Genomic DNA, 224,500 nt, shown 5'->3' with positions numbered 1-224,500 from the left:
CTCTCAAGTCGCTTGAACAGATTGGTGCGGCAGAATCCCATAAGCCTCCGGCCACCGCGAGAAAGGTCATCGAGAATCCGTCGTTCGTCGGGGGAGGGGATCGTATGGGGCTTACGGTGCTCGTAGTTTCCGAGACCGTAGCGTGGCAGTTGAAGAGAATTGATGTCCGACACGACTGCGGCAGCGTATAGCTGGCCGTATTGATCGGCGGGGTCCCCGTCGTCGATTGCGAACGTCAACGTGCGCGGAACCCGTTGCGGGAAGTAGGAGCGAACCCCGCCGGAAAGGGTGAGAAACCGCCGTCCGTTTTCAGGATCTAGAGCAGCGTAATTCTCTTGGATAAAACTCCGTGTGCGCCGGACAAGATAGTAGCGCATGAGTTCACGCCAGTCGTCGGCATGCGAGCTCTTTTCGAACGCTGCGATGGAGTTCACCGGGCACTGGTGGGCAAGGAGAAAATTGGATTCGCCGATTTCGCGCAACAGGGCTTCAGGCCGGATGGCCAAGGGTTCATCGCTGTCGATGAAAAGCCGTAGCTGACTGGAGAGGTCCAGAAACGTCTTGTTGTAGGGCGTTGCGGACAGCAAGATCACCTTGCTGTCATTCTCCGAGATGTATTCCTGAATTGCGCGATAGCGGATGCCCTCGCGGTTGCGGAGGTTGTGACTCTCGTCGACGATGACCAGTCTATGACGGCGTAGTTCGGGGAGCCTGCTCTGGACTTGGGAGTGTGGCACGATGGTGGCGCGAAGGCCGTAGCGCTGCCTATAATCGTCCCACATCTTCACGAGGTTGACCGGGCACAGAATAAGCGTTTCGTAGCCGAAGTCGTCTTCGAAGACGCGCGCGAGTGCAGTCGCCATCAGTGTTTTGCCGAGGCCGACGACGTCGCCCAGCATCACCCCGCCGCGCTTGTTGAGATGGTGTGCAGCGATGCGCACCGCCGCTGCTTGGAAATCCAAAATCCGCTCGCGAAGGTCGGGCGGGATCTGGAAGCTGGCAAGCCCCGCGCGAGCTTCCTGCGAGAGGTGGTAGGCCATTTTTAGGTAGATTAGGTAGGGCGGCACGATCTCTGATCTCGCCCAGCTGGTCTCGATGATGGTAGCCAACTCGTCCGAGATGTCGATGCACCAGCGGTCGTTCCACCTATCGTCGAACCAGCCGGATAGCTTGGTGGTGGCATCGTGGTCGAGCACGTCGATGTTGAGCTCTCCCTGCGCGGCGAGACCCGACATAGTCAGGTTGCTGCTGCCCACGTAGCCGACGCGCGGAGTGATCTGGTCGGGCCGGTTCACAAGATAGAGCTTGGCGTGAAGCGTGTGTCGCAAGAACAGCTTCACTACCAGTTTTCGGTCGCGAATCTGACGTGCAAGCCTTTGAAGTGCCGCCTCGTCGGCCGACGTCGGCACGCCGATCGTAAGCTGAGCGCGGAAGTCCTCAGCGAGTTTCTTGCGTAGGCGCAGAGCAGCCTGATTGTCGAGCAGGCCGTCTTCGCCATGCAGGCTCAACAGGGCGCGTAGTTCATCTTGGGGCGCCTTCTGCATGCCGACCAACAGACGGCATTGGGCACCGTCGCCGCCATTCCATGGCTCAACGCGGGCATCAAGCCGCTGCCATCCTCGTAGGTTGAAATAGCCCACGCAGAAATCAGCGGAGGTGGCACCCTGCAATGTGAGGTCAAGAGCGTCGAGAAGTCGGTCGGAGATGTTATCGAAGACCCTAGGCATTTTACTGTTCCTGATTTCGCCTTGGGCGATCTGTCCCAATCTTTCGGAGCGTGGCGAACTTCAACCCTCTGCCAATAATCGCGAAAGCGCTACCACCCGATCCGGACGCGCCCGATAGATGATCAATCTCCCCTTACGTTCGTGCGTCACTACCCCGGCCCGAGCAAGAATACCCAGATGGTTGGACAGCGACGTGGGAGGGATCTTCAGTTTCGCGGCGATGTCGCCAGCGGACATACCGTCCGGACTCAACCCGGCAAGAAGCCGGTAGACGTTCAAACGGGTATCGTGAGCGAGTGCCGAGAGGGTCTGGATGGCGAGTGATTGTCGCATCATTCGACAATAGTCGTATGGTTGATAAATGCAAATGAAATTGGTGAAATCCTGTTCATCCTTTTCATCCTGCGACTATCGTTGAAATATCGTTGTAAATTTCTATATGTGTCTGGCTGATCAGGCGAAACCTCCGCGCCGGCGCGCCGGAGGGCAATGAGAAGGAGGCATCATGGCTTTAGTCGCGACCCTGTCCGAGCGTGTCTGCGCACCGGTCCCCGTCACCATCCCGACCCACTTCCGACCGTCCGCCGCGACACGCAGCTGCGATCCCCTTGATCCCGACGAGCCCGCCGACACTCCGGTGCTCACCACGGATCGCCGGCTGCGTCGCCTAGCGATGCTGGCGGCCGACACCGGCGCCCGTTTCGTGCGGGAGGGACTGCCTCACGATCCGGTGGCATGGCTGCTGGCGCCGCGCATGTTGTTCAGCGGTCGGTCGGCGATTGATGCCTGTCAGGACCGCGAGCCTTTCCTGCGAGCCACCCTCTTGCACGGCCTTTCGCTAGGCCTTGATGCCGATGCCGACGAGCTCGACGCGCTGCTCTCCGACGATCCGGACGACGGCCTCGGTGGCGATAATGACGACTATCCCGACGAAGCAGACGACGAGACATACGAGGGTGACGAGGCCTCGATGCGGTTCGACGCGCCCGAGATGCGCCTTTTCTCCTGCATTGTGGAAGGACCACTGGGCCCTGGCGATCGCTGCGTGCAGGCGTTTTGCGCGATGGTAGCACCCGACGAGACTTGGGCCCGCCGCCGCCTCACGACGCGATATGGCACAAGTCTGGCTGACGCGGCGACAGTGAGCGAGGGTTTCGATTGCGAGAGCACGCTTGCGGGTATGCTGCTCTCGGAACCGATGCGGCGTATGTTGGCGACCGTGGCCCGCAATCCGGCTTGCGAACTCGGCGCGGGGCTGGATGTGCAGGTCGAGCAGCGGTTTGCCGCATGAGGGCGGTGCCTAAGGCGGACATCGTAGGGGTGCCGGTTCCGGCCGGCACCCTTGCGCGCGCGCTCGACCGGCACGACGACTACCGGGTGCTCAGGCGCATTCAGCCGATGGATGTGAGGCAGCCGCGCTTCAAGCGGACGGACGAGCTCACCGTCTGCGTGCTGGACACCGAGACGACCGGCCTTGATCCCAGGAACGATCGCATCATCGAACTGGCGTTGCAGAACGTGCGCATCGATGAGCACGGTCGCATCGTGGACTCTGGCCTTTCGCGGAGCTGGCTGGAGGATCCCGGGGAACCTCTTTTGCCCGAGATCGTCAAAGTGACCGGACTGACCGACGCCCAGCTCGCCGGCAAGTCGATCCACGACGGCGAGGCTTATGGCGCGATCACGAGCGCCGATGTCGTAGTTTGCCACAACGCGGCGTTCGACCGCCCTTTCGTGGAGGAGCGGCTGGGCGTCAGGGGGCAGGCTTGGATCTGCAGCATGAATGACATGGACTGGCGCGAGCACGGCTTCGAGGGCCGTTCGCAGACCCAGCTGCTGCTCCAGTGTGGCTGGTTCTACGACGCTCATCGCGCGGCGTCCGACGTCAACGCGCTACTGCACCTCATCGACCATCGACTCGACACCGGTGGGACGGTGATGCGCGAGTTGCTCCGCACAGCCGCCAGGCCGACGTGGAGGATTGAGATGACGGAAGCGCCCTTCGCCGCGCGCGTCGCTCTTAAGGGGAGGGGCTATCGCTGGAACGCCGATCGCAAGGTCTGGTGGCGCGAAGTGAGCGAGGCAGGGATGGTTGATGAGACGGAGTTCGCCAGGGACTACGTCTATGGTGGTGCGGGTTCGCCCAAGGTCGAACCCGTCACTTGGCGCGAACGATACTCGCACCGTTGAAAGCTAATGCCTATCGACTGCGGGGGCTTCGTAGCGTCCGTCACAAGCGTCGGGTGCCTAGGGCCGACGCTGGCGGCGCTAACCCGCTTTCGGATTCGCCCGGACGCGCTTGGTAGGTGTCTTGGCTTCGATCGGGGTCGATGGGTGGGTGAAGCGCTCGGCGGCGATGCGTGCCTCCGCGAAGTGCTTCTCGCTGATGTGAGGAGCGATTCGTCTCAGGTATTCATCAGTCTGAAGCATCCCGGATCGGTCGCTGAGGGAAAGGCTCGGCAGGGGCGGGAAATCCCGTGCAACGAGCACGGCGTTCAAGTCGACGAGGTCCCGATCCAGGTCGGCGCTGAGGGCCCTCAGCCACTTGAAACGGATCGCCAGCCGGACTGCCCGGATCTCCCAGCGGATGTAGCGCATGCTGGGACCCCCGAGCCGGCCCCTCGTTGTCTCCTCGAGCCGACGTGTCCGGGAGTGCACGTAGGCGCCGACCGCGATGCCGACCCCGAGCCAAATGCACCAGGCGAAGTGGTCATCGAAGAGACGCTCAAGCATGATCGCCCCGAATTCCCTGATGGAGGCGCCATGCGCATCCACGAGCAGCTTTGCCAACGGTGCCAGCAGGGCGGCTAGAATGGCCTTTAGAGCAAGACCGCGTATCTTTCGGAGCATGGTCGACGAGTAACATGATTTCTTTTCCCATTGCTTAAGTCACAATCTCGATTGAAATCCGTGACCGCGCCGGGTGCGGATGACTTTGATATCCACAGCGCCGTAAGCGAGAGGGGTCGGCGACACGGGGCGCGCGTCAGAACGCCTGGGCGAGTTAGCTCTCGATGCCGCTGAGGATCATGTGGCCGTCGCCGATCGCCTTCATCTGTTCCGCGAGCCACCGGCACTGATCGAGCACGTAGCCCTCGTCGCGGTAGACTTGCTCCACGGTGCCCAGGAGCTGAGATGACGCACTGGAAGCCCGCTGTTTGGGAACGAGGTCGGTGGGCTGATTGCACTCGAAGCCGATCCACCACATGTCATCGCGCGCTTGCGCATGCACGGGTGTCTGCGAGGTGCGCATTCGCTCATCGAGCGAGATGTGGCATACCGACCTGTCCTCCGGCTCCGGCCCCAGGCAGGGCTCCGCGTAGTTGATCCCGCCGTGGACCCGCAGGCCGAGATCGCGCAGGGCCGACGCGCTGTAGCCGAACAGCGGGTGCCCGGGCTTGACCCCGACGTAGCCCTCCAGATGGCCGCCCCCCGCCGATCGGCGGATGATGCAACCGTATCCCGTAGCCGCGTCGATCCAGGCCACCTTTTCGGCCTCGATGTTCCAAGGACCCGGCGAATTCGGTGCCACGTCCTGCACGTGATAGACCGCATCGACGCGGACCAGTTCGTTGCCCATTTGGCGAATGGTGGTCGGAGGCGGGGCAGGGGCGATCGAAAGGGCTTTGGACGGTTTCTTCGCCATGTCAGATATTTCCATTAATCAAGGAGTTCGCGAACGACGCAGCGTGGCCGGCGGCATTTCGCGGGATGGGACCGAAGCCGGGCGGTTCGTCCCATTGCTTGGAGTCGAGAGGAGATTCCGAACAAATTCCAGCGAAGTTGAGCTCGGCGTAAAATACCCGCAGCGCCCGCACCGTGGGCGCTAGCTCGGCGGCAACGCGAACGCGGTCTGCAATGTCGCCAGCGGACCGCAGATGTATCGACATCTGCGCACGTTCCGACTGGCGGGTGTTGAGGAAATCCGCGACCTTCACGCGCCCATGGAACGCAGACTCCGTGAATATGTCGCTAGGGCCATCGCCGTGCAGATGCCGGAACGCCACATATGACAGGACGACCTCCCGCACCTGCTCGCGCCGAGCTTCGGGTTGCTTGTCGACGGCGCGGGTGACGACGTCGGTGATCGGACCGCCGTTTGGCTCTATGGTCGTGAGGATGGCCGGATTGGACGGTGGCGCTGCCTGCTTCGTCGACGCCGGAAACGGTGGCACCCACTCGGGCACGCGTTTGACCAAGGTCCAAAGGGGAAGCCTAGCCTCTTCGTCGGTATACGAATTGAACCCGAAATGCTCCAAGGCAAGCGCCGGAATAGGCGCCATCGTGCAGACAGGCATCGAGACCGTAGCTATGATGCCGGTTCCGTCTGAGCACGGCGACGCGCGCTTGACCTCGAGGCTTCCCAAATACTCGGCCAGAGGAACGCCGGTGAGGTCGACTACCTCACCCAACGTGGAGCCGGCAGCGGCTTCCACGGCTCCCAGGCATCGCTTCGCACCGACCATCAGGTAGGTCTCCCGATCCTGCCCGATCGTCAAGTCCGGGGCGAGCTCGCAGGAAGTCGTCAGTAGGACCGGTCCAACTCGGCTAAGGCGATGCTGCAGGACGCGCCGAGCATCTCCGGTAATTTCGATTTCGGTATCCCACGCAGCGTCCTGCCAGATCTGGTAGGAGCTGGTCTTGTTGAGCCGCAGCAGTTGTTCGGTGATCGGCGTCGTCAGCAAGGTCCACGCTGGCAGCTCACCTCCCTGGGGCTGACGGGCGGCAGACATCATTGTCTCGCGCGCAAGATTCGCGAGCGTCAGGTCGAGCGTCAGCCGGAGATCGCTGCGATTCGTTGGATCCGTGTCGGAGCGGAGAATGGTGGGGCCAGCGGTGGCCAGAGGAGCTGGGGGCGTGACAGCGATAATCTCGTCGCCGGCGAACAATCCGATGTCGGCTTCAGAGAGACCACGCGCGCTGAGCTCGTTGTAGACCGCACGGCCTGCTACCGTGTCTTCCCACCCGATATTGCGCCGACCGAAGTCGAGCTCGTTGTGGTGAGGTAAACACCAAGCCGTGGTGTAATGAAGGGGCGTGTCGAACGCCTCGGGCCGTATGGGCAATTCATCTCTCCAACTCGTTGATCGAGCTAGAGAATGAGGTCACCGGACGGCGTAATCCAACCATTTCGCGGGCAGCGACTTTGTCCCATCGGGCAAAGTCTATTGGGCAAGGGATAGAGGAAATGGATGCCCGACAAGGACTCGAACCTTGATTGACGGAGTCAGAGTCCGCTCTCTTACCATTAGAGGATCGGGCACCAAGAGCGGGCGCCTTTAGGTCGGTCGGGTGGGGGCTGTCAACCGCCCGCGGGCCGCGCCGCTTGTCGTTTCGTCGCTTAGCCGCTAGCTCTGGTCACAAGCACCGAGCGGTCGGTACGCGGCCGTGACGGACGAGAACATAAGTGTGAGTATGCGGCCGTGGGGGATCGACCCGCCCGAGCGCCGTTCGGCCCGCGTCGCGAGGCGCCCCGTCCGGCGAGACAGCCATCCGGACCGCCTGCGTCCGGAGCGTCGGCGACCGGCGCAGCTGCGCCCGCGCCCGTCGCGCGGGGCCGCTGGCCGCAGGCGCGGCATTATGCGGCGCTGGACCTTGGCACCAACAATTGCCGCCTGCTGATCGCGCGCCCGCAGGGGTCGGGATTTGCGGTCGTCGATGCGTTCAGCCGGATCGTGCGGCTGGGCGAGGGGCTGGCCGCGACCGGGCGCCTGTCGGACGAGGCGATCGAGCGGACCATCGCGGCGCTGCGCGTCTGCGCCGATAAGCTGAAGCGCCGCGACGTGGCGCTGGCGCGATCGGTCGCGACCGAAGCCTGTCGCCGCGCGAGCAACGGTCAGGCGTTCATCGAGCGCGCGTACCGCGAAACCGGCATCATGCTCGACATCATCTCGGCGGAGGAGGAAGCGCGGCTGGCCGTGCTCGGCTGCCACGCGCTGATCGAGCCGGGCGACGGCGCCGCGCTGGTCTTCGACATCGGCGGGGGATCGACCGAGCTGGTGCTGGTCGATACCCGCCCTGCGATCCCGACCATCCTCGACTGGCACAGCGCGCCGTGGGGGGTGGTGTCGCTGACCGAGCATGTCGGCGCGGGCGGGCCCGAAACGTATGATGCGATGCGCAACGTGGTGCGCGACAGCTTTGCCGGGTTCGCCGCGCGGCTGCCCGAGGTCGGGCATCGGCGACTGCTGGGCACGTCGGGGACGGTCACGACCTTGGCCAGCGTCCATCTGGGGCTGGCGAGCTATGACCGGTCGGCGATCGACGGATTGCTGATGCCGGCGGCGTCGATGCGCGCGGTCAGCCGGCGGATCGCGGCGCTGGACATGGCGGGACGATCGAAAGTGGCGTGCATCGGGCCGGAGCGCGCCGACCTGGTCGTGGCGGGCTGCGCGATCCTGGAGGAAATCCTGGACATCTGGCCCGCCGAACAGCTCGGCATCGCCGACCGCGGCATCCGCGAGGGCATCTTGCGGCGATTGATGGGAACACGGAAATGAGTAGGGGCGGCTCCGGGGGACGGACGCGAGTGAAGACTTCGCGCGGGCGGACGGCGCAATCCACGCGCTGGCTCGAACGGCAATTGAACGACCCCTATGTGAAGCGCGCCAAGGCCGAGGGCTATCGCAGCCGCGCGGCGTACAAGTTGATCGAGCTCGACGAACGCTTCGCGCTGCTGCGCGGGGCCAAGCGCGTCGTCGACCTGGGCATTGCGCCTGGCGGCTGGGCGCAGGTGGTGCGCAAGCAGCTGCCCAAGGCAGCCGTGGTCGGCATCGACCTGCTGCCGGTCGATCCGATCGAAGGTGTCATCATCTACCAGATGGACTTCATGGACGATGCCGCGCCCGGCCTGCTGGTCGAGGCACTGGGCGGGGCGCCCGACCTGGTCATTTCCGACATGGCGGCGAACACGGTCGGGCACCCGCAGACCGATGCGCTGCGAACGATGGCGCTGGTCGAGACCGGGCTCGCCTTCGCGATCGACGTGCTGGAGCAGGGCGGGACGTTCGTCGCCAAGGTGTTCGCCGGCGGCGCGGATTCGACGCTGGTGGCGGAGATGAAGCGCAATTTCACGTCCGTGAAGCACGCGAAACCGCCGGCGAGCCGGAAGGGCTCGAGCGAATGGTATGTGGTAGCGCAGGGGTTTAAGGGACGGTCAGCGGAATAGCCTAGCTATTCCGCGTCGCGGACCGCCCCCGGCCGGCGGGCGCAGCCCGTCCGACGACACGGGCTTTGCCCGTGGCGGGCCAGAGGCAGCCGCCGCGCCAGCCCCAGACCGCCCCACCCCCGACCGCTCCCTTCCAAGGAGGGGAGTATCCTACCGCCGCTGCGCGAACAGCCACGCCGGCAACGCGGGATCGCCGAACCCCGGATCCCAGGCATTGTGGTTCACGCCCTTAAGCTCCCTGTAGGTCACCCGCGCCCCCGCCGCGGTCAGCGCCGCCGCCATCGCGCGGGAATCGGCGACCGGCACGACGTCGTCGCGGTCGCCGTGAACGATCCACACCGGCAGCTTCGCGATGCGCCGGGCGACGGCGGCGTAGGGATCACCGGCGTTGGCGGGCACGATCGGCTGGTAATCACGGATCGCGATCGGCTGGACGAAACCGCAGATGACGACGAGCGCGGCGAAGCGGCCCGGATTCTCGTAAGCGATCTTCCAAGTGCCGTTGCCGCCCATCGACAGCCCGGCGAGGTAGGTGCGCGCGCGGTCGGTGCGGAACTCGCGCTCGGTGGCGTCGAGCGCGGCCAGCGCGATGGCGGTGCTGTTCTGCCACAGCCGGTCGGCGGGCGCCTGCGGAAACACGATGATCGCGCGCCAGCGTTCGGGATGCTGACGCACCGCGTGACCCAGACCTACGTCGGTCTGGAGCAGCCCGTCCGACCCGCGCTCGCCCGCTCCGTGGAGAGCCAGAATTACCGGGAGGCGCTCGCCGCGCTTCGCATCGCGGGGGACGTACACCTGGTAGCGGTGGGCGACGCCGGCGACGGTCAGCTGGCGGTCGAGGAAGCCGGTGTCGCGGGCGTGGGCGGCGGTGGCGGCGAGGCTCAGCAACAGGCCGGCGAGGAGGGTGAGGATGCGCATGCCGGCTTTGTGGGCGGGTTGGGCGCAAAAGACAAAGGCCGGTGGCGTTGCCGCCCCGGCCTTTTGTTCTCATCTCGGGGCCCGACGCGGGCAAAGCCCGCGTCGTCGGACGGGCTTTCAGCCCGCCGGCCGGAGTAAGGCTTTTCGCGGATTAGCTTTCGCTAATCCGCTACCTTACTCGTAATCTCCACCCACATTCGTATTCCGCGGCGGTGCAGCCGCAGTCAGGCGCAGGGCCTCGGCAGCGCCGGCCAGCGAGCCGATCTCGTCCGGGGCTTCCTCGTCGTCGATCTGGACCTTCTGCAGGCTGGAGACGACCGATTCGGACAGGTTCGCCGGGGTCACCGTCTGCTCGGCGATCTCGCGCAGCGCGACGACCGGGTTCTTGTCGCGGTCACGCTCCAGGGTCAGCTCGGCACCGCCCGAAATCTGGCGCGCACGCTGAGCGGCCAGCAGGACCAGGTCGAAGCGGTTCGGGATCTTGTCGACGCAATCTTCGACGGTAACGCGCGCCATGAGCGGTTTCCTCAGGATGGAATTCGGGTGTCGGGAAAGGGCAGGCGCTTAGGCGGGGCGTGTCCACGAGTCAAGGAAATCGGACTTGCGCGCGCCCCGCGGTGCAGGGCACACGCAAGCGCATGGACGAGCCGCCGCCGCAGCCCAGCTTCACCGTCGACGGCAATGTGCTCACCCTGCTCGACACCGGGCCGCGGCGGCTGGACGCGCTGGTCGCGCTGATCGACGGCGCGCAAAGTTCGCTGCGGATCCTGTTCTACATCTATGTCGCCGACCACGCCGGGCGGCGGGTGCGCGATGCGCTGGTCGCCGCCTGCGCGCGCGGCGTCGCCGTGTCGCTGACGATCGACGGCATGGGCAGCGAGCCCGCCGCGCGCGACGATTTCTTCGATCCCTTGAGCGCCGCGGGCGCCGACGTGTGCCAGTTCATTCCGCGCCTCGGTCGCCGCTATCTGCTGCGCAACCACCAGAAGCTGGCGATCGCCGATGAGCAGCGCGGGATCATTGGCGGATTCAACGTGCAGGACAGTTATTTCGGGACCGTCGCCGAACAGGCGTGGCGCGATCTGGGGCTGGTGATCGAGGGGCCGGCGGTCGCGCGGCTCGCCGGATATTACGACGCGCTGTCGCAGTGGATGCACACGCCCAAGGCCAAGCTGCGCGCGCTGCGCCGCCTGCTCAAGCACTGGAGCGAGCCGCACGGCGACGCCCGCTGGCTGTTCGGCGGACCGACCCGGCGGATGAGCCCCTGGGCCAAGGTGGTGCGCGACGACATGCGCCGCGCGCGCCAGACCGACATCATCGCCGGATATTTCGCCCCGAGCCCGGCGATGCTGCGTCGCCTCGACAAGGTGGGCCTGCGCGGGCGGGTGCGGATCGTGCTGCCGTCGAAGACCGATCACGGCGCGGCGCTGTGGGCGTCGCATTTCACCTATGCGGGGCTGTTGCGGAAGGGTGTCGAAATCTTCGAATATCGCCCGACCAAGCTGCATACGAAGCTCTACGTCATCGACGACACAGTCCATGTCGGATCGGCCAATTTCGACATGCGCAGCCTGTTCCTGAACCTGGAGCTGATGTTGCGCATCCATGACCCCGCGTTTGCCGCGCACGCCCGCGCCTATGTCGACGGGGAGATCGCGCAGTCCGAGGTCATCACCGCCGCGCTGGAGAAATCGCGGACCAACTGGTGGATGCGGATCAAGCAGTTCGGGGCGTATTTCGTGATGGCGATCCTCGACCCCAGCGTGTCGCGGCGGCTGAATTTCGGGGATGAGCGATGATCGCGGGACTGGAGTTGGGCGGCACCAAATGCGTCGCGGTGCTGGGCGATGCCGACGGCACGATCATCGAGCGGGTGAGCGTGCCGACCACCGACCCCGACACGACGCTGACCGCGCTGGAGGCGGTGCTCGATCGCTGGCGGTTCGAAGGCATCGGCATCGCCGCGTTCGGCCCGCTCGACCTCGATCGCGCGAGCCCGACCCACGGCGACCTGGCGGCGACGCCGAAGCCGGGGTGGACGGGCGCGCGCCTGCTCGGGCGGTTCCGCGATCGTTACGGCGTGCCCACCGCGATCCAGACCGATGTCGAGGGCGCTGCGCTGGCCGAGGGGCGCTGGGGCGCGGCCACTGGGCTCGCCGATCACGTCTATATCACCATCGGCACCGGCGTCGGCATCGGCGCGATCGTGCGCGGCCAGCCGGTCGGCGGCGTGATGCACGGCGAGGCCGGGCACATGCGCGTGGGGCGTGCGGGCGGCGATGGCTTCTCAGGCGTGTGCCCGTTTCACGGCGACTGCCTCGAGGGGCTGGTGTCCGGCCCGGCGATCGGCGCGCGGACAGGGCTGGCGGGGTCGGATGTGCCCGCCGACCATCCGGTGTGGGACGCGGTCGTCGCCGAACTGGCGGCGGCGCTCCACAATCTGGTGCTGACGCTGGCGCCGGCACGGATCGCAATCGGCGGCGGCGTGTTCGCCGGGCGTCCCGAGCTGTTCGCGCCGCTGCGCGCCGCTTTGGTCGAGAGCCTGGCCGGATACGGGCGCACGGCGATGTGGGCGGCGACGATCGACACGCGCGTCGGGCCGCCGGGGCTTGGCGACCTGGCCGGGCCGATGGGGGCGATTGCGGTCGGGCTGGGGGCTTTGGGGCGGTAGTCAGGAAGAAGGAATGGGTTCACGCGAAGGCGCGAAGGCGCGAAGAGGTTTCCTAACCGTCTCCGTCTCGCGCCAGCGAGACCTTTTATCGCCTCGGCTGCCGATCAAATTAAGGGTCGCTTGCGCGACGGAGGTATCCCCGATTGCAACCGCTTCGCGCCTTCGCGCCTTTGCGTGAACCGTTACTTCCTCAACCGCTCCGCATGCCATGCGACATGATCGGCCATGAACGTCGAGATGAAGTTGTAGCTGTGGTCGTAGCCCGGCTGCATCCTGAGCGTCAGAGGGATGCCCGCGCGGTCGCACGCGGCGCGCAGCAGGTCGGGCTTCAGCTGTGCGCTCAGGAAGTTGTCGGCGTCGCCCTGGTCGACCAATATCTCCGCCACCCGCGCGCCATCGTCGATCAGCGCGCACGCATCATAGGCCCGCCATTTCGCCCGATCGGGACCGAGGTAGCCGCCCAGCGCCTTTTCTCCCCACGGACACTCCAGCGGCGATGCGATCGGCGCGAAGGCTGAGACGCTGCGGAAGCGGTCGGGGTTGCGGAGCGCAATGGTCAGCGCGCCGTGGCCGCCCATCGAATGGCCGGTGACCGACTGGCGCGACAGGTCCGCGGCGGGAAATTCGGCGGCGACCAGCGCGGGCAGTTCGTCCTCGACATAGGATCGCATGCGGAAATTCGCCGACCACGGTGCCTCCTTCGCGTCGACGTAGAAGCCCGCCCCCTGCCCGAAATCCCAAGCATCGTCGTCGGGCACCCCTTCCCCGCGTGGGGACGTGTCGGGGGCGATGAAGACGACCCCGGCCTCGGCACAGGCGCGGCGGTACTCGCCCTTGTCGGTGACGTTGGCGTGGGTGCAGGTCAGGCCTGAAAGATACCACAGCACCGGCAGGCGCGTACCGCTTTCGTGCGCGGGCACGAAAACCGAGAAAGTCATGTCGGTACCGGTCGCCGACGACGCGTGGCGGTAGATGCCCTGGACCCCGCCAAACGCCTTGCTTTCGCTCAAGGTTTCGATTGCCACGCTGGACTCCTTCTGTGTCAGAACGTAAGTAGAACGCGATGGCTCAGCTCGATGTCCGCGAAAAGCTCGCGATCCTCGCGGATGCTGCGAAATATGATGCGTCGTGTTCGTCGTCGGGCACCTCTAAACGCACGTCGGTGGGTGGCAAGGGCATCGGTTCGACCGAGGGCTCGGGCATCTGTCACGCCTATGCGCCCGATGGCCGCTGCATCAGCCTGCTGAAAATCCTGCTGACCAACAGCTGCATCTTCGACTGCCATTATTGCATCAACCGCAAGAGCTCGAACGTTCGCCGCGCGCGCTTCACGGCGCGCGAGGTCGTCGATTTGACGCTCAGCTTCTACCGCCGCAATTATATCGAGGGGCTTTTCCTGTCGTCGGGGATCATCGGATCGTCGAACTACACGATGGAGCAGATCGTCGAGGTCGCACGCTCGCTGCGCGAGGATCATGACTTCCGCGGTTATATCCACCTGAAGACGATCCCCGACGCCGATCCCGAGCTGGTGCATCAGGCCGGGCTCTATGCCGACCGCGTGTCGATCAACGTCGAGCTGCCTACGACCGGCGGGCTGAAGCGGCTGGCACCAGAAAAGGATATCGGGCGGATCGAGGGCGCCATGGCCGATACGAAGACGGCGATCATCGACACCAGGGATGCGCGCAAGAAATATCGCTCCGCGCCCAAATTCGCGCCCGCCGGCCAATCGACCCAGATGATCGTCGGCGCCGATGCCGCGACCGACAGCGATATCGTCGGCAAGGCGGCGAGCCTGTACGGGCGTTTCGGCCTGCGCCGCGTCTATTATTCGGCGTTCAGCCCGATCCCCGAAGCGTCGAGCGTCCTGCCGCTGAAGCGTCCGCCGCTGATGCGCGAACATCGGTTGTATCAGTCCGACTGGCTGATGCGATTCTACGATTATTCACCGGCGGAAGTCGCATCGGCGGCGGATGCGGCGACGGGCATGTTGCCGCTCGACATCGATCCCAAGCTCGCCTGGGCGCTGAAGTTCCGCGATCGCTTTCCGGTCGATATCAACCGCGCGCCGCGCGAGATGCTGCTGCGTGTGCCGGGGCTGGGGACGAAGGCGGTGGGCGCGATCCTGTCGTCCAGGCGGTGGCGACGGCTGCGGCTGGACGACGTCGCGCGGCTGACGGTGTCGGTGACGAAGATCCGGCCGTTCATCGTCGCGGAGGACTGGCGCCCGGTCATGCTGTCCGACCGCGCCGACCTGCGCCCGCTGGTCGCGCCGAAGATCGAACAGATGGAATTGTTCGGATAATGTCGCATAAGATGCGGTAAATATTGGAGAGGCCGCCCGTGAAGCATCTGCTCGCCATTTTTGCCGTTATCGCCAGCCCCGCCGCCGCCCGCACCATCACCGTGACGCCCGGCGGCGACGCGCAGGAGAAATTGCAGGGCGCACTGATCGAGGCACAGCCGGGCGACGTCGTCGAGATCGCGGCGGGGCGCTATGCGCTGACCGACGGGCTGTCGTTGGACGTCAACCGGGTGACCGTCCGTGGGGCCGGACCGGGCAAGACCATCCTCGACTTCAAGGGGCAACTGGCGGCGGGCGAGGGATTGCTGGTGACGTCGGACGACGTCGTGCTGCGCGGCTTCGCGGTCGAGGATTCGAAGGGCGACGGCATCAAGTCGAAGGGCGCCGACCGCATCGTGTACAAGGATGTGCGCGTCGAATGGACCGGGGGGCCGAAGGAAACCAACGGCGCCTACGGCGTATATCCGGTCGAAAGCCGCGACGTGCTGATCGACGGGGCAGTGGTGAAGGGGGCGTCGGACGCCGGCATCTACGTCGGGCAGAGCGAGAACATCATCGTCCGCAATTCAGCTGTCAGCGGCAACGTCGCCGGGATCGAGATCGAGAACAGCCGTCACGCCGACGTGATCCACAACCTGGCCGAGCACAACACCGGCGGCATCCTGGTGTTCGACCTGCCCAACCTGCCGAAGATGGGCGGCGGCGACGTGCGGATCGTCCAGAACAAGGTGACGAACAACGACCAGCCGAACTTCGCGCCCAAGGGCAACATCGTCGCGAGCGTGCGGATGGGAACGGGCGTGCTGGTGATGGCGAACGACGGGGTCGAGGTGACCGAAAATCTGCTGGAGGGCAATGCGACGTCGAACGTGATGATCGTCGCGTACCGCAACGCCTTCAAGGACGCGAAGTACAACCCGCTGCCGCGACGGATCGCGGTGCACACCAACAAGCAGGGCCGCGCCGGGTTTGCGCCGCAACTGCCGGGTGCCGCGCAATTGCTGGCGGCGTTCGGCGACCAGCTGCCGCCGGTGCTGTGGGACGGGACGGGCGAAGGCATCGCAGTGGCCGACGGTGCGGTGTTGAACATGAACGTCGCGCTGGGCGCGGCGATGGAGACGGCGAAGCCGGCACCCGCCGACCTGTCGAAGGTCGCACGCGGGCCGTCGCGCGCGGCGGTGGTGCTGCCCACGGCGATGGAGGCGGCGGCGCGGTGATCGGGCCATCTTCCTTCGGTGTTCCCCCGAAGGCGGGAACCCAGAGTCAGGCAGTGCCAGCGCCCGTAACCCTGGGTTTCCGCCTGCGCGGGGGCACCGCTGCGTTCGTGGGGCCGTGCTTTGTTTGACCACAAATCCACCTCCCCGGCGAAGGCCGGGGCCCAGTCGGGAGACGTCGCAACTGGACCCCGGCTTTCGCCGGGGAAATGGCTAGCGGCGATCGTTTCGGGCGGTTGCCTGATCGTCGTCCTCGCCGCAGCGACCACCGACGCCCGCCGGGTCGACGACGCCGCGATCCTCGCCGACGGATACCCGCCCACCCTCTCGGCCTTCCGCTTCTTCACCGATATCAAGGCCCGCACGCCCGCGACCCACGTCACCGCTTACGCGCTCAACACCCCATTGTTCTCCGACTATGCCGAGAAGCAGCGCTACATGTACGTGCCCGCGGGCAAGACCGCGCGCTACGATGCGAGCGCCGTGCTCGACTTCCCCGTCGGCAGCGCGCTCATCAAGACGTTCGGCTATGGCGCTGGCGCCGCGTTTCGCCCGATCGAAACGCGGTTGCTGCTGCGCCGCGCAAGCGGCTGGGTGGCGATTCCCTATGTCTGGAACGCCGACCTGAGCGACGCGGTCCTGAAACGCTCCGGCACGCGCGTGCCGGTCAGTTTCACCGATCCGAGCGGGCAGGCGCGGACGATCAGCTATGCCGTGCCGAACCAGAACCAGTGCAAGGATTGCCACGCGCTGTCGGGGGCGATCACGCCGATCGGGCCGACCGCGCGTAACCTGAACGACGGCGCGCGGCTGCAGGCGCTGGTGGCGGCGAAGCTGCTCGACCGTGCGCCCGCCGGTGCGCCACGGCTGGCGCGATGGGACGACGCTGCCGCGCCGGTCGAGGCACGGGCGCGCGCGTACCTCGAGGTCAATTGTGCGCATTGTCACAACGCCCGCGGTGCTGCCTCGAATTCGGGGCTGTGGCTCGACTGGCAGCAGGCCGACGCCGTCGCGCGCGGCATCGGCAAGCGCCCGGTCGCGGCGGGGCGTGGCTCCGGCGGGCGCGATTTCGACATCGACCTCGGACACCCGGAGCGATCGATCCTGACCTACCGGATGGAAAGCACCGAACCCGGCGTCGCCATGCCCGAACTCGGTCGCGCGACCGTGCATGCCGAGGGGGTCGCGCTGCTCAATGGCTGGATTGCCGGCATGCAATCGACTCGCAAGTGAAACAAGTGTGCGGGTCGCCGGTTACGGCTGGCGAAGGAGACACCACTTGGCCGACGCCCGCATCTTTGCCGACCTGAAGGCGGACCACGACCGCCACCGCGCCCTGCTCGCGAAGCTGGCCGAGACCAGCGGCGCGAGCGACGAGCGCAAGGCGCTGTTCGACGAATTCCGCACCGAAGTCGGCGCGCACGCCGCTGCGGAAGAGGAATCGCTCTACGCGACCATGCTCGGCAAGCCCGATCTGCGCGAAGATGCGGTGCATTCGGTCAGCGAGCACAAGGAGATCAGCGACATGCTGGGCGAGCTCGCCGACATCGACATGTCGTCGAGTGCGTGGATGGCGAAGTTCAAGGAGCTGCGCCACGAGTACGAGCACCATATCGACGAGGAGGAGGAAGAGATGTTCCCCGCCGCGTCGGACGGCCTGAGCAACGCCGAGGAAGCGAAACTCGCCAAGATCTTCGAGGATCGCAAGCCCAAGGAACTGGAACGCGCCGAAGCCAATCCGCCGGGGAGCGACGAGCGCGAGTGAGGGTCGCCACGCTCGCTGCCGAGGATGATTTCGACGGATGGCGGGACGCCGCGCGCAATCTGGTGGCGGCGTCGGTACCGCCGTCGGACGTGGTGTGGCAGGTCGGCGAAACCCCAGCCGATCTGTTCGGGGACGAGGGCGTCGTCGAAAGCCATGCGCCGGCGTTCCGCGTGCCCCGCGCCTTCGTCGATCTGGCCCGGACGGTCGTACTCCACGCTGATCCGCAACGCTTCGCCCTGCTCTACACGCTGCTGACGCGGGTGCTGGCGCAGCCGAAGCTGGTCGACGACCGCGCCGATCCGCTGGTCCGCAAGCTGGACGAGATGGCAAAAGCGGTGCGGCGCGACATCCACAAGATGCGTGCGTTCGTGCGGTTTCGCGAGGTCGAGCAGGACGGGGAAACCCGCTTCGTCGCCTGGTTCGAGCCCGAGCATCATATCGTTCGCGAGAATGCGCGGTTCTTCGTCAACCGCTTCACGACGATGCGCTGGTCGATCCTGACGCCCGAAGTTTCGATCCACTGGGATGGCGAGGCGCTGGCGCAGGGGCCGGGCGCCGCGCGGACCGATGCTCCCGAGGGCGATCCAATCGAGGACGTGTGGAAAACCTATTACGCGTCGATCTTCAACCCTGCCCGGCTGAAGGTCGGCGCGATGTTGAAGGAGATGCCCAGGAAATACTGGAAGAACATGCCCGAAACCGCGCTCGTCCCGGCGCTGGTGGCGGGCGCGCAGGCGCGGGAGGTGGCGATGATCGACAAGGCTCGAACCGCCGTGGGCGGCAATATTGCGGCGGCCTGGGCGGCGCTGGCCGAGGAGGCCAAGGGCTGCACGCGCTGCGACCTGTATCGCCCCGCGACGCAGACGGTGTTCGGCGAAGGCCCGGTCGATGCGCGGATGATGTTCGTCGGCGAGCAGCCCGGCGACCAGGAGGATCTGGCGGGGCACCCCTTCGTCGGGCCGGCGGGGCAGGTGTTCGACCGGGCGATGGGCGAGGCCGGGATCGACCGTGCGGGCGTGTACGTCACCAACGCGGTCAAGCACTTCAAGTTCGAGCCGCGCGGCAAACGCCGCATCCATTCGAAGCCCGATGCGGGGGAGATCGAGGCGTGCCGCTGGTGGATCGATCAGGAGCGCGCGATCGTCCGACCCGAAATGACGGTGGCGCTGGGCGCGACTGCGGCGCGATCGCTGCTGGGGCGGGTCGTCACCATCGGGCGCGAGCGTGGGCGCGCCATCGCGCTGCCTGATGGCGGGGCTGCGTGGATTACGGTGCACCCCAGCTATTTGCTGCGCTTGCCCGACAAGGCGCAGGCCGAGGAGGAATATGCCCGCTTCGTCGATGACCTGAAGGCGGCGCACGCGCGACTGACCGAATAAGCGCGCAAAAATTCGCGGTGACCAGAATCTTCACCGCAACGATTCAGCTCTTGGCAAGCGGCGATTGAGACCCTGCCTCCGGGGAACGAACGGGGGTTCAACATGAAAAGGGTTCTTGGGTACGCCGCGGCTGCGGCCATGGGTCTGCTTGCGCACGGCGCGTCGGCGCAGGCGACCGGCGACTATTATCCGACCGAGGAAGGGCTGGAGGCGCCGCTGGTGGCGCCGACCCCGCCCGCCGGGGCCGCGGCGACGCTGCGCCTGCCCGAGCGCGATGCCACCGGGCACTGGGCGACGCCCAACCGCGACCTAACGCCGGCGGCAGCGGCTTGGCATCTGCGAGCGGCGCTGAACGTCGCAGCGCTCGGCTGCCGGGGCGCACAGGATGCACAGCGGATCGCGGCCTATAACGCGCTGCTGGCGGGCAAGCGCGAGTTGCTGACCACCGCCGAGGTTACGCTGCGCGCCGAATATCGCGCCCGCTACGCCGACGCATGGCAGCCGCAGCACGACGGTGCGATGACGCGGCTCTACAATTTCTTTGCGCAGCCGACGTCGCAGGCGGCATTCTGCGCCGAGGCGGACGTGGTGCTGGCCGAAGCGGTGGCGGCAACGCCCGAGGCGTATCAGGCGATGGCCGCGGCAGCGCTAGCGCGGCTCCAAGCGCCGTTTACCGCCTTCTACGACAGCTATGCCCGCTATCAGGTCGCGGCGGCGCAGTGGCGCACGCGCGGGCAGCCGCAGGTCGCGGTGGCGAGCGTGGTGCCGGTCGGCCCGGTGGCGACGGCGATGACGGTCGCGATGCAACGCTGAACCGCGTCGTCCGAACCGCTCGCAAGGCGGCGCGCGATCTGATAGCCCGGCATGCATGCCGCTGACCGCCGCCGCCTCCGCCCGCGAGATCCTCGTCCGCCTCCACGACGTGATGGCGTCGCGGACCAACGCGCAGGCGAAACTGAACGCGGTGACCGAGATCGTCGCCGACGGCCTGACGAGCGAAGTCGCGTCGATCTACCTGCTGCGCGAGGGCGTGCTGGAGCTCTACGCGACCCACGGCCTCGACCAGGCGGCGGTGCACGTCACCACGCTGGCGCTGGGCGAGGGGCTGGTCGGGACGATCGCGCAGAACGTCGAGACGCTGAACCTCGACGAAGCGGCGTCGCATCCCGACTTCGCGTACCGTCCGGAAACCGGCGAGGACCGGTTCCACAGCTTTGCAGGCGTGCCGATCATTCGCCGCGAACGCGCGGTCGGCGTGCTCGCCGTGCAGCATGTCGAGCCGCGCCGCTACGACGAAGTCGAGATCGAGGCGCTGCAGACGGTGGCGATGGTGCTCAGCGAGCTGATCGCCAACGCCGGCCTGATCGACAGTGCGGCAAGCGGCACGATCCGCGTCCAGTCGACCGCGACCGCGCGGATCCAGGGGTTCAAGCTGGTCGACGGCATGGGCGCGGGCGTCGCCGTGTATCACCAACCCCGCATCCACATCGAACACACCGTCGCCGAGGACACCGAGGCGGAGCGGCGGCGGGTGTACACCGCGTTCGACAAGATGCGGGACCAGATCGAGCGGATGCAGGCGCAGGCCGAGTTCGGTGGCGGCGGCGAGCACGAAGAGGTGCTCGCGATGTACAAGATGTTCGCCTACGACGAGGGCTGGTCGCGGCGCATCAATGAGGCGATCGACAGCGGCCTGACCGCTGAGGCCGCGATCGAGCGCGTGCAGCAGCGAACCCGCATGAGAATGCGCGAGATCGACGATCCCTTGCTGCGCGAACGCATGCACGACCTGGAGGATCTGTCGAACCGGCTGATCCGCACGGTTTCGGGGCGTCTGGGCACCGCGGCGCAGATGGGCCTGCGCGAGGATTCGATCCTGATCGCCAAGAACCTGGGGCCCGCCGAACTGCTGGAGTACGACCGCCGCCGGCTGAAGGGCGTCGTGCTGGAGGAAGGGTCGCTGACCGCGCACGTCATCATCGTCGCGCGGGCGATGGGCGTACCGGTGCTGGGCCGTGCCAAGGGCATCAAGCGCGAGGTGGCGGAAGGCGACATGCTGCTGCTCGACGTCACGTCGGAGCAGGTGTTCGTCCGCCCGACCCAGGCGATGGAGGAAGCGTTCGAGGCGAAGCTGGTGCTGAGCCAGAAGCGCCGCGCCGCCTTCGCCGCGATGAAGCCGCTGCCGCCGGTCACGAAGGACGATCACCGCGTGACCGTGATGGTCAACGCCGGGCTGCGCGACGACGTCGCCGCGCTGGAGCTGACCGGGGCCGACGGCATCGGCCTGTTCCGGACCGAATTCCAGTTCCTGGTGTCCGCCACCATGCCCGCGCGCGAGCGTCAGCAGCGATTGTACCGCGACGTGCTCGATTCGGCGGGCGACCGCCCGGTCGTGTTCCGCACGGTCGATATCGGCGGGGACAAGGCGCTCCCCTACCTCGACCATGACGAGGACGAGCAGGAGGAGAACCCGGCGATGGGCTGGCGCGCGCTGCGCCTGGCGCTCGACCGCGGCGGGTTGATGAAGGCTCAGGCGCGCGCGCTGATCGAGGCGGCGGCGGGGCGCACGCTGAACGTCATGTTCCCGATGGTGAGCGAGCCGTGGGAGTTCGACGAAGCGAAGGCGATCTTCGAGGCGCAGCGTGCCTGGCTGGCCGCGCGTGGCAAGAAGCTGCCGATCGACGTTCGCTACGGCGCTATGCTGGAGGTGCCGGCGCTGGCCGAGGTGCTCGACATCCTGCTGCCGAAGCTCGATTTCCTGTCGATCGGCACCAACGATCTGACCCAGTTCCTGTTCGCCGCCGACCGCGCGCACCCGAAGCTCGCGGTACGCTACGACTGGCTCAGCCCGGCGATCCTGCGCTTCGTCGCGCGGGTGGCGAAGGCGTGCAGCGCGGCGGGGGTGCCGGTCGCGGTGTGCGGTGAGATGGGCGGGCGGCCATTGGAAGCGATGGCGCTGATCGGCATCGGCATCGACCGCCTGTCGATCACCCCCGCCGCTGTCGGCCCGATCAAGGCGATGGTGCGCAGCCTCGACCGCGGGGCGATCACCGCGACGATGGCGGAATTGCTGGCCGCGCCGCCCGCCGACATGCGCGCGGCGCTGGGCGGCTGGGCGGGCGATCACGGGGTCGAACTGGACTGATCGCGCGATCGGATGATGCACGGGTCCGCGCAAGTCGTTGACAGTAGCGCGTCGAGGATGGAACACGAGCGAAACGGCGGCTTTTCCCGGTCGCCCTGGAGCTGGTGATGAGCGAGAGCGAGACGATCGACACCGCGAGCCGCGTGCCGATGCGCCCGGGCGAGCGCCTGCGCGACGCACGCTCTGCGCAGCGGCTGGAAATCTCCGATATCGCGCAGCGCACCCGCATCCCGCAGCGCCACCTGGAGGCGATCGAGGCGGGCAATTACGCCAGCCTGCCCTCGACCACCTATGCGGTCGGATTCGGCAAGGCCTATGCCCGCGCGGTCGGGCTGGACGAGGTCGCCATCGCCAACGAAATCCGCGGCGAGATCGCGAGCGACTGGGATCGCCCGGCGACGGCGGCGCCGGTGTACGAGGTCGAGGACAACAGCCGCGTGCCGTCGCGCGGCCTCGTCGTCGGCGGCATCGTCGTCGCGCTGCTGGTGCTGGCGGGCGTCTTCCTGTGGTACGGCACCAACCTGTTCCGCGGCGGCACCCCATCCGGCACGGCGTCCGCGCCGGTCGCCGAGGTCGCGATGCCGGTGCCGGCGCCCGGCACCACCTCACCCGCCGCGCCGCCGCAGGTGACGATCACCGCCAACGACGAGGTGTGGGTGCGCATCTACGACGCCGCCGACACCACGCTCTTGATGAAGACGATGGCGCCGGGCGAACGCTATGACGTGCCGTCCGATGCCAACCGGCCGATGATCAACGTCGGGCGCCCCGACAAGCTGTCGATCATGGTGAACGGCGCCGCGGTCGCGCCGCTGGGCGACGGCAAGCGTGCGATCAAGGACGTACCGGTCGATGCACAGGCGCTGCTGGCGCGCGGCGCGCCGGCTGGGGCGGGGACGACAGCGCCCGCGACGCCTGCGCCGGCGACGCCTGCGCCCGCCGCCGCGCCGACAGCCGCGCCGACGGTGGCATCGGCCCCGACTCCGGCTGCGACGCCGACGCCGCGCGCCAGCCCGACGGCGCGCGCCACGCCGCGCGCGCGCCCGACGCCGCGTCCCACCGCACGCGCGACCGAGGTCGCCGTGCCGCCGCCGGTAATTGGCAACGGCATCTACGAACCGTGACGGCTGGCGGAGCGGTCCTGAAACTGCGATATGGTAAACCGGTTAGACACCGGGGGGTGTGACATGCGTACGATGATGCTGGCGGCTCTGACTGCCCTGACGATGGTTTCGGCGGCGCCCGCGACGGCGCAGATCGCGGTCGAGGGCCGCGTCGACCGACTGGAGCGCGAGATGCGCGCGGTACAGCGCAAGGTGTTTCCCGGCGGCGCCGGTGGCATCGTCGAGCCCGAGATCACCGCCGCGCGCACCCCGATCGACTCGCCCGGCACGCCCGCGGGCAGCGCCGTCGCCGATCTGACCGCCCGCGTCAGCGCGCTGGAATCGAGTGTCCGCAGCGTGACCGGCGAAGTCGAACAGGCCAATTTCCGCGTCCGCCAGCTCGAGGAATCCTTCGCCGCCTACAAGCGCGCGACCGATGCCCGGTTCAAGGCGATCGAGGATGGCGCGGCGAGCGCGGCCACCGCGCCGGTGGCGGGCGCAGTATCGCCCGCGGCGGTCGCGGCCAGCGGCAACACCGCACCGGCACCCGCGCGCCAGACCCGGCCCGCGACCACGCCTGTCGCGACCCGCCCCGCGCCTGCGGCTGCCGCCGATCCCGAACGCGTCGATGCCGTCGCCGCGATCGAGAAGCCATCGACCAGCGACCCGGCAGAGGACGGCTATACCTATGGCTTCCGCCTGTGGAGCGCGAAGCTGTATCCGGAGGCCGAGGCCGCGCTGAAGACCGTCGCCGACAAATATCCGCGCCACCGCCGCGCCAGCTTCGCGCAGAACCTGCTGGGCCGCGCGTATCTGGACGAAGGCAAGCCGAGCCTCGCCAGCCTGGCCTTCTACGACAGCTACAAGAAATGGCCCGAGGGCGAGCGTGCGCCCGACAGCCTATTCTACCTCGCCCAGGCGCTGGTGAAGCTGAAGAAGCCGGCGACCGACGTCTGCAAGGTCTATTCCGAGCTGACCGAAGTCTATGGCGACAAGATCGGCGCGAGCATGAAGGCCGATGTCGAGAAGGGCCGCGCCGCGCAGAAGTGCAAGTGACGGCGCGTCCGGGTTAGGCATGGGGATCGATCCCGCCGCGACCGATCGCTTTCGCGAGGACGTGGCGTGGGTGGCCGGCGCGACGCCCGCCATCGACCGTCCGCTGGCGCTCGCGGTGTCGGGCGGACCCGACAGCATGGCGATGCTCGCGCTGGCGGTGGCCGCATTCCCCGGCTGCGTCGTCGCCGCGACGATCGACCACGGCCTGCGGGCAGGGTCGGCGGACGAGGCGGCGATGGTCGCAGGCTGGTGCGCGGGTGCCGACGTTCCCCACGCCGTCCTGCGTCCCGCCGCGGAATGGTCGCCGCGCACCGTGCAGGCCGACGCCCGGCACGTCCGATACGCCCTGCTGGCCGACTGGGCGCTTGCCGCCGGCGCGCTGGCGCTCGCGACGGCGCATCACGCCGACGATCAGGCCGAGACGTTCCTGATGCGCGCCGCGCGCGGATCGGGGGTCGCGGGTCTCGCCGGTATCCGTCCCCGCTGGTTGTGGGAACGGCACCGCTGGCATCGCGGCTATCCGGAGGGTGGCGTGGTCGCGGTGGCGGATGTGGACGCGCTGCCGGTCGTGCGCCCTCTGCTCGATTGGCGACGGGAGGAGCTGGCGGTGGTGTGTGCGGCGGCGGGCATGCCGAGCGTTCGGGATCCGAGCAACGCCGACGACCGGTTCGACCGCGTGCGCGCACGGCGCTGGCTGGCGACGCAGCCCGATCTCGACGCGCGCGCGCTCGCCCGCTCCGCCGCCGCCTGTGCCGAGGCGGACGCCGCGATCTCGGCAATGATGGACGTGCTGCGAGGCGAGCGGGCGCGCGACTCGGATGTGTACGAATGCACCTACGATATCGCCGGCCTGCCGCGCGAGCTGTGCCGGCGGCTGGCGCGCGACGCGATCGGCTACGTCCGCGATGTCCAGGGCATCACCGAGGGGCGCTGGTCCGACGCCAACAATGTCGAACCGCTGCTCGACGCGCTGGAGGCGGGCGGGCAGGCGACGCTGGCCGGGGTGCTGGCGTCGGCGAAGGGTGCGCTATGGCACTTCCGAAAGGCCCCGCCGCGCCGCGCGACCTGATCGTCGCCCGACGGTGCGCCCTTCCATTGTCATTAAGGTGCGCTTGCCTACATTGGGCGCACGCGAAAGGTGCCCGAATGAACGAGAACGACAAGCAACCCGACGGCTCCGGTGGCCCCGGCGGCAATCCGTGGATGAAAAGCCTGCTGGTGTGGGTCTGCATCCTGCTGGGACTGGCGCTGTTCGTGACCGTGCTCGGCGGGCCTTCGGCGACCGCTACCGGCAATACGGTTCCCTATTCGACCTTCCTCGACAAGGTGAACGAGGGCACCGTCAAGGACGTGACGATCAGCCGCGAGCAGATCGCCGGCACGCTTTCGTCGGGCGAGAAGTTCCGCACCGTGCCGATCGCCGACCCGACGCTGGTGCCGACGCTGCGTGAGAAGGGCGTGACCATCGCCGCGCAGCCGGCGGAGGGCGGGTCGATCTGGGTCGCGCTGCTGTACCAGTCGCTGCCGCTGTTGCTGTTCCTGGGCATCGCGTTCTTCGTGATCCGCCAGATGCAGAAGAATTCGGGCTCGGGCGCGATGGGCTTCGGCAAGAGCCGCGCGAAGATGCTGACGCAGAAGGAAGGTCGCGTGACCTTCGCCGACGTCGCCGGCATCGACGAGGCGCGCGAGGAGCTGGAGGAAATCGTCGACTTCCTGAAGGATCCGACGAAATTCGCGCGGCTGGGCGGCAAGATCCCTAAGGGCGCATTGCTGGTCGGGTCGCCCGGCACCGGCAAGACGCTGCTGGCGCGCGCGATTGCGGGTGAAGCGGGCGTGCCGTTCTTCACCATTTCGGGCTCGGACTTCGTCGAGATGTTCGTCGGCGTTGGTGCGTCACGTGTGCGCGACATGTTCGAACAGGCCAAGAAGTCGGCGCCGTGCATCGTCTTCATCGACGAGATCGACGCCGTCGGCCGTCATCGCGGCGCGGGCCTCGGCAACGGCAACGACGAGCGCGAGCAGACGCTGAACCAGCTGCTGGTCGAGATGGACGGCTTCGACGCGAACGAGGGCATCATCATCATCGCGGCGACCAACCGCCCCGACGTGCTCGACCCCGCGCTGCTGCGTCCGGGCCGGTTTGATCGCCGCGTGACGGTGCCGCTCCCTGATATCGAGGGGCGTTTGAAGATCCTCGAAGTCCATATGAAGAAGGTGCCGGTGGCGCCCGATGTCGATGCCCGCACGATTGCGCGCGGCACGCCGGGCATGGCGGGTGCGGACCTCGCCAATCTGGTCAACGAAGCCGCGCTGATGGCGGCGCGGCTGGGCAAGCGGCTGGTGTCGATGGCGCAGTTCGAACTCGCCAAGGACCGCGTCATCATGGGCACCGAGTGGAAATCGCTGGTGATGACCGACGACGAGAAGCGGATGACCGCCTATCACGAGGCCGGCCACGCCGTGGTGCGCGTCCACACGCCTGCGTCGGACCCGATCCACAAGGCGACGATCATCCCGCGTGGCGGCGCGCTCGGCATGGTCGTGTCGATGCCCGAGCGCGACAACTACTCGTACCACCGCGACAAGATGTTCGCCGATCTCGCGACCGTCATGGGCGGGCGTGTGGCGGAGGAGCTGATCTTCGGTCACGAGAAGGTGTCGAGCGGCGCCAGCGGCGACATCAAGCAGGCGACGAAGCTCGCCCGCGCGATGGTGACGCAGTGGGGCATGTCCGAGAAGCTCGGTATGCTGATGTACGAGGAGCAGCAGGGCGAGACGTTCCTGGGCTATTCGCAGACGCAGCGGCACAATATCTCGAACGAAACCGCGCTCGCGATCGACAGCGAGATTCGCGCGCTGGTCGATGGCGGGTACGACAAGGCCAAGCAGGTGCTGTCGGACAACATCGAGCACCTCCACCGCGTCGCCAAGGCGTTGCTGGAATTCGAAACGCTGACCGGCGACGAGATCAAGCGGCTGGTGGCGGGCGAGGATATCGACCGCGACGCGCCGGGCGCCGCGGCGACGACGGTGCCGGTCAGCGGCACGTCGATCCCGAAGACCCGGCGCCCCAAGGGACCGTTCGGATCGCCGGCACCGCAAGGCGCCTGATTCCGCGCCGTTGACGCTCGGCGCCGGTCAAATTAGCCCTCCGTGTGTCGAGAGATGCGCGGGGGGCTTTTTGATGGCGCGGTGGGCAGTTTTGGGCGCCGTGGCGCTGACGACGATCGCAACGCCGGCCGCGGCGCAGACGATGACCGTCCAGCAATTCCTCGACCGCGTTGCCGCAGTGAAGGCGCTGGGCCCGGCGGGGCTCTTGTCCGACGACATGACGGCGCTGAAGGCCGAAATGGCCGCCGTCACCCGCGCCTATGCCGCCGACAAGCAGGCATCGGCGCAGGCCGGCAAGCCCATATCCTGCGCGCCCGAGGGAGCGAAAATCCGGCAAGCCGAATTCATGGCCGCGTTCGAGGCGATCCCCGCAGCACAGCGTGGCATGAGCCTGAAGCAGGCGTTCTACGGAATCGTCGCGAAGCGGTTTCCGTGTCCGGTGGCGGGGGGCAGGCCGAAATCATAGGCGCGACCGAGGTCACGTCAGCCCCTGCCCGTTCGTTTCGAGCACAGTCGAGAAACGGCCACAGACTCGCCCGGCGCGGTTTCTCGATTGTGCTCGACACGAACGGGATAGGTTCATGGCCGCCACTACCGGGTGAGCACGGCCCGCCCCCTCAATCGCGATAGCTCGGGTCGATCCGGTCGAGCTTCCTGAGCAGCGCCGGCCATGCCAGCCGCTCGGCGAGCATGCCCATGCCGGCGGGGGCGGACTGGCCGGCGACTTTTTCGGGCGTGCCCTGCGGCGGAGTGTTGAGGTTCTCGCGGCCTGCCGACAGCATCTTCACCTGCGCCTCGCACGCGCGTTCCAGGAAATAGAGGCGCAGGAAACACGCCGCGACGCTGTTGCCGACGGCCAGCGTGCCGTGGTTGCGCAGGATCATCGCGTTCTTCGCGCCGATATCGGCGACGAGGCGTTCGCGCTCCTCAAGGTCGGTCGCGATGCCTTCATAGTCGTGATAGGCGACGTCGCCGCCGGCGATCATCGCCGTCTGGGTGTGGGGCAGCAGTCCGAATTCCATCGCCGACACCGCCTGGCCGTTCGGCGTGTGCAGGTGCATGACCGCGGCGGCATCCTCGCGCGCCATGTGGATCGCCGAATGGATGGTGAAGCCCGCCGGGTTGACGGGGTGGGTCGTCGGCCCGACCGGATTGCCGGCGACGTCGATCTTGACCAGGCTGGAGGCAGTGATCTCCTCGAACATCATGTCGTAGGGGTTGATGAGGAAATGATGCTCCGGCCCCGGCACCCGCGCGGACAAATGGGTGAAGATCAGGTCGTCCCAGCCATACAGCGCGACCAGGCGGTAGGCGGCGGCAAGATCGACCCGCGCCTCGCGTTCGCCGGGGGCCATCGTCTGCGGGCGGTCTTCGGCAAGCGTGGCCATCGGCTCTCTCTCCAGATCCTGTCTGGAGGAAGCATACCGCATTTTCTAGACTTCAGGAAAGTGGGGAGCTTCTGTTGCTCGGTGCTCCCCAAACCGCCGGAATCGCTTCTGTTGCCCGGTGCGCCCGACCGCGCTTTTGTACGAATAACGTCAGGCCGTTAGGCCGTCAGTTACGCGGCAATCGCGAGTGCTTCGTTATCGTTGGCACTTGTGTATGGGCCGTCACGGTGGTCCCATTCCGAGCAAAAGACTGCGTTGTTCAGCACACGTCGATCCTGGTTCGGCCCCGTCATCATCCGCCCTTGAGGGAGCAGGTGGTGGTGGAGCCGCCGGGTACTGCCCCCGGGTCCGCTGCGCCTATGATGCGCAATCCTTTATCGCCATAGCCAAGGGGCGAACCCCTCCGGCACAACCGATATAGGCGCTCGGGCGGCTCGTGAAAAGGGGCGCCGGACGACGGGGAACGCCTTCACACGGCCACAATATCGGCGCATGGGATAGCGTATCATGTTGACGCAGCGTTCCCGCTACGCGCTTCGCGCGATGCTGTACCTGGCCACGATGAAGGCCGGGGGCCCGCCGGTGCCGATGAACCGCATCGCCGCCGTCGCGAACGTGCCGCGCAAGTTCCTGGAGCTGATCCTGGCCGACCTGCGAGAGGCGGGCTTCCTGCATTCGCACCGCGGCAAGGCCGGCGGTTATTGCCTGTCGCGCCCCCCGCACATGATTTCGCTGGGCGAGATCATCCGCGTGATCGAGGGGCCGCTGGCGCTGGTCCCCTGCGTCAGCCGCACCGCCTACCGCCCCTGCGCCGACTGCGCCGACGAGGCGACGTGCGCAATCCGCCACGCGATGGCGCGGGTGCGCGATGAAACCGCGCGGATCCTCGACGGCACCAGCCTGGCGGATGCCACCGCCGAGGATCTGGCCGCGGCCTAGACGCGCCGCGTGCGCAGTTCGTCGCGGATCTCGCGCAGCAGCGCGATGTCCGCGGCTTCGGCGGCAGGCGCCTCGACCGGCTTCGGCATCAGGCGGTTTACGGCGCGCACCAGCAGGAAGATGATGAAGGCGACGATCACGAAATTGACCGCCTGCGTCACGAACTCGCCATAGCCGAGCAACGGCACGCCAGCCTTCTTCAACGCGGCATAGTCGGTCGATCCGGTAAGCTCGGGCGGGACGGCACCCAGTACCAGAAAGTAGCTCGAGAAATCGAGCCCGCCGAAGATCTTTCCGATCACCGGCATGAGGATGTCTTCGGTCAGCGACGTCACGATCTTGCCGAACGCAGCCCCGATGATGACCGCGATCGCGAGGTCGAGCACGTTGCCGCGCATGATGAACGTCTTGAATTCGTTGAACATTGCCTGCCCTCCACTTCGCCTGATCCGATTTCCCATTGTGCGGATCGTGGGCGCGCCTAAATGTTGCGCGTTCGCGCCTTGGAGGACAAGCCACATGAAGCTTCGTGCAACTTTCGTCGGTGTCGCCGCCCTGACCCTGTCGGCGTGTGGATTGAACAGTGTGCCGACGGCCGAGGAAAACGCCAAGGCGCGCTGGGCCGATGTGCAGAACCAGTATCAGCGCCGCGCCGACCTGATTCCCAACCTGGTCGCGACGGTGAAGGCCGCAGGCGCGCAGGAGAAGGCGATCCTGACCGAAGTGACCCAGGCGCGCGCATCGGCCAACCAGGTGCAGGTATCGGGCGACGACCTGACCGACCCCAACAAGATGGCGGCGTACCAGCGCGCGCAGGCCGGCGTCACGCTGTCGCTGCAGCGGTTGCAGGAGGCGTATCCCGAGCTGAAGAGCCAGGGCAATTATACCACCCTGATGAGCCAGCTCGAGGGGACCGAGAACCGCATCACCATTGCGCGGAACGACTACAACACCGCGGTGCAGGCGTATAACACGCGCATCCGCACCTTCCCCGACGCGGTGGGGGCGAAGATCTTCTACGGCGCGAAGCCGCTGACGCCGTTCCAGGCGACGACGCCCGGCGCAGAGACGGCGCCGTCGGTCGGCGCCGCGTTCGGCAACGCGAGCTGACCCGCCACTTTGGAGGCGGTCGCATGATCGTTCGCCACATCGCCCTGTCGCTCGCGATGCTGCTCTTTGGAACGGCAGTGCCGGCGGCGGCGCAGACGTTCCCGAAGCTGACCGGTTTCGTCGTCGATGATGCCAACGTCCTCCCGCCCGAGGTCGAGGCGTCGCTGACCGCGAAGCTCGATGCGTTGCAGAAGGATACCAAGCGCCAGCTGATCATCGCGACGATCGGCGACATGCAGGGCTATCCGCTCGACGAATACGGCTACAAGCTCGGGCGGGCGTGGGGTGTCGGGCTGAAGGATGCCAACAACGGCGCGATACTGTTCGTGGCGCCGAACAATCCCGCCGGGCAGCGGGGCCCGCGACTGGAAGTCGGCTATGGGCTGGAGCCGATCCTGACCGACGCCTTGTCGAGCGTCATCATCAACCAGCAGATGATGCCCCGCCTGCGCGCGGGCGAGGTGCCGCAGGGGATGGAGGCGGGTGCCGATGCCGTCATCGCCCAGCTGCGCGCCAGCCCCGAGGAGCAGCAGGCCAAGGTCGATGCCGCGGTTAAGCAGTTCGACCGGACGCACCGCACGTCGGCGCGACGTGGCGGCGGCGGCTTCCCGGTGTCGCTGGTCTTCTTCGGGATGATCCTGTTCTTTGTCCTGCTGTCGTTCGGGCGGCGCGGTCGGGGCCGCAAGTATCGCGGCGACGGCGATAGCGGCGTCCTGCCGGTGATCCTGTGGTCGATCGCCAACGAGATCGGGCGCGAGGCGAGCCGCGGCGGTGGCGGCGGCGGCTTCGGCGGCTGGTCCGGTGGCGGCGGCGGTGGTGGCGGCGGCGGCTGGGGCGGCGGCGGCTTTTCCGGCGGCGGCGGCGGATCGTTCGGGGGCGGTGGCGCCTCGGGGAGCTGGTAATGGCGCGGCTGAGCGAGGCGGATCACGCGACCGTCACCGCGGCGGTAACCGCGGCGGAGGCGCATACCGACGGTGAGATCGTGACGGTCGTGGCGGGATCGTCCGACCGGTACCACGACGTCGCGCTGCACTGGACGGTGCTGGCGATGCTCTTCGTGCTGGCTCTGCTGGCGGTGTTCCCCGGCGTGGCCGAGGATATCCACCTGGCGCTGGTCGATGGCTGGGCGGACCGGGTGCCGGGTAGCGCATACTACACGATCGCGCTGGTCTTGCTGGCGGTGACGTTCCTCGTCGCGCGGCTGTTGCTGGCGTGGCGACCGCTTCGCCTCGCACTGACGCCGGGCGCGACCAAGACGCGGCGGGTGCGGGCGAAGGCGCTGGAGCTGTTCCGCACCGGTGCCGAGAAACGCACGATCGCCGCGACGGGCGTTCTGCTGTACCTGAGCCTCGACGAACACCGTGCCGAGCTGATCGCCGACGCCGCGATCCACGATCGGGTAAGCGAGGACGTGTGGGGCCACGCCATGGCGGCGCTGATCGCGGCGGTGAAGGACGGGCGCCCCGGCGACGGCATGGCCGCGGCGGTCGCGGAGATCGGCGTGGTGCTGGCCGAGCATTTCCCGCGCAGTGAGGGCGACACCAACGAGCTGCCCGACCGGCTGATCGAATTGTGAGCGTGCCCGACGCCGATGCGGTCGAACGGATCGTGTGGGCCGGCAAATTCCTGACCGCGAAGACGCGCGGGCGGTGGGAATATGTGTCGCGGGTCGGCGGGGTGAAGGCGGCGGTGATCGTCGCGATCGACGACGGGCACATCGTGCTGGTCGACCAGTACCGCGTGCCGCTGGGTCGCCGCTGCCTGGAACTGCCCGCGGGGCTGGTCGGCGACGAGGACGCGGGCGAGGGCGTGGCAGTAGCGGCCGCGCGCGAGCTGGAGGAGGAAACCGGCTACCGCGCCGAGCGGATCGTCGATCTGGGCGATTTCTACTCCTCGCCCGGCATGGTCAGCGAATCGTTCAGCCTGGTCCGTGCCGAAGGGCTGACGCGCGTGTCGGACGGCGGCGGCGTCGATGGCGAGGGAATTACCGTCCACCGCGTGAAGCTGGACGCGGTCGCCGACTATGTCGCGGCGCGGCGGGCGGAGGGGTTCGGGATCGACGTCAAGCTGCTGATGCTGCTGGGCGGCGGGATGCTGGGCTGACGCCGAGCGTCAGAGTGCATTTTCCGTGGCACGTGCTTCGACTTCGCTCAGCACGAACGGATCTGAGGGCGTTGCCCCTTCGTCATGGCTTGGCGCTGTCAAAGAGCAGCGCCGATCAACCAGATCGCGACGATGTAGGACAGCGATTTCGCCCGCCAATCTACCGGAAATTGTCGGCGTAGGCCTGTAGCTTCAGCGTGCGCGCAGGCGCGGGGACGACGTGGTGAGGGATGCCTTCCTTCGCCGCATAGGCCTGCGCGGCCTCCAGCGTCGGGAAGCCGAGGCGCAGCTGGTTGCGGGTGTCGCCGGAGCCGGCCCAGCCGGTCAGCGGGTCGGGCTGCTGCGCTTCGGCGGGTTCGAATTCGAGCACCCAGCGGTCGGTGCGGGCGCGGCCCGACTGCATGGCGTTCTTGGGGCGCTGATAGATGCGGGCCTGGGACATGCGCGGTTCCTTATCGCGATCCGCGGGCGCGCGCATCAGCATTTTTGGTGCGCAGCGTCGCCGATGCGGCGGCGGGGTCGTCGGGCCAGGGATGGCGGGGGTAGCGACCGCGCATTTCCTTTGCCACTGCGTGCCAGCTGCCCGCCCAGAAGCCGGGCAGGTCGCGCGTCGTCTGGATCGGGCGACCGGCGGGCGAGGTGAGGCTGAGGACGAGCGGCGTGCGGTCTGCGCCGACGCACGGATGCTCGGCGAGGCCGAACAGCGCCTGCGGGCGCAACTCGACGGTCGGGCCGGCGTCGGCGGCATAATCGATCGCGTGGCTGGACCCGGCCGGCGATTCGAAGCGCGGGGGCGCGAGGCGGTTGATCGCTTGTAGCGCGTCCCAGCCGAGCAGCCCCTCCAGTGCCGCCGTCAGCCCCTCGATCGCGTCGAGCCGGCGCTTGCCCGCGAGCAGCGGGGGCAGCCAGTCGTCGAGCCGGGCGACGAGCGCCGCATCGCTCAGCGTGTCGATGCCGGCATAGGCGGCGCGGGTGCGCAGCGCGGTGGCGTTCGCCGACCACGGCAGCAGCGTGATGCCGTGGGTGCGGACGCCGTCGAGCAACGCGGCGGCGATTTCGTCCTTATCGGCGGCGGCGTCCGGGCCGGTCGCGAGGCGGATCGCGCCGAGCCGCGTTTCGCGCGTCGCGGATACGCCGCCGGTCGCGGGATCGAACGTGACGAAGCGCCGGGTGACGATGCGGTCGCCGAACAGTGCGTCGATGGTCGCGCGGTCGATCTCCACCGCCGACAGGATGCGCGCGCCCGACGCCATGCCTGCGGTTTCCGCGACCGCGAGCCACTCGGCGCGCGCGAGGCTGGAGGCCGGATCGAGCCGGAACCCGCGTCCGCCGACCGAGGCCCAGGTTTCGCCGGATGCGTCGCGGCGGCGGGCGATGCGATCGGGGAAGGCGAGGGCGATGGCGATAGCGTTGCCGTTCGTTTCGAGCGAAGTCGAGAAACCGGCGTTTGCGCGGGGGGCTTGTTTCTCGACTTCGCTCGAAACGAACGGTGATTTTTCCCGCACCAGCCGCGCCCACCGCTCGGCCAGTTTCCGCCCTCCCTCCGCCCGTTGGCCGCGCTCGGCTCGCCATCTCCGCAGGCGGAGCTCGAGATCGGTGTCGTTACCACCCAAACCCCGTTCGCCGAGCAGGACGGCGACCTGCGCGGCCTCGCGCGCGAATCCCATCTCCCCGGCACGCACCAGCATGTGCGCAAGCCTCGGGGGGAGCGGGAGGGTGGCGATGGCGCGGCCGTGGGGGGTGGGGCGGCCATCGGTGGTGATCGCCTCCAGTGTCTCGAGGCGTCGCCGTGCCTCCGCCACCGCGGCGTCGCTCGGTGGGTCGAGCCAGCGCAGGTCGCGTGGGTCGGCGACGCCCCAGATCGCGCAGGCGAGGAACAGCGCCGACAGGTCGGCCTCGAGGATTTCGGGTGGGTCGAAACGCGGCAGGCCGGCGGTCGCCGCTTCCTCCCACAAGCGGTAGGCGACGCCCGGACCCTGTCGCGCGGCGCGCCCGGCGCGCTGCACGACCGCGGCTTGGCTGGCGCGTTCGGTGACGAGGCGGGTCATCCCCGCGGCGCGATCGTAGCGCGGGCGGCGGGCGAGGCCGCTGTCGATGACGATGCGAATGCCGTCGAGGGTCAGCGACGTTTCGGCGATCGACGTGGCGAGCACGACCTTGCGCGTGTCGGCGGGCTGAATCGCGGCGCGTTGCACGGCGGGGTCCATCTGGCCGTGGAGGCGGTGGAGCGTTGCGCCGGGCGGATCGCCGAGCCGTTCGGCCACGCGCTCGATCTCTCGCACGCCGGGCAGGAAGGCGAGGATGCCCCCGGTTTCCTGCGCCAGCGCGGTGCGGACGGCGCTCGCCACCGCGTCCTCGATCCGCGCGTCGGCGGCGCGGCCGATGTGGCGCAGGGTCAGCGGATAGCTGCGGCCTTCGCTTTCGATGACGGGTGCATCCCCCATGAGGGTCGAGAAGCGCGCGCCGTCGAGCGTCGCCGACATCGCCACCAGCCGCAGGTCGGGGCGCAGCGCCGCCTGCGCGTCGAGCGCGAGAGCCAAGCCGAAATCGGAATCGAGGCTGCGTTCGTGAACCTCGTCGAACAGCACGGCGGACACGCCGGCGAGTTCGGGATCGGCCTGGATGCGGTTGACGAAGATACCCTCGGTCACGACCGTGACGCGCGTGGCCGTCGATCGCTTGCTGTCCATGCGGGTGGCGTAGCCGAACACTTGCCCGACGCTGTCGCCGGCGAGCGCCGCCATCCGTTCGGCAGCGGCGCGGGCGGCGAGGCGGCGAGGGGAGAGCAGCAGGATCTCGCCGGTGCACCACGGCTCGGCGAGCAAGGCGGGGGCGACCGCGGTGGTCTTGCCGGCGCCGGGTGGGGCGACGAGGACCGCGTTCGACCCTGCGCGCAAGGCGGCGAGGAGGTCGGGCAGGACGGCGTGGATGGGGAGATTCATGGCGTGGACGGCCCGTCGCCACCGCGCGAATGTTGACAAAGTTGACGCCCGATTGGGGGGGGGGGGCGCGAATGTTGATACGGTTCGGAACGGCCCGCACGGCTACCCGGACGGGACGCGATCAGGCGAGATGATGAGCGCGTCGGCACGGCCCTACCCAAGCACATTCTGCCCCCTGTAGGACAGCCTCACGCCTCCGCCGATGCCGTGCTCCACCCGAGGCGCGGGATAGTGATCGAGCGGCGGCCGGACAGGTCGATGCGGGTGACGATAATGTCGCGGGTTTCCATGTAGCCGATCATGCGGCGGGCGCGGCCGAGCGAGCTAGTGCCGTAGGTGCGGGCGATCGCCTCGTCGCTGGGGGCGGCCTCCCCCTCGCGCGCGGCGCGGGCGATCAGCAGGAAGGCGCCGATCATGTCGTCGGGCAGCCCCTGTGCGGCGGCCATCGCCTCGGCCCATTCGCCCTCGAGCTTGCCGAAGATGCCGGCGCGGGCGGCGGCGAGGCGGCGGGCGAAGGCGGTGGGATCGAGCGGCGCGCGGCGGATGCCGGCCATGCGGCAGCGGACGGCGAAATCTTGGTGGAGCACCGCCGCGGGGCGGGTCGCCGATTCGGGATCCTCGACGATGGCGCGCAAGGCGTCGGACACGACCACGTCCGGATCGGGTGCGTCGGGGGCGGGGAATTCGAATTCGGTGGGCGGCACCGGCGCCATTTCGCGCAGCACCGCATCGACCGGCAGCGGCGGGGGGGGCGGCGGCGGCGCAGGGGGCAGCGGCGCGATCAGGCCGTCGAGCAGCCATTGCTCGCCGTTCGCGACGGGCTGGGTCGGGAGCGGCACGAGCTTCGGGCTGGAGCTGCGTGCCGAGGTGTCGACCGCGCCGATCTTCACCGTGACCGGGCGCCGCGCGATGGCGGGGCCAAGGCCGAGGAAGGTGCCGCGCTGGAGGTCGCGGATGCTCTCGGCCTGGCGGCGCTCCATGCCGAGCAGGTCTGCGGCGCGGGCCATGTCGATGTCGAGGAAGGTGCGGCCCATCAGGAAATTGGACGCCTCCGCCGCGACGTTCTTGCTGAGCTTCGCCAGCCGCTGGGTGGCGATGATGCCGGCGAGACCCCGCTTGCGCCCGCGCGACATCAGGTTCGCCATCGCCGACAGGGTGGTGCGGCGCACTTCCTCGGCGACTTCGGCCCCGCCCGAGGGCGCGAAGATCTGCGCCTCGTCGACCACCACCAACGCGGGGAACCAGTGTTCGCGCGGCGCATCGAACAGCCCCATCAGGAACGCGGTGGCGCAGCGCATCTGGCCCTCCATCTCCAGCCCCTCGAGGCTGAGGACGATCGAGGTGCGGTGTTCACGCGCGCGGGCGGCGAATTTGGCGATCTCGGGCAGCGAATACTCGACCGCCTCGATCGCGACATGGCCGTAGGCGTCGGACAGGGTGACGAAATCGCCCTCCGGATCGACGATGATCTGCTGAACCTGCCCCGCCGAACGTTCGAGCAGGCGGCGCAGGAGGTGCGACTTGCCCGATCCCGAATTGCCCTGGACGAGCAGACGGGTGGCGAGCAGTTCCTCGAGATCGATCGCGATCGGGCGCCCGGCGGGGTCGAGCCCCATGTCGACGGCGAAGGTCATGGGGTCAGGAGGCCGTTACCAGCCCCCCGTTCGTTTCGAGCGCAGTCGAGAAACATAAGCGATCGCCCGGGGCATGTTTCTCGACTGCGCTCGAAACGAACGGATTGGGTTGGCACTGTCGGAGGGTCTTAGAACGCGCGGGCGACGGCGAATTCTACCGCTTCGATCATCGCGTCCTTCGCGGCGCCGCTTTCGAAGCGGCCGAGCGCGTCGATCGCGCGCTGACCGTAGTGGCGCGCACGCGCGAGCGTGTCGTCGACGGCGCGTGTCGCCTGGATGCGGCGGACGGCTTCGGCGAAATCCTCGTCCGAATTGCGCCGCCCGAGCACCGCGTCCTGCCAGAAATCGCGGCCCTCGGCATCGGCGCGGGCATAGGCGAGGATAATCGGCAGGGTCATCTTGCCCTCCCGGAAATCGTCGCCGGCGTCCTTGCCCATCGTGCCGGCGTCGGAGGTGTAGTCGAGCGCGTCGTCGACCAGCTGGAACGCGATGCCGAGGTTGCGACCGTAGGCGTCGAGCGCGGCCTCGTCGCCCTCCGACCGTTCGGCGACCACCGCGGCGATGCGGCAGGCGGCGGCGAACAGCGCCGCGGTCTTCGCGCCGATGATGTCGAGATAGCGTTCCTCGCCGAGATCGATGCGGCGCACTGCGGTCAGCTGATTGACCTCGCCCTCCGCGATGACGGCGGAGGCGTTGGAGAGGATTTTCAGCACCTTTAGCGAGCCGTCCTCGACCATCAGTTCGAAGCTGCGGCTGAACAGGAAGTCGCCGACGAGGACGCTCGCCGGATTGCCCCAGATGATGTTGGCGGTGCGGCGCCCGCGGCGCAGATCCGACGAATCGACGACGTCGTCGTGGAGCAGGGTCGCGGTGTGGATGAATTCGACCGCGGCGGCGAGGCGGTGGTGGCGGTTGCCGGGGTAGCCGAGCAGCTTCGCGCTTGCCAGCGTCAGCATCGGGCGCATGCGCTTGCCCCCGCCCGCGATCAGATGGCCGGCGAGTTCGGGAATCAGCGGGATGTCCGACTGCATCCGGTCGAGGATCTCGCGATTGACGAGGTTCATGTCGTGCGCGACCAGCGCCAGCATCGGATCGAGCGACGGCGGGCGGCGGTCGCCCAGGCGGTGGATCGAGGCGCTCATGCTGCGGGTGCAAATGGCGGCGCGGGGCGTGAAAGGCAAGCCTTTCGCACGGGTTCGCGGGCCTTGCGCGCGTGCCACCGGCGCTTCAGAAGAGGTGCATGACCGACCCGACGCTGGAGCGCTATCGCCAGAGCATCGACAATATCGATGCCGCCCTGGTCTTCATGCTGGCCGAGCGGTTCAAGGTGACGCAGGCGGTGGGGCGCTACAAGGCGAGCGCGAAGCTGCCGCCCGCCGATCCGGGGCGCGAGGATGCGCAGATCGCGCGATTGAGGGGGCTGGCGGCGGAAGCGAATCTGGACCCGGAGTTCTCGGAGAAATTTCTCCGCTTCATTATCGACGAAGTGATCCGGCACCACGAAAAGGCGCGGGGCGATGGCTGAGCCGCCTATTTCGCGGAACGCGTCGCCAGCCGTACGTGGCTAATTTCGATAACGGGCACTTCCCAAGGGTGGGCGGCCAGCAAGGCGTCGATCGCGTCCGAGAAAACGGATTCGGAGACGTCGCCGCGTACCCAAGTCGTCACCGCGATCGTGGGCGACCAGGCAATCGTCCCCGCCGCGCCCGCAACCGGCTGTGCCAATGCCGTGGGACGAAAGCTTTCCCAGACGGGTGATAGCTCGACGACGCCGGTGTAGATTTCAAAGTCACCGAGCGGACCGGCGCCGCGAATAAGGGCTAGGATCGCCGACAAAGCGCGATCGGCTTCCGCATCGTGGCAGCGACCCGAGAGCAAGGCGGCAAGCGCCTGGTCGGACACCGGGCAAAAGATGCGCACCATGCGCGCCGATCGAAAAGACATGTCTCTACTCCGCTGCCAGCAAACTCGCCGCGCCGCCGAGGTCGACCGACACTAGGCGACTGATGCCCTTTTCGATCATCGTCACGCCGAACAGGCGGTGCATACGACCCATGGTCGCGGCGTTGTGGGTGACGATCAGATAGCGGGTGTCCGTCTCGCGCGTCATCGCGTCGAGCAGGTCGCAGAAGCGCTCGATGTTGGCGTCGTCCAGCGGCGCGTCGACTTCGTCCAGCACGCAGATCGGGGCCGGGTTGGTCAGGAACAGCGCGAAGATCAGCGCGACCGCGGTCAGCGCCTGTTCGCCGCCCGACAAGAGCGTCAGCGACTGGAGGCGCTTGCCGGGCGGCTGGGCCATGATCTCGAGCCCCGCTTCGAGTGGGTCGTCCGAATCGATCAGCGCCAGATGCGCCTGGCCGCCGCTGAACAGCGTGGTGAACAGGCGGCGGAAATGGCCGTCGACCGACTCGAACGCGGTGCGCAGGCGTTCGCGCCCCTCACGATTGAGGGTGCCGATCGAGCCGCGCAGGCGGTTGATCGCCTGGGCGAGCTCGTCGCGTTCGCGCGCGGAGTCGCTCGCTGAGGTTTCGAGTTCGGCGAGTTCGGTTTCGGCGACGAGGTTGACCGGGCCGATGCGCTCGCGCTCGGCGCTCAGGCGTTCGTGGGCGGCGGATTCGTCCTGGGGGGAGCGGACGTCATCGGCCACGAAGCCCGCACGCTCGGGGAGGAGAGGGGGCGGGCATTCGAAGCGTTCGCCCGAGAGGCGCCCCATCTCCACCCGGCGCAGTTCCTGGTTCTCGGCGCGGGCGGTGGCGCCGGCGCGGGCCTCACGGGCTTCGGCGAGCGCCTCGGCCGCGCGGGCGGCGGTGGCTTCGGTGTCGCGCAGCGTCGTCTCGGCAGCGCGCTCCGCGGTGGCGGCGGTGTCGGCATCGGCGCGTGCGGTGAGCGCAGAGGCTTCGGCGGCGGCGATCGCGGTGGCGAGGGCGTCGGGGCGGGCGGCGAGGGATTGGGCTTCGGCAGCAAGATCGGCTTCGCGGCGGGCCATGTCGGCGATGCGGCGCGCGGCTTCGCCGGCGCGGGCCTTCCAGCCCTTCGCCTCGGCGCTTGCGGCGGCGGCGCGTTCGCGGGCGGCGGCACGCTCGCGGTCGAGTCCCGAGCGATCGGCGCGGGCGGTGGCGACGGTGGCGCGGGCGGCGTCGGCGGCGGCGGAGAGGGTCGCGACGCGGGCGCGGGTGGCGGCGCCGTCGGGGAGTGCGGCGAGCGCGGCTTCGGCGCGGGTCAGGTCGGCGCTCGCTTCGTCGGCGTCGGCGGCAAGGCGGGCGCGGCGGGCGTCGAGATCGCCGCGCTGGCTGGCGAGGCGTTCGAGCTGGGCGGTGGCGCGATCCTCGGCGCGGGCGGCGTCGCGCTCGGCCTGGTCGGCGGCGGACAGCGCGGTGCGGGCGGCGATGGCCTGTATGCGGGCGTCGGCGGCGGCGGTGTCGATCGCGGCCAGCGCGGCATCGGCGTCGGCGACCGCGTCGGCGGCGGGGGCGCGTGCCGCCTCCAGCGCGGCGATGCGGTTGACGCGTTCGAGCCGCGCGGCGGCGGCGGCCCCGCTCCCGACCGCGACATAGCCGTCCCAGCGGCGCAGGCGCCCGTCGCGGCTGACGAGGCGCTGGCCGACCGCGAGCGGCTGGCCGGTGTCGGCGTCGGCGACGAAGACTTGCGAAAGGCGGCGGGCGAGCTGGTCGGGCGCAGCGACATGCGCGGCGAGCGGGGCCGTGCCGGCGGGGGCGGGCGGGTCGCCGGGCAGTGGTGCGGCGCCCGCCCAATGGCGATCGGCGGCGGCGTCGAGCCCGGCGTCGAGATCGTCGCCAAGCGCAGCGGCCAGCGCGCGCTCGTAGCCGGCGGCGGGGCGGACGCGGTCGAGCAGCCGGTCCTTGCCCGATGGCGCTGTCGCCTTCGCCAGCGCGCGCGCCTCGCTGTCGATCGCGGCGAGATCGGCGTGGGCGGCGGCGCGGACGGACTGGGCGGCATCGCGGCGGTCGCGCGCCGCGGCTTCGGCGGCGGTCGCGGTGTCGAGCGCGCGGCGGGCGGCGGCGGCGTCGGTGGCGGCCCGGGTCTGGGCGGTGGCGGCGGCGTCGCGCTCGGCGGCGATCGGGGCGGGGTCGGCGACCTGCGCCGCCTCGCGGTCGAGCGCGGCGCTATCGCGGGCGGCGCGGTCGACGCGGGCGCGGGCGGTGTCGCGCGCGGCGGCGGCGACGCGGGCGTCGGCGGCTTCGCTGGCTTGCGCGCCAAGTGCCTGCGCCAGCGCGACTTCGGCATCGCGGGCGGTGCGCTCGGCATCGGCGAGCAGCGCGTCGAGGCTCGGCAGGCGCTGGGCGGCGTCGGCGATGCGGGTGTCGAGCGCCGTGCCCTCTGCCGCCAACCGGTCGAGCGCCTCCGCGGCGTCATGCGCGAGCGCGCCTTCGCGGGCGCGGTCGTCGGTCAGGCGGCGGGTCTGGTCGGCGACTTCGGCCAGGCGGCGGACCGCGGCGGCGTGATCGGCGCGCAAGGCGGCGAGTGCGTGGCCGGCCTCGCTCGCGCGGTCGCGGGCGGCGAGCGCGGCGGCGCGGGCGTCGCCGAGACGCTCGGTCGCTTGCGTCTGGTGGGCGGCGGCGGCGCGCTGGGCCTCGGCAAGGGTGGCGACAAGGGCGTCGGCAGCGGTCGCCTCAGCCTTGGCGGCGTCGGCGGCGGTGGCGGCGTCGCGCCAGCGGGCAAAGATCATCCGCCCCTCGGCGACGCGAATCTGGGCAGACACCAGCCGGTAGCGTTCGGCCTGGCGGGCCTGGCGCTTCAGCTGGGCGGCGCGGGCCTCCTGATCGGTGATGACCTCGTCGAGGCGAGTGAGGTTGGCCTCGGTCGCGCGCAGTTTCTGCTCGGCGTCCTTGCGGCGGACGTGGAGGCCAGCGATGCCGGCGGCTTCCTCCAGCATCGCGCGGCGCTCGGCGGGGCGGGCGGCGATGATCGCGCCGATGCGGCCCTGGCTGACGAGCGCGGGGGAGTGCGCGCCGGTCGCGGCGTCGGCGAAGGCGAGGGCGACGTCCTTCGCGCGCACGTCGCGCCCGTTGATGCGATAGGCGGAACCGGCGCCGCGTTCGATGCGGCGGACGACCTCCAGCTCCCCGCCCTCGCCGGTGCCGACATCGGTGACGTCGTCGGCGAGGATCGACACCTCGGCGAAATCACGCGCGGGGCGCGTCGCGGTGCCGGCGAAGATGACGTCGTCCATGCCGGCGCCGCGCATCGACCGCGCGCTGGTTTCGCCCATCACCCAGCGCAGCGCCTCGAGCAGGTTCGACTTGCCGCAGCCGTTGGGGCCGACGACGCCGGTGAGCCCCGCCTCGATGCGGAGGTCGGCGGGGTCGACGAAGCTCTTGAAGCCGGTGAGGCGGAGGCGCTTTATGCGCATCTCAGCGCCTGGAGAACATCCGTTCGCCCTGAGCGAAGTCGAAAGGCCGGCTCGACCCAGGTGCTTCGACTTCGCTCAGCACGAACGGTTTGGTTGATGTCGCCCCCCGGCCCATCGATCGGGTTTACGCCCCCGCGGATTTCAGCGCGGTTTCGACCTGCGGCCAGCTGACGGTGTTCTCCAGCATCTTGCCGTTCAGCAGGAACGTCGGCGTGCCGGGGATCGGATAGTCGGCGTTCGCCTTCTCGTTCATCTTGATGAGCTGCTCGGCGGCCTTGGCATCGGCGAGGCAGGTGCGTGCCTGCGCCTCGGGAATGCCGCGCTGCTTGGCGAAGTCGATGTAGCCGGCCCCTTCCGCGAACTTCGTCGCCTGCTGGCCCTGGTTGAGCTTGCCGAGCTCGTCGTAATAGCTCTGCGGCAGCTTCTGCAACACATCGAGCACGCGCGGCTGGTCGGCGTACATCTGGTTGAGGATCGGGAAGAACGGACCCGTCCCGCCGCAGCCGCCGACCAGCGCCGCCGCCACATCGGCGCCGTTGCGCAGGAAGTCGCGGAATTCGTAAGAGACCTTGCCGGTCGCGACATATTTGGTCGTCAGCGGGGTGTAGCCGACCTCGTCGAACTCGCGGCACACGTGGCAGGTGCGGCTGCCGAATTCGACCAGCTTGATCGGGGCATCGGGGTTGCCCATCAGCCAGCCGCCCTCGGGCGTGCGCGTGACCGTCTCGACCCAGTTGGTGCCCGCGGGCGCGGCCTTGGCGGCGACCGGCGCGGCGGCAGTGACGTTGTCGACGGTCGTCGTGTTGCTGCCGTTGCCGCCGCATGCGGTGAGGGCGGTCGCGGCGGCAAGGGCGGTCAGGATACGCATGTAGGGATGCTCCGTTGGGTTAGCGGGCGCCGGCGGCGCGGAGTTGCGGTTCAAGCGTCGCCCAGTCGAAACCCTCGACCAGCGCGCCGTTGATTTCGAAGCCGGGGGTGCCCGGAATCTTCGCGAAGGCAGCGTCGGTCATCGCCATCAGCTGCTTCCGCTGGACGTCGGTGGCGAGGCAGGCGGTGAGTGCCGCGGGGGTCAGCCCGGTGCGCGCGGCGATCGCGGAGAGCCCCGAATTGTCGGCGATGGCGCGGACCTGCGCGCGCTCGGGCATGGCTTTCAGCTTCGCGAGATTGGCCTGCGCCCAGGTGCTGCCGCGCGTCGTCCACACGTCCTGCTGCGCGAAGATCGCGCGCGACAGGCGGTCGAAGCGCGCCGGGCCGGCACAGCGTGCCACCGTCCATGCGGCGACGTCATAGGCGTCGCGCATCGCCGCGCGCGTCTCTACCCGCACCGAACCATTGCGAACCCAGCCGTCGTGGAGGGCGGTCTTCGATTCGGCGACGAAATGGCCGCAGTGCGGGCAGGTGAAGCTGAGATATTCGACGAGCTTCACCGGCGCCGCCGGGTTGCCGATCGCGAACGACCCCGACGGCGTGGTGACGGCGGTGGTGCGCCAGTCCCTGGCCGGCGGCGCGGCGGCGAGCGTGAACAGGGCGGCGAGCACGAACAGGATACGCAAATCAGGAAACCTTGCCGATGACTGGAATGTCGCGAACCGCCTCTACCCCCGCGGCGAGCGAGGCGAGCACCGCCTTCAGTTCGGGGTCGGCGATGGTGCGGAGCGATTCGCCGAGTTCGTGGCTGACCGGGCGGACCGCGGGCGGGGCGACGCGGGCCGGCGCGCGCTGCACGTCGCCCTGCCGGATGACGAGTTTCGCGACTGCGCCATAGCCGAAGAAGCGGTTGACCCGGTCGACGATCTCGGGCGCGATGTGCTGCATCATCGTGGCGTGGGCGCCGGCGACGGTCAGCGTCAGCGTGCCCTGCGACCGCTCGCCCATCGGGAAGCGGATCGATTCGGGGGCGGAGACGCGGGCGTATTTCGGGCCGACGATGTCCGCCCAGCGGCTGACGACCGAGGACTGGACGAAGCCGAACTTGCGAAACGCTGCGCGGCCCACGTCGGGCAGCAGCTCGGCGACCGGGCGCGGGCGATTCGACCGCACCGGCTCGGCCTTGGCGCCTGCGGCGCTGCGTGGCGATTTCGGGGCGGAGGGCTTCGGCATCGGCGCCCCTCATGCCATAGCGCGGGCGTGTCCGCCAAGCGTCCCGACGATATCGCGCCCAAGTTGCTCGCCTGGTACGATGCCAACGCCCGCGTGCTGCCGTGGCGGGCGCCGCCGGGGGCGAACGCGACCGACCCGTACCGGGTGTGGCTGTCGGAGGTGATGCTCCAGCAGACGACGGTCGCGGCGGTGCGCCCGCGGTTCGAGGCGTGGGTGGCGCGCTGGCCCGATTTCGCTGCGCTTGCGGCGGCGGACGAGGCCGATGTGATGTCGGCGTGGGCGGGGCTGGGATACTATGCCCGCGCCCGCAACCTGGTGGCGTGCGCGCGCGTCGTCGCCTCCGAGCATGGCGGGCGCTTCCCGGAGGACGAGGCGGCTTTGCGGCGGATGCCGGGGCTCGGCGATTACACCGCCGCGGCGATCAGCGCGATCGCGTTCGGCAGGCGGGCGGTGGTGGTCGATGCGAACGTGAAGCGGGTCGTCGCGCGGCTGTTCGCCGACGACGGGGGACAGGCGCGGGCGCTGGCCGACGCGATCACGCCCGACGCGCGGGCGGGCGATTTCGCGCAGGCGATGATGGATCTGGGCTCGGGCATCTGCACATCGCGCGCGCCCAAATGTCTTCTGTGCCCGCTCCGCGACCACTGCGCGGGATATGCGAGCGGCGATCCCGAGGCCTATCCGCCGCGCAAGGCCAAGGCCGCGAAGCCGGTGCGTCACGGCACGATCTTCTGGCTGGAGGCGGGGCCCTGCGTGCTGCTGGTGCGGCGTCCGGCGAAGGGGTTGCTGGGCGGCATGCGCGCGCTGCCGACCGGGCCGTGGGTCGCGGAGCCACCGGGCCTTGCGGAAGCACCGGCGGACGCGGCGTGGGGCTGGCACCCGGAGACGATCACCCATGTCTTCACCCACTTCCGCCTCGAACTTCGCCTTGCGAGCGCCACGGCGGCGGCGCAGGAAGCGGGCGGCGAATGGTGGCCGGTCGACGCGCTCGATTCGGCGGGACTGCCGACGGTCTTCGCCAAGGCGGCGGATGCGATGAGGAGAGTGCGATGCGGTTGAAACTGGTGAGCGCGGTGATCCTGATGAGCGGCAGCGCGTTTGCCGCCCACGCGTGGCAGGTGCAGCCCGCGCCGCGCATGACCGCACCGATCGCGGTGCGCGAGACGCCGGCCTATCCCGCCGTCCAGGCGCTGTTCGACGGCTATGTCCGCGACGGCAAGATGCCCGGCATCGTCGCCGCGATCGGCCAGGGCGACGCTCCCCCGGCATTTCCGCAAGCCGGCGCGATCTCGACCGATCCGGGCGCGGCGAAGGCCGGGCCGGACACGCTGTGGCGGGTCTATTCGATGACCAAGCCGATCACGGCGATGGCCGCGATGATCCTGATCGAGGAGGGCAAGCTGCGCCTCGACCAGTCGGTCAGCGATTTCTATCCGGGCTTCAAGGCGATGAAGGTGCTGTCCAGCCCCGACACCTCGCTCGACAGCGTGCCCGCGAAGACGCCGATCACGGTCAGGATGCTGCTGACCCACACCGCCGGCCTGAGCTACAGCATCTCCGCCAAGGGGCCGTTGCTGAAGGAAAGCGAGCGGCTGGGGATCCTGCCGGCGGCGGTCAATGCCGCGGTCGAGGCGCAGGCCCGCGCCGCGCGCCCGAAGTCCTTGCAGGAATTCGCCGGCCGCGTCGCGACGCTGCCGCTGATCGCCGAGCCGGGGACCAAGTGGAGCTATTCGATCGGCCTCGACGTGATGGCCGCGGTGGTCGAGAAGGCGTCGGGCGTGCCGTTCGAACGCTTCGTGCAGACGCGGCTGTTCGATCCGCTCAAGATGCGCTCGAGCTACTGGACGGTGCCGGCGAGCGAGGTCGGGCGGCTGGCCGATAATTATGCCTTCGCGGGCGCCAACATGTTCCCGTTCGATCCGGCGAAGACGTCGGTCTATCTGCAACCGCCGAGCTTCCCCTATGGTGGCGCAGGTCTGGTCATGTCGGCGCGCGATTACGACCGGTTCCTGCACATGCTGGCGAACGAGGGGACGCTGGACGGCGTGCGCGTGATGAAGCCGGCGACGGTCAGGCTCGCCATGTCGAACCTGCTGCCGACAGGCGTCGTGTTCGGCGGGGTCGACGGCAACACCGGCGGGCAGAGCGCGGGCGCGATGGGCTATGGCGCGGGCGGATCGGTGTATCTGCGCGACGTGCCCGGCGGCGCGAGCAAGGGCACCTATGGCTGGGGCGGCGCCGCGGGCACGATCGCGTGGGTCGATCCGGTGCGGAAGATTCGCGGGACGGTGATGGTCAACTACTTCCCCGCCGACAAATGGCCGCTGCGCGCGGATGTGGTGAAGGCGCTGTATGCCGATGGGCGGCGGTAGGATTGTTGGTAACGCCCGATATTCTTCCGTTCGCCTCGAGTAATCGTCGAGCCTGTCGAGACGATGTATCGAGAGGTGGGTGCCACAAGAGGGTATCTCTCGATACGCGCTCTCGACAAGCTCGATCGCTACTCGAGACGAGCGGTGTTGGGGTGAGCCTTGGGTTTGAGGTGAGCGTCGGGTTTGGGGTGAGTATCGGGTTTGGTGGCTAGCATGACCGACATCGGCTTCACCGGCAGCTGGCTCGACCGGGCCGATCATATCCGCGGCGATGCGGAGGCGCTGGCGGCGGCGGCGGGGGACTGGCGGGCGCGGTTGCTGCGGCTGGATCGCGGCGATCCGGCTATCGGTGAGGACGGGCGGATCGCGTGGACGACGCTGGCCGATGCCGCGGAGGACGGCGCGCTGCTGTTCCTGGGGCTGGATGACGGTGGACGCCCGCATTTCGCCGAGAGCCGCCCCGGCGACGCGAGCGGACCGGCGCGGTCGCCGGCGCTGTACCGCATGCTCGAGACGATGCCGGCGGACGAGGCGGCGATCTTCGGCACGGTGCGCAGCCTGACCGGGTGGCACGCGCGGCACCGGTTCTGCGCGAATTGCGGCACGGCGACCGAGGTGATCCGCGGCGGCTGGGCGCGCAAATGCCCGGCGTGCGCCGCCGAGCATTTCCCGCGCACCGACCCCGTCGTCATCATGCTCGCCGAGTTCGAGGGGCGGGCGCTGCTCGGGCGCGGGCATCCGTGGCCGCCGCGGCGCTATTCGGCGCTGGCCGGCTTCGTCGAGCCGGGCGAGTCGATGGAAGAGGCCGTCGCGCGCGAAGTGTATGAGGAAGCCGGGGTGCGGGTGCGCGACGTGCGCTATGTCGCGAGCCAGCCGTGGCCGTTTCCGGGGCAGTTGATGATCGGTGCCTTCGCGACCGCGGACAGCGATGTGCTGGCAATCGATACCGCGGAGATCGAGGATGCGATGTGGGTGACGCGGGACGAGGTCCGCGCGGCGCTTGCCGGGGAGGAGGCGCCGTTCCTGCCGCCGCCGCGCTATGCGATCGCGCGGACGTTGCTGGAAGTTTGGGTGGCGGGTTAGGGGCGCGTGCGGGCTTGGCGGTACGTTCCCAGCAGCCTCACCCATTTCGAATGATAGCCCAGTTCGTCGAGTGCGCGATCGACCGCGGGGTCGCCGGGCTGGCCGACGATGTCGGCGTAGAATTCGGTCGCGGCGAAGCTCGCCCCGCGCTGATAGCTTTCGAGCTTCGTCATGTTGACGCCGTTGGTCGCGAAGCCGCCCATTGCCTTGTAGAGCGCGGCGGGCACGTTCTTTACCTCGAAGATCAGCGTGGTCATGAACGGGCCGGCGCCGGTGAGCGGGGGCGCTTGGCGGGCGAGCGTCACGAAGCGGGTGACGTTGTGCGCGGCGTCCGACACGTCCTCTGCCAGCACCTGCAACCCGTAGAGCGCGGCGGCGGCGGGGGGCGCGAGTGCGGCGATGGCGGGGTCGGCGCGTTCCGCCACCACCGCGGCGGCGCCGGCGGTGTCGGGATAGGCGATCGCGGCGATGCCGTTCTTGCGCAACCAGTGGCGGCACTGGCCGAGCGCCTGCGGATGGCTCATCGCCTCACGCACCGCATCCTGCGGCCCGACCGAGAGCAGCGCGTGGCGGATCGACAGGAAATGCTCGCCGGTGATGACCAGCCCCGATTCGGGCAGCAGGAAATGGATGTCGGCGACGCGGCCGTGGAGCGAATTCTCGATCGGGATGATCGCGCAGTCGGCGGCGCCGGTCTGCACCGCCTCGATCGCATCGGCGAAGTCGAAGCAGGGCAGCGGCAGGCCGGTCGGGAACGCCTCCATCGCAGCGACATGGCTGTTGGCGCCGGGCGCGCCCTGGAACGCGACCGCGCGGTTGGGCTCGGCGGCGGCGGCATCGGTCATGCGCGCGACGATCGGGCGGGCGGGGGCGGCGAAGTTTTCCATGTGCGGCGGCGGGTAAGCGCCCGCTTGCGATGGCGCAAGCCGCACCCTAAAGGGGGCCGACTTTCCACTTTTTCATAAAAACGGCGGGCAATGGACAATCGAGGCAACACGATCGCGGGCTGGGTGCTCGCTGGCTGCGTCGCGGCACTGGGTCTCTCGATCGCCAGCGGCATGGCGTTCCACGGCGGGCGCCCGGAGAAGATGGGCTATCCGATCGAGGGCGTCGAGGAATCCGGCGCCGGCGGCGGCGCTGCCGAAGCCCCGATTGCGACCCGCCTCGCCACCGCCGACGCCGCCAAGGGCCAGGCGAGCTTCGCCAAGTGCGCGGCGTGCCACACCATCACGCAGGGCGGCGCGAACGGCGTCGGCCCGAACCTGTACGCGACGCTCGGCGAAGCGATCGCGCAGGGCAAGGCCGGCTTCGCCTTTTCCGAGGCGCTGAAGGCCAAGGGCGGCAAGTGGGACTTCGACACGATGGACGCGTGGCTGAAGAGCCCGCGCAAGTTCGCCGACGGCACCAAGATGACCTTCGCTGGCCTGGGTAATGCCGAGGAACGCGCGAACGTGATCGCGTATCTGAACGCGCAAGGCTCCAACCTGCCGCTCCCCGCCGCTCCGGCAGCGGGCGCGCCCGACGCAGCGGCTGCTGCCGGCGAAGGCTCGAACGCCGCCGCCGCGGTCGAGGGCAATGCTACGACTGGCGCGACCGCGAATGTCGTCGAAAGCGCGACTCCGGCAGCCGGCGCCCCGTCGGTCGATCCGGCGGCGAAGGAACGTGCACCGAAGTAAGGTGTGGGCGGCCAGCGGATTGCGCAAGCAATCCGCGGAATCGCCACGTCGTGGCTGATCAAGAGCTAGGCCCGACCCGCAGGCGCTCCGTCACGGAACGTCTGCGCGCCACCCCGCCGACACCCCTCAAACGGTGCCGGCGCCCTCATAATACTTGCGGACGATGTCCCAGCCTTCCTGCGCGGTTTCGCAGAAGGTGAAGAGCGACAGGTCGCGCTCCGAGATCACGCCTTCCTCGACCAGCGCGGGGAAATCGACGACGCGCTCCCAGAAGGCGCGGCCGTAGAGCAGGATCGGGATCGGCTTGATCTTGCCGGTCTGGATCAGCGTCAGCAGCTCGAACAGTTCGTCGAATGTGCCGAACCCGCCCGGGAAGGCGGCGAGCGCGCGCGCGTGGAGCAGGAAGTGCATCTTCCTGAGCGCGAAATAGTGGAACTGCATGCTCAGCGCCGGCGTCACATATGGGTTCGGCGCCTGTTCGTGCGGCAGGACGATGTTGAGCGCGATCGATTCGGCACCGACGTCCAGTGCGCCGCGGTTCGCCGCCTCCATGATCGAGGGGCCACCGCCCGAGGTGACGACGAAGTGGCGCATCCCGGCTTCATCGAGGGGGAAATTGCTGACCATCTGCGCCAACTCGCGCGCGACGTCGTAATAGCGCGACTTTTCGACCAGCCGTTCGGCGATCTTGCGCTGCGGGCCGTCGGCGGGGGCGGCGTCGAGCATCGCCTGCGCCTTCACCGGCTCGGGGATGCGCGCCGATCCGTAGAAAACGAAGGTCGACGCGATCTTCGCTTCCTCGAGGATCAGCTCGGGCTTCAGCAGTTCGAGCTGGAAGCGCACGGGCCGCAGATCCTCCCGCAGCAGGAAGTCCATGTCCTGGAAGGCGAGGCGGTAGGCCGGATGCGCGGTCTGGGGAGTGGTGACGCCGTGGGCTGCGGTTTCGGCGTCCTGCTTGGCCCGCGGAAAGACGCGGTCCGGTACTTTGGTGTCTGTCATTGGCGGGAGGACTAACCGCGAATCGCTACCGACACAATCCACCGCGCCCGAGATCGAGGTGGAGGTGGTTGTAGTGGGCCGCGTTGTAATCGGGTGACAGCACGGTGCCGAACCGCTTGCAGGCCGAGCGGCGGACGGTCTGGAGGAAATCCTGCACCGCCGGGTCGGGGTTGCGCCAGTCGCGCTCGATGGTGATGCGTCGCCCGTCCTCCAGCACGAACGCCGACACGTCGACGGCGTTGCCGACCGCATGTTCGCTCAGGCGGTTGATGGTGCGCGTCCCCACGGTGTTGCGGCAGGCATAGGTACCCATGCTTTCGACCCGCACGACCGGGCTGCCCAGGATCTCGCGGCCTGATGGCACCACGCCGTAGCGGACCCAGGCGACGAACGTGCGCGCGAGCGGGCAGGCCATCGCGCGCAGGTTGGTGGTCGGGACGCCGTAGTCGATCAGCTGGAGCGTGCCGGTCAGCAGGCACCCGCCGCCATAGTCGCGGTCGGGCAGGGCGGAATAGCGGACACTCTGTTGAAGCAGGTCGGCGTAGCACGCCTGCGTCGCGCGGCTGGGGGGCTGGGTCAGCACGATGGGGGGAGAGTTGCGCGGGCGCGTCGGAAGATCGGTGCGGGTCGGCCCACTACCGCAGGCGGCGAGCGACAGCGCGATGCCGATTGCGGCCCCGGTCCGCGCCCATGTTCCCCACCGCATCGCCGCGTGGTGCGGCAGGGTGGTGCCCGCGACAAGACACTGTGCGATGAGCTGCGCCGATCGGTAATAAAACTGCGTCGATCCGAGGACTTGCGACCGAAAACGTCGAAAGCGACATGCGCCGGGCTTGACGCGCTGCACAATGGCTGTAGGGCCGCCGACGGGCCACGCGGTCCCAACGCCGCGCGTGCTCTCTGCAAGGAGAGACTGACATGACCGAGTTACCCGCGCCCCCGGCGCAGACGCCTGCACGCCCGTATTTTTCGTCGGGCCCGTGCGCCAAGCCGCCCGGATGGGCTCCCGAAAAGCTCGCCACCGAATCGCTGGGCCGATCGCACCGGTCGAAAATCGGCAAGGCGCGGCTGCAGCTTTGCATCGACCTGATGCGCGAACTGCTCCGCCTGCCCGATACGCACCGCATCGGCATCGTGCCCGGCAGCGACACCGGCGCGTTCGAAATGGCGATGTGGACGATGCTGGGAGCGCGCCCCGTCACCACGCTGGCGTGGGAAAGCTTCGGCGAGGGCTGGGTGACCGATGCGGTCAAGCAGCTGAAGATCGACCCCGTCGTGCTGCGCGCCGATTACGGGCAGCTGCCCGATCTGGCCGCGGTGGACTGGAGCCATGACGTGCTGTTCACCTGGAACGGCACGACGAGCGGCGTGCGCGTTCCCGATGCCGACTGGATCCCGGCGGACCGCGAAGGGCTGTCGTTCGCCGACGCGACGAGCGCAGTCTTCGCCTATCCGATCGACTGGGCGAAGGTCGATGTCGCGACGTTCAGCTGGCAGAAGGTGCTGGGCGGCGAGGGCGGGCACGGCGTGCTGATCCTGGGGCCGCGCGCGGTCGAGCGGCTGGAGAGCTACACCCCGGCGTGGCCGTTGCCCAAAATATTCCGCCTCGTGTCCAAGGGCAAGCTGACCGAGGGCATCTTCAAGGGCGAGACGATCAATACGCCGTCGATGCTGGCGGTCGAGGACTGCATCGCTGCACTCGAATGGGCGAAGACGGTGGGCGGCGCCGATGGCCTGATCGCACGGTCGAACGCCAATGCCGCCGCGCTCGACAAGATCGTCGCCGAGCGCGACTGGCTGGGGCATCTGGCCGAGGACGAGGACACGCGGTCGCGGACCAGCGTGTGCCTGACGGTCGCAGGCGCGGACGAGGCGTTCATCAAGGCGATGGCCGGGGCACTGGAGAAAGCCGGCGCGGCGTACGACGTCGCCGGCTACCGCGACGCGCCGCCGGGCCTGCGCATCTGGTGCGGCGCGACCGTCGATGTCGCCGATATCGAGGCGCTCGGGCCCTGGCTCGATTGGGCCTACGCGACGACGAAGGCTTCCAACTAATTACCGTCATCCCAGCGAAAGCTGGGATCTCAAGCCGCGTGTACGCCGCCTGAGATCCTGACTTTCGTCAGGATGACGTTTGCAAGAAAGACAAACGTCATGCCCAAAGTCCTGATTTCCGACAAAATGGACCCCAAAGCCGCCGAGATCTTCCGCCAGCGCGGGGTCGAGGTGGACGAGATTACGGGGAAGACCCCGGACGAACTCGCCGCGATGATCGGCGACTATGACGGCCTTGCCATCCGCAGCTCGACCAAGGTGACGAAGGCGATTCTCGACGCGGCGACCAACCTGAAGGTCGTCGGGCGCGCCGGCATCGGCGTCGACAATGTCGATATCCCCGCCGCCTCGGCCAAGGGGGTGGTGGTGATGAACACCCCGTTCGGCAACTCGATCACCACCGCCGAACACGCCATCGCGCTGATGTTCGCGCTCGCCCGGCAATTGCCGGAGGCGGATGCGAGCACGCAGGCCGGCAAGTGGGAGAAGAACCGCTTCATGGGCGTCGAGCTGACGTCCAAGACGCTGGGGCTGATCGGCGCGGGCAACATCGGTTCGATCGTCGCCGATCGCGCGCAGGGGCTGAAGATGAAGGTCGTCGCGTTCGACCCGTTCCTCACGCCGGAGCGCGCGGTCGAGATGGGCGTCGAGAAGGTGACGCTCGACGAGCTGCTGGCGCGCGCCGACTTCATCACGCTGCACACGCCGCTGACCGACCAGACCCGCAACATCCTGTCGGCGGATAATCTCGCCAAGACCAAGGCCGGCGTGCGCATCATCAACTGCGCGCGCGGCGGACTGATCGACGAGGCGGCGTTGAAGGCGGGGCTCGATTCGGGCCACATCGGCGGCGCCGCGCTCGACGTGTTTGTCGAGGAGCCGGCCAAGGCGTCGCCATTGTTCGGCACGCCCAATTTCGTCTCGACCCCGCATCTGGGCGCATCGACCAGCGAGGCGCAGGTCAATGTCGCCATCCAGGTCGCCGAGCAGATGGCCGATTTCCTTGTCTCGGGCGGTGTCACCAACGCGCTGAACATGCCGAGCCTGAGCGCCGAGGAAGCGCCGAAGCTGAAGCCGTATATGGCGCTGGCCGAAAAGCTCGGCTCGCTGGTCGGCCAGCTGTCGCACGGTGCGCTGAGCGGCATTTCGGTCGAGGTCGAGGGCGCAGCGGCGGCGCTGAATCAGAAGCCGATCACCGGCGCGGTGCTCGCGGGGCTGATGCGGGTGCATTCCGACACCGTGAACATGGTCAACGCGCCGTTCCTGGCGAAGGAGCGCGGGCTGGACGTGCGCGAAGTGCGCCACGACCGCGAGGGCGATTACCATACGCTGCTGCGCGTGACGGTGCGCACGCAGGCCGGCGACCGATCGGTCGCGGGCACGCTGTTCGGCAACCAGGCGCCGCGGCTGGTCGAGCTGTTCGGGATCAAGGTCGAGGCCGATCTGGCCGGACACATGCTGTATGTGGTGAACGAGGACGCGCCGGGCTTCATCGGGCGGCTGGGCTCGCTGCTGGGGGAGAGCGGGGTCAACATCGGCACGTTCCACCTTGGGCGGCGTGATGCCGGCGGCGAGGCGGTGCTGCTGCTGAGCGTCGACGACGCGGTGACGTCGGACCTGCTGACGAAGGTGAAGGCGCTGCCGGGGGTGAAGACCGCGATGGCGCTGGCGTTCTGATGGTCTGGGCGAAAGTGGTACTTTCGCCCACTGACCGTGCCACCGTTCGGGCTGAGCTTGTCGAAGCCCTGCCCTTCTTCTAGCCGATGGATGAAAGGAAGGGCAGGGCTTCGACAGGCTCAGCCCGAACGGGTAGATTCGATATGACCGGGCTGCTTCCCGAGGGGTTTCACGATCGCCTGCCGCCGTTTGCCGATGCCGCGGCGCGGTTGGAGCGGGGGGTGCTCGATGCGGCGCGGTCCTATGGCTATGAGCAGGTCGACCCGCCGCTCGCCGAGTTCGAGGATGGGCTGGCGCGGCGGTTGAAGGCGGGGGGTGCGCGCGATGCGGTGCGGTTTACCGATCCGGTGTCGCAGAAGACGCTGGCGATCCGGCCCGACATCACCGCGCAGGTCGGGCGGATCGCGGCGACGCGGATGGGCCATCATCCGCGCCCCTTGCGCCTCTCCTACGCCGGGCCGGTGCTGAAGCTGCGCGCGTCGGAGCTGCGCCCGGCGCGGGCGATGCGGCAGATCGGGATCGAGCTGATCGGGCTCGACAGCGTCGCCGCCGCGCGCGAGGTGGTGAGCGTCGCGGTCGAGGCGCTGACGGCGGCGGGACTGACCGGCTTGTCGATCGACTTCACCCTGCCCGATCTGGTCGCGACGCTGGGCGGCGACGCGGCGCTGGCGGCGGCGCTGGACGCCAAGGACGCGGGTGCGGTCGCGGCGATCGATGCGAGCTATCTGCCGCTGATCGAGGCGGCGGGGCCGTTTGCCGCGGCGATCGCGCGGCTGCGGGGGCACGCGGCGCTCGGCAGTCGGCTCGACGCGCTGGAATCGATCGTGGCGTCGCTGCCGGCGGGCGTGGGGCTGACGCTCGACCCGACCGAGCGGCACGGGTTCGAATATCAGAGCTGGCTCGGCTTCTCGATCTTCGCCGCCGGCACGCTCGGCGAAATCGGGCGCGGGGGCACGTACAAGGTGCTGCACGATCCGATCGCGGAAGACGGCGGCAAGGAGGAACCCGCGGTCGGCGTGTCGCTGTACGTCGATCCGATCCTCGACGCCGCGGGTCGCGCGGTCGAGCGGCGGCGGCTGTTCCTGCCGTTCGGCACGTCGGCGGACGACGGCGCGCGGATGCGCGGCGAGGGCTGGGTGACGGTGGCCGCGCTGGAGGCGCAGGACACGCCCGCGGCGCAGCTGTGCACCCACGTCCTGCTGAAGGGCGAGGTGCACGAGGCGTAACCATCGGTTGCGCCGCGGCGGCAACTGTGGTCGAGACGGAGGCGCTGGCGATTGGGGCGGACGTGGCGAGCATAGCGCAACCGACAGGGCTGTTCGACGCGGCGACCATCGCCGAGCGGTGGCTGTCCGACTATTGCGGCACGCGCGCGCATGCCGACGTGCTGTGTACGGCGCGCGGGGTCGACCGCGATGCGTGGCGGATCGTGCTGGAGGAGCTGGCCGCGGTCGGCGGCGAGGCGCTGGACGACACCCGCGAACGGGCGCAACGCCATGCCGGCGACATCGGCACCGGTTTCCGCGTGGCGGGCGAACATGCCGAGCGCCCGTGGCCGCTGTCCCCGGTGCCGCTGCTGATCGGCGCCGACGAATGGCGGCATATCGAGACGGGCGTGGCGCAGCGTGCCGAGCTGCTGGAGACGATCGTCGCCGACGTCTATGGCCCCGGACGGCTGGTCGCGAACGGGTATCTGCCCGCGACGCTCGTCACCGGCAGCGCGCAGTTCCTGCGGCCGATGGTCGGGCTGGCGCCGCCGGGTGGCTATCACCTGCATTTCTATTCGGTCGATTTGTGCCGCGGGCCGGCGGGGGACTGGCGCGTGCTGGGCGACGGCGTGCGCGCGCCGGTCGGGGCGGGCTATGCGCTGGAGAACCGGCTCTCGGTGGCACGGACCTTGGGCGGCTTGCAATCGCGGCTGAATATCGAGCGGCACGCGCCGTTCTTCGCGGCGTTCCGCGAGGGGCTGGCCGCAGTGTGCCGCCGCGCCGAGCCGCGCATCGGCCTGCTTACGCCGGGCAAGTGGAACGCGAGCTATGCCGAGCAGGCGCATCTGGCGCGCTACCTGGGCTTCCTGCTGGTCGAGGGCGCCGACCTGACCGTGCTCGAGGATCGGCTGTACGTGCGGACGATCGCCGGCCTGAAGCGGATCGACGCGCTGTGGCGGCGGGTCGACCCCCGCTACCTCGACCCGCTGGCGTTCGATTCGACCTCGCAGATCGGGGTCGCGGGCCTCGTCGATGCGATGGCGGCGGGCAATGTCGTGCTGTCGTCGTCGCCGGGGGCGGGCGTGGTCGAGAATGCCGCGATCAACGCGTTCCTGCCGGGGCTCGCCACGCGGCTGACCGGCGAGACGCTGCGCCTGCCCAACGTCGCGACATGGTGGTGCGGGGGTGAGACGCAGTGCGATTACGTGCGCGAGAACCTCGACCGCATGGTGATCGCGCCGGCGTTCGACGACGCGCCGCTGGGGCTGCCGGGGGGCAAGCCGGTGCTGGGCAGCGACCTGACGCCCGAGGAGCGCGGCATCCTGCTCGCCGATATCGAGCGGCGTCCGCAGGATTATGTCGGGCAGGAAGTGGTGCGCCTGTCGACGATGCCGGTGATCGCCGAGGACCGACTGACGCCGCGCCCCTTTACCGTGCGGGTGTTCGCGGCGCGCGATGCGGAGGGCAAGTGGACCGTGCTGCCGGGCGGCTTCGCGCGGATCGGCGAACATGCCGACGTGCGTGCCGCGGTGATGGGTACGGGCATGTGGTCCGCCGACGTGTGCATCCACGGGGCCGAGGCGGTGGCGCCGGTGTCGCTGCTGCCGCCGACCGACAGCGTCCACCTGCGCCGCAATCCGGGGACGTTGCCGAGCCGGGTGGCCGACAATCTGTTCTGGCTGGGCCGCTATCTGGAGCGCGGCGAAGCGTTGTTGAGCGCGGTGCGTGTGCTGCTGGGCCATTCGATCGGCGCGGACACGGGCGCGGCGCTGTCGCCCGAGACATTGTGGCGGCTGATCGGGCTGATCGTGGCGGCAGGCGCGGCGCCGGCGCCGCAGTCGACGAGGCGCGCCGAACTGACCGCGTTCGCGCGCACCGCGCTCGAGGCCGAGAGCGGGCAGAGCGTGCGGATGCTCAATCGCCGCGCGCGGGAGATCGGCGGCGTATCGCGCGACCGGCTGGCCGCCGATATGATAAAATTGCTCGACGCGCCGTTCCCGACGCGGGGGCACATGCTGGAACGCGCAGGCTCGCTCCAGCGGCGGTACGCGGCGCTCGCCGGGCTGTCGGCGGAGCATATGGGCCGCACCGACGGCTGGCGGTTCCACGACATGGGGCGGCGGGTCGAGCGGGCGACGACGCTGGCCGCGGCGATCCGGGCGCTGGGTGGCGAGAGTGCGAGCGCGGACGACCTGTCGACGTTGCTCGACCTCGCCAACAGCCAGATCAGCTATCGTCAGCGCTATCTGACCGGGATCGCGCGGGTGCCGGTGATCGACCTGGTGGCGCTCGATCCGGGCAACCCGCGCGGCCTCGCCTTCCAGGTCGCGGCGATCGGCGAGCATCTGGCAGCACTTCCGGTGCTGGGCGACGACGGCATCGCCGAGGCGCAGCAGGCGCAGGCGACCGCACTTGCCGCCGTCATCGCCACCACCCGCGCGGTCGAGATCGACGACACCGTGCTGCGCGACGTCGAGGCGCGGCTGGCGCTGGTGTCGAATGCCGTGTCGCGCCGCTACTTCCTGCAAGGGGCCGAGCCTTTACGCGCCGCCGGGCTGACACTGGCGTGAGCGCGATGCACTATGCCATCCGGCACATCACGCGGTTCGACTATGCCAAGCAGGTGTCGTTCGCGCGGTGCAATCTGCGGCTGAAACCTATTCTGTGGTCGGGGCAGACGCTGGAAAGCTACGACCTGACCATCACGCCGGCGGGTGCGACGTGGCCGGCGCGGGCGCAGGCTGGGCTGGCCAACGTCACGCGGCTGGTGATCGACAGCCCTGCCAAAAGCCTGGTCATCACCAGCACCGCGCGCATGACCGTCGACCGCCCGATCCCGGTGCCGTCGCCCGGCGACCCGACGCTGGCCGAGATCGCGCGTCTCGCTCGCGCGAGCCGCGACATGGGGCCGGCGAGCCCGGCGGCATATCTGTTCCCCAGCCCGCGCATCGCACTCGATCCCGTTATCGCCGCGTGGTGCGCGCAGGAACTCGATCCGGCGCGCGGGTGCCTGGAGGCGGCGTTCGCGCTCGCCCGGCGGATCCAGACCGAATTCGACTTCGACTCCGCCGCGACCCTGGTCGACACCCCGCCGCGCGAGGCGTTCGATGCGAAGCGCGGCGTGTGTCAGGATTTCGCGCAGATCATGATCTCCGGCCTGCGCGCCGCCGGGCTGCCCGCGGCCTATGCCTCGGGTTACCTGCGCACGTTGCCGCCGCCGGGCCAGTCGCGGCTGGTGGGGGCGGATGCGACGCATGCGTGGGTGCTGCTGTGGTGTGGCGAGACGCTGGGCTGGGTCGGGGTCGATCCGACCAACGGCATCTGGATGGCGCGCGACCATATCATCATGGCGATCGGGCGCGATTATGCCGACATCGCGCCGATCGACGGCGTGGTGCTGGGATCTGGGGCGCAGAAATTGAGCGTGTCGGTGGACGTCGAGCCGCTGGGCGAGTGATTGCCAAGCGCGGTCGCGCGCGGTAACCGGTGTCAAACCCATCGGAGAGGTCGATTGCGCCCGCTGATCCTGCACCCCGACCGCCTGTTCCCCGCCGACCCGCGCACCCGCGACATCGCCCGCGCGCTCTATGCTGAGGTCGCGCTCCTGCCGATCGTCAGCCCGCACGGCCACACCGACCCGGCGTGGTTCGCGACCGACGCCAATTGGTCGAATGCGAGCGAGCTGCTGCTGGCGCCGGACCATTACCTCTACCGGATGCTCTATTCGCATGGGGTGCCGCTGGAGGCGCTGGGCGTGCCGGCGCAGGGAGTGGCCCCGGCGACCGATCCGCGGGAGAGCTGGCGGCTGTTCGCCGAACACTATCACCTGTTCCGCGGGACGCCATCGCGGCTGTGGCTCGACCATGTTTTTGCCGAGGTGTTCGGGTTCGAAATCGCGCTGGAGCCGGCCACCGCCGACCGGTATTTCGACACGATCGGAGAGAAGCTGGCGAGCGACGCGTTTCGCCCGCGCGCGCTGTTCGACCGGTTCGGGATCGAGTTCCTGGCAACGACCGAGGGTGCGCACGACAGCCTGGACCACCACGCCGCGATCCGCGCATCGGGCTGGGGTGGCCGGGTAGTCACGACCTATCGCCCCGATGGCGTGATCGATGTCGAGCACGAGGTGTTTCCCCGTGCGATGGCGCGCTTTGCCGAGTTGACCAGCGAGGATGTGTGGAGCTGGCCCGGCTACCTTGCCGCGCACCGCAAGCGCCGCGCCGATTTCCGCGCGGCGGGCGCCACCGCTACCGACCACGGCCACCCGACCGCTGCGACCGCGAACCTGTCGCCCGCCGAAGCCGAGGCGCTGTTCCGCAAGATTACCGGGGGCGACTGGACCCCCGCCGACGCCGAACTGTTCCGCGCGCAGATGCTGACCGAAATGGCGGCGATGAGCGTCGAGGACGGGATGGTCATGCAGATCCATCCCGGCAGTTTCCGCAACCACAATGGCGGGCTGTTCGCGAGCCACGGGCGCGACAAGGGCGCCGACATCCCGACCCGCACCGATTACGTCACCGCGCTGAAGCCGTTGCTCGACCGGTTCGGGACGTCGACCGAACTGTCGATCATCCTCTTCACGCTGGATGAATCGACCTATGCGCGCGAGCTGGCGCCGCTTGCCGGGCATTATCCGTGCCTGAAGCTAGGGCCGGCGTGGTGGTTCCATGACTCACCCGAGGGCATGCGCCGCTTCCGCGAGATGACGACGGAGACGGCAGGCTTCTACAACACGGTCGGTTTCAACGACGACACCCGCGCGTTCCTGTCGATCCCGGCGCGGCATGATGTGGCGCGGCGGGTGGACTGCGGGTTCCTCGCGCGGCTGGTGGCGGAGCACCGGCTGGAGGATTGGGAAGCCGCCGAGCTGGCGCACGAGCTGACCAGCGGACTGGTGCGGAGGGCGTACCGGATTTGATCTAGCGCGAAATCGCCTTTGCCAGCCACCGCGCGGCCTCGTCGGGCGTGCGTTTGTCGGTGTCGCGATCGACCAGATAATTGGCCTTGCGCATCACGCCGACCGGAATCGCATTCAGCAGCGGGCGCAACGCTGCGGCGAACCGCGCGTCGCCGGCTCGCCGCGGCGCGACCAGCAGGATCGCGTCGTAGCGGGGGATCGCGCCCTTCGGATCGGTGAGCGTGACGAGGCCGTCGGCGGCGATGCGGCCATCGGAGGAGAAGGCGGAGATGACGTCCGACGTCCCGCTGCCGAGCGAGGCGTACATGAAGCTGGGGCTGTATGCGCGCGCGGTGGCGAAGCGCATCGGATAGGCGCGCTGGACCGCGGCCCATTCGGGGCGGTCGAGAAATTCGAGGTCGGCGCCGAGCCGCAACTGTCCCGATTGCGCGGCGAGATCGGCGAGCGTGGCGATGCCGCGGCGCTTCGCATCCGCACCCTTCATCGCAAAGGCATAGGCGTTCTCGAACCCGAGCGGGCCGACCAGCCGCACGCCACTGGTCGCGCGTGCCCAGGCGTCGATCGCGGGCAGCATCCGCGCCGCGGGGGGCGTGTCGCTGCGCTTCATTTCGCCGGTCCAGATCGTGCCGGCATAGTCGACGTACACGTCGATCGCGCCGGTCTTCAGCGCGCCATAGGCCACCGCCGAGCCGAGCCCCTCGCGGTAGGTGACGGCATAGCCCGCCGCCTCCAGCCGCTGGCCGATCAGGCGGGCAAGGATGAACTGTTCGGCGAAATTCTTGGCGCCGACGACGACGCTGTCGGGCTTTGCGGCGAAGCGCGGGGCGATGGCGATGCCCGCGGCGATCGCCAGCACCGCGAGGCTGGCGCCCCACAGCCAGCGCCGCCCGGTGGCGATACCTCGCTCCGCCAGCCCAAGCAGTGCATCGACCGCGATGGCAAGCCCGGCAGACGCGATGCAGCCCGCCAGTACCAGCGGCCAAGCCTGCGTCTGGAGCCCAGCGAAGATCAGGTCGCCCAGACTCGGCTGCCCCACCGTCGTCGCCAGCGTCGCCGCGCCGATCGTCCACACCGCGGCGGTGCGGATGCCGGCCATCAGCACGGGCAGCACCAGCGGCGCCTCGACCAGACGCAGCTTTTGCGCCGGCGTCATGCCGATGCCATCCGCCGCCTCGATCACCGCGGGATCGAGCCCGGCGAGGCCGGTGACCCCGTTCCGGAGGATCGGCAGCAGCGCATAGAGCGACAACGCAAGGAGCGCAGGCAGGAAGCCGAGCGGCGGCAGGCCGAGCCAGAACAGGATCGGGAAGAACAGCGCGAGCAGCGCGAGGGCCGGGATCGTCTGGACGAGGCTGGCGAACCCCAGTGCGATGCGCGCGACCGCGGCGTTGCGGCTGGCCAGCACGATCAGCGGCAGTGCGACCGCGAGGCCGAGCGCGAGCGCGGCGAACGACAGCAGGAGGTGCGCGGCGAGCAGGTCGGGCACGCGGCCCCAGGCCGCGGTCATGCGGTGAGCTCCGCCAGCGCCTGCATCTGCGCCTTCGGCACCGCGACCAGCCCCTGCGCGACCGCGCCGCCGGCGCCGCCGAGCAGCGCCGCGGGCGTCTCGTCGGCGACGAAACGTCCCTCCGCCATCACCAGCACGCGGTCTGCGAGCAGCAGCGCCTCGGCCATGTCGTGCGTCACCATGATCGTGGTCAGGCCGAGCCGGTCGTGCAGCTCGCGCACGCGCCGTCCGAGCGTGTCGCGGGTGACCGGATCGAGCGCGCCGAACGGTTCGTCCATCAGCAGCAGCCGCGCCCCGTTCGCCAGCGCGCGGGCGACGCCGACGCGCTGGCGCTGACCGCCCGACAGGGCGGCGGGGCGGCGGGTGCCGAGGTCGCGGGGCAGGTCGACGAGGTCGAGGAGTTCGGCCACCCGCGCGTCGTCGCGCCGCCCCTCCAGCCGCAGCGGCACCGCAATGTTCTCGGCGACCGTCATGTGCGGGAACAGGCCGACGCCCTGGAAGACATAGCCGATGCGGCGGCGCAAGGCGTGGGGCGCCTCCGCGGTCACGTCCTGCCCGTCGATCGTCACGCGGCCGGTGGTGGCGGCGACGAGGCGGTTGGCGGTCTTCAGCAGCGTCGACTTGCCCGAGCCCGATTGCCCGACCAGGGCGACGAAGCTGCCGGGCGCGACGCGCACCGATACGCCCGCTACCGCCACCGCGCCGCCCGGATAGGTGACGCCGACCTGGTCGAATGCGAGCGCGGGGCTTTCCATCGCCGCGACTGTGGGCGAGGGTGGCGGCGGGGTCAAAGGGAGAGGTACGTGCAGGCGATCTTCATCACGGGCGGGGCGTCGGGCATCGGACGCGCGATCGCCGAGCGGTTTGCGCGCGAGGGCTGGCGCGTCGGGATCGCCGACGTGAATGCGACCGGGCTCGCCGAAACCGCCGCGTTGCTTCCGAGCGGGGCCGACACCTACCGGATGGACGTGCGCGAGCCCGACGCGTGGACCGCTGCGCTCGACGATTTCACCGCCAAGGCGGGGCGGCTCGACGTGCTCGCCAACAATGCCGGGGTGCCGATGGGCGGGCCGATCGCCGAGGCGCCGTTCGACGAGATCGAGCGGACCGTCGCGATCAACCTGACGGCTGCGATCTACGGCGCGCGGATCGGCCATGCCTATCTGAAGCGGACGCAGGGGTCGTGCCTGCTCAACACCGCGTCGGCCTCGGCGATCTACGGCTCGTCGGGCCTGGCGACCTATTCGGCGACGAAGTTCGGGGTGCGCGCGCTGACCGAGGCGCTGGACGGCGAATGGTATGGCGACGGGATCAAGGTCCGCGGGCTGATCCCCGCGTTCATCGACACGCCGCTGTTGCAACACCCCAGCCACGGGTCGAACCAATCGATCCGCGAGACGGTGACCGCCGCGGGGCTGGAGTTGTCGCGTGCCGAGGACGTGGCCGATGCAGCGTGGCGTGCGGTCCACGGCGATGCGCTGTTCACCTATGTCGGCAAGACCGCCGATCGCATGCGCTTCGCCGCGCGCTGGATGCCCGGGCGGATGCGCAAGATGATGCGGCGGGGGGTGGCGAGCGAAAAATGAGCGCGTAAATTACCACCGTTCGTGCTGAGCTTGTCGGAGCACATGCCCCGGAACACGTCCTTCGACAAGCTCAGGACGAACGGTGAGGGGTCGAGTTCAGTCCACCAGCGTGTCGATCTGCCCCGCCATCTCGACGTCGCGCGCCGACAGGCCGCCGGCGTCGTGGGTGGTCAGCAGCACGTCGACGCGGTTGTACACGTTCGACCATTCGGGGTGGTGATCGGCCTTTTCCGCCATCAGCGCGACCTGAGTCATGAACGCGAAGGCTTCGGAAAAATTCTCGAAGGTGAAGCTGCGCGTGATCGCGTCGCGGGCGTCGTCGTAATCCCAGTCGGGCAGGCCATCGAGCGCGTCGGCGCGTTCCTGTTCGTTCAGAGCCTCGATCATTACCGTCCCGTCCTTGCCGCGCGTGTCGGTGCATGCCTATGTCGGCGGCGATGACCGGGCAAGACCGCACCGCGCCGACCGCGGCCGCAATCGAGGAATTGGCACGTGCCGCCTTGGCGCGCATTCCGGCGCCGTTTGCAGATCATTTGGGCGACGTCGTGCTGATCGTCGAGGAATGGGCCGACGACGAGACTCTCGACGCGCTGGAGATCGAGGATCCGTACGACCTGACCGGCATCTATGCCGGGCGCCCGATCGGCGAGAAATCGTCGATGGAGAGCGGCGCGCTGCCCGATCGCATCCACCTCTATCGCCGCGCGATCCTCGATGAATGGGTGGCGAACGGCGAGGATTTGGTCACGCTGGTCCACCACATCGTCATCCACGAGGTCGGGCATCATTTCGGGCTGAGCGACGAAGCCATGCACGCGCTGGAGGATTTTGCGGGGTGACGGCGCTGCGGCTGGAGGGGGTGGCATGCGTGCGCGGCGGGCGCGACCTGTTCGCGGGCGTCGATGTGGCGCTGTCGGCTGGGGAAGCCGCGGTCGTCACCGGTCCCAATGGCGTCGGCAAGTCGAGTCTGATCCGCATCGCCGCCGGGCTGCTTGCGCCGAGTGAGGGGCGGGTGGCGCGGGAGGGTCGCATCGCATTGATGACCGAACATGCCGCGCTGGACGGGGAGCGTCCGCTGGCGGCGGCGATCGGCTGGTGGGCGGGATTGGACGGGCGTGGCGATGCGGTCGCGGGCGCGCTCGACGCGGTCGGGCTGGGCAGCGCCGGCGACGTGCCGGTGCGGTGGCTGTCGACCGGACAGCGAAAGCGTGCCGCGCTCGCCCGCGTCATCGCCAGCTGTGCCGACATCTGGCTGCTCGATGAGCCCGCCAACGGCCTCGACACGGCATCGGTCGCGGTGCTGGAGGGGATCGTCGCGCGCCACCGCACCGGCGGCGGCGTCGCGCTGGTGGCGACGCACCTGCCGATCGACCTGCCCGGCGCGGTCGAGGTGGCGCTGTGATCGTGTGGGCGATCGCCTGGCGCGAGGTGCGGCGCGGTTGGACCAGCGGCGGCATGCTGCTGCCGATCGCGTTCTTCCTGCTCGTCAGCATCCTGTTCCCGTTTGCGATCGGTCCCGATGCGCGCCTGCTCGCGCGGGTCGGCGGGGGGGTGGTGTGGGCGGCGGCATTGCTCGCCGCGCTGCTGCCGGTCGAGCGACTGGTCGCGCCCGATGTGGAGAGCGGCGTGCTCGACCAGCTGGCGGTGCGCGAGGTGCCGATGGCGCTGGTCGCGGCGGGCAAGATGATCGGCCACTGGGTGGGCTTCGCGCCGCCGCTGATGCTGGCGAGCGTGCTGGTGGCGGGGCTGCTGGGGCTGTCGGGGGAGGTGCTGGCGCGGGTCGAGCTGGGGTTGCTCATCGGCACGCCGGGACTGGCGGCGCTGGGTGTGGCGACGGCGGCGCTGGTCGGCGGTTTGCGCGGGGCAGGGGCGCTTGCGGGCCTCGTCATGCTGCCGGTGGCGGTGCCGCTGCTGATCTTCGGCGCGGGCTCGCTGGAGGGCGGGGTCGGCGCGCTGAAACTGCTGGGGGCGGTAAGTTTGCTGCTGGTCGCCGGCGGGCCGTTCGTGGCCGGCGCGGCGATCCGGATGGGGCGGGATTAGCGCCCTACCGGCTCCACCGCGCGAAGATCGCGGTCGGCAGGGTAAGGCCGCGGGCTTCCTCGCGCACGCCCAGCTCGCCGCATTCGACGGTACCGGGCAGGTCGGCGAACTGCTGGCGGACGAGCTCACCGATCGCGAGTGCCGACAGGCGCACCGCGTACACCGTCAGGAACAGGAACCGCGATTCGGCGTCGAGCAGCTTGCGGCAATCGGCGATCATGCGCGGCAGGCTTTCCTCCAGCTTCCACACCTCGCCGTTCGGGCCGCGGCCCCATTTCGGCGGATCGAGGATGATGCCGTCGTAGCGGCGTTCGCGCCGGACCTCGCGCGCGACAAACTTTCCCGCATCCTCGACCAGCCAGCGCACCGGCCTGTCGTTCATGCCCGACAGCTGCGCGTTGACGCGGGCGGCATCGACCGACTTCTTCGATGCGTCGACATGCACCATCCGCGCCCCCGCCGCCGACAGCGCCAGCGTGCCGACGCCGGTGTAGCCGAACAGGTTGAGGCACTCGGGGCTCTCCGCGGCGTTGCCAGTATCGGCCAGCGTGCCGCGCATCCAGTCCCACACCGGCGCCATGTCGGGAAAGAAGCCGAGGTGGCGGAAAGGGGTGTTCTGGGCCGTAAAGCGGACCTCGCGCCACGCCAACGGCCAGCCGTCGGCGGGCACAGGGCGGTCGAAATGCCAGCGTCCACCCCCATCCTCGTCCGCGCCGGGGATGAACTCGGCGTCGGCATCCCAATCGTCGTGCGCGGGTGCCCACATCGCCTGCGGTTCGGGGCGGATGAAGCGGAAACGGCCGTAGCGCTCGAGCTTGCGGCCATAACCCGAGTCGAGCAGGCCATAGTCGGCCCAGGGTTCGCCGATGAGGGTAATCGGGGTCATAAAACCGTTTCTCGACTTCGCTCGAAACGAACGGTGGGTGGGAAACGCCTCTCTGCCCGTTCGCTTCGAGCGAAGTCGAGAAGCATTTTCGTGCGATCAGCCCCGCGGCATCGCGCGTTCGGCGATGAAGCCGCTCACCGCGGCGAAGCTGCCGTCGAGCGTGGTGTAGCGTTCCTCGCGGTCGAAGAGGTCGCCGACCCGGCCCGGCAGCGCGGGGCGGACGCCCGTCGCACGCTCGACCGCGTCGCCGAACTTCGCGGCGTGTGCGGTCGCCAGCGTCACGACGGGTACGTCCGCGGGCAGGTCGGCGCGGCGCGCGGCGGCGAGGCCGATGGCGGTGTGCGGGTCGATGACCTGGCCGGCCTCCGCGCACGCCCAGCGCATCGCTTCGGCCATGTCGCCGGGCTCGACGCGGTCGCTGGCGAACAGCGCGGCGGCGCCCTCGGACTGGGCGTTGGTCAGGCGCATCGCTTTCGTCGTCTCGAACCCGCGCATCTGTTCGGCGATCGCCCCACCGTCGCGCCAGCCGAGGTCGAACAGCAGCCGTTCGAAGTTCGAGCTGACCTGGATATCCATGCTCGGCGCCGCGGTGGGGGTCACGGTGCCGGCGGAATAATCGCCCGCCGACAGCGCGCGGTGGAGGATGTCGTTGACGTTGGTGGCGACGATCAGCTTGGCGACCGGCAGGCCCATCTGCGCGGCGACATAGCCCGCGAACACGTCGCCGAAATTTCCGGTCGGGACCGAAAATGCTACCGCCCGCTCTGGTGCGCCGAGGCGCACGGCCGCGTAGAAATAATAGACCACCTGCGCCATCAGCCGCGCCCAGTTGATCGAATTGACCGCGCTCAGTGTGAAGCGTCCGGCAAAGGCGGCGTCGTTGAACATCGCCTTCACCAGCGCCTGCGCCTGATCGAAATCGCCGTGGATCGCGATGTTGTGGATATTGGGGGCGAGCACCGTCGTCATCTGGCGGCGCTGGACGTCGCTGACCCGGCCGACCGGATGCAACATGAACACATCGACATGCTCGCGCCCCGCCAGCGCATCGATCGCCGCCGATCCGGTATCGCCGCTGGTTGCGCCGACGATGGTCAGATGCTGGTCGGTTCCGGCCAGAAATTTTTCGAACAGCAATCCCAGGAACTGGAGCGCGACGTCCTTGAACGCGAGGGTAGGGCCGTGGAACAGCTCGAGCAGGAAGTGGCGCTGGTCGAGCTGGACGAGCGGGGTGACCGCGGCGTGGCTGAAGCGGCCATAGGCGGCCTCGCACATGGCGCGCAGTTCGGCCTCGGTCAGCGTGTCGCCGACGAACGGCAGCATGATCCGGACTGCGGTTTCGGCGTAGGACAGGCCGCGCAGGCCTGAGATTTCTTCCTGCGTCAGCGTCGGCCAGTATTCGGGCAGGTACAGCCCGCCGTCGCTCGCAAGGCCCGCCAGCGTCGCCGCGCGGAAATCGAGGGGCTCGGCCGCCCCGCGGGTGCTGATGTAGCGCATCGCCCGCGCCTAGCGAGGCGGGGGGCGGCTCGCAAGAAAGCTTGGCTTGGGAGCACAGCGTCTTCGGCGCGCATTGTCGAGGCTAGCGCGCAAACCAAACCGTTCGCCTCGAGTAGGGATCGAGGTTGTCGAGAGCCAGTATCGAGAGATGCTCTCCTGAGGCACGGACCTCTCGATACGCCGTCTCGACAGGCTCGACGGCTACTCGAGGCGAACGGGATTTGGGAGGGGCGGCTCGAATTTCAGTGCGTCCCGCCCCGCTCCCTCTAGCCCCGTCTGCGCCTGCGCATCGCCAGCGCGTAGATCACCAGCGCTATAGTCGCGAACACGAACCACTGCACGGCGTAGGCGAGGTGGTTGTTCGGGACCGACGAGATGTCGGGCACCGCGTTGGGGGCGAGGCCGGGGGCCGGTGTGTCGGCGACCAGCAGCAGCGGCTTGGGGCTATGGTCGAACAGCGTGGCGATCAGCGGGCGGGCGTCGGGGGCGTGGCTGATGCGCCCGGTCACGCTGCCGCCGGGCCAGCCGGTCGTCCCGGTCGGGCTGCGGATCGTACCGAGCTGGACGAACTGCCCGCCGGCGCAGGTGGCGATCAGGCGGTAGCCAGCGCTGCCGGCACCGGCGCGGGCGATGGTGACGGGGGCTGCACAGTCGAGGGTCGCGCGGCGAAAGAGCAGACGATCGTCGGCGCGCGTCGGGAAGGCGATGACGGGCCGTGCGGGATTGCTCGCCAGCAGCGCGAGTTCAGCCTCCTTTTCGGGCAGGCGGATCAGCAGCTGCCATAAACCGAGCGCGATCATCGTCGCGACGGCGAGTGCGACGGTGATAGTTGCGACGACGGGAACGCGCCTCATGGCTCGGGGTCCGCGATCCGCCCCTCACGCGCGGCGTTGCGATATTCGGCCGCCATCAGCGCGCCCTTCGCTACCCGCAGGCCGCCGACGACAGCGGCGAGGGTCAGCACCGGCCACACAATCAGGTGCAGCCAGATCGGCGGGTGAAACAGCATGTCGCTGGCGATCGCGAGCACGGTGATGAGCGTGCCGATGCCGAGTGTCAGGAACGCCGCGGGTCCGTCGCCGACGTTGAAGCTCGCGAAATCGAGGCCGCAGGCGGTGCATTTGGGCGCAAAGCGGATCGTGCTCGCAAAAAGGGTCTGTGCCCCGCAGCGCGGACACAGACCCTTCAAGCCAGCTTCGGTGATGGTAGGCGGGGTTGCCGCCGCGCCGTCCCGGCTGTCGGTCACCCGCCGTGGACGGGCGCGCCCCAGCCGCCCCAGACGTAGATGGTGACGAACAGGAACAGCCACACCACGTCGACGAAATGCCAGTACCAGGCCGCGGCTTCGAAGCCGAAGTGCTGGCGCGGCGTGAAGTCGCCGCGGTAGGCGCGGACCAGGCAGACCGCGAGGAAGATGGTGCCGATCAGCACGTGCACGCCGTGGAATCCGGTCGCCATGAAGAACGACGCGCCGTAGTTCAGCCCCTTGAAGGGGAAGGGAGCGTGCATGTACTCGTAGGCCTGGATGCTGCTGAACAGCACGCCGAGCAGGATCGTGCACCACAGGCCCTTCTTCAGGCCGTCACGGTCGCCGTGGATCAGCGCATGGTGCGCCCAGGTGACGGTGGTGCCCGAAAGCAGCAGGATGAAGGTGTTGAGCAGCGGCAGTTCGAAGGCGTTCAGCACTTCGAGGCCCTTGGGCGGCCACTGGGCGACGCCCTCGGTCAGCAGCTCGACGCTACCCGCCTCGCCGTGGGCGCCCGGCGTATAGCCGACCATGGCCGGGAACAGCGAGAAGTCGAAGAACGCCCAGAACCAGCCGACGAAAAACATCACTTCGGAGGCGATGAACAGGATCATGCCGTAGCGCAGGTGGAGCGCGACGACCGGCGTGTGATCGCCGGCATGCGCTTCCTTGATGACGTCGGCCCACCAGAAATAGAAGGTCGCGAGCACGCCGGCGAAGCCGAACGCGAACACCCACGGCCCGAATTCCGCGCCCTTCATCCACATGATGCCGCCGACCGCCAGGAAGAAGGCGGTGAAGGCGCCCATCAGCGGCCAGGGGCTGGGGGGAAGGATATGATAGTCGTGGTTCTTGGCACCGGCCATGATGGCGTCCCCGTTAGGCGTGTTTGCGGGCAGGCTCTAAGCGGTGGCGGAGGCGAGGGCAAGCCGCTGTGCGCGCCCGTTCTTTACGAGGCTGGCGGCGGCGTCCGGCTCGCGACCTTCGCCGGATCGACCGGGTAGAAGGTATAGCTGAGCGTGATGGTGTCGATGCCGCGCGCATCGGGATCGTCGACGATATTGGGATCGACGAAGAATATCACCGGCATCCGCACCGTTTCCCCTGGCTTCAGCGTCTGTTCGGTGAAGCAGAAACATTCGATCTTCGTGAAATACTTGCCCGCCTGCGCCGGGGTCACGTTGAAGGTCGCGGTGCCGGTGACGGGCTTGGCCGAGCGGTTGGTGGCGGTGAAGAACGCCATGTCGCGCGCGCCGATGTCGATGGTTTCCTGCTCGCGCTCGGGCACGAACTTCCAGTCGAGGCCCTTGCCGACGTTGGTGTCGAACGCGACGGTCACCTTGCTGCCGACGCCGCCCGGGGCGGCGACGCCCCGGTTGGTGGTGCCGTCGAGCCCGGTCGCCTCGCAGAACATGCGGTAGAGCGGGGCGCTGGCGAAGCCGAGCCCGGTCATGCCGCAGACGCCGATCGCTGCGAGGAGGGCGGTTCGGTGGATGCGCTTCATCACCAGATCCTCAATGCCCCATGCCCGCGCGGATTTTCGAGATCGTGATGAAGAACATCAGCAGGCAGAACGCGCCGAGCAGCAGCGCCATGACGCGGGCGCGCGATTTCTGGCGGGCGCGGAGTTCGTTTTCTTCGTGCGGGGTCATTGGGTCCACCTGTCCGCCACGACCGCGGCGAAAATAAGGGCGAGATAGAGGAGCGAGAATTTGAACAGCCGTTTCTCGGGCCGCATCGCGTCGCTCTCAGCGGTGTTGCGGAACGTCACCTGCGCGGCGAGGGCGGCAAAGATCGAGGTCAGCACGATCGCGCTGATGCCGTACATCGCGCCGGTCAGCCCCAGCGGCCACGGCGCGACCGCGGCGATGCCCATCGGGATGGTGTAGAGCCCGATCTGGGTCCGCGTCATCCGCTCGCCCGCGACGACGGGCAGCATCGGCACGCCGGCGTTGGCGTAGTCGGTCTTCACGAACAGCGCGAGCGCCCAGAAGTGCGGCGGCGTCCACAGGAACACGACCAGGAACAGCAGGAACGGCAGCAGCGCGATCTGCCCCGTCGCCGCCGCCCAGCCGATCAGCGGCGGGAACGCGCCGGCGGCGCCGCCGATGACGATGTTCTGCGGCGTCCGGCGCTTCAGCCAGACGGTATAGATGAGGACGTAGAACAGGATCGAGACGAGCAGAATCGCCGCCGCGGCATAGTTGACCGCCAGCCCCATCAGGATGACCGAGAACGCCGACAGGCCGATCCCGAAATGCAGCGCGGCCTGCCGATCCATCCGGCCCGCGGGCAGGGGACGCTTGGCGGTGCGCTTCATCACCGCGTCGATGTCCGATTCGTACCATTGATTGAGCGCACCCGCCGCGCCCGCGCCGAGCGCGATGCAGAGGATGGCGGTGAAGCCGATCACCGGATCGACCGATCCCGGCGCCGCCAGCATGCCGCAGAGCCCGGTGAAGACGACGAGCGTCATCACCCGCGGCTTCGTCAGCGCCAGGAAATCGCGCCATTCGGCGGGCAGGGTGATCGGGGTGTCGGCGGTCTGCATGGGAATGGCGGCGCTATAGGCGCTGGCGGACGATTGCGAAAGGGCATGCGCCGGGCGTGCGTCCCCAAACGAAAAACGCCCCGGCATCGCTGCCGGGGCGTCTTCAGGTTCTTGCCCCCGATGGGGCGGCCCGCCCGGTGCGTGCACCCGGCGGGCCGGGCACATGCGCCGGGCTCAATCCACTTGCGGGAGCGTCTCGAACTGGTGGTACGGCGGCGGCGAGCTGAGCGTCCACTCGAGCGTCGTGGCGCCTTCGCCCCACGGATTGTCGCCCGCCTTCTTGCCCGCCATCAGCGACCAGATGACGTTCACGAAGAACACCAGCATGCCGAGCGCCATCAGGCTGTAGCCCCAGGCGCTGGCGATGTGGTTCCAGTGGGCGAGGCCGTCGGTATAGTCGGGCATGCGGCGCGGCATCCCCTGCAGGCCCAGGAAGTGCATCGGGAAGAACAGCAGGTTCACGCCGACGAAGAACACCCAGAAGTGCAGCTGGCCGAGGAACTCGTTGAGCATCTTCCCCGACATCTTCGGGAACCAGTAGGTGAAGCCCGCGAACAGCGAGAACACCGCACCCAGCGACAGCACATAGTGGAAGTGGGCGACGACGTAATAGGTGTCCTGCATGTAGTCGTCGACGCCGCCATTGGCGAGGACGACGCCGGTGACGCCACCGACCGTGAACATGAAGATGAAGCCGATCGCCCAGACCATCGGGGTCGGGAAACGGAGCGAACCGCCCCACATCGTCGCGATCCACGAGAAGATCTTGATGCCGGTCGGCACCGCGATGACCATGGTCGCGGCTGTGAAGTACATCTTGGTGTTCACGCTCAGGCCGGTGGTGAACATGTGGTGCGCCCACACGACGAACCCGACCACGCCGATCGCGACCATCGCGTACGCCATGCCGAGATAGCCGAAGACCGGCTTCTTCGAGAAGGTCGCGATGATCTGGCTGACGATGCCGAAGCCCGGCAGGATCATGATGTACACTTCGGGGTGGCCGAAGAACCAGAACAGATGCTGGTACAGGATCGGATTACCGCCGCCGGCTGGATCGAAGAAGGTGGTGCCGAAATTGCGGTCGGTCAGCAGCATGGTGATGGCAGCGGCCAGCACCGGCAGTGCGAGCAGCAGCAGGAAGGCGGTGACCAGCACCGACCACACGAACAGCGGCATCTTGTGCAGGGTCATCCCCGGCGCGCGCATGTTGAAGATGGTGGTGATGAAGTTGATCGCGCCCAGGATCGAGCTGGCGCCGGCGAGATGGAGCGACAGGATCGCCATGTCGGTCGACGGCCCGGGCTCACCATAGGTGGAGAGCGGCGCGTAGAGCGTCCAGCCGTTGCCGGCGCCACCGAAGAACGGCGAGGCGAGCAGCAGCGTGAAGCTCGGCACCAGCAGCCAGAACGACACGTTGTTCATGCGCGGGAACGCCATGTCCGGCGCACCGATCATGATCGGCACGAACCAGTTGCCGAAGCCGCCGATCATCGCCGGCATCACCATGAAGAACACCATGATGAGGCCGTGCGCGGTGACGAGCACGTTCCAGAAGTGGAGCGATTCGTCGAACGACTGTTCGCCGCCGTGGATGAACTGCGCCCAGCCCTGAAGATACTGGATGCCGGGTTCGGCCAGCTCCATGCGCATCAGGCCGGAAATGCCGCCGCCGATGATCCCCGCGCAGATCGCGAAGATCAGGTACAGCGTGCCGATGTCCTTGTGGTTGGTGGACATGAACCAGCGGGCGAAGAACCCCGGCTTGTGATCGGCATCGTGGTGATGCGCGTCATGGCCGTGCGCGTCGAACGCGTGCGTTGAGATGGCGGTATCGGTCATGGCTTAACGTCCGGGGTTGCCGCCGGCGCCGTTATTGGCGGTGGCGGCCTGATTGGTGGTTTCGGCGGTCACGGTCGCATTCTCGACCGCGGCGTTGCCGGGAACGGCGGCGGTGGCCGGCGTCGCGGTATCGTCGGTGGCATCGGCGCCCGAGGCGGCGGGTGCAGCGGCACCCGGCATCGTGCCGCCCTTTGCCGCGACCCAGGCCGCGAACTGCTGCGGGCTGACCGCCTCGACCGTGATCGGCATGTAGCCGTGGCGCGCGCCGCACAACTCCGAGCACTGACCGAAGTACACGCCGGGCTTGTCGATGGTGAAGCTGGTCTCGTTGATGCGGCCGGGCACGGCGTCGAGCTTGATCCAGAAGGCGGGGACCGCCCAGCTGTGGATCACGTCGGCGGCAGTGGTCAGCAGGCGGATCGGCACGCCGACCGGCAGGACGATGCGGTTGTCGGCGGCAAGCAGGCGCGGGCCGTCGGCGTCGGTGCGATAGCGCGTGCCGGCGGGCACTTCCGACTGTTCCTTCAGCATGTTCGCGGTGATCGCGATGCCGCCGTGGTCGGGATATTCATACGACCAGTACCACTGGTTGCCGATCGCCTTCAGCGTCACCGCGCCCTTGGGCGGCGGCGCGTACTGCGCGGCGAGCAGCCGGATTGACGGCACTGCGATCGCGACCAAGATCAGCACCGGGACGAGCGTCCAGACGATCTCGATGAAGGTGTTGTGCGACGTCTTCGACGGCACCGGGTTCGCCTTCTCGCGGAAGCGGAAGACGACGTAGATCAGCAGGCCCAGCACGAAGATCGAGATGATCGTGATGAGCGGGAACAGGATCGAATCGTGGAACCAGTGCGCAGTCTCGCCATTCTTGGTGACCTGCGTCTGGATGCCGTAATAGCCGTCGGTCGGCTGGCCGACGTGGGCGACCGGCTTCACCAGCTGGCTGCCGTCGGCGGCCAGCGTCGGGTCGGCCGGTTTGGCGACCGCAGCAGTGGGCGCAGCGGCGGGCGCTGCGGTGGCGGGGGCGGCAGCCTCCGGCGCGGTGGTGGTGGTCGCGGCCCCGGGGGCGGCGGTCGGCGCGGCGGCGACGCCGGCGCTGCTGGCCAGCGCCAGCCCGGCGGCGGCGATGATCGTCTTGAATCCCGTCATGCGCATCGTGTCGAGCAAAGTCCCTGTTCGAAAGCGGCTGGTAGAACGCCACGCGCCGCGCGGGCAGAACAGCCCATTGGTGCCGGCCTATACGCGGGGGATGCCCGCGCCTCAAGGCTCGTGGTGGCGGCTTTTTTGCGCCCGTGTTGAAAGGGCCGCGGGGCGACCCTATTGCGGGGGCATGACCGACGACGAGATCCTCGCCGAGTTCCGTGCTGCCGACGCGCTGCTGGAGGGGCATTTCGTGCTGTCTTCGGGCCTGCACTCGCCGCGCTATCTACAATGCGCGCGCGTTCTGATGGACCCGGCGCGGGGCGCCCGGCTGGCGGAGGCGCTGGCCGCGCTACTGCCCGCAGAGCTCGGCATCCAGGCGGTGGTGTCGCCGGCGATGGGCGGGGTGATCGCCGGGCACGAGATGGCGCGGGCGCTCAGCGTACCGGCGATGTTCCTTGAACGCCCGACCGGGACGTTCGAGCTGCGCCGCGGCTTCCGCCTCGATCCCGGCACCCGCGTGCTGATGATGGAGGACGTGGTGACGACCGGCCTGTCGAGCCGCGAGGCGATCCGCGCGATCGAGGCGGCGGGCGGCGTGGTGGTCGCGGCGGCGGCGCTGGTCGACCGATCGGGCGGCGCGGCGACGTTCGACGTGCCGTTCCACCCGCTCGTGCGGCTCGACGTGCCGAGCTATTCCGCCGACGCGCTGCCGGCAGACCTCGCCGCGATCCCTGCGACGAAGCCGGGCAGCCGCGCGGCGTGACCCACCTGCGCCTCGGCCTCAACATCGATCATGTCGCGACCGTGCGGAATGCGCGGGGCAGCGGCTATCCCGATCCGGTGCGCGCGGCGTTTCTGGCGGCGGAGGCCGGGGCGGACGGGATCACGGCACACCTGCGCGAGGATCGGCGGCATATCACCGACGACGACATCGCCCGGCTGTCCGAAGGATTGCCGATCCCGCTCAACCTGGAGATGGCGTCGACCGACGAGATGCTCGCCATCGCGCTCAGGCACCGCCCGCATGCCGCGTGCATCGTGCCGGAAAAGCGCGAGGAGCGGACGACCGAGGGGGGGCTGGATGCCGCCGGCGGGCACAATCACCTGGCGCCGATGGTGCGCGAACTCCGCGCCGCCAACATCCGCGTGTCGCTGTTCATCGAGCCCGACGCGGCGCAGATCGAGGCCGCGATTCGACTGGGCGCGCCGGTCGTCGAGCTGCACACCGGGCGCTATGCCGAGCTGTCGGGCGAGGCGCAGGTAGTGGAACTGCGCCGGCTGGCCGACGCTGCCGCGCTCGCTGCCAAGAACGGGATCGAGGTCCATGCCGGGCACGGCCTGACCTTCGACAATGTCCAGCCGGTGGCGGCGATCCCGCAGCTGGCGGAGCTGAACATCGGGCATTTCCTGATCGGGGAGGCGATCTTCGAGGGGCTGGGGCCGGTGGTGCGGCGGATGCGCGACCTGATGGACGCGGTGCGGTGAGTTTTCTTGGTTCTCCTCCCCGGCACGGGGAGGTGGCTGGCGCAGCCAGACGGAGGGGGCGGGCCGCAGGCGTTGCGCTCGGGCGAGCCCCCCTCCACCGCTTCGCGGTCCCCCTCCCCGTGCCGGGGAGGATTTTGACGTGATCCTCGGGCTCGGCTCCGACCTCTGCAATATCGAGCGTATCCAGGCGTCGCTCGACCGCTTCGGCGCGCGGTTCGAGGCGCGGGTCTTCACCGATATCGAGCGTGCGAAGGCGGACCGGCGCCCCTTCACCAGGGCGGGCACGCTCGCCAAACGCTTTGCCGCCAAGGAAGCATTTTCGAAAGCGGTCGGCACCGGTTTTCGCGCCGGCGTTTTCATGCGCGACATCGGCGTGGTCAATGCCGCGTCGGGTGCGCCGACGCTCGCACTGACCGGCGGTGCCAAGGCGCGGCTTGACGCCATGATCCCGGCGGGCCACGTCGCGAGAATACATCTGACGCTGACCGACGACCATCCCTGGGCGCAAGCCTTCGTGGTCATCGAAGCGGTCAAGGACACCTGAATGGCCGACGATCTGGCGCTCGATCCCTCCGACACTCCCCCCAGCAGCGATACGCCGCCTGCCCGCCGCACCAACTGGTGGGCCGAGGTGAAGGGGATCGTGTGGCTGGTGCTGGCGGTGCTCGGCTTCCACAGCTTCGTCGCCAAGCCTTTCTATATCCCGAGCGAATCGATGATGCCGGGGCTGCTGGTCGGCGACCGGCTGGTGGTGACGAAGTTCCCCTACGGCTATTCGTTCGTCACCCCGACGTTCCACCTGCTGCCGTTCCTGAACGGGCGGCTGTTCGGATCGCTCCCCGCGCGCGGCGACGTCGTGATCGTCACCCCGCCGGGTACCACCACCGACTATATCAAGCGCGTCATCGGCCTGCCGGGCGACCGCATCCAAGTGCAGGGCGGCATCGTGTATCTGAACGGGCGCGCGGTGCCGCGCCGCGCGATGGGCGACCGGCTGATCGCGATCGACCCGAATAACCGCTGCGCCGGCGACAACGACGTGCAGGTGCCGGGGAACGACGGGCGCGATTACTGCCGCTATCCGATCTTCCGCGAGACGCTGCCCGGCGGGCGCTCCTACGACACGATCGACCAGGGCTATTCGTTCGGCGACAATTTCGGGCCGTACACGGTGCCCGCAAACCACGTCTTCCTGATGGGCGACAACCGCGACAATTCCGCCGACAGCCGCTTCCCCTTGAGCGAGTTGGGCCTGGGCGGCGCGGTGCCGTGGGAGAATATCGGCGGTCGGGCCGAATTCATCACCTTCTCGCTCGACGGATCGGCGACGCTCAATCCACTGACCTGGCCGCAATCCTTCCGTTCGGGCCGCGCCGGCGTCTCGCTCCATCCGCAGAAAGCCGCCGAGTGACCGACGCGACCGCGAACGATCCGACGATCGGCGACGGCAAGCGCCGCGTGCCGGTGATCGAGGACGCCAGCCCCAACGAGATCCGCGATCCGCAGGTGCGCGAGGAGATCAAGCGCGCCGCGGTGTGGCTGGGCATGGCGTCGGCGATCGCGCTGGTCGTGCTGCTGATCCAGCCGTTGCTCATCATCCTGGCGGGGCTCGTCTTCGCCTCGATGCTCGACGGGGGCGTGCGGCTGCTCGGGCGGGTGCTGCCGATCGGGCGCGGGTGGCGGCTGCTGATCGTGTGTATCCTGACGGTCGTGTTCCTGGTCGGCACCTTCTACCTGACCGGGGTGCAGGTGACGCAGCAGGTGACCGAGCTGCGATCGACGCTGGAGGCGCAGGCGGTCAAGCTGACGACGTTCCTGACGCAGCAGGGGCTGATGCCCGGCGCGTCGGACATCAGCGGTATCGCACGCCAGGCGATGAGCTCGGTCGGGCGGCTGACGTCGTGGGTCGGCACCGCGATCGGCGCGCTGGCGACGATGTTCATGATCATGGTGATCGGCCTGTTCGTGGCGATGGAGCCGCGGGTGTACGAGCGCGGGCTGCAATGGATGATCCCGGTCGCCCACCGCGACGAATTCGCGGTGACCGTCCGGCGGATGGGCTTCACGCTGCGCCGGCTGCTCGCCGGGCGCCTGCTCGGCATGGTCGCGGAAGGCGTGCTGACGTGGATCGCGCTGATGATCGGCGGGGTGCCGATGGCGATGATCCTCGGCATCCTGACCGGGCTGCTCGCCTTCATTCCGAACATCGGCGCCTTCATCTCGGGCGCGCTGATGGTCGCGGTCGGCTATTCGGCGGGGGCGGAGACCGGGCTGTGGGCGATCGGCACCTATGTCGTCGTGCAGACGTTCGATGGCTATGTCCTGCTTCCGCTGGTGGCGAAGAAGACGGTCGACATGCCGCCGGCGCTGACGCTCGGCACGCAGATTCTGGCGAGCGCGCTGCTCGGCATCATCGGGCTGGCGCTCGCCGATCCGATTACCGCGATGGTCAAGGCGGCGCTTGAGCGCCGGTCGGAGCGGACGGCTCAAGACGCCGGCGACGACACCAGCGAATCGAACAGCCTGAGGTAATCCGCCGCCGGGTCGCCGCTGTCGACTAGCGGCTGCGGGCGGGCGCGCCCGGAGAGCCACGCATCGATTTCCGCGACCAGCGCGGAGGCGTCGCCCACCGCCACCACGCTGCCGCGCGCCGGATCGGCGACGATCTCGCGCACCGCGACGCTCGAATCGGTGGTGACGACTGGCGTGCCGAGCGACAGCGCCTCACGCAGCACGCCGGGCACGCCCTCGAAATCGGAGGTCAGCACCAGCAGCTCGGCCCCGGCGATCGCGGGCAGCGGATCGGCGGCGTGGCCGGGCAGCAGCACGCGGTCGGCGAGGCCGAGCGCCGCCGCGTGCGCCATGATCTCCGCGCGGAGCGATCCCTCGCCCAGGATCACCAGCGGAACCGTGCGGTCGGCGATTCCCGCCAGCGCCGTTAGCGCCCGGTCCCAGCGTTTTTGGGGGGCGAGCCGCCCGACCCCGATCAGATAGCGCGGCGGCAGCGCGAGCGGCGGCGCGGCGGGGTCGCTGCGAGCCGGCGGATTGGGGATGACGTGGACGCGGTCGCGCGCGATCCGCATTTCCTCGACCGCCTCCGCCGCCATGTTCGGCGACATTGCCACTACCGCGTCGAGGAAGCGGGGATGCCGGTGCAGCCACACGCGGTACGGCAGCGCCTGCCAGCGATGATCGCGGCGGACGAGCGCGTTCGACACCTTGCCGACGATCGGGGGGCAGGCGCGCCCCAACCGCAACCGCGTCCACGCCGCCACGCCGGTATAGTGGTTGCCGGGGCAGAAGATCGCGTCGGGCCGCCGCTCGCGCACCAATCGCGGCACCGCGCGGGCGAGTGCGGCATAGCGCGCCGTGCCGAGTTCGATCACCTCGGCGCCCGCCGGCATCTCCCCCGCCAGCGCCCCGCCGCCCTGCCCGACGACAATCGTTACCCGCCGTCCGCGCGCGATCCACAGGCCCGCCAGGCGCAGCATCGCCCGCTCCACGCCTCCGCCGTCCAGCGTCTGCGCGAAGGTCAGGATGTGGCGGGCGGGCGGTGGCTGGTCGGTCATGGGCTTGCGATTCGCCATGCTACAGCCCAAATCGCGCGCCGATTAAACCGCATTCGATTGCGATGGCGGTGATGCCGGTGCGAATCGTCGGTTCCGTGCGTTGTCGCGGGAGCCGCGCGATCCTATTGTCCCGGCGGCGTTTGACGGAAGCGGTCCACTTGAAACCACCCGAAGTTGCAGCGGCGACCGTCCACGGCATCGATCCGGGGCCGACGCTCGTCCCGAGCGTGCTGCCCGATGGCGAGATCGACGCGCTGGAGCCGGTCGAGCGGATCAAGCGCCGCTGGCCGCAGGTGCTGGCTGGCGGCCTGACGCTGCTGATGGTCGCGTTCCTGGCGCGCGAGCTGTTCGGCGAGGGACTGGAAGCGCTGTCGCGGACGGTGCCCGAAAGCCCGGCCTTCTACGTGGCCTTCGCACTCCTCTACATGTCGCCGCCGACGTTCGACTGGATCATCTTCCGCCGCTTGTGGCGCATCCCCGGCGAAGGGTTGATCGCGCTGATGAAGAAGCGCGTCGCGAACGAAGTCGTGTTCGGCTATTCGGGCGAGGCCTATTTCTACGCCTGGGCGCGCGCGCGGATGAAGATGGTGACCGCGCCGTTCGGGGCGGTGAAGGACAATTCGATCCTGTCGGCGATCGCCGGAAACGCGATCACGCTCATCATGCTGCTGGTCGCGTTTCCCTTCGCGAAGGATCTGCTGACCGACGGCCAGTTCAAGATGGTGGCGGGGTCGGCGGCGGTGACGATCGCGACGTCGGTGCCGTTCCTGATCTTTTCGCGCCGCGTGTTCTCTTTGCCCAAGCCGACCTTGTGGTGGGTGTTCTGGGTGCACTGCGCGCGCCTGATCTTCGGATCCACGATGATCGCGCTCGCGTGGCATTTCGCGATGCCCGACGTCTCGATCGGCATGTGGCTGTTCCTGTCGGCGGGGCGGCTGCTGGTGTCGCGCCTGCCGCTGGTGCCGAACAAAGACCTTCTTTTCGCCAATTTCGCGATCCTGTTGATCGGGCAGGGAGATGCGCTGTCCGATCTGGTCGCGTTCACCGCGGCGCTGACGCTCCTGGCACATGTCGTGTTCATCGCCGGTGTGGGACTGTATGAACTGGTAAAGAGGAAGACGGCATGATCCGCGATACCGCGACCCTGATGGCGACGATGCTGGCGTTGGCGACCGCCACGGCGCCGGTCGCTGCCCAAGGCGCGCCAATCGGGGACGACGCCGCCGCCTGCACCTCGGGCACCGGCTCCGCGATCCGCGTGAACGTCACCGGGCTGAAGGATCGCACCGGGCGGCTGAAACTGGAGCTCTATCCCGCGAACGAGGAAGATTTCCTGAAGGACGACCGCGACCTGGTGAAGGAGGGCAAGTTCTTTCGCCGGATCTGGGCGCAGACCCCCGCATCGGGCGACGTCGCGTTGTGCATCAAGGCGCCGGCGCCGGGGCGCTACGCGCTGCTGTTCACCCACGACCGCGACGGCAAGAACAAGTTCAATTTCTGGCGCGACGGCGCGGGCTTCGTCTCGACCGCGAAGCTTGGGCGCAGCCGCCCGAAGCTGGAGCAGGCCGAGCTGACCGTCGGGCGCGGGGTGACGAGCGTCACCATCCGCACGCAGTATCTGCGCGGCCTGTCGGGCTTCGCGCCCTATACCGGCTGAGGCGGGCAAGACGCCCCCATGCGCATCGTCGACGTCAACGAATATTACTCGCCGACCGGCGGGGGCGTGCGCACCTATCTCGACCGCAAGATGGGCATCCTCGCCGACCTCGGCCACGAATTGATTGTGATCGCGCCGGGGTTCGAAGATGCAGTCGAGGACCGCCCCGGCGGCGGGCGTATCTATTGGGTGAAGGCGCCGCGGCTGCCGTTCGACCGCAGCTACGGACTCTATTGGGACGGCGCGCCGATCACGCGGCTGCTCGACACGATCGATCCCGACGTGGTCGAGGTGTCGTCGCCGTGGCGCCCGGCATGGATCGTCGGCGACTGGCAGGGGCGGGCGCTGAAGATCTTCTTCGCGCACAACGACAATGTCAGCGCATACGCCGGTCGCTGGCTGGAGGATGTCGCCGACACCGCCACGGTCGAGCGGTGGTGCGGCTGGTACACGCGCTACATGGGGCGCTTCCTGGCGAAGTTCGACGCGTTCGTGACCAACGGCGCCGACCTCGCCCGGCGGCACGCGCGGCGCGGGCTGACCGTCGATGCAGCGATGCCGCTGGGGATCGACCGCGGCGATTTCTCCCCCGATCTGCGTGACGAGGCGTTGCGCACCGCGCTGCTGGCGCAATGCGACCTGCCGCCCGAGGGCAAGTTGCTGCTCGGCGTCGGGCGGCACCACCCCGAGAAACGCTGGCCCACGATCATCGACGCGGTCGAGCGCGCGGGCGAGCGCATGCCGGTCGGCCTGATGCTGCTCGGCTACGGCGTCGACCACCAGAAGCTCGCGAAGCGCGTTGCCGACAGTCCCCACATCCGCCTGTTTCGCCCGGTGTACGACCGCGCGCGCTTCGCCCGCATCATGGCGAGCGCCGACGCGCTGATCCACGGGTCCGACGCCGAGCCGTTCGGGCTGGTCGCGCTGGAGGCGGTGGCGTCGGGCCTGCCGTTGATCGTGCCCGACCAGGGCGGCGCGTTCGAGATCGCCGAGCCGCAGTTCGCCGAAACCTATGCCGCGCGCGATGCCGCGTCGGCGGCGGCGGCGATCCAGCGGATGTTCGCGCGCGAGCCCGCGATCCTGCGCGCCGGCGTGCTGACCGCCGCCGGCAAGGTGCTGAGCGACCGCGACCATGCGATCGCGCTGGTCGACTATTACCGCGGGCTGATCGACGGCAAGGCGGGCGTGGCAGCGGTCGCCTGAGGCGGGGCGTAAAGGCGAAAACGGCCATCGCCGATGCGCCGCCAGCCGCGCGACACGGCCCACTCCTCCAGTGCTGCGTCGAGGGCGCCGTCGCCGCTGGTCCAGCGCCCTTCACCCCCGACCAGGATAGCCGCTGGCGGTTGCGCGGCGAAGGCTTCGGCAAGGCGCGGGCGCGAGACGAGGTGCAGGGGTGCCTCATCGGTGACGAGGCCGGTGCTGCGGAAATAGAAAGGGCCGGTCGCGAAGCGCGCATCGGGCGTCATCGCCGCTGGCAGGAATTGCGGCGATAACGTCGCGACCACGCCGCTCCGACCGCTCCCCGCCAGCCGCGCGGTTTCCTCATGCGCGCGCGCCATGCCGCTCCCGCTCGCCGCCGCGACGATCGAGGGGATCAGCCCGATCGCGGCGAAACCGGCCAGCGCCGCCTGCCACGCCCGGCCCGGCGCCAGCGCCTGCCAGCGCAGCGCCAGCAGCACGAACAGCGGCGGCAGCGCGGGGAGCAGATACTGCCGCCACGTCGGTGCGGGCAGCAGCGCGGAAATCAGCCCCGCCATCGCCAGCCACCCGAGCAGCGTCGGGCGCCGCTGTCGGCGCAGCGCGACCATCGCCAGCGCGAGCAGTGCGGGCCCGAGCGCCAGGAATTTCGCGACGTCGACCGCCTTCGCCGCCAGCGACAGCTTCCACGCGCGCCCGGTCGCGGCGTAGAATTCGGCGGGCGCCTGCGCGGGGAAGGCCAGCGTGCCGAAAACGAACCCCGCGGGCGACAGTGCCGCCAGCCATGCCACCAAAGCGATCGGCGGCAATGCGCCGACCAGCACCCAAGCCGGGCGATGGCGCGGCGCGGTGAGCGCGTAGATGCCGTAGGCCGCGGCGGGCAGCGCGTAGGAAATCTTCGCCGCCGCCGCCGCCGCCAGCAGCAGCCCGGCGAGCATCGCCTGGCCCCGCGACCCCGCGCCACGATCGGCCCGCAGCATCGGCACCATCGCGCAGGCGAGCAGCGCGGCGGGCAGCGCGTCGTTGCGCGCGGTGCCGCCGGAAAACAGCAGGATGTCGCACGTCGCGAACAGCGCCGCGCAGAGCGTCGCGGTGCGCGCTTCTACTCCGGCGACCCGGATCGCCCGCCACGTCGCCGCGACCGCCAGTGCCGCCAGCAGCGCGTTGGCGACCCGTAGCGCCGGCCATGCCCAGTCGCCGGACACCCACGCCAGCGGCGCGAATGCTAAGGGCTGGAGCGGGGTCTGGAGATAGGCATAGTCGCGGTAGGGCAGCAGCCCGCCCGCGGTCAGCCGCGCGGCGGCGACATACTGACTTTCGTCGTGATCGAGCCCGCGCAGCCACGCGAGCGCGACCAGTATGACGATCAGCAGCGCGAGCGCGACGGGGGGGCGGGGCAGGCGCATCGCGACCCTCGCTATCGCAGGGCTTGCCCGCTGTCACGAAGCCGCCATGCTGCGGGGGCAAGGAGCTGCCCCATGACCCTGACCCTCGACCGCCGCCAGTTGATCGTCACCGGCACGCTGGGCCTCGCCGCGCTCTCCTTCCCCGGCATCGCGCTGGCGCAGGGGCTGACGCGCACCGGCTTCACCCACAATGTCGCGAGCGGCGAGCCGGGGGCGACCTCGATGTTGCTCTGGACGCGCTATGTACCGGTGAGCGGCGACGTCGCGACCATCCGGGTCGAGCTGTCCGAAGCCCCCGATTTCGCGCGGATCGCGGGCGGGGCGGAGATGACGACGGGGCCGTGGCGCGACCACACGATCAAGCTGACCGTCACCGGCCTGAAACCGGGCACGCGCTATCACTATCGCTTCATCGCGCCTGACGGCACGCTGTCGCCGGTCGGGCGGACGAAGACGCTGCCGACGACCGCGCGCCGGCTGAAGATCGCGGTGTTCAGTTGCTCGAACATCGGATTCGGCTGGTTCGGCGCTTACGGCCATGCCGCGGCGGGCGACTGCGACCTCGCCTATCATCTCGGCGACTATTTCTACGAATATGGGCCGGGCACCTACCCGGTGAAGGCAGAGATGGTCGACGGGCGCGACATGGCGCCCGATCACGAGGCGCTGAGCCTTGCCGACTATCGCCTGCGCTACGCCAGCTACCGCGCCGACCCCGATCTGCAGGCGCTGCACGCGGCGATGCCGATGCTGGTCGCGATGGACGATCACGAATCGGCCAATAATTCGTGGGAGGGCGGCGCGCAGAACCACCAGAGCGCGACCGAGGGCGCATGGTCGCTGCGCAAGGCGGCGGCGATCCAAGCGTGGCGCGAATGGATGCCGGTCAGCGACCTTCCCTACGCGTCCTATGACGTCGGCGGGCTCGCGACGATCTACCGCACCGATACGCGGCTCGCCGCGCGGTCGGCGGAGCTGGTGGTGACCGCCGCGATGCGCAGCGATCCCGCCGCACTCCGCCGGTTCCGCGAGGGCGCCTGGCGCGATCCCGCGCGCACGATGATGGGCTCGACGCAGGAGGCATGGCTGGCCGCGGCGATGGCAGCATCGGCGCGGGCCGGGCGGGGGTGGCAGATCGTCGGCTTCGGCACCAACATGGGCTATCTCCAGACACCGGAGGATGCGCTGAACTGGCTGCCGCCGACCGCGCCGGAGTGGGCGCGCACCGGCATATCCGACCGGGTGACGCTGGGCCGCGCGAACCTGCCGCAGGACATGGACAGCTGGGGCGGCTTTCCCGCCGCACGCGCGCGCTTCCTCGCGGCGGCGCAGGGGTTGGCGGCGGACACGATCGTGCTGTCGGGCGACAGCCACAATGCGTGGAGCTTCCAGCTGGCGACGGGCGGGCGCGCCGCCGCGGTCGAATTCGGGGTGCAATCGGTGACGTCGGGCGGGATCGAAGGGGCGACGCGCGGCGTCGATCCGGCGCGGATCGCGCGCAGCCTGGTCGCCGGCAACCGTGAGCTGGCGTGGTGCGATACCTCGCGCCGCGGCTATATGGTGACGACGCTGACGCCCGAGCGCGCGACCAATGAATGGCTGTTCTGGGATTCGGTCGCGACGCGGTCGCTCACGCCGACGGGGGCGAAGATCGCTACCGTGGCGCGCGGCACGCGGCGGATCGCGGTGTGATCCACCTCCGTTCGTTTCGAGCGTAGTCGAGAAACGGCTACCGCGCGCCCTGCGGCGGTTTCTCGACTTCGCTCGAAACGAACGGCGGGGTGGGGATTTAGTCCAGGCTTTTTGACGCCTGCTCGAACATATCCTTCGACAGCCCCGGCGTCGCGAGGATGCGGTGGAGTTCGGCCTTCATCAGCGCGGCGCGGGCGACGTCGAAGCGTTTCCAGCGGCCGAGCGGGGGCAGCAGCTTCGCCGCGGTCTGCGGGTTGAGCTTGTCGAGCGCGATCAACTGGTCGGCGAGGAAGCGGTAGCCGCGCCCCGACAGATCGTGGAACGCTCGCTGGTTGACCCCGAACGCGCCAACGAGTGCGCGGGCGCGGTTGGGGTTGGCGAGCGTGAAGTCCTTGTGCCGGGCCAATTCCTCGACCGCCGCCAGCGCGTCGTCGCGTGACGACAGCGCCTGCACCTGGAACCATTTGTCCAGCACCAGCGGATTGTCGGCATAGCGATTGTAGAAGATGTCGAGTGCCGCGACCCGCTCGTCCGACGTGCCACTGGTCAGCGTGACCAGCGCGCCCTGCCGGTCGGTCATGTTGTCGGCGGCCTCGAACTGGCGGAAGGCGAGATGCGCGGCGTCGCTCGCCCCGCCGGCGGCGATATAGCCGAGCGCGACGGTCTTCAGCCGGCGGTCGCCCTTCGCCGCGGGGGTATAGGCGAAGGCGCCTGCGCGGGTGGCGTCGTAGGCGGCGCGCCATTCGCTCTCCAGCCGCTGACCGAGATCGCGGCGCAGCGCCTCACGCGCGCGGAAGATCGCGTCGGGATCGACCACGCCCATCTGGTCGCCGACGAAGCTTTCCGACGGCAACAGCACCGCCTCGGCGATGAAGGCATGGTCGAGCTTCGCATCGGTCAGCGTGTTCTTCACCGCGGCGATGACCGCAGCGTGATCGCCGCGCCCGGTCGCGACTGCGGCGACCAGCGTGTCGAGCATCAGCTGCTGCATCGCCTCATACCGCGCGAACGGATCGTCGTCGTGCGCCGACAGGAAGGCGAGGTCGGCGGCCGAGCGATCGGTCTCGACGATGACGGGTGCGGAAAAGCCGCGGTTGATCGACAGCAGCGGGCGTTCGCTTACCCCCTCGAACACGACTTCGGCGCGGGCGTCCGATAGCACGACCAGCCGCTCGGGGCCGAGCGGCGCGCCGGTCTCGCTGCCGAACAGCCGCAGTTTCAGCGGCAGCACCATCGGCGCCTTGTCGGGCTGGCCCGGCGTCGGCGGCACCGCCTGCGCCAGCGTCAGCAGCGCGCGGCCCGATCCCTGTTCGTGGCTGATCGACGCCGTGACGCGCGGAGTGCCGGCCTGCGAATACCAGCGACGGAACTGGGATAGGTCGGTGTCGCCCGCCTCCTCCATCGACGCGACGAAATCCTCGCACGTCGCCGCAGTGCCGTCGAACCGGTCGAAATACAGGTCGGTGCCGGCGCGGAACTTCTGCGCGCCCAGCAGCGTCGCCATCATGCGGATGACTTCGGCCCCCTTGTTGTAGATGGTTGCGGTGTAGAAGTTGCTGATTTCCATGTAGCTGTCGGGGCGGATCGGGTGCGCCAGCGGGCCGGCATCCTCCGGGAACTGTGCGGCGCGCAGCCCCCGCACATCCTCGATCCGCTTGACCGCGGGGCTGCCCTGGTCGGCGGAGAAGCTCTGGTCGCGATAGACCGTGAAGCCTTCCTTGAGCGAAAGCTGGAACCAGTCGCGGCAGGTGACGCGGTTGCCCGACCAGTTGTGGAAATATTCGTGCGCGACCACGGCCGCGATGCCGTCGTAATCATAATCGGTGGCGGTATCGGGATCGGCCAGGATGTAGCGGCTGTTGAAGATGTTCAGCCCCTTGTTCTCCATCGCGCCGAAGTTGAAATCGTCGACCGCCACGATGTTGAACACGTCGAGGTCGTATTCGCGGCCATAGACCTGCTCGTCCCAGCGCATCGACGTTTCCAGCGCCTGCAGCGCATGGTCGGTCTTGGGCAGGTCGGCGGCGCGGACCCATATGCCGAGCTGTACCTCGCGGCCCGACCGGGTGACGAAGGTCGAACGGTTCGCGACGAGATCGCCCGCGACCAGCGCGAACAAATAGCTGGGCTTGGGGAAGGGATCGTTCCACTCCGCCCAGTGACGCCCGTCGTCCAGATTCCCGCTGCCGACCGGATCGCCGTTTGCCAGCAGGATCGGGAAGCGTGCCTTGTCGGCGGTCATCCGCACCGAATAGCGCGCGAGCACGTCGGGGCGATCGGGGAAGAAGGTGATGCGGCGGAACCCTTCGGCCTCGCACTGGGTGCAGAGCAGCCCGCCCGAGGCATAGAGGCCCATCAGCTGGGTGTTGGTCTCGGGCGACAGCTCGACCTCGGTGGTGATGCTGTGGGCATCGCCGCCCAGTGCGAGCACCAGGTCGCCGCCGTCCATTTCCCAGGACACGGGTGCGCCATCGACCGTGACCGACAGCGGCGTCAGCGCGTCGCCGTCGAGGCGCAGCGGGCGATCGTGCGCGCCGTTCCGCGTGACGCTCAGGGTCGCGCGGACGCGGGTCGCGGCGGGGGCGAGGTCGAACTCCAGCGCGATTTCCGGCACCAGCCAGTCGGGCGGGCGATAATCGGCGCGGTGGATGGTAGTGGGCGCGGGCGAAGCGGTGGCGATGACGTCCATGCCGCTCGTATATCCTGCGATGCGGTTCGCCAGCTAGTGAATTGCGTGGCCGACGATCGCGCTGCTAGGCATCACCATCCCCGCAATCCGTGCAGAAAGTCCCCAAGTTGAACCAGCTACGCCTCGCCGCGGTTTCCGCGATCGCGCTTTTCGCTACGACCGCCGCTGCACAGGATGCGCCCAAGCCCGTCGCGCCCGCGCCCAAGCCGACCGCCGCCGAACTGGCGCAGCGCAATGCGGTGACCAATGCCGCGCTGACCCCCGCCGAAGCGGCGATGAAGGCGCACGTCATGTTCCTGGCGTCGGATGCGATGCGCGGGCGTGAGGCGGGCAGCCGCGAGTACGACATTGCCGCGCAGTATGTCGCGGCGCAATTCTACGCCGCCGGGCTGCGCCCCGCGGGCGACGACGGCAGTTTCCTGCAACAGGTGCCGCTGATCGAGGTGAAGGCCGCGGACAAGGGCAGCTTCGTGGTGACGCCGAAGGGCGGGAAGCCGGTGCCGCTCACCTTCGGGCAGGATTATCTGCCGAGCGTCAATCCGGCACAGGCGACGACGACGGTCGACGCGGGCCTGGCCTTCGTCGGCTACGGCATCGTCGCGCCGACCGCGGGCCGCGACGATTATGCGGGCGTCGACGTGCGCGGCAAGATCGTGCTGATGTTCGGCGGCGCGCCCGAAAGCCTGAACACCGAGGAGCGCGCGCATTTCGGCGGCGGCCCGACCAAGGCGGCGATCGCGCAGGCGAAGGGCGCGGCGGGCGTCATCATGATCGAGAATCCGAAGTTTGCGAAGACGCGGCCCTTGTCGGCGGGCGCCGCCAACTATGATCGCCCGCGCGTGACCTGGGCGCGCAAGGACGGCACCGGCTATTCCATTTCCCCCAAGGCGCCGACGCTCGGCACGATCAGCGTCGCGGCGGCGGAGCGGCTGTTCGGTGCCGGCTGGGCCGAGGTTGCGCGAGGAGCGGAGTCGAGCGAGACGAAGTTCAAGGCGATGCTGCTGCCGGCATCGATGAAGGCGACGATCGCCACCGCGACCTCGCCATTGCCGAGCTCCAACGTCGTCGGCCTGCTGCCCGGCAGCGACCCGAAGCTCAAGGGCGAGTACGTCGTCCTCTCCGCGCACCTCGATCACGTCGGCGTAGGGCGCCCGGACGCGCGCGGCGACACGATTTACAACGGCGCCGAGGACAATGCCGTCGGCATCGCTTCGCTGATCGAGGAAGCCAAGAAGTTCAAGGCGAGCGGCACCCCGCCGAAACGCTCGATCCTGTTCGTCGCGGTGACCGCGGAGGAAAAGGGCCTCGTCGGCGCCGAATATTTCGCCAACAACCCGACCGTGCCGGCGAAGGCGATGGTGGCGAACGTCAACCTCGACATGCCGATCATCACCTACACGTTCGAGGACGTGATCGCCTTCGGTGCCGAGCGTTCGACGCTGGGGCCGATCGTGAAGAAGGCCGCGGCCTCGATCGGCGTCGGCTTCTCGCCCGATCCGATGCCCGAGCAGGGGCTGTTCGTCCGCTCCGACCATTATCGCTTCGTCCAGCAGGGCGTGCCGAGCGTGTTCCTGTGGCCGGGCCAGAAGGGGCCGGGCAAGGCCGCGGTCGAGGATTTCTTCAAGAACCACTATCACCAGCCCTCCGACGAGGTGTGGCAGGGCCCGGCGCTCGACTGGAGCCAGGGCGTGCGTTTCATCGACGTGAACTATGCGATCGCCCGCGAGATCGCCGACGGCGCGGAACGCCCCCGCTGGAACAAGGGCGATTTCTTCGGGACGCTGTACGGGGGTTATGGCGCGAAGTGAGGGTGGGGTGAGCGTAAGCCCACAGCCGTTCGACTCGAGTAGGGATCGAGCTTGTCGAGAGCCCGTATCGAGAGTGTTATCTTGGGGCAGAGACCTCTCGATACGCCGTCTCGACAAGCTCGACGACTACTCGAGGCGAACGGATTTTCCGGGTTAGGTTAGCCGCATGCGCTTGCTGATCTTCGGCCTCGGCTACACCGCGACCCGTATAGCCGCGCAGGTGCGCGCGGGCGGCGGTGCGGTGATGGCGACGGGGGGCACGGGCGATCTGGCGTTCGATGACGACGCCGGGGTGCGGGCGGCGATCGCTGCGGCCACGCATGTGTTGTCGTCGGTTCCGCCGGACGACGCCGGCGACCCGGTCCTCGCGCGCTACGGCGATGCGCTGAACGGTCGCTGGCTTGGCTACCTCTCCTCGACCGGCGTGTATGGCGACGCCCGCGGCGCCTGGGTGGACGAATCCGCGCCGATCGCGGGGCGCCGCGCCAATCGTAACGCCGCCGACACCGCGTGGCTGGCGCGAGGTGCGCGGGTGTTTCGCCTGCCGGGCATCTACGGCCCCGGCCGCTCGCCGATCGATCGGGTACGAGAGGGCAAGGCACATCGCACCGGACTGCCCGATCAGGTGTTCAGCCGGGTCCATGTCGACGACATCGCGCGCGGCGTGGTCGCGGCGTTCGATGCGCCGGCGGGGGCGTACAACCTCGCCGACGACCTGCCCGCCAACCAGGATGATGTCGCGACCTACGCCGCCGCGCTGCTCGGGCTGCCGGCGCCGCCACTCGTCGCGCTCGCCGATCTCAGCCCGATGGCGCGCGCCTTTTATGCCGAGAACCGGCGGGTATCGAACCTGAAGGCGAAGCGCGTGCTCGGCTGGCGACCGCGTTATCCCGATTACCGGTTGGGCCTGCGTGCGGTCAGCGCGATCACCAGCCCGAACATCGCCAGCCCCGCCCCCGCCGCCGCGAGCAGCGACCAGCGATAGCCCTCGAACACCGTGGACAACAGCATGGCGATGACCGGCACGAGTACCCCCGAATAGGCCGCCTTTGCCGGGCCGATCACGCGCAGCACCCCGAAATACAATGGGAAGGCGATCGCCGAGGCGAAGATACCGAGGTATGCGACCCCCAGCCAGTAGCTCGGGCGCGGGTCGAACACCGGCGGGCCGACCGTGGCCCACGCATAGGCGGCATCGACGCCCGCGCCGATCAGCATGGCGATGCCCAGCATCCCCGCCATCGGATAGCGTTTCGCGGCCTGCGTCCCCTGCATGATGTTCGCGCTCGACGCCGAGATGACGCCCGCCAGCGTGAAGCCGATGCCGGCGAGCAGCGCGGTCGATCCATTGGGGTCGCTGCGCAGCTCATGCAGGAAGAGTAGCGCGACGCCGCCGATCGCGACCAGCGACCCGGCGATCAGCTGCCACCCCATGCGCTGCCCGAGGAAGATGCGCGCGAGCGTGGCGTTCGGCACCAGCATCAGCGCGAAGACAACCGCGACCAGCCCGGAGGTGATGAAGTGCTCGGCCCGATAGACGAAGTTGAAGTTGAGCACGAATTGCAGGACGCCGAGCGCACCTGCGAACAGCCACCCGCGCGCGTCGAGCCGGGCGAGTTCGCCGCGATACGCAGCCCAGGCCAGCATCGCGATGCCGGCGACGACGAAGCGATAGCTGACCGACCAGCTCGGCGGCACCACGCCCAATTGCCCGGTGATGACGATCCAGGTCGACCCCCAGATCAGCGTGACGATCCCGAACGGGATCAGCACCGCAAGGCGCGTCGATTGCGGGGCGGGGGCGTCGGACATGCGGCGGGCTTTAGCGGGGCTGCCGGCCTGCGCTAACCTGAAAATTGCGCTGCAAACACAAGCTGCGCTTGTCGAGACGGCTCACAGCGCGGCGATGGCCGTGGCGAGCGGGGCGATGTCGGCCTCGGCCTGGTCCCACGACACCACCAGCCGCGCCTCGCCGACGCCCCAGTCGTAGAAGTCGAAGCCGAGCCCGCGAAGGCGCGCAGCCTCGTCGGCGGTGACTTTCAGGAACACTTCGTTCGCCTCGACCGGATGGACGAGCCGCGCGCATGCCGCATTCGCCAGCAACCGCGCGCCGGCATTGGCGGCGCGGGCGTTCTTCAGCCACAGATCGTCCTCCAGCATCGCGAGCAATTGCGCGGCCAGATACCGCCCCTTCGAATGGAGCAGCCCGGCGCGCTTGCGCCGGCGCAGCGCCATGTCGGCGAGTTCGGTTTTGAAGAACACCAGCGCCTCGGCGTTCATGCCCCCGTTCTTGACGCAGCCGAACGACAGCGCATCGACCCCGGCGCGCCACGTCACGTCGGCGGGCGCGCAGCCGAGATGCGCGACGGCGTTCGCAAACCGCGCGCCGTCCATGTGGAGGCCAAGCCCGCGGGCGCGGGCGACGTCGCCGATCGCTGTGACCTCCGCGGGCGTATAGACCAGGCCGTATTCGGTGGCGTTGGTGATCGAGATCGCGCGCGGCTGCACCTGGTGGACGTCGTTCCGGATAGCGCCCGCCAGCGTCTCGATCGCGTGCGGGGTCAGCTTCGCGCCCGGTCCGTCGGCCAGCATCAGCTTGGCGCCATGGGTATAGAATTCGGGCGCGCCGGCCTCGTCCACGTTGATGTGCGCATGTGCGTGGCAGATCACGCCGCCGTCGGGCGGGCAGAGTGCGGCAAGCGCCAGGCAATTGGCCGCGGTCCCGGTCGGCACCCACAGCACGCGGACGTTGGTCTCGAACACCTCCGAAAAGCGCGCATCGAGCGACTGACTCCAGCGGTCGCCGTCATAGGCGGTGTCGAGCGTGTTGGCCGCGATCATCGCGTCGAGGACGGGCTGGGCGACCGGGGCGGCGTTATCGGAGAAGAAGCGCATGGGGGGCGGCGTAGGGGCGGGAGCGCGACGGGGTCAACCGGGATTGGACATTTGGGGCATGTCCTTCGACTGGGCTCAGGACGAACGGAAAACTATCGGTCCCCCCGCTCGTGCTGAGCGAAGTCGAAGCACATGCCCCGAACGCCTACCCTCACTGCTCGTCCGGCGGCCTCTCATATTCATCGGGCGGCGGGCGGCGGTCCTCGCGAGCGGAGGGCGGCGGGCCGTCGCGACGATTGCGGGGGCCGATGTCGAAGCTGCCGTCGCGGCCCAAGCGGACGTTGACGCCCAGTCCCTCGATCTCACCTTCGAACGCATTGTCGATCGCTGCCTGACCATCTTCGCCCAGATCGTCGATCAGGTTGGCGACGGGATCGTCCTCGACCACCGGAGCGGCGGGCGGGGCGACGCCCAGCGCCTCGATCATGAAGTCGCGCCAGATGCGCGCCGGGATGCCGCCGCCCGACAGGCCGGGGTTGGGGCTGTTGTCGTCGTTGCCGACCCACACCCCCGCGACCAGGCCCTGCGCGTACCCGACGAACAGCGCGTCGCGGTTGTCCTGCGTCGTGCCGGTCTTGCCGTAGGCGGGCACAGACAGTGCCGCCTGCCGCCCGGTGCCGCTTTCGATCGAACGCGCCAGCAATGCGCGCATCCCATCGCGCTCGTCGGCACCCATCACCGTCTGGCGTCCGCGGAGCCGCTCGTACCAGCTCGCCTCGTCCTCCTCCGACAGGCCGCGCGGGCGCACCGGATAGCTGCCGTTCGCGACCGCCGCATAGGCCGAGGTCAGCTCGAGCAGCGACATCGAGGACGTGCCGAGCGCGATCGATGCCTCGTCGGCGATCGGGCTGGTGACGCCGAGATCACGCGCGGCGCGGATGACGTTGGCGACCCCGACCTGCTTGGTCAGGCGGGCGGCGGCGACGTTCGACGATTTGGCGAAGGCGCGCGCCAGGCTGATCTCGCCGGCATAGCGCCCGTCCGAATTCTTGGGCGCCCATTCGCCGATCGTCACCGGCTCGTCGAGCACGGTCGAATCGGGGGTCATGCCGGAGCGCAGCGCGGCCAGATAGACGAACAGCTTGAACGTCGAACCCGGCTGGCGCCGCGCCTGTACCGCGCGGTTGAACGGCGAGCTCTTGTAATCCTTGCCGCCGACCATCCCCACGACGGTGCCGTCGGGACGCATCGCCACCAGCGCGACCTGCGCCTGACGCAGCCCCGCACGCCGCACGGCGCGTTCGGCGGCGCGCTGGATGCGGCTGTCGAGCGTCGTGGTGACGGTGACTTCGCTCGCGATCTCTCCCGACCGATCGCGCGCGGCGGGCAGCACCCAGTCGGCGAAATAGGTGCCGTTGGGCAGCGTTTTGATCCGCTCGACCTTCAGCCGGGCCGGGCCGACGACGTCGGCCTCGCCCTTCGTCAGGAACCCGGTTTCGACCATCGCGCCGACCACCAGCTTCTGCCGCGCCCGCGCGCCCGACAGGTTGAGCGTGGGGGCGAGCCGCGACGGCGCCTTGACGAGGCCAGCGAGCATCGCCGCCTGCGCGACGCTCAGTTCGTCGGGCGTCCGGCTGAAATAATGCTTCGCCGCCGCCGACAGGCCGTACACATTGTCGCCGAAATAGACGTTGGAGAGGTAGCGGCTGAGGATCTCGTCCTTCGACAGCCACGCCTCCAGCCAGAAAGCGATCATCAGCTCGCGCGCCTTGCGCCCGAAGGTGCGGTCGGACGAGAGGAAGGCGTTCTTCGCGAGCTGTTGCGTGATCGTCGATCCGCCCTCGCGCATGCCGCCGGCGCGCAGGTTGTTCCACATTGCGCGGGTCACACCGCGCGGGGACACGCCCCAGTGCGAGTAGAAGCGGCGGTCCTCGATCGCCATGAAGGCTTCGGGCACGTGCTTTGGCAGCGTCGTCACGTCGACCGGCGCGCCGATGATCGCTCCGCGGCGCGCGATCGGCGTCACGCCGTCGGCGGCGAGCAGCGTGATGCTGGGCGGCGTCGGCGGTTTCAGCGATCTCGACAGCGGCGCGGTGACCGCGAGCCACGCGATCGCGATAACCAGCAGGATGATGAACGCACCCAGGCCACGCAGGAACCAGCGGCCCCAGGCGATGCGGCGGCGCGGCGGCGGCGGATCGAAATGCAGCGGCGGTTCGGACGGCGGGCGCCCCCCGTCGCCGGCGGGCGGCTTCCCGAAATCGGCGAAGGGATCGTCGGATGTGTCCGCTACGCGACGATCGGACAGGCTGAACAGCGACCCGAGACTCATGGCGTCGTGTATTATCGGTGTAATACGGCGCTGGCAAGCGCGCTCACGCCTCCAGCTCGACGTCCCAGTAGAGCCAGTCCCGCCACGTGGCGTGGAGGTAGTTGGGCGGGAAGCGCCGTCCGTGTTCCTGCAACTGCCAGTTGGTCGGGCGGATCGGCTGGACGTGCAGCGGCATCTTCGCCTCCGCGGGCGTCCGCCCTCCCTTGCGCAGATTGCACGGTGCGCAGGCGGTGGCGACATTCTCCCACGTCGTGCGTCCGCCATAGGCACGCGGGACGACGTGATCGAACGTCAGGTCGCGGTGGGTGCCGCAATATTGGCAGGCGAAGCGGTCGCGCAGGAACAGGTTGAACCGCGTGAAGGCCGGGAATTGCGACGGCCGCACATATTGCTTCAGCGCGATGACCGAGGGCAGCTTCAGCGACGCGGTCGGGCTGCGCACCTCGCGTTCGTAGTGGGAAACGATGTCGACGCGGTCGAGGAACACCGCCTTCACCGCAGTCTGCCATGGCCAGATCGACAGCGGATAATAGGACAGCGGCGTGTAATCGGCGTTCAGCACCAGCGCCGGGCAGGCGTCCGGATGTCGCATCAGATCGGGATGGAACATTCTTGCCCCTTCGTCGTCGCGCGTGCCCTTCTTGCCGGGAAGGATGACGCTGGCATGACAGCATAGCCCCGGACTCGCGGTCAAGATGGTCGTTAACCTTTTGCGAGCCGCGGACGCGCGCTAGAGGGGGCGGGTGAGCAGCGATCCCCCCGTCGTCACCCGGTTCGCGCCGAGCCCGACCGGGCGGCTGCACCTCGGCCACGCCTTTTCGGCGATCCAGGCGCATGATTTCGCGCGGGACCGCGGCGGGCGCTTCCTGCTGCGGATCGAGGATATCGACGGCACCCGCAGCCGCGAAGAGCATGTCGCGGGGATCGCGGAGGATCTGGCGTGGCTGGGGCTCGCGTGGGACGGGCCGGTCGTGCGCCAGTCGCAGCGGCTGGCGCTGTACGATGCCGCGCTCGACCGGTTGCGGGACATGGGGCTGCTCTATCGTTGCGCCTGCACCCGCGCCGATATCGCCGCGAGCCTGTCGGCGCCGCACGGGGCGGGCGGCGCGCTGTATCCGGGGACGTGCCGGGGGCGCGACGTCGATCCGGCGCTGCCGCACTGCTGGCGGCTGGATGTGGAGCGGGCGCTCAATATGCTCCCCGGCGCGGAGAGGGGGACCAGCGACGCTGGTGGAGGGGGCGGGCCGCAATCGCCGCGCTCGCGGCCCGCCCCCTCCGTCCGGCTGCGCCGGCCACGTCCCCGTGCCGGGGAGGATTTGGGGTGGCACGACGCCTTTGCCGGTCCCCAGCTCGCCGACCCGCTGTCCCACGGCGACGTCGTCCTTGCGCGGAAGGATGCGCCAGCCAGCTATCACCTCGCGGTCACAGTCGACGACGCGGCGCAGGGCGTCACCCATGTCGTGCGCGGCGTCGACCTGTTCGAAAGCACCCACGTCCACCGTCTGCTCCAGACGCTGCTCGGCTTGCCGACGCCCGAATATCGCCACCACCCGCTGCTGACCGACCCCGACGGCAAGCGCCTCGCCAAGCGCGACGGCGCGCCGAGCCTCGCCGACCTGCGTGCGCAGGGGATGGACGGCGCAGACCTCGCGGCGATGCTGCGGGACGGACGGCTGCCCCCCTCGGATGGCTGGCAGAGCCAGCCGCTCGGGACAGGCATTGGCTTTGGAGCCGCGAAGGCTTAAATAGCGGCCATGCAGATTTTCCTCGCCATCCTGCTGCTCGCAGCGATGATCGCCACGGTGGTCGCGCTGGTGCGCGGCATCGTCGTCTTCCTCAAGACCACCGAGGAGGAGCTGAAGAACGGCACCGGCCCGACCCAGTCGGCGCTGAAATCGAACAAGATGATGCAGTTCCGCATCTTCTTCCAGGCGCTGGCGGTGCTGATCGTGGTCATCATCCTGTTCGCGGCGGGACGGACGTAACCGCCTTCCACGGACGAGGGCCGGGATGGTCAAGCTCAACAAGATCTACACCCGCACCGGTGACGCCGGCACGACCGGGCTGGTCGACGGCAGTCGCGTGTCGAAGGCGGATGCGCGGATGGCCGCGATCGGCGACGTGGACGAGGCGAATTCGGCGATCGGTGTCGCGCTGTCTTCGCTGGGCGAAGGGCCGATCCGCGACGCGCTGAACCGTATTCAGAACGACCTGTTCGACCTTGGTGCCGATCTCGCCACCCCCGGCGATATCGATTGGGCGCTCCGCGTGACGGCGCGCCAGTCGGCGTGGCTGGAGCAGACGATCGATACGCTCAACGCCGACATGCCGCCGCTCGCCAGCTTCATCCTGCCGGCGGGCGATCCTGGCGCGGCGGCACTGCATCTGGCGCGCGCGATCACGCGGCGGGCCGAGCGATCGGCGGTCGCTTGTGCCGCCGACACCGCGATTTCGCCCGAAATCCTGATCTACCTCAATCGATTGTCGGATTATCTGTTCGTCGCGGCCCGCCATGTGAACCAAAGCGCGGGCGCTGACGTTCTGTGGATTCCGGGGGCGTCGCGGTAGCGTTTCGCCGTCCTCTTGACGCGGTGCATCCGCGCGCGGAGAAGAACGAAATGCGAACACGTCCCGCCGAATCGCCGGTCGCCCTGCCGCTCGTGGAGCGTTTTGCCGCGGTGCGCGCGCTGACCGAGGCACTGGTCGCGTCGCTGTCGGACGCCGACGCCACCGTCCAGTCGATGCCCGACGCGTCGCCCGCCAAATGGCACCTCGCGCACACGACATGGTTTTTCGAGACGTTCGTGCTGCGCGATCACGTCGCCGGCTACACCCTGCACGACGCGCGGTTCCCGTTCCTGTTCAACAGCTATTACGAGGCGGAAGGGGCGCGCCACGCCCGCGACCGCCGTGGCATGATGACGCGGCCGACGCTGGACGAGGTGCTCGGCTACCGCGCCGCCGTAACCGCCGCGGTAGTCGACGCGCTGCCGACCTTGCCCGAGGCGGCAATCGAGTTGGTGGCGCTCGGCTGCCATCACGAGGAGCAGCATCAGGAGTTGCTCGTCACCGACATGCTCCACCTGTTCGCGCAGAACCCGTGCGAGCCGGCGATCTGGCCGGCGCCGCCCAAGGTGCCGGTGCCGATGCCCGGCCCGATCAGCTGGATCGACCGCGCTGAGGCGATCGTCGAGATAGGTCACGACGGGGCCGATTTCGCTTTTGATTGCGAGGGGCCGCGCCACCGCGCGCTGGCGCCGGCCCACGCGATTGCCGACCGCACCGTGACCAACGGCGAATGGGCGGCGTTCATCGCCGACGGCGGCTATCGCGACGCGCGCTGGTGGTTGTCGGACGGCTGGGCGTGGGTGAAGGCGGAAGCGATTGCCGCGCCACTGTACTGGGAGCAGCGCGACGGCGCCTGGACGCGCTTCGGTCTCGACGGGCGGCGCGCGATCGATCCTGCCGCGCCGGTAACGCATGTCAGCTTCTACGAGGCGGACGCCTATGCCGCCTGGGCCGGCGCACGCCTGCCGACCGAATTCGAATGGGAGGCTGCGGCATCCGCGCACGACGCGCGCTCAGGCAACCTCCTCGACGCCGCCGGCCCGGTCGAACCGCGCCCGTCGGCGGGCGGCCCCGCCTTCTTCGGCGACGTGTGGGAATGGACCGGCAGCGCCTACCGCCCCTATCCGGGCTTCACCGCCGCGGAAGGGGCGGTCGGCGAATACAACGGCAAGTTCATGAGCGGGCAGTGCGTCCTGCGCGGCGGGTCATGCGCCACCCCGCGCGGCCATGTCCGGGCGAGCTACCGCAATTTCTTCTACCCCCACCAACGCTGGCAATTCACCGGCGTGCGGTTGGCCAAGGACATCTGACATGCTGAAGCAGGAAATCGAGGACGGCCAGGCTTCGCTTGCCGACCCACAGTTCCGCGCCGACGTGCTGACCGGGCTGGTGCTCGCCCCGCGCGCTATTCCGGCGCGGTGGTTCTACGACCGGCGCGGGTCGGAGCTGTTCGAGGCGATCACCGACCTTCCCGAATATTATCCGACCCGAACCGAGATCGACATTCTCGCGGCATGCAGCGATGCGCTGGCCGCGCGGGTACCGGCGGGGGCAGCGGTGGTGGAGTTTGGGTCGGGGTCGTCGACCAAGACGCCTGCCCTGCTCCGCGCGGCGAAGCCCGCCGCCTATGTTCCGATCGACATTTCGGGCGATTTCCTGCGCGAAAGCGCCGCGACGGTGGCGCGGGCCTTCCCCGACATCGCTGTCGCCCCGCTGGAGGGCGACTTCATGCGCCCGCTGAAGCTGCCCGCCGCCGTGGCAGACATGCCGAAGCTCGGCTTTTTTCCCGGATCGACCATCGGCAACATGGGCGCCGCCGGCGCGGTCGACCTGCTGCGGTCGATGCGCGCGTCGCTGGGGGAGGGGGCGCTGCTGCTGATCGGCATCGACCGGATCAAGTCCCCCGATGTGCTGGTCCCGGCCTATGACGACGCCGCCGGGGTGACCGCGGCATTCAACCTCAACCTGCTCGAGCGCATCAACCGCGAATTGGGCGGGACGATACCCGTCGATGCCTTCCGCCACCGCGCGCTGTGGAACGACGATCGCGCCCGCATCGAAATGCATCTGGAGGCGACGCGCGACGTCGCATTCGCCGTGGACGGGCGCCCGTTCGCGATGGCGGCGGGGGAAACCATTCATACCGAAAACAGCCATAAATACGGCCCCCGCGACGCGCGCCTGCTGTTGCGCGCCGGAGGCTGGACCCCGGTCGAGGAATGGACCGACACGGGCGACAATTTCGCGCTGATCCTGGCCGAGGCGCAGGCGGAGCGGCGCGCGCCGTAGCGCGATCCGCCAAAGCCGCTATGACCGCGCGCAAAGGAGACGGCGTGTGAAGACGATTGGCGTGATCGGGGCGGGACAGATGGGCGCAGGCATCGCGCAGGTATCTGCGGCGGTAGGCCACCGGGTGCTGCTGTCCGACGTCGATCTGGCGCGGGCCGAGGGCGGCAAGGCGGGCATCGCCAAGGCGCTCGCCCGGCTGGTCGAGAAGGAAAAGATCGCCGCTGCCGAGCGCGACGCGACGCTCGGCCAGATCGAGGCCGTCGGCGACGTCGCGGCGATGGCCGACTGCGACCTGGTGATCGAGGCCGCGACCGAGCGCGAGGAAATCAAGCGCCGCATCTTCGAGCACGTCGGCAAGGCGATGCGCGGCGACGCGATCCTCGCCAGCAACACATCCTCGATCCCGATCACGCGTCTGGCCCAGGCGTCGCCCGATCCGGCGCGGTTCATGGGCGTGCATTTCTTCAACCCGGTGCCGGTGATGGGCCTGATCGAGCTGATCCGCGGCCTCGCAACCAGCGACGCGACGGTCGCCTCGGTCGAGGCGTACGGTCGCACGCTCGGCAAGGAGATCGTCCACGCCAGCGACGCGCCCGGCTTCATCGTCAACCGCATCTTGATGCCGATGCTGAACGAGGCGTGCTTCGCGCTGGGCGAAGGCGTGGCGACGATCCGCGACATCGACACCGCGATGAAGCTGGGGCTCAACCACCCGATGGGGCCGCTGACGCTCGCCGACTTCATCGGGCTGGACACTTGCCTGGAGATCACGCGGGTGTTGTTCGAAGGGACCGGCGATCCCAAATTCCGCCCTGCGCCGCTGCTGGTCAAATATGTCGAGGCCGGGTGGTATGGCCGCAAGGCCGGGCGCGGATTCTACGACTATTCGGGCGCCGAACCGGTGCCGACGCGGTAAGGAGGGGTGCGATGAGCCTGGACGACACCATCGTCGAGACGCCCGACGGGCCGATGACCTATGCCGAGTGGAAGAAGAAGAATCCGGTGCAGCTGCCCTCGCGGCGCACCAAGGGCAAGAAATTGCCCAACAAGGTCAAGCTCATCACCGGCGAGTAAACGCCCGCGCCACCTGTCCCGCGGCGGTACGGGGGCGAAATCGGGGGTTCAAATCTTCACACTTGCACGCGACTTGGGGGACCATCGATCGGTTCATCAAGGAGCGGGGCGGTGTCGCCTGTCACGAAACTCTGGCTCGCTCGCGCAGGACTCGCGCTGGGATGCGTCGCGGCGTTCCTCGGCGCAGCGCAAGTCGCCGAGCGGGTGCGCGCGCAGCCCGAAGCGGCAGCGGCGCCCAAGCCGGCCAGCCTCGCCGCACCTGCGGCAAAGCCCGCGCCCGCATCGAAGCCCGTCGCCGCCCCGCTTCCGGCGGACGCCTACACCGTCAGGAGCATCCTTCCGATCAAGGCACCCTTCGTCCACGGCGACTGGTATTGGGATGAGAGCGCGGCCCCGGCCTCGGCGGGCGGGCGGATCGTCGTCACCGTCGACCTGAAGGCGCAGGTGCTGTCGGTATTCCGCGACGGGCACGAGATCGGCACCGCGGTGATGATCTACGGCGCCGATGTGAAGCCGACGCCGCTCGGCGTGTTCAACGTCAGCTTCCGCAAGGCGCAGCATGTGTCGAGCATCTACAACGCGCCGATGCCGTACACATTGCGCCTGACCAACGACGGCGTGTCGATCCACGGCAGCGCGGTGATGCGCCCCGACGCCGCCACCCACGGCTGCGTCGGCGTGCCGATCCCGTTCGCGAAGAAGCTGTTCGACGTGGTGAAGCTGGGCGACGTGGTGATCGTGTCGAACGGCGAGACGCTGAAGCAGGGTCAGGCGATCAAGGCGGCGTGATGTTGCCGTGCTCCCGCCTGCGCGGGAGCACCGAAGCGTTCACGCGTCGCTGTCGAACTCCAGCTCCAGCGTGCCGCCGGCCGGAACGGCGTCCCAGCGCGCCGTCAGCTCGGCGATCCGCGTGCGCACAGCATCGATCGTCGCCGCGTCCACCGCCAGCATCGGACACCCCCGCGCATCGCAGGTGACGCGGTAGAGGTCGATCATCGCCGCCGCATCGCTCGTTCCGCCCGACCAGCCGTCGCCCTGGAACACTTCGACCAGCCGCTCGACGCCGTCGCTTTCCGCCTCCGCGACCATGCGAAAGTCGGCGTCCTCGCCGCCTGCGATCCGCCCCAGAAAGCCGCGCGCGTGAAGCACGCTCTCGACCGCGTAATGCACCATGTCGTGCGGAATGATCCGCTGTTTCGGACAGTCGATCACCGTGTCGGCGCGGCCGTCGCGCACCACGGTCATCGTGTCGGACTTGCCCGCGCCTTTGGTGAAGACGAGGCGCACCGGCCTAGCTGATGAGCAGCCCGGCGAGCGCCGCCGACATCAGGTTCGAGAGGCTCCCGGCGACCAGCGCCTTGATCCCCAGCTTCGCGATGATCGGGCGCTGGTTGGGCGCCAGATTGCCCGTCACCGCCATCTGGATCGCGATCGAGCTGAAATTGGCGAAGCCGCACAGCGAGAAGGTGACGATGGCGACGGTTGCCGGCGACAGCGTGCCCTGGATCTTGCTGAGTTCTATGAACGACACGAATTCGTTCAGTACGATCTTCGTCCCGAACAGACCGCCGGCGGTGCCCGCCTCGTTCCACGGCACGCCCAGCATGAACATCACCGGCTGGAAGATGTAGCCGAGCAGCATCTGGAAGCTGAGCTCGGGATAGCCGAACCACGCGCCGATCCCGGCGAGCAGCCCGTTGGCGAGCGCGACCAGCGCGACGAACGCCAGCACCATCGCCCCGACCGCGACCGCCAGCTTCACGCCGGTCTGCGCGCCCTGTGCGGCGGCCATGATGATGTTGGCGGGCTTCTCCTCGTCGTGGCTCGCCTCGGCGATCGGCTCGCTGCCCTCGATCTCGGGGGCGCTGGCGCGGGTATGCGGCTCGGTCAGCGCGACGCTGTCGTCGGCGACCGCGCCCAGCGGCAGTTCGCCCTGCACCGGCTCGGCCACGTCGGGCATGATGATCTTCGACATCAGGATGCCGCCCGGCGCCGACATGAAGCTGGCGGCGAGCAGGTACGGCAGCAATTGCGCACCGATCATGCTGGCGTAGGCACCCAGGATCGTGCCGGCGACGCCCGCCATGCCGACCGTCATCACCGTGAACAGCTGCGGCGGGGTGAGGCTGGCGAGATAGGGGCGGATGACCAGCGGGCTTTCGGACTGGCCGACGAAGATGTTCGCCGCAGAGCCCAGCGATTCGACCTTCGTGATGCCGGTGACCATCTGGATCGCGCCGCCGACCCATTTGATGATCTGCTGCATCACGCCGAGATAATAGAGGATCGAGATCAGCGAGGCGAAGAAGATGATGACCGGCAGCGCCGCGATCGCGAAGCTGTTGGCGCCCATCGTCGGGCCGGCAAGCGGGCCGAAGATGAAGTCGGTGCCGGCCTTCGCATAGCCCAGCAGGTTCGACACGCCGTGGCTCATTGCGCCGATCGCGCTGCGTCCCCAGTCGGTCGCGAGCACCAGCACCGCGAACCCGGCCTGCAATGCGAAGGCGGGGCCGACGACACGCAGGCGGATCGCGCGGCGGTTGTTCGACAGCGCGACGGCGATGGCCAGGATGATGACGATTCCGGCCAGGCCGATCCAGTTATGCATTCAGAACTCTCCCGCCCCGAACGCCCCCCGGCGCCGGCTCTACGCGAAGCGAGCGACCATACACACGCGGTGGCCCGCGGCTAGTGCCGATGCGCGGGGATTCCGCGAAGGCGCTTTCCGCGTCCCGAGCGAAGGGGCTTTCCGCGTCCTGCGCGAAGGGGCTTTCGCGGGCGAAAAAAACGGCTAGCGTCCGGCACGATGGAAACCACACCTCGCGCGATCCCGCTTTCGCTCTTCGTCTTCTCCCTGATCTACGGCGGCATGGTCTGCGTGGCGGGCGTGCTCGGCAACAAGCAGGTGGCCTTGGGGCCGCTGGCGGTGGAAGCGGGCATCTTCGCGTTCCTGCTGCTGGTCGTCACGTCGAGTGCGGTGGCCGAGCTGCACGGGCCGGTGTGGGCCAACCGGCTGGTGCGGATCGGCTTCGTGCCGCTGCTGATGTCGATGGCGCTGTCGTGGGTGGTGTGGATGCTGCCCGCCTCGCCCGAGATGCAGCCTGCGAACCGCGACGCGATCCAGCTGATCCTGGGGTCGAACCTGCGCATCTGGCTGGCGGGCCTCATCGCCTACGGCATTTCGCAGACGCTGAACGTCACGATCTTTTCCGCGCTGAAGGGGCGGGAGGGCAGCCGCCTTCTGTGGTTGCGCTCGGCGATTGCGGGGGTGCTCAGCCAGGTGGTCGACACATTGCTGTTCATCAGCATCGCCTTCTACGGCGTCTTCCCGATCGCCGAGCTGCTGGTCGGTCAGATGATCGCCAAGGTCGTGCTGTCGGCGGTGCTGGTCCCGCCACTGATCTACCTGGTGGTGGCGCTGGGGCGGAAGCTGGATGGGGTGCCTTCGCAGGCCTGATATTTGAACCGTTCGTTTCGAGTAGGCGTCGAGCTTGTCGAGACGCCGTATCGAGAAATCTTGGCGGCCGATCTCTCGATACGCCTTCTCGACAAGCTCGAAGGCTACTCGAGACGAACGGGTGGGGTTCGGACGGATGGGGTCCGGGAGGATCGGGTTTGGGTTCGGATTTGGGTTTTCGGACGGTGATGGCTAGAGCCCCCGCATGACCGACACCCCCGCCAACCACGCCCCCGATCCCGCGATGCTCGCCAAGGCGGAGACGCTGACCGAGGCGCTGCCGTATCTGCAGCGGTACGCCGGCAAGACCTTCGTCGTGAAATACGGCGGCCATGCGATGGGCGATCCCGAACTCGCGCGCGATTTCGCCGAGGACGTGGTGCTGCTGAAGATGGTCGGCATCAACGTCGTCGTCGTCCACGGCGGGGGGCCGCAGATCGGGGCCATGCTGAAGCGGCTGGGGGTCGAATCGCGCTTCCACGACGGCCTGCGCATCACCGACAAGGAAACCGCGCAGATCGCCGAAATGGTGCTGGCGGGATCGATCAACAAGGAAATCGTTGCCTGGATCGCCGCCGCGGGCGGCAAGGCGGTCGGCATATCGGGCAAGGACGCGGGGCTGGTCCGAGCCGAGAAGGTGACCGGGCGCGATCCCGACAAGTTGCAGGGGATCGAGCGCCACGTCGACCTGGGCTTCGTCGGCGAGCCTGCGGCGGTGCGCCCGACCATTCTCGACACGCTGTCGCGCGAGGGGTTCATCCCCGTCGTCGCGCCGATCGCGCTCGGCGGTGACGGAGAGACCTACAACGTCAACGCCGACACGATGGCCGGCGCGATCGCCGCGGCGACGGGCGCGTCGCGCTTCTTCCTGCTGACCGACGTGCCCGGTGTGCTCGACAAGGGCGGCAATCTGCTGACCGACTTGAAGCCGTCGGACGTCGATGCGCTGCGGCTGGACGGCACGATCACCGGCGGGATGATCCCGAAGCTGGAGACGTGCGTGTCGGCGGTGCAGCGCGGGGTCGATGCCGCGGTCATCCTCGACGGGCGCATCCCGCACGGCATGCTGTTGGAGATCTTCACCGAAAGCGGCATCGGCACACTGGTACGGCGCTGAGCCCGCGCTATATCTGCCTAACACACCATCAGAACGGACGACGACGTGAACGCCATCCTGCAAATCCTCCAGATCCTGCTGACCGTCGTGTGGTGGATCATCGTCGTCCAGGCGGTGCTGTCGTGGCTGATCGCGTTCAATGTCGTGAACACGCAGAACGACTTCGTCCGCAACGTCTGGAACGCGCTCGGCACGATGACCGAGCCGATGTACCGCCCGATCCGCCGTATCCTGCCCGATTTCGGTGCGCTCGACCTGTCGCCGCTGGTCGTGCTGCTGATCCTGTACATCCTGATGAACGTCGTGATCCCGTCGCTGTATCAGCCGGTCTATCCGATGTGAAAGTGCGTGCCCGTGCTGGCGGAAACGTCCGCACGGGCTTATGGCGCGGCCCCATGAGCGCCGAAATCATCGACGGCAAAGCCGCTGCCGCCCGCCTGCGCGCCCGCGTGGGAGAAATCGCCGCGGCGTTCGAGGCAGTAGCGGGGCGCAAGGCGGGACTGGCGGTCGTGCTGGTCGGCGCCGACCCGGCGTCGAGCGTCTATGTGAAGTCCAAGGGCAAGGCGACCGTCGCAGCCAACATGGCGAGCTTCGAACACCGCCTGCCCGCCGACACGACCGAGGCCGACCTGCTCGCGCTGGTCGATGCGCTCAACGCCGACCCCGCGGTCGACGGCATCCTCGTCCAGCTGCCGCTGCCGAAGCACATTCGTGAAAGCGTGGTGCTGACCCGGATCGACCCCGACAAGGACGTCGACGGCTTCCACCCGGTCAATGCCGGGCGGCTGGCGACCGGCCTCAACGGCTTTGTGCCCTGCACGCCGCTCGGTTGCCTGATGCTGCTCGAGGAGCAATTGGGCGACCTGTCGGGCCTCGACGCGGTGGTGATCGGGCGGTCGAACATCGTCGGCAAGCCGATGGCGGCGCTGCTGACGAAGGCGTCGGCGACGGTCACGGTCGCACATTCGCGGACAAAGGATCTGTCGAGCCACGTCGCCCGCGCCGACATCGTCGTCGCCGCGGTCGGCATCCCGCATTTCGTGAAGGGCGAGTGGATCAAGCCCGGCGCGACCGTGATCGACGTCGGCATCAACCGCACCGAGGATGGCCTGACCGGCGACGTCGATTTCGATGGTGCGGCGAGCGTCGCGGGTGCGATCACTCCGGTGCCCGGCGGGGTCGGGCCGATGACCATCGCCTGCCTGCTGCGCAACACCATCGTCGCCGCGCACCGGAACGCCGGCGTGCAGCTTGGCAAGGACGCCATCTAAGGTGATCGAACTCTACATCTCCGCGCTCATCACCTTCTTCGTGGTGATCGATCCGCCCGGCTGCGCGCCGATCTATGCCGGGCTGACCGCGGGCGCGCCGCCGGCGCATGTCCGCGCGATGGCGGTGCGCGCGGTGGTGGTCGCGACGATCATCCTGCTGGTGTTCGCACTGTTCGGGGAGGGGCTGCTCCATGCGCTCGGCATCGGGCTCGACGCCTTCCGCATCGCCGGCGGCATCATGCTGTTCGTGATCGCGATGGACATGGTGTTCGAACGCCGCACGCAACGTCGGGAAGATCGTGCGCAGAAGATCATGGAAACGCCGGAAGTCGAGGACGTCTCGATCTTCCCGATGGCGATGCCGATGATCGCCGGGCCGGGATCGATCGCCAGCGTCATGCTGCTGATGTCGCGCACCAACGGCCTGTCCGCGTCGCTGGTGGTGCTGGCGGCGATGGGCACGATCCTGTTGCTGACGCTCGCCGCACTGCTGGCGGCGGGGCCGATCATGCGCATCCTGGGCGCGAAGATCGAGGCGGTCATCACCCGCCTGCTCGGCGTCCTGCTGGCCGCTCTCGCGGCGCAGTTCGTGATCGACGGGCTGAAGGCGAGCTTCGCGGCTTGACGGCGCTTCGCCGACCCAGCCACCCTCGCGCGTACACGTAAGAGCTCTCCAGTCAGGCACCCCATGCAACTCGTCATCGTCGAATCGCCCGCCAAGGCAAAAACCATCGAGAAATATCTGGGCTCGGACTATCACGTCCTCGCCTCCTACGGGCACGTCCGCGATTTGCCGGCGAAGGACGGGTCGGTGGACCCCGACGCCGAATTCGCGATGGAGTGGGAAACCTACGCCGACAAGTCGCGCCAGCTGAAGGCGATCACCGACGAGGCGAAGAAGGCCGATCGCCTGATTCTGGCGACCGATCCCGATCGCGAGGGCGAGGCGATTTCGTGGCACGTGCAGGAAGTGCTGCGTCTGCGCAAGGCGCTGCCGAAGGAGGTCGAGCGCGTCACCTTCAATGCGATCACCAAGCCGGCGATTTTGGCGGCGATGAAGGCCCCGCGCGAGCTCGATACCGACCTGATCGACGCCTACCGGGCGCGCCGCGCGCTCGACTATCTCGTCGGCTTCACCCTCTCGCCCGTGCTGTGGCGCAAGCTGCCCGGCGCGAAATCGGCGGGCCGCGTCCAGTCGGTGGCGCTGCGCATTATCGTCCAGCGCGAGCGCGAGATCGAGCTGTTCCGCCCCCAGGAATACTGGTCGGTCGAGGCGAGCTTCGAGCATGACGGCACCCCCTTCACCGCACGGCTGACCAACTGGGAGGGCAAGAAGCTCGACCGGCTGTCGATCGGTGCCGAGGGCGACGCGATGCGCGCCAAGGCCGATGTCGAGGCGGGGCGCTTCACCGTCGCCAGCGTCGAGACCAAGCCCGCGACCCGCAACCCGCCGCCGCCCTTCACCACCTCGACCCTCCAGCAGGAAGCGGCGCGCAAGCTCGGCTTCTCGGCCAGCCACACGATGCGGATCGCGCAGGGGCTCTATGAGGACGGCGCGATCACCTACATGCGGACCGACGGCGTCCAGATGGACGGATCGGCGATCGATGCGGCGCGGAAAGCGGTGATCGAGCGGTACGACGGCGGCTACGTCCCCGACAAACCGCGCCAGTACCAGACCAAGGCGAAGAACGCGCAGGAAGCGCACGAGGCGATCCGGCCGACCGATTTCTCGAAGGATCGTGCGGGCGGCGGCGACCACGCGCGGCTGTACGAGCTGATCTGGAAGCGTGCGCTCGCCAGCCAGATGTCGGCGGCGCGGATGGAGCGCACGACGATCGAACTGGAGGACGGTACCGGCAAGGCGGTGCTGCGCGCGACCGGCCAGGTGATGATCTTCCCCGGCTACCTCGCGCTGTACGAGGAAGGGCGCGACGACGATGGCGACGAGGACAGCCGTCGTCTGCCGCTGCTGAAATCGGGTGACGCGCCGGCCAAGCGCGGTGTCGCCGCTGAACAGCATTTCACCCAGCCGCCACCGCGCTATTCGGACGCGTCGCTTATCAAACGGCTGGAAGAACTCGGCATCGGGCGCCCGTCGACCTACGCGTCGATCATCGATGTGCTGAAGGACCGCGGCTACGTCCGGCTCGAAAAGAATCGCTTCTTCGCCGAGGAATCGGGACGGCTGCTGACCGCGTTCCTCGAACGCTTCTTCGAGAAATACGTCAGCTACGATTTCACCGCGGGGCTGGAGGAAGAGCTCGACGACGTGTCGGGCGGGCGGGCGCAGTGGCAGTCGGTGCTCGACGCGTTCTGGAGCGATTTCAAGCCGCGTACCGAGGAAGTGAAGGAGCGCCAGCCGAGCGAAGTCACCGCCGCGCTCGACGAATTCCTGTCGGACTATCTGTTCCCGCCGAAGGACGACGGCAGCGATCCGCGCTCGTGCCCGAACTGCGGTGACGGCCGGCTGGCGCTGCGTGGCGGGCGCTTCGGCGCGTTCGTTGCCTGCTCCAACTATCCGGAGTGCAAGTACACCCGCCGCTTCGCGCAGGGCGGTGGCGCCGCGGGCGAGGATAGCGGGCCGGAGACGCTCGGCACCGATCCCGCCACCGGGCTGCCGGTCGAACGCAAGTCGGGGCGGTTCGGCCCGTACATCCAGCTGGGCGACGGCAAGGACGCGAAACGCGCGTCGATCCCCAAGGACATCGGCGAGCTGGACCTGGAGTGGGCGCTGAAGCTGCTGAGCCTGCCGCGCGAGGTGGGGACGCACCCGGAAAGCGGCGCGCCGATCACGGCGTCGATCGGGCGCTATGGCCCGTATCTGGCGCATGACGGCAAATATGCGCGGCTGACCTCGACCGCCGAAGTGTTCGAAACCGGCATGAACGCCGCGGTCGTGAAGCTCGCTGAAGCGGCGGCGAATGGCGGGCGCCCGGCACGCGGTGCTGCGCGCGAGCCGCTGAAGATGCTTGGCAAGCATCCGCGGACCGAGCTTGAGATCAAGCTGATGGAGGGCCGCTACGGCGCCTACGTCACTGACGGCGAGACGAATGCGACCTTGCCCAAGTCGATTGAAAAAGACGCGCTGACGCTGGAGGAAGCCGCCCAGCTGATCGACGCACGCGCTGCTGCGGCGCCGGCGAAGAAGGGCAAGAAGAAAGCGGCGCCGAAGAAGAAGGCGCCGGCGAAAAAGGCTGCGCCGAAGAAAGCGGCAGCCAAAAAGACCGCCTGACTCCTCCTCGGAACGGGGAGGGGGACCAGCCACAGGCTGGTGGAGGGGGCGTGCCTCGGACGCTGCGGATGCGGAGAGCCCCCTCCGTCAGCGCAGACGCGCTGCCACCTCCCCGCGAACGGGGAGGATGGAAGCCGGGTCTGCGGCTCGTTCTGAGCCTGTCAAACGGGCTTGTAAGCTAAATCATCAGGGCGCCGCGGGCGAAGCCCGCGTCGTCGACCGGGCTCTGCCCGCCGGCCGCTTCAGTCCGTCCGCCGATGGCGGACCGTGTCGCACCTAGGTGCGCCCCTCGGAATTCAGGCCGCGGCGCGTGCCGTCACGTTCAGCCAGGCGCGGGCGGCCTTCTGCGCGGTGATGATGTCGCGCGCGGACATTTCGTCGGCGATGTCGGCGCGGCATTCCTGCGCGCGGGTGTTGCCGGCGATCGCCGCCAGGTTGAACCATTTGTGGGCTTCGATCAGGTCGATGTCGATGCCCTCGGCACCGCTCGAATAGACCATGCCGAGTTCGTAATAGGCGTTCGGATTGCCGCGGGCCGCATCGCGCAGCCGGCTTTCGATCAGGAACGTCGCACTCTTCAGACTGCTACCCATTATTCCCACCCCCATTTGTGGTGGGATCAGGTTTGGCGGCAAAGTGTGAGGGAATGGTTAACGCGGTTAACCCTGTTCGTTCACCGGCACATTGTCGATCAGGCGCGTGCCGCCGATCCGCGCCGCGGCGAGCAGGCGGCGGGCGCGGTCGGACGCGCTGACGCCAAGCGTTTCGGCATCGACCAGCTCGACGTAATCGACCGTGAAGCCGGCGGCGGTCAGCGTGTCTCGCGCCGTCGCCAATGCCTCGCCGGCATCGCCGCCCTTTTCGATCGTCGTCGCCGCAACGCCCAGCGCGCGCGGCAGTGCCACCGCCTTCGCGCGGTCCTCCGCCACCAGATACGCGTTGCGCGACGACAGCGCGAGGCCGTCGTCGTCGCGCTGGGTCGGCACGCCGCGGACGTCGATGCCAAAGTCGAGATCGGCGACCATGCGGCGCACGACCGCCAGCTGCTGGAAATCCTTTTCGCCGAACAGCGCGGTGTCGGGGCGGACCTGGTTGAACAATTTGGCGACGACGGTCGCGACGCCGTCGAAATGGCCGGGCCGCGCGGCACCGTCGAGGCCGTCGCTCACGCCGCTGACCGATATGTTGGTGGCAAACCCATCGGGGTACATCTCGTCTACGCCGGGCATCCACAAAACGTCGACGCCCGCCTCGGCCAGGATGCGCGAATCCGCCATCTCCTTGCGCGGATAGCGCGACAGATCCTCGTTCGCGCCGAACTGCTTCGGGTTCACGAAGATCGAGACGACCACGCGCTTCGCCGCCAGCTTCGCTTCCGCCACCAGGGCCATGTGCCCGGCGTGCAGCGCGCCCATCGTCGGCACCAGCGCGATGTCGTCGCCGTCTGCGCGGTAAGCGGCGATCGCGGTCCGGAGGTCGGCGACGCGACGGATGGTTTGCACGGTGGTAAGCCCTTCGATACAGCGGAGACGCGCGCTCTTACGGGCCGCTTCATCACCGATCAACACGAGGATTGTCGCCCCCTTGGCCGACGCACCCAGCAAGCCGCACGTCATCGTCTTCGCCAATGAAAAGGGCGGGACCGGCAAGTCGACCACTGCGGTCCACACCGCGATCGCGCTCGCCGTGCGCGGCGCGCGCGTCGCCGCGTTCGACCTCGATCACCGCCAGCGCACGATGGGCCGCTACCTCGACAACCGCGCCGCGACCGTGAAGCGTACCGGGCGCCAGCTGGTGACGCCGCTGCACGCGACGCACGACGGCGAAAGCGACGCGGTCTTCACCGACACGCTCGACCGGCTGAGCGAGGACGCCGATTTCCTGGTGATCGACACGCCGGGGCGCGACGACAAGTTCGCGCGGCTGGCGGCGACCAATGCCGACACGCTCGTCACGCCGATGAACGACAGCTTCGTCGATTTCGACCTGATCGGGCAGGTCGATCCCGACAATTTCAAGGTGACGCGCCCGAGCTTCTATTCGGAGCTGATCTGGGACGCGCGCAAGACCCGCGCCCGCGCCGACGGCGCGACGATCGACTGGGTCGTGCTGCGCAACCGCCTGCAGTATGTCGAGGCGAAGAACATGCGCCGCGTGTCGGAGGCGATCGACCAGCTGTCGAAGCGGGTCGGCTTCCGCGTCATTCCCGGCCTTTCGGAGCGCGTGATCTACCGCGAACTGTTCCCCTCCGGCCTCACGATGCTCGATTCCAAGGAATTCGGCGGCATGGGGCTGGGCCATGTCGCCGCGCGGCAGGAATTGCGCGAGATGATGTCGGGCCTCGCCCTGCCCGACACGAGCGCACCGCTGTTCGCGAGCAGCGCCGCGTGACGAAACTCCTCCTCGCGCTCGCCATCATGGCGGCGGTGTGGTGGGTGCTGAAACCCAAGCCGAAGGTTCTGCCCGACGAGGCGAAGGCGCGCGATATCCTCGGCGTGTCGGCGACCGCGAGCGCAGAGGAGGTTCGCGCCGCGCACCGCCGGTTGCTGGGCGGCGTTCACCCCGACCGCGGTGGTTCCGCCGAGCTGACCCGCCAGATCAACGCCGCCCGCGACGTGCTGTTGCGGCGGCTGGGCGCATAGCCGCGCAACCAACGCGCGGCTCGCGCTTTGGGCGACTGAGACATTTCCGGAGGCAAACTTGACGCATCGTTTCGACCCCACGTCCCTTCGCGAATATGACATCCGCGGCATCGTCGGAAAGACGCTCGGCCCCGACGACGCCCGTGCGATCGGACGCGGTTTCGCGACCCGCGTGCGCCATGCCGGCGGCACCCGCGTCGCGGTCGGGCGCGATGGGCGCGTGTCGTCCGAAATGCTGGAGGCGGCGCTGGTCGAGGGGCTGACGGCGAGCGGCGTCGATGTCGTCCGCATCGGCCTGGGGCCGACGCCGATGCTCTATTATGCGGAGGCGACGCTAGAAGTGGATGGCGGCATCCAGATAACCGGCAGCCACAATCCCGCCGATTACAACGGCTTCAAGATGGTGCTTCAGCATCGCCCATTTTTCGGCGACGACATTCAGGGGCTGGGCCGGATGGCTGCGGACGGCGACTGGGACAGCGTCGAGCCCGGCGACGAAGGCAGCGTCACCGACGCCGACATCGAGGACGATTATGTCGGTCGCCTGCTGGCGGGCTATGCCGGGGGCACGTTCCGCATCGGCTGGGACGCGGGCAACGGTGCCGCGGGCCGCGTGATCGAGAAGCTCGTCAAGCAGCTGCCGGGTGAGCACCACACGATCTTCACCGAGATAGACGGCAGCTTCCCCAATCATCATCCCGATCCCACCGAAGAGAAGAATCTGGCCGACCTGAAAAGGCTTGTCGCCGACAACAACCTCGATTTCGGACTGGCATTCGACGGCGACGGCGACCGCGTCGGCGCGATCGACGGCGAGGGCCGGGTGGTGTGGGGCGACCAGCTTCTGTCCATTCTGGCCGTGCCCGTGCTGCGCAAGGAGCCCGGCGCGACGATCATCGCCGACGTGAAGGCGTCGCAGATGCTCTACGACCGCATCGCCGAGCTCGGCGGCGAGCCTTTGATGTGGAAGACGGGCCACAGCCTCATCAAGACCAAGATGAAGGAAACGCACGCGCCGCTCGCCGGAGAGATGAGCGGTCACATCTTCTTCGCCCAGGACTATTACGGCTTCGACGACGCGCAATATGCCGCGGTCCAGCTCATCAATGCGGTGCACGTGACGGGCAAGTCGATGACCGAGCTGCGCGGGGCGATGCCGGCGTTCGTCAACACGCCCGAAATGCGCTTCCAGGTCGATGAATCGCGCAAATTCGCGGTGGTGGAGGAAGTGCTCGACCGGCTGGAGAAGGAAGGCGCCGACGTCAACCGAACCGACGGCGCTCGCGTGAACACGCCCGACGGCTGGTGGCTGCTGCGCGCGTCGAACACCCAGGACGTGCTGGTCGCGCGGGCCGAGGCGAAGGACCAGGCCGGGCTCGACCGGCTGATGGCCATGATCGACGCGCAGCTTGCGGCGAGCGGGCTGGAGCGGGGGCCGCAGGCGGGTCACTGAGTCTTAGAAGAAATCGTTCAGGGAAGGCGCGAAGGCGCGAAGATGTTGGGCTACAGGCCGGCGCGTAGCGCGCTTCATCTACGTACGAGTTGAAAGCCTGCGGCGCCGACGCCGCCAACATCTTCGCGCCTTCGCGCCTTCCCTGAACCCCTTTTTCTTTTGCTCGCAAAACGCGCCACGAGCGCCCATCTGAAGCCGATGCGCCCCACCCCCAGCATCGTCCGCGTCATCGACCTCGAAACCACCGGACAGGCCCCGCCCATGCACGCGGTCGTCGAGATCGGCTGGCAGGACGTCGCGCTCGGTTCGGACGGGCGGTGGGAGCTGCAGGGGGAGGGCGGCAGCATCCTCGTCAATCCGGGGCGCCCGATCCCCCCTGTGACGATGGCCGTGCATCACATCCGCGACGAGGATGTGGAGGGTGCGCGCTGGTGGCACGACGTCGCGCGCCCCGTGCTCGATCCGTGGCCGCGGCGCGTGGCGCTCGCTGCCCACCGCGCGAGTTTCGAGGAGCAGTTCTGCACGCCCGCGCTGACCCACGGCAACAGCTGGATCTGCACGTGGAAATGCGCGCTCAGGCTGTGGCCCGATTCGCCGGGCTTTTCGAACCAGATGCTTCGCTATTGGCGCAAACCCGCCGGCATGGACCATGAGCGCGGCTTGCCGGCGCACCGCGCGTTTCCCGATGCCTATGTCACCGCCTTCCACCTGCGCGACATGCTGAACGAGGCGAGCGTCGCGCAGCTGATCGAATGGTCGGCGGCGCCCGGTCTGTTGCCACGCGTCCGCTACGGTCCCGATCGCGGGCGCGAATGGCGCGAGATCGACAACGAGGTGCTCCACGGCTTCCTGTCCGACCGCGATCCCGATATCCGCTTCACCGCCGAGACCGAGCTCGCGCGGCGCCGCGGCGGCGGGGAGATCGGGCGGGCAAGCGCGCAGGAACTTCTGCTCTAGATCATTGCAAAGCCGGTCGTTTCGCCTAAGCGACGACACGATGCAGCGGGTGATCCAGAAAGTCGACGAGAACGATCGCCGGTTGCGCCGCCTGCTGCTGCTGGCGATGTCGCTGGGGTTCCTCGCGCTGATCGGGGCGGGCGTCGCCGCGTGGGACAGCGTCGCCACGACCGCGCGCTACAATACGCTGGTCGACCACAGCTATCAGGTCCGCGCAGGTATCTCGGAGTTCCAGATCGCGCTCGAAAAGTCGGAGACGGCGCGCCGCGGCTATCTGCTGGCGGGGCAGCCGATGTTCCTCGACACCTATCGCAGCAACGCCGCCGCCCTGACCCCGCAGCTGGATTCGCTGGTGCGCGAAACCGCCGACAATCCTGTGCAGACCGCGGCGCTGGCAAAGGTGCGGCGCTCGCTGGTGCGCGTCCAGGCGAGCCGCGACCGGTCGATGGACCTGGTCGCGCGCGGACGTATCGTCGAGGCGCTCTCGGCATTCGACCGGGACGGTTCGATCTACACGATGCGCGCGCTGCGCATGCGCCTGAGTGCGATCGACGCGCGCGAAGTGGATTTGCTGCGGTCGCGCGCCGCCGTCCAGAAGGCGAGTGCGAGCTCGTTCCTGGCGCTGCTCGGCGGAGCGGGGATTCTCGTCATCGTGGTCGCGGTGGTATCGCTGGTGACCGTGCTGCGCTTCACGCGCGATCTGGGCGAATCGTCGGCGAAGCTGGCGACGCTCAACGAATCGCTCGAGGATCAGGTGAGCGAGCGCACGACCGACTTGTCGCGCGCCAACGACGAAATCCAGCGGTTCGCCTATATCGTCAGCCACGACCTGCGCTCGCCGTTGGTGAACGTGATGGGCTTCACCGCCGAGCTTGAGACGGGGACGAAGGCGATCGCCGAGCTGGTCGACCGCGCCGAGGAAGTCGCGCCCGATATCGTCACCGACGAGGCGCGGTTCGCAGCGCGCGAGGATCTGCCCGAGGCGATCGGGTTCATCCGCACCTCGACCGAGAAGATGGACCGGCTCATCAATGCGATTCTGCGGCTGTCGCGCGAAGGGCGTCGCGTCATCACGCCGGAGCCGGTCGACATGGTCGCGGTGGTCGACAACATCCGCGACACGCTCCAGCACCGGCTCGACGAACTCGACGGCGCGGTGCTGGTGTCGGGGACGCTGCCCGGCATCACCAGCGACCGGCTGGCGATCGAGCAGGTGTTGGGCAACGTGATCGAGAATGCGGTGAAGTATCGCAATCCCGCCCGCCCGATCCGCGTGACGGTGACGGGCCATGTCGCGGGCGCCCGCGCGATCTTCGACATCGCCGACAACGGGCGCGGCATCGACCCGCGCGACCATGCCCGGGTGTTCGACCTGTTCCGCCGGTCGGGTACGCAGGACCAGCCGGGCGAGGGCATCGGGCTGGCGCATGTGCGTGCGTTGACGTACCGTCTGGGCGGGACGATCGACGTCGCCTCGACGCTGGGGGAGGGCGCCACCTTCCGCATCAACCTGCCGGTCAAATTCACGGAAACATCGGGACTTACGACATGAACGCGCATCAATCCGTCACCATCGTCATGATCGAGGACGATGAAGGCCATGCCCGCCTGATCGAAAAGAACATCCGCCGCGCCGGCATCATGAACGACATCAAGCATTTCCTGGATGGCGGCACCGCGCTCGATTATCTGTTCAACGACGCCGCCGGCCCGGCGCTGAACGGCCCGGCGCTGATCCTGCTCGACCTGAACCTTCCGGACATGAGCGGCACCGACATCCTGGCGAAGGTGAAGGCGGAAGGGTCGGCGGTGAAGCGCACGCCGGTGGTCGTCCTGACCACCACCGACGACAAGATCGAGATCCAGCGGTGCTACGATCTGGGCTGCAACGTCTATATCACGAAGCCGGTGAACTACGAGAATTTCGCCCAGGCGATCCGCCAGCTGGGGCTGTTCCTGTCGGTGATCCAGGTTCCGGACGCAGAGGCCTGATCCGCTTGCCGCACATCCTCTACATCGACGACGACGCGGGGCTGAGGCGCCTGGCCGAGCGCGCGCTGACCCGGCGCGGGCTGGAGGTGACGCTCGCCGCCGGCGGTGCGGAGGGGCTGGAGGCGGCGCGTGCGGCGAGTTTCGATCTGGTCGCGGTCGACCACTACATGCCCGGCATGGACGGGCTGGAGACGCTGAAGCAGCTGCGCACGCTGCCGACTCCGCCGCCGGTGATCTACGTGACCGGATCGGAGGAAGGCCGCATCGCCATCGCCGCGTTGAAGGAGGGGGCCGCCGACTATGTGGTGAAGTCGGTCGGCGACGATTTCTTCGACCTGCTTGCCGGATCGATCGAGAACACGCTGGAACGCGTCGCGCTGGCGCAGGCCAAGGACAAGGCCGAGGCCGATCTGCGCGCCAGCCATTTGCGGCTCGAGGCACTGCTGCGCGAGGTCAATCACCGCGTCGCCAATTCGCTCCAGCTCGTCTCCGCCTTCGTTCAGCTGCAATCGACTGCGATCGCGGACGAGACGGCGAAGTCGGCCTTGCTCGATACCCAGCACCGCATCACGGCGATCGGCCAGGTCCACCGCCGCCTCTATACCTCCGACGATGTCGAGGGGGTGGAGATGTCGGAATATCTGGGCGCGCTGGTCGACGAACTCGGCCAGACTTGGTCGATCGACCCCGATCGCCGCATCAGCGTCACCAGCGACGCGATCCGCTTGCCCACCGACCGTGCGGTGTCGGTCGGCGTGATCGTCAACGAACTGGTCAGCAACGCCTGCAAATACGCCTATGACGAGCTGTGCGGCGGCGAGATCCGCGTCGCGCTGACCCGCCGCGGCGACGACCGGTTCGAACTGGCGGTCGAGGACGACGGGTGCGGCATGGTCGCGGGCGCCAAGCCCAAGGGCACGGGGCTCGGCACCAAGGTCGTCCGCGCGATGGCGCAGAGCCTGCAGTCGAGCGTCACCTACGACAGCAGCCGCGGCGGCCTGCGCGCCTCGTTGGTCGCGGCACTGGCCTGAAGCCCCGCACGTGCGCGGGAGTACGGCGCGATAATCGTGCGCGCGGCGCCGAAATAACCCCGTTCGCACTGAGCTTGTCGAAGTGCGTGGTCCTGGCATGTGCTTCGACACGCTCAGCACGAGCGGTTGCGCCGGGGCGAACTTCGCTTGCCCGCCACAGCGACCCGGCTAAGCTGCCCCGCAAACACTGATCGGGGAGCATCATCATGGACCGTCGTCATTTTCTCGCTACCGGGACTGCTGCCGGGGCGGTCGCGCTGGTTCCTGGGGCGGCGCTGGCGGTGCAGACGGCGGCGGGCGGTGATGCCCGGCTGAACGCCGCGTTCGACACAGTGTTCAAGACCGCATTGTCCTATTCGCCCGAACTCGCGACGTCGCTCGGCTTCGACAAGGGGCCGGGGGCGGCGGCCAAGCACAAGCTGTCCGATCGCAGCTTGGCCTCGAAACAGGCGGGCCTCGCCCGTACCCGCGCCGGAATCGCGCTGATCGAAGGCGTGCCGACCGCCGGCCTGTCGAAAGCGGCGCTGCTGAACCGCGAAGTCGTGCTCTATTCGCTCCGGTCGCAGACCGTGGGGCAGGCGCAGTTCGGCGTCGATTCGCCGCAGCGTCCGTTCACGATCACCCAGAACGGCGGTTCCTATTTCTCGGTCCCCGATTTCCTGAATTCGGCTCACACGATCGTCACCGCCGACGATGCCGAGGCGTATCTGGACCGCACGACGGCGTTCGCGACCGCACTCGACCAGGATAGCGCGGTGCAGGCGGAGCAGGCGTCGCGCGGCTATCTGGCGCCCGATTTCTCGCTCGACCTCGCGCTCGGCCAGCTGGCGGCGCTGCGCAAGCCGGCGGCGGCGGACAATACGCTGACCCAGTCGATCGCGCGCCGCACGACGAAAATACCCGGCGACTGGGCCGCGCGCTGTGCGAAGATCGTCGAGGGGCATGTCTATCCCGCGCTCGACCGCCAGATCGCCTTGGTGCGGAAACTGCGCGCCAACGCGCGGCGCTCGGCGGGGCTGTGGGACGTGCCGAAGGGCGACGCGCTCTACGCCGCCGCGCTCGAGCAGGCGACGACCACCAAGTTCACGCCCGACGAGGTCCACAAGCTCGGGCTGCAACAGGTCGCAGAGATCAGCGCGCAGCTGGACGTGATCCTGAAGAGCCAGGGCATGACGAAGGGCACGGTCGGCGAGCGGCTGACCGCGCTCAACGCCTCCCCGGCGCAGCTCTATGCCGACACGCCGGCGGGCCGCGCCGAGCTGATCCGCGGGCTGAACGAAGGGAATGCCGCGATGCAGGCGAAGCTGGCGCGCGCGTTCAACGCGCCGCCCAACGCTCCGCTCAACATCCAGGCGGTGCCGGTCGAAATCCAGGACGGCGCCGCCAACGGCTATTACAACCGCGCCGCGCTCGATGGGTCGCGTCCGGCGATCTACTGGATCAACCTGAAATCGGTCGCCGACTGGCCGAAATATACGCTGCCGTCGCTGACCTACCATGAAGGGGTACCGGGCCATCACCTGCAGATCACGATCGCGCAGGGCTCGTCGCAGCCGCTGATCCGCAAGGTCGGGGGCTTCAGCGCCTATAGCGAGGGCTGGGCGCTCTATGCCGAGCAGGTCGCCGATGAACTCGGCGGCTATGCGACGCCGCTGGAGAAGGCGGGCTATCTGCAATCCTTCCTGTTCCGCGCCGCGCGCCTCGTCGTCGACACCGGCATCCACGCCAAAAGGTGGACCCGCGAGCAGGCGACCGATTACATGGTCGCGACCACCGGCTTTGCCCGGCCACGGTCGCAGCGCGAGATCGAACGCTACTGCACCCAGGCGGGGCAGGCGTGCAGCTACAAGGTCGGCCACATCGCGTGGCTGCGCGCGCGCGACAATGCGCGCAAGATCATGGGCGCCAAGTACGACGTGAAGGCCTTCCACGACGTCTTGCAGGAGGGCGCGGTGCCGCTCGTGATTTTGGAGCGGCTGGTCGAGGAGCGCGCGCGGGCGATGGTCTAGGCGCGCACCGGGAACCGGATGCGCATCGCGAATTCTTGGGCCATCACCTCGAGGAGCTTGTCTTGAAGCGTTTTCGCCTCCTTTCCGCCGCCGCCATTTGCTTCGCCGTCCCGGCAACCCTCCCCGCCCAGACGACGCGGTCGATCTCGGCCAGCGACCGCGCGCAGGGCAGCCAGGCCAACCCCGAGCTGGTCGCCCAGTTCGGCGGGCGCTACGACGGGTCGCAGGCGGCATTCGTCGAGCGGGTCGGCAAGCGCGTGTCGCTGCAATCCGGGCTGTCGAACGCCAGCGGCGACTTCACGGTGCAGCTGCTGAATTCGCCGGTCGAGAACGCCTTCGCGATCCCAGGCGGCTATGTGTACGTCACCCGCCAGCTGCTCGCGCTGATGAACAGCGAGGACGAGCTGGCGTTCGTGATGGGGCATGAGGTCGGCCACGTCGCCGCGCGCCATTCGGCGGGGCGGCAGCGGACATCGACGATCGGCGGGGTGCTGGCTGGGATCGTCGGCGCGGTCGCGGGCAATTCGAACTTCGGATCGCTGCTGGGTCGCGGTGCGCAGCAGGCGGCGGGGCTGTATGCGCTGAAATACGGACGCGATCAGGAATATCAGGCCGACACACTGGGCGTCCGCTATGTCGCTGGGGCCGGGTACAATCCCTATGGGGCGCCGCTGATCCTCAACCAGCTTGGTGCCGAGACGGCGCTGGAGGCTCGGGTAGCGGGGCGCGATGCCAGCGCGACGCCGACGTGGCTCAGCACGCATCCCTCCAGCGCCGACCGTGTGGCGCGGGCGCGCGCGCTGGCGCAACAGGCCGGGCGTGGCGGCCCCGCGACGGGGCAGGACGTCGCCTTCCTCCGCATGCTCGACGGAATGCGCTACGACGACGATCCGGCGCAGGGCGTGATCGACGGCCAGACCTTCCGCCACCCGCAGATGCGCATCCGCTTCACCGCGCCCGCCGGCTACACCATCGCCAATGCGAGCGATGCGGTGACGGTCGCGGGCCAGCGCGGGCAGGCGCAGCTGACGATGGGCAGCGGGGACCCCGCCGCCGCGCTCACCGCGCGGTTCCGCACGCTGGGCGGGCAGGTTTCGGCCGATCAGGTTCGCGACGTGACGATCAACGGCCGCCGTGCCGCTACCGCGACGATTACCGCCACCGCCAACAACAGCCGTGTCGACGCCACCGTCGTCGCCATCGCCTTTCCTACGGGCACCTATGTCTGGACGGTCGCGACCCCGGCGGGGAGCGGCGTCGGCGCGCTCGCGCCGGTGATCGACAGCTTCACGACGCTGAGCGCCAGCGAGGCGGCGGCGATCAAGGGCAGGCGCATCCGCATCGCGACCGTGCGCGCCGGTGACACCATCGACAGCCTGGCGCGGCAGATGGACTATCCGAACTTCCAGCGCGAACGCTTCCTGACGCTCAACGGCCTCGATGCGAACGCCGCGCTGCGCCCCGGCATGCTCGTGAAACTGGTGGTGACTGGATAGCGCCAGCGCTTGGCGCTACAGCGCGGGACATGCATCGTCCCGCGCTGTCCGTCGTCATCCCCTGCTATAACGAAGAAGGCTGCCTGGAGGCGCTGCACGAGCGTGTCTCCGCGGCGGCGCACGCCGCGGTCGGCGACGATCACGAGATCGTGCTGGTCAACGACGGCTCGCGCGACGGCAGCTGGAGCGTGATGCAGCAGCTGTCGGCAGCCGATCCGCGGCTGGTGGCGATCAACCTGTCGCGCAATCACGGCCACCAGCTGGCGCTGACTGCGGGACTCGACCTGTGCGCGGGCGAGCAGATTCTGATCATCGACGCCGATCTGCAGGATCCGCCCGAACTCTTGACCGACATGCGCGCCGCGATGCGGGAGCAGCAGGCCGATGTCGTCTATGCCGTGCGCCGCAAGCGCGAGGGCGAGACGGTGTTCAAGAAACTGACCGCCGCCGCCTTCTACCGCGTGCTCGACCGCGTCACCGACACCCCGATCCCGCTCGACACGGGCGATTTCCGCCTGATGACCAGGCGTGCGCTCGACGCCTTCCTCAGCCTGCCCGAACAAGCGCGCTTCATCCGCGGCATGGTCGCGTGGGTCGGCTTTCGCCAGGTACCTTTCGCCTATGACCGGCACGAGCGGCTGACCGGCGAGTCCAAATATCCGCTCGGCAAGATGGTGCGCTTCGCCCTCGATGCGGTCACCGGCTTCTCGACCGCTCCCTTGCGGTTCGCCAGCCACGTCGGCCTCGCGCTGACCGGGGCGACCGTGCTGCTGTTCCTCTACGTCATGGGCAGCTTCGTGCTCGGCCATACGGTGCAGGGCTGGACGTCGACGATGCTGGTCGTGCTGTTCCTCGGCAGCGTGCAGATGTTCGTGCTGGGGATGATCGGCGAGTATCTCGGGCGGCTGTACGTCGAATCGAAGCGCCGCCCACTCTATCTGGTCGCCGACGTCGCCGGGCCGGTGCAAGGCCGCGCGAGCCTGGGCTATCGCGCCGGCGAGGGGCCGCGCCCGGTGCGTCCGGAGCCTGCCGAGGGGCTTCTCGTCGCGCCGGCGGAAAGCGCGGACTGACGCGCTATTTGCGCGCCAGCGTCAGGATCGACAGGCCCGGCGTCATCGGCACGCGACCGACCAGATAGCGTTCCAGCCGGAAGATTTTTTCGAACAGCGTATTGAGCGGCTTGGGCGGGGGCGAATCGTCGCTGTCGTCCTTGCCGGTCAGCTTGCCCGCAAACCGCGCGGCGACGGCTGCGGGAAACAGCAGAGAATTGAACCAGGTCAGCCCGTTGTGGGTCAGCCCCGCGGCGCGGATCGCGGCGTCCAGGCTCGTCTTCGAATAGCGGCGCTTGTGGTGGTTGACGACGTCGTGCGCGCTCCACATCCATCCGTGCGCGGGCACCGCGATCAGGATGCAGCCGCCGGGCTTCAGCGCCTCGGCCATTGCGCGCAGCGCGGCGACGTCGTCGTCGATATGTTCGATCACGTCGAGCACCGCGACCATGTCGTACGCACCGCGGGCCACCCCGGCGAGCTCCGGCAGCGGCGCAGTACCGACCGGCTTGCCCAGCCGCTGGCTGGCGATGTCGCGCGCGGCGTCGTCGATCTCGATCGCGTCGACCTGACCAAAGGTGCCGAGCATCGGCAGATTGTGCCCGGTGCCGCACCCAATCTCCAGGATGCGCGCGTCGTCGGGCAGCTTGGCATAGCGCGCGACATAGTCGGCCAGGATGTCGCGGCGCGCGCGGTACCACCAATGGGTGGAGTCGTGTGCCGCCATGCGGTCGTAGACGATGCGATCCATGTCAGCCGAATACCCAAGTGCGGTTGAGCGCGAAAGTCGCGAGCGGGGTGACCGTCACCACCGGGATCAGCGCGACCCACGGCGCCGCGCCCATGATGTCGGTGACGATCCAGGTGAAGGCGGCGTTGAGCCCGAGACCGATGCCCTGCACCACGAGGAACTTCAGATGCTGGCGCCCGCTGTTGTCGCGCGTCCCGTGCCCCTTGAAGCTCCAGCCGCTGTGGAGGAAGAATCCGCACACCACCGCGACCGCAAAGGCGAACGGCACCGCCAGCACCGCGCGGTCGCCGGGGAACACCCAGTGCGTCAGCGGCAGATAGACCGCGGCGTAGATCAGCGTCGAGATGCCGCCAGCGATACCGAACCGCACCAGCTGGCCGATCATCGTGTTGCCGGTGAGGTGATGGTGGAGGGACTTCGAAACCAAGGTGCTGCCGTCCAGATCAGGGTCGAGCGGGGTTATCGCGGCCACGCCCTTTTCTTTTGCCGCCAGAACGCAGAAAGGCAGCCCTTCGACAGGCTCAGGGCGAACCGCGGGTGGGCAAAGCCCTAGCTTCCGCGGTTCGGTAGGGGAAGCGGATTTGATCGACGGACTGGCTTCCCGCCTTGAGGGCGAGGCGAACCGCCACTGGCTGCGCTGGACGCTGCTGGCGTGGGCGGTGGTCGCGGTCTTCTGGCTGACGACGCGGTGGGGCGCGGTGCACTGGTTGGGGCTGGGCGATACCGACGACAACATGCGCCTGATGCAGGTGCGCGGGCTGCTGGCGGGGCAGGGCTGGTACGACCTGACGCAGTACCGGATGAACCCGCCGCAGGGTTTCAACATCCACTGGAGCCGCATCGTCGACCTGCCGATCGCGGGGCTGATCCTGCTCTTCAAGCCGTTCGTCGGCACCGCCTGGGCCGAGCGGCTGGCCTGCGGCATAGCGCCGATTCTGCCGCTCGCCGTGACGATGGGCGGGTTCGCGTTCGTCGTGCGGCGGCTCGTCGCGCCGCTCGCCTACATCCTAACGCTCATCATCCTGCTCGGCGCGGGCGGGGCGATGCTGATGTTCATGCCGATGCGCATCGACCATCACGGCTGGCAGCTCGCGTGCCTCAGCCTGACGGTCGCGGGGCTTGCCGATGCGCGGCAGGTGCGCGGCGGGGTACTGGTCGGGCTGGCGACGGCGGTGTCGCTCAACATCGGGCTCGAGATGCTGCCCTACGGCGCGATGGCCGGCGCGATCATCACGCTGCGCTGGGTGCTCGACCGCGCGGAAGCCCGCCGCCTCACTGCCTATGCGCTGAGCCTCGGCGGGGCGAGCGCGGGCGGCTTCGCGATCTTCGCGTCGAACGCCAATCAGGCGATGCGCTGCGACGCGCTGACCCCGGTGTGGCTGACGGTGCTCGTGCTTGCCGGCGCCAAGCTGTTCGTGATGGCGCGGGTCAATCCGGCATCGCGGGGCGTGCGGCTGGGCATGGCGGTCGTGGCGGGCGCGATCATCGCGGTCGGCTTCGCCTGGCTGTTTCCGCAGTGCCTGGGCCGGCCGGAGGGTGTGTCGCCCGAATTGCAGCGCACATGGCTGAACAATGTGCGCGAGGCGAAACCGATCTATTCGCACCCCTTGCGCAACGCGCTGCCGATCGCGGCACTGCCGATCGCGGGGCTGATCGGCGCGATCATCGCGGCGTGGCGTGCGCGACGGGAGGCGATCTTCGCCGCCTGGTTGCCGGTCGCGCTGTTCACGGCGTTCGCGGTGCTGATGCTGCTGTGGCAGGTGCGCGCGGGGCCGGCGGCACAGCTGCTCGCGGTGCCCGGCGCGACCGCGCTCGCGTGGATCGTCGTCCCGTGGTGCCTCGGCCACCGCCTGATGCTGGTGCGCGTGCTGGGGTCGGTCGCGGCGTTCCTGGTGATCTCGGGCATGTTCGCAGGGCTGGTCCTGAAATGGCTGCCGATCGACCGCCCCGACAAGCGCGCGCAGATCGTCAACCGCGCCAATGGCCGCTGCCCGACGATTCCCGCGATGGCACCGCTCAATCGCCTGCGCCCGAGCGTCATCTTTACCCATGTCGACCTGGGGCCGCGGCTCATCACGCTGACGCATCATTATGCGGTCGCGGGGCCGTATCATCGCAACGGCGACGCGATCCTGGACGTGCACCACGCCTTCACCGGCAGCGCCGACCAGTTTCGTGACATCGCCCGGGCGCATGGCGCCCGGCTGCTGCTGATCTGCCCGAACATGGCCGAATCCACCGTCTATCGCGCGCGGTCGCCGAACGGCTTCTACGCGCAGCTGGCGAAGGGGAAGGTGCCGGCGTGGCTGGTGCGCGTGCCGCTGCCCAAGGGCTCGCCGCTCAGGCTGTGGCGGATCGATTACGCCGCGGCGGAGCGGAGCGCGAGGTAGGCACGGGCCCAGGCGACCGCGCCGAACAGCAGGATCGCGCTCACGCTGAGGTTGAGCCACAGCGAGAAGGCGAGCGCGCCCGCCGGTTCGGGCAGCAGGTCCGCGGCCAGCGAAATCCCGAGCGCGCCAATGATGGCAAGCGCGATGGCGAGCCCCACCAGCGCCAGCGTCGCCAGATGCGCACGCGCGAGCGCGACGCTGCGCCGGAGCGACGCCATCGCCGACAGGCGCTCTGCAGCGATGACAGGCAGGGTCAGGCTCCACAGCAGGAACGCGATGACGCCCGGCACCACGAACAGGATCAGCCCGATCAGCATTCCGATCCCCGACACGAACGACGCGGCGAATGCGGTCGGGAAGCGTCCCTCCGTCGCATTCGCGCGCGTGTAGCCCGGCGGGGCGGCACCGGCGTGGTCGAGCGTGCGGAAGGTGACGAGCAGCTGCACGTAGAGCGTGGCGAAACCCAGGATCATCGCGATTCCCGTCGCTTCGCGTTCGCCTAGCAGCATGTCGGCGGCCACCTGCGGCAGCGACAGCATCAGCACAGCGGCGGCGAAGAAGCGGGCGTCCGCGCGCACCGCTAGGGCCGCTTGCGCCAGCACCCCTCGGGCCGTCGCGACGCTATAGGACAAGCGCCACTCGCCCGCCGGCATGACGCTCCAGCCGCCCCGCCAGCTCAAGTTCGAGCAGCACTGTCTGCACCGCGGCTGGGGTGCAGCCCGCTTGGCGGAGGAGTTCGTCGATGCCGACCGGCACCGGCCCGAGCAGCGCGGTGATCCGCGCGCGCTCGCCGTCGCTGGCGTCGTCGGGGGGCGGGCCTTCGAACGTCGCGCCCGGGCTGCGCACCGCGCGCGCGTCGATCGGGCGGATCGCTTCGAGGATATCGGCGGCGCTTTGCACCAGCGTCGCGCCCTCGCGGATCAACAGGTTACACCCCTGCGCCCGCGGGTCGAGCGGGCTGCCGGGGACGGCCATGACCTCGCGCCCCGCTTCGGTCGCCAGCCGCGCGGTGATGAGCGAACCGGACTTGGGCGCTGCCTCCACGACCACGGTGCCAAGCGCGAGGCCGGCGATGATGCGGTTGCGGTACGGGAACTGGCGCGCGCGGGGCTCGCCGCCGGGCGGCTGCTCGGCGATCAGCAACCCTCGTTCGGCGACCTGCTCCTGCAACGCCGCGTTTTCGGGCGGGAAGGCGATGTCGATGCCGCTCGCGATCACGCCGATCGTGCCGGTCGACAGGCTGGCGACATGCGCCTGCGTGTCGATGCCGCGCGCGAGGCCGGAGACGATCGTCACCCCCGCATCCCCCAGATCGGCAGCAAGCCCGCGCGCGAAGCGGCAGGCGGCGGCGGATGCATTGCGCGCGCCGACGATCGCGACGACGGTGCGGTGCGCGAGCGCGTGGTCGCCGCGCACGGTCACGACCGGGGGCGCATTCTCCAGCTCGGCGAGCAGCGGCGGATAGTCGGCGTCGCCCAGGAACCAGTGTTCCGCGCCGGTGCGGGCGACCGCGGCGATCTCGGCCTCCACGCTGCGTTCGCTCGCGATTGCCGGCGCCTTTCCGCCGCCGCGGCTGGCCAGCATGGGGAGCGCCGCGATCGCTTCGCCCGCGCTGCCGAAGCGCGCGAGCAGCTGGCGGTAGGTGATCGGGCCGACGCCCTGCGTGCGGATCAGGCGGAGGCGGGCGATCCGCTCGGCATCAGCCATCCCTGGCGCCGACGCGCGGCTCGGTCCCCGACAGCAGCCGGTCGATGTTGCTGCGATGCTTCCAGATCACCAGCAGCGCGAGCGCGGTCAGCAGCATCACCGAATCGAATTGCCCGAGCGCCCCTGCCGACACCGGTGCGCTGAACGCCGCGACGATCCCGGCGAGCGAGGAGATGCGCGTGACCGCCAGCATCGCCAGCCACACCGCGGCATAGATCAACCCGCACGGCCAGTGCAGCGCGAGCACGATGCCCATCAGCGTCGCGACACCCTTGCCGCCCCGGAACTTCAGCCACACCGGATAGCAATGGCCGACGAAGGCGCCGGCGGCTGCCAGCGGCGCTTCGCCCGGCACCAGCCACGCGACCAGCACGACCGCCAGCCAGCCCTTCGCCGCATCGAGCAGCAGCGTCGCCGCCGCCAGCCCCTTGCGCCCGGTCCGCAGCACGTTGGTCGCGCCGATGTTGCCCGACCCGATCGTGCGCAGATCGCCGGCGCCCGCGATCCGAGTCAGGATCACCCCGAACGGGATCGATCCGAGCAGATAGCCGATCGCCAGCGCCGCAAGCGGTGCCATCCACAGGATTTCGGTTGAATGCCCCATCACGACGGCGGACGCTAAGCGTTCCCCGCGCGACACGCAACCGTATCGCCCGACGTCGGCAGATTAACTCTGCAATATCAATTTCGTTCGGTGAACATTTCGAACATCGACGAATTGGTGAATGTTTCGTATAATGCAAACCGGTCCGCATTATGCTTGACGGTCATCGTGTCGCTGATAACGGTGCGGGATCATAGTGGAGTCGCGTTAGATGAATGATGAAATCGGTGCTTCGAATACTGTCGAGTTGGCGACCGAGCTGACGATCGCTTGGCTGTCCAACCCGAACACGCGGGCGTCGGCGGAAGAAGTTCCGGCTTTTCTCAAGGTCATGCACGACGCGGTCGGCGCGCTGAGCGGCGCCGGCGAGGGCGACGCGTCGGGAGAGGCTGCCACCGGCCACACGCCCGCAGTATCGGTACGCAAGTCGCTGGCGTCGAAGGACCACATCATCTCGCTGATCGACGGCAAGCCGTACAAGACGCTGCGCCGCCACCTGTCGCGCCACGGCCTGTCGCCCGAGCAGTATCGCGAGCGTTTCGGCCTGAAATCGGACTATCCAATGGTCAGCGAAAGCTATTCGAACGCGCGCCGCGAAATGGCGAAGAAGATCGGCCTGGGTCGCAAGCCTGGCATGAAGCGCCCCGCCGGCGCCAAGAAGCCCGGTCGCAAGCCGACCGTCGCCGAATAAGCCGATACGCATGCGCGCGTCGGGTCGATCGCGACCCGGCGCCCGAATTGCGTCCGCTACAGGTCGAACCGCACGCCCTGCGCCAGCGGCAGGGTGCGCCCGTAGTTGATGGTGTTGGTCGCGCGCCGCATATAGGTCCGCCAGGCATCGGAGCCGCTTTCGCGCCCGCCGCCGGTTTCCTTCTCGCCCCCGAACGCGCCGCCGATCTCCGCGCCCGACGTGCCGATGTTGACGTTGGCGATGCCGCAGTCGGACCCGGTCGCCGCGACGAACGCCTCCGCCTCGCGCAGGTCGGTGGTGAAGATCGCCGACGACAACCCCTGCGGCACCGCGTTGTTGAGCGCGATCGCTTCGTCGAGGTCGGAGCAGCGTAGTACGTAGAGGATCGGCGCGAACGTCTCGGCCAGCACTGGCCCGGCATGTTCTGGCACCTCGACCAGCGCCGGGCGAACGTACACGCCGGAGCGCTCGACGCGCTCGCCGCCGGTGACGACCCCGCCGATCGCGCGCGCGGCGTCGAGTGCCGCCTGCATCGCGTCGAACGCCGCCTCGTCGATCAGCGGGCCGACGAGCACGCCGTCGTCGCGCGGGTCGCCGACCGTCACGCTGGCGTAGGCCGACTTCAGCCGCGGCACGAAGGCGTCGTACGCCGCATCATCGACGAACAGCCGGCGCAGCGTCGTGCAGCGCTGGCCCGCCGTGCCCATCGCCGCGAAAGCGACCCCGGTGAGCGCGAGGTCGAGGTCCGCGGACGGACGCACGATCGCCGCGTTATTGCCGCCGAGTTCGAGCAGCGCGCGACCGAACCGCGCCGCCACCCGTTGCCCCACCGCGCGCCCCATCGGCACCGATCCGGTGGCCGAAACGAGCGCGACGCGCGCATCCTCGACGATCGTCTCGCCCGCATCGCGCCCGCCGATCACCAGCCCCGACAGGCCGTTCGGGGCGTCGTCGCCGAACCGCCGCGCCGCTTCCAGGAACAGCGCCTGCACCGCCAGCGCGGTCAGCGGCGCCTTCTCCGACGGCTTCCACACCAGCGCATCGCCGCACACCAATGCCAGCGCGGCGTTCCACGCCCACACCGCGACCGGAAAGTTGAACGCGGTGACGATACCGACGACGCCCAGCGGATGCCACGTCTCCATCATGCGGTGGTCGGGCCGCTCGGTCGCGATGGTCAGGCCGTGGAGCTGGCGCGACAGCCCGACCGCGAAGTCGCAGATGTCGATCATCTCCTGGACTTCGCCCAGGCCTTCCGATGTCACCTTGCCGACTTCGATCGACACCAAAGTGCCGAGGGCATCCTTGTGCTCGCGCAACACCTCGCCCAGCCGGCGGACCAGTTCGCCGCGGCGCGGCGGCGGAACGCTGCGCCAGCGCAGGAACGCGGCGTGCGCGTCGGCGATCACCGCGCCCGGATCGACGCAGTCGGCGACCTCGCCGATCACCGATCCGTCGATCGGCGAGGTCGCGGCGCGGTCGCCCGCGCCGAGCGTCACGCCCATCGTCGCCAGCAGCGTGGCGGTTTCGTCTGCGAGTGTCATTTCGTCACCAGATTGCGTTGATCGGCGCGCCCCATCGCCAGCAGGAACGGATCGTCCGCCTGCCGCGCTGCGAAGCCTGCCTTGTCCGTCATCCCCAGCCAGCCCATGCCGACCAGTATCTGCCCGATCGCGCCGCCCAGCTGGTCGCCCGGTCCGAGCAGGATGATCCGGTCGGGCGCGAATTCGCGCAGGGCTACACGGATCGCGAGCGCGAAGTCGTACGCCTCCAGGATCTGGTGCGCGAAGGTGTAGCGCCACAGCGCCTCCCGCCCGCTCGCCCAGCGCCGCCAGATGTGGCCGCGCCCGTCGATCATCGGCACGTCGGGATTGCCGAACCAGTCCGCGGGCAGCGTCGCGAGCGCGGCGGTGCTGCTGGCGTGCATCAGCGCGGTGTGGAACGGTCCGTTGCCGGCGAGCCTTACGGTATCGACCGGCGCTGCGCTGGCGAAGGCCTTCAGCGCGGCATCGTCGCCGGCCAGCACCAGCGTACCGCCGAGGTCGATCGAGACGGCGAGGCCGGTGTCCGCCGCCAGCCGCAAGAGCCGCGCGCGCAGCCCCGGCACGGCGCGCCACTCGCCGTCGAGGGTGGATGCGATCAGCTGCCCCCCAGCGCCGTGCCTGCCCGAATTGACGCCCATCGCATCGGCGATGCGGAAGCCGTCGAGGCGTTCGACCGCGCCGGCGGCGGCAAGCGCGGTGTACCAACCCATCGAATTGCCGGTGACCGCGACGACATCGAAGCGATCGCGGTCGATCGCCGCCATGTCCGCCATCGACGCGGCGTAGATGAGCGGCGCAGCGTTTTCGCCGGCCAGGTGGATTGAGGGACTGAACCGCTCGGCGGAATCGAGCGCGGTCAGCGTCGGCTTGCCAGCGGCGGTGCGGATCGCGTCATAAGCGGAGAGATCGGCGCGCGCGAGGCTGCCGAGTTCGGCCTTGCCGTAGCTCCCGCGACCGGGACAGACGACGAGTGCGGTCTGGCGGCTCATCTCCCTCTCCCCTTTGGGGAGAGGGCTAGTGGTTGCTCCACCAACGCTTTTGCCGCCGCCACGATCGTGTCGCGGCTCGGCAAGGTCAGCGTTGCGCCCTTACCCAGCGGGATGAAGCTGTCGTCGGCGGCGATGCGGGCGATGCGCTTGGCGGGCGTGCGTTCGGTGAAGAACGCCATCAGCGCCTCGCTCTGCGATCCGGTGATGCGGCATTCGTCGACGACCAGCACACGGTCGCTATCGCCAACCGCGGCGAGCAGCGCGTCTTCGGGCATCGGCGCCAGCCAGCGTAGGTCGATCACCCGCACCGCGACCCCCGCGTCTGCGAGGATCGGCAGCGCCTGCCGTGACAGATACGCGCCGTTTCCGTAGGTCACGATGGCGAGCGCCTGCCCGTCGCCATGCACGCCGACCTCGCCCAGCCGCACCGGCGTCGCGTCGGCGGGGGCGGCGTAGGTCGCGGTCATCAGCCCGTCGCCCTCGGCATGCAGGTCGCGGGTCATGTAGAGCGCGATCGGCTCGACGAACACGACGACGCGGCCCTCCTCATGCGCCAGCCGCACGCACTCACGCAGCATCGCCACCGCATCCGCCCCGTTCGACGGCACCGCCAGCACGACGCCCGGAATGTCGCGGAAGACGGCCAGCGAATTGTCGTTGTGGAAATGCCCGCCGAACCCCTTCTGATACGGCAGCCCGGCGATGCGGATCACCATCGGGTTGGTATATTGGCCGTTGGAGAAGAAGCTGAGCGTCGCCGCCTCGCCGCGAATCTGGTCCTCGGCATTGTGGACATAGGCGAGGAACTGGATCTCGGGGATCGGCAGCAGCCCGATCTGCGCGGCCCCGATCGCGAGGCCGAGGATCGACTGTTCGTCGAGCAGGGTGTTGACGACGCGCGCCGCGCCGAACCGCTCGTGCAGCCGCGCGGTAACGTTATAGACGCCGCCCTTTGGCCCCACATCCTCACCCGCGACGATGGCGTTGGGGTGCGCGAGCAGGATGTCCGCGAGCGCCCAGCTGAGCAGCCGCGCCATATGCTGCGGCTTGTCGATGGCGCCGGCGTCCTTGGCGAACAGCGCGGTGCGAGCTTCTGGCGAGGGGGCGTTGGCGGTCGGGCGATCGACGCGCGGCGGCACGATGCTCGCGATAACGTCGGCGCTGGTCGACAGCTTCGGGCGCAGGATCGCGACTTCGGCCGCACGTGCCAGCGTGACTTCCGCCGCGTCGTAGATCGCAAGCACGTCGTCGGCGGGCACGCCGTCGGCGATCAGCAGCGCGGCGGTGGTCAGCAGGGGATCGCGATCCTCCTCGGCCTCGATCTCGCGTTTCGGGCGATACACGCCCTGCACGTCGCTGCCGGCGTGGCCGTACAGACGGACGGTCGCCATGTGCAGGAACACCGGCTTGCGCGTTGCGCGGGCGAAATCGATCGCCTCGCGCGCGCCGCGGTAGGCGTCGACCACATCGCTGCCGTCGCAGGCGACATAGTGCAGCCCGGCGCGGTGGCGGAACTGCGCCTCGATCCAGCCATGCGGGGTCTTGGTCGAGATGCCGATGCCATTGTCCTCGCACACGAAGACGATCGGCACCGGCGATCCCTGATGCGCGGCCCAGCCGGCGGTGTTGAACGCGCCCTGCGCCGTCGAGTGGTTGGCGGATGCGTCGCCGAAACTGGCGATGATGACCGAATCGTGCGGGATGTCCGGCGTCACCCCAATCCGTCGGGCGATGCCGAGCGCAAAGGCCGCACCGACCGCCTTGGGCAGGTGCGAGGCGATGGTGCTGGTCTGCGGCGGGATGTTCAGCCGCTTCGAACCGATGACCTTGTGGCGCCCGCCGGCGATCGGGTCTTCGCTCGAGGCCGCGAAGCTCAGCAGCATGTCCCAGGTCGGGGTCTCGCCCTCGACCTGCTTCGACCGCTCGATCTGGAACGCCGCGGAGCGATAGTGGAGGAACGCCATGTCGGTGACGCGCGCGACGCGGGCGATGGCGGCGTTGCCCTCATGCCCCGAGCTGCCGATCGTATAGAAACCCTCGCCCCGCGCCTGCAACCGGCGTGACAGGCGATCGAGCTGGCGGCTGGCGACCTGGCTGTGGAACAGCTCGGCGAGGGCTTCGCGCGTCAGCCCGGCGCGGTCGCTGCCGACTGCGGGCAGGTCGCCCGAACGCACGCGCGCGACGAATTTCGCGTGGACGGCTTCGGCGGCGTCGATCACGCCGCTGCGGCGTCCGTCGCGCCCGCCATATGCATCACTACCGCCCATTCCTCAGGCGTGACCGCGCTGCACGACAGACGCGACTGTTTCAGCATCATCATCTCGGCGAGCTTCGGCTCGGCCTTGATGTCGGCCAGCGGTACCGGGCGGGGCAGGGGGGCGACGGGCTTCACCGCAACGCTCGCCCATTTGCCGTCGTCGCCGTCGGGCTGCCAGGCCCGCGTAATCTCCATCACGCCCACGCACGCGCGCTCGGTGTTCGAATGATAGAAGATCGCGCGGTCGCCCGGCACCATCGCCTTCAGGTGGATGCGCGCCGTCGCGTTGCGGACGCCGTTCCATTCGGTTTCGCCGTCGCGCACCAGATCGTCCCAGCTGTACGCATCCGGCTCCGACCGCAGCAACCAGTACGCCATTCGTCCGAACCCTCCTGAACACCCGCTAAATACGCCATTCGCGACCGGTTCAGCCGCCTAGCCGTATTCGATGCAACAAGCACGGTCGAATCGGCGTTTTACCACCACCTGTGACCTTGCGTGTATGAGGAGGTTGAACATGCGTACCATGATGAAGAAGGCGACGCTGGCCGTCGCATTGGGTGCATCGGCGCTGGTGGCATCGGCCCCGGCCGAGGCGCAGCGCTACAATCGCTGGGATCGTTACGACCGTTATGACCGCCACCGCGGCAACGACGGCGCGGCCATCGTCGCCGGGATCGCTGGGATCGCCATCGGTGCGGCGCTCACGTCGGGCGATCGCTACGACCGCCGCTACGACTATGACCGCCGCTATTACCAGCAGCGCGGCTATTATCCGAACGACGGCTATTATGCCCGCAACTACTACAACCAGTATGACGGCTGGAACCGCTGCACGGTGCGGCGCGTGTACGATCCGTACATCGGGCGCACGGTCCGCATCCGCTACTGCTGATGAACGAGCGGCGCGGGGAGCGATCCCCGCGCCGCTTTTCTTTTCGGGGCGTTTGGGGCAGAGGGCCGCGAATGAGCGATACTCCCCCCGACACGCTGTCGAACAATCCGCGCAGCCCGCATTTCAACGAAGACGCGCTGCGCCGCGGCATCGGCATCCGCTTCAAGGGTGCCGAGCGCAAGGACGTCGAGGAATATTCGGTCAGCGAAGGCTGGATCCGCGTCCAGCTCGCCAAGAAGGTCGATCGCTACGGCCAGCCTCTGACGATCAAGCTGACCGGCCCGGTCGAGGCCTGGTTCGAGAATCCGGCCGAGGATTCGGAAGAGGCCTGATCCTCAGCCGAAGACGCGGTCGAAGATCGCGTCCACGTGCTTGTAATGGTAGTCGAGGTCGAACCGGGCCTCGATTTCCTCCGGCGACAGTGCGGCGGTGACGTCGGTATCGGCCTTCAGCAGGTCGAGCAGCGACAGTTCGCCGTCGCTTTCCCACACCTTCATCGCGTTGCGCTGGACCAGCCGGTAGGCGTCCTCGCGGCTGACCCCGGCCTGCGTCAGCGCCAGCAACACGCGCTGCGAGTGGACGAGGCCGCCCATGCGGTCGAGATTCTTGTGCATCCGCGCCGGATACACGACCAGTTTCTCGATCACGCCCGTCAGCCTTGCCAGCGCGAAGTCGAGCGTGATCGTCGCGTCGGGGCCAATGTAGCGTTCGACCGACGAATGGCTGATGTCGCGCTCATGCCACAGCGCGACGTTCTCGAGCGCGGGCGTGACATAGCCGCGCACCATCCGGGCAAGGCCGGTCAGATTCTCGGTCAGCACCGGGTTGCGCTTGTGCGGCATCGCCGACGAACCCTTTTGCCCCGGCGCGAAATATTCCTCCGCCTCCAGCACTTCGGTTCGCTGCAGATGGCGGATTTCGGTCGCCAGACGCTCAATCGAGCCGGCGACGACGCCCAAAGTCGCAAAGAACATCGCGTGGCGATCGCGCGGGATCACCTGCGTCGACACCGGTTCGACCGCGAGCCCCAGTTTCTCCGCAACGTGCAGCTCGACCCGCGGGTCGATGTTGGCGAAGGTGCCGACCGCGCCCGAAATCGCGCACGTCGCGATTTCTGCGCGTGCCGCGACGACGCGCGCACGGCAGCGTTCGAACTCGGCATGCGCCTGCGCCAGCTTCAGCCCGAACGTCACCGGCTCGGCATGGATGCCGTGGCTCCGCCCGATCGTCGGCGTCAGCTTGTGTTCGAACGCGCGCGTGCGGATCGCCGCCAGCAGCGCGTCGAGATCCGCGATCAGCAGGTCGCTCGCCTGTGCCAACTGCACCGCCAGCGCCGTGTCGAGCACGTCGGACGACGTCATGCCCTGGTGCAGGAACCGCGCCCAATCCTCGCCCGAATGCGCCTTCACCTGCTCGCTGACCCACGTCAGGAACGCGATGACGTCGTGCCTGGTCACCGCCTCGATCGCATCGATCGCGGCGACGTCGATGGCGGGGGCGGTCGCCCACCACGCCCACAGCGCGTCGGCGGCGGCGCGGGGGACTACGCCCAGGTCGGCCAGCGCCTCGGTCGCATGCGCCTCGATCTCGAACCAGATGCGGAACCGCGCCTCGGGCGACCAGATCGCGGACATCTGCGGGCGCGAGTAGCGGGGGATCATGGGGCATCCTCTGGGCGGGAATCGACAAGGCGAGCGGTTAGCAGGGACGAGGCGACCCGGCAAAACCTAAAAAAATCGGAACAGTGACATAAATACATCGTTGTTGATGGGTGATCCACGCCAGTGGTTCGGTCGCACGCCCAAGTGCTGACCCACCCCCGAAACAGGAGAATGATGATGTTGAAGTCCCTTATGCTTGTCAGTGCCCTGGCGATTTCTGCCCCGGCGTTTGCGCAGGATGCGACGAATGCTTCGGAAACCGCGCAACCCGCGAAGGAAAATGCGAAGCAATCGTCCAAGAAGGGCAAGCGCACCCCGGCGCCGCTCGGCACCGCGACTCCGACCGTCGCAGCCGAAGATGCGCCGATCGCCGGTGCCCCGGTGACCGACACGACGCCCGCCCCGGCGGAGCAGGCGGCGGCGCCCGCGCCGGCGACCCAGCCCGCGACGGCACCTGCGGAAACCGCCGCTGCGGCCCCGACGCCGGCAGCGCCCGCGGCGACGTCCGAGCCTGCTGCCCCCGCCGCAGCGGTCACCGGTGCGAGCCAGATCGCGCAGGTCGTGAACACCGAGTTCCCGACCTATGACAAGAACGCCGATACCAACCTCGACCGCAACGAATTCGCGGCATGGATGGTGGCGCTGAAGACGGCGAGCGATCCCGCCACCAAGGCGAGCGATCCGGCGACCGTGAAATGGGTCGATGGCGCGTTCGCCTCTGCCGATGCCGACAAGTCGAAGGCGGTGTCGAAGGACGAGCTGACCAAATATCTGTCGCAGGGTGCGGGCTGACCTGCCGTGGCCCCTGGCCGACACCGAATGCGACCGTCGGATCCTTGCGGGTCCGGCGGTCGTGCCGTGTCAAATCGGCATGCGTAGGTTGGCGGCGGGGGGTGGCGGGATCGCGGCCTTGGCACGCGCGGCATCGACGTCGATCGGTTGCGCGAACCGCAGGCCCGCCTGCTCGCCGCTCACCCACACGACGCTTGCCCCCAGCGCCGCCACGGTGCCGACCGTCACCACGATCGTCTGCCCGCGCACGAAGCGTCCCGCCTGGTCGATGCACGCGCCGTGGCGCGACAGGTTGCGCACGCGGTGCATCGAAACCGAGCTGACCCCGAACCGCTCGACTTCCGCCGACAGCATCACGCTGACACGGGCTTCGCGATCGAGGGTGGCGGGTGCGGACATGCCGCGACCATAGGGGGCGAGGCTTAAGGATTTCTCTCGCCCGGCGTCGGCGGTGTCGAAGGCGTCGCGACGCGGCACCGCGAAGCAGGTCCGGCGACGAAAAAGGGGCCGGCATCGCTGCCAGCCCCCATGTCGCCGTTGCGCCGGTCGCGGGGTGTCGCGTCCGTTCTCCGGCGGCGAGCCACCGAACATGCCGGCAAGGGCGATGCTCCGTGACCCTTCGGTCGTCGGTGCCGGCCGTGCCGTCCGCATCCGTCGAAACGGGGCGTCGGGCAACCGCGCGGCACCGGCGGCCTGGCGAAGCGGCGGCGCGGGGCCGCACGTTCCGCTGGCGACCGACACTCCACCCACCGGTTCCGCTTTCCCGAGGGATGGCGAATAGCCCGGTGGTTCGGGTCGATCTGCGCCGCGACCGGGCGAACCCGTCCGCAGCGTTCGATCGCCGGCTCGCCCAAGCCGCCACCGCACGCGGTGACCGCTTCGTCGACCTCTCGGGCAGGGTGGAACGATATGCCGGCAAGCCGGCGCCCGTCCGTATCCGCCCTCGTGGCGGATCGCATCGGCTGCGGTGCGACCAGCGCTCCGCGACCTTTCGCGATCGTCCGTCGATCTCCGCACGCTCGAACCGTCGGTAACGGTCCGCCCGGCGATCGCTTCGTCCGGTATCCGGTGTCGTTCCATCCGGTGCCGCGAACGGCTCGAACGGATCGGCATCGGCGCCGAATTCACGATCGCTTTCCCCGGTGATGCGCGGTTTCCAAAAGGCACCAGCACGCCGGGTCTTGCGGTGCAAGCCCTTGATTCGGCTCCGGTTTTCCCCTTCGCCTCGTCTCCTGCCTGCCCCAGCATGCTGTCACGGCGGTGGAGTCGCGCCAAGCGGCAAAGGGGGATGTGCTGCCTGTGGATAACGTGGATATCGGGAACTCGCTGCGTCTGCGAACGGCGATGAACGCGACGTTGTTTCAGGTTCATGAAACTTCGATCAATATGGGTGCGTTACGATCCCAGCATTCAGGGAAAAGGAGCTGTACCCATGCGTAATCTGTTTCTGGCGGCTGGCGCCGCTGCACTGCTGGTTCCCGCCGCGCTGACCGTTCCGGTCGCTGCCGAGAACCAGTATTCGTCCGCCGACGCGCAGAGCCGCTATCGCTACCGGGAGTGGCGCGGTCGCGACGGTCGCTATTACTGCCGCAAGCCGAACGGCACCACCGGTCTGGTCGTCGGCGGCGTGGCCGGCGCGCTGGTCGGTCGCACGATCGACACCGGCGGTGACCGCACGGTCGGCACGCTGCTCGGTGCCGCAGCCGGCGCCGTTGCCGGTCGCGAGATCGAGCGCAGCGGCAAGCGCAAGAGCTGCCGCTGATGCGGGCGAGGCCGTCCTTCGCAGGACGGTCTTAACCTGAGGAGACGTAAGCACGCGGAGCCATGCTTCGCGTGCTTACTCTTGCCAGCCTGTTTCCAGACTCGACGCGCCCCGATTTCGGCGGCTTCGTCGCGCATCAGACGCTGGGCCTCGCCGCGCATCCCAAGGTGGAAGTCCGCGTCGTCGCGCCGATCGGCCTGCCGCCGTTCCCGCTCGATCGCCTGCCGCGCTACCGCGCGCTGTCGCGCGTGCCGCGATGCGAGACGTGGCGCGGCTTGGAGGTTCACCGCCCGCGCTTCGTGAACCTGCCCGGCACCGGCGGGCGCTTCCATGCCGCGATGCTCACCCGTGCGCTGCGGCCCGTGCTCGCGGCGATCCGGCGCGACTTCGCATTCGACGTGATCGATGCCGAATTCTTCTTCCCCGACGGTCCCGCCGCGGTGGCGCTGGGGCGGGCGTTCGGTGTGCCGGTGTCGATCAAGGCGCGGGGGTCGGACATCCATCATTGGGGCGTCGCGTCGCCCACCGCGCATCAGGTCGTCGCTGCGGGCCGGGCTGCGAACGGATGCCTGGCGGTATCTTCGGCGCTGCGCGACGACATGATCGCCCTCGGCATCGAGGCAGAGCGCATCCGCGTCCACCGCACCGGCATCGACGCCGATCGCTTCGCCCCGCGAGACCGCGATGCGGCGAAGGCGGCGCTGGGCGTCGCCGGGCCGCTGGTGGTGTCGGTCGGCAACCTGATCGATCGCAAGGGCCACGCCATCGTCATCGACGCGGTCGCGCGGCTACCCGGCGTGCAGCTGCTGATCGCCGGCGCCGGCCCGGCGCGCGCGGCATTGGAGGCGCAGGTCGCCGCGGCGGGGCTGGGGGAGCGGGTGCGCCTGCTCGGCGCAGTGCCGCACGACGACCTGCCCGCGATCTTCGCCGCCGCCGACGCGATGGCGCTGGCGTCCGAGTCGGAGGGGCTGGCGAACGTGTGGGTCGAGGCGCTGGCCAGCGGCACGCCGATCGTCATCACCGAAGCCGGGGGCGCCCGCGAAGTCGTCGATCGCCCCGCGGCCGGGCGGATCGTTGTGCGTACCCCCGAGGCCTTTGCGCAAGGGATTGCCGAGCTGCTGATGGACCCGCCGCCCCAGGCCGACGTGCGCGGCGCAGCGGCGAAATTCAGCTGGGCGACGAATACTGCGGAGCTGTACGCGCATCTGGGCGGACTGGTCGCCCGCCACCGCGCTCAGTCGAAGGGGTAAAGCGCCGCCACGATCTGTCGGCCCTCGCCGCGCAGCACACCCCACGCGCGCGCGGCGGCGCGACTGTCCATCACCTCGACGCCCATGCCCCGCGCCTCCAGCGCAGCCACGAACGCGCGCGGCGGATGCTGGAGCGTCGAACCTGTGCCGAGCAGCAGAAACTCGGGCGCGGGCGCCTGCGGCAGGATCGGCGCGACATCCGCGTCGGTCAGCGCGGCAAGCGCCGGCGGGCGCCAGCCGTCGGCTCGCTCGGGCGTCAGCAACAGCGCGCGATAGACATTGTCGTCGACGCGAAAGCCGCCGCCCGAAAAGCCGGAGATCACCGGCCCCGCGACGCTCCCCTCGCGCTCCAGCCGCATCAGGGCTGGCCGGCGCTCACGCGCTCGGCCCGCGGGTTGCCGCGCCCACGCCCCTTTCCGTCATCGTCGACCGGCGGCTGCGCGCGCAGGCCGAGCGTGATGAGCAGCGACGACGACACATAGATCGACGAATAGGTGCCGACGACGATGCCCAGGATCATCGCCGCGGTGAATCCGCGCAGCACGTGACCGCCCAGGAACAGCATCGCGAACAATGCCAGCAGGATCGTGACCGAGGTCATCACCGTGCGCGGCAGCGTCTCGTTCACCGACAGGTCGACCAGGTCGGACATGTTCATGTTGCGGTATTTGCGCATATTCTCGCGGATGCGGTCGTCGATCACGATCTTGTCGTTGATCGAATAGCCGATGATGGTCAGCACCGCCGCGACGATGTTGAGGTCGAAATCGAACTGGGTGAGCGCGAAGAAGCCGAGCGTCATCAGGAGATCGTGGAAGATCGCGACGAAGGTCGACACGCCGAACTGCCATTCGAAGCGGAAGATCGCGAACAGCGAAATGCCGATCATCGCCAGCACGACCGCGAGCACGCCGTTCTTGACGAGCTCGCCCGACACCTTGCCCGAGACGGTGGCGTAGCGCGAGAAGGTGGCGCCCGGGAATTGTGCGCTCAGCGCGGTTTCGACCTTGCGGACGACGGCGTTGGTCGCGCCCTCGTCGGCGCCCTCCTGCACAGGCAGGCGGATCGTCACCAGCTTCGGGTCGCCGAACTGCTGCAGCGTCGCATCGCCGACGCCCAGCCGGTCGACCGCGGCGCGGACGCGCTCCAGGTCGGGCGGGGTCTGGAACCGCTCCTCGATCATCAGGCCGCCGACGAAGTCGACGCCGAAATTGAGGCCCTTGGTCACGGTCAGGCCCACCGCGGCGAGCGACAGCAGCAGGGTCAGCCCGAACGCCCAGAAGCGCAGCCGCACGAAGCGGATGTTGGTGTTGTCGGGTACGATTTTCAGGAGGCGCATGGGTGTATCAGCCTCAGATATTGATGTCGGCGGGGCGATTCTTGCGAATCCACAGCGCCACCAGCATGCGGGTGAAGACGACGGCGGTGAACACCGAGGTGCAGATGCCGATCAGCAGCACGACCGCGAAGCCCTTCACCGGGCCGGAGCCGAGCAGCAGCATGATGACGCCCGAAATCGCGTGCGTCACATTCGCTTCGAAGATGGTGCGGCTGGCTTCCTTGTAGCCGAGCTCGACCGCCTGGACGACGTTGCGTCCGCGGCGGCGTTCCTCGCGGATACGCTCGTTGATAAGCACGTTCGCGTCGACCGCGGTGCCGATCGTCAGCACGAAGCCGGCGATGCCCGGCAGCGTCAGCGTCGCACCAATCAGCGCCATCATCGCCAGGATGACGGCGACGTTGATGACGACCGCCAGGTTCGCATAGACGCCGAACCGGCCATAGGTGACCAGCATGAACGCGACCACCGCGGCGACTGCGACCGCGCTGGCGATGATGCCGGCGCGGATCGAATCGGCGCCCAGATCGGGGCCGACGGTCGATTCGTCGACCACCTTCAGCGCGACCGGCAGCTTGCCCGAGCGCAGCGCGATGCCGAGCTCGTTGGCCGACTGGACCGTGAAGCTGCCCTCGATATAGCCCGACCCGCCGAGGATCGGGGTGTTGATGCGCGGTGCCGAGATCACCGTGTTGTCGACGATGATCGCGAACCGCTTGCCGGTCTGTTCCTGCGTCACCCGCGCGAAGCGGCGGCCGCCGGGGCCGTCGAACGTGAAGTTGACGATCGGGCTGCCATTTTCGGGATGGAACGCCTGGCGCGCGTCGATAAGCTGCTCGCCCGACACGATGGTCGATCGCTGGACGGCGATGCGCCCGCCGGCGGCGCCGCCCTCGGCATAGGGCAGAACCTGCGTGCCTACGGGTGCGGGCTGGCCGGTCTGGACGGCGGCGGTCGCAGCCTCGTCGACCAGCTTGAATTCGAGCTTCGCGGTCTTGCCGAGCAAGTCCTTCAGCGCCTGCGGATTGTCGAGGCCGGGCACCTGGACGACGATGCGGTCCTTGCCCTGGCGGATGATCGTCGGTTCGCGGGTACCCAGTTCGTCGATGCGGCGGCGCACGACTTCGGTCGCGTCGCCCATCGCGGTATCGACCGCCTGTGCGAGACCCGCCTCGGTCGGCTTCATCACGAACTGGCTGGTGTTGATGACCGAGATGTCCCAGTCGCGCTGGCCGGTCAGGCCGGCACCGGTGGTCATCGGCAACAGGCGTTCGCGCGCGGCGTCGACCTGGGTCGCGTCGCGGACCATGAACGACAGCTGCCCGCCGCGCGTCGAGATGTCGCCGATCTCGATCCGGGGCGTGCCGCGGCGCATCTCGGTCGCGACCTGCTCGCGCATGCCGTCCAGCCGCGCAGCGGTGACGTCGTTGGTATCGGCCTCGAGCAGCAGATAGCTGCCGCCGGCGAGGTCGAGGCCCAGGTTGATCCGCGGGGCGGGAATCCATTTTGGCCACGTCGCGGTGGTCTTTTCGGGCACGAAGCTCGGGATGGCGAGCAGGATCGCGAGCCCGAGCGTCAGGCAGATGCTCCAGACCTTCCAGCGCGGAAAATCGAGCATCAGTCGTTCGCCGGCTTGGCGCCGAGCGGCGTAACCTCGGCCAGCGTCGCCTTGACCACCTTCACCTTCACGCCGGTCGCGATCTCGACCTCGACGAACGCGTCCTCGACCCGGGTCACCTTGCCGACCAGCCCGCCGGCGGTGACGACGCTGTCGCCCTTCTTCACCGCGGCGACCGACGCTTGCAGCATCTTCATGCGCTTCTGCTGCGGGCGGATCATCAGGAAGTAGAACACGACGAAGATCAGGACGAGCGGCGCGATCGAGACGATCGAGGCGAGGCCGCTGTCGGCGGCGGCGCCACCGGTGGCCTGGGCATGGGCGGATGGAATGAACATGGCTCTCGAACTGCTAGGGGATGCCGGGACGGCGCCGGCGACGCATGTGCGCGCCCCGCTAACAAAGACCGCGGTCACGCGCAACCGCGCGGGGGGGGGCGCGCATCGATGCGCCGCATCCGCCGCCCGACGCGAAGCGGGTTGCATCGCGGCCAAGCTCCGCCTAGATGCCGCGGCTTCGCAGGGGCCGCACGGCCCGGCGACGGTCGGGGCGTAGCGCAGCCTGGTAGCGCATCACACTGGGGGTGTGGGGGTCGCAGGTTCGAATCCTGTCGCCCCGACCAATTTCATGCCGCGATCGGCATCGCCGCGCGATTCGGTGGCGTGACGTCCCTCCGGCGCCCCCCTCGCAAATCAATTTCGTCTTTCCATTGGCGGCGCCTGTCGTATCTTCGGTCGCGTGGGGATGACGTCATGATCGAAAGCGGGAGCAATACGCCCGGGGTGTCAGCCGACACCTTCGGACTGCCGGACGGCACGGCGATCAGGTACGAGCGGCCGGCGCGGGCGCTGGCGCCCTATTTCACCAGCTATGTCGTGCTCGATTCCGATCCCGCGATGTGGGGCGGCAAGGGCGAATGGATGCTGCCGAGCTGGGCGCAGATCTGGATCGTGCTGACCGACGGGCCGATCACGGTCAGGATCGGCAACCGCACCTATGCCCCGCTGCCCCGCGCCAGCCTGTACGGGGTCACCAGCCGGGCGATGCCGGTCATCGCCAACGGCGGCGCGACCGTCGGCATCGACATCAGTCCGCTCGGCTGGGCGCGGCTGTTCCGGCAGCCGGCGGACCTGTTCGGCGACCGCGTCGTACCGCTGGAGACGATGCTGCCGCGGGCGTGGGTCGATACGCTGGTCGAGCGGCTGCGCGCGTCGAACCTGGGCAGCGACGTGCAGGGGATTCTCGACGAATTCCTGACCGGGATCCTGCCGCCCGAAAATCCCGACGAACCGATGGTCGCGCAGATCATGGCACTGCTGGCGGACCGGGAGATCGCCGACCCGGCGGCGATGGCGAAGCTGCTGGGTATCGACCAAGCGCGGCTGCGGCGGATGACGAAACGCTATTTCGGGTTCCCGCCAAAGGTGCTTAAGATGCGATCGCGCTTCCTGCAGGCATTCGTGCCGATGCTGCTGCGCGGGCGCGACAATGATTTCGGCGCGGTGCCGCCGCGCTATCACGACGTGTCGCATTTCATCCGCGACGGCCGACGCTACCTGACGATGACCCCGCGGCGATTCGCGATCATGGACACGCCGTATCTGGACGCCGCCCTGCGCGCGCGGGGTGCCGTGTTCGGGGCGAAGACCCCCACGCTCGAAGCGCCCGCCGCGCCGGCCGTGACGTCTGTGGCGGCGGGCTGACGCAATGGCGATGCCCAGCGGCGATATCGTCCCGGACGGCGTGGCGATGGACGAGGTGGCCGATCGCGTGCGCCTGCCGCTGACGTTCGATCCCGATCGCCTTTCTCGCGACCTGCAGGCGATCGGCAGCGACTGGATCGACCATCTCGTCACGCAGAATTACGAGGGGTCGTGGACGGTGCTGCCCTTGCGGCACACCGCGGGGGCCACGCATCCGGTGATGATGATCTACGCCGACCCCACCGCAACCGATTTCGTCGACAGTCCCTGGCTGCAGCGCGCGCCGTATCTGCAGGCGGTGCTCGCTGCCTTCCGCTGCCCGCTGGCGGCGGTGCGGCTGATGCGCCTGACGCCGGGATCGCGGATCAAGCCGCACCGCGACCACGATCTGGCCGTCGAATTCGGCGCGGCGCGCGTCCATGTCCCGATCACGACCAACCCCGGCGTCACCTTCAGTGTCAACGACGTGCCCGTGGCGATGCAGCCGGGGGAGGCGTGGTATCTTCGCCTGTCCGACCCGCACGCCGTTGCCAACGACGGTACCGCCGACCGCGTACACCTGGTCATCGACTGTATCGTCGACGACTGGTTCCGGGACCTGTTGCGCCCTGCCGACTAGCTGCTAGCGGGCGGCGGCCTTCGGCAGCAGCACTTCGGCGACGCGGCGGTGTCCGCCGGTGCGTTCGAGCTGGACGAAGACGTCGATCGTGCTGCGGACATAATGGGCGACATCCTCGCGCGTCAGGCGGGTACCGCGCTGGAGCACCAGCAACGCGATCTGTTCGACCGCGCTCTCGGCGCTGTCGGCGTGGACCGAGCTCATCGACCCCGGATGGCCGGTATTGATCGCGCGCAGGAAGGCATAAGCCTCCTCGCCACGCAGCTCGCCCAGGATGATGCGGTCGGGCCGCATGCGCAGCGCCGCGCCGAGCAGGTCGTCGGCGCTCACCCGCGCCTCCCCCAGGTCGCTGCGCGCGGCGAGCAGGCCGACGGCATTGGCATGGCGCAGCACCAGTTCGGGCGTGTCCTCGATCAGGATCAGCCGTTCCTCGGGCGCGATCTCACGCAGCAGGGCGTTGAGGAAGGTGGTCTTGCCGGTCGAGGTGCCGCCCGACACCAGGATGTTGCGCCGCCCGCGCACCGCCGCGCGCAAGACGCCCGCGAAGTCGCCTGAGGCGAGCATCCCCGCCATCGCTGCGTCGCGGTCCGGCGCCGATCCGCCGATCGCGCCCCGCGTGCCCGCGAACGCGCCGCCGGTCGCATAATCGTCGAGCGCGAGGTCGGCGGACACCTGCTTTCGGATCGCGATCGCCATGTCGCCGCGCGTCGCCGGGGGCGCGATCACCTGCACGCGCGCGCCGTCCGGCAGGGTCGCCGACAGCACGGGATGCTCGCGGCTGATGCCCTGGTGCGACAGCGCCGCGATCTGGCGCGCGAGCCGGGTAAGGGTCGCACCGTCGAGCGCGGGGACGTCGTGGCGCTCGGTGGCGCCGCCGATCGTCTCGATCCACACCTCGCCCGGGCGGTTGACGTAGATGTCGGTGACGTCGCCGCGGTCGAGGAACGGGGCAAGCGGCGCCAGATAGCTGCGCAGATATACGCCCGCCGCCGGCCCGGCGTCCTGCGCGGCGACGCTCACTCCGGGTTGCCCACGCCCGTGAAATCCAGGTCGCGCGCGACGAAGATGGCGATGCTGGTGCCGGGGCGCACGGTCAGCGTCGGCTGCGGCTGCTGGTTGGCGTTGCCGAGCAGCCCGCCGCCCTGCACCGATCCGGGCAGGCCCAGCACGACCGAACTGCCCGACGGTCGCGCCAGATTGACGCCGACATCGAGCGCCGACTGGAGGATGGCGGTGCCCAGCCGCTGGAGGAAATGGGTGTTGACCCGGCCCCGCACGCCGCCACGTCCGAGCGTGTCGGCAGCGGGCGAGGCGATGGCGATGGCGACGCCGTCGGGGCGGACCAGCCGCGTCCAGGTGATGATCGCCCGGTTCTGGCCCGGCGCGATATTGGCCGCATATTCGCCGACCAGCCGGCTGCCGCGTGGGATCAGCACGCGGGTACCGTCGAAGCCGCGGACGTCGCGCGACACGATCGCGCGCGAGAAGCCGGCGCGGTTCGAATCGAGCGCGGTTTCCAGCACCGCCGGGATCAGCGTGCCCTGCGGGACGGTGGTCGCCCGGTTGATTAGCCGGGTCGCGGTGGCGCGCGCGGTGGCGGCGGTCGCGCGCGTGCCGTCGGCGCCGGCCAGGAAACGCTGGGTGTCGGGGCCTCCAGCCGGACCGCCGGGGGCCGCATCGCCGCCTTGCGGGCCCGACTGGTCGATCACCAGCACGGGGTCGGCGGAACCGCGCGGGCGATCGATCTGCGCGGGCACCATCGGCGGGGGCGGCAGCTGGACCGGCGGCTGCATCGGCGGCTGCGGGTAGAAGATCTGCGGCTGCCGCGGCTGCTGCACCGATCGCGGCGGCGCGATCGGGGGTTGGGGCAGCACGAACGGGATCTTCGCGGGCGGCGCCGCGACGATCCGCGTTTCCACGGGTACCGGGGCAGGCGGCACATAGAGCGGCGGCGCGTCGCGCCCGGCACTCGCCATGCGATCGGCGGCGGTCGTGCGGACCGCCGGCGTTTCGGCCGCGCGACGGCGCGAATCGAGCAGGACGAACAACAGGATCGCGGCCACCGCGATGCCGATGGCAATGACCGCCATCGACGGCCCGCCTGGCGCCGTCGCGACGACCGGCCGGACGTCGTGCGCGTCGCTCGCGGGCAGGTCCAGCCGCGGATCGCCGGAGGAGGCAGGCGTCATCGCTGTCGTTTCCGCTTCGGGATGTAGCGTTCGGCGGAGGCGGTGCGCCGGTCCTGCCGGAACACATAGTTTCGCGCGATGCTGTCGACGACGATGCTGCCGTCGCGGACGTTGCCGGTGACCAGCGCCTCCTTGCCGTCCGCGCCGATCGCATAGATCGCCGGCAGGGCGGCGCTGGCCGGCCATTCGATCGTGGTCCGCACGCCGTCGTCGCTCATCGCCGCGGGGCGCAACAGCCGATCCCCGCCCAGCCTGTAGCGTCCGCCGGGCAGCGCGACCGGTGCGGGGCCGGTGGCGACGGTGGTGGCGCTGGCCGCGTCGGGAAAGACGAACCGGATCGAGAAGGCGAGAGCCTCAGTCGGGCCGTAAGCGGGGACGAGCTCGAAATTGTACATGCGCAGGTCGGTGACAACGACCATGTTGGTGGTGACGCCCGCGGTCACGGGCTTCACGAACAGATGGTCGCCGCGCTTGTTGGCGGTGACCGACCACGCGCCGCTGTCGCCGACCGCGACGCTTTCGATGCGTTCGTCGCCGCCGAGTGCGATGGTGACCTGATAGCCCGGCGCGGCCTGCACCTGGACGACCTGGTCGGCGCTGTACTCGATCTTCTGAACCCGCGGATCGCCGGGGCCGGGGACGGGGCGCACCTGCGCCGCGATCGGCATGGCGGCGAGCAGCAGCGCGAGGGCCGCGATCGCCTTCACCGGACGGTGCCCCCGGTCACGCGGACGGTGACGCCCGGGGTCGGCGTGGCGACGGGCGTCACGACCGCCTGCAACGGCGACGGTGCGGCGGCGGTCGTGGCGGCAGTGCCCTGCACCTCGGGCGGGGGCAGCGCCTCGGCATTGCGCTGGTACCGCGACACCTCGAACCCCAGCGGATTGACGAAGCGATCCTCCAGCTTCAGCGGCTCGCCCGAATAGCGATAGCGGATCACCGCGACGAAGGCGCGCAGCGGGCCCGCCTGCCCACCCGCATCGCGGCGCTGGGTGTCGAAACGGACGAGCGCCGCGTCGGGGCCGAGCGGCGACACGCTCTTGACCCGCGTCTCGACCACGCTGCTGCGCGGCAGGCTGGCGAGCGGACTGTCGGGGTTCGATGCCTGGACGCCCGCGATATAGCGCGCCCGCGCCGTGCCCTCGGACCATTGCACCACGCGCCGGTAATTGGACTGGAGCGCGGCGATGTCGAAGCTTTCGCGCGCGATGACGTATTGGACCAGGAACGACTGGGTCAGCGCGGTGTCGGGCGCGACCTTCGCCGGGTCGAGCGGGGCGAGCGCCTGGACGAAGCCGGTGTTGCGGTCGACCAGCAGCGTATAGGGCTCGACCGTCTTCAAGGGGGTCAGCGCGACGAGCGCCAGCGCCTCGGCCAAGGCGATGGCGCTGGCGACCCCCGCCACGATCCAGGCGATCCGGCGCGAGCGCGCGACCTCGGCGGCGACGTCCCGCCCCCAGCTGCCGGCTTCTGCATAATAGGCATCGAGCGCCTCGCGCGCCTTTGGTGTCATCGTCTGCTGTCCCGTCGCCCGGCGCTCGCCGATACGCGGTTGCGCGTCCGGCGGCCAAGGCCGTGTCCAAGGGGTGGGGCGGTCGCGCCCGGCGTGTCCCGGGCGAGTGCGGCGGCAGCGGGCAGGCGCGCCGGATCGGGCGCGTCGCTTGCCGCGGGGGCGCCGCCGCTGCTCCCGCGCGCGCCACGACCGGCGAGCGCGGCGGCGACGGCGGCCTCGCGGCGCTGGGTGGCGATGACGGCATCGGCGACCGCGGCGGCGCGGGGGCGATCGGCGGCGGGATCGGTCGCGGGCGCGGTTGCCGGGCGGCGTTCGGCAAGCTGGCGTTCGACATCGCCCGCCCAGCGCGCGGGCGCCTGGCTCCAGGCGTCGGGCAGGCGGAACCCGCCCGCCACGCGCGCCGCGGCGGCGAGCACGCCGAGGATGGTGACCGCGAAGACCAGCATCGCGGCGAGCAGCTCGACCGGCGCGCCGGAAATGCTTTCGTCGGCGACCCGCCGCGCGACGAGCCCCGCGAGCCACGGCTCGACCAGCGCGAGCTCGACGCCCAGCACCAGCGCGACGCCGAACGCACCGATCATGGCCGCCGACAGGCCGCGCAGCCAGCCGGCGAACCACCCGCGCGTGGCATCGAACAGCAGGAACGCGACGAAAACCGGCCCCAGCGCCAGCAGGATCGCCGCGACCAGACGCACGACGACGAGGCTGCCGACAGCCCCCAGCAGAAACACCGCGCGCGCCAGAGCCAGCGCGATCGGCTCGACGACGCCGACCGGCTGTTGCGCGCTTTCGACCACGGTTTCGTTGCGCCCGCCGATGTTGCGCACGCGCATGACCTGTTCGCCGCTGTCCTTCCTGCCGACGCCCAGATCGTTCAGCTGCGCCAGTCCCTGGTCGACCAGCCCGAGCCGCTCGGCCATGCCGCCGGTGGTGCCCGGCAGCCCCGCTGCGCCGCCCACACTCGCGACCAGCTCGGCGGGCGCGCCCAGCACCACGTCATAGGCCAGCGTGCGATACGTCGCCCAGCTGGTCGCGAGCGCCAGCACGATGCCGATCTTGGCGATCGCCACCACCCCGTCGCGCACGCCCGGCGTTTCGCCCAGCATCAGCCGGTATCCGAACAGCGCGACGAACAGCGTCAGCAGGCCGGTGACGACCAGCATCACGCTCGATCCCGGTGCCGCCAGCGCCTGATAGCCGAAGGCCGCGATCGCCCGCGCCTGGCAGTCGATGCCCGTCAGCGCCCCGCCGACGAACGCATCGCCATAGGCAAGGCCGGGGCACGGCGCGCTCATGCGACGTCCAGCAGGTGCGGGATCCAGTCGGCGGGATCGTCCCCGCGCTCGGCGCGAATCGCATCGAGCAGTCGTACCGTGCGCTCGCGTCCCGACAGGATCGTCAGCAGGTCGCGCTCGCCCGACAGGTTCAGCCGCGCGACGACGCTGTCGGCGCCGTGCTTGATGAGGAAGCAATGCGCGCTGTCGGGCAGGCTGCGGATCAGTTCGAATTCATGCGGGGTCAGCCCGAAGCCCTCGATATAATCGACCGCGCGCGCCTTCGGGTTCGCCATGAAGATCTGGGTCGCGGCCTGTTCGATGATGGCACTGGCGATCCGGCTTTCCAGCGCGTCCTGCGCGCTTTGCGTCGCGAAGCCGACGATGCCGTTCCGCTTGCGGATCGTCTTTTCCCAATCCTTGATGCGGCGCACGAACACGTCGTCGTCGAGCGCCTTCCACCCCTCGTCCACGACCACGATCGCCGCCGATCCGTCCAGCCGTTCCTCGACGCGGTGGAACAGGTACATCATCGCCGGGGTGCGCACCGCGGGATCGTCGAGAATCTGGGTCATGTCGAACCCGACCGACAGGCTGGTGAGGTCGGTCAGATCCTCGGGATTGTCGAACAGCCACGCCCGCTCGCCATCGCCCCACCACGGGCGCAGGCGTGCCCAGAGGTCGGCGCCGTGCGGCCGTGCGCCGCCGCGCAGCAGCTCGACCAGATGGCGCAGGCGGCGATGCGCGCGGGGCTGCGCGAAGTTCGCATCGACCGCATCCTTCAGCCGTCCGACCTCGTCGACGTCGGCGCCGCCGGCCAGTACCGCCAGCCAGTCGATCAGGAACTGGCGATGTTCGGGCGCGTCTTCGAGCTGGAGCGGGTTCAAGCCGGAGGCGGCGCCCGGACGCAGCACGTCGTAGCGCCCGCCGATCGCGCGGATGAACAGCTCCGCGCCGCGATCCTTGTCGAAGAACACGATCCGCGGACGGAATTTGCGCGCCTGCGCCAGCAGGAAGTTGAGGACGACGGTCTTGCCCGATCCCGATGGACCGATGACCGTGAAATTGCCGAGATCGCCGTGGTGGAAGTTGAAATAATAGGGCCCGGCAGCCGTCGTCTCGAGCAGCGTGACCGCCTCGCCCCAATGATTGCCATCGGCCTGGCCGACCGGGAAATTGTGGCTGCTCGCGAACCCCGCGAAATTGCCCGTCGAAATGAGGCCGCGGCGCGCGATGTAACGGAAGTTGCCGGGGAATTGCGCCCAGAACGCCGGTTCCAGCGCGATCTCCTCGCGCACCGCGATGATGCCCAGGTCGGACAGCGCGGCCTGCACCTCGGCCAGCCCCTCGTCGACGATCGCGGGGGAATCGCCGCGCACCGCGATCGTCATGTGATGCTCGCCGAAACCGGCGCGCCCGGCGGCGACCTCGTCCTTGGCGCTCGACAGTTCGGACCGGAGGCTGACCGCCTCGTCCTCGGCGGAACGCATCCGCCGCAGCGCCAGGTTCATCCGCGACAGCGCCGCCTGGCGCTCGACGAACGCGAACGACTGGGCGACGGTGACTTCGAAGGGCAGGCGCAGCAGCTCGTCGAGCATGCCGGGCGCGGTCTGGCCCGGATAGTCCTTGATCGACAGCATGCCGGTGAAGCTGCGCCCGCTGCCCGCCGCCGGCGCCAGCTCGATCGTATCCTGCCCGAAACTGACCCTCCGATAGGGCAGATAGGCGCCGATGTCCTGCAGCGGGAGCAGCACCGGGCGCAGTTCGCCATTGTACAGCGTCGAGAAGAATTCGAGCAGTTCGGACGCCGGACCCTGCGGCGTGTCGTAGATGCCGAGCAGGCGGGGCTTATAGGCGCCAAGCGCGGCCAGCAGCGCGTCGCGCGCCTCGTTCAGCTGGCGCAGGTCCTGCGCCTGCGCTGCGGCGGGCGACACCGACGACCGGCCGAGCGTATCTCGCAACCGGTCGAGCACGCCGATCCGCCCTTGGAGCGGGCGGCGCACGATCGTCACGAACAGGTCGTTGACGTACAGCTGCTTGGTCGCGAGCCGCGCCTGCCACGCGGCGTCGAGCCTGGCCGAGAAGTCGTCGGGGAAATCGGGCGACAGCGCGGCATCGATGCGACGGCGCACGACATGGTGATAGACCGCGAAGCGCGACGATCCGATCGCCTGCAACGTCGCATCGCGCAGGCGCTTGCGATAGTTCAGCTCGTCACTGTCGGCGGTTTCGAACAACAGGCCGCCCAGGTGGATGACCTGCATCAGCATGCCGTCACGGGTCGCGACGCTGTGGTCGTCGACGTGACGGGCGTAGGGCAGGTGGCGACCCGCCGGTGCCTCGCGCGCGATCACCACGGGATCGCTGCTCAGCGCCGGGCGCATCACGGACGGTAGGAGTTGCAGCGCCACAACCGGTGGTTGCGCACGCGCGGGCAACGGCTGACGCGGGTGATCCACAGGTCGAAGAAGCGCGGCTCGCCCAGGCACAGCAGAACGCCGACGCCGTGGATCACGAGCGCCGCGAGCAGCACCCAAAGGGAGCGGAAAATCAGGAACAGCTCGGTCGCGATCACGGCGTTGGCGACGAAATAGGTGTAGGTCACGCCCGCGAACATCTGCGGCCGGGTGAGCGCCACGAACACCGTGTCGCGGTCGAGCCCGTTCATCGCCGCTCAGCCCGCGCCGGCGGTCGACTGGATTCCCGCGACGATGCTGGCCGCGCCGAACAGGATAAAGCAGCCGAGGATCACGGTCGCGCCGTAGCGCCAGTTGATCCGCCCGGTGAGCATCAGCAACCCGACCGATGCGATCGCGATCACCGCGACGACAGTGGCGACCGTGCCGAGCAGCGTCCCCTGCAGCCAGCGTACCGCGCCGACGATCGGTCCCGATCCTTGCGGATCGGCCAGCTCCTGCGCGGCGGCAGCAGTAGTCCAGGCCGCCGCGATGACGGTGCCCAGAGCGGCGGTTGCACGGTTGAGGAGGCTGGTCGTCATGTATCGCCCATGTCGCTGTTACGCCGGGAAATTCCGTAGCCCGGCACTCGATCGTGCCGACATCATGCGCCGGTTCGCATGGCTTGCCAACCGGCGTCGTCGCGTTCTGTCCCGGCGTGGAACGCCGTCGCGTTCAGGCGGCGACGACCGCCACCCGGCCGCTGCCGCGGGCATGGCGCTTCAGACGCGGCAGGTCGCGCATCATCGCCGCGACCATCGCCGGCTGGCCGAGCAGGGCCGCACCCTTGTAGGTCGCGGCAAGGTTCGGCGCGATGGCTAGCCAGCCCTGTGCGGCATAGCTGCGCGCCGTCGCTTCCGCGGCGCCGGCGGGCGCCCCGCGCGTCGGCAGGACGACGACGACGTCCATCCCGGTCCGACCGCGCGGCGCCGCGAAGAAACCGTCGATGATGCGGTGGCTGTCGATGGCATATTTTCCGGTGAAGCCGCGTACGTTGCCGCCCGCGACCGCCGCTGCCGCGCCGCTCGCGACGCTGCCGGCGGCGATGCCGGCCACCGGTGCGACTGCACAGCGCCCGATGAAGCCGCGGCGGCTGACCGGTCCGACCAGCGTGTCGACCGCATCGATCGTTGCGTGTGCCATGTCCCCCATCGCCCCCACCTTGCCCGTTGTTGCATGCGCAGCGTAGCGTGCGCCGCGATCTTAGACAACAGGACGTTCAGCATGGTGCGTTACGGACCCCGCCGGCAACGGGCGGGGACACGATGATCGCTTTCGGCGGGGCGGGTGGCGACGATCCGGTGGCGCGCGTGCTGGACGCGGCTGCCGAAGTGCCGGCGTTGCAGGAGCGGCTGGGCGGCATCGCCTTCCCCGATGCATTTGCAGCCGAACTGCTGGCCGTCGCCTCGGAACTGGGGCTCGACCTGGACCCTGCGGCGCTCGCGCGGTCGGGCGCTTCGCGGGCGGTGACCTCCGACGAAGCGGTGCCCCCGCTCGGCTGGCTGCCCGCCAGGTCGGTGGCGACCGGCGGGGCGCCCGCCTTCGACTGGCTGTGGTTCGGATCGGCGCCGGTCAGCGACCCCTTCTATTTCGACGCGGTGAGGCGCCTCGGCTTTCGCCCGTTCGCGCGCGCGACGCGGGTGCGCACCAGCCTCGATACGCTTGTCCGGGGCGCCGCTGCGCACGCGTCGCTGGCGCCTGACGGACTGATCTTTCACCTGTCGCGCTGCGGGTCGACGCTGGCGGCGCAGATGCTGGCAGCGTCATCCGACCATATCGTGCTGTCCGAGCCCGAGCCGCTCGACGCGGTGGTGCGCTGGGCGGCAACGTCGGGCGCGCCGCTGCAGGACCAGGTTGCGGCCCTGCGCGCCATCGTCGCGACGCTCGGTCGCAATCGCAGCGGGACCGCACGCCGGTTCTTCCTGAAGCTGGATGCCTGGCACATCCTGTCGCTGCCGTTGTTCCGCGCCGCCTTTCCAAAGGTGCCGTGGATCTTCGTGTACCGCGAGCCCGAGGAAGTGATGGTGTCGCATGCGCGCGAGCCCGGCCTCCACGTCGTGCCCGGTATCCTGCCCCCGGCGGTGACCGGCATCGCCGGCGACGGTGCCCCGTCGCTGACCGACTATGCCGCGCAGGTGCTCGGTCGCATCATGGGCGCCGCCGTGGACGGGCTGTCGCTCGGCGGCGGCATGCTGGTCCATTACGGCGACATCGGCGCGGCGATGCTGGACGGCGTGCCGGAGCATTTCGGCTTTCGCCCCGATCCGGGCGAGCGCGCCGCGATGCGCGCCGCCGCAGGGCGCGATGCCAAGGATCCCGCACGATCCTTCACCGCCGACACAGCGCTGAAGCGTGCGGAAGTGACCGTGCAGATCGCCGCCGCGGTGGAAGCCCACGCCGCCGCGCCCTACGCCGAACTCGAACGGTTGCGCGCCGACACGTCGCAGGCGTGCGCAGTAAATCGGAAGTAATGATTGTTGACTCGCCTCAACGCGCTGATACGCTCGGACGGTAGATTTCCGCGCGAGCTGCATCGGCGGCAAGCTTTGCTGGATCGGGGGAAGAAAGATGTCTGAGCCGTATATTGGAATGATTGTCTATTTCGGTGGCACATTCAACATCCGCGGTTACCAGAAGTGCCAGGGCCAGTTGCTGTCCATCGCGCAGAATACCGCACTCTTTTCGATACTTGGTACAACCTATGGCGGTAACGGCCAGCAGACGTTCGGACTGCCCGATCTTCGCGGGCGGCTGGCCAAGGGGACGGGTACCGGACCGGGGCTTACCCCTGTTGTCGAAGGACAGATCTCGGGCGTCGAGACGACAGTGCTCAATTCGACCCAGCTGCCGGCGCACAATCACCCGGCGACCTTCACCAACGGCGCGTCGACGCTGACCGCCAACAATATCAAGGGGACGTCGAACGCGCCGATCGCAGGCTATCAGCTCGCGCGCGGCATCGATGGCGACAATGATCCCAACGCGCTGCCGTACATCTATGCGCCGGCAACGCCGTCGACCCCGGTCGCCCTCGGCGGGGTCAATGTCGCCGGGACGGTCACGGTCGGGGTGACCGGGAACAATGCCCCGGTGCCCTTGCTCAATCCCTATCTGGGGCTGACCGCGCTGATCGCGGTGGAGGGCATCTTCCCGTCGCGGAACTGATCCTGTTCGCGTCAACGATCATCGGGGGGCGACCGGCGCGCGGTCGTCCCCCGTTTCAGTTGAAGACGGCCTGGTAATAATGTCCTGTCGGCGCGTGCGGCATCCTGGTGGTCGCCTCGAGATAGATGGCCGCCGGGCCGAAACTGCCGCTGCGCAGCGTGTAGATGCCCGGGCTGAGCAACGCCGTTGCGTCGCTGTGGAAGATCAGCGTGAAGGGCGGCCGCGTGACGAGGCCGCGATCCTTCAGCGGATAGGCCTCGACCAAGGTCAGATCGATGTCCTTCGGCACGCAATGCGCGCGAAAGACCCGCTCGAGCAGCGGCGTGAATTCTTCGAGCACCATCGGGCGCGGCAGGATCTCGTCGGTAGCCATGCGCATGACACTAGCGCGCTCTCGATCACGATCAAGCGATGGCGCAATCCGGTGACAGGGGCGTGCAGGCCATGACGGTTCCCGCCGCCAACGCCGCCGCGATCACCGCCGTCGTCGCTGATAGCGCCCGCGCCGCCACTGATACGGCCGGCGGTCCCGCCGACGACCTGCGCGCCACCGAAGGCGTGGCCGATGCCGGAGAGCCCGGCGCTACGCCGGGCGTCGCGCAGCAGCTTTCGGGCGATCCTCGCCCCGTCACCGGTACCGCCGGCATACCGGCCTCGGGCTTTGCCGACACCGCCCCTTCCGCCAGCGGCGCTCGCATCGATGCCCTTGCGATGGGCGGTGCCGAGGCGCCTGCCGCCCGCGGTCCCGATCCCGTGGTCGATCCGGACGCCGCGTTCGACGTCGCGTTCAGGCGGCGGGCGCCGCGGCTCGATTGCCGCGCCGAAACCCCCGACGATCGCGCGTTCCTGATCGCCCAGTGGATCGCCTGCTCGCCGCTTGCCGACAGGCTGCCGGATGCGATACTGGTGCAGCAGGCCGAGTGGCAGCTCGACGCCCATGCGCATGCGCATCCCCGCGCGATGCGCCGCATCGCGACGCTCGACGATCGCCCGATCGGGCGGATCATGATCGATTGGGACGGACCGGAAAGCTACGGCGTCGATATGGCGGTGCTGCCGGAGTTTCGCGCGACCGGCGTCGGGCTGAACCTGCTGCGCGCGTGGCTGGCGGTGTGCGACCGGCGGGGCCAGGGAGCGTGGACCGAAGCGCTGGCCGACAATCCAGTCGGGCGGATCCATGCGCACTTGGGCTTCGTCGCCGACCCGCCGGATCGCTACGGGTCGCCGGTGATCGCGCTGCGCCGTCCCGTGCGGGCGACGTCAGCCGCCTGAAGCGGGATCGCTGCCGTCACGCCACGCGGCCAGGAATTCGGCGGCGACTGCGGTCGTCTGCGTTTCGTGGCTGTCGCGGGCAGCGTCGCCGGTGCCTGCCGCCAGATCCGCGAGCGCGGCATCCAGCCAGTCGAGGTCGATCCAGTCGTCGATACCCAGCCGTCGGAAATGCGCGATGCGTCCGCGCGCGGCTGGCGCGGCACGGCGCAACCGCAGCGCGTAGTCGGGCGAGATGGCCGGCCCCTTCGGACGCAGGCGGATGCTGTCGGGAAGCCGCCCGCGCATCAGGTGGCGCGCGGGCGCCCGGTCCATGCCCTCGCGCGCGATGAAGGATGCGGGGAAACTCGCGAACAGGCGCAGCAGTTCGACGTCGCGGAACGGCAGTTCCTGCCGCACGCCGCCGACCAGAGCCTCAGTACCGATCGCCGCGACCTTTTCGCGGCCGACGATCGCCGGCCAACGTCCATCGGGCTGCTCCTCCAATATGGCAGGGGCGGGGTGGGCCGCGGCGTCGGCAATGACGTCGGGCAAGGCATTACGCCGATGGGTCGCGAAGCGGACATGGAACAGCGGATCGACATCGGCGGACGCGCGCCCCGCGAGCAGGCTCCGCCCCAGCCGCCCGAGCGTCGCGCGGATCGAGCGCCGCCGCGGGTGCCACAGCTGCTCCATTGCAGAGACCGTGAATTCGCCGAATTGCCCCTCAAGGATCGTCGTCGCGCCCGCCGCGATCGCCTGTCCGGTCAGTGCCGAATCGAGATAATGGCGGATCGCCGTCAGCGGCCCGACCCCGTCCATGCGCATGTGGGGTAGCGGGCGAAACGGATTGTCGTCCGCGCCCGGAACGACCGGGATCAGCCGCACGCCGAGGTGATCGGTGACCATGCGCGCAAACGGCAGTTCGTCGACAAGGCCGCTGTGCGGTGGCGCCGCCGACGTCACGCAGACGAGGCGGGCGGGATCGCCCGCCGCCGCCGCGGCATATTGCGTGACGAGCGACGAATCGAGCCCGCCGCTGAGCATCGATGCGGTGATCCCCGGACCCATCCGGCGCTCGACCGCCGCGCCCAGCACGGCATCGACCGCGACCATCGCGTCCTCGAACGATCCGCGCCACAGGGGCAGCGGATCGCGTGCGGCGCTGCTGCGCACCGTCGTTCCCGATGCGTCGATGACCGCCGACCCGCCGGCGGGCAGCGCGCGCACCCTGGCCAGGATCGTCCGGTCGCCCCGGTGCCTGCGCACGGCGTAGCGCGCGTAAGTGAACATCATGCCCACCGGGTCGAGCGTGCGTCCGATCCAGTCGATCCGCGCGAGTGCGGCGATGTCAGGAGCAACCGCCACCCGCGGCCCGTCGACCGCGTAGAGCAGCATGTCGCGACGCCCGGCGGCGCACATCACGGTCACGCCGCGGCTCGCGTGCCAGTCGAACAGCGACCATTCGCCCGGCATGTCGCGCGGCGTATCCGCGCCGAAACGGTCGAGCGCGACCCGCGCCAGTCGGGCGAGCGGCATGTCGCGCGCGACGCCCAGGCGATCCGCCAGCGCGCAGGCGTCGTCGAGCCAGCCGACCAGGATGGTGCGCCGCTCGCCGTCATCCGCCGCGCTCACGGCGTCCGGCGTGGCGGGATCATGGCCACGCGCCGCGACCGGACCGCCGTCGCCGGTCAGCCCGATCGCGCGCGCGTCCTCCGGCGCGATCGGCGCGTCCGACAGGTCGACCAGCGCATAGATGCCGCTGCGCATCACGCCGCGCGCGTCCGGTGCTGTCGGTGGTTGACCACGCCGCCGCGGTCGGTCACCCCGCCGCGATGGCCGCGCCCAGCTTTCCCGAACGCCGTATCCGCGCCGCCATGTCGGCTCATGCCTATGCGACCGACACGGTACGGCTGGCCGATACCGACGTGCGCGGATTCGATTGTCTGGTCGCATCGCGCCAAGGCGTGTTCGCGGTCGCGCGTGACGAACGGGTGCGCCGTGTCGCGCACGGATTTTTCTTCGGCGTGCGGCGCCACCGCGACGCCATCTATCTGTTCGAAGCCTGCGACCGACCGAGCGAGCCCAGCAACCGCGGGCGCATCGTCCGGCTGACACTGGCCGACGGGCAGCTGGAATCGCCGGTCGTTCTGGTGAAGGGCCTCGACAATCAATGCCATCAGGTCGGCGTCGTCGACGACGCGCTGTGCGTGGTCGATACGCGCAACCAGTGCGTGCCGCGCTTTACGCTGGACGGCGCTCCGATCGACGTGCGCCACCCGATCGCGCCCGGAACCGCCGGTGTAGGCGACGCCTGCTACCGCCATATGAACGGCATCGCCGTGATCGACGGACAGGTCGCGGTGATGCTGCACAACGGCCTTACGGGTGCGAACCGGCGCAGCGAGCTGGTGCGGCTCGATCCGCAGTGGCGAGAGGTGGCGCGCGAAACGCTCGACGGTCACGGCTGCCATGATATCGTCGTCGATGCCGACGGCACCGTCTGGCATTGCGGATCGCTGGAGGGGACGCTCATCAATTCGACCGGGCTGAAGGTGAAGGTGTCGGACCGAATGACCCGTGGCCTGGCGATCGCGCCGGATGCGATCATCGTCGGCGCGTCGTCTTATGGCGACCGGTCGGTGCGCGACGAACTGGACGGCGAGGTCGTGTTCCTCGACCGGCGGCTGGGCGTCGAAGCCCGGGTGGTCGTGCCGGGCGCGCCGACCGACCTCATCCTGCTGTAGGATCGGCGCGCCGGCGCCGAATCGCAGGTGCCGCCCGACGCATGCGCCTGCGCACAAAAGTAGAGGCGACGGCCCGGTGGGGCCATCGCCACGACTATCGACACCAGTGTCCGCGCGAACGCCGTTCAGCGATCGCACGAAAAATCGCGTCTTACGAGCGGGTGCAGTCCGCGTACCGCGTGGCGCCGTCGCCGCCGCGAAGTGGCGATGCTTCGGTTTCGGCAACGTCGAGTACCTGGATGGTCGGTTCGACCCAAACGTTGCTCTTCGACGGCGAATTAGCCTGTTCGATCATGGTAAACCCCCTTATTAGACTTCTATGCGTGTCCTGAAATGAACGTATCCGACGCGCATCATCGTGACAAGTGCTAGCCAGATAGCTGTCGGATACTGATAGCCGCAAGCTGGACGATTCACTGATTCTTACAAAAACCAGCAACACTCATACACATGTCCGGAGGGGGTGCTTTCGGCTAAAGTCCTGATCCTGCCGAATTTTACTCGGAGCGACGCTCGCGAAAAGCGTCAGGACCGTCGCCCGCCGCCCATCCGCATCTTCTGGCTCTTGCCGTAGCGGGTCTTGCGGGTGCCGGGCTTGCCCTCGTTGCTGCGGCCCATGATCGGCGCGGCGCTGCGTTCGGGGGCGGGGAGGCCGAGTTCCTCCTGCTCCAGCCCGCGGATTTCGTCGCGCAGGCGCCCGGCCTCCTCGAACTCCAGGTTGGCGGCGGCGTCGCGCATCTTCTTTTCGAGCGATTCGATGTAGGCGCGCAGATTGTGGCCGACCATGTGCGGGCGATCCTCGTCGATCGCGACCGTCACCTGATCCTTGGACGCAACATGCGCGATGATGTCGCCGATGTCGCGCTTGATCGTGGTCGGGGTGATGCCGTGCTCGGCATTATAAGCCTGCTGCTTCTCGCGGCGGCGGTTGGTTTCGTTGAGCGCGCGCTCCATGCTGCCGGTCATGCGGTCGGCGTACAGGATCACCCGTCCCTCGACGTTGCGCGCCGCGCGCCCGATCGTCTGGATCAGCGAGGTTTCGGAGCGCAGGAACCCCTCCTTGTCGGCATCGAGGATCGCGACCAGCCCGCATTCGGGGATATCCAGCCCCTCGCGCAGCAGGTTGATGCCGATCAGCACGTCATAGACCCCGAGCCGCAAGTCGCGGATCAGCTCGATCCGCTCCAGCGTCTCGACGTCCGAATGCATGTAGCGGACCTTCAGCCCCGCCTCGTGCATATATTCGGTCAGGTCCTCCGCCATGCGCTTGGTGAGCGTGGTGACAAGCGTGCGATAGCCCATCTCGGTGGTCTTCTTGCACTCTTGGATCAGATCCTGGACCTGCTCCTCGACGGGTCTGATTTCGACCGGCGGGTCGATCAGGCCGGTCGGGCGGATGACCTGTTCGGCGAACACGCCGCCGGTCTGCTCCATTTCCCATTCGCCCGGCGTCGCCGAGACGTAGGTCGTCTGCGGGCGCATCGCCTCCCACTCGTTGAAGCGCAACGGCCGGTTGTCGATCGCGGAGGGCAGGCGGAAGCCGTATTCGGCCAGCGTCAGTTTCCGCCGGTGGTCGCCGCGCGACATGCCGTTGATCTGCCCGATCGTCTGGTGGCTCTCGTCGACGAACAGCAGCGCGTTCTCTGGCAGATATTCAAACAGCGTGGGGGGCGGCTCGCCCGGCATCCGCCCGGTCAGGAACCGGCTGTAATTCTCGATGCCTGCGCAACTTCCCGTAGCGGCGATCATCTCCAGGTCGAAATTGGTGCGCTGCTCCAGCCGCTGCGCCTCCAGCAATTTCCCCTCGGTCACCAGCTCCTGCAACCGGTCGGCCAGCTCGAACTTGATCGCCTCGCTCGCCTGCTTCAGCGTCGGGCCGGGCGTGACGTAGTGGCTGTTGGCATAGACGCGCACCGAATTCAGGCTCGCGACCTTCTGGCCGGTCAGCGGATCGAATTCGACGATCTCCTCGATGTCGTCGCCGAAGAACGAGATGCGCCACGCCGAATCCTCGTAATGCGACGGGAAAATCTCGAGGTTGTCGCCGCGCACGCGGAAATTGCCGCGCTGGAAGGCGGCATCGTTGCGCTTGTACTGGAGAGCGACGAGCTTGCGCACGATCTCGCGCTGGTCGACCACTTGGCCTTTCTTCAGGTCGAAGATCATCGCCGAATAGGTCTCGACCGAACCGATGCCGTACAGGCACGATACCGACGCGACGATGATGACGTCGTCGCGCTCCAGCAGCGACCGGGTGGCGGAATGGCGCATCCGGTCGATCGATTCGTTGGTCGAGCTTTCCTTCTCGATATAAGTGTCCGACCGCGGCACATAGGCTTCGGGCTGGTAATAGTCGTAGTAGCTGACGAAATATTCGACCGCGTTGTTCGGGAAGAACGACTTGAACTCACCGTACAGCTGCGCGGCGAGGATCTTGTTCGGCGCGAGGATCAGCGCCGGGCGCTGCAGCGCCTCAATGACCTTCGCCATCGTGAAGGTCTTGCCCGAGCCGGTGACGCCCAGCAGCACCTGGTCGCGCTCACCGGCGCGCGCCGCCTCGACCAGCTCCTTGATGGCCACCGGCTGGTCGCCCGAGGGTTCGTAGTCGCTGACGATCTCCAGCCGCCGCCCGCCTTCGGCCTTGGGCGGACGGGCGGGGCGGTGCGGGACGAACGACTGGCCGGTCTCCGGCTCGTCGAGGGTGGTGCGGATCTGGATAGCCATCGCCACGGAATATGGGCGAGGGGCCCGATATGTTCCACCCCGCCCGCGTTTTCCTAGCGCGAGGGGTCGATCAGATATTTCTCGCCGGTCGCCTTGCGGTTGTACGCGGCCAGCACGTCGGGGTTCAGTGCCTCGGCCAGGCCGATCGTGCGGGTGTAATTGCTCGCAAAGGTCGTCGTCAGCTCGTCGACCACGCGCCCGCGCATCCGCCCAACGACCTCGCGCCCGGCCTTGCCCATGAACGGGGTCAGCAGCCAGCCGCTGACCGCCCACGAAAAGCCGAAGTTGCGGTTCAGCACCGTCGGCCCGGTATCGAGCGCGCCGTAGATGTAGAGCTGCTTGAAGGTGGTCGAGCCGTAGCGGCTGTATTCGGCGGCGCTGCGGCTGGCGGCGGCCTCCATCGCGCCCAGGATCTGCCCGCCGAGCTTGCCCCCGCCGATCGCGTCGAACGCGATGGTCGCGACGGTCTCGGCGATCGCGTCGGTCAGCGCGTCGCGGAAATCGGGCGCGGTCGAATCGACGATGTGGGTGGCGCCGATCGCGCGCAGGATATCGGCCTGCTCCGCGCTGCGCACCACGTTCACCAGCGGCACGCCGTCGGCGATGCAGATGCGGTTGAGCATCTGGCCGAGGTTCGAGGCCGCCGCGGTGTGGACGATGGCGGTATGCCCCTCCATCCGCATCGTCTCGACAAAGCCCAGCGCGGTCAGCGGGTTGACGAACATCGACGCGCCGTCGGCGGCAGTCTGGCCGTCCTTCAGCGGCACGCAGTCCTTTGCCGGCAGCTTGCGGACTTGCGTGTACATCGCCCCGCCGAGCATGCCGACGGTCTTGCCGAGCAGGTCGGTAACGTTGGCGCCCGCCGCGATCACCTCGCCCGCGCCCTCGTTGCCGACCGGCAGCGACTGGTCGATCCGCGCCTTCAGCATTCCCATCCGCTCCGCCGGTACGTCCAGCGTCAGGGTCGGGCGATCCGCGGTGCCGCCCGCGACCATCGACGCGACGTCGGCGGGGCCGATCAGGAGCCCCAGGTCGGACGGGTTGATCGGCGCCGCCTGCACGCGAACGATCACCTCGTCGTCGCCCGGCGCCTCGAGCGTCACCGGCTCCAGCGAAAGCTCCAGCTTGCCCGCGCTCGTGACCTTAGAGCGCAGTTCGAGCCCGGTTACCGTGTCGGCCATAATCGCGTCTCCTTTTAAAACTGTTCGCCTGTACGCCTACGCGACACGCCCCCCGGCGGACAAGGGCAGGTGCGGGCCGCGACCAATCAACGCCCCCATGTCGCCAACTGCGCGCCGACGCGCTTGTAACGCCGCCGCGCCCGCCTCTACGATGCCGCCAGACACAAGGGGGACATCCATGACGCTTCGATCCGCGCGGTTTGCCGCGATGTTGCTGGCCGCGAGTGCGCTGGCCGCCTGTGCCGAGAAGACGCCGCCGAAGACCGCGTCGTCGGCGCCTGCCAAGCAGCCGGGCAAGACCTACGCGCGCGATCCGTTCCCCTCGACCTACCGTGCCTATCCGGGTGTGCCGACCCTGGTGCGCAATGTCACGATCTTCGACGGGGAGGGCGGGCGCATCGACGGCGGGTCGGCGCTGTTCGCGGATGGCAAGATCGTCGCGATCGGCCAGAGCGTCGACGCCCCCGCCGGCGCGACCGTGATCGACGGCGCGGGCAAGGTGCTCACCCCCGGCATCATCGATATCCACAGCCATCTGGGCGACTATCCCAGCCCCGGCGTCCAGGCCAATTCGGACGGGAACGAGGCGACCGGCCCGGTCACCGCCGATGTCTGGGCCGAACACAGCGTCTGGCCGCAGGATCCGGGCTTCAGCCGCGCGCTGGCCAATGGCGGGGTCACCACGCTCCAGATCCTGCCCGGCTCCGCCAACCTGTTCGGCGGGCGATCGGTCGTGCTCAAGAACGTCTATGCCCGCACCATGCAGGGGATGAAATTCCCTGGCGCGCCCTACGGCCTGAAGATGGCGTGCGGCGAGAATCCGAAGCGCGTCTATGGCGCAAAGGGCCGGCAGCCATCGACCCGGATGGGCAATATCGCGGTCGATCGCGCGACGTGGGCGCGCGCGCAGGAATACGACCGGCGCTGGACCAAATATGAGAAGGACGGCGGCGATCCGCCCGCGCGCGACATCGCGATGGATACGCTGCGCGGCGTGCTCGATGGCGAGATCCGCGTCCAGAACCACTGCTACCGCGCCGACGAAATGGCCATCGTTATGGATATGGCCAAGGAGTTTGGATACAAGGTCAGCGCCTTCCACCACGCGGTCGAGGCGTACAAGATCGGCGACCTGCTGAAGGCGAACGGCGTCTGCGCCGCCGTCTGGGCCGACTGGTACGGCTTCAAGATGGAAAGCTACGACGGCATCCACGAAAACCTCGCCCTGCTGGAAAAGGCGGGGGCGTGCGTGATGATCCATTCCGACGACGAGAACGGCATCCAGCGGCTGAACCAGGAAGTCGCCAAGGCTTTGTCCGCCGGTCGCCGCGCCGGCATCCAGGTGAGCGACGCCGCGGCCTGGCGCTGGCTGGCGATCAACCCGGCAAGGGCGCTCGGCATCGACGACCGCACCGGGTCGCTGAAACCCGGCAAGATGGCCGACGTCGTGCTGTGGAACGGCGATCCCTTCAGCGTCTATTCGCGACCCGAGAAAGTGTGGGTGGACGGCGCGATGCTTTATGACTCTAGCGACCCGCGCCGACGCCCGGTCAGCGATTTCGAACTTGGCCAGCCCGGCATGGGAGACGTGAAGTGAAGGCCCTGTTGCTCGCCGCCGCCGCGCTGATCGCCACGCCTGCTGCGGCGCAGACCATCGCCATCACCGGCGGCACCGTCGCGATCGGTGATGGCTCCGCCCCGATCGAAAACGGGACCGTGGTGCTGCGCGACGGGCGCATCGTCGCTGCCGGTGCGGGCGTTTCGGTCCCTGCCGGCGCGCAGGTCGTCGATGCGCGCGGCAAATGGGTCACTGCCGGGATGACCGCGGGGATCGGCAGCCTGGGGCTGGTCGACGCCGGCGGCGTGCAGGAAAGCAACGACAGCGGATCGCGCCAGTCGCCCTACAACGCCTCGATCGACGTCTCCGTCGCGATCAATCCGGACACGGTGATGATCGCCAACGAACGCGTCGGCGGCGTCACTCGCGCGATCGTCGCGCCCGATGCGGGCGGATCGATCTGGGCCGGGCAGGGCGCGGTCATCGACCTTGGTGCCGATCCGTCGCCGCTCACCAAGCCGCGCGTCTTTCAGTACGTCGAGCTGGGGGAGGGCGGCGCCCGCAACGCCGGGGGCAGCCGGCCCGCCGCCTATGCCGCGCTGCACGACGCGCTGGCGCAGGCCGCCGACTACGCCCGCGCGCCGGGCAGTTTCGACGGGCGCAGCAAGGATGCGATCCTGACCCGCGCCGATGCCGCCGCGCTGCTGAAAGTGCTCGACGGGTCGATGCCGTTGGTCGTCCATGTCGAACGCGCCAGCGACATCCGCCAGGTGCTGACGCTGCCGACCCGTTATCCGCGGATGAAGCTCATCATCACCGGCGCCGCGGAAGGGTGGATGGTCGCGCGCGAGATCGCCGCCGCGCGCGTGCCGGTGATGGCCAGCGCGCTCGCCGACCTGCCCGCCTCGTTCGAGAAGCTGGCCGCGACCGAATCGAACGTCGGCCGCATGATCCGTGCGGGCGTCACCGTCGGTATCCTCTACGACGGATCGGGCGGCGAGCATGTTCTGAAACAGTTCGCCGGCAACCTCGTCGCGATTCAGAAGGTACCGGGATCGATCGGCCTCAGCTGGGGCGAGGCGTTCGCCGCGATCACGTCGAAGCCCGCCGAAGTCGTCGGCATGGGCAGCGAGATCGGCTCGCTCCGCCCCGGTCGCCGCGCCGACGTGGTGGTGTGGGACGGCGACCCCCTGGAGCTCGCGTCTGCCCCGACCGCGGTGTGGATCGACGGCCAGCCCCAACCGATGGACTCGCGACAGCGGCAGCTCAGGAACCGCTATCTCAATGTGGTCGAGGGCGCGCTGCCGAAGGCGTATGATCGGTAGGCTCGGCTTTTGATTTCAGCCGTTCGCCTCGAGTAGGGATCGAGCTTGTCGAGAGCCCGTATCGAGAGGCTTTCTCCATGAGGCACCCACCTCTCGATACGTCGTCTCGACAAGCTCGATGACTACTCGAGGCGAACGGATTTAGGGAGGAGGCAAGCCTGAAAAGGGCGCCTCACCCCTCTGCCAGCACCTCCGCCCGCGTGCCGTAATAGCCCGCGACGCGGTCGGCGTAGGCCTGGTCGAACACGGGCGCGTTGTTCGACCAGCTGGGGCCGCCCTCCAGCAGGCGGCGGTCGACGGTGATGGTGTAGCTATCGTTGGCGATGTCGTAGCCGAGCAGCTCGAACGGCACCGCGTAGAAGCTCTTGCCGAGCCCCATGAAGCCGCCCAGGCTCAGCACTGCATGGGTGGTGCGGCCGGTGCCCTTGTGGACCATCAGCGCGTGGACGGTGCCGATCGAATCGCCGTCGCGGCTCTTCAGCTTCAGCGTGCCGGTGACATTGGCCTGGACGAGCAGCAGGCTCGCGGCCTCGGCGGGGGGCGTGGTCATGGCGGGTCTCTTCTTGTCCGTGGAAATCCCCCGCTGAACCGGCGGAGGGCGCGCGCGGTTCCCGTGCCATTCCCCGCGTACCCGCATCCGTTCGCCGTCGCCGCGGTTGAGCGGGGCGGGCGCATGGCCCATAGCGGGCGGATGCGCATCCGTATCCCCGCCACGCTTGCCGTCCTGACGCTCGTCGCCGCCTGTGCCGGCGCGCCCGAGCCGGCGCCGACCCCGGTCGCGCCGCCGCGTCCCCTGCCACGACCGGTCACGCCGCCGCCGCCCGCCGCTGCATCGAGCGACTGGCGCGACTGGCCGGTGACGCCCGGCACCTGGAGCTACCGCACAGACGGGCGCGGATCGGTGGCGATGTTCGGTGCGGTCGGGGTGGACGCGCGCTTCGTGGTGCGATGCGACCGGGGGTCGGGCGCGATCTACCTCTCGCGACCGGGCGAGGTGCGCACGATGACGGTGCGCACCAGCACGACCGCGCGCACGCTCGGCGCGCAGCCGACCGGCGGCACGCCAGCCTATAGCGCGACGACGCTGGGCGTGGCCGACCCGCTGCTCGACGCGATGGGGTTCAGCCGCGGGCGTTTCGTGGTGGAGGCCGCCCCGCTCGAGACGCTGGTGATTCCGGCGTGGGCGGAGGTGCTGCGCGTGGTCGAGGACTGCCGGGGCTGAGCCGCAGGCAAGGCGCATGATCCTGACGGGTTTTGCGCGCATTACAAGACTTGAAAGCGGCGCGCCCGCGATTCACATTGGTGGTGCGTCGGGTGACGGCGCACTCGTGTTCAACAAGCGAAAGGAGGTGATCCGATGTCTCATGGTTCAGCAATGGGGTCGGTTCAGTTCGTTCGGGAGACGCGCCGCTGATCTGTCACGCGCCGGTGGATCACCTCCATCGGCAGGGCGCGCGGGAGGAATCCTCCTCCAGTCAACGCCGCCAGTGACAGCGAAGCGGTCCGCATGGTCTCCCGGGCTGGAGCTCTCCGGCCGCTGACCATGTCGGAGGTCGCCGGGTCGCCACAGGGCGCCCGGCGGCCTCTTTCATTTTCGGGCAGGTGGCGCCGCGCCGCGCCTGCTCGGTCCCAGCCTACGCCCCCGCGACGGACACGACGTTCGTCGCGACGAACGGCCCCGCCGGCGCTTTGGTCCCGGCCCTACGCCCCCCGGTTGCACGCGCATTGCCGCGCCCGCCCGACCGCGCGATCCGCTCGGGTTCAACTGGCGAAAGGGCAAGGAATGACACGACATCTCGCGACGCTCGGGGCGGCGGGCCTGCTGGCGACGACGATGCTGGCCGCGCCGGCGCAGGCCAATGGCTGCAACGGTGTGGTCAACATCTTCGTGTGGGGCTGCGCGCCGTGGGACAACAACAACGGCGAAAAATTCCCGTATTTCCGCAAGAAGACGGTCAGCAAGTTCGCGCCAGCCGGATCGCGCATCATCACCGACAAGGGCGCGACGATGATCGACATCGCGGGCACCAAATATCCCCTTGCCGATGCGCGCGTGATCGCGCCGGGCGGTGCCAACGTCGTCGCATCGGGCGGCGCCAACGTCATCGCGCCGGGGGGCGCGAACATCCAGGTGATCGTCCAGAATTGATCGGCGGCGCGGGCGACCGGCACTTCCGGACGGGAGCGCGGTCGCCCGCCTGCGGGCGGGAGCGTGTGCGATGCTGCAAATGGGGCTGGTGCTGGTCGGGATGGGCGTGCTGGTCGCCGGGGTCTGGCGCTGGCTGGCGTGGCGCGGGCGGGCGCGCAGCTACGGCGCGTGGCCATCGGTCGACGCGGCGATCGTGGCGTCGTCGTTGCGCGCGCGCATGACGCTCGACGACGACAATCGCGAAGTCGAATATTGGGAGCCGCAGGTGCGCTATCGCTATGCCGTCGACGGCGCCGAGTTCGAGGGCCGCAGGGCGCGGTGGTTCGACGCGCCCTTCCAGGCCCGCGACGAGGCCGACCGCTGGCTCGACGCGCACGGCGCGGGCACGGCAGTGCGCGCCTATTACGATCCCGCGCGACCGGCGTCGTCGGCGCTGGAGCTCAATCCGCCGGTGTCGGCGCCGGGCACCGGGATGATCTGGATCGGCGGCGCGCTGATGATCGGCGCGCTGCTGGCGGCGGGTGGCGCATGAGGGCGGCGGGCGTGACCCTCGCCGCGCTCGCCGCGGCGTCCGCGTCCCTGCCCGCAGCGGCGCAGCAGCGATCCACCGAACCGGCCAGCCTGCCCGCGCTCGTCGCGATGCTGAGGACGGGCTGCGCGGACATGGTGACGGCGATGACCGAGCTTCAGGCGCGGCACCCCGATGCGACCGGGGCGGTGCCCGACTGCGGCGGTGCGGTGGCGGCGGCGGACGGCGGGCGCTTCCGCGCGATGGACGACGCCGCGTTGCTGGCGTCGATCGAGCGGATGTCGTCGGACATGGAGGCGCTGGTCGCGCGCGGGGAACAGTTGCGCGCTCAGGCGGCAGCGCCCGGGCGCCCGGCCGCGACGCCGGTCGCGGCACCGGCTGGGACACGCGTCGCGCCGCCGCCGGCGTCGGCACCGGGTTCGGGCACGATTCCGGCGGCTACGCTGACCTGTGCCTGGATGGAGCGCATCGGCGGCATCGTCGCGGGCCAGGACTTCCATGACGAGCTGCGGTTCTCGAACATGGGCACGCTGACGCTCGGCGCGAACGGCAGCTACCGCACCGCGCATGCCGCGGGCCGCTACGTGCGCGCGGGCGGCGACACCATCCGGCTGGTGTCCGGCCCGTTCTCCGGCGCGGTCGGCCACCTCCAGCGCGACCGTTCGGGCGAGCCCGCCGTCTATTTCGAGCGCGAGGAGAACCGCGACGCGCGTGGCGTGCATATCGTCGATCCCGGCCGCACCAGCTGCACCGTGCCGCGCCGCTGAGCTAGACCGCGGCCAGGAACGCGTCGATCGCGGCGAGCGCGGGATTGCGCACGGCATCGACCTCGCGCAGCAGTTCATGGCCAGCGCCGGCGGCGAAGCGGGTCATCTGCCCGTCCGGCAGATGACGGGCCACGCGCGCGCTTGCCCGGGAATCGGTCAGCCGGTCGCCGTCCGCCGCCAGTACCAGCACCGGCACCGCGATCCGCCGCAGCGCCGCGGTATCGCCGCGCAGCCGCCGGCTGGATGCGAACGCCTCCGCCAGCCAGCCCCAGCTCGGCGGCCCCAGGCGCAACCCGGGCATCCGCTCGTGCCACCAATGCTCGTCGAGCAGCCGGCCATAGTCGCCGGTCAGCATCGCATCCGAATCGACCTGCGTGCCGGTCGCGGGGCGGGGGCGCCAGGCGGGCCGCGCCGGGTCGCCGCGCCGCGCCCGCCAGTGCGCCAGCGCGCCGCTCAGCCGGTCGCCGAGCGGCGAGCGGATCCGGACCATCGGCGACAGCAGCACCGCGGCATCGGGCGCGATCGCCCGCTCGGCCAGCGCGCGCAGCACGACATGGCCGCCCATCGAATGGCCGATCGCGATGCGCGGGCCCGGCATCGCGGCCAGGCCCTGCCACAGCGCGGCCAGGTCGCCGACCAGATCGCCGAAGCTGTCGACATGGCCGACGCTCGCGCGCCCGGCGCTGCGGCCCGAACCGCCGTGGCCGCGCCAGTCGAACGCGACGACCGCCCAGCCGCGGCGGTGCCAATGATCGAACGTCTCCAGATATTTCTCGAAGATGTCGCCGCGCCCGCCCGCGAACAGGATCGTGCCGCCGTCGGCGGATTCGCCTGCGCGCGCCGGCCAGTCGAACCGCCGAATCCGCCACCCGTCCGGCGCGGTCCAGAACGACACCTGCGCGTCGTCCGGCAGGCGGCGGCGCAGCGGATGGGGCGGGCGAACGACGTCGTGCATCGCCCGCGGTTGAAGCGCAGGCCGCCGCCACTTTCAAGCCGGGGCGCCGATCGCCCGGGCGTCGCGCCTCAGGCGGGCGGGAACCGCTTCAGGCACGCGTTCGCGACCGCATCGCCGTTGCCGACGCTGGCGACGTGCGCGATCTCCGCCCGGCGCGCCGCCGACACCGCGGGCTCGTCCACCGTCATCGCCGCCATCACCTGGTCGACGCGCTTCTCGGCCAGCGCATAGCGATGCGCCAGGTTGCTGGCGTTCATGCCGACGCCGATGCCGCGGTCCTTCAGGCTGGCGAAGGTCGTTGTGCAGATGACCCCGGCGGTCAGCATGTCGGCGGGCAGCCCGACCGTCGCCGCGGTCGCCGCCTTGGCATCGTCGGCGCGGCAGCGTTCGGCGAAGAGGTGGCCGGTGCCGGCGTCGAGCACCGGGCGCACCGCCGCGGTCGCCGCCGTGCCCGCCTGGTCGAGCGCGCCGTTGCCCGCGATCTGCGCGGCCTTGTGGATGAAATAATACCCCTGCGGATCGTTGGCGACGGTCGCCCGCGGATCAAGCGCCATGCCGCGGGTGGCATCCAGCGCGGTCGCGGCGGCGCAGGTGATCGCCCGGCGATAGGGGTCGGCGGGCAGCGCGGGGAGCGGCTCCTCCTCGATATCATACGCCTTCAGGCAGGCGTTGAGCGTGGTCAGCCAGTGGCTCTGCACCGCATTCGCCGCGGTGTCGGCCCCGCCGATGGCGCCGGCCACGTCGGTCGCGGCTTGCGGGAACAGCGTCTCGAACCCGGTCGCGGCGTTCAGGCGGGTGACCTTCGCCAGCATCCGGTCCTTGGCCGCGGCGGTATCGAATTGCGCGCGCATGCCGATCGCGATGACGCCGGTCTGCGCGCACAGCAGCGCGCGGTCCTTCTCTGCGGTCGGCAACGGGCCGAAATCCCGCGTCTCGCACCCGCCGAGCGCCATTGCCGCGCTCGCTGCCATCGCCAGTGCCCCTGCCGTTCCGAACCGCCGCATCGCTTTGCCCCCCCAATTCCCCGCTGAAGCTCGCATGTGACGGCGCGCGCATGCCCGCGTCGCGCGGTGCGAGACGAACCGCGCGGATCGCGCATGCCAATCGGCGCGGCGCCGACCAATCCGCCGTGCGGCGCGACGAAACGGGGCTTGGCACGGGTGCGCGGCGCAGCGACAATGGCGATCGTCAGGGGCGGACAGGGAAACGGGGCGATGGAGGCGCTGCTGCGGCAGGTCCTGCGCGGGACGGCGGTGCGGTTGTGCGCCATCGTCTGGCTGTTCGGATATGTGCTGGTGGACATCACCGCCGCCGCGCAGGGGCGGTCGGCGCCGGGGCTGATGCTGCTCGCGAATCTGCCGCTGATGGCGCTCGGCATCGCCCAGTCGATCGCGCTCGGCCTGCTGCTCGACCGGCTGGAGGGCGTGCGTGCGCCGGTGCGCTGGGGCGCGGTCGCGCTCGCCGGCCTGATCGCGGCGATGGTGCAGACAGTGGCCGATCACCTCGTGCTCGCCGCGGTCGCGCTGACGGTGCTGCCCGACTGGCAGGGCTGGGCGCTCGGCATCGATGCCAGCCGCAAGTTCACGATCTTGGTGCTGTATCTGTGGACCTACTACCTCGCGCTCGCGCTCACCTGGGCGTCGCGCAGCGCCGATTCGGCGAAGATGAACGCGGCGCGGGCGGCGGCGTTCGCGGCGGCGGCGGCCCGGGCGGAGGCGGCGGCGCTCCGCCTCCAGCTCAATCCGCATTTCCTGTTCAACACGCTCAACGCCATCGCCAGCCTCGTGGTACGCGATCGCCAGGAGCAGGCGGAGGAGATGATCGGCCGGCTCGCCGATTTCCTGCGCGCGTCGCTGGTGTCCGATCCCGCCGGGCTGGTGCCGCTCGACCAGGAAGTCGCGACCGCGCGCGCGTATCTGACGATCGAGGAGGCGCGCTTCGGCACGCGGCTGCGCATCGACTGCGCGATCGATCCCGCGGCGGGGCAGGTCGACGTGCCCAATTTCATCCTCCAGCCGCTGGTCGAGAATGCGATCAAGCATGGCGCCGCGCCGGTGCGCGGGCCGGTCACCATCAGCATCGCCGCGCGCGTCGAGGACCGTGTCGCCGTGCTGAGCGTCGCCAACACCGCGTCGGCACGCCCGCCGCGCGGGGGCGGGCGCGCCGGCGTGGACGGCGAACGCAGCGGCATCGGCCTTGCCAACACCCGCTCGCGCCTGGCCATGCACTACGGCGCGTCGGCGTGGATGGAGTGCGGGCCGACCGCCGATGGCTACCGCGTCGAACTCGGCGTGCCGATCGACCCGCACCGGCTGGACGCCGCGGCATGAGGGTGCTGATCGCCGACGACGAACCGCTGGCGCGCGCGCTGCTGCGCGCGCTGCTGACGGAACTGCCCGGGGTCGCGCTGGTCGGCGAAGCGGGCGACGGCGACGAGGCAGTCGAGATGGCGCGCGCGCTCGCGCCCGACGTGCTGTTCCTCGACATCGACATGCCGCAGCGCAACGGCATCCACGCCGCGATCGAGCTGGCCGCGACCGGCATCGAGATCATCTTCGTGACAGCGCATGAGGAGCACGCGATCGACGCGTTCGAGATCGGCGCGCTGGACTACGTGCTGAAACCCGTTCGCCGCCCCCGCCTCGCCCGCACGGTCGAGCGCGCGCTGCTGCGCCATGCCGCGCGCCGGGCCGACGGCGACGCTCCGGCGCCCGCCCGCGACCAGGTGGCGGACGCGGCGATCTGGGTGTCGGTGCTGCGCGGCAACGTGCGGGTCGCGATTTGCGATATCGTGCGGGTGGAGGCGGCGCGCGACCATGTCTATCTCCACACCGCGCAGCGCGCTTATCTGCACCGCGTGACGATGGTGGAGCTGGAGCGGCTGCTGGAGGGATCGGGCATGATCCGCGTCCACCGCTCCGCCTTCCTGCGCCCCGACCGGGTCGCCGCCGTCCACCGCCGCGGCAAGGCGCTGACGCTCGAACTGGTCGACGGGACCAGCGTGCCGGTGGGGGCAAGCTACCGCGCGGCGACGCTCGCCGCGGTCGCGCTGCCGCCGCGCTAGGGCCGTCTGAGCGCCGCGAACGCCCGCCGCGCGCCCTCGACGATCATTGCGCTGCCGAGGCCGATCAGAGCCGCCGGCACCGTCATCACCACCGCAAAGATCGCGACCGTCGCCCAGGCCGCGCCGTCGCCCGGCCATGCCCCGGCCACGCTCGCACAGCAGCGGATCGACGCCACGATCGCGCTGCCGAACGCGACCGTCCCCTCGACCAGCACGAAGGCCGCGATCCCGGCGATCGTCGCGGCGCGGCTCATTGCGCGCGGCGGCGCGGTCACAGCCCGATGTCCTCGCGCGTGCGCGCCCGGCCCCCGTACCAGCGCCGATAGGTGCCGTCCGCCTGCCGGTAATAGCGGCGCCCGCCGACCCGCACCGGTTCCCCCATCGCCCGCACGCTGCGCCACGCCCCGATCGCCATGCAGACCAGCGTGAAGATCTTGAGCCACACCATCGCATCCCCCCGGTCGCCGTCCGACCCGTGCATCGCGCAGCCCGCCCCCGGGCGCGCGGCTGCCGCGACCAAATGGCCGACCGGCGCTACCAGCGCGCCGGCTCGCAACCATCCGGAGCGCGCGATTCGGCTTGCGTCCGCGGCAAACGACGGGTGGAGTGCGGCTGGGGGGCAGATGCTTTGCATGTGATCGAGGAATGGCCGGCGCCGGCGGACGGCCCGAACTATCGCCGTGCCGCGGAATTGATGGCGCATCCGCTCTTCGACGTCGCGGTCGATGCGGTCGTCGACGGGCTGGCCGACCTCTACGGCAGCGACCGGCGCCTGGTACGCAGCCTGTTCGAATTCGATCGCGCCGTCACCTTCATGATCGCGGTGTGCGTGGCGATGAACCACCGCGACGATCGGCCTGAGGGCTGGCTGAGCGTCCCGACGCTGGCGCAGGCAGCCGCGCTGATGGGGATCGGGCCGGTGCGACGCGTGCGGCGCATCGTCGAGGAGCTGCGCCGCGAGGGGATGATCGAGGCGCTGCCGATGCCGCACGACGCGCGCCGCCACTGGTTGCGGCCGACCGCGGCGATGCTCGCGATCGACCGCGAATGGATGGCGATGTACCAGCGCCCGCTCCTGCTGCTGTACCCGGACGAGCCGCGCTATCAGCTCGGCGCGGCGGGCGATCCCGACTATCATCGCCGTTTCCGGGTCATCGGGCTCGCCACCCTGCCGCTGGCGCACAAGGTCATGACGGCGAACCCGTCGGTCGACCGTTTCCTGCAACACACCAGCGGCGGGCGCATCCTCGCCATCCTGTTGCAGTCGGCACGCGACGGCGACGATGGCTGGACGCCGCCCGGCTTCTACACGGGCGCCGCGCAGCGTAGCGCGACGACCCGGGTGCACGTCCGCAGCGTCCTGCGCGCGGCGGCGGATGCGGGCCTGGTCGAGATCGTCGAGGGAAGCGACGGGCGAGTTCGCCCGACCGCGCGGCTGGTTGACGATTTCGCGCGCTGGGTCGCCGACTGCCTGTCGGCGACCGACCTGGTGTCGGTGTTGAGCGACGCCATCTAGGGTCCGGACTCGATCGCGATGATTGGCCTGATCGTGTCCGGACCTCAGCGCACGCGATCGCGCGTCCGGGAACGCCGCTATCGGCTTGATTGTACCAAAAAGTTTCGTTGAAAACCGGGGATAGCGCCTTAGGGTGCACGCTGCAATTTCAGGGCGAAGATCCGCGGCAGCCGGGGGGCGGTCCGATCGGCGCGGAAATGCGCGTGGCGGCATGTCGCCGTCATGATCGGCGCGGGCGCGGGGCAGCGCCGCCGCGTGGGGGACGAAGATGATCGCGACAGACGTGACGCCGACCGGCGCGTCGGACCCGACCGGCTATTCCGAAGCGGAAGCGCGCACCCGCCTGTCCGCCGGCATGCTGCCGATCCGCGAGTCCGGTCTCGTCGGCTTTACCGAGACGACGGCGCCGGCACTTCCCGCCGCAAGCCTGATGTTGACCGGTGCGCCGGCACCCCTCCGCTATGTCGAGGGCGACGCGCCGGCGCATCTGTTCGCGGGCATGACGCTGACCGCTCCGGGCAGCCTGAAGGATGTGCGGATCGAGGTGCGAGGGCCGCTCGACACGCGCGATGGGGCGACCTTCGTCCTGGCCAGTGGCGGTGCGGGCAACCCCGTTCGCGTCGACGCCGACAACAAGGTCTATTGGAACGACATCCTGGTCGGCCGGATGTTCAGCGGGGCGATGCAGTCGGGCTATACGCTGTCGATCCTGTTCACGGAGGACGTGACCGCCGCGCAGGCGACCGACGTGCTGCACCAAATCACGTTCGCAACGGGGGAGACGGCGTCCTTTTCCACCGAGGTGCAGTTGCTGGTGCATCCGCCGGCGGCCCCGGCGATCCAAAATCCTCTGGCGGGGATGGATTTCGGGTCCGACGCGTCGATCATCGTCTTCGACATCACCGGCGACGGGCGTCCCGACCTGCTCATCGGGTCGTCGACCGACCAGGGCCTGACGATCCTGCGCAACGAGGGTGGGGGCGTGTTCACCACCTTGCCGCGCGACACCGGGCCGCTGCGCGACGTGGTGTACGGCGGGTTCGGCCGGGCCGGGGGCGTGGCCGATCTCGACGGTGACGGTCGGCTCGACATCGCGCTGGTCAATTTCGCGGGCAGCTTCTCGCGCATCCTCAACACCGCCAACGGCTTCGCCTACGAAACGCTGGGGCCGACCGCGAACGTCCAGCCGTTCGACCATATCGCGGTCGCGCCGGGTCAGACGCCGACCTTCTTCGACATCGATGGCGACGGTACCGCGGACCTGATCCTGAGCAACGGTTCGGGTACCCTCGGCTTCTACCGCCTGATCGCCGGCCATTACGAGGCGGCGCCCGAACTCGCCGATCGGTTCACGTCGACGACCGGGGATGGGATCACCTTCTTCGACATCGATTTCGATGGCGATGACGACGCGATCGTGACCAGTGCATATGGGCTGCGCCTGTTCGTCAACGAAAGCGGCTTCTTCGGCGAAATGGGCAGCGGGCCCGACAATCCGCTGTACGGCTATTCGGTCCCGGTCGGCGGGCGGATCACCTTCTTCGACGTCACGGGCGACGGCGTCGCCGAGCTGCTGATCGCAAAGACGGACGGCACCATCGAGGCGCTATCGCTGAAGCTGCCGGTGATGGCGACGACCGAGCTGTCGGTCATCGGCGTCAACGATATCCCGACGATGCGTCTGGGCGGCGGCGCGCAGACCAATACCGCCATCGCCTATACCGAGGGAGCCGCCGCGAAACTGATCGCGCCGAATGCAACCTTCATCGACGACGACTGGGCGTATGGCGCCGGTGCGAAGACGCTGACGGTGCGCGTCGGCGGTAACGATGCCGCCGATCAGGTCGGCATCCAGACCGGCGGGCGGCTGTCGCTGCAGGGCGGCAGCATCCTGCTCGACGGTATCGTCATCGGCACGGTGGCCAGCGGACTCGGTTCGCCTGCCCTCACCATCGGCCTCACGGCGCAATCGACGGTCGCCGATGTCCGGGCGCTGTTGCAGGCGTTCACCTATCGCAATGCGTCCGACGTGCCGGTCACGGCGGCGCGCGATATCGCTTTCACGATCACCGACGCCGGCGGTGCGAGCTCGACCAGCCTGGCGGCGCTCAGCGTCACGTCGATCAACACGCCCCCGTCGCTGACCGGCCTTCCCAGCTATTTCCAGGTGGACGAACAGGCCGCTCCGGTCCTTCTGCTGGGCAGCGCGACGATCGTGGACCGGACGGATCGCTGGGACGGGGCGCAATTCTACGTCGACCGGTTGTCGGCGACCGACCGGGTCGCCGTCCGCCACCAGGGCGACGCCGCGGGACAGGTCGGCGTGAGCGGCTCAACGATCCGCTATGGCGGGGTGGAGGTCGCGAGCGTCTCGGGCGGCGCCGGCACGCGCGCGACGATCGTCTTCAACGCCGCCGCGTCGCAGGACGCGGTCCAGGCCGTGCTGAGCAACGTCACCTATGCCAATATCGACCCCGCGCCGGCGGGGAGCCACGATATCGTCGTCAACTTCGTCGATCACGACGGCGCCGACATCGGCGCCTCGTCGATCGAGGGCGTCAACGGTCGCGCGATCACCATCGCGATCGCCGCGACGATCGACCACGTACCCTTCATCGATGCCGACGGCACGACGCCCGGGCTGAACTACGAAACCACGTTCACCGACGGATCGGCGCCGATCCGGCTGTTCCGGTCGCCGGGCTTCGTCGACGTGGATGGCGGCACCAGAACTTTCACGAGCGTCACCATCGCGGTCGTCGGCAACGCGTGGGCGGGCGACTTTTTCGACATCGACCGCACGGCGCTCGGCGACATCACCGTGCCCCACGTCGTGTTCCTGCGCGGCGGCGTCAACATCGGCGAATTCAGCCACTCGAACAACGGGCTGACCCTCACGTTCAACGCCGCGGCGACCCAGGCGGACATGCTCCAGATCCTGCGCGCGGTCACGTTCGAGGTCGCATCCGGTTCGCCGCTGATCCTCGACCGCACCATCGCGGTCACCACGCGTCCGCCGACCGGCGTCGGCAGCACGTCCTATGTGACGGTGCACGTGGTCGACAGGCCGCCGGTCATGTCGCTGTACAATTTCGGCGCCGGATACACCGAAAACGTCCCCGTCTCGATCGCCGGCGGTGCCGAGCTGAACGACACGGCGCCGTTCACCATCACGTCGATGACGGTCACGATCTCCCGCAACGCCAGTGCCGAGGATCGGCTGATCGTGGCGGGCGGATACGCGACCGCGGACGGCCGCATCCTGTGGGGCGGGGTGCAGGTCGGGACGGTGACCGGTGGCGTCGGCACGACGCCGCTGGTGCTCACCTTCCAGAACGGCTTCAGCAGCGAATTCGCCGACGACATCCTGCGCGCGATCCAGTTCGACATCCTGTCGGAAAATCCGTCGACCGCGACGCGCGAGCTGACCGTGGCGGTCGGATATTACGGCCCGTTCCTCAACACCGGTGGCGGGCAGGCGATCGAAACGCTGACCGGCACCACGAGCCTCACCGTCACCGCGACCATCGATCGCCCCGCGGTGATCGACCTGAACGCGAGCGACGGCGCTGCGGAAACCGGCGCGACCAGCCGCTACATAGAACTGGCCGCCCCCACGCTGGTCGCGCCCAATCCGGTCGTCATCGACGATGACCTGCCGATCGTGACCGGCGTGTCGCTGACGATCGCCATCCGGTCGGGCGGGACCGCCGACGACCGGCTGAGCCTGGTCGCGAACGGGACCGGCGCGGGCCAGGTGTCGATCAGCGGCAATACGCTGTCCTACGGCGGCGTGGTCGTCGGCACCTTCACCGGGGGCGGCGTCGATCCGATCGCGATCACGTTCGTCGATGGGACGAGCAAGGCCGCGGTCGCCGCGATCATCGGGCGCGTCGGCTTTTCCAACGTGTCGCGCGATCCGGTCGGCGGCGACCGCATCATCGAGATCGCCGGCAATTTCTTGCAGGGCGAATCCAGTACCGCGACCGCGACGGTCACCGTCATCGACCTTGCCAACACGATCATCGTCGATCTGTTCGCGATCGAGGATGTGGCGGCGACGGGCATAGATACCGGCACCAGCGCGACCTATCGCCCGGGCAGCGGCGCGATGGCGATCGCGCCTGCGGCAGGCGTCACCGCGCCAGACATCGACGTGTCGCACGCCACCATCACGGTCGCCATCACCGGCAACGCCGCTGTCGGCGACCGGTTGTCGCTGGCCAGCGCCGGCAACGGCAACACGATGTTCTGGGTCGACGGATCGACCCTGATGTACGGCACCACCGTCTTCGGCACGATCACCGGCGGTACCGACGGCGTGGCGCTGACCATCACGACGGCCGGTCTCGCCGACCTGGCGCTGCTCGGCGCGCTCAACCGCAGCGTCAGCTTCTCGACGACGTCGGACAGCGTTGCGACCCGCACCATCACCTTCTCGACGTCGGCGCCCAATGCCCCGTCGCTGTCCGCCACCGCGTCGGTCGCGATCGCATCGACGCCCGCACCCGGCGTCGTGCTCGATCTCGAGCCGGCGGACGGCGCCGCCGTCACCTGGATCGGCCAGCAGCTGCCGCGGCCCCAGACCGGGCTGCTGGTGGCGGCGAACGCTGTCGTGGCGAACCCGACCGAGGCCGGCTGGCACAGCGTCACGCTGACCATCGCAGCCGACAATCCCAAGCCCGGCGACACGCTGTCGATCGACGGGTCGCGGGGTGCGGGGTATCTGACGAACGGCGTCGCCGGCGCGACCGCGACCAATGTAGTCGGCACGGGCACCGGCGGCGGCAACGGCACGCCGCTCGTCCTGATGCTGCATTCCAGCGACGGCGCGCCGCTGTCGATGGCGGGGATCACGGCGCTGCTCCAGGCGGTGCGCTTCTCTGGAAGCACCGGCGTTCCGGAGATCGGGACGCGCGCCTTCACCTACACGCTGACGACCGACACCGGCTCGACCAGCGCGCGCGCCTATGTCGATGTTGGCATGCCGCCCGTGCTCGACCTGCAGCCTTTCGATGCCGCCCCGCAGACCGGGGTGTCGCTGACCTATGTCGATCGCACCGCGCCCAAGGTCATCGCTCCGCTCGGCCTGATCGGCGATTTCGAAGGGGGTGCGCGCAGCAACCTGCTGACCGTCCAGGTCACGGGGAATGCCGATCCCAACGACCGGCTCGGCATCGTCGAGGGCGACGGCGGGCTCGGCATCATCGGCGTCAGCGGCACGTCGGTGCTGTACAATGGTGTGGCGTTCGCGACCTTCACCGGCGGCGCGAACGGGATGCCGCTCAGCTTCGACTTCGGGCCGGTCGGGGGCGAAAGCCGCGCGGTGAATGCGCTGCTGAAGGCGATTTCCTTCTCGAACCTGTCGAGCCACGCGGGGTTCGGCACGCGCACCGTCACTTTCACGACGGTGTTCGCCGAAAGCACCGGGCACCCGATGACCGCAGCGGCGACGATCACCATCGGGTTCAACCCCGATGCCCAGACGATCCTGGACCTGAATGCCGCGGACGGCCCCGGCACGCTCGGCTCCGCCTCGACCTATGTGGCGCTCGGCAGCCCGGTCGCGATCGCGCCGGCGGGTGCGATCACCGATGCCGACACGCCGGGTATCCGCACCACGAAGCTGACCGTCACGATCGGCGCGAACGCGACCGGCGACGATCGGCTGGTCGTGATGGCGATCGGCAGCGGCGCGACCGCGGTGACGATCGCGAACGGCACGGTCTCCTACGGCGGTACCGTCGTCGGCACCGTGTCCGGCGGTATCGGCGCGGCGCCGATGACGATCGCCTTCGCGGGCGGCGGCGCGAGCCTGGGCGTGGCGACCGCGATCCTGCACGCGATCGGCTTCACCAGCGCGTCGGACACGCCGGCCCTGCCGGTGCGGACGTTCACGGCGGTCGCCGGGTTCGAGAACGGCCAGTTCTCGGTCGCGACGGGCACGGTCGCGGTCGCCTATCTGCCGGTGGCGGTGGCCGATGCCGCGACGGTCGCGGCCGATACGACGGCGGCGCTCGCGGTCCTTGCCAACGATTACGATCGCGACGGGCCGGCGCCCGCCATCGCCACGGTCGACGGCATTGCCGTGGCGGTGGGCGGCACCGTGACGCTCGCGTCGGGCGCCCTAGTGGTGCGGCAGGCGGACGGAACGCTCCGCTACGATCCGAACGGCGCCTATGACGCGCTGATCTCCCCACAGATGGCGCTCGCGACCGGATCGACCGCGGCGACGCAGGCGACCGATACGTTCCGTTACGGCGTCGTCGGCGGCAACGAGACGACGGTGACCGTCACCGTCATCGGCGCCGACCTGCCGGTGGCGGTGGCCGATGCTGCGGTTGTCGCCGAGGATGCGACCGTCGTCGTCGCCGCGCTGGCCAATGATTTCGATTATGACGGCCCGGCCCCCGCAATCGCACGGATCGGCGGCTCTGCGGCGGTGGTGGGGCAGGCGGTGACGATCGCATCGGGCGCGACCGTCACGCTGCTGGCGGACGGGACGCTGCGCTACGACCCGAACGGGCGCTTCGACACGCTGATATCGGCAGCGACGAAGCTCGCGACGGGGACGACGCTGCCAGATCACGCGATCGACAGCTTTACATATACGCTGGCCGGCGGCGTGCAGGGGAGCGTCAGCGTCACCGTGCAGGGCGTGGATACGCCCGGCGGCGCCGTGGCCGCGCCCGACGGTGCGACGGTTGCCGAGAATGCGACCGTCGCCATCGACGTGCTCGCCAATGATTTCAGCGTCGGCGGTCCGGTGCCGGTGCTCGCGACGATCAACGGCGCCGCCGCGACGATCGGCCAGGCGATCGCGCTGGCATCGGGCGCGCGCGTGACGCTCGGCGCCGACGGACGCCTGCTCTACGATCCCAACGGCAAGTTCAACGCGCTGATCACGCCGGAAGCCAAGTCGGCGACCGGATCCGCGCAGCCGACCGAGGCGACCGACACGTTCAAATACACCGTTGCCGGCGGCTATGAGGCGATCGTCACCGTCCGCCTGTACGGCGTGGACGGACCCCAGGCGCCGGTCGGCGTCGCCGATACCGCGGCGGTCCTCGAGAATGCGACCGTCGTGATCGACGTGCTGGCCAACGATAGCGATTCCGATGGCCCCGCGCCGTCGATCGCCCGGGTGAACGGCGTCGCCGCAGTGGCGGGGCAGACGGTGACCATCGCGTCGGGCGCGCGCGTCACGCTGGGCGCCGACGGTCGCCTGACCTACGATCCGAACGGCCGCTTCGACTATTTGGTCGCGCCGCAGTTGAACCTGAACGGCACCGAACAGACCCAGGCGACCGATACCTTCCGCTACACGCTGGCCGGCGGGGTGGAGACGCTGGTCACCGTGACGGTGACCGGTGCCGGCGCACCGGTGCCGGCGGTCGCGGTGCCGGATTATGTCGCCGTGCAATACGGCCAGTCGATCATCATCCGCGTCCTTGACAATGATTATGATCTCGACGGGCCGGCGCCCACGCTGGTCGATGTCGACGGCTACGACTGGTGGACCGAGCCGGGCGCCAAGATCATCTTCCCGAGCGGCGCGGTGCTGGTGCCGCAGGCCGACGGATCGATCAAGTACGACCTGTCGATGGTCAATTATCCCGACGGCCCGCCGCCCAGCGACACCTTCCATTACTATCTGGCCGGCGGCGTGGTCGGGACCGTTTACGTCACCATCCTGGCGGCGGGCAGCTATGTCGCGGTGGAGGATATCGCGACCGTCGCGCGCGACGGGTCGGTGACCATCGACGTGCTGGCGAACGACCCGCTGATCGACGGTCGCCCGCCGACGATCGCCCAGTTGAACCGTACCTTCGTGGACGTCGGCGTGCCGATGACGCTGGCATCGGGGGCCCAGATCACGCTGACCGCGGACGGGCGCATCCGCTACGACACCCACGGCGCCTTTGCCGGCATCGTCGCGGCGACGACCGACGTGTTCCACTATACGCTGGCCGGCGGCTACGAAGCGAAGGTCACGCTGAACGTCCTGGCGACGAACATCGTCGTCGATCCGCTGCCGCCGGTCGCCATCGCCGATGTCGCCACCGTCGCGGTCAATGCCGCGGTCGCCATCGACGTCCTCGCCAACGACGCCAGTGTCGGCACCAGCCGCCCCATCAAGGTCGACGGCGTCAGCCTGACCACCGGCCAGACCGTCGTGCTGGCGTCGGGTGCCTGGGTCACGCTGCTGCCCGATGGCCGGTTGTCCTATGACCCGCACGGGTCGTTCCCGGGGCTGGTGTCGCCGGCGACGGGGCTGTTGACGGGCGCGGTGAACACGGTGGCGCCCGACAGCTTCCGCTACACGCTGACCGGCGGGACGGAGGCGGTCGTGTCGGTGACGATCACCGGCATCGACGGGCCCAATGATATCCTGCGCGGCAACGCGCTCGACAATGTGCTGACCGGCACGGCCGCGACCAACGTGTTCGACATCGGCCAGGGCGGGTCCGACACGGTGCGCAGCGGCGGCGGCAGCGACGTGATCTTCGTCGGCGCCGCGCTCGACACCGGCGACTGGATCGACGGCGGCAGCGGGACGGAGGATCAGCTCGGGCTGCGCGGCGCCTATCCGGACTATGTGTTCGGCGCGAACAACCTGATCGACATCGAGACGCTGGCGATCCTATCGGGTAGCGATACGCGGTTCGGCGGCCTCGCGAGCGACCGCTTCAGCTATCACCTGACCACGCTCGATTCGAACGTCGCGGCGGGCAACCAGCTCTCCGTGAACGCACGGACCCTGCTCGCCGGCGAGGACCTGACCTTCGACGGGTCGGCGGAGACCGACGGATCATTCCTGATCTATGGCGGCGCCGGTCGCAACGTCCTGATCGGCGGGCAGGGTAGCGACGGCTTCTACATGGGCGCCGTGCTCGACGCCCTCGACCGCATCGACGGCGGCGGCGGGGCGCTCGACCAGGTCGGGCTGCAAGGCGCCTACGCGACGCGCGTGACGTTCGCGCCCGACACCATCCGCAATATCGAGCTGCTGGCGTTCCTGCCCGGCAACGACACGCGCTTCAGCGCCGCGGGCACCGCGCCGTCCTATTTCGATTTCAAGACCGACGACGGCAACGTCGCTGCGGGCCGGCAACTGGTGGTGCAGGCGAACACCCTGCGCGCGGGCGAAACGCTGATCTTCGACGGGTCCGCCGAAACCGACGGCAGCTTCCTGTTCTACGCAGGCTTCGGCAGCGACATCCTGACCGGTGGGCAGGGCAGCGACGGCTTCTATTTCGGACAAAGCCGCTTCACTGCGACCGACCGTGTCGACGGGCAGGGCGGGGCGCTCGACCAGATCGGGCTGCAGGGCGATTATTCGGGTGCGAACGCCCTGACCTTTGGCGCGGACCAGATCCGCGGCATCGACATGATCGTGCTGCTGTCGGGCGCCGACACGCGGTTCGGGGGTGGCGGAATGCGCTTCGGCTATACGCTGACGATGGATGATGCCAACGCGGTCGGGGCGGCGCCGATGGTCGTCCAGGCGAACACGCTGCGCGCCGACGAGGTGCTGGTCCTCGATGCCTCGCGGGAAACTGCGACGCCCTACACGATCTACAGTGGGGCGGGCGCGGATACGATCACCGGCGGTGCCGGCGACGACACGATCTGGGGGCGGGGGGGCGGCGACATGCTGCGCGGCGGTGCCGGCAACGACATTTTCAGCTATTTCGCTACCACCGATTCGTTCGGCACCGGCGCCGACCGCGACGTGATCCTCGATTTCGCGCACGGCGACAGGATCGATGCATCGCGCATCGGCTTCACAACCTTCATCGGCAGCGGCACCTTCACCGGTGCTGGCCAGTTGCGCGCGGTAGGATCCGACAGCAGCTGGATCATCGAAGGCGACCTGAACGGCGACGGCGTGGCCGACTTCTCGATCGCGGTGACGACGACTGCCGGGTTCGCGTGGGGTGCGAACGACTTCGGCCTGGCGCCAACGCCCTGACGCGCAGGCGGGGAAGTAGGGAATGCGAACGACGCGGGGCCGGACGCCACGGTACCTCCAGGCGCGCCGCGCGAGCGCACGCGAACGCGCGTTCGCCCGGATGCTGCCGATTTCTATGCTGAAAAAATGGTGCCCCACAGGGGACAAAGCTGGGCACTCAGATCATTGGAGAATATCCATAAGGAGAGGCTGACCGCCAGCAAAACCGTCTAGCCGAAAACGGCTTTGGAGCTTTGGATTTGGCCTAGATATAGGCATTGAGGCCTAACCAGTCTGCCCTGATACGTCGGGCGCCGCTCTTGGGTCGGGATCCTGCGCCTTTCCGGTGGCGGGCGATGCTTTCTGGCTGGGCATCGCGGTCAGGTATTCGACGATCGCCGTAATGTCCTTATCGGCGACAGGCGCTTTATAGACCTCGCGCATCTTGGTTACGGTCGCCTTCCACTGGTCCGCCGACAGCGCCGGCTGGGTCAGCGCCATGCTGGCCGAATGACAGGACGTGCAGTTGGCGTTGATGACGTCGGCGTGCGGCCCGTCCGGATACATCGCGTCGTCGATCGGCATCTCGATGCTGCTGGACGCGAGCGTGAAGCCGCCGCCCGAGACACTCGACGGGGGCGGCGGCGGCGACGTCTCCGATATCGCGACGGGCTGCTTGCGGCTGTTCGGCGCGCCGATCGAAACCAGCGCCACGATGGTCAAGCCAATCGCGCCGACGGCCAGCAGGCCGGGAGATGGTGCCTTCATAGTAGCGTTCTCCTCAGGCCGCGGTGATGGTGGTGGTTTCGATGTTGCCGCGCATGAACCCGCCCGGGTTCCAGATCGGTTGCATCGGCTGGGCGACCCCATCGGTATTCCAGCAGCGCACCATGATCGGGTTGGTGCCGCGTCTTAGCGGAACGCGCCCATCCCAGCGGCGGAAACTGTATTTGCCCTCGTCCGACCCAAGCGTGGTTTTATACCAGGTGTGGCCGCCGTCAGACGACACGTCGACCTTGGCGACACCGCAGTCGCCGCCCATCGCGATGCCGCCAACCGGGATCGACGCTTCATACGCGATCGCTTGCCCATCGGGCAGGCTGGTCATCCAGCTGCGCGGGATCATGCGGTTGATGGGCACGGTCGGGAAGTTCTTGGCGCCGGGCGCGACATTCGCACCGGGCGTCGCGGGAATCTTGTAGGCCTTCGCCATCCAATATTCGTCATCGGGACCGGGCAGCACCTCGATCGAATTGAGCATCTTGACCCAGTAAGTCGAGTACCAACCCGGCACGATCAGCCGACAGGGAAAGCCGTTGAGGAGCGGCAGCTGCTCGCCGTTCATGCCGAACGCGATCATCACCTCGCCATCACGGGCATGATCGATGTCCAGCGCCTTCTCGAAGTCGGGCGCTCCGGCGACGACCGGCTGATCGAGCGCGCCGAACCGCACCTGCACTGCTCCCGCTTTCACTCCGGCGATGTCGAGCACGTCGCGCAGCCGCACGCCCAGCCACTTGGCATTGCCCATCGCGCCGTTGCCCCATTGCGCCCCGGCGACGCGCGGCTGGAACAGACCGCGGCTGTTGCCCGAACACTGGTTGACCGCCGCCAGCTCGACGCGCGGGAGCCGCAACAGCTGCGCCAGGCTGATCGACAGCGGCCGGTTGACATGGCCGAAGACGTTGAGGCGGAAGCTCTCGACGTCGATCGAGGTCGGAATGTCGGCCCAATGCCAGCGCACGAAGAACTGGTCGTTGGGCGTGAACACGGACTTGTCGAACACGTCCATCGGCGTCTCGAGCAATGGCGGATGGATGCGCTGGAGGATCATCTGCCCCTTGCCGGGAAAGGCGCTGGTCATCGGCCGTTCCGAATTGCCGCCGGGCAGCCGCAAATCGACGAGTTGCTGCGCCAGTGCGGGGACGGCGGCGAGACCTGCGGTGCCGAGCGCGGCACGGCCGAGAAAGCGGCGGCGGCTGGTATCGGCGGCCAGCCTGCTGTCGAGCGTGTCCATAATATCTCCCTTGAGCTTCAGGCTGGCGGATCGCGGGCGGTTCGCCAAGTGATCGGACACGGACGTCCAATCGGGATTGCGGATCAGTTCGGGGTGGCGATACATGGCGAGACGAAGAGATTGCCCCGCCACGCGCCGGCCAGCGTCTTGGCACCGACTAGCAGCCACATCGCGGCGAGCGCCACCGTCAGCACCGTGCCGACGACACCGAAGAAACCGAGATTCAGCGTTGCGCCCAGCCGGAAGGTAGCGACGGTGTAGACGCCGAGCGGGAAGGTATAGCCCCACCAGCCCAGGTTGAACGGCACGCCTGCGCGCCAGTAGCGAATGGTGATGAGCGTCGCGAGCGCGAGCCACCACAGACCGAAGCCCCACAGGCAAAGCCCGGCGATGACGCCGATCCCCTGCGCGACGGTGCCGACATCGGCGAGGCCATGCTGCGCCAGGATCGCGGGCGCATCCGCCCCGAGCACCAGCATACCCAGCGCGCCGGTTCCTATCGGCCCCAGCGCCAGCCAAGATGAAGCAGCCATGCTTTCATGCGGCAGCTTGTGCAGCGCCATGCGCAGGATCAAAATGGCGAGGATGCCGAAGGCGACCGGCACCGAATAGGCCCACAGCACATAGGATGTCGCGAGCGTCACCAACTGCGCGTGGGAATCGGCCAGATGCGGCGCGAGCAGCCCGCCGCTGGCGCCGGCGACCTCGGCAGCGACAACCGGCAGCAGCCACACCGCGGTCATGCCGTCGAGGCTGTGCTCGTGCCGGGTGAACATCAGGTACGGGATCAGCACACCGCAGGCGAGCGACATGGCGACGTCGATCCACCACAGGACATGTGCGACGCCGACGATGCCGTCCCCGAACCGCGCGATGCCGAAAGCAAGACAGCCGTTGATGATCGTCGCCAGCCCCATCGGGATCGTGCCGATGAACATCGACACGGTGTTGTGCCCGAAGATGCGCCGCGCCTCGTGTCCGAACATCACCCAGCGGGCGGTGTAGAGGCCGCCGAACAGCGCGAAGAGCGCGATGTTGAAGAACCACAAAGCCTCGCCGACCGGCTTAAGCGAGGGGCCGATGTCCGGCACCTGCGGCAGCGCGAGGGCCAGGATGCCCGTGCCCATCGTTGCGGCGAACCAGTTGGGCGTGAACTGGCGGATCATCTCGCGCGGGTGATCGAGCCGGCTGAGCGGCTTGAGACCGGTCAGGACGGACCGCGTATCGTTGCTCACTTCGCCTGCTCCTTGATGAGATCGGTCAGCGCGTCGGCAGCGCGCGTGCGATAGCGCTCTTTGTGGCGCAGCGCGTGAAAGGGCCGGTCGGGCAGCCCGAGCGGCAGCTCGACCAGATCGCCGGCCTTCAGCGCGCGGGCGACCACCAGCCGCGACAAAGCGGCGACCCCGGCACCCGCTTCGACCGCGGTGCGGACGGCTTCGTTCGACGGCAGAGTCATCGCGATGCTCATCTGGGCCGGATCGAAGCCGCGCGTCCGCAGCGTCTCCTCGAAGGTCGAGCGGGTGCCCGATCCCTGCTCGCGGACGATCCAGCGGGTCTCACGTAGCCAGTCCTCGTCGACCCTGTCTGTATCGCCTTTACCGACCAATACCATCGTGTCGCGGCCGACGACCCAGTGCGCCAGCGCCGGCTCGTCCACCATGCCCTCGACGAAGCCGAGTTCGGCCGCGCCGCTCAGAACCTGCGCGGCAGCGCCTTCGGTGTTGTCGATGGCCAGTTCGACCGCGATCTGCGGGTGGCGCTCGTGAAACGCGGCGAGTTTGGGCGGCAGCCAATAGCTGGCGATCGTCTGGCTGGCGACGAGCTTGAGCGTCCCGCGCTCCAGCCCGCCGTATTCGGCCAGCATCATCTCGGCGTGCGCGGCACGGCCCAGCACCGCGCGCGCCTCGTCGAGAAACGCGGCGCCCGCCTCGGTCAATTGGATGCCGCGCCCGACGCGGTGGAACAGCGGCACGCCGTGGCGCGCCTCCAGCGCGGCAATCGCACCTGATGCGGCCGACTGGGTGACGTTCAGCGCCTCAGCCGCCCGCGTCACATGCTCGCGCTCGGCCACGCCGACGAATATTCTTAATTGCTCCAGCGTCATATTCAATCTCCTGACGCCGGTGCTACGCTTGACCAACCAATCTATCCAACGGTTTGATTAGTTCATTCCAATCGCATTTGATGATTGATTGCGGATCGCGACAACCGCTTTGTCGAGCGTAGCCCGGTCGATCGCGCCCGGGATGACCAGTTTGCCGATGACGATCCCCGGCGTCCCCTGCAGGCCGTAGGAACGTGCCAGAGCGTCGGTCTCGCGCAAGGTCGCATCGATCGCATCTTCCCGCACGTCGAGATCGCGGTGTAGGCGGTCCATATCCACCCCGGCCCGCGCCGCCGCCCGCGCCAGGTCGTTTGCGTTCATCTCCTCCGGCGCAGCCATCAGCGCATCGTGAAATGCCGCGTGGCGGCCCTGCATCGCGCTGGCAATCGCCCAGCGCGCCGCCTGTTCGGATTGCGCACCCAGCACCGGCCAGTCGCGATAGACTATGCGGACATTCGGGTTGTCGCGGCGGAAGCCGTCGAGCACCGCATGGAACGCGCGGCAATGCCCGCATCGGTAATCCGAAAAGACGCTGACGACGGTCACGGCGTCACGTGGGCCGGCGACCGGCACGTTCGCGTCGTACGAAGATGTTGCGGACGAGACGACCGCTTCGCCGCAAGCCGTCGTGAGTATCATCGCGCAGGCGGCCAGGGCTTGGGTCAGTGTAGGCATGGAGGTCGGCATAGACGCCGATCACGACGCGCGTCCAAGCGGGATCGACGATCGTTCCGATCGGCTTGCGTCACGTGCGACGCCCGCCTATCTTCGCGATCAACGGGGATGGAGTTCCCCCGCATAACCGCCGTCGTGGCTAATGACTCCTGCTTTTGCGCTTCATTGGCGCGGGCAGGACGTGCGCCTTCCCCGCCAGATCAGGGAAGGACCGAACGATGCTCCGTTTGCCAATAGCGCCCGCGCCATGCTGACGCTCCTCTACGTCGCGTTGGGTGGCGCGATCGGCACCATCGCCCGCTATGCCCTGAACCTCGCCATCACAACGCGGACGGGTGAGCTGTTCCCGTGGGGAACGCTGACGATCAACGTCGTCGGCTCGTTCGCGATCGGCCTTTTCGCCGCCCTGACCGGGCCGGGTGGGCGCGTCGCGGCGTCGACCGACGCGCGGCTGTTCGTGCTGGTCGGGCTGTGCGGCGGCTTCACCACCTTCTCGTCCTTCAGCCTCCAGACCCTCGCCCTGTTCGAGGCGGGCGAGCCACTGCGCGCCAGCGCCAACGTCGTCGCGTCCGTCACCTTGTGCCTGCTCGCGGTCTGGCTGGGATCGATCGCGCCCAATCTGATGAGGAGTTGAGACGATGCCACACCGCCTGCTTGCCGTGCTGACCGATCCGGCCACGACCATCGCCTGCCTCGATGCCGCCGCGCTGGCTGCGCCGGCGCTGCCCGGTTGCGCGATCGAGGCGCTTCACGTCGATGTCGATCCCGACCGCATCGTCGCCGCACCGGAGGAGATCGACTTCCAGCGCCTGCGCGATGCGCGCGAAGGGACCGCGACCGAGCGCGCCGAAGCCGTCCGCGCGGCGGTGGAGCGCTGGCAGCGCGATCATCCGGAGACACCAGTCGGATGGCGTTGCGAGGTCGGGCAGCAGGAGGAAATGGTGTCCGCCCGCAGCAAGAGCGCCGACCTGATCGTCCTGGCACGTGGACATGACATGGACAGTGGCGACGCGCTGCATGCGGCGATCTTCGGCACCGATGTGCCGGCGTTGTTGATGCCGCCAGCCGTTGCCGCGTCCAGCCTGTCGCACATCGCGATTGCCTGGAGCGGCAGCGATGCGTCCGGTCGCGCGGTTGCCGGCGCTATGCCGTGGCTGGCTCGTGCAGTGCGGGTGACCGTGATTGCAATCGGCGAGGGCAGCGACGCCGCGCGCGACCTTGCCGGCGATCTTGGACTGGGCGGCATTCATGCCGAGATCCATGCGGTCCCGCGCGGCGATGGCGAACTGGGTGCGCGGATCGTCGGAGAGGCGCACGCGGTCGGGGCCGATGCGCTCGTCGCCGGCGCCTATCGCCACAACGCGATGGTCGAATGGCTGCTGGGCGGGACAACCCGCCACCTGCTCTCCGCCGCCGATCTCCCGCTATTTCTCGCGCATTGAGCCGAGCCGGGTTGCCGCGGCGGACAGCGCTTTCCGGATCGCGGCGGCGACCGCCGGGCTGGTGCAGACGTTGGCCGGGCTGGGATGCGGCATGGTCAGGATCGCGACATCCGGTCGCGTGGCGGCGATGATCGGCGCGGCTTCGCGTGCGACGCGCCCCGCCAGCACAATGGTCGTCAGGTGCGGCAGCAAAGCGAGCAGGCTTGGCAGCGTTCCCAGCCCTTCGCGGATTTCGCCGCGGCGGAGCGGACGGTTGCGTGCGCCGGGTGCATGGACGACCCACGGCACGCAGTTCCACAACAGCATATCGCGCCGTGCGATACCGGCTTCGTCAAGAAACCGGGCGAGGTTGCGCTGTGTCCCGCCAGGGTTGTCGCGCGACACGAACCGGATCGACGCTTCGCCTGGCCCCGGCGTCTCCAGCAGGATCAGAAGCCGCGCGTTGGTCCCGCCATCATGTGGGTCGACATGGGGCACCTGCCGTTCACAGGCGAGATTGCTCCGCCAGTTTTCCAGCGGCGCGACGTGGGGAAGCGTGAGCAATGCCCGCCGATCTTCGGCATCCGGAACCATCGATCTCCTTTCCGGATCGAAATCACAGGAACGATCGGTTGGACCGATCCAAGGCTGGACGCCATCTTTCCTCCACGACGCCGCGCACTTCCGCGCTCCGCCGCACATGGAGTTACGATGATGGCGATGCCCGCTTCCCAAGTCGAGCACGAGATGCCGATGGTCGACCTGACCCCGCGCCCGATGCTGACGCTGGTCCATGACGCCGGCGATTATGATGCGATCGAGCGCACCGCACCCGGCGTCGCCTCGCGCGGCATGCATCCCGGCGCGCTGCTCGGCCTGGTCGGCCTCTACGCGGCGATGCTCGCCAGCTTCTGGACCTTCTTCGCCCGCGATACCGAGGCCGCGCTCGTCATCACGATGGTGACCGTGCTGATGATCGTCTATTTCGGCCTGATCGTTGGTGGGATCCTGGTCGCGGATACACCTGTCCCCGGCGAACCGCAGCGTAGTTTCGCGGCATTCCTCGCCGGTCCGGTCGAGACGCTGAACGACGTGATCACCGGGCGACAGGCGATCGTCCAGATCCTGTTCCTGCCGGCCTGCATGGTTGTGCTGGCAACGATCATCGGTATCATCGCCCGCATATCGCAGATGGGATGAGAGATGAGGGTCCGACGCACGCTGACTGCCGCCGCCCTGCTGCTTGTTGCAACCGGGGCGGCGGCACAGACCGAGGATTTCGCCGCCGTCATGGCTCGGGCGATGGAGCGGATGCATCACGCGATGATGGTTCCCGTCAGCGGCGATCCCGATCGCGACTTTGCGGCCATGATGATCCCGCATCATCAAGGCGCGATCGAGATGGCGGAAGCCGAACTGCGCTTCGGTAAGGACGAACGCCTACGGCGTCTGGCGCAGGGCATCATTGTGGAACAGCGGCAGGAGATCGCCGTCATGCAGGCGATCCTCGCGGAAAAAGGGAAAGCAAAATGAAGCAGGTTCTCATCGCGGCGCTGCTTGCCAGCATCGCCGTCCCCGCTGCCGCGCAGCAGGTGCCGAACGCGCAGCCCGATATGCCGGTATCGTCGCGCGACCGCTTCTATACCTCGGACCAGTTCTCGAACACCGTGTCGGTGATCGACCCGTCGACCAACACGATTATCGGCGTCATCAAGCTCGGCGACCTGACACCCGCCAATCTCAGCCCGCTCTACAAGGGGCAGTTGCTGGTCCACGGCATGGGCTTCTCGCCAGACCGACGCACGTTGGCGGTCGTGTCGATCGGTTCCAACTCTGTGACCTTCATCGATACCGCGACCAACGCGGTGAAGCATACCGCGTATGTCGGGCGCAGCCCACACGAGGCATTTTTCCGCCCCGATGGCCGCGAAGTGTGGGTCAGCGTGCGCGGTGAGGATTACGTCCAGGTGCTCGATGGCCGCACCTACCAGCCGACCACGCGCATTGCCGTGCCCAACGGCCCCGGCATGACGATCTTCTCGCCCGATGGGAAATACGGCTACGTCTGCTCCAGCTTCTCGCCGGAGACCGTCGTGATCGACACCGCCTCCAAGAAGATCGTCGGCCGCGTGAAGCAGGAAAGCCCGTTCTGCCCCGACATCGCCGCGACGCCTGACGGGAAGCAGGTCTGGCTGACGCTGAAGGACGTCGGCAAGGTCATGGTGTTCGACGCGAAGCCGCCTTTCGGCGTGCTGAAGACGATCGACACCGGCGCGATCACCAACCACGTCAACATCGCCCGCACGCCGCGCGGCCAATTCGCCTATGTGACGGTCGGCACCGAGAATGTCGTGAAGGTGTTCCGCACCGATACTTTCGCGCAGGTGGCGAGCGTGCCCGTGGGCGCGCTGCCCCACGGCCTGTGGCCGTCAGGCGACGGCAGCCGCATGTACGTGGGGCTGGAGAACGCGGATGCCGTGGCGGCGATCGACACCGCCACCAACCGGGTCAGCGCCACCATCCCGATCGGCCAGGGGCCGCAGGGCGTCGCCTATGTGCCGGGCGCGGTGCCGTCGGGCGACGGCAGGGCCAATCTCGTCCCGCTCGACAAGGCTGGCGCGAAGGTCCAGCTGGCCCTGTCGGGAACAGGCACCAGCCAGGTCACGCTGTTCGATCAGGGACAGGTCCAGATCCTGCAGGCAGCTGTCGCCGGTCTGCCGCCGAAGATGCCGTTCACGCTCGCGCTTTCTGCCAATGCCGACGGGAAGGGCGCAGTCGAGCCGCTTGCCAAGTTCATGACCAATCCGGCCGGAGCGGCGATCGTCAATGCCGTCGGGCCGATCCGTCAGATCGTTGCCGATACGACACCGGGACAGCGGCGCTACCTCGTCATCCGGGCAGGCGAACCCGACGCCCGTGGGCCAGTCGTCCAGAAGCAGGTCGTCAAGGATTGATGGTCGCGGTCGAAGTCCGTCGGTGGCACATGACGAGGTCATCATTGCCTACTGCCACTGGCCGCCATTGGCGGATTGGCGATCCATCTCATTCGGAGCCGTCGTGAAGCTAGAGCAGTGGGCTGACGAGGCGCGCGAGGTTTTCGAATAGACGGATAGCTCTGGAACGGCGGTTCCATGCGTCCAGGGTAAGACGCTCGCTGCGATCGATATAGGCCTGCTGGATCGCGGCCAGTCTGGCAGCTGTGTCGGGATCGTGGAGGATGAGGCTGATTTCGGCGTTGAGCATGAACGAACGGACGTCGGCGTTGCTCGAACCGATCACGCCGATCGCGTCGTCGATCGAGACATTCTTGGCGTGGAGCAGACGGTCGCGATACCGGTGCAGCTGCACCCCGGCTTCCAGAAGTTCCTGATAATAGGACCGCTGCGCGAGGCTGACGAGCCGCTGGTCCACGACCTGCGACACGATGAGGTCGATGGTGACGCCACGCGCCGCTGCATTCTTGATGGCGGTCAGCAGCGCCTGGTCGGGGATCAGATAGGGCGAGACGATCACGACCCGCCGCGCTGCGTCATGCACCAGCTCGACCAGCAGCCGCTCGAACCCGGGCGCCCCGAAATCGGGGCCGCTGGGCATCGCCTGAAGGACGATGTTGCCCGCGCCAGCGGGGATGGCCACCGGCGCGATCGGCTGCTCGGTTTCCATATACCAGTCGCTGGCAAAGACCGCGTCTAGCGCGGCGACGACCGGCCCCGCGACCCGCGCAACCAGCTCGTCGTTGACGATGCCGGGCTTGAAATCGCGATCTACGATATTCTGCGATCCCACGAAGCCCAATCGCCCGTCGATCAGGCACAGCTTCCGGTGGTTCCGCAGATCGCTCCGTGTGCGGCGCAACCCTGCGAAGCGGACCGGCAGGGCCAGCCGCGCATCGACGCCTAGACGGGACAGCAGAGGCAGGCTTCGCCTGTTCCACGGTCGGGACCCGAGCGCGTCGATGAGCACCCGCACGTCGACACCCCGCGCTTTCGCCCTGCCGAGCGCCTGTGCGACCCTCGTGCCGGTGGCATCGTCGGCGAAGATGTAGGTCAGCAGATGAACGCGCGTTTCCGCGATGTCGATCGCGGCCACCATTGCGTCGATCGTGCCGTCATAATCGGTCAGCAGGCTGACGGTATTGTCATCGCACGCCGGGAAACCGCCCAGATGATGCGCGAGGCGCTGGATGTCGGTGCCTTGTCCACCGCTGTGCAGTATGGCCGCAGTCCGATGGCGTTCCGCGGCCGTCTGTTCGAACCGCTCGCGCCGCCATGCCGGGAAGCCCGCTCGCCCGATCATCCGGTACAGGATCAGCGCGGGCACCGGTAGAAACAGGACCAGCAACAGCCAGCTCCTCGCGGCCTCGGGCGGGCGTCGCAGGGGGATGACCACCACCATCACCAGGCGGATCACCCATTCGAGCAGGAGATAGGCCAGCGCCAGGTTCGAAGCGGACAGCATCCTCCCGTTATCTCATGGTGCTCGACCTCAGGATAGGACGATCAGGCGACCATGCGGCTTCGTCCGCCGATCATGCAGAGGGCTGGCAGCAGCAACAGGACCAGCGGCACGGCAGCGACCAGCCCGAAGATCACCGCCGTCGCCAGCGGCTGTTGCAGGCCCGCGCCGCGGCTGAGGCCGAGCGCGAGCGGACTGAGCGTCAGCACGGCGATGATCGCCGACATCAGGATCGGGCGCAGGCGCTTCTCGCCCGCCTCCAGCGCCGCCGCCACGTCGAACGGTCGGGTCGTGTCGATCTCTGCGAGGTAGAAGATGATGAGTTCGGTCACCATGCCGACGATCATGGTCAGGCCCATCAGCGCCGAAATGTCGAGTTCGATCCCGGTCAGCCACAGCCCGATCAGCACCGAGGCCGCCGACAGCACAACGGTAGCGAGCGCCGCCAGCGTCCACGCCATCCGCCCGAAAAGGATCGTCAGCAGCAATCCGGCCAGCAGCAGCGCCGCCGCGAAGACCATCGCAAGATCGGCGAAGCTCTGGCGCTGCTCGGCATAAAGGCCGCCGTAATCGACCCGCACCGATGCCGGCAGCGACAGACCAGCCACGCGGGCCTGCACGTCTCGCATCGCCGAGCCGAGGTCGCGCCCTTCCAGCCGCGCCGTCACCGCGATGAAGGGCGACAGGTCTTCGCGCGTCAACTGCTTCTGCCCGGCCGCGATCGTCACCCGCGCCACCTGCGAGAGCCGGACGAGATGACCGTCCGGCGCGGCCAGCGGCAGAGCCGCCAGCTGGGCCACGCGCGCGTCGAGCGTCGCTGGGCCGCGCACGCGCACGCCGACGAGCTGCGGGCCGATGCGGACGCTCGTTGGGAGCTGACCACCGATCCATCCCTGCACCTGGTCGGCGATCGCCTGCGGATCCAGCCCCTGCTGCCGGGCCGCTGGAGGGTCGACGGTGACGGCGATTCCGTCACCGGCGACGCGCAGGCCGTCGATCACCTCGACCACGCCCGGTATCGCGCCGAGCGTCTTCGCGACCTGTCCGGCGACGTGTTCCAGCTCGGCTGGATCGTCGCCGAACAGCTTGACCTCGATCGGTTGCGGCACGGCGGTCAGGTCGCCGATCAGATCCTCCATCAGCTGCGCGGTCTCGACCTGCACGCCGGGCACCCGCGCGGCGAGCCGCTGGCGCAGGTCGGTCATCACCGCTTCGATGCCGCGTCGCCGCCCGCCCTTCAGCCGGATGAAATAGTCGCCCTCGTCCACTTCGGAGATGCCGCCCCCGAGCTGCGCGCCCAGCCGGCGCGAATAGCTCGCCACTTCGGGCGTCGTCAGGATCTCGCGTTCGACCTGCTTGAGCAGCCCGTCGGTGTCGTCGATCGCGGCACCCGGCTGGACCTTGTAGTCGAGGATGAAGCCGCCCTCGTCCATCTTCGGCATGAAGCCCGACGGGACATGCGTCCAGGCGACATAGCCGGCGACCGCCAGCACGATGCCGACGATCGCCGCCGATAGCTCAGGACGCGACAGCATCGGCCGCGCCGCTCGGGTATAGCCCGACGCCAGCCGGTCCATCATCCGTCCGGCCCGGTCGGCCGCCTCGGCATCCGAAGGCCGCAGCCAGCGCGCCGCCGCTAGCGGAATGGCGATGCGCGTGCAGAGCAGCGACAGCGCGAGCGCGGCGACCATCGTCACGGCGAGCGACTTGAAGAAGCCGCCGGTCACCCCACTGACGAAAGCAAGCGGCAGGAACACGACGATGGTCGCCAGCGTGGAGCCGTAGAGCGGCCGCGCGACCTCGCCCGCCGCCGTCAGGACGCCCTCGGCACCGCGCGCCGCGCCCTCCTGCATCCGTCGCATGACATGCTCCAGCATCACGACGGCATCGTCGACCACCAGCCCGACGGCGGCGGCCATGCCGCCCAGCGTCATCATGTTAAAGCCGAGACCCGCGACCTTGAGGACCAGGCAGGTCGCTGCGAGCACGACGGGCAGCATCAGTCCGGTAATCAGCATCAGCCGCCCCGAACGCAGGAACAGGAACAGGACGAGGCCCGCGAGCAGCGCGCCGAGCAGGATCGCGTCGCGGACGGCATCCGCCGCGCCGGTGACGAGTTCGCTCTGGTCGTAGAACGGCGTTGCGACGACACTGGGCGGCAGGCCGGCGGCGCGCAACCGCGCGTCGACTGCCCTGACGATCGCCACCGTGTCGCCGTTCAGCGCCTGCCGGACGTTGACCAGCACCGCCGGGTGCCCACCCGCCGTGATACGGGTATAGTCGGGTTCCACCGAGGGCGAGATGGTGGCGATGTCGCCGAGCCTGACAACTCCGGCGCTGGTTGTGCTTCCCGCCTTGACCGGCACGTCGGCAAGCGCCTTCGCCCCGGTTACCCGCGCCTCGACGAGCACGAGATAGAGGCGGTGGCGATCCTCGATCCGGCCGGCACCCTGGACCACGTTGGCTTTCGCCAGCGCTGCCGAGACATCGGCGATCGACAGGCCCAGTGCCGACAGGCGCGCCGGATCGACCGCGACCGAGAATTCCGGCGCGGTGCCGCCGAGCAGGTCCACGCCCGCGACGCCCGCCACGGAGCTGAGCGCGGGACGAACCTTCAGCTCCGCGATCTGGCGCAACGCGCGTTGATCGAGAGTCGCGGAGGTCAGCGCGATGCCGAGGACCGGAAAGATGGTCGGATCCGAGCGTCGCACCGTGAAGCGCGTGGCGGGCGGCAGGTCGGGCAGGATCGTGGCCAGTGCGCCTTGGGTGGCGAGCGTCGCCGAGGCCATATCGTCGCCCCAGGCAAAAGAGAGCGCGACTTCCGCCGTTCCGCGACTGGTGGTCGAACGGATCCGCGTCACGCCGGGCACGCCGCGCAGCGCGATCTCGATCGGGCGGGTGATCTCCGCCTCCATCTGGGCCGCATCGCGCTCGCCCGCGTCGATCGCGATCGTGATGCGAGGATAGTCGATGTGCGGAAACAGCGCGACCGGCAGCCGCGTCGCCGCGATCACGCCGCCGATCGCGATCAGGACCAGCGCCAGCCAGATCGCGGCAGCGTGGCGCGAGAACGCTGGAGACGGGCCTCGGCCACTCATCGCGTCCGCACCCGCATCCCGTCCTCGACGCCGGTGCCGCCGCGCACGACGACACGCTCGCCCGCGCGGATGCCGCGGCCGACCGCGACCCGATCCCCGTTCTGATCGCCCAGCACCAGATCGCGCCGATGGGCGATGCCGCCAGCGACGACATAGGCGAAGGGTTGGCCGGCATCGTCGAGCACGGCCGCATAGGGGATGATGATTCCGGTCGTGCCGCCCGAAGCAGAGGCGAGGTCCGCGGTGACCGGCACGCCCGCCGCGATGCCCGTTGGCAGATCGACGAACAGCGCCGCCATGCGGGTCTGCGGATCGACCGTGGGATCGACGCTGGCGACAGTGCCCGCGATCATGCCGTCCGGTCCCTTCACGCTCAGCGGCTGGCCGGGACGGACGGCGCGGGCGGCGTCGGGCGTGATCCCGAATCGTGCCCGCGTCGGACCGATCGGCGACAGGGACAGGATCGAGGTGCCGGCTACCACCAGCGCACCGGGACTGGCGTTGACGGCCTGCACGAAGCCGGGCCGCGGCGCGCGCAACACCAGTCCGTTCAATCGCGTGGTCACGCTCGCCCTGGTCGCGGCGGCGGTGCGCGCCGCGGCACGTGCCGCCTCGACATCGGCGTCGGACGCAAGGCCGTCGGCGCGAAGCCGTTGCGCACGCGCCAGCGCGGCGGTCGCCGTCGCCGCATCGGCGGACGCGCGGGCGAGGTCCGCCTGCGCGACCGGGCTGGCGACCAGCCGCGCGACCGGCTGCCCCGCCGACACCCGCGTTCCGACCGGTGTCAGGATCGCGGCCACGCTGGCTTCGAGCGGTGCGGGCAGGTCGATGCGCTGCCCGGTCCCGGCCTCCACCGCGCCGTAGAGCGCCTCACCGCCGCGCACGCTCCCCACCTCCGCGCGCGCCAGACCGACCAGTGCACTGGGCGCAGGCGCGGCCGGTTCTGTCGCGGTGCCACACCCCGCCAGCAGGGCGGCGGTCGCCGTGACCAGCATCGCTCTCACCGGGACCATCCGCTCGCGGGGGTGCCGGTCAACAACTCCAGGGCCACGGCCTGTTCCTTCCAGTCCTGTTCGGCCTGCACGGCCACCAGTTCACGATCGCGCAGCGCCTGCGCCGCCGTCTCCGCCGTCGCGCGCGGGATGTCGCCGCGCGCAGCGGCCCGTGCCGAGGCGTCGGCGAAGCGGCGGAGCGCGGGCAGGTCCGCCTGCGCGCTGCCCAACTGGCGGCGCGCGATGCCGATACCGGCCACCGCTGCGGCGATCTGCGCACGGGTCTGGAACAGGCGAGCCTCATATTCCGCCGCCAGCGCGGCGCGGGTCGATTGCTCGACCGCGATGCCGCCGCGATTGCGGTTCCACAGTGGCAGGTTGAATGCGATCGCTGGCCCAAGCAGCGTGTTGCCGGCGGAATCGCGCGCGCCGTTCACCGTCAGCGACAGCGACGGAAACTGATCGAGGATCGCCTTGCGCACTGCCGCTTCCTGCGCATCGTAGCCCGCGTGCAGTGCCTGGAGATCGGCGCGTTGCGCCAAGGCGACCGCGACCAGCCGGTCGACGTCGAGGATATTGGGCGGCGTCGATGTCGTAGCGAGTGTCAGCGTCGTCGCCGGCGACAGCCCGAGCAGGCGCGTCAGCTCGAACCGGGCGGCGGCGAAGTCACGCTCCGCCGTGCGCAGTCGGGCGAGCGCATCGGCCGCACCGACCTGCGATGCCTGCACTGTCGATCCGGCGACATCGCCTCGCCCTGCGGCCCGCATAGTGCGATCGAGCAAGGATCGCGCCGTGTCCGCCGATGCGCGGGCAAGGCCCAGCGCGCGTTCGAGCGACAGGATACGGATCGCCTGGATGCGGGCCTGCCCGGCCGTCTGCCACTCACTCCAGGCAAGGTCGAGGCGGACCTGGCGTCCCTGCGCCTCGGCCTGCGCCAGGCGGACGCCGCGCGTTCGCAGTGCCGCCAGATCAAACCCGAGCGCGCCTGCAAGGTCGAGCAACGGGTCCGGCCCGGCGATCACCGTGTTCGCACCGATCGAAAAGCTCGGGTCGGGCAGGAGCCGCGCGGCGAAGGCCTGCGCATCGGAGACGCCCGCGCGGGCGCGTAACGCTTTCAGGTCTGGGTTCGCGATCACCGCCAGCACCGCGATCGCGTTGGCGTCGAGCGGTTTGGAAAGGTCGATCGCGACCGGCGACAGCCACGGCCGGTCGATCGCCAGACCGTCGCGCGCCAGTGCAGCGGCGGTCACGGGAGGTGCCGGCCGATCCGCTAACGGCGCCGGCGCATAGGTCGCGCAGCCCGTCAGGACGGTGGCGAGCAGCAGGGCGACCGGCCGCCTCATGTGACCGGTGCGCCGTAGCAGAGTGGAATGCTCCGGTCGGACAGACCACGGGGATCCTCGGGCCTGCGGCCCTCGCCGGTCAGCGGCACGAACATCGCCGGACCGAGTGAGCACGTATAGACACCCCCGTCCGCCCGCTTCGTCAGGGTCAGGATCTGCTCGATCGGCCAGCGCGGGCCGATCGGCATGACGAGACGCCCGCCGGGGCGCAGCTGGGCAAGCAGCGGTGCCGGCACCTCCGTCGCACCGGCGGTGACGATCACGGCGTCGAACGGTGCGCGCTCCGGCCAGCCCACGAAGCCGTCGCCGGCGCGCACTGTTACGCCACCGATCCGCAGTCGCGCCAGCGTCGCGCGCGCCCGGTCAGCCAGCTGGGGAACGATCTCGATCGTCGCCACGCGCGCGCCCAGCCGCGACAGCACCGCCGCCTGATAGCCCGAGCCGGTGCCGATCTCGAGCACGTTCGATCCGGATCCGATCCGCGCGGCCGCCGTCATGACCGCGACGATGTGCGGATCGGAGATCGTCTGGTCCCACCCGATCTGGAGCGGCGTTCCAACATAGGCCAGACGCCGCGCCGCGTGTGGCACGAACGCCTCACGCGGCAGCGATGCCACCACCGCCAGCGCACGGACGAACCAAGGGTCGGCGGCGAGGCGCGGAGCGGTCGCGACGTCGCGCCGGATCGTCGCGATCATCGCCGCACGCTGCGTCTGCATTCCGGATGCGCAACTGGTCAGGACGATCGCGATGGCGACCAGGGGTAAGCGCTTCATGTTACCGCCCGCCCGGAAATGCGATCACGACCCGCAGCCCCGGCGCGTTGTCCTCGATCCCGACGACGGCACGGTGCAGCGCCGCTACGGCTGCGACCAGGCTGAGGCCCAGGCCGTTGCCGGGCGTCGAGCGGGCCGCTTCCAGCCGGACGAAGCGCCCGAGGATGCGCGTGCGATCGCCGGCGGCAACGCCCGGGCCGTCGTCCGCGACGGTCAGGACGATGTCGGTGCCGACGCGCCGCACGTCGATCGTCACGCGCGTACCGGGCGGGGTATGCCGCATCGCATTCTCGGTCAGGTTGACGACGGCCTGCGCGACGAGCTGGCGGTCGCCATTGATCACGCAGGCCGGCTCCCCGGCGGCGGCGATGCTCCTGCCGCCTTCCTCCGCCGCTGGCGTTACGGCGTCGGCGATCTCCTCCGTCAGCCGCGACAGATCGAATGGTGCGAACCAGGCGCGCGCGCCGCCTTCCTCGATCTCGGCGATGCGCAGGATCGCCTCGAAGATCAGCAGGATCTGGTCGCAATGGTCGATCGCCGCCTCGATCGCGGCGGCGTGGCGCACCGGATCGGACCCGGCGGCACCGGCCTGTTCGAGTTGCGCGCGCAACCGCGACAGCGGCGTTCGGAGGTCGTGCGCCACATCGGCGGAGACCTGCCGCAGGTTGGCGACCAGCGTATCGATCCGGCCCAGCATCAGGTTGAGCGAGGCACCGACGCGGTCGAATTCATCGCTCCCAACGCCATCTCCGGCACGCCCGATCGGCACGCGCGACCCCAGGTCACCCGCGACGATGGCGTCGGCCGTCGCGGTGATGCCGGCGAGCCGCCGTCGGAGGTAGCCGCCCAGCAGCAGGCCGCCGCTCGCGCCGACGATCACCACGACGACCAGCGCGCCCGCGAAGATCGACAGGATGGTGGCGTCGATGTTCTCCAACGGCTCGCGATCCGCCGCGACCACCAGCCGGTCGCCGTCCGGCAGATCGACGGCCAGCGCCCGCGCCGGATCGGGGCCTTCGATCGGGTCTTGGAAAACGATGTCGCTCCAGCCGACAGGCGGACGGTCCGTGACCATCCGGCCCGCGATCCGGCGACCATCCGTCCCGAACAGCGCATAGCCGAGTTCGTCGCCCGCCCGCTGTTCCCGGCGACCGAGCGCCTCGTTCAGTCCGTCGCGTCCCTCGGCCCGGTATTCGGTGACGAGCGCTGCCGAAGCGTCCGCGATGCTCGCGTCCAGTTGCCGGGCGAAGGTGACATGGGCCGCATAGAAGACGAGCACCCCGAGCAAGGTCGTCGCGAGTGCGAAGGCACCTGCGGACAGGACGGCGATCCGATAGGCCGCGCGTCGTGGCAGCAGCCTCATCGTTCGATCATCCGATAGCCGGAACCGCGGACGGTCTCGATCACGTCCGGCAAGCCGCCGTAATTGAGCTTCGAACGGAGCCGGCTCATGTGCGTCTCGACGATCTTGGTCTGCGGGTCGAAGTGAAAGTCCCAGACCCGTTCGAGCAGCATGGTGCGCGTCACGAACCGATCCGCGTTGCGCATCAATTCCTCCAGCAGCCGGAACTCGCGCGGCTGGAGCGGGACGGGCACCCCCGACCGCGTCACCTCACGCGTCAGCAGGTTCATCGACACCGCGCCGACGTCGATGCGCGTCACCGCCTGCGCGGGCACGGCACGGCGCGCCAGCGCGTTCAGGCGTGCGACCAGCTCGGAAAAGGCGAACGGCTTGACCAGATAATCGTCCGCCCCCGCATCCAGCCCGGCAACGCGATCCTCGATCCGGCCGAGCGCCGTAAGGATGAGGGCGGGGGTCGCGACCCCGGCAAGGCGCAGGCGTCGCAGCACGGAAATGCCGTCTATCCTGGGCAACATGCGGTCGAGGACCAGCACGTCGACGGTTTCGGTCGCGCCCAGATGGAGCCCATCCTCCCCGTTGCCGGCGAAGAGCACGACATGGCCCAGTTCGCCAAGTCCGCGGGCAAGATAGCCCGCGGTCTCGACATCGTCTTCGGCGAGGAGGATGCGCATCTTTATTATCGCCTCGGTTCGTCAGTCCTTCGCGCCCGGTTTCTCAAACACGTTCTCCACGATCCGGCTGCTCATCGCATCGACGCCGATTTCGTGGATACGCGCGCCCTGGCGAATCTCGAACGAATAGCGCCAGTGGCCGCCTTCCTTCTCATACTCGCTTTTCTCGACCTTTCCGGGCGCGGCCTTCAGCGCGATCGCGCGCGCCCTGGCCATCCCGATCGGTGCGGGGGCGGCCAGGGCGGGAACGGTCATGCCGATGACGGCGGCGAGCGCGACGATGCGACGGGGCAGTTTCATCTCGATACTCCTTCGAACACACGGTCAGGGGGAGGCCGTGCAGATCGATGTCTAGCCCGCTGTAGTTTGGCGGACGCAGGCCGCGCGGATACAATTTCCCAACCTTGATGCTTTTGCCGCAACGGCCGGTAACATCGCGCGACGAAGGAGCCTGAATATGCGTCGCTTCGATGATCTGACCGAGCAGGAAGTCCTCGCACTGGCAATCAGCAGCGAGGAGGAGGACGGTCGCATCTATACCGATTATGCCGCGCATCTTAGGGCGGATTATCCCGATACGGCAGCGATGTTCGACGACATGGCCGCCGAGGAGGACGGCCATCGCCGCGCGCTGATCGATCGCCACGTCGCGCGGTTCGGCGATCACATCCCCTATCTCACCCGCCATGAGGTCCGCGGTGCGCCACGCCCGCATGAAGGACGCCGCGCGACCGGACGCGGGATCGACGCGATCCGCGAACAGGCCAAGCGCATGGAGGCCGACGCCGCCCGCTTCTATCGTGCGGCGGCGGCGCGAAGCACCGATGCCGCGACCCGCCGGTTGCTGGGCGATCTGGCGATGGCGGAGGCGGGACACCTGCGGGCGGCGGATACGATCGTGGCGAAGCGGCTGCCCGACGATCGCCGAGATACAGAAGACGCCGACCGCCGCCGGCGGTTCGTGCTGCAGGTAATCCAGCCTGGCTTGGTCGGGCTGATGGACGGCTCGGTCTCGACGCTCGCCCCCGTCTTCGCCGCGGCGTTCGCGACGCATCAGCCGTGGAACGCGTTTCTCGTCGGCCTTGCCGCGAGTATCGGCGCGGGCATTTCGATGGGCTTTGCCGAAGCACTGGCGGACGACGGCAAGCTCTCCGGACGCGGCGCGCCGCTGCTTCGCGGGGTGGTCTGCGGCGCGATGACGACGGCGGGCGGTATCGGCCACACGCTGCCGTTCCTGATCGCCGACTTCTGGACCGCAACCGTGGTGGCGGGGATCGTCGTGCTGCTGGAACTGTCGGCGATCGCGTGGATCCAGTACCGTTACATGGACACCCCGCCAGTGTCGGCGGCCGCGAAGGTGATGCTGGGCGGCGCGCTGGTGCTCGCCGCCGGTATCCTGATCGGATCGGGATGAAAGCTGGAACACGGGCGGCCGCCGCCGCAATACGGTGCGATGCGGTATGGCCGCCCCCCGACGCGTTCCCATCATCGACTCCGGACGTCACGACCGCCTGGTCCCTGCGGGCTGCGCGATGGCGCCTGCATCTCGCCTATCGCTGGCGACACGGCCGCGCGCTGTCGCTGGATACGCCGATGCGGTTCACCGAACTGGTCCAATGGCGCAAGCTGAACGACCGCAATCCGTCGATGCCGGGCCTGATCGACAAGGTTGCCGTCAAGGCGTTCGTCAGCGACCGCATCGGGGCGGAGTGGATCACGCCGACCTTGTGGCACGGTTCGCTGCTGCCCGACACGCCGCCCTGGCCACACCCGTTCGTCGTGAAGTCGCGCCACGGCTGCAACCAGCGGCGCTTCGTGCTGTCCGATGCCACCGACTGGACCGAGGTTCGACGGGCGGGCGCGCGATGGGTGTGGTCGCCGTATGGACGATGGCTCGACGAATGGGGCTATGCCGACGTGCCGCGCGGCATTCTGGTGGAGCCGTTCATCGGCACCGCCGGGGTGCTGCCGATCGACTACAAGCTCTACGTCTTCCACGGGCACGTCGCCGCCATTCAGGTCCACCTCGACCGGGCGCGCGACCACCGATGGCTGCTGATGGATCGCGATTGGCTCAGACTGTCCCGCTCCGCCGACACACCGCCGCGACCGGCACGGCTCGGAGCGATGATCGCGGCCGCCGAACAGCTGGGCATCGGGTTCGATTTCGTGCGGATCGACTTCTACGATATCGACCCGCACCCCAGGTTCGGGGAGATGACCTTCTACCCCGGGTCCGGTCTCGATCCATTCGATCCACTTGACCTCGACGATTGGCTGGGGCGGCTATGGCGAGAGGGAGCTTGATCCTGCGATAAGCCGGTCCCGCCGTCATCGTCGAACGCGTCGAGGATCGGGCAGGTGTCGCCGCCGCCACTCACACAAGCCGTCACCAGCCTTGTGAGCGCGGTTCGCGCCGCCGTCAGTCGGGCGATCTGCTCGTCGAGTGCATGAAGGCGCGTGGCGGGCAGATCGCGGGCACGATCGCGATCGTTGGCCGCATCGAGCGTCAGCAAGGCGCGCGCCTGTTCCAGCGTGAAGCCGGCGCCCTGTGCCGATCGGACGAAGCGCAGGCGACGCAGGTCTTCCGCTCCGTATCGCCGGACGCCACCGTCGTTCGCGGGAATGCGCAACAGGCCGATGCGCTGGTAATAGCGGATCGTCTCCACGCCGACACCGCCCGCTTTGGCCAGCGCGCCGATCGTCAACCCCGTCCCTTGACTCCGTACCATGGTACGGCACCTATATCATGCGCCACTGTGGAGAAAGTGGCGATGACCGACGATCCAGATAGCAGCAAGGTGGCGACCCTCTACCGGATGGTGATGCCGACGCACATCTGTCCCTACGGGTTGAAGGCGCGATGGCTGCTGCGGCACAAGGGTTACCGGGTCGACGATCGCTGGCTGACGACGCGCGAGCAGCAGGAGGCGTTCAAGGCAGAGCATGGCGTCAAAACGACTCCGCAGACCTTCATCGGTGGCCAGCGCATCGGCGGCTATGACGACCTGCGCCGCTTCTTCGGCCTTCGCGTGTCCGATCCCGAAGCCACGTCCTATACGCCCGTCGTCGCCGTCTTCGCGGTCGCCGCCACCATCGCGCTGGCGATCAACTGGCTGACAGGCGCGCCGCTGATCGGCCTTGTCGGTGCCGGGCGGTTCATCGCCGTGGCGATGATGCTGCTCGCGATGCTCAAGCTGCAGGATGTCGATCGTTTCGCGACGATGTTCCTGGGCTACGACCTGCTGGCGCGTCGCTGGGTTCCCTATGCCTGGATCTATCCCTTCGCGGAATTCGGAGCGGGTGGGTTGATGCTGGCAGGGGTCGCGACTTGGCTGTCCGCACCCGTCGCGCTGTTCATCGGCGGGATCGGTGCCTTTTCTGTGTTCAAGGCGGTCTATGTCGAGCGGCGGGAGCTGAAATGTGCCTGTGTCGGCGGTGCGTCGAACGTGCCGCTCGGCTTTGTGTCGCTGACAGAGAATGTGATGATGGTCGCAATGGCGGTGGCGATGCTGATTGGCGCCGGCGGACACATGTGAGGGAGACGCGATGCCTGTGCGTATCAGGGTCGTCATGTAGGGAACACGAACATGAACGATCTCGATAGCCGGCTCGCCGCCCTCGCCACGCTTGCCCCTCCAGCAGAGCTGGCGGATATCGAGCGCGCCGTCTGGGCCGGCATCAGTCAGGCCCGCAGCGACCGGCGACAGCTTGGTGTCGCATCCTGTGCCGCTGTCGCGATGGCGTTGCTCGCGGGCGTGGCCGGCGGCGTGTCGATCGAAGACGCGGCACCGACCGGGCTGATCGACGCATCGCTCGCGCCCTCTAGCCTGCTGACGGCGTCGCTGTGAGCAGGCGCGTCGGCATCGCGCTGGTGATCGTTGCCGCCTTTCTTGCCGCCGTGGTCGGCGTGGCGGCGGGGCGGCTCTGGTTCGCGCCGCCTTCGGCGCCCGGAGCTGCGCTTCACGCCCTCCTCCACGACGGCCTCGATCTCGACGCCGGACAGAAGGCGCAGATCGAGACGCTGGAACGGGATTTTGCCCGACGCCGGGTTGCGCTGGAGGCAGAGATGAAGGCCGACAATGCGCGGCTTGCGACCGCGATCGAGGCGGAACATGCCCTCGGCCCGCAGGTCACCGCGGCGATCGACGCCAATCATCGTGCGATGGGGACGCTCCAGAAGGCGACGCTCGACCATATCTTCGGGATGCGTGCGGTGCTGCGGCCCGATCAGGCGCGCCGGTTCGACGCTGCGGTCGGCAAGGCGTTGACCGATGGCGGCCGGTGATATCCGCGCTTGCCGACTGCACCGAGTCCGATCTCGTCGCGCTGGCGCGCTCGTCGCACGACGCCGCCTTCGCGGAGATCGTCAGGCGGCACCGCGAGGCGCTGTATCGCATCGCCATGGCGAGCCTCGGCCAGACGGAGGACGCGCTGGATGCGGTGCAGGAGAGTTTCATCGCCGCGTATCTGGCGCTCGCCCGGTTCGACGTAAGCCGACCGCTCCGTCCCTGGCTCGCGCGCATCGTGCTCAACCAGTGTCGCGACCGGCTGCGACGCCGCGCGGTTCGGCGTTTCCTGTTGCCGTTCGTCGGCACGGATGTCGATGTTGCGGACGCCGCGCCCGGCCCGGCGCATCTGGCGGCGGATCGCGATGCGCTCGCACGGACGATGCGGGCGATCGCAGCGCTGCCGGCGGGCTTGCGCGAACCGCTCGTGCTGACCGCGATCGAGGGGATGGCGCAGGCCGACGTCGCCACGACGCTCGGCCTGTCGGCGAAGGCCGTCGAACTGCGCGTGCGTCGCGCCCGCGCCCGGTTGCGCGACGCGCTGCATTTCTGACCATCATTCTGGAGGGGAGCCGGCATCCCGCGCGTATCCCCATCCGATCGAGCCGACGCATCGGCCAGGGAGTTTCTTCGTGAACCAGCCATTTTCCCGACGCGACATGCTGCGCGCCTCGTCCCTCGTCTGTGGCGCGGCGGCGCTGTCGGCATGGTTTCCCGCCTGGGCGCAGAGCGGGTCGTCCGGCCTCGTCGCGCCGTTGCCAACCGTGTCCGGCGACGACATTACCCTGCGCATCGCGCGCCAGACGATGACGATAGACGGGCGGACGCAAAAGGCGATCGGCATCAACGGCACCGTGCCGGGGCCGCTGATCCGACTGAAGGAAGGGCAAGTCGCGCGCCTGACCGTGGTCAACGAACTCGACGAAGACAGCTCGCTCCACTGGCACGGTCTTCTGGTGCCGGCGAAGTATGACGGGGTGCCGGGCATTTCCTTTCCCGGCGTCGCGCCGCGCTCGACCTATGTCGCCGAGTTTCCGGTGAAGCAGGCCGGCACCTACTGGTATCACAGCCATTCGGGGTTGCAGGAACAGCTCGGCCTTTACGGGCCGATCGTGATCGATCCGGCCGGCCCGGACCCGGTCGGCTACGATCGTGAGCACATCATCGTGCTGTCGGACCACAGCCCGACCGACCCCGCCACCATCTATCGCCGGATGAAGGTCGGCGACGCCTATTATGACTTCCAGAAGCAAACGCTGTCCGGCGTGCTGGCAGGCCGCGACCAGCCGCAGAAGGAGCGCATGAAATGGGGCGGCATGCGGATGTCGCCGACCGACATCGCCGATGGGACGGGTGCCGCCTACACCTACCTCGTGAACGGCCACGGGCCACGCGACAACTGGACCGCGCTGTTCACGCCCGGCGAGCGGGTGCGGCTGCGCATCATCAATGCCTCGGCGATGACGACGTTCAATGTCCGCATCCCCGGCCTGCCACTGACCATCGTCCAGGCGGACGGGCAGGACGTGATGCCGGTCGAGGTCGACGAGTTCCAGATCGGTGTCGCGGAAACCTATGACGCGGTCGTGGTGCCGGGGGACCGCGCCTACACGCTGGTCGGCGAGAGTGTTGACCGCTCCGGGCTGGCGCGCGCGACGCTGGCACCGCGGGCCGGAATGACGGCGGAGGTGCCGCCGCTCCGTAATCGCCCGCTCGCGACGATGACCGACATGGGCATGGGCGGAATGGACATGGGGCCGATGCCGCCGAAGCGGCCGATCGATTCCAGCGCCGAGCAGAATGGCTCGGTGACGATCGCAGGCCATGTTGCGGGAGCGCCGGCGGCGCCCAACCCGCCTGCTGGCGGCGGGACGGCGATGCCCGGCATGAACCACGGCGCGATGGATCACGGATCGATGGCGGGGATGGATCACGGTGCCGGTGCGGCTGGTGGCGCGATGGCCGGGATGGACCACGGCGCGATGAAGATGCGCGACTTCTCCAACGCGCCGGGCGTCACCCGCAATCCGGGCGTGCAGACGATCGCGCCCATGCCGATCGACCGCACCGACTATCCGGGTCAGGGGCTGGAGGATGTCGGCCATCGCGTGCTGGCCTACCGCCAGTTGATGGCGCGGACCCGCAACCCGGACGTGCGCGCGCCGTCTCGGCAGCTGGAGATCCACCTAACCGGCAACATGGAGCGCTTCATGTGGTCGTTCGACGGCATCAAGATGTCCGACACGATGGCGCCGTTCCCGTTCCGGTTGGGCGAGCGGGTGCGCGTGAAGCTCGTCAACGATACGATGATGGCGCATCCGATCCACCTGCACGGGCATTTCTTCGAACTTGTGACGGGGCATGGCGACCATGCGCCACGCAAGCACACCGTGATCGTCCAGCCGGGCGGCACGGTCAGCTGGGATCTGACCGCCGACGCCGAGGGCGACTGGGCGTTCCACTGCCACCTGCTGTACCACATGCACGCGGGTATGATGCGCACCGTCAGCGTGCGGCGCGATGGAGGTGCGGCATGATCGCCCGCCTGCTCGCCGCCGCGCCGCTCGTCGCGCTCGCCACGCCTGCGGTGGCGCAGGACCACAGCGGCCACATGATGCCGGGCATGACCATGCCCGCCGCCAAGCCCGCCCCGATTAAACGCGCCAAGCCGGCCACCCGCAAGGCGCCCGCGAAGAGGCCGATCGCGCCGAAGCCGACGAAGCCGGCAAGCGCTACGCCGCCGGCGAGCGACCCCCACGCCGGCCACGCGATGCCGGGCATGGCGATGCCGATGGCAGGCGACGCCATGCCCGCGACCGAACCGATGCCGATGGCGCTCACGGGGACCGCACTGGCGCCGGGCAACGCATCGCCGCCCGCGCCCCCGACCGATCATTATGCCGATCGCGATTTTCCTGCCGGCGTGATGGATGCGTCCCGCCACCAGATGATGCGCGAGAATGGTGGGCAGGTGTTTCACCAGGTCCTGTTCAACCTGGCCGAGGTTCAGGTCCGCGACGGGCGCGACGGCTATCGCTGGGACGGCGAAGGCTGGATCGGCGGTGATACCGACCGCGCCGTCATTAAGAGCGAAGGATCAGGGTCGTTCGGCGAACGCATCGAGGCGGCCGAGGTTCAGGCGCTCTACAGCCGCGCGATCGGGCCGTATTTCGACCTGCAGGCCGGCATCCGGCATGATCTCGCGCCCACGCCAACGCGCACCTATGCCACGGTCGGGATCGAGGGGCTGGCGCCCTATATGTTCGACGTCGAGGCGGCTGCGTTCCTGTCGACCAAGGGCGAACTGCTCGGCCGGCTTGAGGGGTGGTACGACCAGCGCATCACCCAGCGGCTCGTCCTCCAGCCGCGCGTCGAACTGAACCTTTCCGCACAGGACGTGCCCGAAACCCGGACGGGTGCGGGGCTGGTCGATGCCGAACTCGGCCTTCGCCTGCGCTACGAGCTTGCCCGTGAATTCGCGCCCTATGTCGGCATATCCTACGACGCGAAGGCAGGGCGCACCGCCGATTATGCGCGGGCGGATGGCAAGGGTGCGACGTCGACCAGCCTGGTCGCCGGCGTGCGGTTCTGGTTCTGATGCGCGTGATGCCGCGTCGCGCTCTCGCCGCCGCCGCCGTGCTGCTCGTCATCGCGGCGGGCGGCGCGGCGTTCCTCCTGTCCGGCACCTACAACGTTGCCGCCGACGCGCCGCATACCCGGCCGGTCTATGCATTGCTGGAAACGCTACGCGATCGCTCCATCGCAGCGCATTCCGGCGGGATCGCGGTTCCCGGTGATCTGACGCAGCCGAGCCGCATTCGCTCAGGCGCGGGACTTTACGGTGAAATGTGCCAAAGCTGCCATCTGGCCCCGGGCGTCGCCCCGACCGAATTGTCGCAGGGGCTGTATCCGCAAGCCCCCGGCCTGGCCGCGAAGAGCGACCTGACGCCCACCGAGCAGTTCTGGATCATCAAGCACGGCGTCAAGCTGTCGGCGATGCCGGCCTGGGGCAAGACGCATTCTGACAAGCTCATCTGGGATATGGTCGCGTTCCTTCGCACTATGCCGACGCTCACACCGGCAGAATATCAGGCGCTGAACAAGGTCGCGCCTGAGCAGCACGACGCCGCAATGCACGACAGTCACGGCGACCACGATCACTGAGGGAGACGGGCGGATGAACCACGACAGCAAGGGGGGCGGCATGGGCTACAGCCGCTTCGCAGCGATGACCGCAACATCGACAATCGTAATGTTCGGACTGATGTACCTGAACACCTATACGCTCAGCCACGTCGAATACAGCCAGACACGGACCTGGATGGCGGCGGTGATGGGCGCGGTGATGGCGCTCATCATGATCGGCTTCATGTGGGGCATGTATCCGAACCGGCGGGCCAACGTCGGCATCGTCGTGGGCGCGATTGTCGTGTTCGCGGGCGCGCTGTGGCTGGTGCGAAGCCAGGAGACGGTCGACGACGTCAGCTACATGAAGGCAATGATCCCGCACCACTCGATCGCGATCATGACGAGCGAGCGTGCCCACATCCGCGATCCCGGAGTGCGGCGGCTGGCCGACGGCATTATCGATGCGCAGGTGCGTGAGATTGCCGAGATGAAGCGGATGATCGCACGCCTGGAGGCCAATCCTGTCCCGTCGAGCGCGCCTGACCTGCCGTCTTACCGGGATCGTCAAGCCCCGCCCCCTCCGCCCGAAACCGACGAGAGCGTCGGCATCAACACGCTTACGCCGATCAGATAGTTACCGAGTTAGCCTTTTTGTCACATCGTATTGCCGAAACCGGGGGAAGCGGCGTCGGCCGCTTCCCCCGCAATGCCCTTCAGGCCGCGTCCTGATCCAGCCAAGGAGCGAGCACGTCGGCGTCGTTCGCCGCCTTCGCGAACTTCGCCGCGAATCGCCTGTGACGGTGCGCCGCCAGCGCGCCGATGTAACCGCGCCCGGCGCGCAGCTCCGCGACCCGCCGCAGGATGCGGTCCTCCACAGCGTCGGCCTCCGCACGCGCGTCCGTCAGCCGCCGCCAGCGGGCGAGCAGCAGCGCGGTGGAGATGACGTCGACCTCGCAGGCCTCCTGCACCTCGTCCCATCGCCCGGCGTAGATCAGGCCGGTGACCGCGAACGGCGGGCAAGTGATCTTGCCGGGGATGTCCACGGCGGCGAGCACCTCGGCCAAGTGGATCGGCTTCATCTTCATGCCTGCGGTGTAGGCGCGGGCGAGGTCGAGGTGGCGCTCGCGGTGGAAGCCGCCATGCGCCAGCCAGCCCCACCCCTTCGGCAACGTCAGTCCGTGGCGCAGGCACCCGCTGACGAGGAGCGGGATGTCATGGGCAAGCCCCATCCAGGTGCAGATTTCAGCGTCGGCGGGCGCGTCGGCGAGCACCTGCAGGATGCCGGCGAGCACCGCGCGCTCGTCGTGGTCCGGTGCCGAAAGCGTTACAAGGCGGCTGACATCGACCCCGCCCTGCGCATCCTCGACCAGCACCATCATCGCGGCGGTGGTGATCGTCTGGAAAACCCAGCGGGGGCAGGTCAGCGGGTCTTCGCTGCGCTGGTAACCGCGGCGGATCGGCTTGTCGTCGCCGGGCACCCAGCGCTCCATCGCCTGATAGCGCTTGTGGGCGGTGTCATCGAGCACAGCGGATTCGATGTCGAGGACGATCCAGCTCCGCGGGCCGCGCGACGTGGTGGTGATGTCGGTCTTCATGATGGTCTCCGAATTCAGATAGGCGTCAGACGCCGCCGCCCTGAGTCAGGGGCGGCGACGGCACTGCTGAAGGATGCGGGACAGGGTCGCTGACGGTCAGGACAGGCGGACGGGCGCGTCGATCGGCGCATCGTGCGCTTCGAATTCGCCACCCAGCGGCATGTAGCGGTTGTTGTCGAGTAGCTCGGCGTCGCGGCCGTCGGCGACGACGCGGATCCGCGTCGTCGCCATCCGCATGCCCTCGGTGAGCTGTGGGGGCAGTCCGCGGGCGCGTTGCAGCAGACCGCGGTCGCCGACCCAGACGGTCAGGTCTTCCCTCTGAGAGACGAGGGCAAGCGGCTGCCCATCCCTCAGGTATGCCTTGCAGTCGCTCGCCACGTTCACCGACAGCACGTCGCGCAGGACCACCGTGTAGCCCGAGGGCCGCTTCGCCTTGGAGTTCGCCCAGTGCGCGCAGATGACGTCACGCTCCGCCTGTTGAGCGAGCCGGGCCAGTTCCATTCCACGCTCGATGCCAGCGAGGCCGGTCGCACAGAACAGGATTGATTCGTTTGCCGGCTTGAACGTCGGCACCCCGGCGAGTTCGCGCACGGCGAGCATCCAGTTCTGGTGCCGGACCTGCATCGGCAGGGTCTTGGTCGTCTTCATATCGTCACTCCGTCTTTGTGACGGCCTCGTCGGCCGGAGCATTTTTCCCGTCTGTCACGGTGCTCATTCAGTTCGCTCTGGAAGGGACGGCGCGCCTGCCGGCGCGCCGTCGTCATCAGCGGTGGCGCTGGTGCCAGGTGAGCGGCAGCATTCGCGGCACCGGGCCGGTCGGCGCGATGTGCGTGCGGAACCAGCGTTCCTCGGCAGCGCACTCGTCCTCGTCGATTTCCGACCACCAGACACGCTGGCGCGCGTCCCATCTGTAGCCCCGCGCCTTGAGCAGGCTGCGCCTGTCGAATGGCGCGCCGGTCGCCTCGAACCGGATGCTGGGCTTTTGGGCGTTGGCGAGCAGGGCGCCGAGCACGGTCTGGCCGTGCGGCAGCCGGTGCGACAGGAGGTGAATCAGCGAGATCACGTCCGACATCGCGCGGTGCGCCGTGTTGAAGAAGCCCAGTTGCATCAGCAGGTGGCCCTGCTTGTAGCCGTCGAAGCCGGCCGCGACCCAGTCGAAGTCGCTGGCGGAGCAAGCCCAGCTGGCGCCCGCGAGGCCGGGCAGCAACGACTCGAGGAAGGCGATGTCAAAGCGGGCGTTATGCGCGATTCGAACATCCGCCGCCGCCAGTCGGCGCTCGAGTCGATCCAGGTCGATTGTCTTGCCCCGGACATCGTCGTCCGTGATACCAGTGAGGCGCGTGATGTGCTCCGGGATTGGCATGCCGGGATCGCGCAGCGCTTGTCCAGCGCTGGCGATGCCCACCATTTCCCCTGCGGTATCGACCTCCAACACGACGACGGCGATGTCGATCACCTCGTCGGTGAGCGGGTCGGTCCCCGTGGTTTCGGTGTCCGTCACGGCGATGGTGCGGATCGGCCCGTCACCGCGCGGTGCCAGAGGAAGTGCGTCGAGCGTGGATACGCGGCGTAGGATGCGGATGTCCGGGTCGTCGGCGTCCCCGGTCATCAGGGCGTTGGCCGCCAGGTGGCGGATCTCGTGCATGCTTGGTCTCCTTCAGGACCGAGCGACAGCGAGGATTTTCCCCTCTGCATCTTCGGTCACGGAGACGGCGCCCGGACAAGATCATGGGCGCACTATCGCCGGGGCGAGCCGCCCTCGGCTTTTCCATCGAAGTCACATGCGAAGCCCGCTCGGCAACGGAGCGGTTGCCACGTTGTTCTTCTGACGGCACAACGTCAGCTAAGTTATGGTCACGGAAGCGGATACCTGTCGGAAGCTGATCGTCCCCCGCCTGCAAGCTGCCGGATGGGACGATGCGCCGTGCGCAATCCAGGAACAGCGCACGTTCACCGATGGTCGCGTGATGTTCGTCGGCGGCCAGCCCCGCCGTGGCCAGAAGAAGCGCGCCGATTACATCCTGCGCTACCGGCCGGATTACCCCATTGCCGTCATCGAAGCGAAGGCCGGCTATCGCTCCGCGCAGGACGGTGTGCAGCAGGCGCGCGACTATGCCGAGGTGCTGGGCCTGCGCTTCGCCTATGCGAGCAACGGGCACGAGATCATCGAGATCGACATGGCGGCGGGAACCGAGTCCGCGCGTGCCGATTTCCCAACGCCGGACGAACTTTGGACACGGCTACGTGACCGGCTCGACTTGCCCGAACCGATCGCTGAGCGCGTCCTCGAACCCGGCTTTCCCGACGCCGATCGACCGCTGCGCTATTATCAGGAGATCGCGGTCAATCGCTCGCTGGAGGCGATCCACAGCGGCCAACGTCGCCTGCTGCTCAATCTTTGCACCGGCGCGGGCAAGACGGCGGTCGCCTTTCAGATCTGCTGGCGGCTGTGGTCGGCTAGCTGGAACAAGCGCGGCGACCATCGTCGTCCAAAGATCCTGTTCCTAGCCGACCGTAACATCCTCGTCGACGATCCGAAGGACAAGACCTTCACGCCGTTCGGCGACGCGCGGTGGAAGCTCGGCGCCTCATCGATCAGCCATGGTCGCGACATCTATTTCTCGACCTATCAGGCAATCGCGGCGGACGAACGTCGGCCCGGCCTGTTCCGCGAGTTCGCCCCCGACTTCTTCGACCTGATCGTCATTGACGAATGCCACCGCGGCAGCGCGCGGGCGGACAGTTCGTGGCGCGAGATCCTCGACTGGTTCGAGCCGGCCTATCAGCTCGGCATGACTGCGACACCACTGCGTGAGGAGAGCCGGGACACCTACGCCTATTTCGGCGATGCGCTCTACACCTACAGTCTGGCGCAGGGCATCGCCGACGGGTTTCTGGCGCCGTACCGCGTCCATCGCATCGTCACCGATCTGGATGCGGTGGGCTGGCGGCCGAGCGCCGGCGAGCTCGACCGCTATGGGCGCGAGGTGCCCGACGAGGAGTATCAGACCCGCGATTTCGAACGGACGATCGCCCTGCGCGCCCGCACCGAGGCGATCGCGCGGCATCTGACCGACTTCCTCAAGAACACCGATCGCTACGCCAAGACGATCGTGTTCTGCGTCGACCAGGACCACGCCAGCGAAATGCGCGCAGCGCTCGTGCGGCTGAACGCCGACATGGTCGCGAAGCACCCCGATTACGTTGCCCGCGTCACCGCCGACGAAGGCGACATCGGCAAAGGGATGCTCAGCCGCTTCCAAGACCTGGAGGCCGAGACCCCGGTGATTCTCACCACGTCGCAGCTGCTGACCACCGGCGTGGACGCGCCGACCTGCAAGAACGTGGTGCTTGCGCGGGTCGTCGGTTCGATGGCCGAGTTCAAGCAGATCATCGGTCGCGGCACGCGGCTGCGCGAGGATTACGGCAAGCTGTGGTTTTCCATCCTCGACTATACAGGAACGGCGACCGAGAAGTTCGCCGACCCGGCGTTTGATGGTGAGCCGACGGCGGAGATTACGGCCGAGATCGACGACACCGGCGACGTCATCTCGACCGAGATCGACGAGCATGAGGACGCAGAGAAGGACGATCTCGAAGAACCGACGGTCACGGTCCTGCCGCCAGACGATGACGCCGACGGCCTGCCGCGCAAATTCTATGTCGATGGCGGCGAGGTGGAGGTGGTCGCCCACCTCGTCTACGATCTCGACAGCGACGGCAAGCGGCTCACCGTCCGCAAGCTGACCGACTGGACCGGCGAGAAAGTACGGACCCTGTTCGCTACCCCGGCGGCGTTCCGCGCCGATTGGGCGATCCCCGACAAGCGCGGCGCCATCATCGATGCGCTCGCCGAGCGGGGGATCGACTTGCATGCGCTTTGCCTGGAGGCGGGGCGCCCGGACGATGACCCGTTCGACCTGCTCTGCCACCTCGCCTGGCACGCGCCGCTGACGACGCGTGCCGAACGCGCACGCCGTCTGCGCGACGCGGGCATCTTCGACCGCTATCGCGACGACGCTCGTGCGATCCTCGACGCGCTGCTCGACCGCTATGCCAGCGGCGGCGCGGATGAACTGGCGCTGCCGCAGGCGCTGAAGGTCCAGCCGGTTTCGGACTTCGGCAATCCCAGCGAGATCGCCCGCCGCTTCGGCGGTCCGCAACCCATGCGCGAGGCCGTCGCCGAACTCACCGCCGCCCTCTACGCGGCCTGACCCGATACTGAAGGAAGATCATGGCGCGCCCGCCCCGAAGAACACCTGTGGCAAAGACCGCTGCTCCGCAGACCACCGCCCAGCGCCTCGACTCGATCGTGAAGTCCGCGCGCAAGATCATGCGCAAGGACAAGGGGCTGAACGGTGACCTCGACCGGCTGCCGGTGCTCACCTGGATCATGTTCCTCAAGTTCCTCGACGATCTGGAGCGGGTGCACGAGGACGAGGCGGAGCTGGCGGGCGAGCCGTTCCACGCCGCGATCGAGCCGCCGTACCGCTGGCGCGACTGGGCGGCGGACAAGGCGGGGATCACCGGGCCTGACCTGCTGTCCTTCATCAACGCCGATGAGCCGGTGCGGCCGGACGGCACCAAGGGGCCTGGCCTCTTTGCCTATCTGCGTGGCCTGCGCGGTCGGAACGGCGGGCGCGACCGGCGGGACGTGATCGCCACCGTCTTCCGCGGCGTCCAGAACCGCATGATCGACGGGTACATCCTGCGCGAGGTCATCAACCTGGTCGATCGCATCCATTTCGACAGTTCGAACGAGATGCACACGCTCGGTCGCCTCTACGAGACGCTACTGCGCGAGATGCGCGACGCCGCCGGCGACAGCGGCGAGTTCTATACGCCGCGTCCCGTCGTCCGCTTCATGGTCGAGCGGATCGACCCGCAGATCGGCGAGAAGGTGCTCGATCCGGCATGCGGCACCGGCGGCTTCCTCACCGAATCCTACGCCCACATGGCGCGGCAGGCCGACAGCGTGGACAAGCAGCGTCAGCTTCAGGCCGGATCGCTGATCGGCGTCGAGGCGAAGCCACTGCCTTATCTGCTGGTGCAGATGAATTTGCTGCTCCACGGGCTGGAGGCGCCCGACATCGATCCCGGCAACGCCCTGCGTCACCGGCTCGCCGACATCGGCGAGCGCGAGCGGGTCGAGGTGATCCTATCCAACCCGCCCTTCGGCGGCGAGGAGGAAGCGGGTATCCTCTCCAACTTCCCCGACGACCGCCGCACCGCAGAGACGGCGCTGCTGTTCCTCCAGCTCATCATGCGCAAGCTGAAGCGGCAGGGTAAGGGGCGCGCCGCCGTGGTCGTGCCGCACGGCGTGCTGTTCGGCGACGGCGTCGCCGCCCGGATCAAGGCGGACCTGCTGGAGCGGTTCAACCTCCACACCATCGTCCGTCTGCCCGAAGGCGTGTTCGCCCCCTATACCGACATTGCCTCCAACCTGCTGTTCTTCGACACCACCGGCCCGACGGGCGACATCCACTATTGGGAACAGCCGGTGCCCGAGGGACGCAGGAAATACAGCAAGACCGCCCCGCTCCAGACAGCCGACCTTGCCGACCTGACCGCTTGGTGGGACGCGCGCGGCGAGGACGCCCGCGCCTGGGTGGTGAACGGTCCCGGGCTAATCGAGCGCGATGGCGATGGCGTGGTTCGCGCGGTCAACCTCGACCAGAAGAACCCCAACGCCAAGGCGACCGAGGATCACCGCGCGCCTGCCGAGATCGTCGCCGCCGCGCTGGCGAAGGAGCGCGAGGTGCTGGCGATCCTCGACGATCTGCACAGACTGGTGGCGGAGCGCGACGCGGCATGACGTGGCCAACGGTTGCGTTGGGTGACGTGATGGCGCTCGATCTCGACCCGCACAGGGTTGAGGCGGGGAAGACCTACCCGAACATCGGTATCTACAGTTTCGGCCGCGGCACGTTTGGCAAGCCAGCCATTGATGCCGCCGAAACCAGCGCCTCTACCCTGTATCGCGTCCGCGTGGGGCAGATCATCTACAGCCGCCTGTTCGCCTTCGAGGGGGCATATACCTCTGTCCCCGCCGAACATGACGGCGCTTTCGTGTCGAACGAATTCCCAACGTTCACCGTCGATGCCGCCAAGGCTGATCCCGCGTTCATCGGCTGGCTGTTTCGTCGGAGCGACACGTGGCTACGGCTGCGCGCTGGCGCCGTCGGCATGGGCGATCGGCGGCAGCGCGTTCACCCCGAACGCATTCTGGAGCATCGCTTCAGCCTTCCGCCGCTTCCCGAACAGCGTCAAATCGTCGCGCGGCTGGAAGCGACAGCCGCGGCGGTCGCAGCGCGTGCGGAGCAAGCAGCGGTGGTGGAGGGAGATGTCGTTGCGATGCTCGCCGCCGCCTTTGCCCGCCTCACTGCCGACGCGCCACGCGCGCCGATGAGCGACGTTGCTCCCCTTGTCCGCCGCCCGGTGACGATCGACCCCGATGCGACTTACCCAGAGCTAGGCGCGCGATCGTTCGGCCGGGGCCTGTTCACCAAACCTGACGTGATTGGCGCCGATGTGACGTGGCAGTCGCTCTACCGTATTGAGGCAGGCGATCTGGTGTTCAGCAACATCAAGGCCTGGGAAGGCGCCTTCGCTGTTGCCGGGGTCGAACACGCCGGCAAACACGGCTCGCACCGCTACCTGACCTGCGTCCCCGATCCCGACCGCGCTACCGCCGGGTACCTCTGGTATTATCTTCAGTCTGAAAGCGGGATGCTGAGCATCAACGAAGCATCGCCCGGCAGTGCCGACCGTAATCGTACGTTGGCGACGAAGCGGCTGGCGGCGATCAAGGTACCTGTCCCGCCGCTCGACGCGCAACGCTGGTTCGACACTTTGCAGGCGAAGGCACAGGCCGCGCGCCAAGCACAGGCGGACGCGGCCACCGAACTTGCGGCGCTGCTCCCCGCCATGCTGGACGAGGCGTTCGGCGAACTCACCTAACCCGCTGGTGGCGCTGGCGCCGGAGTTTCCGCCAATTGGTCCAGCAGGTCTGGCTGGGCGACCACCGGCGGCAGCGGTAGCGAGCGGGCGCCAAGCACCTGAACGCCCTCGCGGGCCATGCGCGCGATATCGGCGTCGTCGGAGTAGATGACTTTGGCACCCGCGACGTTGGCGATGGCGACAATCTGTTCGTCGAATTTCGCTTTGGAGCGCGGACCGGCTCCGCCTCCATTCGCCAAACGCTTGGCGGCCAGAATGGCGCATTCGACCGCCGCCCGTTCGTCGAAATCGCCGAGACGGATATGCCGGCTCTGCCGCATCAGCCGCAACCAGTCCGGGCCGGCAGCGCCTGCCCTAGCGAGCACTTCGGCGAGAGCCGGGGTCGGAATGACCAGCTTGTCCTGCCGCTTGGCCAAGGTCTCGATCAGGTAATCGACCCGGGCCCTGCAGTCGGTGACCGGCTGGCCGGTTTGCGGATCGACCGGCGCTGCGGCATTGGCATCCAGCATGTACACGAGGACGCTGGCGTCGATCACTGTGATCATCGATCGTCTCCCCGCCGATCGGCAGTGAGATCCGCGACTGGATCCGCTACGTCACGCCAGCCGCTGCCGCTGACCCGCCGCAATGCTTCGACCAACTGTGGCAGCGGCGCGTCGTCGAGCAGTTCGAAATCGACAACCTTGAAGCTGTCGAGCGTCCAGTCGCCATCTTCGCTCCGCTGCCACACGCCCGTGCCGCTGACCCGCAGCGGCCCTTTCATGTAATGCTCGGCCAGTCGCTGAGACGTGGCGACGTCCGTATACAGGCCGGTGTAAACGAGATCACCGTCGCGCAGATGGACGGGGATCGTGTCGCCTGTGCCGCCGACGCGGATCAGTTGTCCATCGATCGTCCCCTCCTGTCGAATGGCGCCATAGCTGACCGGCTCTACGCGCTCGCGCCCTGGGAACGGGATGATGACGGCCCCCGCCGCGCCGACAAGCCGGCCCTTCGCATTATCCTTGCGCAACAGGTTGTCGAGGTCGCCGAAGGCCTTGACCGCATCCTGCGGCGCGATGCCATCGCGCACCTTTTCCGTCCGATCCCGAACCTTCGGTTGCGCGGGCTCGTCGATCGCCGCGACCAGCACCGCTGATCCCGGCTCGACCGACCGGAAGTGGACGTCGCTCTTCTCACCGAGCAGCTTGGCCAACGCGGCCATATATTCCGCCAGCCGCTCCATAGGCAGCGTTGCGGGGCTGTAGGCTCCGTCGATGGTGAACTGGTAGGTGTCGTCCATGGCCGTCGAGCGAGCCTATCGCATGCCGAATCGCTTGGCGAGCGCAAGTTCGCGGTGGCTGCTTGACCGCCGCAACTGCCGAATAGCCTGCCTTTGCGTGCACAGTATCTGATCTATAATGAGGTCAGATGCTGATCGACGAAATTAGGGCTGCCCGGCGATCTGCTGGTTGGTCACAGGCAACTCTGGCGCAACGTGTCGGCGTCGAATCGCAAGCCATCAAACGGTTGGAAAAGAGTGTCGGCGCGGTCTCGACCCTGACCGCAGTGATGACCGCGCTGGACTTTCGGCTCTCAGGGCTCGGTCCAGGCAAAACCCTGCACGACCAACTCCGCGCATGCCGGCAGAAACGATCCCTATCGCTGGATGCGCTGGCAGCGAAGACGGGGCTGTCGCGAACGACCATCGCCAGCCTGGAACGGGGCGGCGGATCGGTCGCTAGCCTGCTGCGCCTAATGGCAGTGCTGGCACCCAATGTGAGCCGTCGCGCGCGCGAGCGAACCTATTGGGGTGAAGGCGACCGCGAGGATCGCGACGCCCGCTTCACCCCGCCGGAGTTCCTGGCCCCGATCCATGCGGCGTTCGGCGCCATCGACCTGGACCCATGCGGCCACACCCTCAGCCCGGTCGTCGCGCGACGGCGGATCCTGCGAAGCGAAGGCGGGGACGGCCTTGCCGAAGACTGGACCG

215 protein-coding genes, 2 tRNA genes, 1 other RNA gene and 1 riboswitch (2 of these 219 running past the window's edge) are annotated in these 224,500 nt (G+C 68.7%); of the genes, 116 read left to right on the top strand and 102 right to left on the bottom strand.

Going from position 1 to position 224,500, the window contains the following annotated elements; genetic code table 11:
- Together M9980_RS10795 and M9980_RS10790 are read right to left on the bottom strand one after the other, a co-directional pair.
- On the bottom strand, positions 1–1,766 hold the 5' portion of the coding sequence (locus M9980_RS10795) for a helicase-related protein (RefSeq protein WP_250750564.1). The gene continues 1,624 nt to the left of window position 1, outside the view; 1,766 of the gene's 3,390 nt are visible here — the first part of the coding sequence; its start codon is at positions 1,764–1,766; the stop codon falls past the left edge of the window.
- 21 nt (positions 1,767–1,787) lie between these two features.
- Complete coding sequence (locus M9980_RS10790) at positions 1,788–2,063, bottom strand: ArsR/SmtB family transcription factor (RefSeq protein WP_250750562.1); 276 nt, start codon at positions 2,061–2,063, stop codon at positions 1,788–1,790.
- A 169-nt stretch (positions 2,064–2,232) separates the two neighbouring features.
- On the opposite strand from M9980_RS10790, the gene M9980_RS10785 reads away from it, so the two are divergent.
- Entirely contained in the window at positions 2,233–3,018 is a 786-nt protein-coding gene (locus tag M9980_RS10785; RefSeq protein WP_250750557.1) for a hypothetical protein, read from the top strand.
- 5 nt (positions 3,019–3,023) lie between these two features.
- Positions 3,024–3,917, top strand: a complete 894-nt coding sequence (locus M9980_RS10780; protein ID WP_250750556.1) for a 3'-5' exonuclease — start codon at positions 3,024–3,026, stop codon at positions 3,915–3,917.
- Between the two features lie 78 nt (positions 3,918–3,995).
- On the opposite strand, the gene M9980_RS10775 is transcribed toward M9980_RS10780, so the two are convergent.
- The 4 genes from M9980_RS10775 to M9980_RS10760 form a co-directional block, all read right to left on the bottom strand.
- Entirely contained in the window at positions 3,996–4,517 is a 522-nt protein-coding gene (locus M9980_RS10775; protein ID WP_250750555.1) for a hypothetical protein, read from the bottom strand.
- 214 nt (positions 4,518–4,731) lie between these two features.
- Entirely contained in the window at positions 4,732–5,373 is a 642-nt protein-coding gene (locus tag M9980_RS10770; protein WP_250750554.1) for a hypothetical protein, read from the bottom strand.
- 1 nt (position 5,374) lies between these two features.
- Complete coding sequence (locus M9980_RS10765; RefSeq protein WP_250750552.1) at positions 5,375–6,793, bottom strand: hypothetical protein; 1,419 nt, start codon at positions 6,791–6,793, stop codon at positions 5,375–5,377.
- A gap of 123 nt (positions 6,794–6,916) precedes the next feature.
- Positions 6,917–6,990: transfer RNA gene (locus tag M9980_RS10760), tRNA-Gln, on the bottom strand.
- 160 nt (positions 6,991–7,150) lie between these two features.
- Here M9980_RS10760 and M9980_RS10755 point away from each other — a divergent pair.
- Both M9980_RS10755 and M9980_RS10750 read left to right on the top strand, forming a co-directional pair.
- On the top strand, positions 7,151–8,227 hold the full coding sequence (locus tag M9980_RS10755) for a Ppx/GppA phosphatase family protein (protein ID WP_250750551.1): 1,077 nt from the start codon (positions 7,151–7,153) through the stop codon (positions 8,225–8,227).
- On the top strand, positions 8,224–8,895 hold the full coding sequence (locus M9980_RS10750) for an RlmE family RNA methyltransferase (protein WP_250750550.1): 672 nt from the start codon (positions 8,224–8,226) through the stop codon (positions 8,893–8,895). Before M9980_RS10755 ends, M9980_RS10750 begins: the two co-directional genes overlap by 4 nt.
- A 150-nt stretch (positions 8,896–9,045) precedes the next feature.
- Here the strand turns inward: M9980_RS10750 and M9980_RS10745 are convergent, their stop codons facing one another.
- Both M9980_RS10745 and rpoZ read right to left on the bottom strand, forming a co-directional pair.
- Positions 9,046–9,813 (bottom strand): carboxylesterase family protein, encoded by a 768-nt coding sequence (locus M9980_RS10745; RefSeq protein WP_250750548.1) that lies wholly within the window; start codon positions 9,811–9,813, stop codon positions 9,046–9,048.
- Between the two features lie 174 nt (positions 9,814–9,987).
- Positions 9,988–10,329, bottom strand: a complete 342-nt coding sequence (gene rpoZ / locus M9980_RS10740; protein WP_250750538.1) for a DNA-directed RNA polymerase subunit omega — start codon at positions 10,327–10,329, stop codon at positions 9,988–9,990.
- Between the two features lie 122 nt (positions 10,330–10,451).
- Between rpoZ and M9980_RS10735 the strand changes: the two genes are divergently transcribed.
- Positions 10,452–11,612 carry a phospholipase D-like domain-containing protein gene (locus M9980_RS10735; protein WP_250750528.1) on the top strand — a complete coding sequence of 387 codons (1,161 nt, stop codon included), beginning with the start codon at positions 10,452–10,454 and terminating at the stop codon, positions 11,610–11,612.
- Positions 11,609–12,484 (top strand): ROK family protein, encoded by an 876-nt coding sequence (locus M9980_RS10730; RefSeq protein WP_250750526.1) that lies wholly within the window; start codon positions 11,609–11,611, stop codon positions 12,482–12,484. The genes M9980_RS10735 and M9980_RS10730 overlap by 4 nt, the downstream gene beginning before the upstream one ends.
- A gap of 182 nt (positions 12,485–12,666) precedes the next feature.
- On the opposite strand, the gene fghA is transcribed toward M9980_RS10730, so the two are convergent.
- The gene (gene fghA, locus M9980_RS10725; RefSeq protein ID WP_277998299.1) at positions 12,667–13,509 is read right to left on the bottom strand and encodes an S-formylglutathione hydrolase; all 843 of its coding nucleotides are present in this window, start codon (positions 13,507–13,509) and stop codon (positions 12,667–12,669) included.
- Between the two features lie 38 nt (positions 13,510–13,547).
- On the opposite strand from fghA, the gene M9980_RS10720 reads away from it, so the two are divergent.
- The 12 genes from M9980_RS10720 to M9980_RS10665 all read left to right on the top strand — a co-directional run bounded on the left by M9980_RS10720 (position 13,548) and on the right by M9980_RS10665 (position 28,031).
- Entirely contained in the window at positions 13,548–14,792 is a 1,245-nt protein-coding gene (locus M9980_RS10720; protein ID WP_250750524.1) for a putative DNA modification/repair radical SAM protein, read from the top strand.
- A 38-nt stretch (positions 14,793–14,830) separates the two neighbouring features.
- Positions 14,831–16,009 carry a parallel beta-helix domain-containing protein gene (locus tag M9980_RS10715; RefSeq protein ID WP_250750522.1) on the top strand — a complete coding sequence of 393 codons (1,179 nt, stop codon included), beginning with the start codon at positions 14,831–14,833 and terminating at the stop codon, positions 16,007–16,009.
- Between the two features lie 120 nt (positions 16,010–16,129).
- The gene (locus M9980_RS10710; protein ID WP_250750520.1) at positions 16,130–17,239 is read left to right on the top strand and encodes an SO2930 family diheme c-type cytochrome; all 1,110 of its coding nucleotides are present in this window, start codon (positions 16,130–16,132) and stop codon (positions 17,237–17,239) included.
- A gap of 46 nt (positions 17,240–17,285) precedes the next feature.
- A complete protein-coding gene (locus M9980_RS10705) occupies positions 17,286–17,771 on the top strand; it encodes a hemerythrin domain-containing protein (protein ID WP_250750518.1) in 486 nt (161 codons plus the stop codon).
- On the top strand, positions 17,768–19,150 hold the full coding sequence (locus M9980_RS10700) for a UdgX family uracil-DNA binding protein (RefSeq protein WP_250750513.1): 1,383 nt from the start codon (positions 17,768–17,770) through the stop codon (positions 19,148–19,150). The genes M9980_RS10705 and M9980_RS10700 overlap by 4 nt, the downstream gene beginning before the upstream one ends.
- A 138-nt stretch (positions 19,151–19,288) precedes the next feature.
- Entirely contained in the window at positions 19,289–19,963 is a 675-nt protein-coding gene (locus tag M9980_RS10695) for a hypothetical protein (RefSeq protein WP_250750512.1), read from the top strand.
- A gap of 55 nt (positions 19,964–20,018) precedes the next feature.
- Entirely contained in the window at positions 20,019–22,295 is a 2,277-nt protein-coding gene (gene ptsP / locus M9980_RS10690) for a phosphoenolpyruvate--protein phosphotransferase (RefSeq protein ID WP_250750510.1), read from the top strand.
- Positions 22,296–22,402: 107 nt separating this feature from the next.
- Entirely contained in the window at positions 22,403–23,419 is a 1,017-nt protein-coding gene (locus M9980_RS10685; protein WP_250750507.1) for a helix-turn-helix domain-containing protein, read from the top strand.
- Between the two features lie 63 nt (positions 23,420–23,482).
- Entirely contained in the window at positions 23,483–24,454 is a 972-nt protein-coding gene (locus tag M9980_RS10680; RefSeq protein WP_250750504.1) for a tol-pal system YbgF family protein, read from the top strand.
- A gap of 19 nt (positions 24,455–24,473) precedes the next feature.
- Positions 24,474–25,523, top strand: a complete 1,050-nt coding sequence (tilS, locus tag M9980_RS10675) for a tRNA lysidine(34) synthetase TilS (protein WP_250750501.1) — start codon at positions 24,474–24,476, stop codon at positions 25,521–25,523.
- 77 nt (positions 25,524–25,600) lie between these two features.
- Positions 25,601–27,565, top strand: coding sequence for an ATP-dependent zinc metalloprotease FtsH (gene ftsH, locus M9980_RS10670; RefSeq protein ID WP_250750490.1), 1,965 nt, complete (start codon positions 25,601–25,603; stop codon positions 27,563–27,565).
- Between the two features lie 73 nt (positions 27,566–27,638).
- Positions 27,639–28,031, top strand: a complete 393-nt coding sequence (locus tag M9980_RS10665) for a hypothetical protein (RefSeq protein WP_250750481.1) — start codon at positions 27,639–27,641, stop codon at positions 28,029–28,031.
- A gap of 151 nt (positions 28,032–28,182) precedes the next feature.
- On the opposite strand, the gene M9980_RS10660 is transcribed toward M9980_RS10665, so the two are convergent.
- On the bottom strand, positions 28,183–28,953 hold the full coding sequence (locus M9980_RS10660; RefSeq protein ID WP_250750479.1) for a class II aldolase/adducin family protein: 771 nt from the start codon (positions 28,951–28,953) through the stop codon (positions 28,183–28,185).
- A gap of 97 nt (positions 28,954–29,050) precedes the next feature.
- Positions 29,051–29,400: a transfer-messenger RNA gene (gene ssrA, locus M9980_RS10655) on the bottom strand.
- Positions 29,401–29,460: 60 nt separating this feature from the next.
- Between ssrA and M9980_RS10650 the strand changes: the two genes are divergently transcribed.
- A complete protein-coding gene (locus M9980_RS10650; RefSeq protein WP_250750477.1) occupies positions 29,461–29,892 on the top strand; it encodes an RrF2 family transcriptional regulator in 432 nt (143 codons plus the stop codon).
- Here the strand turns inward: M9980_RS10650 and mscL are convergent.
- On the bottom strand, positions 29,889–30,317 hold the full coding sequence (gene mscL / locus M9980_RS10645) for a large conductance mechanosensitive channel protein MscL (protein WP_250750474.1): 429 nt from the start codon (positions 30,315–30,317) through the stop codon (positions 29,889–29,891). The genes M9980_RS10650 and mscL overlap by 4 nt on opposite strands.
- A 94-nt stretch (positions 30,318–30,411) precedes the next feature.
- Between mscL and M9980_RS10640 the strand changes: the two genes are divergently transcribed.
- The 4 genes from M9980_RS10640 to M9980_RS10625 are packed head-to-tail and all read left to right on the top strand — an operon-like array spanning position 30,412 to position 33,105.
- Positions 30,412–31,002, top strand: a complete 591-nt coding sequence (locus tag M9980_RS10640; RefSeq protein ID WP_250750471.1) for a LemA family protein — start codon at positions 30,412–30,414, stop codon at positions 31,000–31,002.
- A 23-nt stretch (positions 31,003–31,025) separates the two neighbouring features.
- A complete protein-coding gene (locus M9980_RS10635) occupies positions 31,026–31,904 on the top strand; it encodes a TPM domain-containing protein (protein ID WP_250750468.1) in 879 nt (292 codons plus the stop codon).
- Positions 31,904–32,578, top strand: coding sequence for a TPM domain-containing protein (locus M9980_RS10630; protein ID WP_250750455.1), 675 nt, complete (start codon positions 31,904–31,906; stop codon positions 32,576–32,578). Before M9980_RS10635 ends, M9980_RS10630 begins: the two co-directional genes overlap by 1 nt.
- Complete coding sequence (locus tag M9980_RS10625) at positions 32,575–33,105, top strand: NUDIX hydrolase (protein WP_250750453.1); 531 nt, start codon at positions 32,575–32,577, stop codon at positions 33,103–33,105. The genes M9980_RS10630 and M9980_RS10625 overlap by 4 nt, the downstream gene beginning before the upstream one ends.
- Positions 33,106–33,265: 160 nt before the next feature.
- Here the strand turns inward: M9980_RS10625 and M9980_RS10620 are convergent, their stop codons facing one another.
- From M9980_RS10620 to M9980_RS10605, 4 genes are all read right to left on the bottom strand, one after another.
- Positions 33,266–33,547, bottom strand: coding sequence for an ETC complex I subunit (locus tag M9980_RS10620; protein ID WP_250750452.1), 282 nt, complete (start codon positions 33,545–33,547; stop codon positions 33,266–33,268).
- 10 nt (positions 33,548–33,557) lie between these two features.
- Complete coding sequence (hrpB, locus tag M9980_RS10615; protein ID WP_250750450.1) at positions 33,558–36,047, bottom strand: ATP-dependent helicase HrpB; 2,490 nt, start codon at positions 36,045–36,047, stop codon at positions 33,558–33,560.
- A 188-nt stretch (positions 36,048–36,235) separates the two neighbouring features.
- Positions 36,236–37,681, bottom strand: coding sequence for a helicase HerA domain-containing protein (locus M9980_RS10610; protein WP_250750448.1), 1,446 nt, complete (start codon positions 37,679–37,681; stop codon positions 36,236–36,238).
- 128 nt (positions 37,682–37,809) lie between these two features.
- Positions 37,810–38,823, bottom strand: coding sequence for a polyprenyl synthetase family protein (locus M9980_RS10605; RefSeq protein ID WP_250750438.1), 1,014 nt, complete (start codon positions 38,821–38,823; stop codon positions 37,810–37,812).
- A gap of 98 nt (positions 38,824–38,921) precedes the next feature.
- Here M9980_RS10605 and M9980_RS10600 point away from each other — a divergent pair, with 98 nt between their 5' ends.
- Positions 38,922–39,206, top strand: coding sequence for a chorismate mutase (locus M9980_RS10600; protein ID WP_250750435.1), 285 nt, complete (start codon positions 38,922–38,924; stop codon positions 39,204–39,206).
- Between the two features lie 5 nt (positions 39,207–39,211).
- Here M9980_RS10600 and M9980_RS10595 read toward each other — a convergent pair whose 3' ends face one another.
- The 5 genes from M9980_RS10595 to M9980_RS10575 form a co-directional block, all read right to left on the bottom strand.
- Entirely contained in the window at positions 39,212–39,604 is a 393-nt protein-coding gene (locus tag M9980_RS10595; protein WP_250750434.1) for a YqfO family protein, read from the bottom strand.
- Positions 39,605–39,629: 25 nt separating this feature from the next.
- Complete coding sequence (locus M9980_RS10590; RefSeq protein WP_250750431.1) at positions 39,630–43,052, bottom strand: chromosome segregation SMC family protein; 3,423 nt, start codon at positions 43,050–43,052, stop codon at positions 39,630–39,632.
- Between the two features lie 124 nt (positions 43,053–43,176).
- The gene (locus M9980_RS10585; RefSeq protein ID WP_250750429.1) at positions 43,177–43,920 is read right to left on the bottom strand and encodes a thioredoxin domain-containing protein; all 744 of its coding nucleotides are present in this window, start codon (positions 43,918–43,920) and stop codon (positions 43,177–43,179) included.
- 19 nt (positions 43,921–43,939) lie between these two features.
- The gene (locus M9980_RS10580; RefSeq protein ID WP_250750426.1) at positions 43,940–44,605 is read right to left on the bottom strand and encodes a DsbA family protein; all 666 of its coding nucleotides are present in this window, start codon (positions 44,603–44,605) and stop codon (positions 43,940–43,942) included.
- A 1-nt stretch (position 44,606) separates the two neighbouring features.
- Positions 44,607–45,152 (bottom strand): DUF721 domain-containing protein, encoded by a 546-nt coding sequence (locus tag M9980_RS10575; protein ID WP_250750421.1) that lies wholly within the window; start codon positions 45,150–45,152, stop codon positions 44,607–44,609.
- A gap of 27 nt (positions 45,153–45,179) precedes the next feature.
- Between M9980_RS10575 and M9980_RS10570 the strand changes: the two genes are divergently transcribed.
- The 3 genes from M9980_RS10570 (at position 45,180) to nudC (ending at position 48,607) form a co-directional block, all read left to right on the top strand.
- Complete coding sequence (locus M9980_RS10570; protein WP_250750409.1) at positions 45,180–46,211, top strand: A/G-specific adenine glycosylase; 1,032 nt, start codon at positions 45,180–45,182, stop codon at positions 46,209–46,211.
- Positions 46,202–47,524, top strand: coding sequence for a serine hydrolase domain-containing protein (locus M9980_RS10565; RefSeq protein ID WP_250750407.1), 1,323 nt, complete (start codon positions 46,202–46,204; stop codon positions 47,522–47,524). Before M9980_RS10570 ends, M9980_RS10565 begins: the two co-directional genes overlap by 10 nt.
- Positions 47,525–47,737: 213 nt before the next feature.
- Positions 47,738–48,607 carry an NAD(+) diphosphatase gene (gene nudC, locus M9980_RS10560; RefSeq protein ID WP_250754887.1) on the top strand — a complete coding sequence of 290 codons (870 nt, stop codon included), beginning with the start codon at positions 47,738–47,740 and terminating at the stop codon, positions 48,605–48,607.
- Here nudC and M9980_RS10555 read toward each other — a convergent pair.
- Positions 48,604–49,494 (bottom strand): prephenate dehydratase, encoded by an 891-nt coding sequence (locus tag M9980_RS10555; RefSeq protein WP_250750405.1) that lies wholly within the window; start codon positions 49,492–49,494, stop codon positions 48,604–48,606. The two genes, nudC and M9980_RS10555, sit on opposite strands and share 4 nt — an antisense overlap.
- 90 nt (positions 49,495–49,584) lie before the next feature.
- Here M9980_RS10555 and M9980_RS10550 point away from each other — a divergent pair, with 90 nt between their 5' ends.
- Entirely contained in the window at positions 49,585–50,283 is a 699-nt protein-coding gene (locus M9980_RS10550) for a c-type cytochrome (protein ID WP_250750403.1), read from the top strand.
- Between the two features lie 126 nt (positions 50,284–50,409).
- Here M9980_RS10550 and M9980_RS10545 read toward each other — a convergent pair whose 3' ends face one another.
- On the bottom strand, positions 50,410–51,282 hold the full coding sequence (locus tag M9980_RS10545) for an LOG family protein (RefSeq protein ID WP_250750401.1): 873 nt from the start codon (positions 51,280–51,282) through the stop codon (positions 50,410–50,412).
- 25 nt (positions 51,283–51,307) lie between these two features.
- Positions 51,308–51,988, bottom strand: a complete 681-nt coding sequence (locus tag M9980_RS10540; protein ID WP_250750388.1) for an extensin-like domain-containing protein — start codon at positions 51,986–51,988, stop codon at positions 51,308–51,310.
- Positions 51,989–52,200: 212 nt separating this feature from the next.
- Between M9980_RS10540 and M9980_RS10535 the strand changes: the two genes are divergently transcribed.
- From M9980_RS10535 to uxaC, 6 genes are all read left to right on the top strand, one after another.
- On the top strand, positions 52,201–53,337 hold the full coding sequence (locus tag M9980_RS10535) for a phosphoserine transaminase (protein WP_250750386.1): 1,137 nt from the start codon (positions 52,201–52,203) through the stop codon (positions 53,335–53,337).
- A 99-nt stretch (positions 53,338–53,436) separates the two neighbouring features.
- A complete protein-coding gene (gene serA / locus M9980_RS10530; RefSeq protein WP_250750384.1) occupies positions 53,437–55,014 on the top strand; it encodes a phosphoglycerate dehydrogenase in 1,578 nt (525 codons plus the stop codon).
- 143 nt (positions 55,015–55,157) lie between these two features.
- Positions 55,158–56,240 carry an ATP phosphoribosyltransferase regulatory subunit gene (locus M9980_RS10525; RefSeq protein ID WP_250750375.1) on the top strand — a complete coding sequence of 361 codons (1,083 nt, stop codon included), beginning with the start codon at positions 55,158–55,160 and terminating at the stop codon, positions 56,238–56,240.
- A gap of 62 nt (positions 56,241–56,302) precedes the next feature.
- On the top strand, positions 56,303–58,792 hold the full coding sequence (locus tag M9980_RS10520; protein ID WP_250754885.1) for a circularly permuted type 2 ATP-grasp protein: 2,490 nt from the start codon (positions 56,303–56,305) through the stop codon (positions 58,790–58,792).
- A 5-nt stretch (positions 58,793–58,797) separates the two neighbouring features.
- A complete protein-coding gene (locus M9980_RS10515; RefSeq protein WP_250750373.1) occupies positions 58,798–59,679 on the top strand; it encodes a transglutaminase family protein in 882 nt (293 codons plus the stop codon).
- Between the two features lie 54 nt (positions 59,680–59,733).
- Positions 59,734–61,143, top strand: a complete 1,410-nt coding sequence (gene uxaC / locus M9980_RS10510; RefSeq protein ID WP_250750371.1) for a glucuronate isomerase — start codon at positions 59,734–59,736, stop codon at positions 61,141–61,143.
- 1 nt (position 61,144) lies between these two features.
- Here the strand turns inward: uxaC and M9980_RS10505 are convergent, their stop codons facing one another.
- Positions 61,145–62,650, bottom strand: coding sequence for an ABC transporter permease/substrate-binding protein (locus tag M9980_RS10505; protein WP_250750361.1), 1,506 nt, complete (start codon positions 62,648–62,650; stop codon positions 61,145–61,147).
- Positions 62,647–63,405, bottom strand: a complete 759-nt coding sequence (locus M9980_RS10500) for an ATP-binding cassette domain-containing protein (protein WP_250750359.1) — start codon at positions 63,403–63,405, stop codon at positions 62,647–62,649. The genes M9980_RS10505 and M9980_RS10500 overlap by 4 nt, the downstream gene beginning before the upstream one ends.
- A gap of 48 nt (positions 63,406–63,453) precedes the next feature.
- Between M9980_RS10500 and M9980_RS10495 the strand changes: the two genes are divergently transcribed.
- Positions 63,454–64,236, top strand: a complete 783-nt coding sequence (locus M9980_RS10495; RefSeq protein ID WP_250750349.1) for an SDR family oxidoreductase — start codon at positions 63,454–63,456, stop codon at positions 64,234–64,236.
- Between the two features lie 96 nt (positions 64,237–64,332).
- On the opposite strand, the gene M9980_RS10490 is transcribed toward M9980_RS10495, so the two are convergent.
- A complete protein-coding gene (locus M9980_RS10490) occupies positions 64,333–64,623 on the bottom strand; it encodes a 4a-hydroxytetrahydrobiopterin dehydratase (protein ID WP_250750347.1) in 291 nt (96 codons plus the stop codon).
- A gap of 50 nt (positions 64,624–64,673) precedes the next feature.
- Here M9980_RS10490 and M9980_RS10485 point away from each other — a divergent pair, with 50 nt between their 5' ends.
- From M9980_RS10485 to M9980_RS10475, 3 genes are read left to right on the top strand one after another with little or no spacing between them, the layout of a single operon-like run.
- The gene (locus M9980_RS10485; protein ID WP_250750345.1) at positions 64,674–65,075 is read left to right on the top strand and encodes a metallopeptidase family protein; all 402 of its coding nucleotides are present in this window, start codon (positions 64,674–64,676) and stop codon (positions 65,073–65,075) included.
- Positions 65,072–65,638: a heme ABC exporter ATP-binding protein CcmA gene (ccmA, locus tag M9980_RS10480; RefSeq protein WP_250750343.1), complete on the top strand. Its 567-nt coding sequence runs from the start codon at positions 65,072–65,074 to the stop codon at positions 65,636–65,638. Before M9980_RS10485 ends, ccmA begins: the two co-directional genes overlap by 4 nt.
- A complete protein-coding gene (locus tag M9980_RS10475) occupies positions 65,635–66,276 on the top strand; it encodes a heme exporter protein CcmB (protein ID WP_250750341.1) in 642 nt (213 codons plus the stop codon). Before ccmA ends, M9980_RS10475 begins: the two co-directional genes overlap by 4 nt.
- A 4-nt stretch (positions 66,277–66,280) precedes the next feature.
- On the opposite strand, the gene M9980_RS10470 is transcribed toward M9980_RS10475, so the two are convergent.
- From M9980_RS10470 to coxB, 10 genes are all read right to left on the bottom strand, one after another.
- Entirely contained in the window at positions 66,281–67,162 is an 882-nt protein-coding gene (locus M9980_RS10470) for an RsmD family RNA methyltransferase (protein ID WP_250750333.1), read from the bottom strand.
- A gap of 96 nt (positions 67,163–67,258) precedes the next feature.
- On the bottom strand, positions 67,259–68,659 hold the full coding sequence (thrC, locus tag M9980_RS10465; protein ID WP_250750331.1) for a threonine synthase: 1,401 nt from the start codon (positions 68,657–68,659) through the stop codon (positions 67,259–67,261).
- A gap of 266 nt (positions 68,660–68,925) precedes the next feature.
- Positions 68,926–69,513: an SURF1 family protein gene (locus tag M9980_RS10460; RefSeq protein ID WP_250750329.1), complete on the bottom strand. Its 588-nt coding sequence runs from the start codon at positions 69,511–69,513 to the stop codon at positions 68,926–68,928.
- The gene (locus M9980_RS10455) at positions 69,510–69,905 is read right to left on the bottom strand and encodes a DUF983 domain-containing protein (protein WP_250750326.1); all 396 of its coding nucleotides are present in this window, start codon (positions 69,903–69,905) and stop codon (positions 69,510–69,512) included. Before M9980_RS10455 ends, M9980_RS10460 begins: the two co-directional genes overlap by 4 nt.
- Entirely contained in the window at positions 69,902–70,771 is an 870-nt protein-coding gene (locus M9980_RS10450; protein WP_250750323.1) for a cytochrome c oxidase subunit 3, read from the bottom strand. The genes M9980_RS10455 and M9980_RS10450 overlap by 4 nt, the downstream gene beginning before the upstream one ends.
- Before the next feature lie 83 nt (positions 70,772–70,854).
- On the bottom strand, positions 70,855–71,409 hold the full coding sequence (locus M9980_RS10445; protein WP_250750321.1) for a cytochrome c oxidase assembly protein: 555 nt from the start codon (positions 71,407–71,409) through the stop codon (positions 70,855–70,857).
- A 10-nt stretch (positions 71,410–71,419) separates the two neighbouring features.
- Entirely contained in the window at positions 71,420–71,557 is a 138-nt protein-coding gene (locus M9980_RS10440) for a hypothetical protein (RefSeq protein ID WP_250750318.1), read from the bottom strand.
- On the bottom strand, positions 71,554–72,456 hold the full coding sequence (locus M9980_RS10435) for a heme o synthase (RefSeq protein WP_250750317.1): 903 nt from the start codon (positions 72,454–72,456) through the stop codon (positions 71,554–71,556). Before M9980_RS10435 ends, M9980_RS10440 begins: the two co-directional genes overlap by 4 nt.
- 174 nt (positions 72,457–72,630) lie before the next feature.
- Positions 72,631–74,298 (bottom strand): cytochrome c oxidase subunit I, encoded by a 1,668-nt coding sequence (gene ctaD, locus M9980_RS10430; RefSeq protein ID WP_250750316.1) that lies wholly within the window; start codon positions 74,296–74,298, stop codon positions 72,631–72,633.
- A 3-nt stretch (positions 74,299–74,301) separates the two neighbouring features.
- Entirely contained in the window at positions 74,302–75,456 is a 1,155-nt protein-coding gene (gene coxB / locus M9980_RS10425; protein ID WP_422921359.1) for a cytochrome c oxidase subunit II, read from the bottom strand.
- Positions 75,457–75,631: 175 nt separating this feature from the next.
- Here coxB and pyrE point away from each other — a divergent pair, with 175 nt between their 5' ends.
- From pyrE to M9980_RS10400, 5 genes are all read left to right on the top strand, one after another.
- On the top strand, positions 75,632–76,207 hold the full coding sequence (gene pyrE / locus M9980_RS10420; RefSeq protein ID WP_250750314.1) for an orotate phosphoribosyltransferase: 576 nt from the start codon (positions 75,632–75,634) through the stop codon (positions 76,205–76,207).
- Complete coding sequence (locus tag M9980_RS10415) at positions 76,204–76,929, top strand: pyridoxine 5'-phosphate synthase (RefSeq protein ID WP_250750313.1); 726 nt, start codon at positions 76,204–76,206, stop codon at positions 76,927–76,929. Before pyrE ends, M9980_RS10415 begins: the two co-directional genes overlap by 4 nt.
- A gap of 139 nt (positions 76,930–77,068) precedes the next feature.
- The gene (gene acpS, locus M9980_RS10410; RefSeq protein WP_250750312.1) at positions 77,069–77,473 is read left to right on the top strand and encodes a holo-ACP synthase; all 405 of its coding nucleotides are present in this window, start codon (positions 77,069–77,071) and stop codon (positions 77,471–77,473) included.
- On the top strand, positions 77,474–78,340 hold the full coding sequence (gene lepB / locus M9980_RS10405) for a signal peptidase I (RefSeq protein WP_250750311.1): 867 nt from the start codon (positions 77,474–77,476) through the stop codon (positions 78,338–78,340).
- A complete protein-coding gene (locus M9980_RS10400) occupies positions 78,337–79,461 on the top strand; it encodes an AI-2E family transporter (RefSeq protein ID WP_250750308.1) in 1,125 nt (374 codons plus the stop codon). The genes lepB and M9980_RS10400 overlap by 4 nt, the downstream gene beginning before the upstream one ends.
- Here the strand turns inward: M9980_RS10400 and M9980_RS10395 are convergent.
- Positions 79,416–80,516 (bottom strand): glycosyltransferase, encoded by a 1,101-nt coding sequence (locus M9980_RS10395; protein ID WP_250750306.1) that lies wholly within the window; start codon positions 80,514–80,516, stop codon positions 79,416–79,418. The genes M9980_RS10400 and M9980_RS10395 overlap by 46 nt on opposite strands.
- A gap of 140 nt (positions 80,517–80,656) precedes the next feature.
- On the opposite strand from M9980_RS10395, the gene M9980_RS10390 reads away from it, so the two are divergent.
- Genes M9980_RS10390 through M9980_RS10380 form a run of 3 tightly spaced genes read left to right on the top strand, consistent with a single transcriptional unit; the run spans position 80,657 to position 83,358 of the window.
- On the top strand, positions 80,657–81,625 hold the full coding sequence (locus M9980_RS10390; RefSeq protein ID WP_250750303.1) for a hypothetical protein: 969 nt from the start codon (positions 80,657–80,659) through the stop codon (positions 81,623–81,625).
- Positions 81,622–82,155, top strand: a complete 534-nt coding sequence (locus tag M9980_RS10385) for a DUF2141 domain-containing protein (protein ID WP_422921358.1) — start codon at positions 81,622–81,624, stop codon at positions 82,153–82,155. The genes M9980_RS10390 and M9980_RS10385 overlap by 4 nt, the downstream gene beginning before the upstream one ends.
- A gap of 18 nt (positions 82,156–82,173) precedes the next feature.
- The gene (locus M9980_RS10380; protein WP_250750302.1) at positions 82,174–83,358 is read left to right on the top strand and encodes a glycosyltransferase; all 1,185 of its coding nucleotides are present in this window, start codon (positions 82,174–82,176) and stop codon (positions 83,356–83,358) included.
- On the opposite strand, the gene M9980_RS10375 is transcribed toward M9980_RS10380, so the two are convergent.
- Complete coding sequence (locus M9980_RS10375) at positions 83,310–84,758, bottom strand: DUF2029 domain-containing protein (protein ID WP_250750301.1); 1,449 nt, start codon at positions 84,756–84,758, stop codon at positions 83,310–83,312. The two genes, M9980_RS10380 and M9980_RS10375, sit on opposite strands and share 49 nt — an antisense overlap.
- A 72-nt stretch (positions 84,759–84,830) precedes the next feature.
- Between M9980_RS10375 and M9980_RS10370 the strand changes: the two genes are divergently transcribed.
- Positions 84,831–86,450, top strand: a complete 1,620-nt coding sequence (locus M9980_RS10370) for an alkaline phosphatase D family protein (RefSeq protein ID WP_250750300.1) — start codon at positions 84,831–84,833, stop codon at positions 86,448–86,450.
- Positions 86,451–86,547: 97 nt separating this feature from the next.
- Here M9980_RS10370 and pepN read toward each other — a convergent pair whose 3' ends face one another.
- Positions 86,548–89,139, bottom strand: a complete 2,592-nt coding sequence (pepN, locus tag M9980_RS10365) for an aminopeptidase N (protein WP_250750299.1) — start codon at positions 89,137–89,139, stop codon at positions 86,548–86,550.
- Between the two features lie 89 nt (positions 89,140–89,228).
- Between pepN and M9980_RS10360 the strand changes: the two genes are divergently transcribed.
- A complete protein-coding gene (locus tag M9980_RS10360; RefSeq protein WP_250750291.1) occupies positions 89,229–90,947 on the top strand; it encodes a M28 family metallopeptidase in 1,719 nt (572 codons plus the stop codon).
- A 166-nt stretch (positions 90,948–91,113) separates the two neighbouring features.
- Positions 91,114–91,932, top strand: coding sequence for a Rossmann-fold NAD(P)-binding domain-containing protein (locus M9980_RS10355; RefSeq protein ID WP_250750288.1), 819 nt, complete (start codon positions 91,114–91,116; stop codon positions 91,930–91,932).
- Here the strand turns inward: M9980_RS10355 and M9980_RS10350 are convergent.
- The 4 genes from M9980_RS10350 to M9980_RS10335 form a co-directional block, all read right to left on the bottom strand.
- Positions 91,842–92,759, bottom strand: a complete 918-nt coding sequence (locus M9980_RS10350; protein WP_250750285.1) for a DMT family transporter — start codon at positions 92,757–92,759, stop codon at positions 91,842–91,844. The genes M9980_RS10355 and M9980_RS10350 overlap by 91 nt on opposite strands.
- Before the next feature lie 81 nt (positions 92,760–92,840).
- Positions 92,841–93,842 carry a threonine aldolase family protein gene (locus M9980_RS10345; protein ID WP_250750283.1) on the bottom strand — a complete coding sequence of 334 codons (1,002 nt, stop codon included), beginning with the start codon at positions 93,840–93,842 and terminating at the stop codon, positions 92,841–92,843.
- Between the two features lie 151 nt (positions 93,843–93,993).
- The gene (locus M9980_RS10340) at positions 93,994–96,114 is read right to left on the bottom strand and encodes a transglycosylase domain-containing protein (RefSeq protein ID WP_250750281.1); all 2,121 of its coding nucleotides are present in this window, start codon (positions 96,112–96,114) and stop codon (positions 93,994–93,996) included.
- A 43-nt stretch (positions 96,115–96,157) separates the two neighbouring features.
- Positions 96,158–96,724, bottom strand: a complete 567-nt coding sequence (locus M9980_RS10335; RefSeq protein ID WP_250750279.1) for an HNH endonuclease — start codon at positions 96,722–96,724, stop codon at positions 96,158–96,160.
- A gap of 133 nt (positions 96,725–96,857) precedes the next feature.
- Here M9980_RS10335 and gluQRS point away from each other — a divergent pair, with 133 nt between their 5' ends.
- From gluQRS to M9980_RS10295, 8 genes are all read left to right on the top strand, one after another.
- Complete coding sequence (gluQRS, locus tag M9980_RS10330) at positions 96,858–97,859, top strand: tRNA glutamyl-Q(34) synthetase GluQRS (RefSeq protein ID WP_250750277.1); 1,002 nt, start codon at positions 96,858–96,860, stop codon at positions 97,857–97,859.
- Between the two features lie 9 nt (positions 97,860–97,868).
- Positions 97,869–98,099, top strand: a complete 231-nt coding sequence (locus M9980_RS10325; protein WP_250750275.1) for a twin transmembrane helix small protein — start codon at positions 97,869–97,871, stop codon at positions 98,097–98,099.
- 25 nt (positions 98,100–98,124) lie between these two features.
- On the top strand, positions 98,125–98,682 hold the full coding sequence (locus M9980_RS10320) for a cob(I)yrinic acid a,c-diamide adenosyltransferase (RefSeq protein WP_250750274.1): 558 nt from the start codon (positions 98,125–98,127) through the stop codon (positions 98,680–98,682).
- A 50-nt stretch (positions 98,683–98,732) separates the two neighbouring features.
- A complete protein-coding gene (egtB, locus tag M9980_RS10315) occupies positions 98,733–99,992 on the top strand; it encodes an ergothioneine biosynthesis protein EgtB (protein WP_250750271.1) in 1,260 nt (419 codons plus the stop codon).
- Position 99,993: 1 nt separating this feature from the next.
- A complete protein-coding gene (gene egtD / locus M9980_RS10310; protein WP_250750269.1) occupies positions 99,994–100,971 on the top strand; it encodes an L-histidine N(alpha)-methyltransferase in 978 nt (325 codons plus the stop codon).
- A 46-nt stretch (positions 100,972–101,017) separates the two neighbouring features.
- Positions 101,018–101,887 (top strand): 3-hydroxybutyryl-CoA dehydrogenase, encoded by an 870-nt coding sequence (locus M9980_RS10305; RefSeq protein ID WP_250750256.1) that lies wholly within the window; start codon positions 101,018–101,020, stop codon positions 101,885–101,887.
- An 11-nt stretch (positions 101,888–101,898) separates the two neighbouring features.
- The gene (locus M9980_RS10300; RefSeq protein WP_250750253.1) at positions 101,899–102,045 is read left to right on the top strand and encodes a hypothetical protein; all 147 of its coding nucleotides are present in this window, start codon (positions 101,899–101,901) and stop codon (positions 102,043–102,045) included.
- A gap of 111 nt (positions 102,046–102,156) precedes the next feature.
- Positions 102,157–102,834, top strand: coding sequence for a L,D-transpeptidase family protein (locus M9980_RS10295; protein WP_250750250.1), 678 nt, complete (start codon positions 102,157–102,159; stop codon positions 102,832–102,834).
- A gap of 39 nt (positions 102,835–102,873) precedes the next feature.
- Here M9980_RS10295 and M9980_RS10290 read toward each other — a convergent pair whose 3' ends face one another.
- The gene (locus M9980_RS10290) at positions 102,874–103,332 is read right to left on the bottom strand and encodes a hypothetical protein (RefSeq protein ID WP_250750237.1); all 459 of its coding nucleotides are present in this window, start codon (positions 103,330–103,332) and stop codon (positions 102,874–102,876) included.
- 4 nt (positions 103,333–103,336) lie between these two features.
- Entirely contained in the window at positions 103,337–104,653 is a 1,317-nt protein-coding gene (locus M9980_RS10285; protein WP_250750235.1) for a NupC/NupG family nucleoside CNT transporter, read from the bottom strand.
- A gap of 198 nt (positions 104,654–104,851) precedes the next feature.
- Here M9980_RS10285 and M9980_RS10280 point away from each other — a divergent pair, with 198 nt between their 5' ends.
- The 6 genes from M9980_RS10280 (at position 104,852) to topA (ending at position 111,125) form a co-directional block, all read left to right on the top strand.
- A complete protein-coding gene (locus M9980_RS10280) occupies positions 104,852–105,502 on the top strand; it encodes a queuosine precursor transporter (RefSeq protein ID WP_250750227.1) in 651 nt (216 codons plus the stop codon).
- A gap of 205 nt (positions 105,503–105,707) precedes the next feature.
- Complete coding sequence (gene argB / locus M9980_RS10275) at positions 105,708–106,619, top strand: acetylglutamate kinase (RefSeq protein WP_250750225.1); 912 nt, start codon at positions 105,708–105,710, stop codon at positions 106,617–106,619.
- A 45-nt stretch (positions 106,620–106,664) separates the two neighbouring features.
- Positions 106,665–106,961, top strand: a complete 297-nt coding sequence (locus M9980_RS10270) for a YggT family protein (protein WP_250750224.1) — start codon at positions 106,665–106,667, stop codon at positions 106,959–106,961.
- A gap of 53 nt (positions 106,962–107,014) precedes the next feature.
- Positions 107,015–107,890: a bifunctional methylenetetrahydrofolate dehydrogenase/methenyltetrahydrofolate cyclohydrolase FolD gene (folD, locus tag M9980_RS10265; RefSeq protein ID WP_250750222.1), complete on the top strand. Its 876-nt coding sequence runs from the start codon at positions 107,015–107,017 to the stop codon at positions 107,888–107,890.
- 1 nt (position 107,891) lies between these two features.
- A complete protein-coding gene (locus M9980_RS10260) occupies positions 107,892–108,515 on the top strand; it encodes a MarC family protein (protein ID WP_250750220.1) in 624 nt (207 codons plus the stop codon).
- A gap of 63 nt (positions 108,516–108,578) precedes the next feature.
- Positions 108,579–111,125 carry a type I DNA topoisomerase gene (topA, locus tag M9980_RS10255; RefSeq protein ID WP_250750218.1) on the top strand — a complete coding sequence of 849 codons (2,547 nt, stop codon included), beginning with the start codon at positions 108,579–108,581 and terminating at the stop codon, positions 111,123–111,125.
- A gap of 296 nt (positions 111,126–111,421) precedes the next feature.
- Here the strand turns inward: topA and M9980_RS10250 are convergent, their stop codons facing one another.
- Both M9980_RS10250 and panC read right to left on the bottom strand, forming a co-directional pair.
- Positions 111,422–111,718 carry an SEL1-like repeat protein gene (locus M9980_RS10250; protein WP_250750207.1) on the bottom strand — a complete coding sequence of 99 codons (297 nt, stop codon included), beginning with the start codon at positions 111,716–111,718 and terminating at the stop codon, positions 111,422–111,424.
- A gap of 66 nt (positions 111,719–111,784) precedes the next feature.
- Positions 111,785–112,627 carry a pantoate--beta-alanine ligase gene (gene panC, locus M9980_RS10245; protein WP_250750204.1) on the bottom strand — a complete coding sequence of 281 codons (843 nt, stop codon included), beginning with the start codon at positions 112,625–112,627 and terminating at the stop codon, positions 111,785–111,787.
- Between the two features lie 82 nt (positions 112,628–112,709).
- Between panC and M9980_RS10240 the strand changes: the two genes are divergently transcribed.
- From M9980_RS10240 to M9980_RS10195, 10 genes are all read left to right on the top strand, one after another.
- The gene (locus M9980_RS10240; RefSeq protein WP_250750201.1) at positions 112,710–113,516 is read left to right on the top strand and encodes a division plane positioning ATPase MipZ; all 807 of its coding nucleotides are present in this window, start codon (positions 112,710–112,712) and stop codon (positions 113,514–113,516) included.
- Positions 113,513–113,767 carry a J domain-containing protein gene (locus M9980_RS10235; RefSeq protein ID WP_250750199.1) on the top strand — a complete coding sequence of 85 codons (255 nt, stop codon included), beginning with the start codon at positions 113,513–113,515 and terminating at the stop codon, positions 113,765–113,767. The genes M9980_RS10240 and M9980_RS10235 overlap by 4 nt, the downstream gene beginning before the upstream one ends.
- A 58-nt stretch (positions 113,768–113,825) precedes the next feature.
- Entirely contained in the window at positions 113,826–115,220 is a 1,395-nt protein-coding gene (gene pgmG, locus M9980_RS10230) for a phosphoglucomutase/phosphomannomutase PgmG (protein WP_250750188.1), read from the top strand.
- A gap of 198 nt (positions 115,221–115,418) precedes the next feature.
- Positions 115,419–116,177 (top strand): exonuclease domain-containing protein, encoded by a 759-nt coding sequence (locus tag M9980_RS10225; RefSeq protein WP_250750185.1) that lies wholly within the window; start codon positions 115,419–115,421, stop codon positions 116,175–116,177.
- Positions 116,178–116,217: 40 nt separating this feature from the next.
- A complete protein-coding gene (locus M9980_RS10220) occupies positions 116,218–117,729 on the top strand; it encodes a sensor histidine kinase (protein WP_250750183.1) in 1,512 nt (503 codons plus the stop codon).
- The gene (locus M9980_RS10215; RefSeq protein ID WP_250750181.1) at positions 117,726–118,169 is read left to right on the top strand and encodes a response regulator; all 444 of its coding nucleotides are present in this window, start codon (positions 117,726–117,728) and stop codon (positions 118,167–118,169) included. The genes M9980_RS10220 and M9980_RS10215 overlap by 4 nt, the downstream gene beginning before the upstream one ends.
- Positions 118,169–119,200, top strand: coding sequence for a sensor histidine kinase (locus M9980_RS10210; RefSeq protein WP_250754882.1), 1,032 nt, complete (start codon positions 118,169–118,171; stop codon positions 119,198–119,200). Before M9980_RS10215 ends, M9980_RS10210 begins: the two co-directional genes overlap by 1 nt.
- Before the next feature lie 206 nt (positions 119,201–119,406).
- A complete protein-coding gene (locus M9980_RS10205) occupies positions 119,407–121,209 on the top strand; it encodes a DUF885 domain-containing protein (RefSeq protein ID WP_250750179.1) in 1,803 nt (600 codons plus the stop codon).
- Between the two features lie 62 nt (positions 121,210–121,271).
- On the top strand, positions 121,272–122,705 hold the full coding sequence (locus tag M9980_RS10200; protein ID WP_250750177.1) for a M48 family metalloprotease: 1,434 nt from the start codon (positions 121,272–121,274) through the stop codon (positions 122,703–122,705).
- A gap of 29 nt (positions 122,706–122,734) precedes the next feature.
- Positions 122,735–123,775, top strand: coding sequence for a glycosyltransferase family 2 protein (locus M9980_RS10195; RefSeq protein ID WP_250750169.1), 1,041 nt, complete (start codon positions 122,735–122,737; stop codon positions 123,773–123,775).
- 4 nt (positions 123,776–123,779) lie between these two features.
- On the opposite strand, the gene M9980_RS10190 is transcribed toward M9980_RS10195, so the two are convergent.
- Positions 123,780–124,505 carry a class I SAM-dependent methyltransferase gene (locus M9980_RS10190; RefSeq protein WP_250750168.1) on the bottom strand — a complete coding sequence of 242 codons (726 nt, stop codon included), beginning with the start codon at positions 124,503–124,505 and terminating at the stop codon, positions 123,780–123,782.
- Between the two features lies 1 nt (position 124,506).
- Entirely contained in the window at positions 124,507–124,890 is a 384-nt protein-coding gene (locus M9980_RS10185; RefSeq protein ID WP_250754880.1) for a GtrA family protein, read from the bottom strand.
- Positions 124,891–125,086: 196 nt separating this feature from the next.
- On the opposite strand from M9980_RS10185, the gene M9980_RS10180 reads away from it, so the two are divergent.
- Complete coding sequence (locus M9980_RS10180) at positions 125,087–126,895, top strand: AcrB/AcrD/AcrF family protein (RefSeq protein WP_250750166.1); 1,809 nt, start codon at positions 125,087–125,089, stop codon at positions 126,893–126,895.
- Here M9980_RS10180 and M9980_RS10175 read toward each other — a convergent pair.
- From M9980_RS10175 to plsY, 3 genes are read right to left on the bottom strand one after another with little or no spacing between them, the layout of a single operon-like run.
- Positions 126,865–127,473 (bottom strand): hypothetical protein, encoded by a 609-nt coding sequence (locus tag M9980_RS10175; protein ID WP_250750165.1) that lies wholly within the window; start codon positions 127,471–127,473, stop codon positions 126,865–126,867. The two genes, M9980_RS10180 and M9980_RS10175, sit on opposite strands and share 31 nt — an antisense overlap.
- Positions 127,474–127,516: 43 nt before the next feature.
- On the bottom strand, positions 127,517–128,602 hold the full coding sequence (gene dprA, locus M9980_RS10170; RefSeq protein WP_250750164.1) for a DNA-processing protein DprA: 1,086 nt from the start codon (positions 128,600–128,602) through the stop codon (positions 127,517–127,519).
- Positions 128,595–129,179 (bottom strand): glycerol-3-phosphate 1-O-acyltransferase PlsY, encoded by a 585-nt coding sequence (gene plsY, locus M9980_RS10165; protein WP_250754878.1) that lies wholly within the window; start codon positions 129,177–129,179, stop codon positions 128,595–128,597. Before plsY ends, dprA begins: the two co-directional genes overlap by 8 nt.
- A 238-nt stretch (positions 129,180–129,417) precedes the next feature.
- Here plsY and M9980_RS10160 point away from each other — a divergent pair, with 238 nt between their 5' ends.
- Complete coding sequence (locus tag M9980_RS10160; RefSeq protein WP_250750160.1) at positions 129,418–129,897, top strand: Ros/MucR family transcriptional regulator; 480 nt, start codon at positions 129,418–129,420, stop codon at positions 129,895–129,897.
- Positions 129,898–129,953: 56 nt separating this feature from the next.
- Here the strand turns inward: M9980_RS10160 and amaB are convergent, their stop codons facing one another.
- The 4 genes from amaB to M9980_RS10140 are packed head-to-tail and all read right to left on the bottom strand — an operon-like array spanning position 129,954 to position 135,065.
- Positions 129,954–131,441 carry an L-piperidine-6-carboxylate dehydrogenase gene (amaB, locus tag M9980_RS10155; RefSeq protein ID WP_250750159.1) on the bottom strand — a complete coding sequence of 496 codons (1,488 nt, stop codon included), beginning with the start codon at positions 131,439–131,441 and terminating at the stop codon, positions 129,954–129,956.
- Positions 131,438–132,430, bottom strand: coding sequence for an ACP S-malonyltransferase (locus tag M9980_RS10150; protein WP_250750157.1), 993 nt, complete (start codon positions 132,428–132,430; stop codon positions 131,438–131,440). The genes amaB and M9980_RS10150 overlap by 4 nt, the downstream gene beginning before the upstream one ends.
- Positions 132,427–134,697, bottom strand: a complete 2,271-nt coding sequence (locus M9980_RS10145) for a dehydrogenase E1 component subunit alpha/beta (RefSeq protein ID WP_250750154.1) — start codon at positions 134,695–134,697, stop codon at positions 132,427–132,429. Before M9980_RS10145 ends, M9980_RS10150 begins: the two co-directional genes overlap by 4 nt.
- Entirely contained in the window at positions 134,646–135,065 is a 420-nt protein-coding gene (locus M9980_RS10140) for an EVE domain-containing protein (RefSeq protein WP_250750153.1), read from the bottom strand. Before M9980_RS10140 ends, M9980_RS10145 begins: the two co-directional genes overlap by 52 nt.
- A 139-nt stretch (positions 135,066–135,204) precedes the next feature.
- Between M9980_RS10140 and M9980_RS10135 the strand changes: the two genes are divergently transcribed.
- Together M9980_RS10135 and M9980_RS10130 are read left to right on the top strand one after the other, a co-directional pair.
- The gene (locus M9980_RS10135; RefSeq protein ID WP_250750152.1) at positions 135,205–135,582 is read left to right on the top strand and encodes a hypothetical protein; all 378 of its coding nucleotides are present in this window, start codon (positions 135,205–135,207) and stop codon (positions 135,580–135,582) included.
- A 71-nt stretch (positions 135,583–135,653) separates the two neighbouring features.
- The gene (locus M9980_RS10130) at positions 135,654–135,914 is read left to right on the top strand and encodes a DUF3297 family protein (RefSeq protein ID WP_250750150.1); all 261 of its coding nucleotides are present in this window, start codon (positions 135,654–135,656) and stop codon (positions 135,912–135,914) included.
- A 3-nt stretch (positions 135,915–135,917) separates the two neighbouring features.
- Here the strand turns inward: M9980_RS10130 and purB are convergent, their stop codons facing one another.
- The gene (gene purB, locus M9980_RS10125; protein ID WP_250750148.1) at positions 135,918–137,243 is read right to left on the bottom strand and encodes an adenylosuccinate lyase; all 1,326 of its coding nucleotides are present in this window, start codon (positions 137,241–137,243) and stop codon (positions 135,918–135,920) included.
- A gap of 192 nt (positions 137,244–137,435) precedes the next feature.
- Between purB and M9980_RS10120 the strand changes: the two genes are divergently transcribed.
- The gene (locus M9980_RS10120) at positions 137,436–138,035 is read left to right on the top strand and encodes an EF-hand domain-containing protein (protein ID WP_250750146.1); all 600 of its coding nucleotides are present in this window, start codon (positions 137,436–137,438) and stop codon (positions 138,033–138,035) included.
- Between the two features lie 69 nt (positions 138,036–138,104).
- Here the strand turns inward: M9980_RS10120 and M9980_RS10115 are convergent, their stop codons facing one another.
- Positions 138,105–138,512, bottom strand: coding sequence for a PilZ domain-containing protein (locus M9980_RS10115; protein ID WP_250750145.1), 408 nt, complete (start codon positions 138,510–138,512; stop codon positions 138,105–138,107).
- Positions 138,513–139,467: 955 nt separating this feature from the next.
- Here M9980_RS10115 and M9980_RS10110 point away from each other — a divergent pair.
- Both M9980_RS10110 and M9980_RS10105 read left to right on the top strand, forming a co-directional pair.
- The gene (locus M9980_RS10110) at positions 139,468–139,797 is read left to right on the top strand and encodes a glycine zipper 2TM domain-containing protein (protein ID WP_250750136.1); all 330 of its coding nucleotides are present in this window, start codon (positions 139,468–139,470) and stop codon (positions 139,795–139,797) included.
- Between the two features lie 62 nt (positions 139,798–139,859).
- On the top strand, positions 139,860–141,047 hold the full coding sequence (locus M9980_RS10105) for a glycosyltransferase (RefSeq protein ID WP_250750134.1): 1,188 nt from the start codon (positions 139,860–139,862) through the stop codon (positions 141,045–141,047).
- Here the strand turns inward: M9980_RS10105 and M9980_RS10100 are convergent.
- From M9980_RS10100 to yajC, 4 genes are read right to left on the bottom strand one after another with little or no spacing between them, the layout of a single operon-like run.
- Positions 141,032–141,406 (bottom strand): Mth938-like domain-containing protein, encoded by a 375-nt coding sequence (locus tag M9980_RS10100; protein WP_250750132.1) that lies wholly within the window; start codon positions 141,404–141,406, stop codon positions 141,032–141,034. The genes M9980_RS10105 and M9980_RS10100 overlap by 16 nt on opposite strands.
- Positions 141,406–142,386 (bottom strand): protein translocase subunit SecF, encoded by a 981-nt coding sequence (gene secF, locus M9980_RS10095; RefSeq protein ID WP_250750122.1) that lies wholly within the window; start codon positions 142,384–142,386, stop codon positions 141,406–141,408. The genes M9980_RS10100 and secF overlap by 1 nt, the downstream gene beginning before the upstream one ends.
- Positions 142,387–142,399: 13 nt before the next feature.
- A complete protein-coding gene (gene secD / locus M9980_RS10090; protein WP_250750112.1) occupies positions 142,400–144,004 on the bottom strand; it encodes a protein translocase subunit SecD in 1,605 nt (534 codons plus the stop codon).
- Positions 144,004–144,342, bottom strand: a complete 339-nt coding sequence (gene yajC, locus M9980_RS10085) for a preprotein translocase subunit YajC (RefSeq protein WP_250750110.1) — start codon at positions 144,340–144,342, stop codon at positions 144,004–144,006. The genes secD and yajC overlap by 1 nt, the downstream gene beginning before the upstream one ends.
- A gap of 207 nt (positions 144,343–144,549) precedes the next feature.
- On the opposite strand from yajC, the gene M9980_RS10080 reads away from it, so the two are divergent.
- The 3 genes from M9980_RS10080 to M9980_RS10070 all read left to right on the top strand — a co-directional run bounded on the left by M9980_RS10080 (position 144,550) and on the right by M9980_RS10070 (position 146,326).
- Positions 144,550–144,626 (top strand) — tRNA-Pro (locus M9980_RS10080).
- A 130-nt stretch (positions 144,627–144,756) separates the two neighbouring features.
- On the top strand, positions 144,757–145,707 hold the full coding sequence (locus tag M9980_RS10075; protein ID WP_250750099.1) for a helix-turn-helix domain-containing protein: 951 nt from the start codon (positions 144,757–144,759) through the stop codon (positions 145,705–145,707).
- Positions 145,708–145,711: 4 nt separating this feature from the next.
- Entirely contained in the window at positions 145,712–146,326 is a 615-nt protein-coding gene (locus tag M9980_RS10070) for an aspartyl/asparaginyl beta-hydroxylase domain-containing protein (RefSeq protein WP_250750097.1), read from the top strand.
- Between the two features lie 3 nt (positions 146,327–146,329).
- On the opposite strand, the gene virB11 is transcribed toward M9980_RS10070, so the two are convergent.
- The 9 genes from virB11 to M9980_RS10025 form a co-directional block, all read right to left on the bottom strand.
- Positions 146,330–147,346 carry a P-type DNA transfer ATPase VirB11 gene (gene virB11 / locus M9980_RS10065; protein WP_250750095.1) on the bottom strand — a complete coding sequence of 339 codons (1,017 nt, stop codon included), beginning with the start codon at positions 147,344–147,346 and terminating at the stop codon, positions 146,330–146,332.
- Positions 147,343–148,515: a TrbI/VirB10 family protein gene (locus M9980_RS10060; RefSeq protein ID WP_250750091.1), complete on the bottom strand. Its 1,173-nt coding sequence runs from the start codon at positions 148,513–148,515 to the stop codon at positions 147,343–147,345. The genes virB11 and M9980_RS10060 overlap by 4 nt, the downstream gene beginning before the upstream one ends.
- Positions 148,512–149,222 carry a TrbG/VirB9 family P-type conjugative transfer protein gene (locus tag M9980_RS10055; protein WP_250750089.1) on the bottom strand — a complete coding sequence of 237 codons (711 nt, stop codon included), beginning with the start codon at positions 149,220–149,222 and terminating at the stop codon, positions 148,512–148,514. Before M9980_RS10055 ends, M9980_RS10060 begins: the two co-directional genes overlap by 4 nt.
- Positions 149,219–150,028 carry a VirB8 family type IV secretion system protein gene (locus M9980_RS10050; protein ID WP_250750086.1) on the bottom strand — a complete coding sequence of 270 codons (810 nt, stop codon included), beginning with the start codon at positions 150,026–150,028 and terminating at the stop codon, positions 149,219–149,221. Before M9980_RS10050 ends, M9980_RS10055 begins: the two co-directional genes overlap by 4 nt.
- Positions 150,025–151,323 (bottom strand): TrbL/VirB6 family protein, encoded by a 1,299-nt coding sequence (locus tag M9980_RS10045; RefSeq protein WP_250750085.1) that lies wholly within the window; start codon positions 151,321–151,323, stop codon positions 150,025–150,027. Before M9980_RS10045 ends, M9980_RS10050 begins: the two co-directional genes overlap by 4 nt.
- The gene (locus M9980_RS10040) at positions 151,320–153,713 is read right to left on the bottom strand and encodes a VirB4 family type IV secretion/conjugal transfer ATPase (protein ID WP_479725553.1); all 2,394 of its coding nucleotides are present in this window, start codon (positions 153,711–153,713) and stop codon (positions 151,320–151,322) included. Before M9980_RS10040 ends, M9980_RS10045 begins: the two co-directional genes overlap by 4 nt.
- Entirely contained in the window at positions 153,686–153,970 is a 285-nt protein-coding gene (locus tag M9980_RS10035) for a VirB3 family type IV secretion system protein (protein WP_250750083.1), read from the bottom strand. Before M9980_RS10035 ends, M9980_RS10040 begins: the two co-directional genes overlap by 28 nt.
- Positions 153,971–153,976: 6 nt before the next feature.
- A complete protein-coding gene (locus M9980_RS10030) occupies positions 153,977–154,300 on the bottom strand; it encodes a TrbC/VirB2 family type IV secretion system protein (RefSeq protein ID WP_250750081.1) in 324 nt (107 codons plus the stop codon).
- A gap of 133 nt (positions 154,301–154,433) precedes the next feature.
- Positions 154,434–154,901, bottom strand: a complete 468-nt coding sequence (locus tag M9980_RS10025; RefSeq protein WP_250750079.1) for a hypothetical protein — start codon at positions 154,899–154,901, stop codon at positions 154,434–154,436.
- Between the two features lie 122 nt (positions 154,902–155,023).
- Here M9980_RS10025 and M9980_RS10020 point away from each other — a divergent pair, with 122 nt between their 5' ends.
- Positions 155,024–156,229, top strand: a complete 1,206-nt coding sequence (locus M9980_RS10020; RefSeq protein WP_250750077.1) for a sulfotransferase family protein — start codon at positions 155,024–155,026, stop codon at positions 156,227–156,229.
- Positions 156,230–156,326: 97 nt separating this feature from the next.
- Positions 156,327–156,923: a phage tail protein gene (locus M9980_RS10015; RefSeq protein WP_250750076.1), complete on the top strand. Its 597-nt coding sequence runs from the start codon at positions 156,327–156,329 to the stop codon at positions 156,921–156,923.
- A gap of 55 nt (positions 156,924–156,978) precedes the next feature.
- Here the strand turns inward: M9980_RS10015 and M9980_RS10010 are convergent, their stop codons facing one another.
- Complete coding sequence (locus M9980_RS10010) at positions 156,979–157,296, bottom strand: DUF6916 family protein (RefSeq protein WP_250750074.1); 318 nt, start codon at positions 157,294–157,296, stop codon at positions 156,979–156,981.
- A 71-nt stretch (positions 157,297–157,367) separates the two neighbouring features.
- Between M9980_RS10010 and M9980_RS10005 the strand changes: the two genes are divergently transcribed.
- Positions 157,368–158,195: a GNAT family N-acetyltransferase gene (locus tag M9980_RS10005; protein WP_250750073.1), complete on the top strand. Its 828-nt coding sequence runs from the start codon at positions 157,368–157,370 to the stop codon at positions 158,193–158,195.
- On the opposite strand, the gene M9980_RS10000 is transcribed toward M9980_RS10005, so the two are convergent.
- Entirely contained in the window at positions 158,184–159,941 is a 1,758-nt protein-coding gene (locus M9980_RS10000; protein ID WP_250750070.1) for an asparagine synthase-related protein, read from the bottom strand. The genes M9980_RS10005 and M9980_RS10000 overlap by 12 nt on opposite strands.
- 65 nt (positions 159,942–160,006) lie before the next feature.
- Between M9980_RS10000 and M9980_RS09995 the strand changes: the two genes are divergently transcribed.
- The gene (locus M9980_RS09995) at positions 160,007–160,918 is read left to right on the top strand and encodes an NHL repeat-containing protein (RefSeq protein ID WP_250750067.1); all 912 of its coding nucleotides are present in this window, start codon (positions 160,007–160,009) and stop codon (positions 160,916–160,918) included.
- A 151-nt stretch (positions 160,919–161,069) separates the two neighbouring features.
- On the opposite strand, the gene M9980_RS09990 is transcribed toward M9980_RS09995, so the two are convergent.
- The 3 genes from M9980_RS09990 to M9980_RS09980 all read right to left on the bottom strand — a co-directional run bounded on the left by M9980_RS09990 (position 161,070) and on the right by M9980_RS09980 (position 164,823).
- Positions 161,070–161,213 (bottom strand): hypothetical protein, encoded by a 144-nt coding sequence (locus M9980_RS09990; protein ID WP_250750065.1) that lies wholly within the window; start codon positions 161,211–161,213, stop codon positions 161,070–161,072.
- A 230-nt stretch (positions 161,214–161,443) separates the two neighbouring features.
- Complete coding sequence (uvrB, locus tag M9980_RS09985; RefSeq protein ID WP_250750063.1) at positions 161,444–163,642, bottom strand: excinuclease ABC subunit UvrB; 2,199 nt, start codon at positions 163,640–163,642, stop codon at positions 161,444–161,446.
- A gap of 53 nt (positions 163,643–163,695) precedes the next feature.
- Positions 163,696–164,823 (bottom strand): zinc-binding dehydrogenase, encoded by a 1,128-nt coding sequence (locus M9980_RS09980; RefSeq protein ID WP_250750055.1) that lies wholly within the window; start codon positions 164,821–164,823, stop codon positions 163,696–163,698.
- Positions 164,824–165,001: 178 nt separating this feature from the next.
- Here M9980_RS09980 and M9980_RS09975 point away from each other — a divergent pair, with 178 nt between their 5' ends.
- Positions 165,002–166,420, top strand: a complete 1,419-nt coding sequence (locus tag M9980_RS09975) for an amidohydrolase (protein ID WP_422921357.1) — start codon at positions 165,002–165,004, stop codon at positions 166,418–166,420.
- Positions 166,417–167,706 (top strand): amidohydrolase family protein, encoded by a 1,290-nt coding sequence (locus tag M9980_RS09970; protein ID WP_250750054.1) that lies wholly within the window; start codon positions 166,417–166,419, stop codon positions 167,704–167,706. The genes M9980_RS09975 and M9980_RS09970 overlap by 4 nt, the downstream gene beginning before the upstream one ends.
- Positions 167,707–167,878: 172 nt before the next feature.
- Here M9980_RS09970 and M9980_RS09965 read toward each other — a convergent pair whose 3' ends face one another.
- Positions 167,879–168,256 (bottom strand): PRC-barrel domain-containing protein, encoded by a 378-nt coding sequence (locus tag M9980_RS09965; RefSeq protein WP_250750053.1) that lies wholly within the window; start codon positions 168,254–168,256, stop codon positions 167,879–167,881.
- 141 nt (positions 168,257–168,397) lie between these two features.
- Between M9980_RS09965 and M9980_RS09960 the strand changes: the two genes are divergently transcribed.
- The 4 genes from M9980_RS09960 (at position 168,398) to M9980_RS09945 (ending at position 171,151) form a co-directional block, all read left to right on the top strand.
- Entirely contained in the window at positions 168,398–168,928 is a 531-nt protein-coding gene (locus tag M9980_RS09960; RefSeq protein WP_250750052.1) for a hypothetical protein, read from the top strand.
- 561 nt (positions 168,929–169,489) lie between these two features.
- Positions 169,490–169,855, top strand: coding sequence for a hypothetical protein (locus M9980_RS09955; protein ID WP_250750047.1), 366 nt, complete (start codon positions 169,490–169,492; stop codon positions 169,853–169,855).
- 70 nt (positions 169,856–169,925) lie between these two features.
- Positions 169,926–170,387, top strand: a complete 462-nt coding sequence (locus M9980_RS09950; RefSeq protein WP_250750046.1) for a DUF3592 domain-containing protein — start codon at positions 169,926–169,928, stop codon at positions 170,385–170,387.
- 11 nt (positions 170,388–170,398) lie between these two features.
- A complete protein-coding gene (locus M9980_RS09945; RefSeq protein ID WP_250750045.1) occupies positions 170,399–171,151 on the top strand; it encodes a hypothetical protein in 753 nt (250 codons plus the stop codon).
- A 1-nt stretch (position 171,152) separates the two neighbouring features.
- On the opposite strand, the gene M9980_RS09940 is transcribed toward M9980_RS09945, so the two are convergent.
- Positions 171,153–172,106, bottom strand: coding sequence for an alpha/beta fold hydrolase (locus tag M9980_RS09940; RefSeq protein WP_250750044.1), 954 nt, complete (start codon positions 172,104–172,106; stop codon positions 171,153–171,155).
- A 68-nt stretch (positions 172,107–172,174) separates the two neighbouring features.
- A complete protein-coding gene (locus M9980_RS09935) occupies positions 172,175–173,077 on the bottom strand; it encodes a hypothetical protein (RefSeq protein WP_250750043.1) in 903 nt (300 codons plus the stop codon).
- A gap of 243 nt (positions 173,078–173,320) precedes the next feature.
- Between M9980_RS09935 and M9980_RS09930 the strand changes: the two genes are divergently transcribed.
- On the top strand, positions 173,321–174,436 hold the full coding sequence (locus M9980_RS09930) for a sensor histidine kinase (protein ID WP_250750040.1): 1,116 nt from the start codon (positions 173,321–173,323) through the stop codon (positions 174,434–174,436).
- Positions 174,433–175,170: a LytR/AlgR family response regulator transcription factor gene (locus tag M9980_RS09925; protein WP_250750037.1), complete on the top strand. Its 738-nt coding sequence runs from the start codon at positions 174,433–174,435 to the stop codon at positions 175,168–175,170. The genes M9980_RS09930 and M9980_RS09925 overlap by 4 nt, the downstream gene beginning before the upstream one ends.
- Here M9980_RS09925 and M9980_RS09920 read toward each other — a convergent pair.
- Entirely contained in the window at positions 175,167–175,445 is a 279-nt protein-coding gene (locus M9980_RS09920; protein ID WP_250750034.1) for a hypothetical protein, read from the bottom strand. The two genes, M9980_RS09925 and M9980_RS09920, sit on opposite strands and share 4 nt — an antisense overlap.
- Complete coding sequence (locus M9980_RS09915; RefSeq protein WP_250750032.1) at positions 175,442–175,726, bottom strand: hypothetical protein; 285 nt, start codon at positions 175,724–175,726, stop codon at positions 175,442–175,444. The genes M9980_RS09920 and M9980_RS09915 overlap by 4 nt, the downstream gene beginning before the upstream one ends.
- Positions 175,727–175,804: 78 nt before the next feature.
- Here M9980_RS09915 and M9980_RS09910 point away from each other — a divergent pair, with 78 nt between their 5' ends.
- A complete protein-coding gene (locus M9980_RS09910) occupies positions 175,805–176,686 on the top strand; it encodes a type 2 periplasmic-binding domain-containing protein (protein ID WP_250750029.1) in 882 nt (293 codons plus the stop codon).
- A 268-nt stretch (positions 176,687–176,954) separates the two neighbouring features.
- A complete protein-coding gene (locus M9980_RS09905) occupies positions 176,955–186,662 on the top strand; it encodes an Ig-like domain-containing protein (RefSeq protein ID WP_250750027.1) in 9,708 nt (3,235 codons plus the stop codon).
- A 264-nt stretch (positions 186,663–186,926) separates the two neighbouring features.
- Here the strand turns inward: M9980_RS09905 and M9980_RS09900 are convergent, their stop codons facing one another.
- The 5 genes from M9980_RS09900 to M9980_RS09880 all read right to left on the bottom strand — a co-directional run bounded on the left by M9980_RS09900 (position 186,927) and on the right by M9980_RS09880 (position 191,449).
- Positions 186,927–187,409 carry a c-type cytochrome gene (locus tag M9980_RS09900; RefSeq protein ID WP_250750024.1) on the bottom strand — a complete coding sequence of 161 codons (483 nt, stop codon included), beginning with the start codon at positions 187,407–187,409 and terminating at the stop codon, positions 186,927–186,929.
- Between the two features lie 13 nt (positions 187,410–187,422).
- Positions 187,423–188,658, bottom strand: coding sequence for a molybdopterin-dependent oxidoreductase (locus M9980_RS09895; RefSeq protein WP_250754872.1), 1,236 nt, complete (start codon positions 188,656–188,658; stop codon positions 187,423–187,425).
- 83 nt (positions 188,659–188,741) lie between these two features.
- The gene (locus tag M9980_RS09890) at positions 188,742–189,893 is read right to left on the bottom strand and encodes a TDT family transporter (RefSeq protein WP_250750021.1); all 1,152 of its coding nucleotides are present in this window, start codon (positions 189,891–189,893) and stop codon (positions 188,742–188,744) included.
- Positions 189,890–190,762, bottom strand: a complete 873-nt coding sequence (locus M9980_RS09885; protein WP_250750018.1) for a LysR substrate-binding domain-containing protein — start codon at positions 190,760–190,762, stop codon at positions 189,890–189,892. Before M9980_RS09885 ends, M9980_RS09890 begins: the two co-directional genes overlap by 4 nt.
- Before the next feature lie 57 nt (positions 190,763–190,819).
- Complete coding sequence (locus tag M9980_RS09880; RefSeq protein ID WP_250750016.1) at positions 190,820–191,449, bottom strand: DsbA family protein; 630 nt, start codon at positions 191,447–191,449, stop codon at positions 190,820–190,822.
- Between the two features lie 83 nt (positions 191,450–191,532).
- A riboswitch (Fluoride riboswitch) is annotated at positions 191,533–191,596 on the top strand.
- An 88-nt stretch (positions 191,597–191,684) separates the two neighbouring features.
- Here M9980_RS09880 and crcB point away from each other — a divergent pair.
- Positions 191,685–192,071, top strand: a complete 387-nt coding sequence (gene crcB, locus M9980_RS09875) for a fluoride efflux transporter CrcB (RefSeq protein WP_250750015.1) — start codon at positions 191,685–191,687, stop codon at positions 192,069–192,071.
- Positions 192,072–192,075: 4 nt separating this feature from the next.
- Positions 192,076–192,879 carry a universal stress protein gene (locus M9980_RS09870; RefSeq protein ID WP_250750013.1) on the top strand — a complete coding sequence of 268 codons (804 nt, stop codon included), beginning with the start codon at positions 192,076–192,078 and terminating at the stop codon, positions 192,877–192,879.
- Here M9980_RS09870 and M9980_RS09865 read toward each other — a convergent pair.
- Positions 192,862–193,560 carry a uracil-DNA glycosylase gene (locus M9980_RS09865; protein WP_250750011.1) on the bottom strand — a complete coding sequence of 233 codons (699 nt, stop codon included), beginning with the start codon at positions 193,558–193,560 and terminating at the stop codon, positions 192,862–192,864. The genes M9980_RS09870 and M9980_RS09865 overlap by 18 nt on opposite strands.
- A 9-nt stretch (positions 193,561–193,569) precedes the next feature.
- On the opposite strand from M9980_RS09865, the gene M9980_RS09860 reads away from it, so the two are divergent.
- Genes M9980_RS09860 through M9980_RS09850 form a run of 3 tightly spaced genes read left to right on the top strand, consistent with a single transcriptional unit; the run spans position 193,570 to position 195,812 of the window.
- The gene (locus M9980_RS09860) at positions 193,570–194,058 is read left to right on the top strand and encodes a hypothetical protein (RefSeq protein ID WP_250750009.1); all 489 of its coding nucleotides are present in this window, start codon (positions 193,570–193,572) and stop codon (positions 194,056–194,058) included.
- A 3-nt stretch (positions 194,059–194,061) separates the two neighbouring features.
- Complete coding sequence (gene copM, locus M9980_RS09855) at positions 194,062–194,391, top strand: CopM family metallochaperone (RefSeq protein WP_250750008.1); 330 nt, start codon at positions 194,062–194,064, stop codon at positions 194,389–194,391.
- The gene (locus M9980_RS09850; RefSeq protein WP_250750006.1) at positions 194,388–195,812 is read left to right on the top strand and encodes a YncE family protein; all 1,425 of its coding nucleotides are present in this window, start codon (positions 194,388–194,390) and stop codon (positions 195,810–195,812) included. Before copM ends, M9980_RS09850 begins: the two co-directional genes overlap by 4 nt.
- Before the next feature lie 109 nt (positions 195,813–195,921).
- Here M9980_RS09850 and cls read toward each other — a convergent pair whose 3' ends face one another.
- The 8 genes from cls to M9980_RS09810 are packed head-to-tail and all read right to left on the bottom strand — an operon-like array spanning position 195,922 to position 205,856.
- Positions 195,922–197,316 carry a cardiolipin synthase gene (gene cls / locus M9980_RS09845; protein WP_250750004.1) on the bottom strand — a complete coding sequence of 465 codons (1,395 nt, stop codon included), beginning with the start codon at positions 197,314–197,316 and terminating at the stop codon, positions 195,922–195,924.
- 41 nt (positions 197,317–197,357) lie between these two features.
- Complete coding sequence (locus M9980_RS09840) at positions 197,358–200,411, bottom strand: efflux RND transporter permease subunit (protein WP_250750003.1); 3,054 nt, start codon at positions 200,409–200,411, stop codon at positions 197,358–197,360.
- Positions 200,408–201,406 (bottom strand): efflux RND transporter periplasmic adaptor subunit, encoded by a 999-nt coding sequence (locus M9980_RS09835; protein ID WP_250754871.1) that lies wholly within the window; start codon positions 201,404–201,406, stop codon positions 200,408–200,410. Before M9980_RS09835 ends, M9980_RS09840 begins: the two co-directional genes overlap by 4 nt.
- A gap of 5 nt (positions 201,407–201,411) precedes the next feature.
- Positions 201,412–202,746, bottom strand: coding sequence for a TolC family protein (locus tag M9980_RS09830; protein ID WP_250750000.1), 1,335 nt, complete (start codon positions 202,744–202,746; stop codon positions 201,412–201,414).
- The gene (locus M9980_RS09825) at positions 202,743–203,522 is read right to left on the bottom strand and encodes a protein-L-isoaspartate(D-aspartate) O-methyltransferase (protein WP_250749997.1); all 780 of its coding nucleotides are present in this window, start codon (positions 203,520–203,522) and stop codon (positions 202,743–202,745) included. Before M9980_RS09825 ends, M9980_RS09830 begins: the two co-directional genes overlap by 4 nt.
- 1 nt (position 203,523) lies before the next feature.
- Positions 203,524–204,885 carry a sensor histidine kinase gene (locus tag M9980_RS09820; RefSeq protein ID WP_250749995.1) on the bottom strand — a complete coding sequence of 454 codons (1,362 nt, stop codon included), beginning with the start codon at positions 204,883–204,885 and terminating at the stop codon, positions 203,524–203,526.
- Positions 204,882–205,556, bottom strand: a complete 675-nt coding sequence (locus tag M9980_RS09815) for a response regulator transcription factor (protein ID WP_250749992.1) — start codon at positions 205,554–205,556, stop codon at positions 204,882–204,884. The genes M9980_RS09820 and M9980_RS09815 overlap by 4 nt, the downstream gene beginning before the upstream one ends.
- Positions 205,557–205,577: 21 nt before the next feature.
- Positions 205,578–205,856 (bottom strand): PepSY domain-containing protein, encoded by a 279-nt coding sequence (locus M9980_RS09810; protein WP_250749989.1) that lies wholly within the window; start codon positions 205,854–205,856, stop codon positions 205,578–205,580.
- Between the two features lie 157 nt (positions 205,857–206,013).
- Here M9980_RS09810 and mbfA point away from each other — a divergent pair, with 157 nt between their 5' ends.
- Both mbfA and M9980_RS09800 read left to right on the top strand, forming a co-directional pair.
- The gene (gene mbfA / locus M9980_RS09805; RefSeq protein WP_250749987.1) at positions 206,014–206,970 is read left to right on the top strand and encodes an iron exporter MbfA; all 957 of its coding nucleotides are present in this window, start codon (positions 206,014–206,016) and stop codon (positions 206,968–206,970) included.
- A 179-nt stretch (positions 206,971–207,149) separates the two neighbouring features.
- Positions 207,150–207,863: an ATP-grasp fold amidoligase family protein gene (locus M9980_RS09800; protein ID WP_250749984.1), complete on the top strand. Its 714-nt coding sequence runs from the start codon at positions 207,150–207,152 to the stop codon at positions 207,861–207,863.
- On the opposite strand, the gene M9980_RS09795 is transcribed toward M9980_RS09800, so the two are convergent.
- A complete protein-coding gene (locus M9980_RS09795; RefSeq protein WP_250749981.1) occupies positions 207,782–208,288 on the bottom strand; it encodes a MerR family transcriptional regulator in 507 nt (168 codons plus the stop codon). The two genes, M9980_RS09800 and M9980_RS09795, sit on opposite strands and share 82 nt — an antisense overlap.
- A 42-nt stretch (positions 208,289–208,330) precedes the next feature.
- Here M9980_RS09795 and M9980_RS09790 point away from each other — a divergent pair, with 42 nt between their 5' ends.
- From M9980_RS09790 to M9980_RS09755, 8 genes are all read left to right on the top strand, one after another.
- The gene (locus M9980_RS09790; RefSeq protein WP_250749979.1) at positions 208,331–209,095 is read left to right on the top strand and encodes a MauE/DoxX family redox-associated membrane protein; all 765 of its coding nucleotides are present in this window, start codon (positions 208,331–208,333) and stop codon (positions 209,093–209,095) included.
- A gap of 51 nt (positions 209,096–209,146) precedes the next feature.
- Positions 209,147–209,407 carry a hypothetical protein gene (locus M9980_RS09785; RefSeq protein ID WP_250749976.1) on the top strand — a complete coding sequence of 87 codons (261 nt, stop codon included), beginning with the start codon at positions 209,147–209,149 and terminating at the stop codon, positions 209,405–209,407.
- Entirely contained in the window at positions 209,404–209,844 is a 441-nt protein-coding gene (locus tag M9980_RS09780) for a Spy/CpxP family protein refolding chaperone (protein WP_250749973.1), read from the top strand. Before M9980_RS09785 ends, M9980_RS09780 begins: the two co-directional genes overlap by 4 nt.
- Positions 209,841–210,398: an RNA polymerase sigma factor gene (locus M9980_RS09775; RefSeq protein ID WP_250749971.1), complete on the top strand. Its 558-nt coding sequence runs from the start codon at positions 209,841–209,843 to the stop codon at positions 210,396–210,398. Before M9980_RS09780 ends, M9980_RS09775 begins: the two co-directional genes overlap by 4 nt.
- Before the next feature lie 106 nt (positions 210,399–210,504).
- Positions 210,505–212,382 carry a copper resistance system multicopper oxidase gene (locus M9980_RS09770; protein ID WP_250754870.1) on the top strand — a complete coding sequence of 626 codons (1,878 nt, stop codon included), beginning with the start codon at positions 210,505–210,507 and terminating at the stop codon, positions 212,380–212,382.
- Positions 212,379–213,443 (top strand): copper resistance protein B, encoded by a 1,065-nt coding sequence (locus M9980_RS09765; RefSeq protein ID WP_250749968.1) that lies wholly within the window; start codon positions 212,379–212,381, stop codon positions 213,441–213,443. The genes M9980_RS09770 and M9980_RS09765 overlap by 4 nt, the downstream gene beginning before the upstream one ends.
- Complete coding sequence (locus tag M9980_RS09760; protein ID WP_250749965.1) at positions 213,443–214,009, top strand: c-type cytochrome; 567 nt, start codon at positions 213,443–213,445, stop codon at positions 214,007–214,009. The genes M9980_RS09765 and M9980_RS09760 overlap by 1 nt, the downstream gene beginning before the upstream one ends.
- A gap of 13 nt (positions 214,010–214,022) precedes the next feature.
- Positions 214,023–214,607: a DUF305 domain-containing protein gene (locus M9980_RS09755; protein WP_250749962.1), complete on the top strand. Its 585-nt coding sequence runs from the start codon at positions 214,023–214,025 to the stop codon at positions 214,605–214,607.
- 79 nt (positions 214,608–214,686) lie between these two features.
- On the opposite strand, the gene M9980_RS09750 is transcribed toward M9980_RS09755, so the two are convergent.
- From M9980_RS09750 to M9980_RS09740, 3 genes are all read right to left on the bottom strand, one after another.
- Positions 214,687–215,568, bottom strand: coding sequence for a 3'-5' exonuclease family protein (locus M9980_RS09750; protein ID WP_250749959.1), 882 nt, complete (start codon positions 215,566–215,568; stop codon positions 214,687–214,689).
- Positions 215,569–215,664: 96 nt separating this feature from the next.
- Positions 215,665–216,216, bottom strand: coding sequence for a hypothetical protein (locus M9980_RS09745; protein ID WP_250749957.1), 552 nt, complete (start codon positions 216,214–216,216; stop codon positions 215,665–215,667).
- A 115-nt stretch (positions 216,217–216,331) separates the two neighbouring features.
- Complete coding sequence (locus M9980_RS09740) at positions 216,332–217,213, bottom strand: 3'-5' exonuclease (protein ID WP_250749956.1); 882 nt, start codon at positions 217,211–217,213, stop codon at positions 216,332–216,334.
- A gap of 205 nt (positions 217,214–217,418) precedes the next feature.
- On the opposite strand from M9980_RS09740, the gene hsdR reads away from it, so the two are divergent.
- From hsdR to M9980_RS09725, 3 genes are read left to right on the top strand one after another with little or no spacing between them, the layout of a single operon-like run.
- The gene (gene hsdR, locus M9980_RS09735) at positions 217,419–219,782 is read left to right on the top strand and encodes an EcoAI/FtnUII family type I restriction enzme subunit R (RefSeq protein ID WP_250749953.1); all 2,364 of its coding nucleotides are present in this window, start codon (positions 217,419–217,421) and stop codon (positions 219,780–219,782) included.
- Positions 219,783–219,829: 47 nt separating this feature from the next.
- Positions 219,830–221,383, top strand: coding sequence for a class I SAM-dependent DNA methyltransferase (locus M9980_RS09730; RefSeq protein ID WP_250749950.1), 1,554 nt, complete (start codon positions 219,830–219,832; stop codon positions 221,381–221,383).
- A 29-nt stretch (positions 221,384–221,412) separates the two neighbouring features.
- Positions 221,413–222,528 carry a restriction endonuclease subunit S domain-containing protein gene (locus M9980_RS09725; RefSeq protein ID WP_250749947.1) on the top strand — a complete coding sequence of 372 codons (1,116 nt, stop codon included), beginning with the start codon at positions 221,413–221,415 and terminating at the stop codon, positions 222,526–222,528.
- Here M9980_RS09725 and M9980_RS09720 read toward each other — a convergent pair.
- The gene (locus M9980_RS09720; protein ID WP_250749946.1) at positions 222,525–223,073 is read right to left on the bottom strand and encodes a type II toxin-antitoxin system VapC family toxin; all 549 of its coding nucleotides are present in this window, start codon (positions 223,071–223,073) and stop codon (positions 222,525–222,527) included. The two genes, M9980_RS09725 and M9980_RS09720, sit on opposite strands and share 4 nt — an antisense overlap.
- Complete coding sequence (locus M9980_RS09715; protein ID WP_250749945.1) at positions 223,070–223,810, bottom strand: hypothetical protein; 741 nt, start codon at positions 223,808–223,810, stop codon at positions 223,070–223,072. Before M9980_RS09715 ends, M9980_RS09720 begins: the two co-directional genes overlap by 4 nt.
- A 128-nt stretch (positions 223,811–223,938) precedes the next feature.
- Between M9980_RS09715 and M9980_RS09710 the strand changes: the two genes are divergently transcribed.
- Positions 223,939–224,500, top strand: the 5' portion of a protein-coding gene (locus M9980_RS09710; RefSeq protein WP_250749944.1) for a DNA N-6-adenine-methyltransferase. Its footprint extends 398 nt past the window's final position; 562 of the gene's 960 nt are visible here — the first part of the coding sequence; it begins with the start codon at positions 223,939–223,941; its stop codon lies beyond the right edge, outside the window.

Origin of the sequence: Sphingomonas donggukensis, from assembly GCF_023674425.1 — a bacterium.
Taxonomy (GTDB): Bacteria; Pseudomonadota; Alphaproteobacteria; order Sphingomonadales; family Sphingomonadaceae; genus Sphingomonas; species Sphingomonas donggukensis.
Note: the sequence above shows the minus strand (reverse complement) of the source record. Positions and strands in the feature narration are given on the sequence as shown.

What these genes read in the sequence shown, in the direction of transcription:
- M9980_RS10790 (WP_250750562.1), bottom strand. Translation starts at nt 2,063, where the DNA reads ATGATGCGACAATCACTCGCCATCCAGACCCTCTCGGCACTCGCTCAC.
- M9980_RS10785 (WP_250750557.1), top strand. Translation starts at nt 2,233, where the DNA reads ATGGCTTTAGTCGCGACCCTGTCCGAGCGTGTCTGCGCACCGGTCCCC.
- M9980_RS10770 (WP_250750554.1), bottom strand. Translation starts at nt 5,373, where the DNA reads ATGGCGAAGAAACCGTCCAAAGCCCTTTCGATCGCCCCTGCCCCGCCT.
- M9980_RS10750 (WP_250750550.1), top strand. Translation starts at nt 8,224, where the DNA reads ATGAGTAGGGGCGGCTCCGGGGGACGGACGCGAGTGAAGACTTCGCGC.
- M9980_RS10745 (WP_250750548.1), bottom strand. Translation starts at nt 9,813, where the DNA reads ATGCGCATCCTCACCCTCCTCGCCGGCCTGTTGCTGAGCCTCGCCGCC.
- rpoZ (WP_250750538.1), bottom strand. Translation starts at nt 10,329, where the DNA reads ATGGCGCGCGTTACCGTCGAAGATTGCGTCGACAAGATCCCGAACCGC.
- M9980_RS10735 (WP_250750528.1), top strand. Translation starts at nt 10,452, where the DNA reads ATGGACGAGCCGCCGCCGCAGCCCAGCTTCACCGTCGACGGCAATGTG.
- M9980_RS10730 (WP_250750526.1), top strand. Translation starts at nt 11,609, where the DNA reads ATGATCGCGGGACTGGAGTTGGGCGGCACCAAATGCGTCGCGGTGCTG.
- M9980_RS10720 (WP_250750524.1), top strand. Translation starts at nt 13,548, where the DNA reads ATGGCTCAGCTCGATGTCCGCGAAAAGCTCGCGATCCTCGCGGATGCT.
- M9980_RS10695 (WP_250750512.1), top strand. Translation starts at nt 19,289, where the DNA reads ATGGGTCTGCTTGCGCACGGCGCGTCGGCGCAGGCGACCGGCGACTAT.
- ptsP (WP_250750510.1), top strand. Translation starts at nt 20,019, where the DNA reads ATGCCGCTGACCGCCGCCGCCTCCGCCCGCGAGATCCTCGTCCGCCTC.
- M9980_RS10685 (WP_250750507.1), top strand. Translation starts at nt 22,403, where the DNA reads ATGAGCGAGAGCGAGACGATCGACACCGCGAGCCGCGTGCCGATGCGC.
- M9980_RS10680 (WP_250750504.1), top strand. Translation starts at nt 23,483, where the DNA reads ATGCGTACGATGATGCTGGCGGCTCTGACTGCCCTGACGATGGTTTCG.
- tilS (WP_250750501.1), top strand. Translation starts at nt 24,474, where the DNA reads ATGGGGATCGATCCCGCCGCGACCGATCGCTTTCGCGAGGACGTGGCG.
- ftsH (WP_250750490.1), top strand. Translation starts at nt 25,601, where the DNA reads ATGAACGAGAACGACAAGCAACCCGACGGCTCCGGTGGCCCCGGCGGC.
- M9980_RS10665 (WP_250750481.1), top strand. Translation starts at nt 27,639, where the DNA reads ATGGCGCGGTGGGCAGTTTTGGGCGCCGTGGCGCTGACGACGATCGCA.
- M9980_RS10660 (WP_250750479.1), bottom strand. Translation starts at nt 28,953, where the DNA reads ATGGCCACGCTTGCCGAAGACCGCCCGCAGACGATGGCCCCCGGCGAA.
- M9980_RS10650 (WP_250750477.1), top strand. Translation starts at nt 29,461, where the DNA reads ATGTTGACGCAGCGTTCCCGCTACGCGCTTCGCGCGATGCTGTACCTG.
- mscL (WP_250750474.1), bottom strand. Translation starts at nt 30,317, where the DNA reads ATGTTCAACGAATTCAAGACGTTCATCATGCGCGGCAACGTGCTCGAC.
- M9980_RS10640 (WP_250750471.1), top strand. Translation starts at nt 30,412, where the DNA reads ATGAAGCTTCGTGCAACTTTCGTCGGTGTCGCCGCCCTGACCCTGTCG.
- M9980_RS10635 (WP_250750468.1), top strand. Translation starts at nt 31,026, where the DNA reads ATGATCGTTCGCCACATCGCCCTGTCGCTCGCGATGCTGCTCTTTGGA.
- M9980_RS10630 (WP_250750455.1), top strand. Translation starts at nt 31,904, where the DNA reads ATGGCGCGGCTGAGCGAGGCGGATCACGCGACCGTCACCGCGGCGGTA.
- M9980_RS10620 (WP_250750452.1), bottom strand. Translation starts at nt 33,547, where the DNA reads ATGTCCCAGGCCCGCATCTATCAGCGCCCCAAGAACGCCATGCAGTCG.
- hrpB (WP_250750450.1), bottom strand. Translation starts at nt 36,047, where the DNA reads ATGAATCTCCCCATCCACGCCGTCCTGCCCGACCTCCTCGCCGCCTTG.
- M9980_RS10610 (WP_250750448.1), bottom strand. Translation starts at nt 37,681, where the DNA reads ATGACCTTCGCCGTCGACATGGGGCTCGACCCCGCCGGGCGCCCGATC.
- M9980_RS10605 (WP_250750438.1), bottom strand. Translation starts at nt 38,823, where the DNA reads ATGAGCGCCTCGATCCACCGCCTGGGCGACCGCCGCCCGCCGTCGCTC.
- M9980_RS10600 (WP_250750435.1), top strand. Translation starts at nt 38,922, where the DNA reads ATGACCGACCCGACGCTGGAGCGCTATCGCCAGAGCATCGACAATATC.
- M9980_RS10595 (WP_250750434.1), bottom strand. Translation starts at nt 39,604, where the DNA reads ATGGTGCGCATCTTTTGCCCGGTGTCCGACCAGGCGCTTGCCGCCTTG.
- M9980_RS10590 (WP_250750431.1), bottom strand. Translation starts at nt 43,052, where the DNA reads ATGCGCATAAAGCGCCTCCGCCTCACCGGCTTCAAGAGCTTCGTCGAC.
- M9980_RS10585 (WP_250750429.1), bottom strand. Translation starts at nt 43,920, where the DNA reads ATGCGTATCCTGACCGCCCTTGCCGCCGCGACCGCCCTCACCGCATGC.
- M9980_RS10575 (WP_250750421.1), bottom strand. Translation starts at nt 45,152, where the DNA reads ATGCCGAAGCCCTCCGCCCCGAAATCGCCACGCAGCGCCGCAGGCGCC.
- M9980_RS10565 (WP_250750407.1), top strand. Translation starts at nt 46,202, where the DNA reads ATGCGGTTGAAACTGGTGAGCGCGGTGATCCTGATGAGCGGCAGCGCG.
- nudC (WP_250754887.1), top strand. Translation starts at nt 47,738, where the DNA reads ATGACCGACATCGGCTTCACCGGCAGCTGGCTCGACCGGGCCGATCAT.
- M9980_RS10555 (WP_250750405.1), bottom strand. Translation starts at nt 49,494, where the DNA reads ATGGAAAACTTCGCCGCCCCCGCCCGCCCGATCGTCGCGCGCATGACC.
- M9980_RS10550 (WP_250750403.1), top strand. Translation starts at nt 49,585, where the DNA reads ATGGACAATCGAGGCAACACGATCGCGGGCTGGGTGCTCGCTGGCTGC.
- M9980_RS10545 (WP_250750401.1), bottom strand. Translation starts at nt 51,282, where the DNA reads ATGACAGACACCAAAGTACCGGACCGCGTCTTTCCGCGGGCCAAGCAG.
- M9980_RS10540 (WP_250750388.1), bottom strand. Translation starts at nt 51,988, where the DNA reads ATGCGGTGGGGAACATGGGCGCGGACCGGGGCCGCAATCGGCATCGCG.
- M9980_RS10535 (WP_250750386.1), top strand. Translation starts at nt 52,201, where the DNA reads ATGACCGAGTTACCCGCGCCCCCGGCGCAGACGCCTGCACGCCCGTAT.
- serA (WP_250750384.1), top strand. Translation starts at nt 53,437, where the DNA reads ATGCCCAAAGTCCTGATTTCCGACAAAATGGACCCCAAAGCCGCCGAG.
- M9980_RS10525 (WP_250750375.1), top strand. Translation starts at nt 55,158, where the DNA reads ATGACCGGGCTGCTTCCCGAGGGGTTTCACGATCGCCTGCCGCCGTTT.
- M9980_RS10515 (WP_250750373.1), top strand. Translation starts at nt 58,798, where the DNA reads ATGCACTATGCCATCCGGCACATCACGCGGTTCGACTATGCCAAGCAG.
- M9980_RS10505 (WP_250750361.1), bottom strand. Translation starts at nt 62,650, where the DNA reads ATGACCGCGGCCTGGGGCCGCGTGCCCGACCTGCTCGCCGCGCACCTC.
- M9980_RS10500 (WP_250750359.1), bottom strand. Translation starts at nt 63,405, where the DNA reads ATGGAAAGCCCCGCGCTCGCATTCGACCAGGTCGGCGTCACCTATCCG.
- M9980_RS10490 (WP_250750347.1), bottom strand. Translation starts at nt 64,623, where the DNA reads ATGATCGAGGCTCTGAACGAACAGGAACGCGCCGACGCGCTCGATGGC.
- M9980_RS10485 (WP_250750345.1), top strand. Translation starts at nt 64,674, where the DNA reads ATGACCGGGCAAGACCGCACCGCGCCGACCGCGGCCGCAATCGAGGAA.
- M9980_RS10470 (WP_250750333.1), bottom strand. Translation starts at nt 67,162, where the DNA reads ATGACCCCGATTACCCTCATCGGCGAACCCTGGGCCGACTATGGCCTG.
- thrC (WP_250750331.1), bottom strand. Translation starts at nt 68,659, where the DNA reads ATGCGCTACATCAGCACCCGCGGGGCGGCCGAGCCCCTCGATTTCCGC.
- M9980_RS10460 (WP_250750329.1), bottom strand. Translation starts at nt 69,513, where the DNA reads ATGAGGCGCGTTCCCGTCGTCGCAACTATCACCGTCGCACTCGCCGTC.
- M9980_RS10450 (WP_250750323.1), bottom strand. Translation starts at nt 70,771, where the DNA reads ATGGCCGGTGCCAAGAACCACGACTATCATATCCTTCCCCCCAGCCCC.
- M9980_RS10445 (WP_250750321.1), bottom strand. Translation starts at nt 71,409, where the DNA reads ATGAAGCGCATCCACCGAACCGCCCTCCTCGCAGCGATCGGCGTCTGC.
- M9980_RS10440 (WP_250750318.1), bottom strand. Translation starts at nt 71,557, where the DNA reads ATGACCCCGCACGAAGAAAACGAACTCCGCGCCCGCCAGAAATCGCGC.
- M9980_RS10435 (WP_250750317.1), bottom strand. Translation starts at nt 72,456, where the DNA reads ATGCAGACCGCCGACACCCCGATCACCCTGCCCGCCGAATGGCGCGAT.
- ctaD (WP_250750316.1), bottom strand. Translation starts at nt 74,298, where the DNA reads ATGACCGATACCGCCATCTCAACGCACGCGTTCGACGCGCACGGCCAT.
- coxB (WP_422921359.1), bottom strand. Translation starts at nt 75,456, where the DNA reads ATGCGCATGACGGGATTCAAGACGATCATCGCCGCCGCCGGGCTGGCG.
- pyrE (WP_250750314.1), top strand. Translation starts at nt 75,632, where the DNA reads ATGACCGACGACGAGATCCTCGCCGAGTTCCGTGCTGCCGACGCGCTG.
- lepB (WP_250750311.1), top strand. Translation starts at nt 77,474, where the DNA reads ATGGCCGACGATCTGGCGCTCGATCCCTCCGACACTCCCCCCAGCAGC.
- M9980_RS10395 (WP_250750306.1), bottom strand. Translation starts at nt 80,516, where the DNA reads ATGGCGAATCGCAAGCCCATGACCGACCAGCCACCGCCCGCCCGCCAC.
- M9980_RS10385 (WP_422921358.1), top strand. Translation starts at nt 81,622, where the DNA reads ATGATCCGCGATACCGCGACCCTGATGGCGACGATGCTGGCGTTGGCG.
- M9980_RS10380 (WP_250750302.1), top strand. Translation starts at nt 82,174, where the DNA reads ATGCGCATCGTCGACGTCAACGAATATTACTCGCCGACCGGCGGGGGC.
- M9980_RS10375 (WP_250750301.1), bottom strand. Translation starts at nt 84,758, where the DNA reads ATGCGCCTGCCCCGCCCCCCCGTCGCGCTCGCGCTGCTGATCGTCATA.
- M9980_RS10370 (WP_250750300.1), top strand. Translation starts at nt 84,831, where the DNA reads ATGACCCTGACCCTCGACCGCCGCCAGTTGATCGTCACCGGCACGCTG.
- pepN (WP_250750299.1), bottom strand. Translation starts at nt 89,139, where the DNA reads ATGGACGTCATCGCCACCGCTTCGCCCGCGCCCACTACCATCCACCGC.
- M9980_RS10355 (WP_250750288.1), top strand. Translation starts at nt 91,114, where the DNA reads ATGCGCTTGCTGATCTTCGGCCTCGGCTACACCGCGACCCGTATAGCC.
- M9980_RS10350 (WP_250750285.1), bottom strand. Translation starts at nt 92,759, where the DNA reads ATGTCCGACGCCCCCGCCCCGCAATCGACGCGCCTTGCGGTGCTGATC.
- M9980_RS10345 (WP_250750283.1), bottom strand. Translation starts at nt 93,842, where the DNA reads ATGCGCTTCTTCTCCGATAACGCCGCCCCGGTCGCCCAGCCCGTCCTC.
- M9980_RS10340 (WP_250750281.1), bottom strand. Translation starts at nt 96,114, where the DNA reads ATGAGTCTCGGGTCGCTGTTCAGCCTGTCCGATCGTCGCGTAGCGGAC.
- M9980_RS10335 (WP_250750279.1), bottom strand. Translation starts at nt 96,724, where the DNA reads ATGTTCCATCCCGATCTGATGCGACATCCGGACGCCTGCCCGGCGCTG.
- M9980_RS10325 (WP_250750275.1), top strand. Translation starts at nt 97,869, where the DNA reads ATGCAGATTTTCCTCGCCATCCTGCTGCTCGCAGCGATGATCGCCACG.
- M9980_RS10320 (WP_250750274.1), top strand. Translation starts at nt 98,125, where the DNA reads ATGGTCAAGCTCAACAAGATCTACACCCGCACCGGTGACGCCGGCACG.
- egtB (WP_250750271.1), top strand. Translation starts at nt 98,733, where the DNA reads ATGCGAACACGTCCCGCCGAATCGCCGGTCGCCCTGCCGCTCGTGGAG.
- egtD (WP_250750269.1), top strand. Translation starts at nt 99,994, where the DNA reads ATGCTGAAGCAGGAAATCGAGGACGGCCAGGCTTCGCTTGCCGACCCA.
- M9980_RS10300 (WP_250750253.1), top strand. Translation starts at nt 101,899, where the DNA reads ATGAGCCTGGACGACACCATCGTCGAGACGCCCGACGGGCCGATGACC.
- M9980_RS10285 (WP_250750235.1), bottom strand. Translation starts at nt 104,653, where the DNA reads ATGCATAACTGGATCGGCCTGGCCGGAATCGTCATCATCCTGGCCATC.
- M9980_RS10280 (WP_250750227.1), top strand. Translation starts at nt 104,852, where the DNA reads ATGGAAACCACACCTCGCGCGATCCCGCTTTCGCTCTTCGTCTTCTCC.
- argB (WP_250750225.1), top strand. Translation starts at nt 105,708, where the DNA reads ATGACCGACACCCCCGCCAACCACGCCCCCGATCCCGCGATGCTCGCC.
- folD (WP_250750222.1), top strand. Translation starts at nt 107,015, where the DNA reads ATGAGCGCCGAAATCATCGACGGCAAAGCCGCTGCCGCCCGCCTGCGC.
- topA (WP_250750218.1), top strand. Translation starts at nt 108,579, where the DNA reads ATGCAACTCGTCATCGTCGAATCGCCCGCCAAGGCAAAAACCATCGAG.
- M9980_RS10250 (WP_250750207.1), bottom strand. Translation starts at nt 111,718, where the DNA reads ATGGGTAGCAGTCTGAAGAGTGCGACGTTCCTGATCGAAAGCCGGCTG.
- M9980_RS10225 (WP_250750185.1), top strand. Translation starts at nt 115,419, where the DNA reads ATGCGCCCCACCCCCAGCATCGTCCGCGTCATCGACCTCGAAACCACC.
- M9980_RS10220 (WP_250750183.1), top strand. Translation starts at nt 116,218, where the DNA reads ATGCAGCGGGTGATCCAGAAAGTCGACGAGAACGATCGCCGGTTGCGC.
- M9980_RS10215 (WP_250750181.1), top strand. Translation starts at nt 117,726, where the DNA reads ATGAACGCGCATCAATCCGTCACCATCGTCATGATCGAGGACGATGAA.
- M9980_RS10205 (WP_250750179.1), top strand. Translation starts at nt 119,407, where the DNA reads ATGGACCGTCGTCATTTTCTCGCTACCGGGACTGCTGCCGGGGCGGTC.
- M9980_RS10195 (WP_250750169.1), top strand. Translation starts at nt 122,735, where the DNA reads ATGCATCGTCCCGCGCTGTCCGTCGTCATCCCCTGCTATAACGAAGAA.
- M9980_RS10190 (WP_250750168.1), bottom strand. Translation starts at nt 124,505, where the DNA reads ATGGATCGCATCGTCTACGACCGCATGGCGGCACACGACTCCACCCAT.
- M9980_RS10185 (WP_250754880.1), bottom strand. Translation starts at nt 124,890, where the DNA reads ATGATCGGCCAGCTGGTGCGGTTCGGTATCGCTGGCGGCATCTCGACG.
- dprA (WP_250750164.1), bottom strand. Translation starts at nt 128,602, where the DNA reads ATGGCTGATGCCGAGCGGATCGCCCGCCTCCGCCTGATCCGCACGCAG.
- plsY (WP_250754878.1), bottom strand. Translation starts at nt 129,179, where the DNA reads ATGGCACCGCTTGCGGCGCTGGCGATCGGCTATCTGCTCGGATCGATC.
- M9980_RS10160 (WP_250750160.1), top strand. Translation starts at nt 129,418, where the DNA reads ATGAATGATGAAATCGGTGCTTCGAATACTGTCGAGTTGGCGACCGAG.
- amaB (WP_250750159.1), bottom strand. Translation starts at nt 131,441, where the DNA reads ATGACACTCGCAGACGAAACCGCCACGCTGCTGGCGACGATGGGCGTG.
- M9980_RS10150 (WP_250750157.1), bottom strand. Translation starts at nt 132,430, where the DNA reads ATGAGCCGCCAGACCGCACTCGTCGTCTGTCCCGGTCGCGGGAGCTAC.
- M9980_RS10145 (WP_250750154.1), bottom strand. Translation starts at nt 134,697, where the DNA reads ATGGGCGGTAGTGATGCATATGGCGGGCGCGACGGACGCCGCAGCGGC.
- M9980_RS10140 (WP_250750153.1), bottom strand. Translation starts at nt 135,065, where the DNA reads ATGGCGTACTGGTTGCTGCGGTCGGAGCCGGATGCGTACAGCTGGGAC.
- M9980_RS10135 (WP_250750152.1), top strand. Translation starts at nt 135,205, where the DNA reads ATGCGTACCATGATGAAGAAGGCGACGCTGGCCGTCGCATTGGGTGCA.
- M9980_RS10130 (WP_250750150.1), top strand. Translation starts at nt 135,654, where the DNA reads ATGAGCGATACTCCCCCCGACACGCTGTCGAACAATCCGCGCAGCCCG.
- purB (WP_250750148.1), bottom strand. Translation starts at nt 137,243, where the DNA reads ATGATCCCCCGCTACTCGCGCCCGCAGATGTCCGCGATCTGGTCGCCC.
- M9980_RS10120 (WP_250750146.1), top strand. Translation starts at nt 137,436, where the DNA reads ATGCTTGTCAGTGCCCTGGCGATTTCTGCCCCGGCGTTTGCGCAGGAT.
- M9980_RS10110 (WP_250750136.1), top strand. Translation starts at nt 139,468, where the DNA reads ATGCGTAATCTGTTTCTGGCGGCTGGCGCCGCTGCACTGCTGGTTCCC.
- M9980_RS10105 (WP_250750134.1), top strand. Translation starts at nt 139,860, where the DNA reads ATGCTTCGCGTGCTTACTCTTGCCAGCCTGTTTCCAGACTCGACGCGC.
- M9980_RS10100 (WP_250750132.1), bottom strand. Translation starts at nt 141,406, where the DNA reads ATGCGGCTGGAGCGCGAGGGGAGCGTCGCGGGGCCGGTGATCTCCGGC.
- secF (WP_250750122.1), bottom strand. Translation starts at nt 142,386, where the DNA reads ATGCGCCTCCTGAAAATCGTACCCGACAACACCAACATCCGCTTCGTG.
- secD (WP_250750112.1), bottom strand. Translation starts at nt 144,004, where the DNA reads ATGCTCGATTTTCCGCGCTGGAAGGTCTGGAGCATCTGCCTGACGCTC.
- yajC (WP_250750110.1), bottom strand. Translation starts at nt 144,342, where the DNA reads ATGTTCATTCCATCCGCCCATGCCCAGGCCACCGGTGGCGCCGCCGCC.
- M9980_RS10075 (WP_250750099.1), top strand. Translation starts at nt 144,757, where the DNA reads ATGATCGAAAGCGGGAGCAATACGCCCGGGGTGTCAGCCGACACCTTC.
- M9980_RS10070 (WP_250750097.1), top strand. Translation starts at nt 145,712, where the DNA reads ATGGCGATGCCCAGCGGCGATATCGTCCCGGACGGCGTGGCGATGGAC.
- M9980_RS10060 (WP_250750091.1), bottom strand. Translation starts at nt 148,515, where the DNA reads ATGACGCCTGCCTCCTCCGGCGATCCGCGGCTGGACCTGCCCGCGAGC.
- M9980_RS10050 (WP_250750086.1), bottom strand. Translation starts at nt 150,028, where the DNA reads ATGACACCAAAGGCGCGCGAGGCGCTCGATGCCTATTATGCAGAAGCC.
- M9980_RS10045 (WP_250750085.1), bottom strand. Translation starts at nt 151,323, where the DNA reads ATGAGCGCGCCGTGCCCCGGCCTTGCCTATGGCGATGCGTTCGTCGGC.
- M9980_RS10035 (WP_250750083.1), bottom strand. Translation starts at nt 153,970, where the DNA reads ATGAACGGGCTCGACCGCGACACGGTGTTCGTGGCGCTCACCCGGCCG.
- M9980_RS10030 (WP_250750081.1), bottom strand. Translation starts at nt 154,300, where the DNA reads ATGACGACCAGCCTCCTCAACCGTGCAACCGCCGCTCTGGGCACCGTC.
- M9980_RS10025 (WP_250750079.1), bottom strand. Translation starts at nt 154,901, where the DNA reads ATGGCACACGCAACGATCGATGCGGTCGACACGCTGGTCGGACCGGTC.
- M9980_RS10020 (WP_250750077.1), top strand. Translation starts at nt 155,024, where the DNA reads ATGATCGCTTTCGGCGGGGCGGGTGGCGACGATCCGGTGGCGCGCGTG.
- M9980_RS10015 (WP_250750076.1), top strand. Translation starts at nt 156,327, where the DNA reads ATGTCTGAGCCGTATATTGGAATGATTGTCTATTTCGGTGGCACATTC.
- M9980_RS10010 (WP_250750074.1), bottom strand. Translation starts at nt 157,296, where the DNA reads ATGGCTACCGACGAGATCCTGCCGCGCCCGATGGTGCTCGAAGAATTC.
- M9980_RS10005 (WP_250750073.1), top strand. Translation starts at nt 157,368, where the DNA reads ATGACGGTTCCCGCCGCCAACGCCGCCGCGATCACCGCCGTCGTCGCT.
- M9980_RS10000 (WP_250750070.1), bottom strand. Translation starts at nt 159,941, where the DNA reads ATGCGCAGCGGCATCTATGCGCTGGTCGACCTGTCGGACGCGCCGATC.
- M9980_RS09995 (WP_250750067.1), top strand. Translation starts at nt 160,007, where the DNA reads ATGGCCGCGCCCAGCTTTCCCGAACGCCGTATCCGCGCCGCCATGTCG.
- M9980_RS09990 (WP_250750065.1), bottom strand. Translation starts at nt 161,213, where the DNA reads ATGATCGAACAGGCTAATTCGCCGTCGAAGAGCAACGTTTGGGTCGAA.
- uvrB (WP_250750063.1), bottom strand. Translation starts at nt 163,642, where the DNA reads ATGGCTATCCAGATCCGCACCACCCTCGACGAGCCGGAGACCGGCCAG.
- M9980_RS09980 (WP_250750055.1), bottom strand. Translation starts at nt 164,823, where the DNA reads ATGGCCGACACGGTAACCGGGCTCGAACTGCGCTCTAAGGTCACGAGC.
- M9980_RS09975 (WP_422921357.1), top strand. Translation starts at nt 165,002, where the DNA reads ATGACGCTTCGATCCGCGCGGTTTGCCGCGATGTTGCTGGCCGCGAGT.
- M9980_RS09965 (WP_250750053.1), bottom strand. Translation starts at nt 168,256, where the DNA reads ATGACCACGCCCCCCGCCGAGGCCGCGAGCCTGCTGCTCGTCCAGGCC.
- M9980_RS09960 (WP_250750052.1), top strand. Translation starts at nt 168,398, where the DNA reads ATGCGCATCCGTATCCCCGCCACGCTTGCCGTCCTGACGCTCGTCGCC.
- M9980_RS09955 (WP_250750047.1), top strand. Translation starts at nt 169,490, where the DNA reads ATGACACGACATCTCGCGACGCTCGGGGCGGCGGGCCTGCTGGCGACG.
- M9980_RS09950 (WP_250750046.1), top strand. Translation starts at nt 169,926, where the DNA reads ATGCTGCAAATGGGGCTGGTGCTGGTCGGGATGGGCGTGCTGGTCGCC.
- M9980_RS09940 (WP_250750044.1), bottom strand. Translation starts at nt 172,106, where the DNA reads ATGCACGACGTCGTTCGCCCGCCCCATCCGCTGCGCCGCCGCCTGCCG.
- M9980_RS09935 (WP_250750043.1), bottom strand. Translation starts at nt 173,077, where the DNA reads ATGGCAGCGAGCGCGGCAATGGCGCTCGGCGGGTGCGAGACGCGGGAT.
- M9980_RS09930 (WP_250750040.1), top strand. Translation starts at nt 173,321, where the DNA reads ATGGAGGCGCTGCTGCGGCAGGTCCTGCGCGGGACGGCGGTGCGGTTG.
- M9980_RS09925 (WP_250750037.1), top strand. Translation starts at nt 174,433, where the DNA reads ATGAGGGTGCTGATCGCCGACGACGAACCGCTGGCGCGCGCGCTGCTG.
- M9980_RS09905 (WP_250750027.1), top strand. Translation starts at nt 176,955, where the DNA reads ATGATCGCGACAGACGTGACGCCGACCGGCGCGTCGGACCCGACCGGC.
- M9980_RS09900 (WP_250750024.1), bottom strand. Translation starts at nt 187,409, where the DNA reads ATGAAGGCACCATCTCCCGGCCTGCTGGCCGTCGGCGCGATTGGCTTG.
- M9980_RS09895 (WP_250754872.1), bottom strand. Translation starts at nt 188,658, where the DNA reads ATGGACACGCTCGACAGCAGGCTGGCCGCCGATACCAGCCGCCGCCGC.
- M9980_RS09885 (WP_250750018.1), bottom strand. Translation starts at nt 190,762, where the DNA reads ATGACGCTGGAGCAATTAAGAATATTCGTCGGCGTGGCCGAGCGCGAG.
- M9980_RS09880 (WP_250750016.1), bottom strand. Translation starts at nt 191,449, where the DNA reads ATGCCGACCTCCATGCCTACACTGACCCAAGCCCTGGCCGCCTGCGCG.
- crcB (WP_250750015.1), top strand. Translation starts at nt 191,685, where the DNA reads ATGCTGACGCTCCTCTACGTCGCGTTGGGTGGCGCGATCGGCACCATC.
- M9980_RS09870 (WP_250750013.1), top strand. Translation starts at nt 192,076, where the DNA reads ATGCCACACCGCCTGCTTGCCGTGCTGACCGATCCGGCCACGACCATC.
- M9980_RS09865 (WP_250750011.1), bottom strand. Translation starts at nt 193,560, where the DNA reads ATGTGCGGCGGAGCGCGGAAGTGCGCGGCGTCGTGGAGGAAAGATGGC.
- M9980_RS09860 (WP_250750009.1), top strand. Translation starts at nt 193,570, where the DNA reads ATGATGGCGATGCCCGCTTCCCAAGTCGAGCACGAGATGCCGATGGTC.
- copM (WP_250750008.1), top strand. Translation starts at nt 194,062, where the DNA reads ATGAGGGTCCGACGCACGCTGACTGCCGCCGCCCTGCTGCTTGTTGCA.
- M9980_RS09850 (WP_250750006.1), top strand. Translation starts at nt 194,388, where the DNA reads ATGAAGCAGGTTCTCATCGCGGCGCTGCTTGCCAGCATCGCCGTCCCC.
- cls (WP_250750004.1), bottom strand. Translation starts at nt 197,316, where the DNA reads ATGCTGTCCGCTTCGAACCTGGCGCTGGCCTATCTCCTGCTCGAATGG.
- M9980_RS09840 (WP_250750003.1), bottom strand. Translation starts at nt 200,411, where the DNA reads ATGAGTGGCCGAGGCCCGTCTCCAGCGTTCTCGCGCCACGCTGCCGCG.
- M9980_RS09835 (WP_250754871.1), bottom strand. Translation starts at nt 201,406, where the DNA reads ATGCTGGTCACGGCGACCGCCGCCCTGCTGGCGGGGTGTGGCACCGCG.
- M9980_RS09830 (WP_250750000.1), bottom strand. Translation starts at nt 202,746, where the DNA reads ATGAGGCGGCCGGTCGCCCTGCTGCTCGCCACCGTCCTGACGGGCTGC.
- M9980_RS09825 (WP_250749997.1), bottom strand. Translation starts at nt 203,522, where the DNA reads ATGAAGCGCTTACCCCTGGTCGCCATCGCGATCGTCCTGACCAGTTGC.
- M9980_RS09820 (WP_250749995.1), bottom strand. Translation starts at nt 204,885, where the DNA reads ATGAGGCTGCTGCCACGACGCGCGGCCTATCGGATCGCCGTCCTGTCC.
- M9980_RS09815 (WP_250749992.1), bottom strand. Translation starts at nt 205,556, where the DNA reads ATGCGCATCCTCCTCGCCGAAGACGATGTCGAGACCGCGGGCTATCTT.
- M9980_RS09810 (WP_250749989.1), bottom strand. Translation starts at nt 205,856, where the DNA reads ATGAAACTGCCCCGTCGCATCGTCGCGCTCGCCGCCGTCATCGGCATG.
- mbfA (WP_250749987.1), top strand. Translation starts at nt 206,014, where the DNA reads ATGCGTCGCTTCGATGATCTGACCGAGCAGGAAGTCCTCGCACTGGCA.
- M9980_RS09800 (WP_250749984.1), top strand. Translation starts at nt 207,150, where the DNA reads ATGCGGTTCACCGAACTGGTCCAATGGCGCAAGCTGAACGACCGCAAT.
- M9980_RS09795 (WP_250749981.1), bottom strand. Translation starts at nt 208,288, where the DNA reads ATGGTACGGAGTCAAGGGACGGGGTTGACGATCGGCGCGCTGGCCAAA.
- M9980_RS09790 (WP_250749979.1), top strand. Translation starts at nt 208,331, where the DNA reads ATGACCGACGATCCAGATAGCAGCAAGGTGGCGACCCTCTACCGGATG.
- M9980_RS09785 (WP_250749976.1), top strand. Translation starts at nt 209,147, where the DNA reads ATGAACGATCTCGATAGCCGGCTCGCCGCCCTCGCCACGCTTGCCCCT.
- M9980_RS09770 (WP_250754870.1), top strand. Translation starts at nt 210,505, where the DNA reads ATGCTGCGCGCCTCGTCCCTCGTCTGTGGCGCGGCGGCGCTGTCGGCA.
- M9980_RS09765 (WP_250749968.1), top strand. Translation starts at nt 212,379, where the DNA reads ATGATCGCCCGCCTGCTCGCCGCCGCGCCGCTCGTCGCGCTCGCCACG.
- M9980_RS09760 (WP_250749965.1), top strand. Translation starts at nt 213,443, where the DNA reads ATGCGCGTGATGCCGCGTCGCGCTCTCGCCGCCGCCGCCGTGCTGCTC.
- M9980_RS09755 (WP_250749962.1), top strand. Translation starts at nt 214,023, where the DNA reads ATGAACCACGACAGCAAGGGGGGCGGCATGGGCTACAGCCGCTTCGCA.
- M9980_RS09750 (WP_250749959.1), bottom strand. Translation starts at nt 215,568, where the DNA reads ATGAAGACCGACATCACCACCACGTCGCGCGGCCCGCGGAGCTGGATC.
- M9980_RS09745 (WP_250749957.1), bottom strand. Translation starts at nt 216,216, where the DNA reads ATGAAGACGACCAAGACCCTGCCGATGCAGGTCCGGCACCAGAACTGG.
- M9980_RS09740 (WP_250749956.1), bottom strand. Translation starts at nt 217,213, where the DNA reads ATGCACGAGATCCGCCACCTGGCGGCCAACGCCCTGATGACCGGGGAC.
- hsdR (WP_250749953.1), top strand. Translation starts at nt 217,419, where the DNA reads ATGGTCACGGAAGCGGATACCTGTCGGAAGCTGATCGTCCCCCGCCTG.
- M9980_RS09725 (WP_250749947.1), top strand. Translation starts at nt 221,413, where the DNA reads ATGGCGCTCGATCTCGACCCGCACAGGGTTGAGGCGGGGAAGACCTAC.
- M9980_RS09720 (WP_250749946.1), bottom strand. Translation starts at nt 223,073, where the DNA reads ATGATCACAGTGATCGACGCCAGCGTCCTCGTGTACATGCTGGATGCC.
- M9980_RS09715 (WP_250749945.1), bottom strand. Translation starts at nt 223,810, where the DNA reads ATGGACGACACCTACCAGTTCACCATCGACGGAGCCTACAGCCCCGCA.